Origin of the sequence: Paraburkholderia sp. BCC1886 (assembly GCF_900996245.1) — a bacterium.
Classification (GTDB): domain Bacteria; phylum Pseudomonadota; class Gammaproteobacteria; order Burkholderiales; family Burkholderiaceae; genus Paraburkholderia.
The window spans coordinates 57672-288357 of sequence record NZ_CAAJGK010000074.1 but is presented as its reverse complement, the minus strand read 5'-3'; the positions used below and the strand labels follow the sequence as shown (position 1 = coordinate 288357).

191 protein-coding genes, 4 tRNA genes and 5 pseudogenes (2 of these 200 only partly in view) are annotated in these 230686 nt (G+C 63.5%); 134 read left to right on the top strand and 66 right to left on the bottom strand.

Annotated elements, in window-relative coordinates; genetic code table 11:
• From FQ746_RS25835 to FQ746_RS25790, 10 genes are all read left to right on the top strand, one after another.
• Positions 1-152: the 3' end of a ferritin-like domain-containing protein gene (locus FQ746_RS25835; RefSeq protein ID WP_144112618.1), read on the top strand. Its footprint begins 769 nt before the window's first position; 152 of the gene's 921 nt are visible here — the last part of the coding sequence; the start codon falls outside the window, past its left edge; the stop codon is at positions 150-152.
• A gap of 89 nt (positions 153-241) precedes the next feature.
• Positions 242-1126 carry an alpha/beta fold hydrolase gene (locus FQ746_RS25830; protein WP_144112617.1) on the top strand — a complete coding sequence of 295 codons (885 nt, stop codon included), beginning with the start codon at positions 242-244 and terminating at the stop codon, positions 1124-1126.
• Between the two features lie 101 nt (positions 1127-1227).
• Positions 1228-2058 carry a 3',5'-nucleoside bisphosphate phosphatase gene (locus tag FQ746_RS25825; RefSeq protein ID WP_144112771.1) on the top strand — a complete coding sequence of 277 codons (831 nt, stop codon included), beginning with the start codon at positions 1228-1230 and terminating at the stop codon, positions 2056-2058.
• Positions 2059-2229: 171 nt separating this feature from the next.
• Complete coding sequence (locus tag FQ746_RS25820; protein ID WP_144112616.1) at positions 2230-2865, top strand: L-threonylcarbamoyladenylate synthase; 636 nt, start codon at positions 2230-2232, stop codon at positions 2863-2865.
• A gap of 47 nt (positions 2866-2912) precedes the next feature.
• Positions 2913-3575 (top strand): site-2 protease family protein, encoded by a 663-nt coding sequence (locus tag FQ746_RS25815; protein ID WP_144112615.1) that lies wholly within the window; start codon positions 2913-2915, stop codon positions 3573-3575.
• A 5-nt stretch (positions 3576-3580) separates the two neighbouring features.
• Complete coding sequence (locus FQ746_RS25810) at positions 3581-4783, top strand: tryptophan--tRNA ligase (protein ID WP_144112614.1); 1203 nt, start codon at positions 3581-3583, stop codon at positions 4781-4783.
• 17 nt (positions 4784-4800) lie between these two features.
• Complete coding sequence (locus FQ746_RS25805; protein ID WP_144112613.1) at positions 4801-5433, top strand: class I SAM-dependent methyltransferase; 633 nt, start codon at positions 4801-4803, stop codon at positions 5431-5433.
• A 43-nt stretch (positions 5434-5476) separates the two neighbouring features.
• Positions 5477-6409, top strand: a complete 933-nt coding sequence (gene dapA / locus FQ746_RS25800) for a 4-hydroxy-tetrahydrodipicolinate synthase (protein ID WP_144112612.1) — start codon at positions 5477-5479, stop codon at positions 6407-6409.
• Positions 6410-6541: 132 nt separating this feature from the next.
• Complete coding sequence (bamC, locus tag FQ746_RS25795; protein ID WP_144112611.1) at positions 6542-7681, top strand: outer membrane protein assembly factor BamC; 1140 nt, start codon at positions 6542-6544, stop codon at positions 7679-7681.
• A 7-nt stretch (positions 7682-7688) separates the two neighbouring features.
• Positions 7689-8462: an MBL fold metallo-hydrolase gene (locus FQ746_RS25790; protein ID WP_144112610.1), complete on the top strand. Its 774-nt coding sequence runs from the start codon at positions 7689-7691 to the stop codon at positions 8460-8462.
• Between the two features lie 109 nt (positions 8463-8571).
• Here FQ746_RS25790 and FQ746_RS25785 read toward each other — a convergent pair whose 3' ends face one another.
• On the bottom strand, positions 8572-9270 hold the full coding sequence (locus tag FQ746_RS25785) for a Bax inhibitor-1/YccA family protein (RefSeq protein ID WP_144112609.1): 699 nt from the start codon (positions 9268-9270) through the stop codon (positions 8572-8574).
• A 282-nt stretch (positions 9271-9552) separates the two neighbouring features.
• Between FQ746_RS25785 and ndk the strand changes: the two genes are divergently transcribed.
• The 17 genes from ndk to FQ746_RS25700 all read left to right on the top strand — a co-directional run bounded on the left by ndk (position 9553) and on the right by FQ746_RS25700 (position 29253).
• Positions 9553-9978 carry a nucleoside-diphosphate kinase gene (gene ndk / locus FQ746_RS25780; protein ID WP_144112608.1) on the top strand — a complete coding sequence of 142 codons (426 nt, stop codon included), beginning with the start codon at positions 9553-9555 and terminating at the stop codon, positions 9976-9978.
• A 228-nt stretch (positions 9979-10206) separates the two neighbouring features.
• Positions 10207-11358 carry a 23S rRNA (adenine(2503)-C(2))-methyltransferase RlmN gene (gene rlmN / locus FQ746_RS25775; protein WP_144112607.1) on the top strand — a complete coding sequence of 384 codons (1152 nt, stop codon included), beginning with the start codon at positions 10207-10209 and terminating at the stop codon, positions 11356-11358.
• A 236-nt stretch (positions 11359-11594) separates the two neighbouring features.
• A complete protein-coding gene (locus FQ746_RS25770) occupies positions 11595-12698 on the top strand; it encodes a RodZ domain-containing protein (protein WP_144112606.1) in 1104 nt (367 codons plus the stop codon).
• 83 nt (positions 12699-12781) lie between these two features.
• Positions 12782-14113: a flavodoxin-dependent (E)-4-hydroxy-3-methylbut-2-enyl-diphosphate synthase gene (gene ispG / locus FQ746_RS25765; protein ID WP_144112605.1), complete on the top strand. Its 1332-nt coding sequence runs from the start codon at positions 12782-12784 to the stop codon at positions 14111-14113.
• Positions 14114-14132: 19 nt separating this feature from the next.
• Positions 14133-15473 carry a histidine--tRNA ligase gene (gene hisS / locus FQ746_RS25760; protein ID WP_144112604.1) on the top strand — a complete coding sequence of 447 codons (1341 nt, stop codon included), beginning with the start codon at positions 14133-14135 and terminating at the stop codon, positions 15471-15473.
• Between the two features lie 66 nt (positions 15474-15539).
• Positions 15540-16169: a tetratricopeptide repeat protein gene (locus tag FQ746_RS25755; protein ID WP_144112603.1), complete on the top strand. Its 630-nt coding sequence runs from the start codon at positions 15540-15542 to the stop codon at positions 16167-16169.
• Positions 16170-16244: 75 nt separating this feature from the next.
• Positions 16245-17390 (top strand): outer membrane protein assembly factor BamB, encoded by a 1146-nt coding sequence (bamB, locus tag FQ746_RS25750; protein ID WP_144112602.1) that lies wholly within the window; start codon positions 16245-16247, stop codon positions 17388-17390.
• 498 nt (positions 17391-17888) lie between these two features.
• Complete coding sequence (der, locus tag FQ746_RS25745) at positions 17889-19226, top strand: ribosome biogenesis GTPase Der (RefSeq protein WP_144112601.1); 1338 nt, start codon at positions 17889-17891, stop codon at positions 19224-19226.
• Between the two features lie 143 nt (positions 19227-19369).
• Complete coding sequence (hfq, locus tag FQ746_RS25740; RefSeq protein WP_006051315.1) at positions 19370-19606, top strand: RNA chaperone Hfq; 237 nt, start codon at positions 19370-19372, stop codon at positions 19604-19606.
• A gap of 71 nt (positions 19607-19677) precedes the next feature.
• Positions 19678-21006 carry a GTPase HflX gene (hflX, locus tag FQ746_RS25735; protein ID WP_409932433.1) on the top strand — a complete coding sequence of 443 codons (1329 nt, stop codon included), beginning with the start codon at positions 19678-19680 and terminating at the stop codon, positions 21004-21006.
• 49 nt (positions 21007-21055) lie between these two features.
• Positions 21056-22501, top strand: a complete 1446-nt coding sequence (gene hflK / locus FQ746_RS25730) for an FtsH protease activity modulator HflK (protein ID WP_144112600.1) — start codon at positions 21056-21058, stop codon at positions 22499-22501.
• 12 nt (positions 22502-22513) lie between these two features.
• Positions 22514-23416, top strand: a complete 903-nt coding sequence (hflC, locus tag FQ746_RS25725) for a protease modulator HflC (RefSeq protein ID WP_144112599.1) — start codon at positions 22514-22516, stop codon at positions 23414-23416.
• A 44-nt stretch (positions 23417-23460) separates the two neighbouring features.
• Complete coding sequence (locus FQ746_RS25720; RefSeq protein WP_144112598.1) at positions 23461-23652, top strand: DUF2065 domain-containing protein; 192 nt, start codon at positions 23461-23463, stop codon at positions 23650-23652.
• 129 nt (positions 23653-23781) lie between these two features.
• Positions 23782-24933, top strand: a complete 1152-nt coding sequence (locus FQ746_RS25715) for an ATP phosphoribosyltransferase regulatory subunit (RefSeq protein WP_144112597.1) — start codon at positions 23782-23784, stop codon at positions 24931-24933.
• A 226-nt stretch (positions 24934-25159) separates the two neighbouring features.
• Positions 25160-26506 (top strand): adenylosuccinate synthase, encoded by a 1347-nt coding sequence (locus tag FQ746_RS25710; RefSeq protein WP_144112596.1) that lies wholly within the window; start codon positions 25160-25162, stop codon positions 26504-26506.
• A gap of 3 nt (positions 26507-26509) precedes the next feature.
• Positions 26510-27100, top strand: coding sequence for a phosphoribosyltransferase (locus tag FQ746_RS25705; RefSeq protein WP_144112595.1), 591 nt, complete (start codon positions 26510-26512; stop codon positions 27098-27100).
• Positions 27101-27366: 266 nt separating this feature from the next.
• On the top strand, positions 27367-29253 hold the full coding sequence (locus FQ746_RS25700; protein WP_144112594.1) for a potassium transporter Kup: 1887 nt from the start codon (positions 27367-27369) through the stop codon (positions 29251-29253).
• A 72-nt stretch (positions 29254-29325) separates the two neighbouring features.
• Here the strand turns inward: FQ746_RS25700 and FQ746_RS25695 are convergent, their stop codons facing one another.
• Positions 29326-31680, bottom strand: a complete 2355-nt coding sequence (locus tag FQ746_RS25695; protein WP_144112593.1) for a Tex family protein — start codon at positions 31678-31680, stop codon at positions 29326-29328.
• 266 nt (positions 31681-31946) lie between these two features.
• Here FQ746_RS25695 and FQ746_RS25690 point away from each other — a divergent pair, with 266 nt between their 5' ends.
• The 3 genes from FQ746_RS25690 to FQ746_RS25680 all read left to right on the top strand — a co-directional run bounded on the left by FQ746_RS25690 (position 31947) and on the right by FQ746_RS25680 (position 35546).
• Positions 31947-32825: a hypothetical protein gene (locus tag FQ746_RS25690; protein ID WP_144112592.1), complete on the top strand. Its 879-nt coding sequence runs from the start codon at positions 31947-31949 to the stop codon at positions 32823-32825.
• Between the two features lie 161 nt (positions 32826-32986).
• Positions 32987-33205 (top strand): DUF465 domain-containing protein, encoded by a 219-nt coding sequence (locus FQ746_RS25685; RefSeq protein ID WP_144112591.1) that lies wholly within the window; start codon positions 32987-32989, stop codon positions 33203-33205.
• 64 nt (positions 33206-33269) lie between these two features.
• On the top strand, positions 33270-35546 hold the full coding sequence (locus tag FQ746_RS25680; protein ID WP_144112590.1) for an ATP-dependent DNA helicase: 2277 nt from the start codon (positions 33270-33272) through the stop codon (positions 35544-35546).
• A gap of 168 nt (positions 35547-35714) precedes the next feature.
• Here FQ746_RS25680 and FQ746_RS25675 read toward each other — a convergent pair whose 3' ends face one another.
• Positions 35715-35990, bottom strand: coding sequence for a hypothetical protein (locus FQ746_RS25675; RefSeq protein ID WP_144112589.1), 276 nt, complete (start codon positions 35988-35990; stop codon positions 35715-35717).
• A 235-nt stretch (positions 35991-36225) separates the two neighbouring features.
• Positions 36226-37494, bottom strand: coding sequence for a cupin domain-containing protein (locus tag FQ746_RS25665; RefSeq protein ID WP_144112770.1), 1269 nt, complete (start codon positions 37492-37494; stop codon positions 36226-36228).
• Between the two features lie 32 nt (positions 37495-37526).
• On the opposite strand from FQ746_RS25665, the gene FQ746_RS25660 reads away from it, so the two are divergent.
• Positions 37527-38069 carry a peptidylprolyl isomerase gene (locus FQ746_RS25660; RefSeq protein WP_144112588.1) on the top strand — a complete coding sequence of 181 codons (543 nt, stop codon included), beginning with the start codon at positions 37527-37529 and terminating at the stop codon, positions 38067-38069.
• On the opposite strand, the gene FQ746_RS25655 is transcribed toward FQ746_RS25660, so the two are convergent.
• The 4 genes from FQ746_RS25655 to FQ746_RS25640 all read right to left on the bottom strand — a co-directional run bounded on the left by FQ746_RS25655 (position 38049) and on the right by FQ746_RS25640 (position 44636).
• Positions 38049-39428, bottom strand: coding sequence for a hypothetical protein (locus FQ746_RS25655; RefSeq protein ID WP_144112587.1), 1380 nt, complete (start codon positions 39426-39428; stop codon positions 38049-38051). The two genes, FQ746_RS25660 and FQ746_RS25655, sit on opposite strands and share 21 nt — an antisense overlap.
• Complete coding sequence (gene mutS, locus FQ746_RS25650) at positions 39415-42114, bottom strand: DNA mismatch repair protein MutS (RefSeq protein WP_144112586.1); 2700 nt, start codon at positions 42112-42114, stop codon at positions 39415-39417. The genes FQ746_RS25655 and mutS overlap by 14 nt, the downstream gene beginning before the upstream one ends.
• Positions 42115-42238: 124 nt before the next feature.
• Positions 42239-43537, bottom strand: a complete 1299-nt coding sequence (gene lplT / locus FQ746_RS25645) for a lysophospholipid transporter LplT (protein WP_144112585.1) — start codon at positions 43535-43537, stop codon at positions 42239-42241.
• Positions 43538-43832: 295 nt separating this feature from the next.
• The gene (locus FQ746_RS25640; protein WP_144112769.1) at positions 43833-44636 is read right to left on the bottom strand and encodes an inositol monophosphatase family protein; all 804 of its coding nucleotides are present in this window, start codon (positions 44634-44636) and stop codon (positions 43833-43835) included.
• Between the two features lie 350 nt (positions 44637-44986).
• Between FQ746_RS25640 and FQ746_RS25635 the strand changes: the two genes are divergently transcribed.
• Together FQ746_RS25635 and cysE are read left to right on the top strand one after the other, a co-directional pair.
• On the top strand, positions 44987-45823 hold the full coding sequence (locus FQ746_RS25635) for an RNA methyltransferase (RefSeq protein ID WP_260854172.1): 837 nt from the start codon (positions 44987-44989) through the stop codon (positions 45821-45823).
• A gap of 290 nt (positions 45824-46113) precedes the next feature.
• Complete coding sequence (gene cysE / locus FQ746_RS25630; RefSeq protein ID WP_144112584.1) at positions 46114-46983, top strand: serine O-acetyltransferase; 870 nt, start codon at positions 46114-46116, stop codon at positions 46981-46983.
• A gap of 15 nt (positions 46984-46998) precedes the next feature.
• On the opposite strand, the gene FQ746_RS25625 is transcribed toward cysE, so the two are convergent.
• From FQ746_RS25625 to FQ746_RS25610, 4 genes are all read right to left on the bottom strand, one after another.
• A complete protein-coding gene (locus tag FQ746_RS25625) occupies positions 46999-47796 on the bottom strand; it encodes a UDP-2,3-diacylglucosamine diphosphatase (protein WP_144112583.1) in 798 nt (265 codons plus the stop codon).
• 80 nt (positions 47797-47876) lie between these two features.
• The gene (locus FQ746_RS25620) at positions 47877-48371 is read right to left on the bottom strand and encodes a peptidylprolyl isomerase (RefSeq protein ID WP_144112582.1); all 495 of its coding nucleotides are present in this window, start codon (positions 48369-48371) and stop codon (positions 47877-47879) included.
• Positions 48372-48475: 104 nt separating this feature from the next.
• Complete coding sequence (locus tag FQ746_RS25615) at positions 48476-49063, bottom strand: peptidylprolyl isomerase (RefSeq protein WP_144112581.1); 588 nt, start codon at positions 49061-49063, stop codon at positions 48476-48478.
• A 46-nt stretch (positions 49064-49109) separates the two neighbouring features.
• A complete protein-coding gene (locus FQ746_RS25610) occupies positions 49110-49838 on the bottom strand; it encodes a tetratricopeptide repeat protein (RefSeq protein WP_144112580.1) in 729 nt (242 codons plus the stop codon).
• A 296-nt stretch (positions 49839-50134) separates the two neighbouring features.
• Between FQ746_RS25610 and cysS the strand changes: the two genes are divergently transcribed.
• The 12 genes from cysS (at position 50135) to FQ746_RS25545 (ending at position 64797) form a co-directional block, all read left to right on the top strand.
• Positions 50135-51565 carry a cysteine--tRNA ligase gene (gene cysS / locus FQ746_RS25600; RefSeq protein WP_144112579.1) on the top strand — a complete coding sequence of 477 codons (1431 nt, stop codon included), beginning with the start codon at positions 50135-50137 and terminating at the stop codon, positions 51563-51565.
• A 47-nt stretch (positions 51566-51612) separates the two neighbouring features.
• Positions 51613-52800 (top strand): DNA-3-methyladenine glycosylase family protein, encoded by a 1188-nt coding sequence (locus FQ746_RS25595; RefSeq protein WP_144112578.1) that lies wholly within the window; start codon positions 51613-51615, stop codon positions 52798-52800.
• A gap of 175 nt (positions 52801-52975) precedes the next feature.
• Positions 52976-53947: an acetyl-CoA carboxylase carboxyltransferase subunit alpha gene (locus FQ746_RS25590; RefSeq protein ID WP_144112577.1), complete on the top strand. Its 972-nt coding sequence runs from the start codon at positions 52976-52978 to the stop codon at positions 53945-53947.
• 48 nt (positions 53948-53995) lie between these two features.
• Positions 53996-55501, top strand: coding sequence for a tRNA lysidine(34) synthetase TilS (gene tilS, locus FQ746_RS25585; RefSeq protein ID WP_144112576.1), 1506 nt, complete (start codon positions 53996-53998; stop codon positions 55499-55501).
• 309 nt (positions 55502-55810) lie between these two features.
• Complete coding sequence (locus FQ746_RS25580) at positions 55811-57061, top strand: aspartate kinase (RefSeq protein ID WP_144112575.1); 1251 nt, start codon at positions 55811-55813, stop codon at positions 57059-57061.
• Positions 57062-57170: 109 nt separating this feature from the next.
• Positions 57171-57264, top strand: a tRNA-Ser gene (locus tag FQ746_RS25575).
• A gap of 380 nt (positions 57265-57644) precedes the next feature.
• The gene (locus FQ746_RS25570; RefSeq protein WP_144112574.1) at positions 57645-58004 is read left to right on the top strand and encodes a hypothetical protein; all 360 of its coding nucleotides are present in this window, start codon (positions 57645-57647) and stop codon (positions 58002-58004) included.
• Positions 58005-58341: 337 nt separating this feature from the next.
• Complete coding sequence (locus FQ746_RS25565; RefSeq protein WP_409932428.1) at positions 58342-60147, top strand: extracellular solute-binding protein; 1806 nt, start codon at positions 58342-58344, stop codon at positions 60145-60147.
• A gap of 65 nt (positions 60148-60212) precedes the next feature.
• Positions 60213-61250 (top strand): microcin C ABC transporter permease YejB, encoded by a 1038-nt coding sequence (locus FQ746_RS25560; protein ID WP_144112572.1) that lies wholly within the window; start codon positions 60213-60215, stop codon positions 61248-61250.
• A complete protein-coding gene (locus FQ746_RS25555) occupies positions 61250-62356 on the top strand; it encodes an ABC transporter permease (RefSeq protein WP_144112571.1) in 1107 nt (368 codons plus the stop codon). Before FQ746_RS25560 ends, FQ746_RS25555 begins: the two co-directional genes overlap by 1 nt.
• 2 nt (positions 62357-62358) lie before the next feature.
• Positions 62359-63987: an ABC transporter ATP-binding protein gene (locus tag FQ746_RS25550; protein WP_144112767.1), complete on the top strand. Its 1629-nt coding sequence runs from the start codon at positions 62359-62361 to the stop codon at positions 63985-63987.
• A 135-nt stretch (positions 63988-64122) separates the two neighbouring features.
• Complete coding sequence (locus FQ746_RS25545; RefSeq protein ID WP_144112570.1) at positions 64123-64797, top strand: C40 family peptidase; 675 nt, start codon at positions 64123-64125, stop codon at positions 64795-64797.
• A 124-nt stretch (positions 64798-64921) separates the two neighbouring features.
• Here FQ746_RS25545 and FQ746_RS25540 read toward each other — a convergent pair whose 3' ends face one another.
• A complete protein-coding gene (locus tag FQ746_RS25540) occupies positions 64922-65878 on the bottom strand; it encodes a patatin-like phospholipase family protein (protein WP_144112569.1) in 957 nt (318 codons plus the stop codon).
• A 66-nt stretch (positions 65879-65944) separates the two neighbouring features.
• Positions 65945-66073, bottom strand: coding sequence for a hypothetical protein (locus FQ746_RS35335; protein WP_260854165.1), 129 nt, complete (start codon positions 66071-66073; stop codon positions 65945-65947).
• A gap of 273 nt (positions 66074-66346) precedes the next feature.
• Here FQ746_RS35335 and gltX point away from each other — a divergent pair, with 273 nt between their 5' ends.
• From gltX to FQ746_RS25515, 5 genes are all read left to right on the top strand, one after another.
• Entirely contained in the window at positions 66347-67756 is a 1410-nt protein-coding gene (gene gltX, locus FQ746_RS25535; RefSeq protein ID WP_144112568.1) for a glutamate--tRNA ligase, read from the top strand.
• Between the two features lie 148 nt (positions 67757-67904).
• Positions 67905-67980, top strand: a tRNA-Ala gene (locus FQ746_RS25530).
• A gap of 196 nt (positions 67981-68176) precedes the next feature.
• Positions 68177-68252, top strand: a tRNA-Glu gene (locus FQ746_RS25525).
• Between the two features lie 93 nt (positions 68253-68345).
• Positions 68346-68422: transfer RNA gene (locus tag FQ746_RS25520), tRNA-Asp, on the top strand.
• Positions 68423-68564: 142 nt separating this feature from the next.
• Positions 68565-69029 (top strand): GNAT family N-acetyltransferase, encoded by a 465-nt coding sequence (locus tag FQ746_RS25515; protein WP_144112567.1) that lies wholly within the window; start codon positions 68565-68567, stop codon positions 69027-69029.
• Between the two features lie 36 nt (positions 69030-69065).
• Here FQ746_RS25515 and FQ746_RS25510 read toward each other — a convergent pair whose 3' ends face one another.
• A complete protein-coding gene (locus FQ746_RS25510; protein WP_144112566.1) occupies positions 69066-69953 on the bottom strand; it encodes an AraC family transcriptional regulator in 888 nt (295 codons plus the stop codon).
• Positions 69954-70173: 220 nt separating this feature from the next.
• Here FQ746_RS25510 and FQ746_RS25505 point away from each other — a divergent pair, with 220 nt between their 5' ends.
• Positions 70174-70575 (top strand): gamma-glutamylcyclotransferase, encoded by a 402-nt coding sequence (locus FQ746_RS25505; protein WP_144112565.1) that lies wholly within the window; start codon positions 70174-70176, stop codon positions 70573-70575.
• A 68-nt stretch (positions 70576-70643) separates the two neighbouring features.
• Here FQ746_RS25505 and aceB read toward each other — a convergent pair whose 3' ends face one another.
• Entirely contained in the window at positions 70644-72245 is a 1602-nt protein-coding gene (gene aceB, locus FQ746_RS25500) for a malate synthase A (RefSeq protein WP_144112564.1), read from the bottom strand.
• 276 nt (positions 72246-72521) lie between these two features.
• On the opposite strand from aceB, the gene FQ746_RS25495 reads away from it, so the two are divergent.
• Positions 72522-73424, top strand: coding sequence for a LysR family transcriptional regulator (locus tag FQ746_RS25495; protein ID WP_144112563.1), 903 nt, complete (start codon positions 72522-72524; stop codon positions 73422-73424).
• A 149-nt stretch (positions 73425-73573) separates the two neighbouring features.
• Positions 73574-74008, top strand: coding sequence for a universal stress protein (locus tag FQ746_RS25490; RefSeq protein ID WP_144112562.1), 435 nt, complete (start codon positions 73574-73576; stop codon positions 74006-74008).
• Positions 74009-74609: 601 nt separating this feature from the next.
• Here the strand turns inward: FQ746_RS25490 and FQ746_RS25485 are convergent.
• On the bottom strand, positions 74610-76238 hold the full coding sequence (locus FQ746_RS25485; RefSeq protein ID WP_144112561.1) for a DEAD/DEAH box helicase: 1629 nt from the start codon (positions 76236-76238) through the stop codon (positions 74610-74612).
• Between the two features lie 504 nt (positions 76239-76742).
• Positions 76743-77012: an acyl-CoA-binding protein gene (locus tag FQ746_RS25480; protein ID WP_144112766.1), complete on the bottom strand. Its 270-nt coding sequence runs from the start codon at positions 77010-77012 to the stop codon at positions 76743-76745.
• A gap of 176 nt (positions 77013-77188) precedes the next feature.
• Here FQ746_RS25480 and tsaB point away from each other — a divergent pair, with 176 nt between their 5' ends.
• The 4 genes from tsaB to FQ746_RS25460 are packed head-to-tail and all read left to right on the top strand — an operon-like array spanning position 77189 to position 80508.
• Positions 77189-78019, top strand: coding sequence for a tRNA (adenosine(37)-N6)-threonylcarbamoyltransferase complex dimerization subunit type 1 TsaB (gene tsaB / locus FQ746_RS25475; RefSeq protein ID WP_144112560.1), 831 nt, complete (start codon positions 77189-77191; stop codon positions 78017-78019).
• A complete protein-coding gene (gene rimI, locus FQ746_RS25470) occupies positions 78016-78510 on the top strand; it encodes a ribosomal protein S18-alanine N-acetyltransferase (RefSeq protein ID WP_144112559.1) in 495 nt (164 codons plus the stop codon). Before tsaB ends, rimI begins: the two co-directional genes overlap by 4 nt.
• Positions 78497-79525 (top strand): uracil-DNA glycosylase, encoded by a 1029-nt coding sequence (locus FQ746_RS25465; protein WP_144112558.1) that lies wholly within the window; start codon positions 78497-78499, stop codon positions 79523-79525. The genes rimI and FQ746_RS25465 overlap by 14 nt, the downstream gene beginning before the upstream one ends.
• Before the next feature lie 38 nt (positions 79526-79563).
• Positions 79564-80508 carry a DUF1853 family protein gene (locus FQ746_RS25460; RefSeq protein ID WP_144112765.1) on the top strand — a complete coding sequence of 315 codons (945 nt, stop codon included), beginning with the start codon at positions 79564-79566 and terminating at the stop codon, positions 80506-80508.
• A gap of 6 nt (positions 80509-80514) precedes the next feature.
• Here FQ746_RS25460 and thiD read toward each other — a convergent pair whose 3' ends face one another.
• Both thiD and lplT (FQ746_RS25450) read right to left on the bottom strand, forming a co-directional pair.
• Positions 80515-81321 (bottom strand): bifunctional hydroxymethylpyrimidine kinase/phosphomethylpyrimidine kinase, encoded by an 807-nt coding sequence (gene thiD, locus FQ746_RS25455; protein ID WP_144112557.1) that lies wholly within the window; start codon positions 81319-81321, stop codon positions 80515-80517.
• A gap of 144 nt (positions 81322-81465) precedes the next feature.
• The gene (lplT, locus tag FQ746_RS25450) at positions 81466-82773 is read right to left on the bottom strand and encodes a lysophospholipid transporter LplT (protein ID WP_144112556.1); all 1308 of its coding nucleotides are present in this window, start codon (positions 82771-82773) and stop codon (positions 81466-81468) included.
• 217 nt (positions 82774-82990) lie between these two features.
• On the opposite strand from lplT (FQ746_RS25450), the gene alr reads away from it, so the two are divergent.
• From alr to FQ746_RS25435, 3 genes are all read left to right on the top strand, one after another.
• Positions 82991-84061, top strand: coding sequence for an alanine racemase (alr, locus tag FQ746_RS25445; RefSeq protein WP_144112555.1), 1071 nt, complete (start codon positions 82991-82993; stop codon positions 84059-84061).
• A 152-nt stretch (positions 84062-84213) separates the two neighbouring features.
• The gene (gene radA, locus FQ746_RS25440; protein ID WP_144112554.1) at positions 84214-85590 is read left to right on the top strand and encodes a DNA repair protein RadA; all 1377 of its coding nucleotides are present in this window, start codon (positions 84214-84216) and stop codon (positions 85588-85590) included.
• A gap of 162 nt (positions 85591-85752) precedes the next feature.
• Positions 85753-86031, top strand: coding sequence for a DUF2866 domain-containing protein (locus tag FQ746_RS25435; RefSeq protein ID WP_144112553.1), 279 nt, complete (start codon positions 85753-85755; stop codon positions 86029-86031).
• Between the two features lie 24 nt (positions 86032-86055).
• Here the strand turns inward: FQ746_RS25435 and FQ746_RS25430 are convergent, their stop codons facing one another.
• Complete coding sequence (locus FQ746_RS25430) at positions 86056-87168, bottom strand: CaiB/BaiF CoA transferase family protein (RefSeq protein ID WP_260854171.1); 1113 nt, start codon at positions 87166-87168, stop codon at positions 86056-86058.
• A gap of 105 nt (positions 87169-87273) precedes the next feature.
• Entirely contained in the window at positions 87274-89220 is a 1947-nt protein-coding gene (locus FQ746_RS25425) for an ATP-binding cassette domain-containing protein (protein WP_144112552.1), read from the bottom strand.
• Positions 89221-89355: 135 nt separating this feature from the next.
• Between FQ746_RS25425 and FQ746_RS25420 the strand changes: the two genes are divergently transcribed.
• Entirely contained in the window at positions 89356-89835 is a 480-nt protein-coding gene (locus FQ746_RS25420; RefSeq protein WP_144112551.1) for a glutathione peroxidase, read from the top strand.
• A 30-nt stretch (positions 89836-89865) separates the two neighbouring features.
• Here FQ746_RS25420 and cls read toward each other — a convergent pair whose 3' ends face one another.
• The 6 genes from cls to dapC form a co-directional block, all read right to left on the bottom strand.
• The gene (gene cls / locus FQ746_RS25415) at positions 89866-91380 is read right to left on the bottom strand and encodes a cardiolipin synthase (RefSeq protein WP_144112550.1); all 1515 of its coding nucleotides are present in this window, start codon (positions 91378-91380) and stop codon (positions 89866-89868) included.
• Positions 91381-91400: 20 nt separating this feature from the next.
• Entirely contained in the window at positions 91401-92285 is an 885-nt protein-coding gene (gene prmB, locus FQ746_RS25410; RefSeq protein ID WP_144112549.1) for a 50S ribosomal protein L3 N(5)-glutamine methyltransferase, read from the bottom strand.
• 15 nt (positions 92286-92300) lie between these two features.
• A complete protein-coding gene (gene dapE / locus FQ746_RS25405; protein ID WP_144112548.1) occupies positions 92301-93440 on the bottom strand; it encodes a succinyl-diaminopimelate desuccinylase in 1140 nt (379 codons plus the stop codon).
• A gap of 127 nt (positions 93441-93567) precedes the next feature.
• A complete protein-coding gene (locus FQ746_RS25400) occupies positions 93568-93933 on the bottom strand; it encodes an ArsC family reductase (RefSeq protein ID WP_144112547.1) in 366 nt (121 codons plus the stop codon).
• Entirely contained in the window at positions 93933-94760 is an 828-nt protein-coding gene (dapD, locus tag FQ746_RS25395; RefSeq protein WP_144112546.1) for a 2,3,4,5-tetrahydropyridine-2,6-dicarboxylate N-succinyltransferase, read from the bottom strand. The genes FQ746_RS25400 and dapD overlap by 1 nt, the downstream gene beginning before the upstream one ends.
• 73 nt (positions 94761-94833) lie before the next feature.
• Positions 94834-96051: a succinyldiaminopimelate transaminase gene (gene dapC / locus FQ746_RS25390; RefSeq protein ID WP_144112545.1), complete on the bottom strand. Its 1218-nt coding sequence runs from the start codon at positions 96049-96051 to the stop codon at positions 94834-94836.
• A gap of 310 nt (positions 96052-96361) precedes the next feature.
• On the opposite strand from dapC, the gene FQ746_RS25385 reads away from it, so the two are divergent.
• The 7 genes from FQ746_RS25385 to FQ746_RS25355 all read left to right on the top strand — a co-directional run bounded on the left by FQ746_RS25385 (position 96362) and on the right by FQ746_RS25355 (position 109298).
• Positions 96362-97396, top strand: coding sequence for a DMT family transporter (locus FQ746_RS25385; RefSeq protein WP_260854164.1), 1035 nt, complete (start codon positions 96362-96364; stop codon positions 97394-97396).
• Between the two features lie 147 nt (positions 97397-97543).
• Positions 97544-101062, top strand: a complete 3519-nt coding sequence (gene smc / locus FQ746_RS25380; RefSeq protein WP_144112544.1) for a chromosome segregation protein SMC — start codon at positions 97544-97546, stop codon at positions 101060-101062.
• A 128-nt stretch (positions 101063-101190) separates the two neighbouring features.
• Positions 101191-102483 (top strand): cell division protein ZipA C-terminal FtsZ-binding domain-containing protein, encoded by a 1293-nt coding sequence (locus FQ746_RS25375; RefSeq protein ID WP_144112543.1) that lies wholly within the window; start codon positions 101191-101193, stop codon positions 102481-102483.
• A gap of 182 nt (positions 102484-102665) precedes the next feature.
• Complete coding sequence (ligA, locus tag FQ746_RS25370) at positions 102666-104732, top strand: NAD-dependent DNA ligase LigA (RefSeq protein ID WP_144112542.1); 2067 nt, start codon at positions 102666-102668, stop codon at positions 104730-104732.
• Positions 104729-105262, top strand: a complete 534-nt coding sequence (gene def / locus FQ746_RS25365) for a peptide deformylase (protein ID WP_144112541.1) — start codon at positions 104729-104731, stop codon at positions 105260-105262. The genes ligA and def overlap by 4 nt, the downstream gene beginning before the upstream one ends.
• Positions 105263-105548: 286 nt before the next feature.
• On the top strand, positions 105549-107210 hold the full coding sequence (locus FQ746_RS25360) for a ShlB/FhaC/HecB family hemolysin secretion/activation protein (protein WP_186310834.1): 1662 nt from the start codon (positions 105549-105551) through the stop codon (positions 107208-107210).
• Positions 107211-107225: 15 nt separating this feature from the next.
• The gene (locus FQ746_RS25355) at positions 107226-109298 is read left to right on the top strand and encodes a filamentous hemagglutinin N-terminal domain-containing protein (protein ID WP_144112539.1); all 2073 of its coding nucleotides are present in this window, start codon (positions 107226-107228) and stop codon (positions 109296-109298) included.
• Positions 109299-109424: 126 nt separating this feature from the next.
• Here FQ746_RS25355 and FQ746_RS25350 read toward each other — a convergent pair.
• From FQ746_RS25350 to FQ746_RS34880, 4 genes and pseudogenes are all read right to left on the bottom strand, one after another.
• Positions 109425-111503 (bottom strand): annotated as a pseudogene (locus FQ746_RS25350) (pseudouridine synthase); the annotation flags it as partial.
• 276 nt (positions 111504-111779) lie between these two features.
• Positions 111780-114359, bottom strand: coding sequence for a [protein-PII] uridylyltransferase (locus FQ746_RS25345; RefSeq protein WP_144112537.1), 2580 nt, complete (start codon positions 114357-114359; stop codon positions 111780-111782).
• A 36-nt stretch (positions 114360-114395) separates the two neighbouring features.
• Positions 114396-115205: a type I methionyl aminopeptidase gene (gene map, locus FQ746_RS25340; protein WP_144112536.1), complete on the bottom strand. Its 810-nt coding sequence runs from the start codon at positions 115203-115205 to the stop codon at positions 114396-114398.
• 183 nt (positions 115206-115388) lie between these two features.
• Positions 115389-115775, bottom strand: a complete 387-nt coding sequence (locus tag FQ746_RS34880; RefSeq protein WP_186310850.1) for a hypothetical protein — start codon at positions 115773-115775, stop codon at positions 115389-115391.
• Between FQ746_RS34880 and rpsB the strand changes: the two genes are divergently transcribed.
• The 16 genes from rpsB (at position 115677) to FQ746_RS25260 (ending at position 131864) form a co-directional block, all read left to right on the top strand.
• A complete protein-coding gene (gene rpsB / locus FQ746_RS25335) occupies positions 115677-116429 on the top strand; it encodes a 30S ribosomal protein S2 (RefSeq protein WP_144112535.1) in 753 nt (250 codons plus the stop codon). The genes FQ746_RS34880 and rpsB overlap by 99 nt on opposite strands.
• Before the next feature lie 193 nt (positions 116430-116622).
• Complete coding sequence (gene tsf / locus FQ746_RS25330; protein WP_144112534.1) at positions 116623-117504, top strand: translation elongation factor Ts; 882 nt, start codon at positions 116623-116625, stop codon at positions 117502-117504.
• 236 nt (positions 117505-117740) lie between these two features.
• A complete protein-coding gene (gene pyrH, locus FQ746_RS25325; RefSeq protein WP_144112533.1) occupies positions 117741-118454 on the top strand; it encodes a UMP kinase in 714 nt (237 codons plus the stop codon).
• Positions 118455-118551: 97 nt separating this feature from the next.
• Positions 118552-119112 (top strand): ribosome recycling factor, encoded by a 561-nt coding sequence (frr, locus tag FQ746_RS25320; RefSeq protein ID WP_144112532.1) that lies wholly within the window; start codon positions 118552-118554, stop codon positions 119110-119112.
• 64 nt (positions 119113-119176) lie between these two features.
• Complete coding sequence (gene uppS / locus FQ746_RS25315; protein ID WP_144112531.1) at positions 119177-119959, top strand: polyprenyl diphosphate synthase; 783 nt, start codon at positions 119177-119179, stop codon at positions 119957-119959.
• A complete protein-coding gene (locus tag FQ746_RS25310; protein ID WP_144112530.1) occupies positions 119953-120774 on the top strand; it encodes a phosphatidate cytidylyltransferase in 822 nt (273 codons plus the stop codon). Before uppS ends, FQ746_RS25310 begins: the two co-directional genes overlap by 7 nt.
• 10 nt (positions 120775-120784) lie before the next feature.
• Positions 120785-121993 (top strand): 1-deoxy-D-xylulose-5-phosphate reductoisomerase, encoded by a 1209-nt coding sequence (locus FQ746_RS25305; RefSeq protein ID WP_144112529.1) that lies wholly within the window; start codon positions 120785-120787, stop codon positions 121991-121993.
• Positions 121994-122000: 7 nt separating this feature from the next.
• Entirely contained in the window at positions 122001-123443 is a 1443-nt protein-coding gene (gene rseP / locus FQ746_RS25300) for an RIP metalloprotease RseP (RefSeq protein WP_144112528.1), read from the top strand.
• 67 nt (positions 123444-123510) lie between these two features.
• Positions 123511-125823: an outer membrane protein assembly factor BamA gene (gene bamA / locus FQ746_RS25295; protein ID WP_144112527.1), complete on the top strand. Its 2313-nt coding sequence runs from the start codon at positions 123511-123513 to the stop codon at positions 125821-125823.
• Between the two features lie 52 nt (positions 125824-125875).
• Positions 125876-126397: an OmpH family outer membrane protein gene (locus FQ746_RS25290; RefSeq protein ID WP_186310849.1), complete on the top strand. Its 522-nt coding sequence runs from the start codon at positions 125876-125878 to the stop codon at positions 126395-126397.
• 98 nt (positions 126398-126495) lie between these two features.
• Positions 126496-127575, top strand: coding sequence for a UDP-3-O-(3-hydroxymyristoyl)glucosamine N-acyltransferase (lpxD, locus tag FQ746_RS25285; RefSeq protein ID WP_144112526.1), 1080 nt, complete (start codon positions 126496-126498; stop codon positions 127573-127575).
• 129 nt (positions 127576-127704) lie between these two features.
• Complete coding sequence (gene fabZ, locus FQ746_RS25280; protein WP_144112525.1) at positions 127705-128169, top strand: 3-hydroxyacyl-ACP dehydratase FabZ; 465 nt, start codon at positions 127705-127707, stop codon at positions 128167-128169.
• Between the two features lie 94 nt (positions 128170-128263).
• Complete coding sequence (gene lpxA / locus FQ746_RS25275; protein ID WP_144112524.1) at positions 128264-129052, top strand: acyl-ACP--UDP-N-acetylglucosamine O-acyltransferase; 789 nt, start codon at positions 128264-128266, stop codon at positions 129050-129052.
• A gap of 3 nt (positions 129053-129055) precedes the next feature.
• Positions 129056-130225 carry a lipid-A-disaccharide synthase gene (lpxB, locus tag FQ746_RS25270; protein ID WP_144112523.1) on the top strand — a complete coding sequence of 390 codons (1170 nt, stop codon included), beginning with the start codon at positions 129056-129058 and terminating at the stop codon, positions 130223-130225.
• Positions 130222-131007, top strand: coding sequence for a ribonuclease HII (rnhB, locus tag FQ746_RS25265; RefSeq protein ID WP_144112522.1), 786 nt, complete (start codon positions 130222-130224; stop codon positions 131005-131007). The genes lpxB and rnhB overlap by 4 nt, the downstream gene beginning before the upstream one ends.
• A gap of 74 nt (positions 131008-131081) precedes the next feature.
• Positions 131082-131864, top strand: coding sequence for a TrmH family RNA methyltransferase (locus tag FQ746_RS25260; protein WP_144112521.1), 783 nt, complete (start codon positions 131082-131084; stop codon positions 131862-131864).
• 20 nt (positions 131865-131884) lie between these two features.
• Here the strand turns inward: FQ746_RS25260 and FQ746_RS25255 are convergent, their stop codons facing one another.
• A complete protein-coding gene (locus tag FQ746_RS25255; RefSeq protein ID WP_144112520.1) occupies positions 131885-132700 on the bottom strand; it encodes a pyruvate, water dikinase regulatory protein in 816 nt (271 codons plus the stop codon).
• 537 nt (positions 132701-133237) lie between these two features.
• Here FQ746_RS25255 and ppsA point away from each other — a divergent pair.
• The 3 genes from ppsA to FQ746_RS25240 all read left to right on the top strand — a co-directional run bounded on the left by ppsA (position 133238) and on the right by FQ746_RS25240 (position 137143).
• Positions 133238-135643: a phosphoenolpyruvate synthase gene (gene ppsA / locus FQ746_RS25250; RefSeq protein ID WP_144112519.1), complete on the top strand. Its 2406-nt coding sequence runs from the start codon at positions 133238-133240 to the stop codon at positions 135641-135643.
• 86 nt (positions 135644-135729) lie between these two features.
• The gene (locus FQ746_RS25245; protein ID WP_144112518.1) at positions 135730-136182 is read left to right on the top strand and encodes an NfeD family protein; all 453 of its coding nucleotides are present in this window, start codon (positions 135730-135732) and stop codon (positions 136180-136182) included.
• Positions 136183-136210: 28 nt separating this feature from the next.
• A complete protein-coding gene (locus FQ746_RS25240) occupies positions 136211-137143 on the top strand; it encodes an SPFH domain-containing protein (protein ID WP_144112517.1) in 933 nt (310 codons plus the stop codon).
• A gap of 122 nt (positions 137144-137265) precedes the next feature.
• Here FQ746_RS25240 and smpB read toward each other — a convergent pair whose 3' ends face one another.
• On the bottom strand, positions 137266-137712 hold the full coding sequence (smpB, locus tag FQ746_RS25235) for an SsrA-binding protein SmpB (RefSeq protein WP_144112516.1): 447 nt from the start codon (positions 137710-137712) through the stop codon (positions 137266-137268).
• A gap of 100 nt (positions 137713-137812) precedes the next feature.
• Between smpB and FQ746_RS25230 the strand changes: the two genes are divergently transcribed.
• Complete coding sequence (locus FQ746_RS25230) at positions 137813-138250, top strand: type II toxin-antitoxin system RatA family toxin (RefSeq protein WP_144112515.1); 438 nt, start codon at positions 137813-137815, stop codon at positions 138248-138250.
• Positions 138247-138600, top strand: a complete 354-nt coding sequence (locus FQ746_RS25225; RefSeq protein ID WP_144112514.1) for an RnfH family protein — start codon at positions 138247-138249, stop codon at positions 138598-138600. Before FQ746_RS25230 ends, FQ746_RS25225 begins: the two co-directional genes overlap by 4 nt.
• Positions 138601-138651: 51 nt before the next feature.
• Here FQ746_RS25225 and FQ746_RS25220 read toward each other — a convergent pair whose 3' ends face one another.
• Positions 138652-139641 (bottom strand): DMT family transporter, encoded by a 990-nt coding sequence (locus tag FQ746_RS25220; RefSeq protein ID WP_144112513.1) that lies wholly within the window; start codon positions 139639-139641, stop codon positions 138652-138654.
• Between the two features lie 305 nt (positions 139642-139946).
• On the opposite strand from FQ746_RS25220, the gene guaB reads away from it, so the two are divergent.
• The 5 genes from guaB (at position 139947) to FQ746_RS25195 (ending at position 148241) form a co-directional block, all read left to right on the top strand.
• Positions 139947-141407, top strand: a complete 1461-nt coding sequence (guaB, locus tag FQ746_RS25215) for an IMP dehydrogenase (protein ID WP_144112512.1) — start codon at positions 139947-139949, stop codon at positions 141405-141407.
• A gap of 5 nt (positions 141408-141412) precedes the next feature.
• Positions 141413-142153 (top strand): hypothetical protein, encoded by a 741-nt coding sequence (locus FQ746_RS25210; RefSeq protein WP_144112511.1) that lies wholly within the window; start codon positions 141413-141415, stop codon positions 142151-142153.
• 110 nt (positions 142154-142263) lie between these two features.
• On the top strand, positions 142264-143847 hold the full coding sequence (gene guaA / locus FQ746_RS25205; protein ID WP_144112509.1) for a glutamine-hydrolyzing GMP synthase: 1584 nt from the start codon (positions 142264-142266) through the stop codon (positions 143845-143847).
• Positions 143848-144127: 280 nt separating this feature from the next.
• The gene (locus FQ746_RS25200; RefSeq protein WP_313955580.1) at positions 144128-146047 is read left to right on the top strand and encodes an STY4199 family HEPN domain-containing protein; all 1920 of its coding nucleotides are present in this window, start codon (positions 144128-144130) and stop codon (positions 146045-146047) included.
• A 13-nt stretch (positions 146048-146060) separates the two neighbouring features.
• A complete protein-coding gene (locus FQ746_RS25195) occupies positions 146061-148241 on the top strand; it encodes a hypothetical protein (protein ID WP_144112506.1) in 2181 nt (726 codons plus the stop codon).
• Between the two features lie 621 nt (positions 148242-148862).
• Here FQ746_RS25195 and FQ746_RS25190 read toward each other — a convergent pair.
• The 6 genes from FQ746_RS25190 to FQ746_RS25165 form a co-directional block, all read right to left on the bottom strand.
• On the bottom strand, positions 148863-152168 hold the full coding sequence (locus FQ746_RS25190) for an efflux RND transporter permease subunit (protein ID WP_144112504.1): 3306 nt from the start codon (positions 152166-152168) through the stop codon (positions 148863-148865).
• A 3-nt stretch (positions 152169-152171) separates the two neighbouring features.
• Positions 152172-155306, bottom strand: coding sequence for an MdtB/MuxB family multidrug efflux RND transporter permease subunit (locus FQ746_RS25185; protein WP_144112502.1), 3135 nt, complete (start codon positions 155304-155306; stop codon positions 152172-152174).
• Positions 155307-155324: 18 nt separating this feature from the next.
• A complete protein-coding gene (locus FQ746_RS25180; protein ID WP_144112500.1) occupies positions 155325-156746 on the bottom strand; it encodes an MdtA/MuxA family multidrug efflux RND transporter periplasmic adaptor subunit in 1422 nt (473 codons plus the stop codon).
• Positions 156747-157177: 431 nt separating this feature from the next.
• Positions 157178-158014, bottom strand: coding sequence for an IclR family transcriptional regulator (locus FQ746_RS25175; protein WP_144112498.1), 837 nt, complete (start codon positions 158012-158014; stop codon positions 157178-157180).
• 580 nt (positions 158015-158594) lie between these two features.
• Entirely contained in the window at positions 158595-160127 is a 1533-nt protein-coding gene (locus FQ746_RS25170) for a UdgX family uracil-DNA binding protein (protein ID WP_144112496.1), read from the bottom strand.
• 9 nt (positions 160128-160136) lie between these two features.
• Positions 160137-161348: a putative DNA modification/repair radical SAM protein gene (locus FQ746_RS25165; RefSeq protein ID WP_144112494.1), complete on the bottom strand. Its 1212-nt coding sequence runs from the start codon at positions 161346-161348 to the stop codon at positions 160137-160139.
• A 180-nt stretch (positions 161349-161528) separates the two neighbouring features.
• Between FQ746_RS25165 and FQ746_RS25160 the strand changes: the two genes are divergently transcribed.
• From FQ746_RS25160 to FQ746_RS25110, 11 genes and pseudogenes are all read left to right on the top strand, one after another.
• Positions 161529-162125, top strand: coding sequence for a 2'-5' RNA ligase family protein (locus FQ746_RS25160; protein WP_144112492.1), 597 nt, complete (start codon positions 161529-161531; stop codon positions 162123-162125).
• Between the two features lie 470 nt (positions 162126-162595).
• Positions 162596-162997: a DnaJ family domain-containing protein gene (locus tag FQ746_RS25155; RefSeq protein WP_144112490.1), complete on the top strand. Its 402-nt coding sequence runs from the start codon at positions 162596-162598 to the stop codon at positions 162995-162997.
• A gap of 242 nt (positions 162998-163239) precedes the next feature.
• Positions 163240-163803 (top strand): annotated as a pseudogene (gene tadA, locus FQ746_RS25150) (tRNA adenosine(34) deaminase TadA); the annotation flags it as partial.
• Between the two features lie 18 nt (positions 163804-163821).
• Entirely contained in the window at positions 163822-164748 is a 927-nt protein-coding gene (gene ldcA / locus FQ746_RS25145; RefSeq protein ID WP_144112488.1) for a muramoyltetrapeptide carboxypeptidase, read from the top strand.
• A gap of 322 nt (positions 164749-165070) precedes the next feature.
• The gene (locus FQ746_RS25140; RefSeq protein WP_144112486.1) at positions 165071-165811 is read left to right on the top strand and encodes a GntR family transcriptional regulator; all 741 of its coding nucleotides are present in this window, start codon (positions 165071-165073) and stop codon (positions 165809-165811) included.
• A 456-nt stretch (positions 165812-166267) separates the two neighbouring features.
• Complete coding sequence (locus FQ746_RS25135; protein ID WP_144112484.1) at positions 166268-167752, top strand: NCS1 family nucleobase:cation symporter-1; 1485 nt, start codon at positions 166268-166270, stop codon at positions 167750-167752.
• Between the two features lie 32 nt (positions 167753-167784).
• A complete protein-coding gene (locus FQ746_RS25130) occupies positions 167785-168648 on the top strand; it encodes an aspartate/glutamate racemase family protein (RefSeq protein ID WP_144112482.1) in 864 nt (287 codons plus the stop codon).
• Positions 168649-168807: 159 nt separating this feature from the next.
• A complete protein-coding gene (gene puuE, locus FQ746_RS25125; RefSeq protein ID WP_144112481.1) occupies positions 168808-169758 on the top strand; it encodes an allantoinase PuuE in 951 nt (316 codons plus the stop codon).
• Positions 169755-170276, top strand: a complete 522-nt coding sequence (uraD, locus tag FQ746_RS25120; protein WP_144112479.1) for a 2-oxo-4-hydroxy-4-carboxy-5-ureidoimidazoline decarboxylase — start codon at positions 169755-169757, stop codon at positions 170274-170276. The genes puuE and uraD overlap by 4 nt, the downstream gene beginning before the upstream one ends.
• 88 nt (positions 170277-170364) lie before the next feature.
• Entirely contained in the window at positions 170365-171378 is a 1014-nt protein-coding gene (gene alc / locus FQ746_RS25115; RefSeq protein WP_144112477.1) for an allantoicase, read from the top strand.
• The gene (locus FQ746_RS25110) at positions 171375-171887 is read left to right on the top strand and encodes an ureidoglycolate lyase (RefSeq protein WP_144112475.1); all 513 of its coding nucleotides are present in this window, start codon (positions 171375-171377) and stop codon (positions 171885-171887) included. Before alc ends, FQ746_RS25110 begins: the two co-directional genes overlap by 4 nt.
• 159 nt (positions 171888-172046) lie before the next feature.
• On the opposite strand, the pseudogene FQ746_RS25105 reads toward FQ746_RS25110, so the two are convergent.
• The 3 genes and pseudogenes from FQ746_RS25105 to uraH form a co-directional block, all read right to left on the bottom strand.
• A pseudogene (locus tag FQ746_RS25105) lies at positions 172047-172253 on the bottom strand (HipA N-terminal domain-containing protein); the annotation flags it as partial.
• Between the two features lie 150 nt (positions 172254-172403).
• The gene (locus tag FQ746_RS25100; protein WP_144112473.1) at positions 172404-173597 is read right to left on the bottom strand and encodes a urate hydroxylase PuuD; all 1194 of its coding nucleotides are present in this window, start codon (positions 173595-173597) and stop codon (positions 172404-172406) included.
• A 149-nt stretch (positions 173598-173746) separates the two neighbouring features.
• Positions 173747-174100 carry a hydroxyisourate hydrolase gene (gene uraH, locus FQ746_RS25095; RefSeq protein WP_144112471.1) on the bottom strand — a complete coding sequence of 118 codons (354 nt, stop codon included), beginning with the start codon at positions 174098-174100 and terminating at the stop codon, positions 173747-173749.
• Between the two features lie 563 nt (positions 174101-174663).
• Between uraH and FQ746_RS25090 the strand changes: the two genes are divergently transcribed.
• Positions 174664-176052, top strand: coding sequence for an 8-oxoguanine deaminase (locus FQ746_RS25090; RefSeq protein ID WP_144112469.1), 1389 nt, complete (start codon positions 174664-174666; stop codon positions 176050-176052).
• A gap of 16 nt (positions 176053-176068) precedes the next feature.
• Here the strand turns inward: FQ746_RS25090 and FQ746_RS25085 are convergent, their stop codons facing one another.
• Positions 176069-177001 carry a LysR substrate-binding domain-containing protein gene (locus tag FQ746_RS25085; RefSeq protein WP_144112467.1) on the bottom strand — a complete coding sequence of 311 codons (933 nt, stop codon included), beginning with the start codon at positions 176999-177001 and terminating at the stop codon, positions 176069-176071.
• A 251-nt stretch (positions 177002-177252) separates the two neighbouring features.
• On the opposite strand from FQ746_RS25085, the gene FQ746_RS25080 reads away from it, so the two are divergent.
• The 4 genes from FQ746_RS25080 (at position 177253) to FQ746_RS25065 (ending at position 182241) form a co-directional block, all read left to right on the top strand.
• Positions 177253-178854, top strand: coding sequence for an ABC transporter ATP-binding protein (locus tag FQ746_RS25080; RefSeq protein WP_144112465.1), 1602 nt, complete (start codon positions 177253-177255; stop codon positions 178852-178854).
• A gap of 94 nt (positions 178855-178948) precedes the next feature.
• Positions 178949-180046 (top strand): ABC transporter permease, encoded by a 1098-nt coding sequence (locus FQ746_RS25075; protein WP_144112463.1) that lies wholly within the window; start codon positions 178949-178951, stop codon positions 180044-180046.
• 53 nt (positions 180047-180099) lie between these two features.
• Positions 180100-181029, top strand: coding sequence for an ABC transporter permease (locus FQ746_RS25070; protein WP_144112461.1), 930 nt, complete (start codon positions 180100-180102; stop codon positions 181027-181029).
• 117 nt (positions 181030-181146) lie between these two features.
• Positions 181147-182241: a BMP family ABC transporter substrate-binding protein gene (locus FQ746_RS25065; protein ID WP_144112459.1), complete on the top strand. Its 1095-nt coding sequence runs from the start codon at positions 181147-181149 to the stop codon at positions 182239-182241.
• A 129-nt stretch (positions 182242-182370) separates the two neighbouring features.
• Here the strand turns inward: FQ746_RS25065 and FQ746_RS25060 are convergent, their stop codons facing one another.
• Complete coding sequence (locus FQ746_RS25060; RefSeq protein ID WP_144112457.1) at positions 182371-182577, bottom strand: dodecin; 207 nt, start codon at positions 182575-182577, stop codon at positions 182371-182373.
• 182 nt (positions 182578-182759) lie between these two features.
• Between FQ746_RS25060 and FQ746_RS25055 the strand changes: the two genes are divergently transcribed.
• Both FQ746_RS25055 and FQ746_RS25050 read left to right on the top strand, forming a co-directional pair.
• A complete protein-coding gene (locus FQ746_RS25055; RefSeq protein ID WP_144112455.1) occupies positions 182760-184352 on the top strand; it encodes an ABC-F family ATPase in 1593 nt (530 codons plus the stop codon).
• Positions 184353-184532: 180 nt separating this feature from the next.
• The gene (locus tag FQ746_RS25050) at positions 184533-185195 is read left to right on the top strand and encodes an OmpW/AlkL family protein (protein ID WP_144112453.1); all 663 of its coding nucleotides are present in this window, start codon (positions 184533-184535) and stop codon (positions 185193-185195) included.
• A gap of 25 nt (positions 185196-185220) precedes the next feature.
• On the opposite strand, the gene FQ746_RS25045 is transcribed toward FQ746_RS25050, so the two are convergent.
• The 3 genes and pseudogenes from FQ746_RS25045 to FQ746_RS25035 form a co-directional block, all read right to left on the bottom strand.
• The gene (locus tag FQ746_RS25045) at positions 185221-185424 is read right to left on the bottom strand and encodes a DUF1289 domain-containing protein (protein ID WP_144112451.1); all 204 of its coding nucleotides are present in this window, start codon (positions 185422-185424) and stop codon (positions 185221-185223) included.
• A 74-nt stretch (positions 185425-185498) separates the two neighbouring features.
• Positions 185499-186863, bottom strand: a complete 1365-nt coding sequence (locus tag FQ746_RS25040; RefSeq protein WP_144112449.1) for a phospholipase A — start codon at positions 186861-186863, stop codon at positions 185499-185501.
• Positions 186864-187198: 335 nt separating this feature from the next.
• A pseudogene (locus tag FQ746_RS25035) lies at positions 187199-188495 on the bottom strand (Nramp family divalent metal transporter).
• 314 nt (positions 188496-188809) lie between these two features.
• Here FQ746_RS25035 and FQ746_RS25030 point away from each other — a divergent pair.
• The 7 genes from FQ746_RS25030 to FQ746_RS35330 all read left to right on the top strand — a co-directional run bounded on the left by FQ746_RS25030 (position 188810) and on the right by FQ746_RS35330 (position 196634).
• Positions 188810-189910: a polyamine ABC transporter substrate-binding protein gene (locus FQ746_RS25030; RefSeq protein ID WP_144112447.1), complete on the top strand. Its 1101-nt coding sequence runs from the start codon at positions 188810-188812 to the stop codon at positions 189908-189910.
• 91 nt (positions 189911-190001) lie between these two features.
• On the top strand, positions 190002-191174 hold the full coding sequence (locus FQ746_RS25025; protein ID WP_186310831.1) for an ABC transporter ATP-binding protein: 1173 nt from the start codon (positions 190002-190004) through the stop codon (positions 191172-191174).
• On the top strand, positions 191171-192103 hold the full coding sequence (locus FQ746_RS25020) for an ABC transporter permease subunit (RefSeq protein ID WP_144112445.1): 933 nt from the start codon (positions 191171-191173) through the stop codon (positions 192101-192103). Before FQ746_RS25025 ends, FQ746_RS25020 begins: the two co-directional genes overlap by 4 nt.
• Complete coding sequence (locus FQ746_RS25015; protein ID WP_144112443.1) at positions 192100-192918, top strand: ABC transporter permease subunit; 819 nt, start codon at positions 192100-192102, stop codon at positions 192916-192918. The genes FQ746_RS25020 and FQ746_RS25015 overlap by 4 nt, the downstream gene beginning before the upstream one ends.
• Positions 192919-193009: 91 nt before the next feature.
• Entirely contained in the window at positions 193010-195436 is a 2427-nt protein-coding gene (locus tag FQ746_RS25010; protein ID WP_144112440.1) for a glucose/quinate/shikimate family membrane-bound PQQ-dependent dehydrogenase, read from the top strand.
• A 28-nt stretch (positions 195437-195464) separates the two neighbouring features.
• The gene (locus FQ746_RS25005) at positions 195465-196457 is read left to right on the top strand and encodes a porin (protein WP_260854162.1); all 993 of its coding nucleotides are present in this window, start codon (positions 195465-195467) and stop codon (positions 196455-196457) included.
• Positions 196458-196511: 54 nt separating this feature from the next.
• Complete coding sequence (locus FQ746_RS35330; RefSeq protein WP_260854161.1) at positions 196512-196634, top strand: hypothetical protein; 123 nt, start codon at positions 196512-196514, stop codon at positions 196632-196634.
• On the opposite strand, the gene FQ746_RS25000 is transcribed toward FQ746_RS35330, so the two are convergent.
• The gene (locus FQ746_RS25000; RefSeq protein WP_144112437.1) at positions 196620-197588 is read right to left on the bottom strand and encodes an alpha/beta fold hydrolase; all 969 of its coding nucleotides are present in this window, start codon (positions 197586-197588) and stop codon (positions 196620-196622) included. The genes FQ746_RS35330 and FQ746_RS25000 overlap by 15 nt on opposite strands.
• Before the next feature lie 71 nt (positions 197589-197659).
• Positions 197660-199147, bottom strand: coding sequence for a flavin-containing monooxygenase (locus FQ746_RS24995; protein WP_144112435.1), 1488 nt, complete (start codon positions 199145-199147; stop codon positions 197660-197662).
• A 182-nt stretch (positions 199148-199329) separates the two neighbouring features.
• On the opposite strand from FQ746_RS24995, the gene FQ746_RS24990 reads away from it, so the two are divergent.
• Positions 199330-200025 (top strand): TetR family transcriptional regulator, encoded by a 696-nt coding sequence (locus FQ746_RS24990; protein WP_144112433.1) that lies wholly within the window; start codon positions 199330-199332, stop codon positions 200023-200025.
• A 75-nt stretch (positions 200026-200100) separates the two neighbouring features.
• Here the strand turns inward: FQ746_RS24990 and FQ746_RS24985 are convergent, their stop codons facing one another.
• The 3 genes from FQ746_RS24985 to FQ746_RS24975 all read right to left on the bottom strand — a co-directional run bounded on the left by FQ746_RS24985 (position 200101) and on the right by FQ746_RS24975 (position 203059).
• On the bottom strand, positions 200101-201312 hold the full coding sequence (locus FQ746_RS24985; RefSeq protein WP_144112431.1) for a tetratricopeptide repeat protein: 1212 nt from the start codon (positions 201310-201312) through the stop codon (positions 200101-200103).
• Positions 201313-201397: 85 nt separating this feature from the next.
• The gene (locus FQ746_RS24980; protein ID WP_144112429.1) at positions 201398-202078 is read right to left on the bottom strand and encodes a PspA/IM30 family protein; all 681 of its coding nucleotides are present in this window, start codon (positions 202076-202078) and stop codon (positions 201398-201400) included.
• Positions 202079-202444: 366 nt separating this feature from the next.
• Positions 202445-203059 carry a hypothetical protein gene (locus tag FQ746_RS24975; RefSeq protein ID WP_144112427.1) on the bottom strand — a complete coding sequence of 205 codons (615 nt, stop codon included), beginning with the start codon at positions 203057-203059 and terminating at the stop codon, positions 202445-202447.
• 457 nt (positions 203060-203516) lie between these two features.
• On the opposite strand from FQ746_RS24975, the gene FQ746_RS24970 reads away from it, so the two are divergent.
• Both FQ746_RS24970 and FQ746_RS24965 read left to right on the top strand, forming a co-directional pair.
• A complete protein-coding gene (locus FQ746_RS24970; protein WP_144112425.1) occupies positions 203517-206015 on the top strand; it encodes a penicillin-binding protein 1A in 2499 nt (832 codons plus the stop codon).
• 400 nt (positions 206016-206415) lie between these two features.
• On the top strand, positions 206416-207294 hold the full coding sequence (locus FQ746_RS24965; protein WP_144112423.1) for a lipid A biosynthesis lauroyl acyltransferase: 879 nt from the start codon (positions 206416-206418) through the stop codon (positions 207292-207294).
• Here FQ746_RS24965 and FQ746_RS24960 read toward each other — a convergent pair.
• The 3 genes from FQ746_RS24960 to FQ746_RS24950 are packed head-to-tail and all read right to left on the bottom strand — an operon-like array spanning position 207257 to position 213043.
• On the bottom strand, positions 207257-208825 hold the full coding sequence (locus FQ746_RS24960; protein WP_144112421.1) for an efflux transporter outer membrane subunit: 1569 nt from the start codon (positions 208823-208825) through the stop codon (positions 207257-207259). The two genes, FQ746_RS24965 and FQ746_RS24960, sit on opposite strands and share 38 nt — an antisense overlap.
• A 4-nt stretch (positions 208826-208829) precedes the next feature.
• Positions 208830-211961, bottom strand: coding sequence for an efflux RND transporter permease subunit (locus FQ746_RS24955; RefSeq protein WP_144112419.1), 3132 nt, complete (start codon positions 211959-211961; stop codon positions 208830-208832).
• The gene (locus FQ746_RS24950) at positions 211958-213043 is read right to left on the bottom strand and encodes an efflux RND transporter periplasmic adaptor subunit (RefSeq protein ID WP_144112762.1); all 1086 of its coding nucleotides are present in this window, start codon (positions 213041-213043) and stop codon (positions 211958-211960) included. Before FQ746_RS24950 ends, FQ746_RS24955 begins: the two co-directional genes overlap by 4 nt.
• Positions 213044-213324: 281 nt before the next feature.
• Here FQ746_RS24950 and FQ746_RS24945 point away from each other — a divergent pair, with 281 nt between their 5' ends.
• A complete protein-coding gene (locus tag FQ746_RS24945; protein ID WP_144112417.1) occupies positions 213325-213948 on the top strand; it encodes a TetR/AcrR family transcriptional regulator in 624 nt (207 codons plus the stop codon).
• A gap of 21 nt (positions 213949-213969) precedes the next feature.
• Here FQ746_RS24945 and FQ746_RS24940 read toward each other — a convergent pair whose 3' ends face one another.
• Complete coding sequence (locus FQ746_RS24940) at positions 213970-214182, bottom strand: hypothetical protein (protein ID WP_144112415.1); 213 nt, start codon at positions 214180-214182, stop codon at positions 213970-213972.
• A gap of 261 nt (positions 214183-214443) precedes the next feature.
• On the opposite strand from FQ746_RS24940, the pseudogene FQ746_RS24935 reads away from it, so the two are divergent.
• Positions 214444-215323 (top strand): annotated as a pseudogene (locus FQ746_RS24935) (LysR family transcriptional regulator); the annotation flags it as partial.
• Between the two features lie 203 nt (positions 215324-215526).
• Here the strand turns inward: FQ746_RS24935 and FQ746_RS24930 are convergent.
• The 5 genes from FQ746_RS24930 to FQ746_RS24910 all read right to left on the bottom strand — a co-directional run bounded on the left by FQ746_RS24930 (position 215527) and on the right by FQ746_RS24910 (position 220064).
• Positions 215527-215757, bottom strand: a complete 231-nt coding sequence (locus FQ746_RS24930; protein WP_144112411.1) for a DUF2795 domain-containing protein — start codon at positions 215755-215757, stop codon at positions 215527-215529.
• A gap of 93 nt (positions 215758-215850) precedes the next feature.
• Positions 215851-216105: a hypothetical protein gene (locus FQ746_RS24925; RefSeq protein ID WP_144112409.1), complete on the bottom strand. Its 255-nt coding sequence runs from the start codon at positions 216103-216105 to the stop codon at positions 215851-215853.
• 190 nt (positions 216106-216295) lie between these two features.
• Positions 216296-218029, bottom strand: coding sequence for a ClcB-like voltage-gated chloride channel protein (locus tag FQ746_RS24920; protein ID WP_144112407.1), 1734 nt, complete (start codon positions 218027-218029; stop codon positions 216296-216298).
• A gap of 54 nt (positions 218030-218083) precedes the next feature.
• Positions 218084-218821, bottom strand: a complete 738-nt coding sequence (locus tag FQ746_RS24915; protein WP_144112405.1) for a glutathione S-transferase — start codon at positions 218819-218821, stop codon at positions 218084-218086.
• A 145-nt stretch (positions 218822-218966) separates the two neighbouring features.
• The gene (locus FQ746_RS24910) at positions 218967-220064 is read right to left on the bottom strand and encodes a YeiH family protein (protein WP_144112403.1); all 1098 of its coding nucleotides are present in this window, start codon (positions 220062-220064) and stop codon (positions 218967-218969) included.
• 118 nt (positions 220065-220182) lie between these two features.
• Here FQ746_RS24910 and FQ746_RS24905 point away from each other — a divergent pair, with 118 nt between their 5' ends.
• From FQ746_RS24905 to FQ746_RS24870, 8 genes are all read left to right on the top strand, one after another.
• Positions 220183-221085, top strand: coding sequence for a LysR family transcriptional regulator (locus tag FQ746_RS24905; RefSeq protein WP_144112401.1), 903 nt, complete (start codon positions 220183-220185; stop codon positions 221083-221085).
• A 186-nt stretch (positions 221086-221271) separates the two neighbouring features.
• Positions 221272-222045: a sugar phosphate isomerase/epimerase family protein gene (locus tag FQ746_RS24900; protein WP_144112399.1), complete on the top strand. Its 774-nt coding sequence runs from the start codon at positions 221272-221274 to the stop codon at positions 222043-222045.
• 82 nt (positions 222046-222127) lie between these two features.
• Complete coding sequence (locus tag FQ746_RS24895) at positions 222128-223135, top strand: sugar kinase (protein ID WP_144112397.1); 1008 nt, start codon at positions 222128-222130, stop codon at positions 223133-223135.
• A gap of 52 nt (positions 223136-223187) precedes the next feature.
• Entirely contained in the window at positions 223188-224477 is a 1290-nt protein-coding gene (locus tag FQ746_RS24890; RefSeq protein WP_144112396.1) for an MFS transporter, read from the top strand.
• Between the two features lie 4 nt (positions 224478-224481).
• Positions 224482-225447 (top strand): 2-hydroxyacid dehydrogenase, encoded by a 966-nt coding sequence (locus tag FQ746_RS24885; protein WP_144112395.1) that lies wholly within the window; start codon positions 224482-224484, stop codon positions 225445-225447.
• A 7-nt stretch (positions 225448-225454) separates the two neighbouring features.
• A complete protein-coding gene (locus FQ746_RS24880) occupies positions 225455-226570 on the top strand; it encodes a LacI family DNA-binding transcriptional regulator (RefSeq protein ID WP_144112394.1) in 1116 nt (371 codons plus the stop codon).
• 60 nt (positions 226571-226630) lie between these two features.
• The gene (locus FQ746_RS24875) at positions 226631-227437 is read left to right on the top strand and encodes a YhfC family intramembrane metalloprotease (protein WP_144112393.1); all 807 of its coding nucleotides are present in this window, start codon (positions 226631-226633) and stop codon (positions 227435-227437) included.
• 47 nt (positions 227438-227484) lie between these two features.
• Positions 227485-227850: a DUF3022 domain-containing protein gene (locus tag FQ746_RS24870; RefSeq protein WP_144112392.1), complete on the top strand. Its 366-nt coding sequence runs from the start codon at positions 227485-227487 to the stop codon at positions 227848-227850.
• A gap of 24 nt (positions 227851-227874) precedes the next feature.
• Here the strand turns inward: FQ746_RS24870 and FQ746_RS24865 are convergent, their stop codons facing one another.
• The 3 genes from FQ746_RS24865 to FQ746_RS24855 form a co-directional block, all read right to left on the bottom strand.
• Positions 227875-228312 (bottom strand): PGDYG domain-containing protein, encoded by a 438-nt coding sequence (locus tag FQ746_RS24865; protein WP_144112391.1) that lies wholly within the window; start codon positions 228310-228312, stop codon positions 227875-227877.
• A gap of 89 nt (positions 228313-228401) precedes the next feature.
• Complete coding sequence (locus tag FQ746_RS24860) at positions 228402-228920, bottom strand: Spy/CpxP family protein refolding chaperone (RefSeq protein ID WP_144112390.1); 519 nt, start codon at positions 228918-228920, stop codon at positions 228402-228404.
• A 168-nt stretch (positions 228921-229088) separates the two neighbouring features.
• The gene (locus FQ746_RS24855) at positions 229089-229514 is read right to left on the bottom strand and encodes a VOC family protein (protein ID WP_144112389.1); all 426 of its coding nucleotides are present in this window, start codon (positions 229512-229514) and stop codon (positions 229089-229091) included.
• Between the two features lie 145 nt (positions 229515-229659).
• On the opposite strand from FQ746_RS24855, the gene FQ746_RS24850 reads away from it, so the two are divergent.
• Both FQ746_RS24850 and FQ746_RS24845 read left to right on the top strand, forming a co-directional pair.
• Positions 229660-230535, top strand: a complete 876-nt coding sequence (locus FQ746_RS24850; RefSeq protein ID WP_144112388.1) for a LysR family transcriptional regulator — start codon at positions 229660-229662, stop codon at positions 230533-230535.
• Between the two features lie 104 nt (positions 230536-230639).
• On the top strand, positions 230640-230686 hold the start of the coding sequence (locus FQ746_RS24845; RefSeq protein WP_144112387.1) for a hypothetical protein. It continues 274 nt past the right edge of the window; 47 of the gene's 321 nt are visible here — the first part of the coding sequence; it begins with the start codon at positions 230640-230642; the stop codon falls past the right edge of the window.

Sequence of the window (230686 nt, the reverse complement as noted above, 5' to 3'; positions counted from 1 at the left end):
CCCGTCTCGCCGATCAGTATCACGCACCGAAATTACGCGGACCGTTCAATTTCGAGGCGCGCCGCGACGCCGGTTTCGACGAGGCGGAACTCGCCGCGCTGGTCGCGCTGGCCGGACTCGACGCCGCGCCGCCGGCAGCGCCTTCAGCCTAGGACTGAAGGCGTTCTGCAACGCCCGTGCGCTTGCCCGAGCGGCATCTCGTTATAATCGAACGATCATTCTTTTTTCGAGCGTCCCGTTCATGAATACAGCCCAGTCCGAATTCGTCGCCGTGCGCGGCATCCGTCTGCATGTGCGGCGTTGGGGCAATCCCGATGCGCCCAAACTGTTCATGCTGCACGGCTGGATGGACGTGGCGGCGTCGTTCCAGTTCGTCGTCGATGCGCTGAGCGGCGACTGGCAGGTGCTGGCGCCGGACATGCGCGGCTTTGGTCTGTCGGACTGGCCGGTCGCCCAGCAGGGCGGCGGCAATTACTGGATTCCTGACTATGTCGCCGATCTCGACGCGCTGCTCGACCATTACGCGCCGACCGGCGAGGTGAATCTGGTGGGACACAGTATGGGTGCCAACATCGTCTGCGTGTATGCGGGCGTGCGGCCGGAGCGGGTACGCCGGGTGGTCGACCTGGAAGGTTTCGGCCTCGCGCCGGCGCATCCGGCGCAGGCGCCGAAGCGCATCGCCAACTGGCTCGACGAATTGCGCGACCCGCCACAACTCAAACGCTACGCAACGCTCGACGACGTCGCCGCGCGTCTGATCAAAACCAACCCCCGGCTGGCGCCGGCGCGCGCGCAGTATCTCGCGCAGCACTGGTCGAAGCCCGACGGCGAAGGGCGTTTCATGCTGCTGGCCGATCCGGCGCACAAGCTGCGTGGCCCGACGCTGTACCGGCTCGACGAAGTCATGGCCGTGTGGGCCAAAGTGCGCGCGAAGGTGCTGCACGTGGAGGCGGCCAACTCGCCGACGCTCGCGCAACTCGCCGGCGAGATTCCTCTCGACGAATACCGGGCGCGTTTCAAGGCGTTTCCGAACTGGCGCGAGAAGATCATCGACGAGGCGGGGCACATGGTGCATCACGACCAGCCGGAGCAGGTGGCCGCGCTGATCGAAGGTTTCTGCGCCTGACGCGTTGGCCGGCTGCCCCACGCCCGGCGTCACCGACGAGATAGCGCTGCGGCCCTTTAGTGCGTTGCAGTAAAATGGCCGCTAACCTTTTCAAGACCATGATGAACGCCGATCTCCACTGTCACTCCACCGTATCCGACGGCCACTTCGCGCCGGCCGACGTCGCGCGCCGCGCGCACGCGGGCGGCGTGACGCTGTGGGCCTTGACCGATCACGACGAACTGGGCGGCCAGCAGGAAGCGAAACGCACCGCCGAAGAGCTCGGCATGGCCTACCTGAGCGGCGTCGAAATTTCGGTGACGTGGGCGTCGCGCACCGTGCATATCGTCGGTCTCGGCATCGATCCCACCAACACCACGCTGATCGACGGTCTCGCGCGCACGCGCAGCGGCCGCGCCGCGCGGGCCGAAGCAATCGGCGAGCAACTGGCCGCGCTGGGCGTCCCGGACGCCTATCGAGGCGCACTCAAATACGTATCGAACCCGGACATGATTTCGCGCACGCACTTTGCGCGCTTCATGGTCGAAAGCGGTTACGCCACGTCGACGCAGGATGTTTTCTCGCGTTATCTCGGCGACGGCAAGGCCGGTAACGTGCCGCATCGCTGGTCGAAGCTGGCCGACGCGGTGGGCTGGATTCAGGCGGCGGGCGGCGAAGCGATCGTTGCCCATCCGGGCCGCTACGATTACACGCCACTCGAATTCGACGCGCTGTTCGCCGAATTCATCGATCTCGGCGGCAAGGCGATCGAAGTCGTGACGGGCAGTCACACGCCCGATCAATACCGCGAATATGCCGACGTGGCGCGCCGCTTCGGTTTCGAGGCGTCGCGCGGTTCCGATTTCCACGCCCCCGGCGAAGGCCGCGTCGATCTCGGCACGTTGCCGCCGCTGCCCGCCGATCTCAAGCCGGTCTGGGAACGCTGGCTGTGACCGCTGGCGGGGAAGTCCTGTCGGCGCGTGCGCGACTTGCGCGACTTGTGCGGCGTGCGTTGCGAGCCGGCCTGCGCTTTGCTCCTTATACTCGTGTCCGGCCTGGCGCTTTCGTGGCGCCTGGTGTCACTGTACGTTCACGTTAGTCACCGGCAGTCACCCCCAGTCACCATGTCCCAATATTTCCGGCTTCATCCCGACAATCCCCAGCCGCGCCTCGTCAAACAGGCGGTGCAGATCATCAACGATGGCGGTGTGGTGGCGTTGCCGACCGACTCGAGCTACGCGCTCGCCTGCCATCTCGACGACAAGGACGCGGTCGAACGGTTGCGACGGATTCGCGGACTCGACGAGAAAGCACTGCTCTCGCTGCTGGTGCGCGATCTGTCGGAACTGGCGAACTTCGCGATGGTGGACAACCGTCAGTACCGGCTCATCAAATCGGTGACGCCGGGCCCGTACGTGTTCGTACTGCAGGCCACCAAAGAGGTGCCGCGGCGCCTGTCGCACCCCTCGCGCAAGACGATCGGCCTGCGCGTGCCGGATCACGCGATTACGCTGGCGATTCTCGAAGAACTCGGCCAGCCGCTGATCGGCTCGACCCTGATCATGCCGGGCGAAACCGAGCCGCTCAACGATCCCGAGGAAATCCGCGCGCGGCTCGAAAAGCAGCTGGATCTGGTGATCGACGGTGGCCCCTGCGTGTGCGAACCCTCGACGGTGATCGACCTGAGCGGCGCGGCGCCGGTTCTGGTGCGCCCCGGACGCGGTTCTCTCGCGCCTTTCGGACTCGAAGAAACGGCGTGAGCGCCAGCGGACAGACGCCCGCCATCGCGTTGTTACAATAGCGAGTTATGGATTCTTCCCTCATACAAACCATTGCGGTCTACGCGTTGCCGGTGATTTTCGCGATCACGTTGCACGAGGCCGCGCACGGTTACGTTGCGCGCTGGCTCGGCGACAACACCGCTTACGTGCTCGGGCGCGTGTCGCTCAACCCGATGCGCCATATCGATCCGCTCGGCACGATCGCCATTCCGCTGCTGCTGTATTTCGCCACGAGCGGCGCCTTCATGTTCGGCTATGCGAAGCCCGTGCCGGTCGCGTTCGGCAATCTGCGCAATCCGCGCTGGGGCAGCTTGTGGGTCGCAGCGGCGGGGCCGGCCTGCAATTTCCTGCAGGCGTTGATCTGGGGGCTGGTGGGCGTGGGCCTCGCGGTGGCCGGCGTCGAGGAGCCGTTCTTCACGCGCATGGCCGCGGCGGGTGTTGGCGTGAATCTCGTACTCGGCGTGCTCAATCTGTTCCCGCTGCCGCCGCTCGACGGCGGTCGCGTGCTGATGGCGCTGTTGCCCCCGCGCCAGGCGATTGCGCTGTCGCGCCTCGAGCCGTACGGTTTCTTCATCGTCATGGCGCTCGTCATGACGGGCACGCTCACGCGTTACTGGCTGAGCCCGCTCGTCACTTTCGGCTACGGCGCATTGACGGCCATCCTGACTCCTCTCGTCTCGCTCTTCTGATCGCCATGTACCCAGACCGTATCGTTTCCGGCATGCGGCCCACCGGGTCGCTGCATCTCGGCCACTATCACGGCGTGCTGAAGAACTGGGTGCGGCTGCAGTCCGAGTACCCGTGTTTCTTCTGCGTGGTCGACTGGCATGCGCTGACCACGCACTACGAAACGCCCGAGGTGATCGAAAAAAACGTGTGGGACGTGCTGGTCGACTGGCTGGCTTCGGGTATCGACCCGGCGCAGGCCACGCTGTTCATCCAGAGCAAGGTACCCGAGCATGCCGAGTTGGCGCTGCTGCTCGGCATGAGCACGCCGCTCGGCTGGCTCGAACGCGTGCCGACCTACAAGGAGCAGCAGGAGAAACTGAAGGACAAGGACTTGTCCACGTACGGTTTTCTCGGCTATCCGGTGTTGATGGCGGCCGACATCCTGCTGTATCGCGGCTCGCTGGTGCCGGTCGGCGAAGACCAGGTGCCGCACGTGGAAATGACGCGGGAAATCGCGCGGCGCTTCAATTATCTGTACGGCCGCGAGCCTGGATTCGAGCAGAAGGCGAACGACGCGGCGAAGAAACTCGGCGGCAAGCGCGCCAAGCTGTATCACGAGTTGCGCAGCGCGTACCAGCAGGAAGGCGACGACGAAGCGCTCGAACAGGCGCGCGCGATGTTGCAGGAGTCGCAAAGCCTGTCGATGAACGACCGCGAGCGTCTGTTCGGCTACCTCGAAGGATCGCGCAAGATCATTCTGGTCGAGCCGCAGGCGCGGCTGACCGAGGCGTCGCGCATGCCGGGGCTGGACGGCCAGAAGATGTCGAAGTCGTATGGCAACACCATCGGTCTGCGCGAAGACGCCGAGACGATCACGAAGAAGGTGCGCACCATGCCGACCGATCCGGCGCGCGTGCGCCGCACCGACCCCGGCGATCCGGACAAGTGCCCGGTGTGGCAACTGCATCAGGTGTACACGAGCGAAGCCACGCACGAATGGGTGCAGCAGGGTTGCCGCTCGGCGGGCATCGGCTGCCTCGAGTGCAAGCAGCCGGTGATCGAGGGCATTCTGCACGAGCAGCAGCCGATGCTCGAACGCGCGCAAAAGTATATGGACGACCCCTCGCTGTTACGCGCGATCGTCGCCGACGGCTGCGACAAGGCCCGCCGGTACGCGATGGAAACCATGCGCGACGTGCGCGAAGCGATGGGCCTGTCGTACAACTGAGCGCCGGAGACGAGACGATGACGGGCTTTTCTTCGAGTCGTTCCGATTCCGCCGCGCCGGTTCCCGCTTCGGCGCACGGTATCGGCGAGCCCTCCCGCTGGGTGCGTCACTGGACGCATCTGGTCGCGGCGGGCGGCGCGGTGCTCGACGTGGCGTCGGGAGCCGGGCGGCACGCGCGCTGGTTCGCGGCAGCGGGTCATCCGGTGACCGCCGTCGATCGCGATGCACAGGCGCTGCATGGATTGCGCGACGAGCCGTCGATCGACATGCTGGTGGCCGACCTGGAAGGCGGCCCGTGGCCGCTGCGCGACGACGCGCGCTTCGCCGCGGTGGTCGTGACGCACTACCTTCACCGCCCGTTGTTTCCACGGCTTTTGCGCTCGCTCGCGCCCGGCGGCGTGCTGATCTACGAGACCTTCGCGCAAGGAAATGAAAGTGTCGGCAAGCCGTCGAATCCCGCCTTTTTACTGGCGCCGGGCGAGCTGCTCGACGTCGTGCGCGGACACCTGAGGGTGGTCGCCTATCAGGACGGTTTTCTTGCAGAGCCGCGTCCCGCCTACGTTCAGCGCATCTGTGCGGTGGTGCCGCCGGCGCCCTCGACGGACCCCGCCCGGGCGGTGCCTTTGCCTTGTTACGAGTTGGCTGGCTAATCCGCTACAATCGCGCTTTACCTGATCAAATTCATGGCGTTTCATGACAAACGGCACTCAGAACGGCAATCACAGCAGTCACGCCCAAAGCGGCGTTCAGATTCGCGGCAGCATTCCCGCCATCATCACGCCCATGCTCGAAGACGGCAGCCTCGATCTGCCGGCGTTTCGCAAACTGATCGACTGGCATGTTGCAGAGGGCACCAACGCGCTAGTTGTCGTCGGTACGAGCGGCGAATCGGCCACGTTGTCGGTCGAAGAGCATGTGCTGATGGTCAAAACCGCGGTCGAGCACACGGCGGGCCGGATTCCGGTGATCGCAGGCTCGGGCGGCAACTCCACCACCGAAGCCATCGAACTCACGCAGCAGGCTAAAGCCGTCGGCGCGAACGCCACGCTGCAGGTCGTGCCGTACTACAACAAGCCGACGCAGGAAGGCATCTACCGCCATTTCTCGAAGATCGCCGAAACGGTGGATCTGCCGGTCATTCTGTACAACGTGCCGGGCCGCACCGTCGCAGACATGAGCAACGAAACGATTCTGCGTTGCGCTCAGGTGCCGGGCATCATCGGCGTGAAGGAAGCGACTGGCAGCATCGATCGCGCCGCGCATCTCATCAAGAAGGCGCCCGCTCACTTCGGCATTTATAGCGGCGACGACCCCACCGCCATTGCGCTGATGCTGCTCGGCGGCCACGGCAATATTTCGGTCACCGCCAACGTCGCACCGCGCGCCATGAGCGAACTGTGCAAGGCGGCACTGGCCGCCGACGCTAAAACCGCCCGCGAAATTCATCTGAAGCTCCTGTCGCTGCATAAGTACCTGTTTGCCGAATCGAACCCGATTCCGGCGAAATGGGCGTTGCAGCAAATGGGTCGTGTGCAGGGTGGCATCCGCCTGCCGCTGACGCCGCTCGACGCGCAGTACCACGAGGTGGTGCGCGGCGCGTTGCGCGAAGCAGGCCTGCTGGGATAAAGCGGAGCCGTTCAGGCATCCGCCAGCGCCAACCGAAGCCCGCCACCGGCATTCCCTTTAACCGACGTCGACTCCGCCCACGTTCCCGGCACACCGAACCAGGCACCGCGTTCCAGCATCACGAAGGACCTCATGAAACGTTCCGCACTTTCCCTCCACGCAACCCGCATGGCGGCGCTGGCGCTTGCCTTGACGACGCTCGCCGGCTGTGACTCGCTGAACGACTGGTTTGCCTCCGACCGGGTCAACTACAAGGGCGCGGGCAGCGCGCCGCCGCTCGCCGTGCCTGGCGACCTGACCACCACGAAGAGCGATCAGCGTTACGTTGCGCCGCCGGCCAATCTGGCCTTGGGCGGCGCGCAGACGCGCGCGGTGACGGCCGCCGGCAATGCGACCGAAGGCCAGCCGAATGCGCAGGATCCGCTGGGCATGCATATCGAGCGTGACGGCGATCGCCGCTGGCTGGTGGTCGACGGTCGTTCGCCTGAGCAGTTGTGGCCGCAGTTGCAGGAGTTCTGGCAGGAAAACGGTTTCGCGCTCAAGACCGACGCGGCGTCGACCGGCATCATGACGACCGACTGGGCCGAGAACCGCGCGAACATTCCGGACGACTGGTTCCGCCGGACGGTGGGGAAGGTCATCGATTTCGCGTATTCGTCGGGCACGCGTGACAGCTTCCGTACGCTCGTGTCGCGCGGTCCGTCGGACACCACCGACATCTCCATCACGCACAGCGCGATGGAAGAAATCATGACCGGCCAGGACAAAACGTCGTCGCGTTGGGAAGAGCGTCCGCGCGATCCGGCGCTGGAAGCGCTGTTTCTCACCAAGCTCATGCAGAAGTTCGGTCTGACCGAAACGCAGTCGAAGCAGTTGCTGACGGACGCGCGTCCGGCCGTCGCGCCGGCCACGCTCGACCAGACGGCGGGCGCATCGACGCTCGATCTGCCGGAATCGTTCGATCGCGCGTGGCTGCGCGTCGGTCTCGCGCTCGACCGCACGAATTTCGCCGTCGACAATCGCGATCGTTCGAAGGGCATCTACTACGTGCGTTACGCCGACTCGATGCAGGAACTGAAGCGGGAAGGGCTGTTCGGCAAGCTTTTCTATAGCGGTAATTCGGCGAAGAAACCGGGTCAGGAATTCCTCGTCAATGTGCGCTCGAAGGGCGACGCCGTGACCCAGGTGGCCGTGCTGGACGCGAACGGGCAACTGGATAATTCCACCGACGCGCAGCGCATCGTGACGCTGCTGCACGCTCAACTGAACTAAGCGGACTGTGCGATTCGCCAGTCTAGGCAGCGGCAGCGAAGGCAATTCGCTGCTGGTGGAAGCACAAAGCGGCGCGACCACCACGCGTGTGCTGCTCGATTGCGGTTTTTCGGCGAAAGAGGTCGAGCGGCGGTTGGTGCGGCTCGGCACGAGTGCCGAATTTCTCGATGCGATTCTGATTACGCACGAACATAGCGACCACATTGGTAGCGCGCTGACTTTGGCGCGCAAGTGGTCGATTCCGCTGCATATGAGTTGGGGAACGGCGCGCGCGGTGGGTGCCGACGACACCGGCGTCGATCTGCGCGTGTTGTGGGGCGACGAGGCGGTCGCGATCGGCGATCTCAGCGTGCTGCCTTACACCGTGCCGCACGACGCTCGCGAGCCACTGCAGTATGTGTTTTCCAACGGCGCGAGCCGGCTCGGCGTGCTGACCGACGTGGGCACGTCGACGCCGCATATCAGCGCCGTGTTGAGCGGCTGCGACGCGTTGATTCTCGAATGCAACCACGACTTGCAGATGCTCGCGGGCAGCCGTTACCCGCAGTCGCTCAAGGCGCGCATCGGCGGCAATCATGGGCATTTGAACAACGACGCGGCGGCGCAGATTCTGGCTTCGCTCGATCGATCGCGCTTGCGTCATCTGGTGGCGGCGCATCTGAGTCAGCAAAACAACTTGCCGGAACTTGCTCAGGCGGCCATGGCCGGGGTGCTGGGCGCGGCGATTACTGAAGTGCTGGTGGCGACCCAGAGTGATGGGTTCGACTGGTTGAGTTTGTAGCGGCTGGCTCATCGTTTGTCGCGGCGGCGCGGCGGCGATAAAAAAAGCCCATGACGATTGCTCGCCATGGGCTTTTTTGTGCCGGCCGGTTCGGCCTGCACGTCAGCACTTAGTTACGATTGCCGCCGAAGATACCGAGGATCGCCAGCAGGTTCACGAACACGTTGTAGAGATCCAGGTAAATCGCGAGCGTGGCGGTGATGTAGTTCGTTTCGCCGCCGTTCACGACGCGCTGCACGTCGAACAGCATGTAGGCCGAGAAAATCACGATGGCCATGACCGACACCGTGAGCATCAGCGCGGGCAGATGCAGGAAGATGTTCGCGACCGAAGCCAGCAGCAGCACGATCACGCCCATGAACAGCCACTTGCCGAGACCAGAAAAGTCGCGCTTGCTGACCGTGGCGATGGTGGCCATGGACGCGAAGATCACACCCGTGCCACCGAAGGCAAGCATGATCAGCGACGGGCCGTTGGAAAAGCCGAGTACGAAGCTCAGGATGCGCGACAGCATCAGGCCCATGAAGAACGTGAAGCCGAGCAGAACGAAAACGCCGACTGCGCTGTCTTTTGTTTTCTGGATGGCGAACATGAAGCCGAACGCGATGGCGAAAAACGCCAGCATGCTCATGGCGGGACTGGTGGCGGCGAACAGCGAGAAACCCGTTGCCAGACCCACGTAGGCGCCGAGCACGGTCGGGATCATGGACAGCGCCAGCAGCCAGTAGGTGTTCCGTAGCACGCGGTTGCGTGTTTCGACCGTGCTGACCGCACCAGTGCGGCCAAAGCTATACGGATGATCGTTCATGGTCTCTCCTTACGTCGGAAGCGTGTTACGTGATGGTGATCTAGCCGGAGCGGCGCCGCCTGGAAACGCGGTGCGCCGCAACCTGGTTCATGTCTAAGATTGATGCGCGGGCGGGGAGTTTCAATGCCCTGAAAATGACCGCAGGCCCTACGCTACCAGCAATCAGAATTCCGTGCGCGAACCCTTTCAGAGTTGTAAGGGTTCAATCGAAATCATACACGGGAACATGCTACAATAGCGGATTCATTTGAATCTGTAACCTCATAATTTTTTGGAGTTTTTATGGCGATCGAACGCACCCTGTCGATTATCAAGCCGGACGCAGTGGCCAAGAACGTGATCGGCCAGATCTACAGCCGTTTCGAAAACGCTGGTCTGAAGATCGTGGCATCGCGCATGGTTCACCTGTCGCGCGCCGACGCAGAGAAGTTCTACGCTGTGCACGCAGCACGTCCGTTCTTCAAGGACCTGGTCGATTTCATGATTTCCGGCCCGGTGGTCGTGCAGGCGCTGGAAGGCGAAAACGCCATCCTGAAGCACCGTGAGCTGATGGGTGCAACGGACCCGAAGAAGGCAGACAAGGGCACGATCCGCGCCGACTTCGCCGACAGCATCGACGCCAATGCCGTGCATGGCTCGGACGCTGCTGAAACGGCCGCTGTCGAAATCGCGTTTTTCTTCCCGCAAGTCAACGTCTACTCGCGTTGATATTCGCGTGATTCCGGCGCTGGCCCGGCGCGGTTCTAACCTGAGCCCGGCCAACGCTTGTCAGACCGATGCGCAAGCCCCGCGCGATTCGTGCCGCCGACCGGATTTGTCGCACGAATCGCCGGGCAAAGTAGTAAGGTAAAAGCAGCAGGAATGGGCGCGATCGGCATTGCGTTCATGCAGCTTGTTGCATGAACGTAGTCTCGCACTGAAATGGCAGGATTCGATATGACGACCGGCTCCACCGTCAACCTTCTCGACCTCGACGCCCAAGGGCTTGTCGCCTACTGCGGCAGCCTGGGCGAGAAGCCGTTTCGCGCCAAGCAATTGCAGCGCTGGATTCATCAATACAATGCGGCCGATTTCGACGGCATGACGGACCTGGCCAAGTCTCTGCGCGAAAAGCTCAAGGGACGCGCCACGATCTCGATGCCGGGCATCGTCAGCGACAATATTTCTACCGACGGCACACGCAAGTGGCTGATCGACGTCGGCAACAGCAACGCGGTCGAAACCGTCTATATCCCCGAAGAAACACGCGGCACGCTTTGCGTGTCGTCGCAGGCCGGGTGCGCCGTCAACTGCCGTTTCTGTTCCACCGGAAAGCAGGGTTTTTCCCGGAATCTCACTACCGCTGAAATCATCGGCCAGTTGCGTATGGCCGAATTTGCTCTGCGCGCGACCCGCGGCGCGGATGGTGGCCGGGCGACGGGCGGCGACGGCAAAGGCGAGCGCGTCGTCACCAACGTCGTCATGATGGGCATGGGCGAGCCGCTGCTCAATTACGACGCGGTCGTGCCCGCCATGCGTCTCATGCTCGACGACAACGCGTATGGCCTGTCACGGCGCCGCGTCACGTTGTCCACCTCGGGTGTGGTGCCCATGATGGACCGTCTAGGCGCCGATCTGCCGGTCGCGCTCGCGGTGTCGCTGCATGCGCCGACCGACCCGCTGCGCGACATGCTGGTGCCGCTGAACAAGAAGTATCCACTGCGCGAACTGATGGCAGCCTGCCAGCGGTATCTCAAGGTCGCGCCGCGCGATTTCATCACGTTCGAATATTGCATGCTCGACGGCGTGAACGACAGCGAAGCGCAAGCGCGCGAATTGCTGGCCGTCACACGCGACATACCTTGCAAATTCAATCTGATCCCGTTCAATCCGTTCCCGGAGTCGGGGCTGTTGCGCTCGAAGAACGAGCAAATCAAACGGTTTGCGCAAGTGCTGATGGACGCGGGCGTCGTCACGACCGTGCGTAAAACGCGCGGCGACGACATCGACGCGGCTTGCGGTCAGCTGGCCGGCGCGGTGAAAGACCGCACGAGGCTAGCGGAACGCACCGGCAAGGCCGCCAGGATCATCGAGGTCCGGGCTATTTAGCCGGACCGACGCAGGACGGCCACGGGGCAGCGGCCGGAATCGCAAGCAGGCACCGCGTAAGAAAAAGCGTCGCCTGGTCGTTGATTGAAAAGAAAGTTTGCAGAAGCGATCGGAAGCGGCACAAGAGGCCGCGCATTTTGTTATAAACGGTCTGCGAATCGGGTGTGAGGTCAGGGCGTGAGGCCGGCGCCTACCCGGGTTGCACGAGTGAAAAAATCGACGCTAAAGGATTTGGGATGAGTGAGCCGCAGCACCCGCAGCCGCACGACACAGAGACCAACGAAGGCCGCCCGGCGCCGGGCGCGCGGGCAGCGGTGCAGCCTGCCGTGCAGCCGCCGATGGATTCGCTGGCAGCGGTGGGCGCGCGCTTGACCCAATTGCGCGAGTCGAAAAACTGGACGATCGACGACGTGTCCGCCCGTCTCAAGGTGTCCGCAATCAAGCTGCGCGCGCTCGAATCCGGCGATCTCACGCATTTGCCGGACACGACGTTTGCGCTCGGCGTGGTGCGTAGCTACGCAAAAATGCTCGGCGCCGATCCCACGCCGTTCACCGAAGTATTGCGACGTGAAAAAGGCGTCCCGGCACCCAATCTGTCGATGCCGGCTTCTTCCGGTCGCGATTTGCCGCGTGGGCGTGTTTCGCTGTCGCTAGGCGGGAGCGGACAGAAAAGCCGGTCATGGTTGTGGGGCGTGGCAGCCGTCGTCGTCGCGGTTATCGCGCTCGGCATGTGGCATACGAATAGTGGCGAGTCATCGGCGTGGCTCGCGCGGTTGAAGGCCAGCGCGAGCAGTTCGCCGGGAAGCGCAACGGGCGCCTCGGGAGCGGTCGCGCAAAGTCAGGGCGCGGGTTCGGAAGCGCTCGCCTTGGAAGCGGCGTCCACGCCGGAAGCACAAAGCGGCGACAATGCGGCCTCGGCAACGCCGATGCCCGCACCGCTGGCAACCGGCACCGCATCGTCGTCTGCGGTACCGGTCACGGCAATGACCGCGTTACCGCAGGCAGCTTCGTCCGCACCGGCGCCCGCGGCAGCAGCGTCTTCAGGCGCGACGGCGACGGCGACGGCCACCGCAACAGTCGCACCGGCGGCAGGCCAGGCGCAGGTCGCCTTGCGAGTGAAACAGGACAGCTGGTTCAGCGTGCGCGGCAACGACGGCAAGGAAGTGTTCTCCGGCCTTGTCCACGCAGGCGACACGAAGGAAGTGACGGGCGTGGCTCCGTTCAAGGTCACCGTCGGCAACCGCGCCGGTCTCGAGTCGTTGACGCTCGACGGCCAGCCGGTCGATCCGGCTAAATATTCGGCGGCAAAGGGTAATGTGGCGCGCTTTGCGCTGCCTTGAGAACATGGTGCGCGCCGCGGCCAGACCGGTCGCGGCGCTTTTTCAATTCAGGCGCTACGGCTCGTGTAGCGCGTGCGGCGTAAATGGGTTTTTCGATGCAATCCGAAGCTCAATCCCAATCCAGTAGCAAGATCGTTTCGACCGAACCGGTGTTCGGCGGCCACGCAACGCGGCGTCGCTCGCATGCAGTCGACGTCCGTTGGGGCGGCCAGCTCGTCACGATCGGCGGCGATGCGCCCGTGCGCATCCAGTCGATGACCAACACTGATACCGCGGACGCGATCGGCACGGCAATCCAGATCAAGGAACTCGCGCAAGCCGGTTCGGAACTGGTGCGTATCACGGTCAACACGCCGGAGGCGGCCGCGGCCGTGCCGGCGGTGCGCGAGCAGCTCGACCGCATGGGCGTTTCCGTGCCGCTGGTCGGCGATTTCCACTACAACGGCCATCTGCTGCTGCGCGACTATCCGGCATGCGCCGAGTCGCTGTCGAAGTACCGGATCAACCCGGGCAACGTCGGCCACGGCGCGAAGCGCGACACGCAGTTCGCGCAGATGATCGAAGCGGCCGCGCGGTATGACAAGCCGGTGCGCATCGGCGTGAACTGGGGCAGTCTCGACCAGGACCTGCTCGCGAAAATGATGGACGAGAACGCGGCCCGCAGCACGCCGTGGGAAGCACAAAGCGTAATGTACGAAGCGCTGATCCAGTCGGCCATCGGCTCCGCGGAACGTGCGGTCGAAATCGGTCTGCCGCGCAACAAGATCATTCTGTCGTGCAAGGTCAGCGGCGTGCAGGACCTGATCGCCGTGTACCGCGAACTGGCGCGGCGTTGCGACTTCGCGCTGCATCTCGGGCTGACCGAGGCGGGCATGGGATCGAAAGGCATCGTCGCGTCGACGGCCGCGTTGTCGGTGCTGCTGCAGGAAGGGATCGGCGACACCATCCGTATTTCGCTCACGCCGGAACCAGGCGCGTCGCGTACCGGCGAAGTGATCGTCGGCCAGGAAATCCTGCAGACCATGGGGCTGCGTTCGTTCACCCCGATGGTGATCGCATGTCCCGGTTGCGGCCGGACCACCAGCACGCTGTTCCAGGAACTGGCCTCGCAAATCCAGACCTATCTGCGCACGCAAATGCCGGTTTGGCGCGACCAGTACCCCGGCGTCGAAAAAATGCACGTCGCGGTCATGGGCTGCATCGTCAACGGACCGGGCGAATCCAAGCAGGCGAACATCGGCATCAGCTTGCCGGGTTCGGGCGAGAATCCCGCCGCGCCGGTGTTCATCGACGGCGAAAAAGTGAAGACGCTGCGCGGCGAGAACATCGCGCAGGAATTCCAGCAGATCGTCAGCGACTACGTCGAGCGCAGCTACGGCCGCGCCAAGGCCGACAACGCCGAAGCAATCAACTAAATACCGTCGACCAAGACAGATGAACGAACAGAAGAAAAAGCTCGAAAAGTTGTCCGGCGTGAAGGGCATGAACGACATCCTTCCGCAGGACGCCGGGCTGTGGGAATTTTTTGAAGCGACCGTGAAGTCGATGGTGCGTTCGTACGGATATCAAAACGTCCGTACTCCAATCGTCGAACACACGCAGTTGTTCAAGCGCGGTATCGGCGAAGTGACCGACATCGTCGAAAAAGAGATGTACAGCTTCACCGACGCATTGAACGGCGAAAACCTGACCATGCGACCGGAAAACACGGCCGCTGTCGTGCGCGCCGCGATCGAACACAACATGCTGTACGACGGCCCGAAGCGCCTGTGGTACATCGGCCCGATGTTCCGTCACGAGCGTCCGCAGCGCGGCCGGTATCGTCAGTTTCATCAGGTCGGTGTCGAAGCGCTGGGTTTTGCCGGTCCCGACACGGACGCTGAAATCATCATGATGTGCCAGCGTTTGTGGGACGACCTGGGTCTGTTCGGCATCAAGCTCGAACTGAACTCGCTCGGCCACGCCAGCGAACGCGCGGCGCACCGGGTCGAACTGATCGCTTACCTAGAAAAGCACATGGACGTGCTCGACGAAGAAGCAAAGCGGCGTCTGTACACGAACCCGCTGCGCGTGCTGGACACGAAAAATCCGGCCATGCAGGAAGTCGCGCAGAACGCCCCCAGGCTGATCGATTTTCTCGGCGAAGAATCGCGTGCTCACTTCGAAGGTCTGCAGCGCATTCTGAAGGCGAACAACATTCCGTTCACGATCAACCCGCGTCTGGTGCGCGGTCTGGATTATTACAACCTGACCGTGTTCGAGTGGGTGACCGACAAGCTCGGCGCACAGGGAACGGTGGCGGCCGGCGGTCGCTACGATCCGTTGATCGAACAGCTCGGCGGCAAGCCGACCGGCGCATGTGGGTGGGCGATGGGCGTCGAGCGCATTCTCGAACTGCTGAAAGAAGACGACCTCGTGCCGGAAGACGAAGGCTGCGACGTGTATGTCGTCCATCAGGGCGACGCCGCGCGCGAGCAGGCGTTCATCATTGCCGAGCGTCTGCGTGACACGGGTCTCGACGTCATCCTGCATTGCAGCGCCGACGGCCAGACGGCCAGCTTCAAGTCGCAGATGAAACGTGCCGACGCGAGCGGCGCCGCATTCGCGGTGGTGCTCGGCGAAGACGAGATCGCCAACGGCACGGTTGGCGTCAAGGCATTGCGCGACACCAATTCTAACGGCGGTAAAAGCGAGCAACAAAACGTGCCCGCCGAAGACTTGACCGAATTTCTAATCAATGCGATGGTTGCAACCGCCGAAGATGGCGACGACTGATCGCGATGTCGTCGAGCCTGCTGGTTCGACACGCACACGTATCAAGAAAGAGGAAATCGCCGGGCGATGAGTTACCACGACGAACAAGAATCGATTGAAAGTTTGAAGGCATGGTGGACGCAGTGGGGTAATTCGACCACGTGGATCGTGCTGATAGCGCTAGTGGCCGCAGCCGGCTGGAACGGCTGGAATTACTGGCAGCGGCATCAGGCCGCGGAAGCCGCGGTTCTGTACGATCAGGTCCAGCAAGCGGTGGCATCGGGCGATAAAGCGAAGATCACGCGCGCCGCCACCGACATGGAAGACAAGTTCAGCAGCACCGCCTATGCGCAGATGAGCGCGCTCGGCGCCGCCAAGGCGCTGTATACCGCAGGTGACGAACCCGCGGCGAAGGCCCAGTTGCAATGGACCATCGATCACGCAAAAGACGACGAGTACAAGCAGATCGCGAAGCTGCGCATGGCGTCGCTGCTGCTCGACGACAAGGCTTATGACCAGGGTCTGGCCTTGCTCGCCGAACCGCAGTCGGACGCTTTCAAGGGGCTCGTGGCCAATGGCCGCGGTGACCTGCTCGCCGCACAAGGCAAACGTGACGACGCGCGCACGGCTTACAAGCTCGCGCTCGATTCGCTGTCGAAAGACGATAGCTCGGCACGTCAGTTGATCCAGTTCAAGCTGGACGCGCTGGGCGGCTGAACGCCGCGTGCAGTGCGCCGCCTGCAACGACCAACTGCTCTTTTTTAATCCATTTCCTGAATGCTGCGTCCACCGATGAATCTGCTGAAACGTTACGCTGTGCCCGTTGCCTGTGCGATGACCGTGCTCACCCTGGCGGCTTGCTCATCCACGAAAGACGACCGCCGCGTGCCGACGCCGCTCACCGAGTTCAAACCCGTACTCGATGTTCAGCAGGCCTGGAAGTCGAGCGTGGGCAAGGCAGGTCGCTATCTGTTCTCGCCGGTGGCCGTGGGCGATGCCATCTACGCCGCGGGCGCGAACGGCTCGGTGGCGAAGATCGATGCGCAAACCGGTAAGGACATCTGGCGCGTCAAGCTGCACGACGACCTGTCGGCGGGTGTCGGCAGCGACGGTACGCTGGCGGCGGTCGGCGGCCTGAAGGGCGATGTGTACGTGCTCGGCGCGGACGGCAAGCAGTTGTGGACCGCCAAGGCGCCGGGCGAAATCATCTCGCCGCCGCTGGTCGGCAACGGTCTGGTGGTGGTGCGCACGGTCGACGGTCAGATCGTGGCGTTCAACGCGCAAACCGGCGAGCAGAAGTGGAACTATCGTAACCGCGCAGTGCCGCTGAATCTGCGTGTGTCCTCGGGCATGACGTTCGCCGGCGATGCCGCCGTGCTGGCCGGTTTTCCGGGCGGCGCATTCTCTGCCATCAATCTGCAAACGGGCGATAGCTACTGGCAAACGCCGGTGTCGTATCCGAAAGGCGTGACGGAAGTGGAGCGCATCAACGACGTGACTGGTCCGCCCACGCTGGTCGGCTCGGAAACCTGCGCGGTGACGTTCCAGGGACAAATTGGCTGCTTCGACGCGAACTCGGGTCGCGCGCTGTGGGAACAGGCGTTCTCGAGCGCAAGCGGTCTCGCGCAGGACGACCGGGTGGTCGTGGCAGCAGATGACTGGTCGGTGGTCTCGGCGTTCGACGAGAACAGCGGCGCACCGCTGTGGAAGAACGACAAGCTCAAGAACCGCGAACTCGGCGTCCCCTATCTATTGGGTCACGCCGCTGTGTTCGGCGACTATCAGGGCTATGTGCACTTCCTGTCGCGCGACGACGGTACCCTGGTGGCACGCGTGAAGACCGACGGCAGCGCGATCAGCGCGGCGCCGGTGCTGGCCGGCGAGACGCTGGTCGTACAAACGCGTGACGGCGACCTGTACGGTTATCGTCCGCGCTGAATGTGAGAGTTGTTTGACGGTCGCTGGATGACCGTCGGGCGCGCAGGCCGGCTTCGCCGGCCATGCGCGTTTCTGTAGGACTGGAGGATAAGTAAAAAAGCTCCGCCGGACTGGCTGGTCCGGCAGGTCGGGAAAACGGCCTCATCATGTGGTCCAGCGTGGTCCCGCGTGGGCCAGCATGTGGCCCAGCGGTGGCGCTTGCTGCGCCACCTTCGGCGTCGCCTGCATCGCTAGCTGCGGCGCTTTTCGCGTCGCTAATGCAGAGAGCCTTGTTCGAACGGGCGCGTGCGTCGCCTGGCAGCATACTTCGTTGCCGGCGGCCCTGAAGCGCCGTCCTATCAGCCAAACCCCCGTCCGCCCGGGTGCGCATATCGACAGCGCGTCCGGGGCCGGCCGAATTCGTGATAATTTGCGTCAAACGCTGCCGTGTAGCGGCCGCATGGCGTCGCTACGCGGCGGTCGATCGTCGATCCCGCGTTTCACCGTGAACAACATCTGATGAAACCCGTTATTGCCCTGGTTGGGCGCCCCAATGTGGGGAAATCCACGCTATTCAACCGGCTCACGCGTACGCGCGATGCGCTGGTTGCCGACTTGCCCGGTCTCACCCGCGATCGTCACTACGGCGAAGGCCGCGCCGGTGAGCGCCCGTATCTGGTCGTCGATACCGGCGGCTTCGAGCCGGTCGCGAAAGACGGCATCCTGCACGAGATGGCGCGTCAAACGCGCCAGGCGGTCGAAGAGTCGGACGTCGTCGTGTTCATCGTCGACGGTCGCAACGGACTGGCGCCACAAGACAAGACGATCGCCGATTATCTGCGCAAGGTCGGCCGGCCGATCTTCCTCGTGGTCAACAAGGCGGAGGGCATGAAGTACAGCATGGTCGCCGCCGACTTCTACGAACTCGGACTCGGCGACCCGCGTGCAATTTCCGCGGCGCACGGCGACGGCGTCACCGAAATGATCAACGAGGCGCTCGGCGTCGCCTATGCCGGTCAGCCGGAAGAGGCCGACGACGAAAAAGCGGCGCGCGGCGTCAAGATCGCCATCGTCGGTCGCCCGAACGTCGGCAAGTCGACGCTGATCAATGCGCTGGTCGGCGAAGAGCGCGTGATCGCGTTCGACATGCCGGGCACCACGCGCGATTCGATCTACGTCGACTTCGAGCGTCAAGGCAAGCCGTACACGCTGATCGACACTGCCGGTTTGCGTCGGCGCGGCAAGGTGTTCGAAGCGATCGAGAAATTCTCGGTGGTCAAAACGCTGCAGTCGATTTCCGATGCGAACGTGGTGATCCTGCTGCTCGACGCACGTCAGGATATTTCGGAGCAGGACGCGCATATCGCCGGCTTCGTGGTGGAGCAGGGACGTGCACTAGTTGTTGGCGTGAACAAATGGGACGGTCTCGACCCGCATGTGCGCGAGCGCACGAAAGCGGACCTCGAGCGCAAACTAAAATTTCTCGACTTCGCCAAGTTCCACTTCATTTCCGCTGCGGAAAAAACCGGAATTGGTCCGTTGATGCGCTCGGTCGACGACGCTTACGCGGCTGCGATGGCGAAGTTGCCGACGCCCAAACTCACACGTGCACTGATCGATGCGGTCGAGTTCCAGCAACCGCGTCGACGTGGTCCGGTACGTCCGAAATTGCGCTATGCGCACCAGGGTGGACAGAACCCGCCGATCATCGTGATTCACGGTAACGCGCTCGACGCGATCACCGAAACGTACAAACGCTACCTCGAAAACCGCTTCAGGGAAACTTTCAAGCTGATCGGGACTCCATTGCGCATAGAGTTCAGATCGTCGACGAACCCTTACGCGGATAAAGGCTGAAACCCGCGTGGATGCTGGGTTTGGGTGCCATGCCCCGGCCCTCGCCCAAAAATGAAAATCGGCTATAGTGTAGCGGTTGATGGCGGATTTCTTTTTCTTCGTCGTCAATTCAGTCAACCTGCAAAAAAAATACGGAGTTTGCTATGAGCAACAAAGGGCAATTGTTACAAGACCCGTTTTTGAACGCACTGCGTAAAGAGCATGTGCCGGTGTCGATCTACCTGGTCAACGGCATCAAGCTTCAAGGGAACATCGAATCGTTCGACCAGTACGTCGTGTTGCTCCGGAATACGGTCACCCAGATGGTCTACAAGCACGCCATTTCAACGGTCGTGCCGGCCCGTCCAGTGAATTTCCACCCGGATTCCGAACAGTCCTAACCCCTGTCGCGGCCGGCAAATCGTCGCCCGTTGGCGATTACTCCGGCCGCCTTATTTTGATACCCTCCAATTTGATCAATGCAGCGCTTGTCGGCATCGACTTCGGTAAGATCGATTTCGAAGCCAGTCTCGAAGAACTCAGTCTGCTCGCGCAAAGCGCGGGCGCGAATCCCATAGTCACCCTCACCGGGCGTCGTTCCAGTCCGGACGCGAAGATGTTCGTCGGCAGCGGTAAAGCCGAAGAGCTACGTCTCGCATGCGAGGCGAACGACATCGAACTCGTCATTTTCAATCACGCTCTGGCACCTGCGCAGCAGCGCAATCTGGAGCAGGCGCTTAACCGCCGCGTGATCGATCGCACCAGCCTCATCCTCGATATTTTTGCGCAACGCGCCCGCAGCCATGAAGGCAAGCTGCAGGTCGAACTTGCGCAACTGCAGTATCTGTCCACGCGACTTATCCGCGCATGGACTCACCTCGAGCGGCAAAAAGGCGGTATCGGTTTGCGCGGCCCGGGTGAAACGCAGCTTGAAACCGACCGTCGCCTGATCGGCGAGCGCATCAAGGCGCTCAAGATCCGGCTCGACAAATTGCGGCGTCAGCATGGCACGCAGCGTCGTCAACGCTCGCGCAATCAGACCATGTCGGTGTCGCTCGTCGGCTATACGAACGCGGGCAAATCGACGCTGTTCAACGCACTGACCAAAGCGCAGGCCTATGCCGCGGACCAACTGTTCGCCACGCTCGACACCACTTCGCGACGCGTCTATCTCGGCGACGAAGCAGGGCAGGTGGTCGTGTCCGATACGGTCGGGTTTATCCGCGAGCTGCCTCACCAACTGGTCGCGGCCTTCCGTGCCACGCTCGAAGAAACCATTCACGCCGATCTGCTGCTGCACGTGGTCGACGCGTCGAGCGCCGTGCGTCTCGATCAGATCGATCAGGTGAACGAGGTGTTGCACGCCATCGGCGCGGACAACATACGGCAGGTGCTGGTGTTCAACAAGATCGACGCGGTGCCTGAGTTGGCGGCTCGGGGTGAGGCGGTCGAGCGGGATGAGTATGGTAATATTTCGCGCGTCTTTTTGAGCGCGCGCACGGGACAAGGGCTGGACACATTGCGCGCAGCCATCGCTGAAATCGCTACTGCCGAACCTCTTTCCGATTTCGAGTCCGATCCCAGGTTCGAGTCCGATCCCGTGTCCGGGTTCGAGTCCGGTTCCGGGTCTGGTTCCGGGTCTGGGTCCGATGCGGATTCCGATCCCCAGGTCGATCCGCTGGAAGATGCCCGCGAGGAACACCTCGGGCAAGACCCGGAAGAAAGCCTGGAGCAGGACCTGGAAGAAGACCGGTCGGCGGCACCGCACGACGACCACAAGGTCACAGAACCCGGGCATTGACCCGCTCCCATTGCACTGACCCGCTGTCTACTCTGGTGAACGAACACAGGTGAACGATTACAACGAGCGGAGTATCTGGCTGCGCATGCGCGCCATGCTTTCACTGAACGATCCGCGTTGGGGCCGGGGCGACGGCAATGGCGACCGGCAACGGCCCAACGAGCCCAAACGTCCTCCCAAAGAAGGCGAAGGTCCGCCCGATCTCGACGAGATGTGGCGCGACTTCAATCGTCGTTTGAGCCGGCTGGTCGGCCGCAAGGGCGGTGGCGGCACGAGCGGCGGCCGTCCCGACAACGGGCGCGGCGCGCGTATCGGTGTGGGTATCGTCATCGGCGTGCTGGTCGCCATCTATCTCGGCAGTGGTGTGTTCGTCGTGCAGGATGGTCAGGCCGCGGTCGTCATGCAATTCGGCCAGTATCGTTACACCGCGGGTCAGGGTGTGCACTGGCGTCTGCCGTATCCGTTCGAAGCGCACGAGCTCGTCAACGTCGGTCAGATCCGTCAGATCGAAGTGGGCCGCAACAACGTGGTGCGTCTCGCCAACGTCAAGGACGCGTCGATGCTCACGCACGACGCCGACATCGTCGACGTCCGTTTCGCCGTGCAGTACCAGGTGAAGCAGCCGACCGACTATCTGTTCCATACCGTCGACCCCGACCAGAGCGTTGCGCAGGCCGCGCAGGCGGCGGTGCGCGGCATCGTCGGTACGCAGAGCGCGAACGACGTGCTCTATGAGGATCGCGAAGCGATTCGCCAGCAACTCATCACGTCGATCCAGCAATCGCTCGATCAGTATCAATCCGGTCTTGCCGTCACGGGCGTGACGATCGAAAGCGTGCAGGTGCCGGCTCAGGTGCAGGCAGCCTTCGACGACGCCGCCAAAGTCCGTCAGGAAAACGAGCGCGCGAAACACGACGCGCAGGCGTATGCGGCGGATCTGCTGCCGCGCGCGCAGGCCGACGTGGCGCGTCAGATCGACGCAGCAAAGACCTATAGCGACAAGACCGTCGCGCAGGCGCAAGGCGACGCCGATCGCTTCAAGCAGGTCTACGCGCAGTACGCAAAGGCGCCTGCTGTGATCCGCGAGCGCATGTATCTGGAAACCATGCAGCAGATCTATTCGAATACGACCAAGGTGTTTGTGGACAGCAAGAACGGCAACAACGTGCTGTATCTGCCGCTCGACAAGCTGGTCGAACAGACGCGTCAGCGCGTGGCCGATGCCGCTTCGGCAGCTTCGGGTGCTTCGTCCGCCGCGAGTGCGTCGGGCGCCTCGGGTGCATCGACGTCTAGCGCCACGACGCCTCCAGCCACGATTTCGCCCGACCCGCAATCGGCAGGCGCGGCCAACACGGCCAACACGGCCAACGCGCCCGCGCCGCTCGCCTCCGCGCCGGCCACCGCTTCACCCGCCAGCCAGGCGGCCGCCAGCAGCGACGCGCTGCGTTCCCGCGATGCCTTCCGCAGCCGTATGCGTGAAGACGACGTTCAATAAGGAGCGCACATCATGAACAAGATCATTGCGCTCGTCGTCGCCGTCGTTATCGTGCTGTTCGCTGCGGCGTCGACGGTATTCGTCGTCGACCAGCGGCATCTGGCCGTGCTGTCGTCGCGCGGCGACACCGCGCCGACGGTGCTGAGTCCCGGCCTGCACGTCAAACTGCCGCCACCGCTGCAAACCCTCACGCTGGTCGACAGCCGCATCCAGTCGCTCGACGCGCCGGACGAAGACCGTTACGTCACGTCCGACAAAATCGACGTGCTGGCCAATCCGGTCGTCAAATACCGCGTGACCGATCCGCTGAAACTGCTGGCGCAAACCAGGGGCGACGTGCAGAGTTTGCCCGAACGTCTCGCGCTGCTGTCGCGCAGCGCACTCGGCGACGCGTTCGGCAAGCTGACGCTCGCCGATGCGCTCGCGAAGCAGCAGGCCGTCGCCGACGAAGCGCGCGTCACGATGAACCAGGCCGCGGCTTCGCTGGGCGTGTCTATCGTGGACCTGCAGCTGACGCGGCTGGATTTCCCGGCGTCGATGGCCGACACGGTGTACAAGCGGATGATCGCCGAGCGCCAGCAGGTTGCCGCCGACGAACGCGCTAAAGGCACCGCCGAAGCCGACAGGATCAAGGCCGATGCGCTCGGCCAGCAGCAGGCGATTCTTGCCGACGGCTATCGTCAGGCGCAGACCATCAAGGGCGAGGCCGATGCGAAGTCGGCGGAAATCGCCGCCGATGCGTACAACGCCGACCCGCAGTTCTACCAGTTCTACGAAAGCATGCAGGCCTACCGGAACACGTTCAAGCCGGGCGACGTCATCGTGGTCGATCCTGGCAGCGAGTTCTTCCGCTTCATGCGCAGCCCGACCGGCGGCGCCGCGCCGGACGCTCCCGCGGTTGCGCGCAAACACTGATAACCGGAACGCCGCGGCATCCGTATCGCGGCGTCTTCAATCGCATGAATATAGCCGGCCCGTTACTGCTCGCGATCGCGCTGATGTTGATCATCGAAGGCATGTTTCCCTTCGTGTTTCCCAGCGCCTGGCGCGACACGTTCCGTAAAATAGCGGAGCGGCCCCCGCATCAGATTCGCGTCGGCGGCCTGATCGTGATGGTGCTCGGGCTGATTCTGCTGTTCATCGTGACCTGAGCAGCGCCTGATATGCGCACTGGCCCGTGAGCGAGCGTCGTCGTCCGCCACGATCGAGCCGCCGCCCGCCATTCACATTCACTTACCGGCGCACCCAGACGCCGTGTTCAACGCCGTAGGACTGTATCGATGTCGACCTGGTTACTCCCCGAGAACATTGCCGACGTGCTGCCGTCGGAAGCGCGCAAGATCGAAGAGTTGCGCCGTCGTCTGCTGGACCGTTTCCGTTCGTACGGATACGAGATGGTGATGCCGCCGCTGCTCGAGTACATCGAGTCGTTGCTCACCGGCGGCGGTCACGATCTGAACCTGCGCACGTTCAAGCTGGTCGATCAGCTCTCCGGCCGCACGCTCGGTCTGCGCGCCGACATCACGCCGCAGGTCGCGCGTATCGATGCTCACCTGCTGAACCGCCAGGGCGTCACGCGCCTCTGCTATGCGGGCAACGTGCTGCACACGCGTCCGCGTGGACTGCATGCGACGCGCGAGCAGATTCAGATCGGCGCGGAAATCTACGGCCATGCCGGGCTCGAAGCCGACCTGGAAATCCAGCAACTGATGCTCGACGCGTTGCGTCTGGCCGGCCTCGCGAAAGTGCGGCTCGACCTGTGTCACGCCGGCGTGCTGGCTGCGCTGATCGACGCCGAGCCGGCCGCTGCGGCACTGGGGCAGTCGCTGTACGACGCGCTTGCGGGCAAGGACGTGCCGCGTCTCGTCGAACTGACGGCGGCGCTGACGCCGCTCACACGCGACGCGTTACGCGCGCTGCCGTCGCTGTACGGCGACGCGAGCGTGCTCGACGAAGCGCGCACCCGTCTGCCGAACACGCCCGCCATTGCGCGCGCGCTCGACGATCTCGCCTTCCTCGCGAGTCAGGTGGACGGCGCCGAAGTGATGATCGACCTCGCCGATCTGCGCGGCTATGCGTATCACAGCGGCGTGATGTTCTCGGCGTACGTGGACGGCGTACCGAATGCAGTGGCGCGCGGCGGCCGTTACGACCATGTCGGCCAGGCTTACGGCCGTGCACGTGCGGCAACGGGCTTCTCGCTCGACTTGCGGGAAGTCGCGCGCATTTCGCCGGTCGAGGCGCGCAGCAGCGCGATCCTCGCACCGTGGCAGCACGACGACGCATTGCGCGTGAGCGTCGCTGCCTTGCGCGATGCCGGCGAAGTGGTGATCCAGGCATTGCCTGGCCACGAGCACGATCTCGACGAGTTCGCCTTCGACCGCGTGTTGGTCGAGCGCAACGGTGCATGGGTCGTCGAATCGCGTTCGTAAGAACGCCTACGCTGCGCTTTCATCGGCACGTCGAAGCAGCTTGCTTCGCGTAGTCGGGCGGCTGTGCAATCGGCTGTGCACTCAGTAGCATCTCGCGGCGCGGCATACTGCCGCGCTCATTTCCCTAGTCCCATCAAGACGTGCATACCGTTGAGCGGAAACGTAAAAATTCGGAAGCTTTCGCGAACCTAGGTAGAATACGTTTTTAACCAGCTTACGAAACAACATGTCTGCCAGCGCAGTGAATGTGAACCCCGGGCGTAACGTCGTCGTCGTGGGGACCCAATGGGGTGATGAGGGCAAGGGCAAGATCGTCGACTGGCTGACGGACCACGCCCAAGGCGTCGTTCGCTTCCAGGGCGGTCACAACGCCGGTCACACGCTTATCATCGGCGGCAAGAAAACCATCTTGCGTCTGATCCCGTCGGGCATCATGCATCCCGGCGTCGCGTGCTACATCGGTAATGGCGTCGTGTTGTCGCCGGAAGCACTCTTCAAGGAAATCGGCGAGCTCGAAGCCGCCGGAGTCGACGTCCAGAATCGCCTCTTCATTTCCGAAGCCACCACCCTGATTCTCCCGTACCACATCGCCATCGACCAGGGCCGCGAAGCGCGCCGTGGCGCGGGCAAGATCGGTACGACCGGCCGCGGTATCGGCCCGGCTTACGAAGACAAGGTCGCGCGTCGCGGTCTGCGCGTGCAGGACCTGTTCGAGCCGGAAGTGTTCGCCGAACGTCTGCGTGAAAACCTCGACTATCACAACTTCGTGCTCACGCAATACCTGGGCGTCGCCGCAGTCGACTTCCAGCAAACGCTCGACACGATGCTGAGCTACGCCGACCGTCTGAAGCCGATGGTCACCGACGTGTCGCGCCGTCTGTACGACGCGAACGCCGCGGGCAGCAACCTGCTGTTCGAAGGCGCGCAAGGCACGCTGCTCGACATCGACCACGGTACGTACCCGTTCGTCACGTCGAGCAACTGCGTGGCCGGTGCGGCCACCGCGGGCGCGGGCGTCGGTCCGCAAAAGCTGAACTACATTCTCGGCATTACGAAGGCGTATTGCACGCGCGTCGGTTCGGGCCCATTCCCGAGCGAACTGTACGACGCCGACAACGCCGCCCGTCAGGAAGCCATCGGCCTCGAACTGGCCACCGTCGGCAAGGAATTCGGCTCGGTAACCGGCCGTCCGCGTCGCACCGGCTGGCTCGACGTGGCAGCGCTGCGTCGCTCGATCCAGATCAACGGCGTGTCGGGTCTGTGCATGACCAAGCTGGACGTGCTCGACGGTCTCGACGAAGTGAAGCTGTGCGTGGGTTACACGGTCGACGGCCAGGCGGTCGATCTGCTGCCGCGCGGTTCGTCCGAAGTGGCGCGTTGCGTGCCGGTGTACGAGACCTTCGCGGGCTGGAAGGAAAGCACCGTCGGCATCAAGGAATGGGACAAGCTGCCGGCCAATGCGCGTGCGTATCTGTCGCGCGTGCAGGAAGTGGCGGGCATTCCGATCGACATGGTGTCCACCGGTCCGGATCGCGACGAGACCATCCTGCTGCGTCATCCGTTCAAGGTTTAAGCCATGGTGCAAGGTGTACCCATGATTGCGATGAAAGACCCGCGCAACGACGACAAGAACCTGTGGGTGGGCTGGGACGAGTATCACCGTCTCATCGAACTGCTGGCGTTGCAGGTGCACGAGTCGGGCTGGAAGTTCGACAAGATCCTGTGCCTCGCGCGCGGCGGTCTGCGGGTCGGCGACCAGCTGTCGCGCATTTACGATCTGCCGCTGGCAATTCTCGCCACCAGCTCCTACCGTGAAGCGGCCGGCACGGAGCAGGGCGCGCTCGACATCGCGCAATACATCACGATGACGCGCGGCGAGTTGCAAGGCAACGTGTTGCTGGTCGACGACCTGGTCGATTCCGGCGTGACACTCGCTCGCGTGCAGCAGCACTTGAAGGAGCGCTATCCGGCCATTACGGCGGTGCGCTCGGCGGTGCTCTGGTACAAGGGCTGCTCGAAGGTGAAGCCCGACTATCACGTGCAGTTCCTGCCGACCAATCCGTGGATTCACCAGCCGTTCGAGGAGTGGGACACGGTGCGTCCGCATAACCTCGGCGCGTGGATCAAGCGCGGTACGGCGCAAGCGCAGGAATCGTCGGGACAGTAATGTCGCTCCTGACGGCATGCGTAGTGGCGTTCGGCCAGCGCAGTGCATGGAAGACGAAGAGACGGAGTCCATAAGGCTCCGTTTTTTTTCGTCCGTTTTTCGCGGCGCATCATGCATTCGGGCCATGCAGCAGACGTGCCCAAATCGCAGTGCTACACTGCGCGGACCATCCACGTGGTGTATCCACAACAAGCCGGGCGGCGCTAGACGGGCAGTTTAGAATAGCGGTCGTTTTTTCCGCTCCGGGAACGGATTTCCTCGCGTCTATGACAGATAAAAATCACGAGCACAAGCAGCCTCTGCCTTCCCTTGCGATCGCCGCAATCGGAGTGGTGTTCGGCGATATCGGTACGAGTCCGTTGTACTCGCTCAAAGAGGCTTTCAGCCCGTCGCATGGCATTCCCCTGACCGATCAGTCCATCCTCGGCGTGATCTCGCTGCTGTTCTGGGCGATCGTGATCGTGGTGGGCGTCAAGTACGTGCTGTTCGTGATGCGTGCGGACAACAACGGCGAGGGCGGTGTGCTCGCGCTCATGGCGCTGGCGCTGCGCTCGCTCGACGAGAAGTCGAAAATGGCCGGCGTACTGGTGATGCTCGGTATTTTCGGCGCCTGCATGTTCTACGGCGACGCGGTCATCACGCCGGCCATCTCGGTGATCTCGGCGGTCGAAGGTCTGGAGATCGCCGCGCCCCATCTATCGCATCTGGTGCTGCCGCTGACCATGGTGATCCTCGTGCTGCTGTTCTGGATCCAGCGGCACGGCACGGCGATGGTCGGCCGGCTGTTCGGACCGATCATGGTGCTGTGGTTCGTGGTGCTGGCCGTGCTCGGACTGTGGCATATCGTGCAGTCGCCCGGCGTGATCCGCGCGTTGAATCCGTACTATGCGTACAGCTTCATGGCAGCGCACGTGTTGCAGGCTTACGTGGTGCTGGGTTCGGTCGTGCTGGTGCTGACCGGCGCCGAAGCGCTCTACGCCGACATGGGCCACTTCGGCGCGAAGCCGATCCGGATGGCGTGGTATGTGCTCGTCATGCCCTCGCTGGTGCTCAACTATTTCGGCCAGGGCGCGTTGCTGATGCACGACCCGAAGGCCATCGAAAATCCGTTCTTCCTGCTGGCTCCGTCATGGGCGCTGTTGCCGCTCGTCGTGCTCTCGACCGTGGCCACCGTGATCGCGTCGCAAGCCGTCATCTCCGGCGCTTACTCGCTGACGAGTCAGGCCATCCAGCTCGGCTACGTGCCGCGTATGAAAATCCTGCACACGTCGGAACTGGCGATCGGGCAGATCTACGTGCCGGTCGTCAACTGGATGCTGCTGTTCATCATCCTGTGCATCGTGCTCGCGTTCAAGAGTTCGGATAATCTCGCGGCCGCGTACGGTATCGCGGTGACGGCCACAATGGTCATCACGACGATTCTCGCCTGCGTGGTGATGGTCAACGTGTGGAACTGGAACAAGTTCGCGGTCGCGCTCATCATCGGCGTCTTCATGGCGGTCGATTTAGGTTTCTTCGGCGCGAACCTGCTCAAGGTGGCGGAGGGCGGCTGGCTGCCGCTCGGTATCGGCGCGCTGCTGTTCTTCCTGCTGATGACCTGGTTCAAAGGCCGGATGATCGTCAAGGAACGCACGGCCGCCGACGGTATTCCGCTCATGCCGTTCCTGCAAGGACTGCTCGCGCATCCGCCGCATCGCGTGTCGGGCACGGCCATCTATCTGACGGGCAGCGACTCGCTGGTGCCGGTGAGCTTGCTGCACAACCTGAAGCACAACAAGGTGCTGCACGAGCGCACCATCTTCCTGACCTTCGTCACACGCGATATTCCATACGTGCACGACGCCGAGCGCGTGACGGTCAAGAATATCGACGGTGGTCTGTATCTCGTGAAGGCTGCGTACGGGTTCAACGAAACGCCGGACGTGAAGGCCGTACTGCTCGAAGTCGGCCGCACGCAGGACATGACGTTCGAGCTGATGGACACGTCGTTCTTCCTCGCGCGCGAGACGGTGGTGCCGACGCAATTGCCGGGCATGTCGGTGTGGCGTGAGCGCGTGTTCGCGTGGATGCACCAGAACGCCGCGAAGCCGACCGACTTCTTCAGTATTCCGGCCAATCGGGTGGTTGAACTGGGGACGAAGATCGAAATCTGACGTTCGAGATGTCGATGGATGAAAAAAAGCCCACGCTAACTGCAGCGTGGGCTTTTTTGCTGGGCGGTCGCCTTATTTCTGCTTGAGCTTCGCAAAGGCCGCGGCCATCGCGCCGCCGGCTTCCGGCTCGCGCGAACGCTGCGGCGACGCACCGCGTCCACCACCCGCACCGCCGCGATTGAAGCCGCCACGATCCTGCTGGGCGCCGCCACCGCTGCGCGGCGCGGCCGCTGCACCGACCTCGTCGGCGAGCCGCATGGTGAGCGCAATACGCTGACGCTTCACGTCGACTTCGAGCACCTTCACCTTGACGATCTGACCGGCCTTCACGACTTCGTGCGGGTCCTTGATGAACTTGGTCGACATTGCCGACACGTGCACCAGACCGTCCTGATGCACGCCGATATCGATGAACGCGCCGAAGGCCGCGACGTTCGTGACCACGCCTTCGAGCAGCATGCCAGGTGTCAGGTCGCTGACCTTTTCGACGCCTTCGCGGAACGTCGCCGTCTTGAACTCAGGACGCGGATCGCGGCCCGGTTTTTCGAGCTCGAGCAGAATATCGCGCACGGTGGGCAGCCCGAAGCGATCGTCGACGAATTCAGCCGGCGACAACCCGCGCAACGCGTCGCGATTGCCGAGCACTTCGGCGACCTGCTTGCTGATCTTCGCGAGCATGCGCTCGACGACCGGGTACGCTTCCGGGTGCACGGACGAGCGGTCCAGCGGATTCTCGCCGTTGTTGATACGCAGAAAACCGGCGGCCTGTTCGAAGGTCTTGTCGCCCAGTCGCGGCACCTTGCGCAGATGCTCGCGCGACGGGAACGGACCGTTCGCATCGCGATAGTCGACGATATTGCGCGCGAGCGTCGCATTCAGACCCGACACGCGCGCGAGCAGCGCGACCGACGCCGTGTTCGCGTCCACGCCGACCGCATTCACACAGTCCTCGACGACCGCGTCGAGCGAGCGGGCGAGTTCGCGCTGATTGACGTCGTGCTGATACTGACCGACACCGATCGCCTTCGGCTCGATCTTCACGAGTTCGGCGAGCGGGTCCTGCAGACGGCGCGCGATCGACACGGCGCCGCGCAACGACACGTCCATATCGGGGAATTCCTTCGCCGCCAGTTCGGACGCCGAATACACCGACGCGCCGGCTTCGGACACCACGATCTTCTGCAGCTTGAATTCCGGATGACGCGCGATCAGCTCGCTCGCCAGCTTGTCCGTTTCGCGCGAGGCCGTGCCGTTGCCGATGCTGATCAACTCGGCCTGCGTCTGCGCGCAAATGCGCGCGAGTTTCGCGATGGAGCCGTCCCAGTCGCGACGCGGTTCGTGCGGATAGATCACGTCGGTGGCGAGCACCTTGCCCGTGCGATCGACCACCGCGACTTTCACGCCGGTACGCATGCCGGGATCGAGACCGATGACCGCTTTCGGGCCCGCCGGCGCGGCCAGCAACAGGTCCTTCAGATTGCGTGCGAACACGCGGATCGCTTCGTGTTCGGCTTCGTCGCGCAGATTGGTCAGCAACTCGTTTTCGATATGCGGCTGCACCTTCACGCGCCAGCACCAGCGGCATGCGTCGGAGAGCCACTTGTCGGCGGGGCGGTTCTGACTGGCGATGCCGAAGTGGCGCGCGATCATCGCTTCGCCCGGATGCGGCACCTGCGCGTCGAGTTCTTCGCCGAGGCCGAGCTTGACCATCAGCACGCCGGCATTGCGGCCGCGAAACAGCGCCAGCGCGCGATGCGACGGTACGGTTCTGATGGTCTCGGCGTAGTCGTAGTAATCGCGGAATTTTTCTTCTTCGGCGTTTTCCTTGCCTTCCACCACTTTGGACGACACCACGCCCTGATTGAACAGATACTCGCGCAGCTTGCCCAGCAGGTCGGCGGTTTCGCCGAACTGCTCGGACAGGATGTCGCGTGCACCGTCGAGCGCGGCCTTCACGTCGGCCACGCCTTTTTCGGCGTCGACGTAGGCGGCGGCTTCGGTTTGCGGATCGAGCAGCGGGTTGGCCAGCAACGCGTCGGCGAGCGGCTGCAAGCCGGCTTCGCGGGCGATCTGCGCGCGCGTGCGGCGCTTCGGCTTGTAGGGGAGATACAGGTCTTCGAGCACCTGTTTGCTCTGCGCGGCTTCGATCGCGCTGCGCAATTCGTCGGTGAGCTTGCCCTGCTCGTCGATGCTCGCGACGATCGCGGCGCGCCGGTCTTCCAGTTCGCGCAGATACAGCAGACGCTCTTCGAGATTGCGCAGTTGCGTATCGTCGAGATTGTCGGTCACTTCCTTACGGTAGCGGGCGATGAACGGAACAGTCGCTCCTTCGTCGAGAAGTTGTACCGCGGCCGCGACCTGGCGCGGCTGGACGGACAGTTCGGCGGCGATGCGCTGTACGATCTTGAGTGCTACGTTTTCCGTCATAAGCTCTTGATGTTCCTGCGGACCCGAAGGCCGCGCGATCCGGATGTGCCCGAGCGGGCGGCGTTTGCCTGGGTGCCTGCGATGCCGGTGGCGGCTGGCGGCCAGGTGGCTGGAGCGGGGCATTTTGCCATAAATGCCAAAGGGCTCAACCGCAGGGTGATAGAATTTCGGGCATGTTCCGTTGACCGTCCAAGACGTTGCCCACCTCCTTGTCTACCTTGCCTGCCTTGTCTTCGAATCGCCTGCTCAGCTGCCTCGTCTCTCGTGTGAGTTCGTCGTCTATCGTGCTTGCGGCGCTTGCAGGATTCGCCGTGTCGGGGCCGGCGGGAGCGCAGACCAGCGCGCCGGCTTCGGCCGTTCCGGTGACTCAGTCGGTGGATTCGACAGTCGCGCCCGATCCGCAAAACCCGGCGAATGCAGCGGCGCTGGACCACAGTTTCGACGAGCGGCAAAAGACGCTCGATCAACGCAGCGAAGACAACAACTACCGCTACGGCGTCGCGCAGCACGACTGCTACAGCAAATTCCTGGTGAATCACTGCCTGGGTAAGGCACGCGACCAGATGCGCACCGAGCAGGCCGATATCCGCAAGGAGCAACTTGCGCTGGACGGCGAGCAGCGTGCGCAACGGGCTCGCGAACGCGACCAGCAGGCCGCGATCAAACGCGCTCAGGACGAAGCCGGCGCACCGCAGCGCGCCGCCGACGACGCGCGTAATACGCAGACCTACCAGGACAAGCAGCGCCAGCATCAGATCGATCAGGCGCAGCGCGCCGCGGAAGCGCCGCAGCGCAGCGCCAATGCGCAGAGCTATCAGGACAAGCAGCGTCAGCATGCGCTGGATCAGGCGCAGCGCGGCATCAGCCCGTCGCAGGCGGCGGCGAACACCAAGGCCTACGATCAGAAGCAGGACGACTTCCAGCAGAAACTGAACGAAGCGCGTGCACAGGGTGCGCAAAAAGCGCAGCAGCGCGTCGAGAAGCAGCAGAGTTTCGAGAAGAAGCAGACCGACGCGGCACAGCATAAATCCGACGTCGAAGCGCGGCAGAAGCAGGCCGCCGAGAAGGCCGAGCAGAAGCGGCAAGACGATCTGAAGCAGCAGCAACAGCTCGAAGAACAGAAGAAGCAGGCGGATCAGCAGTAACCCCTGCACGCGCACGGCGGGCAACCGGGGAGCACGGCGCTTCCCTGCAGTCTGCCCGCGGCGCAGGTAGTATCGGATTGGCCGTCACGCGTTTCAAGCCGGACAGCAACCTCAGGCGAAGGCAGCTTATGCTGCCCAGCCACCGACGAGAGGAGGCGAGCATGCGCGATCAGCATCATGTCATCAACGCGGACACACTTCGCGACCGGATTCTGCAACTGGAATCGGAGCATAGTGGACTCGATCGTCTGATCGACCGAATGTCGGACGAGCCCGGCATCGACGACTTCGAGTTACAGCGCCTGAAAAAGCGCAAACTCAAAGTCAAGGACACCATCATCTTGCTGCAGTTGCAGCTCGAACCGGACATACGCGCCTGAGTTCGCGGCCTGGCAGGCGCCGGGCGCGCGCCGCGCGAGCCGGACTTTGCAGGAAACGCTTGCCTTGAATTCACCACTCGATTCTTCCTCTCCCGTCGCTTCGCGCGACGACAGCGCGGTCGTTCGCAAGACGGCTTCGCCGTTGAGCGCGTCGCTCGATCCGCGGCGTGTCGCGGAGCTCGACGAAATTTTCGCCGAGAACGGTTTGCTGGCGCGTCAGATCGACGGCTATCGCTCGCGCGCCTCGCAGATCGAAATGTCGCGTGCCGTGGCGGCGGCCATGGAAGCGTCGGGTCGCGCAATGCCCGAGCAGGCGATGTTCGAGGCGAGCAAACGACCGGCGCGCCGTCTTGCCACGCAGCCCAACGACTCGACTGTCTCCGCTCTGCCCGCCGTTCAGGAAAACGTCGCGACCGACGCCGACGGTCTCGACGGCAGCGAGAACACGTTGATCGTCGAGGCTGGTACGGGCACCGGCAAGACCTATGCGTATCTGGTGCCGGCCATGTTGTGGGGCGGCAAGGTGATCGTCTCCACGGGCACCAAGCACTTGCAGGATCAGCTGTTCCAGCGCGACATTCCGACGGTGCGCGATGCGCTCGCGGTGCCGGTGTCGGTGGCCATGCTGAAAGGGCGCGCGAACTACCTGTGTCACTACTATCTGCAACGCACGGCCGACAACGGCCGCTTGCCATCGCGCCAGGAAACGGCGTATCTGCAGGACATCATCCGGTTTGCGAAGATCACGCGCACGGGCGACAAGGCCGAACTGGCAAGCGTGCCGGAGACGGCTGCCGTGTGGTCGATGGTCACCTCGACGCGCGATAACTGTCTGGGTCAGGAGTGTCCGCAATACAAGGAGTGCTTCGTGATGCAGGCGCGTCGCGAGGCGCAGCAGGCCGATATCGTGGTGGTGAATCACCATCTGTTTTTCGCCGACATCATGTTGCGCGATACCGGCATGGCGGAATTGCTGCCGACGGCCAACACCATCATCTTCGACGAGGCGCATCAGTTGCCCGAGACGGCCACGCTGTTTTTCGGCGAGACGCTGTCGACGGCGCAGTTCCTCGAACTCGCGCGCGACTGCGTGGCAGAAGGGCTGGGGCATGCGCGCGAAGCGGTCGACTGGGTGAAGCTGGGCGCGACGCTCGAACGTGCCGCGCGCGATGTGCGGCTCGCTTTCCGGGAAGACTCGGTGCGCCTGTCGATCGGTCAGTTACCCGACGATCATCCGCTATTCGCCGCGCTCGAAACGCTGGAGACGGAACTCGACGCGTTGGCTTCCGCGTTGGCCAGTCAGGCGGAGCGCGCGGAGTCGATCGGCGCCTGTCTGCGTCGCGCGCGCGAATTGCAGGGCGTCCTCGCAGGTTGGACGACGCCGCCCACGGCCAACGAGCGCAATGCTGCGGCTAATGTGGCTAATGCGGCCGCCACGGCGGACGGCAAGCCCGAGCGTGCTGATCCGAACGAAAAGGTGCGCTGGGTCGAGGTCTTCGCTCACACCGTGCAACTGCACGAAACACCGTTGTCGGTCGCTCCGATCTTTGCGAAGCAACGCGCCGGCGTGCCGCGTGCGTGGGTGTTCACGTCGGCGACGCTGTCGGTGCGGGGCGATTTCACGCACTACGCCGCGCAGATGGGACTGAACGCCAAACGCTCGATGACGTTGCCGAGTCCTTTCGATTATCCGGTGCAAGGGCTGTTGTACGTGCCGCGCAATATGCCGCAGCCGTCGTCGCCGACGTTCACCGACGCGGTGTTCGACGCGGCCTTGCCCGCGATCGAAGCGTCGGGCGGTGGCGTGTTCATGTTGTGCACGACGTTGCGCGCGGTCGATCGTATCTCGGCCAAGCTGCGCGACACGATCGAGGCACGCGGCTGGGACTATCCGCTGCTCGTGCAGGGCGATGCGAGCCGCACCGAGTTGCTCGACCGCTTTCGTCATTACGGCAATGCGATTCTGGTCGGCAGCCAGAGTTTCTGGGAAGGCGTGGATGTGCGCGGCGATGCGTTGTCGCTAGTCGTGATCGACAAGCTGCCGTTTGCGCCGCCGGACGACCCGGTGTTGTCCGCGCGTCTCGATGCGCTCACCAAGAAAGGCTTGAGTCCGTTTGCCGTGCATCAATTGCCGCAGGCCGTCATTACGTTGAAGCAGGGCGCAGGGCGCCTGATTCGTGCCGAGACCGATCGCGGCGTGCTGATGATCTGCGACGCGCGGCTGGTCGAGAAGCCGTATGGTCGACGGATCTGGCAAAGCCTGCCGCCGTTCAAGCGCACGCGCGAGATCGAAGTGGTCCGCGAGTTTTTCGAAGAAAACACGACAGCGGCAAATGAATAAATGACCTAGTTTGGGTTTTTAATGCCGCATTAAAAATACGGCGCCAAAAATGACAAAACGCCACGGATGTGAATCCGTGGCGTTTTGCCTTACTGCAGCAAGAAATCGTTTCTAACGATTTGATTTCCTTTTGCAGTATTCGCCCAGAGGCGAACCCTATGCGACAGCTTACTGGCTTGCGCCCGAAGCCGGAGCAGCAGCGCTTGCGCTTGCGTCCGAGGCAGCAGCGCCTGCGTCCGAAGCAGCAGTCGTAGCCGAAGCAGCAGCGTCGCTCGCAGCAGCAGCCGCACCCGAAGCAGCAGCAGCCGAATCCGAAGCAGCAGCAGCCGGTGCCGAAGCAGCAGCTGCGTCGCTAGCCGGGGCAGCGGCCTGATCGTTGCTCTTGTTGCATGCAGCCAGTGCCACAGCTGCCAACAGGGATGCTACGAGGAGGGATTTCTTCATGATCACGTCCTTTTATGGTTAAAGGTAAGCAACAGCGCAAAATAATACCGGTAATGTGCTCCAACACCGACCTGGGCCGCTGGTGGAGACGCTCTTTTTTGACGAGCTAGAATCTTCCCTACGGCTTGGCCGGAAATTATATGCACTTTCGTACTGACAATCCATAAATCCGGGGTCAATACGTTGTCTTTCTCATACAAAATTTCACAGTACGGGGTATAGCAGGTAGGCGGAGTTACGCAAGCTCGCCGACTTGTATCCAGCCCGCACAATACCACTCGTGTAGCAATGCTGTCACCGACGATTCGTTTGAGAGTGTTACAAAGCGTTTCGCACTCATGGACCGGTTATCAGCGAGTTCAATCAACCACTTTTTTGCGCCTTCGAATGACGTTTCCTCTCCATTCAGGAAGAAAAAACGGCGGTTGTACAACAAGTTCGTCTTGCGATCGAGCCTTAGGCCGAGCTTCGACGCTTGCCCGATAAAACGCACTTCGTTGAGCGGCTTTTGCGGCGGATCAAAGACCACGCTCGGCTTGGGTTCGCTGAGGTAGGTACCGAGGAACGACGCTACGTCCTGCTCTTTCCATTTGATCTGAGCAAGGATCGCGCCCACCCGTTCGACGAGCGCGGCGGGCAACTCCGCCGGGTGCCCGACCGCGGGTTGCTGCGGGTCGCGATACAGCGCACCGGACGGCGCGTTCGATTCGCCACGCTCGGCCAGATGGTAGAGGAACTGCGCGGTCAGCTCGTTCGCCGACGGTGCCCGAAAACCGATCGAACACGTCATGCATTCGCCCTCAGCCACGCCGTCGTGAGCGATGTGCGGCGGCAGATACAACATGTCACCTGGCTCCAGCAGCCACTCTTCTTCAGCCCTGAAGTCCTGTAAAACTTTCAAAGGAAGACCGGCTTGCAATGTCAGATCTTTCTGCGCGCTGATCTTCCAGCGGCGCTTGCCTTTCACTTGCAGGAGGAACACGTCGTAGGAGTCGAAGTGTGGTCCGACGCCGCCGCCGTCGGTGGCAAACGAAATCATCAGGTCGTCCAGACGGGCGTCCGGGACGAAGCGGAACTGGTCGAGCAACGCCCGGGCACGATCGTTGTGTAGATCGACACCTTGTACCAGCAGCGTCCACGCACGTTGTCTGAGCGAGGGCAACTCGTCCGGTGCGAACGGGCCGTGCTCGAGTTGCCACTTGTTGCGGGCATGCGTGATGAGACGTGCCTCGACTTCGTCCTGGTCGGCGAGCGCGAAGAATTCATCGCGCGTGAGTGGCGCCTCGACGTTCGGAATGGCCTGGCGAATCAGAAGCGGCTTCTTCTGCCAGTACCGGCGCATGAATTGCGACGGCGTCAGATTGCCGAGCAGCGGAGTGGGTGTGTCGGGTGAGGGAGGCAAGCTCGGGCGTGCAGGTGATTGGGGTCGCGCGAGCCTTGAAGCCGGCGATGAATTCCGTGCCGAAGCTGCCTCGGCCGGGTGGTCAGTGGGCCGCTTGGGCATCGTATAATGTGCGCTGTAATCTGGAGAGTCGAATGAAAATCGCAAAGAACACCGTCGTGTCGGTCGCTTACAAGCTGTCGGATGCGCAGGGCAACCTGATTGAAGAAAGCGACGAGCCGATGGTCTATCTGCACGGCGGCTATGATGGCACGTTCCCCAAGATCGAGGAAGAGCTCGACGGCCATGAGGCCGGTTTCGAGACCCAGATCCAGCTCGAGCCCGCAGACGCATTCGGTGAATACGATCCCGACCTCGTGAAAATCGAGCCGCGTACACGCTTCCCGGAACCGCTCGAAGTCGGCATGCAATTCGAAGGCACACCGGAAGAAGGCGACGAAGATCTCGACGCACTCGTCTACGTGGTGACCGATGTAGCCGAAGACAAAGTCGTGCTCGACGGTAACCATCCGCTCGCCGGCATGGCACTGCGTTTTGCGTTGACGGTAAAGGACGTGCGTCCCGCTACCGAAGACGAAATCACGCATGAACACGCGCATGGCGCCGACGGCCTCGAAGTGCTCGACGAAGACGACGAGGACGACGAAGAAGACAAGTCAGGGCCCACGCTGCACTGAACTGGCGGCCGTGCCGGGAACGTGCGAAGCACTTCCCGGTGGCGCCGACATCGCAGGTCCGTAGGTGCCGCCTCCCTGATCCGCTGGAAGACCCGACTGCTGGTCCAGTTCCTGTGGCTCGGAGGAAGCTTGTCCCGGCGACTGATAAAGCGGCGGCATTTCGGAGGCCGACCCGGGCGACGGTATGGCGGGCATCGAGGCACTCGAGGAATCCCGCGATACAGCCGGCTGTGACGCTGACGAAGACAGCGGCGCAGGCATCGGCATCTGCTTCGGCACGTCGCGCACGCTCACGCGGAACGGCGGCTTCCTGCTGAAATCCGCCTCTATCTGAATCCACTGGTTGAGACGGTCACGCGGCGCGAATGCGACGCGCGTGAGATTCGTCACCAGCATGCCCTTGTCGTTGCGCAGCGGCTGGTCGATAGCGAAGCCGGCGCTTGCGCGTTCGTCGTCGCAATGCACGACCAGCACCGGCCCGCGAAAAATCTGCGCGAGCTTCACGAGGCTGCGTTTGAATTCCAGAAAGCCGTCGCGGCGCGTGTTGCGCGTAAAGCGCAACCATGCGAAGCGTTCGGGCCGCTCGTAGCGTTCGGCGTCAGGGTCGCCCTGAATGAACACGACCACCGCGCGAGCGTCACGACGCTTCGCATATTCGCCCGCGTGTTCGAGCCAGAACGCATTGGCGATCACCCGATCTTCGAATTCGCCATTGCGGCCGCCTGCAGTCAGATAGTGATTGTTCGGGCTCGGCGCGTTCAGGCCGACGAACACCGTGTCGCCCAGTTGCCAGCGCACGTTTTCCCGAAACGGATGAAAGCGCGACACTTCGCTTTCCCGTGTCAAAGCAATGGGGTTCTGACCCATCGACGTCGTATCGGCGAACCACGTCTGACGCAACTGGTCGAGTCGCTCGACCGGATCGAAACTGCCCGCTTCGGCCGTGCCGCAATCGGCCCAATCATGCTGACCCGGAATGAAGAAGAGCGCCGGCCGCGAGGTGTCGAGCAGTGCGTGACGCCGTTCGAACAGCGCGTCGCCGCAAGCCTCTTTCGCGCCTTTCAGATTGCCGTCGTAGACGACGAAAGCAAGATCGCGCTCGCGGCCGATCGCGTCGATCAGACGTTGCGTCGGCGCTTCGTCGGCGGGACTTTGCATCGTGCCGGCGATCACCGCGAATGTATAACGCGTCGCTTCGGCATGAGCCGGCAGCGCGTAAGCGATGCCGGCAGTCAACAGTAGGAGTGGTAAAACGGCCGCGAGCGGCGCGAGTCCGCGCGCGGCCGACAGAACGAGAGTCAGCGCCGCGCGTAACCGGCGCGGGCGCGGTGACAGACGTTTTGCGTCAATGATCCGCATCCGGCACGCCAGCCATCTCGTGCAGTTCGTAGAGCAGGTCGAGCGCTTCGCGCGGACGCAGATCGTTGGGATCGATACTGCGCAGACGGTCGACGAGCGTTTGCATGGCGGCCGACAGCGCGGGTTCCTTCTCGGCGGCCGCGTAGTCGTCGGCATCTTCCAACAGCATGGGCGGAGGTGCCGCGAACAGATCGAGTTGCGGCGCGGGTTGTCCCGCCGACTGCTGTTCGAGATGCGCCAGATGTTTGCGCGCGGCGCGAATCACCGCGTTCGGCACACCGGCGAGTTGCGCGACCTGCAGGCCATAGCTCTGATTGGCCGGTCCTTCGCTGACTGCATGCAGGAACACGATGCCATGACCATGTTCGACGGCCGACAGATGCACGTTGGCCGCCTGCGCAAACTCGGCGGGTAACTGCGTCAATTCGAAGTAATGCGTGGCGAACAACGTGTGGCAGCCGTTGTGCGAGAGCAGATGCCGCGCAATCGCCCAAGCCAGCGCGAGGCCGTCGAACGTCGACGTGCCGCGGCCGATCTCGTCCATGAGCACGAGGCTTTGCGGCGTGGCGTCGTTCAGGATCGCGGCGGCTTCCGTCATCTCGACCATGAAGGTCGAGCGGCCGCCGGCCAGATCGTCGGCCGCGCCGATGCGCGTAAAGATGCGATCGATCGGGCCGAACCTCGCCCGCTGCGCGGGCACATAACTGCCGACGTAAGCGAGCAGCGCGATCAGCGCGGTCTGGCGCATGAAGGTGGACTTACCACCCATGTTCGGCCCGGTGATCAGCAGCAGTTTGCGCTCGGGCGTAAGCGTGCAGTCGTTGGCGATGAACTGCTCGACCTGGGCCTCGACTACCGGATGCCGTCCTTGTTCGATCTCTATGCCGGGTTCCGGCGAGAAGGTGGGCGCGACCCAGTCGAGCGCGCGGGCACGCTCGGCGAACGCCGCCAGCAGATCCAGTTCCGCGAGCGCGAGCGCCACGCGCTGGCAGTCGGGAATGAAGGGCAACAGTGCCTGCAGCAGCGCGTCGTATAGCGAGCGTTCGCGCGCCAATGCGCGCTCCTGCGCCGACAAGGCCTTGTCTTCGAACGTTTTCAGTTCCGGCGTGATGTACCGCTCGGCGTTTTTCAGGGTCTGGCGCCGGCGATAGTCGTCCGGCACCTTGTCGGTCTGGCCGCGCGTGACTTCGATATAGAAGCCGTGCACCTTGTTGTATTCGACGCGCAGATTGCCGATGCCGGTGCGCGTGCGTTCGCGCGTTTCCAGGTCGATCAGGAACTGGCCGCAGTTCTGCGAAATATCGTTGAGCTCGTCGAGTTCCGCGTCGTAACCGCGCGCGATCACGCCGCCGTCGCGCACCATCGCCGAGGGCTCCGGCGCGACCGCGCGTTGCAGCAATTCGACACAGGCTCGAGGCGGCACGAGCGACGCATCGATGCGCGCCAGCGACTCCGCATTCGGCGCGACGGCGGCAAGTTGCTGACGCAGTTCGGGCAGCGCGAGAAACGTATCGCGCAGACTCGACAGGTCGCGTGGCCGGGCCGACAGCAATGCGAGCCGTCCGGTAATGCGTTCGATATCGGAAATCTGCCGCAATGCGCCGCGCAACGAGTCGACGCTGGTGCCTGCCGGCGCCGGCGGGTCGAGCAAGGCGCCGATCGCCTGTTGACGTGCCTGCGCCACTGCGGACTCGCGCGGCGGATGATGCAGCCAGTGCCGCAACAATCGGCTGCCCATGGTCGTGCAGCAGGTGTCGAGCAACGAACAGAGCGTGGGCGACTCGGTTCCGCGCAAGGTCTCGGTCAGTTCGAGATTGCGGCGCGTCGCGGGGTCGAGGCCGATGTATTCCGACTCGTATTCGACTTTCAGGCTTCGGACGTGGCGCAACTGTTGGCCTTGCGTGGCCGCGGCGTACAGCAGGAGCGCGCCCGCCGCGCCGCACGCGCAGGTCAGCGAATGCGCACCGAAACCGTCGAGACCGGCCACTTCGAGCTGGTCGCAAAGACGCTGCGCGCCGGAGGCCGTATCGAAATGCCAGACCGGCACGCGGGTGAGGGCGCCTGAGGTGACCGGCGGCGCCCAACTTGCCGAATCCGCCGACGTGTCCGCCACCAGAATCTCCGCGGGGCGAATCCGTTCGAGCGCGGCGGCCACCTGGTCCGGCGCCACTTCGGCCAGACGCAATGCGCCGCTTGCCAGATTCAGCCATGCGAGCCCGACGCTGGTGGCCACGCCGCGGCGATTGTGCGCGACGCACAACGCCATCAGGTAGACGTCGTTCTTGTCGGAGAGCAGGGCGGCGTCGGTCAGTGTGCCCGGCGTGACCACGCGCACGACCTTGCGTTCGACCGGGCCTTTGGACGTGGCCGGATCGCCGATCTGTTCGCAGATCGCGACCGATTCACCGAGCTTGACCAGCTTGGCCAGATATTGCTCGACCGCATGATGCGGCACGCCGGCCATCTTGATCGGATTGCCCGCCGACGCGCCGCGTTGTGTCAGCGTCAGATCGAGCAGCCGCGCGGCTTTTTCGGCGTCTTCGAAAAACACTTCGTAGAAGTCGCCCATCCGGTAGAACACCAGCGTGTCCGGATGCTCCGCCTTGATGCGCAGGTACTGCTGCATCATGGGCGTGTGCTGTGCGACGTCGCTGGCCGCGGCGGTTTGTGCGGTTTGGATACCCATCCTCGGTGTCTTCTTGCGTAAGCTGTTCAGGGCGTGAGTTTAACCCGCCGACGTGGCGAGCGGACCCTGGCCGGATGGCCAGTTCTCGTGCGGGCAGAGCATCGATCCGCGCTGCCCGCACGCTTTACTCCTCCACCATCGCCCGCATATCCACCATCTTTTCATTCACCGCGCTGCGCCGCTTCGCGAGCCACATCATGAACGTGATGAACGTGCCGAACACCACGATGATCCACTGCGCCGGCATCTTCGCCGTGAGCAACAGTGCGTAGGCGCCGAGCATCAGCAGCACGGCCAGATTCTGGTTGAAGTTTTGCACCGCGATCGAGTGTCCCGCCGAGAGCAAGGTCGCGCCGCGATGCTGAAGGATAGCGTTCATCGGTACGATGAAAAATCCCGACAACGCGCCGAGCAGAATCATCAGCGGGTAAGCGAGCAGGATGTAGATGGGCAGCACGTACGTGCCGATATGAATGCCCGACCCAGCCGGAAACAGGTCCTTGTTATAGAACGCCATCGCAATCGCCACGGCGCCGGTCACGATGCCCACGGGCAGCACTTTCAGCGAACTGCGCAGCGGCACGAGCCCGGCCGCGGCCGACGCGCCGACCGCGATGCCGAGGCCGGTCACGCCCTGCATCACGGCCGCTTTCGACAGGCTCAAGCCGAGATTGACGTTGGCCCACTTGAGCACCAGCAATTGCAACGTGACCGCGCCGCCCCACATCAGCGTCGTCACCCATAACGCGATTTGCGCGAGCTTGTCCGCCCACAGCACGTTGAAGCAATGATAAAAATCGCCGACCAGTTTCTTCGGTTCGTGCAGGCGGTTTGGATAGCGCGCGCCCGTGTCGGGAATGAAAATGTTGATGGCCGCGGCAATCGCATACGTGACCATCACCGCGAACATCGCGAGATCGGCCGACGAACGGATCAGCGGCAGATGCGCCTGCGCGACGAATTTGTCGGCCAGTGTGCTGATCAACGCACCGCCCACCATCGTGCCGACGATCGTCGAGAGCACCGTCGCCGATTCGAGCCACGCATTCGCCTTGACGAGTTTTTCCGGCGGCAGCAGCTCGGTGAGAATCCCGTACTTCGCCGGCGAATACGCAGCCGCGCCGAAACCGACCACGCCGTACGCGATCATCGGATGCACGCCCGCGATCATCATCAGACAGCCGCTTGCTTTCAGCGCGTTGGAGACGAACATCACGTGACGCTTTTGCAGCGCATCGGCAAACGCGCCGACGAACGGCGCGAGCACGACGTACGAGACCGTGAAGAAAATCTGCAGGAGCGGCGTGACCCACGCGGCCGAACGGATCACCGAGAGCAAGGCAATGGCGGCGATCAGCAGAGCGTTGTCCGCCAGCGACGAAATAAACTGCGCCGCGATGATGGTGTAAAAACCTTTTTTCATTAGGCGGATCGGAAGCTGCGCGAAACAACCGGCGCATGGCAGGGCGCAACGAAACCGCCCAAAACGTACGAAACGTGGAAAACGCCGCCGGCCTGACAGTGCCGTTGGCGCGGCCTCCCGCTTTGTAGCACGAACGCTCGTGCAGTGCAGCGCGGGCATGGCGCAATTTCGGCGCACCATTGAAAAAGCGGCCGAAGCCGCTTCTCGTGAATCCAGTCGAATTCAGATGTTTCTACGCGGAATCATGATCCGACGCACGGTCCGACGCGCAGCCCGACGCACGGTCCAACGCAGCTTAGGCCGACGTCTGACGGGTGCGGCTGTAGCGCGACAGGATCGGAATCATTTGCGCGTAGACCTTCGGATTGCCGGCCACGATCTCGCCGATATGCAGGAAGTCCGAATCGCCCGAGTAGTTGCCGACGAGGCCGCCCGCTTCGGTGATCAACAGGCTGCCTGCGGCCACGTCCCAAGCGTTGAGGCCCTGTTCGAAGAAACCGTCCATGCGTCCGGCGGCGACGTTCGCCAGATCGAGTGCGGCGGCGCCCGGGCGGCGCAGGCCGGCGCAGGCTTCGGTCATTTCGGCGAACTGGCGGCCGTAGGCGTCGAGGCCGTCCTTTTCACGGAACGGGAAGCCCGTGCCGATCAGGCCGTCGGCCAGGCGGTCGCGCTTGGCAACGCGAATGCGGCGGTCGTTCAGGAATGCACCGCGGCCGCGCGAGGCGGTGAACAGGTCGTTGCGGGTCGGATCGTAGACAACGGCTTGCGTCACGATGCCTTTGTGCGCGAGCGCGATGGACACGCAGTAGTACGGGAAGCCGTGGATGAAGTTGGTGGTGCCGTCGAGCGGATCGATGATCCACTGATATTCGGATTCGTTTTCCGACTTGCCGGATTCCTCGGCGAGGATGGCGTGGTCGGGGTAAGCGGTCTTGAGCGTGTCGATAATCGCCGCTTCGGACGCCTTGTCCACCTCCGTGACGAAATCGTTGTGCTGTTTCTTGCTGACCTGGATGAGATCGAGGTCGAGCGACGCGCGGGTGATGATTTGTGCTGCGCGGCGCGCGGCCTTCACAGCGATATTGAGCATGGGATGCATGAGACTGGATCCTTGTGCCGGGGCGCCACGGTTGCAGACCGCGGCGGCTAACCGGAATACGAGCGCCTGAGCAAAGCCTGGGTGCGCTAATTGGGCGCCCTCAAACGGGCGCGAAAACAGCACGGAACGCACGCCATTAAAGACACGGTGCGCATTCCGCCGACGGAGACGAATTGAATAAGAACGAAGCGCCCGTGCAGAGCCGGGCGCGAATCGCGGTATTTTACCTGAGTTTCGGCCGGGTTTCCCCTGAGTTCGCACGCCCGGGCGGACTTCGCCGATGCACGGCGCTGTCGGTCGAGGGCGGCTTGGCGCTACCATACGCGTTCTTCAGCCTGCTCGATATCATCGTGGACCATCCCCGCTCATCCGCCGAATCCTTCGTTCCCCACGCTCATTTCCCATCGGGTGGAGGGTTCACGTCGACCCGCTTCGTGCTCGTCGAACCGAGCCATCCTGGCAACGTCGGCGCCGCGGCGCGTGCGCTCAAGACCATGGGATTCTCGCGCCTCGTGCTGGTGTCGCCGAAGGTGGCACAGGTTCAGCGCGATCCGGAAGCCATCGCGATGGCAAGCGGCGCCGACGACGTGCTCGCATCCGCGCATGTCGTGCCGACGCTCGCGGACGCGCTCGCCGGCGTGCACTGGTCGATCGCGCTGACGGCCCGGCTGCGCGAATACGGGCCGCCGCAATGGACGCCGCGCGCGGCAGCGGGTGTCGCGCGCGAGCAGGCCGCGCGTGGCGAGATCGCGCTGGTGTTCGGCAACGAGCGTACGGGTTTGTCCAACGAGGACGTCGAGCGCTGCAGCGCGCTCGCGCATATTCTGGCGAATCCCGCGTACAGTTCGCTCAATCTCGCTCAGGCCGTGCAAGTGCTGGCTTATGAACTGCGCACCGCGTATCTGGATGCGCAGGACGTCGCCGCTGCGGTGGCGGCGAGCGCTCAGTCGAGTGTGACGCACGACGGGCTGTCGGGGGGGCGCGCGCCTAGCGACGATATCGAAAGCATGTTCACGCATCTGGAAAGTGCGCTGGTTGCGCTGGACTTTCTCGATCCGGCCAATCCGAAGAAACTGATGTCGCGTTTGCGGCGCCTGTTCGCGCGCTCGGGGCTCGAACGCGAAGAGGTCAATATCGTGCGCGGCATCGCCAAGCACATTCTGCTGAAGGCCGGGAAGCGGGATTGAGCCGCCGTTAAGCGCCCATCTAGCTCACCATCGAGCGCACGATCAAGCTCACCATCGGGTGCACCATCGGGCTCACCATCGGGCGCACCTCGCGTCACGTCATAACGACGACCTTGCCGGCAGCGTGGGCTTGCCGCAAGGTTCGCGCGAACGGCCCTACAATCGCTCGAAACGTTCTAAGCAAAGCTGCCGGTCTGCTATATCGCCGGCCGCGCACCGCGCGAGCGAAAGTGTTGCGCGGCTGCACCCGGCCTTCTTTCACACACACCGCTGCCCACAGCGTCCTTGCCATGTTCACGAGACTTCGCGAAGACATCGCCACGATCCGCGAGCGCGACCCCGCCGCCCGCAGCGCCTGGGAAGTCCTCACGTGTTATCCCGGCTTGCATGCGCTCGTGCTGCACCGCCTCGCACATGCGTGCTGGCAGGCGCAACGCCGCTGGCTCGCGCGCTTCATCTCGCAGATGGCGCGCTTCATGACCGGTATCGAAATTCATCCGGGCGCGACGCTCGGGCGGCGCGTCTTCATCGATCACGGCATGGGCGTCGTGATCGGCGAGACTGCGCAGGTCGGCGACGACTGCACGATCTATCAGGGCGTCACGCTCGGCGGCACGTCGCTCACGCGCGGCGCGAAGCGGCATCCGACGCTCGAGCGCGGCGTGATCGTCGGGGCAGGGGCGAAGGTGCTCGGCGGCTTTACGATTGGAGCAGAAGCCAAGATCGGCTCGAATGCGGTGGTCACGCGGCCGGTGCCGGCGCGCGGCACGGCAGTGGGCAATCCCGCGCGAATCATCGTGCCCGCGGTGGCAGCGGTGGCGCCGGCTATAACCGATTCCGCGGAAGGTATCGCATCCGGCAGCGCACCCGGCAGCGCACCCGGCAGCGCACCTGGCGCCGCAAAATGCGCGACTGAAAACAGCGCGTTCTGCGCCTACGGCATCACGCCGAATGCGGACGATCCCGTGTCGCTGGCCATTCACGGTCTGATCGATCATGCGGCCACGCAGGCCAGACGTCTCGACGAAGTGGTCGGCGCGCTGGAGCGCTTAGGCAGCCGTCTCGAAGGACTGCAGGGAGCGGACGCCGCCTTGCTCGACTTGCGGCGTCTGTCGGCCGCGATCGACGGGAAAGTCGAAGGGGCCGTCGTCGGGCATTGAAGCCGCGCCGCGCGTTTATTCGAGCGGCAACGCCCGAATCCCTTCGGCATCGATACGCAGATAACCGCCGCGGTGCTCGCCGTGGTCCAGATCCCAATCGGGCAAGACCCAACGTGTGCCGCCCGGTTCGCGATGCATCGCGGGCCGGTGTGTATGTCCGTGAATGATCGTGGCCGCCTTCGATCTTCTGAATAACGCGGCGATGCCCGTGGCCGTCACATCGTATTTCGGCGACACGGGTCGCGAACGGCCGTGCTCGCTCTTCGAGCGCATGTTCTCGGCGAGCGACTGCCGCCAGCGAAACGGCCACGCGAGAAACAAGGTCTGAGCCACGCGGCTGCGCGCGAAACGGCGGAATAGCTGATAGCCGCGATCGGCCGTACATTGCGCATCGCCATGCGCGAGCGCGATGCGCGTGCCGAACGCGGTGATCACGAACGGGTCGGGCAACCAGATCGCGCCGGCCGCTTTCATGAAACGCTTGCCCAGCAGAAAGTCACGGTTGCCATGCATGATGTAGAGCGCGATACCGCGCTCCGACAGACTATGCAGGAGCGCGGCCATGCGCGCGGCAAACGGCTCGACCAGCATGTCGTCGCCGATCCAGTACTCGAACAGGTCGCCGAGAATGAACACCGAATCGGCCTGCTGCGCGGTGATGCGGATGAAGTGCTCGAACGCGACGACCGTGTGCGGGATCGCCTCGCTCAGATGAATGTCGGAGAGAAACAGATAAGGGCGTGCGGCGTGCGGGCGGGGGCCCTCGCCAGGCACGCCCGCGGCGACGCTTCGCAGCGGCGTTTCTTGCAGCATCGAAGGTGCCTGAGTCAGTTCGAACGGGCCGGCGACGACCCGCTGTAAAGCAGGCGCCCGACGGGCGCCCGGTTAAAACCTTAGTCGACGATCACAGCCTTTTCGATCACGACGTCGTCGTTCGGCACGTCCTGATGGAAGCCTTTCGAACCCGTCTTGACCTTGCGGATTTTCTCGACGATCTCGAGACCGTCGACCACCTTGCCGAACACGGCGTAACCCCAGCCTTGCGGCGTCGGCGACGAGTGGTTCAGAAACTCGTTGTCGTTCACGTTGATGAAGAACTGGGCCGTGGCCGAGTGCGGGTCGTTGGTGCGCGCCATCGCGACCGAACCGTTGACGTTCTTCAGACCGTTGTTGGCTTCGTTGGTGATCGGCTCGGCCGTCGGCTTCTGCTTCATGCCGGGTTCGAAGCCGCCGCCCTGGATCATGAAGCCGTCGATCACGCGGTGAAACACCGTGTTGTCGTAATGACCGGCCTTCACGTAGTTGAGAAAGTTCTCGACCGATTTGGGGGCTTTTTCAGCGTCGAGTTCGAGCTTGATGACGCCGTGGTTCGTATGCAGTTCGACCATGATGGAATCCTTTGATGAACGGGGTGGTTAAAAGGCGCGGCGAGTCGTGAAAAATAACGTTGAGCCGCGCCAGGGCGTGGATGATGCGCGTTGCGTTCGGGTCTTTACTTGCCGGCGAGCGTGGCCGATTCGATCACGATGGCCTTCTGCGGCACGTCGCTCATCGGGCCGCGCGTGGTGGTCGGCGTGGCTTCGATTTTCTTCACGACGTCCATGCCGCTCGTGACCTTACCGAAGACCGCATAGCCGTTGCCGTCCGGATTGGGGTAGTCGAGCCCGGCGTTGTCCACCGTGTTGATGAAGAACTGCGCGGTCGCGGAATTCGGATCGCTGGTGCGCGCCATGGCGAGCGTGCCGGCCGAGTTCTTCAGGCCGTTACGGCTTTCGAGCGGAATGGCCGCGCGCGTGGGCTTCTCGGCGAAGCTTTGAGTATAGCCGCCACCCTGAATCATGAAGCCCGGAATCACGCGATGGAAAATCGTGCCGCTGTACTGGCCGGACTTCACGTAGTCGAGAAAGTTGGCGACGGTTTTGGGCGCCTTCTCGGGATACAGTTCGACGCGAATATCGCCCGCGGACGTTTTGAGCAGCACCGACGGGTGCGCGGCGGACGGCGCGGCCGGCGCTTGCGCGAAGGCGGGAGCGTTTGCGATCAGGGCGGCGCTACCGAGCGCCAGCATCAACCATTTCATGAAAATCCTCGGGATAAAAACGGGGTGTCGACGACGCGTCGCCGGCTTATTGCGTCGGCGCCATATAAGGGGGCATGGCGAGCGAACCGTTGGCGCCGCCGAACTGGAAGCTCGGCGTTTGCGTCATGTTCGGCACGGCGCGCGTGGTAGCGGCGTCGGGTGCCGAGGCAGCCCTCTGCACCGGCGTGGCGGCTCTCGTCGGCGAGACGATTTTCTGGATGTCCGCGAGACGCTGCGAAGTGGTCGCGCTGGCCTTGCCGAGACTCTGCGCACGCAGGTACGACTGGTTCGCGAGGCGCAGATACAGGTCGCCGAGATTCTCGTAGGCGAGACCGTAACCCGGATTCACCTTGGTGGCCGTTTCGAGCGCGGCGCGTGCTTCGTCGTAACGACCGTGCTTCGCATAGAGCGCTGCCAGGTTGTTGTACGGCTCGGGAAGTTCGGGGTAGAGCTGGGTGAGTTCGACGAACGCGGTAATGGCTTCGTCGTCGCGGTTCAGGTGAGCGAGCACGGTGCCGCGCTTGAATTTCGCCTGAGCGTCACGCGGATTCGCTGCGATGCGCGCGTCGAGTTGCGTGAGCGAGGCCTGCCAGTTTTTCTGCGAAATGGACGCGTCGATCTCCGGCGTGTTGTCGCGTACGGCGGGTCCTTGCGGCATGACGTTGGCTTTCTGCGCGAACGCCGGGAGGCCTGGCACAAGCGTGAGGGCGACCGCGCAGATGGCTGTCGCGGCGAGGGTCGCAGCGCTGCGCGCGCGGCCGCTTGAAGGTTTCATAGGCTCGGGTCTGGATGTTATACTCCGAGCCATTCTAACAAAAGGTCTGCGCGTGTCGATGAACGCCTGGTTGAACGCTTGGTAGCACCTGCTTTAGCGTGGCCTGGCTTGAACATCATCGTCGAACCGCAAACTGTCTTTTCGCCACTCGTGGTCGTCTCCGCCCTGAACGCAGCCTGACCGCCGCACCCGCTGCACCGGTTTAGCTGTGCGCGACAACTCCGCCATCTTCTTCGCGGAATGCGTCGCGCAAAGAAGCACATGGCGGATTTCTTTCGACCCACGCACCGCTCTCTATGGAATCACTGCGCATCTACAACACGCTCGCGCGTGACAAGCAAACTTTCGTGCCGCTGCAAGCAGGCGTCGTACGGATGTACGTCTGCGGCATGACCGTATACGACTATTGTCACGTTGGTCACGCGCGTGTGATGGTCGTGTTCGATATCGTGCAGCGCTGGCTGCGAACGCTCGGTTACAACGTCACCTACGTGCGCAACATTACGGATATCGACGACAAGATCATCCGGCGCGCGGTGGAGAACGGCGAGACCATCAAGTCGCTCACCGACCGCTTCATCGCCGCGCTGCACGAAGATGCGGACGCGCTCGGCATCCAGCGACCCGACCACGAGCCGCGCGCCACCGACTTCATTCCGCAAATGCTCGGCATGATCGAAACGCTCGAAGCGAACGGCTACGCGTACCAGGCAAGCGACGGCGACGTGAACTACGCGGTGCGCAAATTCGCGGGCTACGGCAAGCTGTCGGGCAAGTCGCTCGAAGACTTGCGCGCGGGCGAGCGGGTCGCCTCGAACGAAGCGAAAGACGATCCGCTCGACTTCGTGTTGTGGAAGCAGGCCAAGCCCGAAGAGCCGGCCGACACCGGTTGGGATTCGAAGTACGGACGCGGCCGGCCCGGCTGGCATATCGAATGTTCGGCGATGGGCTGCACGCTGCTCGGCGACCATTTCGACATTCACGGCGGCGGCCAGGACCTGCAGTTTCCGCACCACGAAAACGAAATCGCGCAAAGCGAAGCTGCGACGGGTCAAACCTTCGTCAATTACTGGATGCACAACGGCTACGTACAGATCGACAATGAGAAGATGTCGAAGTCGTTGAACAACTTCTTTACTATCCGGGAAGTTTTGGCGCAGTACGATGCCGAGGTCGTGCGCTTCTTCATCGCGCGGGCTCACTATCGTTCGCCGCTGAATTACAGCGACGTGCATATCGACGACGCCCGCAACGCACTCACGCGTCTGTACACCGCGTTGAAAGACGTGAGTACGAACGACGGCACGCACCACGGCGCGGACGCCGCCGCGAACCTCGCCGCGCCCGACTGGAACGAAGCGTACGCGCAGCGCTTCCAGGCGGCGATGAACGACGATTTCAACACGCCGGTCGCCGTAGCGGTTTTGTTCGAGTTGGCAACTGAAGTGAACCGCACGCGCGACCTCGCGCTGGCTCGACAGTTACGCGCGCTTGGCCGCGTAATCGGGCTGCTCGGCCGGGAACCGCGTGCATACCTGCAGCAGGCAGCGGGAGCCGCCGAAGGCGCGCTCGAGCCCGCCGCGATCGAGGCGAAGATCGCCGCGCGCGTGGCCGCCAAGCAGGCGAAGGACTATGCGGCAGCAGACCGGATCCGGGCCGAATTGCTCGAGGCCGGCGTTGCACTTGAAGACAAACCCGGCGGGTCGACCGAGTGGCGGCGCGTGTGAGCGCACCTCGTACTTCCCTTTGATCGACTCGCCAGGCAGGAGGCAGGATGGCAACGGCCACGAAGACGCCGGCTAAACGAGCCACGTCTCAAACAAACGCAACAGGCGCGGCGAAGTCGACACGGACATCGGCCCGCGAGGGCAACGGTGCGGTAAAGAAGGCATCGTCGAAGACCGCTGCGGGGGCGCACAAAAACGGCGCTACGGCGGCGGCTCCAGCGAAGCCGGCAACGCCGGCGAAGAAAACGACTGCGAGGCGCGCGCTCAACGGCGCGTCCGTGCATGCGCCTGCCGCCAAGCGGACGAACGGCGTGAAGGGCACCAGGAGCGCGAACAGCACGAATGGCGCGAACGGCACGAGCAGCGTGAACGGCACGAACGGCACGAAGGGTGCGAAGGCGCCGGCGAGTGCCAAACGCGCGTCGGCTGTTACGGGCGTCAAGAGTAATGGCGCATTGCCCGCGGCGCTCGCCGACGATGTTCAGGAACTCGCACGCGACACCCACGAAGGCGAAGTCGTGCGCAAGACGCGCGCGTCGTCGGGTGCGGGCGGGGAAACTGCGGGCAGCGCCGAAGTCGCGGTTCCCGTGCAGATCGGCGGCCTCACACCCGAAGTCACGCGTCCGGCGTATTGGGACAAAGCGTGCGCCGATCTGGTGAAGCGCGACCGCATTCTCAAGAAGCTGATTCCGAAGTTCGGCCCGGTGCATCTGCTCAGTCGCGGCGACCCCTTCGTCACGCTCGCGCGCTCGGTGGTGGGTCAGCAGATTTCGGTCGCCTCGGCGCAAGCGGTGTGGGCGAAGGTCGAAGCCGCGTGCCCGAAACTCGTGCCGCAGCAGTTCATCAAGCTGGGTCAGGACAAGCTCACGGCGTGCGGCTTGTCCAAACGCAAGGCCGAATACGTGCTCGATCTCGCGCAGCATTTCGTGTCGGGCGCTTTGCACGTCGGCAAGTGGACGTCGATGGAAGACGAGGCGGTGATCGCCGAACTCACGCAGATTCGCGGCATCGGTCGCTGGACGGCCGAAATGTTCCTGATCTTCAATCTGTCGCGTCCCGATGTATTGCCGCTCGACGACCTGGGTCTGATTCGTGCGATCAGCGTCAACTACTTCAGTGGCGAACCGGTCACCCGCAGCGAGGCGCGCGAGGTCGCGGCGAACTGGGAGCCGTGGCGCACCGTGGCCACCTGGTATATGTGGCGCAGCCTGGATCCGCTGCCGGTCGATTACTAACCGGCGGCCGGCGCCCGGCGGCCGGCGACCGGCGGCCGGCGCCCGGTCGGCCTTATCCGAAGCAGGCTTTTTTCAAAAGCTATCAATTGTAAAAATTTGATAGTTGCGACAAGGTTTTGACATCGGCGCGCGCGGTTAGAATACGCGCTGCCGGTAAGTCCAAGGATTACAACCAATGAAGACCACCTTTCTGGATTTCGAACAGCCGATCGCTGAACTCGAAGCGAAGATCGAAGAATTGCGCTTCGTGCAGGACGATTCGGCCGTCGATATTTCGGAAGAGATCGAGCGGCTGTCCAAGAAGAGCCAACAGCTCACCAAAGATCTTTACGCGAATCTGAGCCCGTGGCAGGTTTCGCAAATCGCCCGTCATCCGCAACGCCCGTACACGTTCGACTACGTGGCCGAGCTGTTCACCGACTTCCACGAATTGCACGGCGACCGCAGCTATGCGGACGACCTGTCGATCGTCGGCGGCCTCGCGCGTTTCAACGGCCAGGCCTGCATGGTGATTGGCCATCAGAAGGGTCGCGACACGAAGGAGCGCGCGTTGCGCAATTTCGGCATGCCGCGTCCGGAAGGCTATCGCAAGGCAGAACGGCTCATGCGCCTCGCGGAAAAATTCAGCCTGCCGATCTTCACGTTCATCGATACGCCGGGCGCTTACCCGGGCATCGGCGCGGAAGAGCGCGGCCAGTCCGAAGCGATCGGCCACAACCTGTACGTAATGGCCGAACTCAAGACGCCGCTGATCGCGACGATCATCGGTGAAGGCGGTTCGGGCGGCGCGCTGGCCATTGCCGTCGGCGACAGCGTGCTGATGCTGCAGTTCTCGACCTATTCGGTGATCTCGCCGGAAGGCTGCGCATCGATTTTGTGGAAGAGCGCGGCGAAGGCGCCGGAAGCGGCCGAAGCGCTCGGTCTCACGGCGCATCGGTTGAAAGCGCTCGGATTGATCGACAAGATCGTCAACGAGCCGCTCGGCGGCGCGCATCGCGATCCGAAGGGCATGGCGGCGATGTTGCGCCGGGCACTGGCAGACTCGCTACGTCAGTTCCAGGGCATGAGCATCAACGACCTGCGTCAACGCCGTTTCGACCGGTTGATGTCGTACGGCAAGTTCAAGGAAACCACGCCGGGTGCCTGAGCCCGCGCGCGCGTTCTTCCGTCAGACGGCGCTGCGTGCGCCGCTCTCATGACTTCGACTCCCGAATCGTCCATCGACCGCCTCGTACTCGACGCGGTCGATGTGGCGTTGCGCGCCCGGCCCGAATCGGCGCGCGTGGCGATCGCATTGAGCGGCGGCGTCGATTCGAGCGTGCTGCTGGATGCCGCGGTGCGTGTGGCCGGCGCCGCGCGCTGTGTCGCGCTGCACGTGCATCACGGTTTGAGCCGCCATGCCGACGCGTGGCTCGTGCACTGCGAAGCGTTGGCGCAGGCGAGCGGCGTCGAGTTCGACGCGCGCCGTGTCGCGGTGTCGCGCGCGGCGGGCCATAGCGTCGAAGCCAGTGCGCGCGACGCGCGGTATCGCGCGCTCGACGAGATGTGCGCGGCGCACGGCGTGTCCACGTTATGGCTCGCGCAGCACGCGGACGATCAGGCCGAGACGGTGTTGCTGCAGTTGCTGCGCGGCGCGGGACTGGCGGGACTGGCGGCGATGGCGCCGGTTCATCTGCCGCGCGGTTCAAGTGAGAGTGCGGCTGCGGTGCGTGTGCGGCCGCTGCTGCATCTGCTGCGCGCGCAACTCGAGCGCTACGCGAGCGAGCGCGGTCTGCATTGGATCGACGATGAATCGAACGCCGACACGCGCTATGCGCGCAATGCGCTGCGTCACGAGGTGACGCCCGCGCTCGCCGTTCACTTTCCCGGATTTCGCGACGCGCTGATGCGCACGGCCGCGCATGCGGCGGCCGCGCAACGCCTGCTCGAGGAGCTTGCGCGTATCGACATGGAAGCGATGTCGCGCGATGCGGACGAAGCTCTGGTGCTCGACGATCTGCTGTCACTCGACGACGAACGCGCGCTCAACCTGCTGCGTTACTGGATGCGCACGCTGGGTCTGCTGGCGGCATCGAGCGCACGGCTCAACGATGCCCTGCGGCAGTTGCGCGAAGTGGGCGCGAGCGGGGAGGGACATCGTCTGCGTGTCGATCACGACGGTCGCGCGTTGCGCTGTTATCGCGGGCTCGTCTATTGGGAGGCGGGCGATAGCAGCGAAGCCGCCGATGAAACCGCGTTGATCGATCGTCCGGTCAGCGAACTCGTGTGGCAGGGTGAGGCGGTGTGGCATTTGCCGCAGTGGCGCGGAACCTTCATGTTCGTCGCGGCGACTGAAGGCGATGCCGCTGCAGTTGTTCCAGCGAGCGTCCTGCGTCGCGCGACATTGAGCGCACGCGCGCGCAGCGGCGGCGAGCGGATGCGGCCTGGCGCTGCTTTGGCTACGCCGTTGGTAAGTCCGTTGATAAGCCCGTCGGAAAGCCGGTCTGCAAGCCCGTCGGTCAGCAGAAACCGCACGCTGAAAAACCTGTTCCAGGAGCGCGGGATACCCGCGTGGAAACGCGACGTTCCACTACTGTATGTCGGCGCCGAACTGCTCTACGTGCCCGGTCTCGGGGTGAACCGTACGGCGTTGCCGGACCGGACAGACCCGAGTGAGCCGCTGGTCGGAATCGACTGGCGAGATGACCTCGTCCTGGCCTGAAAAGCACGCGGGCAGGCGCTTTGGCTTGTCTTTTTGCGTCTGATCGGGTAATTTAGCTTGTTTGCCCGGCGCGCTTTAGCCGTCGCTTTTACCGGTTTTGCACCGCTTTCCATCCGTTCGTGCGCTTACCCCGCGCTGTTTCTGGTGACCTGCTAGCGACCATTCCGGGCAAATCCGCGCGTGCTGCACGCGTGCTGCATCTACGCCGCCCACACACTCTGCCGTCGTTCACGAGACGTTACGCTCCAGTGCTTTTGTGGGGTCGTCTCCAGTGCGTCAGCGCGGTTTCTCCTCCAGTTCAGAACGACAATGGCACTCATCGTACATAAATACGGCGGCACCTCGATGGGCTCGGTCGAGCGCATCAAGAACGTCGCCAGGCGCGTCGCGAAATGGCATAAGGCCGGTCACAAGATGGTCGTCGTGCCGTCGGCAATGTCGGGCGAAACCAACCGTCTGCTCGGTCTCGCAAAAGAAATCAACAGTCAGCCGAGTCCGCGTGAACTCGACATGATCGCCGCCACCGGCGAGCAGGTCAGCTCGGGACTGCTCGCCATCGCGCTGCAGGACGCAGGCGTCGACGCGGTCAGTTACGCCGGCTGGCAAGTGCCGGTGAAAACCGATAGCGCGTTCAGCAAAGCGCGCATCAGCGAAATCGACGGCGAGCGCGTGTTGCGCGATCTCGAAGCGGGCAAGGTGGTGGTGATTACCGGCTTCCAGGGTATCGACCCGGACGGCAACATCACGACGCTCGGGCGCGGCGGTTCGGACACGTCGGCGGTCGCGGTCGCAGCGGCGCTCAAAGCCGACGAGTGCCTGATCTATACGGACGTGGACGGCGTGTACACGACCGACCCGCGCGTGGTGGAAGAAGCCCGCCGTCTGGACCGTGTGACGTTCGAAGAAATGCTGGAAATGGCAAGCCTGGGTTCCAAGGTGCTGCAGATCCGCTCGGTGGAATTCGCCGGCAAATATCAGGTGAAGACGCGCGTGCTGTCGAGCCTGACCGATCCGCTCATCCCGCTCGATATCGAAATGAAGTCGGGCACGCTGATTACTTTTGAAGAAGACGAGACCATGGAAAAAGCAGTCATCTCGGGCATCGCGTTCCAGCGCGACGAAGCTCGTATCGCCGTGATGGGTGTGCCCGACAAGCCGGGTATCGCGTATCAGATTCTCGGCCCGGTGGCGGACGCGAATATCGACGTCGACATGATCATCCAGAACCAGAGCGTCGAAGGCAAAACGGCGTTCACGTTTACGGTGGGCCGCGGCGATTATCAGCGCGCCATGGACATCCTCACGGGCCAGGTGAAGGGTCATGTTAAAGCCGAGCAGGTGCTGGGCGATCCGAAGGTGTCGAAGGTGTCGGTGGTCGGTGTCGGTATGCGCTCGCACGTGGGCATTGCCAGCACGATGTTCCGCACGCTGTCGGAAGAGGGCATCAACATCCAGATGATCTCGACGTCGGAAATCAAGATTTCCGTGCTGATCGACGAAAAGTACATGGAGCTCGCAGTGCGCGCGCTGCATAAGGCATTCGAGCTGGATCAGTCGTAAGCGTCGACGAAACTGGCACAAAAAGTGTTCGTCAGACATTGACCTTCCCGGTTCGGCCCGCTATTATCTTGGCTTCGTTGCGCTGACTCCCTGCGCAACCGAAAGTTTGGGAGACGTGGCCGAGAGGTCGAAGGCACTCCCCTGCTAAGGGAGCATCTGGGCCAAAACCTGGATCGAGGGTTCGAATCCCTCCGTCTCCGCCAGAAGTGGTAGAGAGAACCCCGCAGAGTCTAGGCTCTGCGGGGTTTTGTTTTTTCTGCTCCGCTTATCCTGGCATGCGTTCAATGACGATGCGGCAGAGTGCCAATGAGTAGCCCTGCACGTGGGCTTCGATTTGTCTCAATACCAGGGATGCCGAAGTAAATCGCAACCAGGCTGATCGCAATGTTTCTTTCAATCGAAGAACGACGCTCAAGTAACAACGCCGTCACCTTTTCACCGCAATTTCGTTGCTTGTAACCAGACGTTACGTAGCGCGTGTGAATGCGATTTTATGCATCAGTTATTACAAAGTTGAAATACGCGTTGCGCTGCCTTGCGCTATATTTCCGCCAACAACACACATTCGTCGAAAGGGTGATCCATGAAGTCCACTCGTTTTGTTCCATTTGTTATCGGGGTAGTTGCGTTGGCCGCGTCGGGCGCTGCAATGGCCGGCGGTCTGAATGTCGGCGTGAACATCGGTATTCCCGCACCGGTGTATGTGGCGCCTGCGCCGGTCTACGCACCGCCGCCTCCGCCTCCGCCGCCGGTCGTGTATCAACCGGCACCCGTGTATGGCTATGGCTACGGTGGTCCGGCCATCGTCATCGGCTGGCATGGCGACCGTTATTGGGACGGCCGACGTTACTGGGGCCGCGACGATTGGTATCGCCGTCATCCTCCGGGCCGCGGCGGCGATTATCGTCGTGACCACTACGACAATCGCGGCGGCTGGCATTGAGCATAGCTGGCATCAGCGATCGGCAAGTAGAACCGCCCGAAAGGGCGGTTTTTTTATGGCTGGCGGTTTGCAATGCGCTCACGAAGTCTTCGTTGATGGCATGCAAAGGTCTTATGCCCGAGGGCTTTCTGGAAGCGCGGATTTATTGGGTAGAATTCTGTCACTTTGCAACCGCTACCCGACTGACAAGGCTCCAATGACAACTGGCTCGCGAAGGGTTCACACGCCTCGTGCTTTTCGTAGCAGCGTGATGCTCAACTCTTCGCGTGTCGGTCTTCCCGTGCTGCTACGTTCATGGCGATCGGCTGGCGCGGCAGCGCTTGTCAGCTTAAGCGCAATGGCCGCGCTACTTGCTTCTTCGCAGGCGCACGCGGTCTACGCCATCGCGCAATACGGCGAACCCAAATACCCGGCGGATTTCAAGCACTTCGACTACGTCAATCCCGATGCGCCGAAGGGCGGCACGCTGGTCATGGCGAATCCCGGGCGGCTCACGAGCTTCGATAAATTCAATCCGTTCACGTTGCGCGGCAATACCGCGCCCGGCGTGGACGTGATGTTCGAAAGCCTCACGACCGGCAGCAGCGACGAAGTCGCGTCTGCCTACGGCCTGCTTGCCGACGACATCGACGTGGCGGCGGACGGCATGTCCACGACTTTCCACATCAATCCGCGCGCGCGTTTTTCGAACGGCGATCCGGTAACGGCCGACGACGTCAAATTTTCGCTCGACACGCTGAAGAGTCCGCAAGCCGCGCCGCAATTCGCCTCGATCTTTGCGGCCATCACGCGCGCGGTAGTGGTGGATCCGCACACGATCCGCTTCGAGTTCCAGCAGCGCAATCGCGAGTTGCCGCTGCTGGCCGGCGGCATGCCGGTGTTCTCGCGCAAGTGGGGCGTGAAGCCGGACGGCACTCGCGTCGCGTTCGACCAGCTGGCGTTCGAAAAACCCATCGCCAGCGGCCCATATCTGATCGAGCACTACGACAACGGCCGCACGATCACGTATCGGCGCGACCCGAATTATTGGGGCGCCGCGCTGCCCGTACGCGTGGGCACGAACAACTTCGAGCGCATCGTCTACAAGCTGTATTCGGATAGCACGGTGCGTCTCGAAGCCTTCAAGGCCGGCGAGTACGACGCGATGGTCGAATACGTCGCGCGTAACTGGGTCCGGCGCGATGTCGGCAAGAAGTTCGACGACGGCGAGCTGATCAAACGCGAATTCCCGCAACATAACGGCACCGGCATGCAGGGCTTCATGCTCAATACCCGGCGACCGTTGTTTCAGGACGTTCGCGTGCGTCATGCGCTCGACCTCGCGCTGGACTTTCAATGGCTCGACCGGCAACTGTTCTTCAATCAGTACAGGCGCATCGACAGCTTCTTCGTCAACACCGACTTGCAGGCGAAAGGGCTGCCGACGCCTGGCGAGCTCGCATTGCTCGAACCGTGGCGCGCCCAACTCGATCCCGCGGTATTCGGGCCGCCGCCGGCGCAACCGGACACCGATCCGCCAGGCTCGTTGCGCGCCAATCTGCTGCAGTCGCGCGCGTTGTTGCAGCAGGCGGGCTGGACCTATCGCGACGGCGCTTTGCGCAACGCCAAAGGCGAGCCGTTCCAGTTCGAGATACTCGACGACTCCGGCTCGGCCGCGCAAATGGAGCCGATCATCGCGACCTTCATCCGCAATCTGCAGAAGCTGGGCATCACGGCGACGTTTCGCGTGTCGGATTTCGCGGTGTATCAGAAGCGTCTCGATGCATTCGATTTCGACACCACCACGATCCGCATGCCGGACGTGCAGGTGCCGGGTTCGGAAGAGATCGACCGCTTCGGCAGCAAGGCCGCCGACACACCCGGATCGGACAACGCGATCGGGCTGAAGTCGCCGGTGGTCGACGCGATCCTGAACGCGCTCGTGCGGGCGCAGACGCGCGAGCAACTGGTCGATGCGACCCACGCGCTCGACCGGGTGCTGATGCATGGCTACTATGTGGTGCCGCATTGGTACAGCGCGACGCATCGGGTGGCGTTCAGGCGCGGGCTCGCGTGGCCGAAGACGCTGCCGCTTTACTACGGCGCGGAAGGCTGGATTACGTCGACATGGTGGCTCGACCCGTCTGCCGGACCCAGGCAGTAACGCATTCAATACACCCGCGCACGAACTTCATTCACCGCCGTCGCAGCGAAACCGGAAACGCCGCCATGTGGAGCTACATCCTCAAACGCCTGTTGCTGATGATCCCGACTTTGCTCGGCGTGCTGACGCTCACCTTCGTCGTGATCCAGTTCGTGCCGGGCGGTCCGGTCGAGCAGATGCAGCTCGAACTGCGCAAGGGCGCCGAGCACGGCGCGCCATTCGGGCTCCGTGCTCACACCGGCGTCGACGCGCAACAGATCGCGCAACTCAAGGCGCTATACGGTTTCGATAAGCCGCCGCTTGAGCGCTACGGTCTGATGCTCAAGCGCTTCTCGACCTTCGACCTTGGGCAGAGCTATTTTCGTCATCAGAGCGTGTGGTCGCTGATCGTGTCAAAACTGCCCGTGTCGATCAGCATCGGCTTGTGGACGTTCTTCCTCACTTATCTGATTTCCGTGCCGCTGGGCATTGCGAAAGCCGTGCGCAACGGTTCGCGTTTCGACATCGCAACGAGCCTCGTCGTGCTGATCGGTTATGCGATACCGGGCTTCGTACTCGGCGTGCTGCTGCTGGTGCTGTTCGGTGGCGGCTCGTTCCTGCAGCTGTTTCCGCTGCGCAACCTCACCTCGGACAACTGGGCGCAGCTGAGCCTCGGCGGCAAGATCGTTGATTACCTGTGGCACATCACGTTGCCGATCACGGCGTCGGTGGTGGGCAGCTTCGCGGTGGTGACGATGCTGACGAAAAACGCGTTCCTCGACGAGATTCGCAAGCAATACGTGTTGACCGCGCGCGCCAAGGGTCTGTCGGAGAAACGGGTGTTGTGGAAGCACGTGTTCCGCAATGCACTGCTGCCGCTGATCGTCGGTTTTCCGGCGGCGTTCATCGGCGCGTTCTTTACCGGCAGTCTGCTGATCGAGACACTGTTCTCACTCGACGGGCTCGGCCTGCTGTCCTACGAATCGGTCATGCGGCGCGACTACCCGGTGGTGCTCGGCACGCTGTATCTGTTCACGCTGATTGGCCTTGCGACCAAGCTGGTTTCCGACCTCTGCTATGTGTGGGTCGATCCCCGCATCCAATTCGAACAACTGGACCGTTGATGAATCGAACCCGTCTCTCGACCGATGCGGCCGCGCGCGCCGAAACCGCGCGCGCCTTCATTTCGCCGTCGCCTGCGCGCCGTGTGTGGCAGCGGTTTCGCCAGCAGCGGCTGGGCTACTGGAGTCTGATCGTGTTCGTGGTCGCGTTCGCGGCGAGCCTGGCGGGACCGCTGTGGTCGAACGACAAACCGCTCGTGGTGCGCTACGCGGGGCATCTGTATTTCCCGATGTTCGAGACGTACGCCGAAACCACCTTCGGCGGCGACTTCCCGACACCCGCCGATTACCTAGATCCGTACGTCGTGAAGCGTCTGGAGACGCCCGGCAACTTCGTGCTGTATCCGCCGAACCGTTACTACTACGACACGCTGAACTACTTCTCGAAGGCGCCGAATCCGGCGCCGCCGTCGCACGACAACTGGCTCGGCACCGACGACCGCGGGCGCGACCTGTTCGCGCGTCTGCTGTACGGTTTTCGCGTGTCGGTGGAGTTCGCGCTGGTGCTCACGCTGATCGGCACCGTTCTGGGCATTGCAGCGGGCGCGGTGCAGGGGTACTTCGGCGGACGGATCGACATCGTCGGGCAGCGGCTGATCGAAATCTGGAGCGCGCTGCCCGAGTTGTATCTGCTCATCATTTTCTCGTCGATCTTCGAGCCGGGCTTCATCCTGCTGATCGTGCTGCTCTCGCTGTTCGGCTGGATCGGGTTGTCCGATTACGTGCGCGCGGAGTTTCTGCGCAATCGTCACCAGGACTACGTGCGGGCGGCGCGGGCCATGGGCCTGTCGAACTGGCAGATCATGTGGCGCCATGTGCTGCCCAACAGTCTGACGCCGGTCATCACGTTCCTGCCGTTCCGGATGAGCGGGGCGATTCTCGCGCTGACGAGTCTCGACTTTCTCGGCCTCGGCGTGCCGTCGCCGACGCCGAGTCTCGGCGAACTGCTGGCCCAGGGCAAAGCGAATCTCGACGCGTGGTGGATCTCGCTGTTCACCTTCGGCGTCCTGGTGGCGATGTTGCTGCTCCTGACCTTCATGGGGGACGCGTTGCGCAATGCGCTCGACACGCGCATCTCCGATGCGATGCGCGCGGGAGGCAATCAGTGAGCGTGTCCTTCGACAATGCGGCGCAACGGGCTGGCGTGCCGCCTTTGCTGGAACTGGACCACCTGCGCGTCAGCTTCGGCGAGACGGTGGCCGTGAACGACGTGTCGCTCGCGATCCAGCGCGGCGAGCGCGTCGCACTGGTCGGCGAATCGGGTTCGGGCAAGAGCGTGACCGCGTTGTCGATCCTGCGCCTCGTGAGCGACGCGCAGGTAAGCGGCGCGATCCGGCTCGACGGTGAAGATCTGCTCGCCCGAAGCGAACGCGAAATGCGCGGTCTGCGCGGCTCCGACATCGCAATGATTTTTCAGGAGCCGATGACGGCGCTCAATCCGCTCTACACGGTCGGCGATCAGATTGCGGAGACCATCGTCGTGCACGACGGTGTGCCGGCCGGCGAGGCCCGCAAACGGGCCGTCGCGCTGCTGGGGCGCACCGGCATTGCGGAGCCCGGCAAACGCGTCAACAGCTATCCGCATCAGCTCTCGGGTGGCCAGCGGCAGCGCGCGATGATCGCCATGGCGCTGGCGTGCCGCCCGCGCCTGTTACTGGCGGACGAACCCACGACCGCGCTCGACGTGACGATCCGCGCGCAGATCGTCGAACTGCTGCTGGAACTGCAGCGCGACGAAGCGCAGAAGCGCGGCATGGCCGTACTGCTGATCACACACGACCTGAACCTCGTGCGCAATTTCGCGCAACGCGTGGCGGTGATGGAGCACGGCGTTCTCGTCGAAAGCGGGCCGGTCGAGCAGGTGTTCGAGGCGCCGCAGCATCCGTACACGCAGCGTCTGCTGGCCAGCCGCCCGGTGCGCACCGTGGTGCCGGTGCTGCCGATCTCGCCGGTGCTGCTCGAAGCGCGCGACGTTTCGGTCGACTTCCGCACCAAACTGCCGGGCGTGAGCGGCTGGTTTCGCGCCGGCCGTTTTCGCGCGGTGAACGAGGCGAGCGTGGCGGTGCGTCAGGGCGAGACCTTGGGGATCGTCGGCGAATCGGGTTCGGGCAAGTCGACGCTCGCGATGGCGCTGCTCGGACTGCAGCGCACCGCGCACGGCGACATCGAGTTTCAGGGCAGGGCGCTCGGCAGCTATCGCGGCGCCGAGCAGACCGCCTTACGGTCGAATATGCAAGTCGTCTTTCAGGACCCGTTCAGTTCGCTTTCGCCGCGGCAGACTATCGAGCGGATCGTCGGCGAAGGACTCGCGTTGCACCGGCCGTCGATGAGCCGCGAAGCGCGCCGCGAGAAGGTGATATCGGTGTTGCGCGAGGTCGGTCTCGACCGGACCGTGCTGCAGCGGTATCCGCATGAATTTTCCGGCGGCCAGCGTCAGCGGATAGCAATTGCGCGCGCGCTAGTGCTGGAACCGCGCCTGTTGATCCTCGACGAGCCGACCAGCGCGCTCGACGTGTCGATCCAGCAGCAAGTGCTGAAGCTGCTGGCCGGGTTGCAACAGAAGTACAACCTCGGCTTCGTGTTTATCAGCCACGATCTTGCGGTGATTGGGGCAATGGCACACCGTGTGGCGGTCATGCAGAACGGTTCCATCGTCGAAAGCGGAGAGGTTGAGCAGATTTTTGCGACGCCCGCGCACCCTTACACGCGAAAGCTGCTGAAAGCGGCGCTCGATCACTAATTTTTCACCCTTTCACCAATTGGGTGCGTGTCTCGATTGTATTTTTCTATTTGTTTTGACACACAAATACTTACTGGCTAGTATCGACCAAACTTTTCCGTAGCTCACTGATTCTTTGGCAAAAACTACCGACCAATGCAGCACAGAAATCTAACCCAGGCTTGTACGCGCGTCGTCGCCGGGATGTTCATTGGCGTCTTGATAGCAGCAGCTCCCGGCGCTTTCGCCGACGAAGCGAGCGGTTCGCTCCAAAATGCCTCAGCTTCGACCCTCAGCGGGTCGAACTCGTTGTCCTCCTCCTCTTCTCTGACCTCGCAACCGGCTGCACCGGAAAGCAGCGGCGGTGCCAAGTCGTTCCTGTCCGGCATGGCCGGTAAAGCGGGCGACGTGGTGGTCGGTGCGCTGAATATGATCGGCGTGCGCTACCGCTGGGGCGGCAACACCCCCGACTCAGGTCTGGACTGCAGCGGTTTCGTGCGCTACGTGTTCCAGGACACGCTGGGCATGGCCCTGCCGCGCCGCGCCGAAGAGATGAGCCGGGTCGGTGAAAAGGTGCGCGTGAGCGACCTGAAGCCGGGCGATCTGGTGTTTTTCAACACCATGCGCCGCACGTTCTCGCACGTTGGCATCTATATCGGCGACAACAAGTTCGTGCATTCGCCGTCTACGGGCAGCACGATTCGGGTGGACGACCTGGATAGCGGTTATTGGGAAAAGCGCTTCACCGGTGCACGCCGGATCGAAACCTCCTATCAGGAAGGTGAAGATCTGCGCAAGCGCGTGAATGCGACAATCGGCGGCAACCAGTAACGGGTTGTTCAAGCCGCTCGAGCGCTCGTCGGAGGCTCTGCAAGAAAAAAGCCTGCTTGTTTCAAGCAGGCTTTTTTGTTTTCCAGCCGGGGCTGGACGTTTTCGCGTCCAGCGCAACCTCCGGTTACACCGCGGCCCGGCTTGCGGCCAGCTTGCGTTGCAACTCCGGCATCAACTTCGCCACCGCTTCCTCACCCGCCAGGATCGCCGCATTACGCTGCGAAAAATCGCTGCCGCTCATCGCGGCGAGATTCGGGCGGATCACGACGTCAGCGTACTTGTCGAGTTCATAGGCCTTGATGGTCTGTCCCATGATCGTGAAGGTCTGCATCAGCACATCGAACGAACTGCTGGTCAAACCGGTTTCGGGGCGCTGCGAGATGTCGACGGCAATCACGAAATCGGCGCCCATCTTGTGCGCGAACGCGGCCGGCACGGGGCTAACCAGACCGCCGTCCACGTACTCGTGACCGCCGATTTTCACTGGCTCGAAAATCGACGGCACGCTGCACGACGCGCGCACGGCGATGCCCGTATTGCCGCGCTGGAACAGGATTGGCGCACCGGTATGCAGGTCGGTGGCGACGACACCGAGCGGCTTGGCCATCTTTTCGATAGGGCGGTTGTTGAGCGTCGTGTTGAGGTAGTTCTGCAGCGCGATGCCTTGCAGAAAGCCGCGCGTGCGAAACGGCATGGCCCAGTCGCTGATGGACGCTTCATCCATGGTCAGCGCGAGCTTGTTCAATGCGAAGCCGTTCATACCCGACGCGTACAGTGCGCCGACCACCGAGCCGGCGCTCGTGCCGGCCACCAGATCCACCTGGATATTGCGCGCCTCCAGTGCCTTGATGACGCCGATGTGCGCGAAACCGCGCGCAGCGCCGCCGCCGAGCGCGAGCCCGATGCGCAACGGCCGTTGCGGTTTGTCGAGCGGCGGCACGCTATTGCCCGAGGTGCTGGCGACAGTCGACGAGCTGTCGGGCTTGCCGCCCGTTCCGGTCGTGGTGCAGGCGGCGAGCACGGCCGAGGCGGCTGCCAGCGAGAAGTGACGGCGGGCGAGACGAGGGGACGAGGATTTCAACGAGTTCTCCAGCAACGGCGCGGGCTGCACGAACGGCGTCGCCCTGTGCCGCGATCGGGCAGGTGGTCAAACGGACAGCATCGCCGTCGGCGATTCCAGGCTTTCGATGCGCTGTGCTTCGAGCTCCGGGCGCAGCGCGCGCACATCATAAAACAAAGCTTTGCGCACGCGGGCGCCGGTAATGAAACGTTGCACGGAGCGATGGTGGAAGCGTGGCGTGTGAGCGCGGTCGCGCCGGTTTTGCGTGCCGCTTCGATGGCCTGCTTCACCGCCGTTTGGACCGCCTGCCTCACGCGCCCCTGGCCATTCGGACGAGGGCGGCCCGCAAGTCCCGGAAGGTATAATCCGGCTCTCGCATTTAATTCCTTCGTGCCCATGCCCGGCTCATCGGCTGCATGAGCGCGCTTCGCTGCCGCGCCTCACGGTCACGTCCGTTTTGCGCCGGCGCCAGTCTTCGAGTAACCGCTAATGACCACCTCCGTCCGTACCCGTTTCGCACCGAGTCCCACCGGCTTCATCCACCTGGGCAACATTCGCTCCGCGCTCTATCCGTGGGCGTTCGCGCGCAAGATGAAAGGGACCTTCGTGCTGCGGATCGAGGACACCGACGTCGAGCGTTCCACCTCCGCCTCCGTCGACGCGATTCTCGAGGGCATGGCGTGGCTCGATCTCGATATCGACGAAGGCCCGTTCTACCAGATGCAGCGCATGGACCGGTATCGCGCAGTGCTCGAGCAGATGCAGGCTGCGGGGCTCGTCTACCCGTGTTACATGTCGACGGAAGAACTCGATGCACTGCGCGAGCGTCAACGTCTGGCGGGCGAGAAGCCGCGTTACGACGGCACGTGGCGCCCGGAGCCGGGCAAGACCTTGCCGCAGCCGCCGGCGGGCGTCGAGCCCGTGCTGCGTTTCAAGAATCCGCTCAGTGGTGTGGTGGCCTGGGACGACGCGGTGAAGGGCCGCATCGAAATCGCGAACGAAGAACTGGACGACCTCGTCATCGCGCGACCGGACGGTACGCCCACCTACAACTTCTGCGTGGTGGTCGACGACCTGGACATGCGCATCACCCACGTGATTCGCGGTGACGACCACGTGAACAATACGCCACGTCAGATCAACATCCTGCGCGCGCTCGGTGCCGAGCCGCCGGTGTATGCGCACTTGCCGACCGTCCTTAACGAAGAGGGCGAGAAGATGAGCAAGCGTCACGGCGCGATGAGCGTGATGGGTTATCGCGACGCGGGTTTCCTGCCGGAAGCGGTGGTCAACTATCTCGCGCGTCTGGGCTGGTCGCATGGCGACGCGGAAATTTTCTCGCGCGAGCAGTTCGTCGAATGGTTCGATCTGGATCATCTGGGCAAGTCGCCGGCGCAATACGATCACGACAAGCTGAAGTGGCTCAACGCGCACTACATCAAGGAAGCGGATAACGCGCGCCTCGCCGAACTGACGCGGCCGTTCTTCGCCGAAGCGGGCATCGAGGCGGCCGCGATCGAGCAGGGCGCCGATCTCGTGGCCGTGGTGGGACTGCTGAAAGACCGTGCGTCGACGGTCAAGGAAATCGCGGACAACGCCGCGATGTTCTATCGCACGCCGGCGCCCGATGCGGAGTCGCTCGCGCAGCACGTCACCGAAGCGGTACGCCCGGCGTTGGCCGATCTCGCCACCGCCTTGAAGACGGTCGAATGGACGAAGGAAGCGATCGCGGCCACGTTGAAGGCGACGCTCGGCGCCCACAAGCTGAAGATGCCGCAACTGGCCATGCCAGTGCGTCTGCTCGTGGCGGGCACCACGCATACGCCGTCGATCGACAGCGTGTTGATGCTGTTCGGGCGCGACGTCGTCGTGAGCCGTATCGAAGGGGTTTTGGCCTGAAATCGGCCTGGTGCCGATTTGTGTTTGCGGCTTAGTCCTTGATTTGAGAGGGTTTGCATGCGGCTAGCGAAAAAAGTCGCATGCATTTGCTCAAAGGGTATTTACAAAGCGAAGTTTGGCCTCTAGAATCTCGTTTCTGTTCTGCAAGGGGGGTATAGCTCAGCTGGGAGAGCGCTTGCATGGCATGCAAGAGGTCAGCGGTTCGATCCCGCTTACCTCCACCATCAGAGCAGTGTTAGGCCGGTGTGGTCTGGGTTTGGTAGCTAAAAACCTGTAGCAAAAAAGACTTCACAAGCAGTTGTAACGTAGTTAGAATATCGGTCTTTGCTGCTTCTGGAGCGAATTAGGCGGTTTTAAAGCCAGTTAGCAACAAGAAGCAAACCAGAAGCAGCGAGATAAAGACAAATCTGAAAAGATTATGTCCCCTTCGTCTAGAGGCCTAGGACATCACCCTTTCACGGTGAGTACAGGGGTTCGAATCCCCTAGGGGACGCCAGATATCAGCGTCGCTTTAGTGTTGAGTCAAACAATAAAGCAGTGCAGCTTGCAGAGAAAAAACCAACGCTCGCAAGTCTTGATAGGCAAAACTGGAGTGGTAGTTCAGTTGGTTAGAATACCGGCCTGTCACGCCGGGGGTCGCGGGTTCGAGTCCCGTCCGCTCCGCCAGATTTTAAAAAGCCCACTTCTTTCGAAGTGGGCTTTTTTTATTCCGCAGGCCGCTTCGCCTGGGTATGCTCGGGACAAATAGCCATTGCCACTGCGCGCGGCGTGTTCTAACGTTGTCCCGACTCACCTTCGCCGTCCCGCCATGTTCGATCCCACCGAAGCTCCGTCACCGTTTCATCTGCGTCAGGCCAGCATGGACGATTTCGAGTTCGCCGAAGCACTGACCCGCAACAACATGGGCGGCTATTACCGGCGGCATCATCTGGTCTGGCGTGGCGATCTGTTCCTCGGCAGCTGGCGCGAGTCGGAGAACTTCATTCTGGAAATCGACCACCAGCCTATCGGCGTGCTACGTATCACGCAGGAAGGCGACTCGCTCCATATCCGCGACGTGCAGATTGCCGAGGGCCATCGCCGGCTCGGCGCAGGAACGTATCTGCTGGATATCTCACATCAATGGGCGCGTGAGCGCGGTCTGCGCGAGTTGCAGTTGCGGGTCTTCGTCGACAATCCCGCCGCCCGTCTTTATCACCGCAAAGGATATAAGCCGGCGGGGCCGAGGCTGGCTCAACTCGGCGCGATCCGTCATCTGGCCCGGCGGGTTTGATACGCGGATAATGCGCAGCGCAGAGCCATTGCTGCGCTACGCTGCACCACTCCGATCCTGCGCCATCTCGTCATCCTCACCGGCGGCGTCTCCTGCCTCGCCATCGGGCGCGCGATGTTCCGAACCACGTTCGATAAATGCACGCGGACTTTCGCCGAACGCTCGCCGGAACATCGCGGAGAACGCGCTCTGACTCTGATAGCCGAGTGCCTGCGCCACCACCGAGAGTGGCCGCCCCTGGCTCAACAAAGGAATCGCTCGCGCGAGAATGGCCTGCTGGCGCCACTGCGAAAAGCTCACGCCGAGTTCCTGGCGAAACAGCCGCGCAATCGTCCGCGTGCTCGCCCCGACGCTCGACGCCCATTGTTCCAGAGACTCGCCGTGCGTCGGATCGGCGATAACGGCTTCGCACAAGGCCCGTAGACGCTTCTCGTTGGGCATCGGCACGGACAGTGGCAGCGGTTGCGAGCGCGTGAGTTCATCGAGCGCGAGCGCGCCGAGCAGTTGTTCGCGAGTAGCCGGGAGGTCGAGCGTATCGAGCGCGGCAATCACTTCACGCAGCAGATTGGATACCTCCACCACACGCGGCGAGTCCAGCCCGGCCGGTACGGTGTTTTCGGTGATGTAGAGCGTGCGCAGAAACGCTTCTTCGACGGCGAACACTTCGTGCGTCACGTGAGGCGGCAGCCAGATCGCGCGTGACGGCGGCACCATCCACGTGGTGCCGGCGGTGGCCACGCGCAGCACGCCGCGCGACGCGTAGGCCACCTGCGCCCACGCATGCGTATGACTGGCGATGCGCCAGCCCGCGGGCATCGGCCGCGAGCGTACGCGGATCGGGTGCGTGTCGGTCGGCTGGAACTCGGGCGGTATGTGGGCGAAGCGGACCTGACCCGACAGGTCGTTATCCACGGACGAAGTCATGACGAAGATCGATCCAGATGGCGGCGTTCGAAAGCTGCGGCAGTGGCACACGCGGCGCGAACCGCAGTGTCGAACCGCAATGGCATCCACAGACAGCGCGGAACTCCCGCGCAAAACGAGCCTCCCATTGTAGGGCGTAGGCCCGGCGGCGACCGGTGCATAATCGGCAAGCCGGCCGACGCCCGCCATTCACACCGACACTCAAGGAGAATCCACGACAATGCAGACCGTCTTTGTCTACGGCACGCTGCGTGCCGGCGAAGTGAACGACATTAGCGAGGCCGCGGCCCGCAATGAGATCGACGCACCGAACCTGCTGGGCAGAGCCACGATGCGTGGCCACCTGTTCGACTTCGGCGATTACCCGGGGCTGATCGTCGACGAGGGAGGCGTGGATATCGTCGGGGACGTGTATGAGATCGACGACCAGCTGGTCGCGATACTGGACGCCATCGAGGGAATCGACCCGGAGCTGGAAGAGCGCTTTCTCGCTCGCGAGGTGATGTTGAAGGTCGACGATAACGTCGTGAACTGCCGCTTCTATCCGGTCGCGCCGGCGTCCGTCAAAGGGCTGCCCGAGATCAGATCGGGCGACTGGGTGAGCTACCGCGCCACGCGTTGATATTTTTTCCAAAGGCGTCATGCCATGCCATGTCACGCAGAGCACGACATGACGCCAGCCAGCCGGACTTAGATCTCCTCGTACAACGGCAGCGTCAGAAACTCGGTGAAGTCTTCGGACGTCGACATCGTTTCAAAAATCCGAGCCGCGCGTTCATAGTGCGTCGTATCGCCGCCCACCGCCTGCATCACACGGGCGAGTTCCTCGGCCGACAACGCGCGCACGAGTTCAGCCGTGACCTTGCGTCCATCGTCGAGCTTGCCCTTCGGCGAGCGAATCCACTGCCACACCTGCGAGCGCGAAATTTCCGCGGTCGCGGCATCTTCCATCAGGTTGTGAATCGGCACGCAGCCATTCCCCGCGAGCCACGAGCCCAAGTAGTGAATGCCGACGTTGATGTTGTTGCGCAACCCCGCTTCGGTGATCGGCGTTTCGGGGCGGAAGTCCAGCAGATCCGCGGCGCTCACCTGCACGTCGTCGCGCTGCTTGCCGATCTGGTTCGGCTTATCGCCGAGCACCTTCACGAACTCTTCCATCGCGATGGGCACGAGGCCCGGATGCGCGACCCAACCGCCGTCGTAACCGTCACCGGCATCGCGCGCCTTGTCGGAGCGCACGCCGCCCATCGCCTTAGCGTTCGCTGCCGGATCGTTCCTGATCGGAATCAGCGCACTCATGCCGCCTATTGCAGGCGCCTGGCGGCGATGGCAGGTCTTCAGCAGAAGCAACGCATACGCGCGCATGAACGGCGCGGTCATCGTGATCTGCGAGCGGTCCGCAAGGCAGAAGTCGCGATCGGCCTTGAACTTCTTGATGGCCGAGAAGATGTAGTCCCAGCGACCCGCGTTGAGGCCCGAGCTATGCTCGCGCAACTCGTACAGAATCTCGTCCATCTCGAACGCGGCGACGATCGTCTCGATCAGCACGGTTGCGCGGATCGTGCCGCGCGGCACGCCAACCGCTTCCTGAGCCGCGACGAAAATCTCGTTCCACAGGCGCGCTTCGAGATGGCTTTCGAGCTTCGGCAGATAGAAGTAGGGCGCCGTGCCGCGCGCGACCTGTTCCTTCGCGTTGTGATGCATGAACAGTGCGAAGTCGAAAATGCCGCCCGACACGCGTTGCCCGTCCACCGTCACGTGTTTCTCGTCGAGATGCCAGCCGCGCGGCCGCACGATCAGCGTCGCGACCTTGTCATTGAGCTTGTACGACTTGCCGTTCTGTTCGAGCGAGATCGTGCGTCGCACCGCGTCTTTCAGATTCAGATGCCCGGTGACCTGGTTATCCCAACTCGGCGCGTTCGAATCCTCAAAGTCGGTCATGTACGAATCCGCGCCGGAGTTGAGCGCGTTGATGATCATCTTGCGTTCAACCGGCCCGGTGATTTCCACGCGACGGCATTGCAGATCCTGCGGCAGCGGTGCAATCGTCCAGTCGCTCTCGCGCACGCTGCGGGTTTCTGCGAGAAAGTGGGGGCGCTCGCCGGCGTCGAGCCGCTTCGTGCGTTCGGCGCGAGCCTGCAGCAGTTGCCGGCGGCGCGGCTCGAAGGTGCGATGCAACGCGGCGACCAGTTCGAGCGCCTCGCGGGAGAGGATGGTTTCGTAACCCGGCTTGATTTCAGCAGAGATTTGCATGCCTTGCGGCAGCGAAAGCGATGACAGCGAGTTCGCCATGATTTTTCCTTGGTCGGTCAGATTGCAGCGGTGCTGAGATGAAAATGCGTCGAGCGTGATATCGCTGAACAGGCGTGCGCGCGGGGCAGGGGACGAGCGGGGAAGCCGCTCGGGGGACGTGTGTCGTTATGGCCGACATAGCCGTGCGCTCCTGTCAGAGGTCAGGACGGATTGTATTAGTGATGCTTTGCGTTAAAAAATAGGCTAAAGATAACTTGATCTTTTACTTTTCTATACCTAATGTGATGCGCTTCACGCACTCGCCGTCTTAAACACATGGACCGTTTCAAGCAGATCGAGACTTTCGTCGCCGTGGCAGCCAAGGGCAGCCTGTCGGCCGCGGCGCTCGCCGAAGGCGTCGCGCCCGCGATCATCGGCCGCCGCATCGACGCGCTCGAAGAGCGTCTGGGCGTCAAGCTGCTGGTACGCACCACTCGCAAGATCACGCTGACGTTCGAGGGTTCGGCGTTTCTCGAAGACTGTCAGCGCGTCATTCACGACATGCAGAACGCCGAGGCCAGCGTGTCGGCGGGCGGCGTAAAAGCGAGCGGTCATTTGCGGCTGTCGGCGCCGGCGGGTTTCGGGCGTCGTCACGTAGCGCCGCTGGTGCCGGTTTTCACGCTCGCGCATCCGGACGTGTCCGTCACGCTCGACCTGTCCGACCGGCTCGTCGATCTGGTCAACGAGGGCTTCGACTGTGCCGTGCGCCTCGGCGAGTTGCCGGATTCGTCGCTGGTATCGCTCAAGCTGGGCGAGAACCGGCGCGTCTGCGTGGCGTCGCCGTCGTATCTGAGCCGGCGCGGCACGCCGCGCAGTCTCGCCGATCTCGCGCATCACAACTGTCTCGCGCTCGGCGCGAGCGCGAACCAGCAGCGCGGCTGGATGTTCCAGCAAGGCGACAAGGTGGTGTCCATCAAGGTGTCCGGCACGATGGAGTGCTCGGACGGCGCCGTGCTGCACGACTGGTGTCTCGACGGTCACGGTCTCGCCTGGCGATCGTGGTGGGAAGTCGGCACGGACATCGCGGCAGGGCGTCTCGCGACGGTACTCGACGAATTCGCCGCGCCGCCTATCGGCATTCACGCGGTGTTCCCGCAACGGCGTCATCTGCCGCTGCGGGTACGGCTCTTTCTGGACTTCCTGAAAGAGACCTATGCCGATCCGGTCTATTGGGGCTGAGGCCGGCTCGTCGGAAAACGCGCCGGAAAGCAAACCGAAAGCCCGCGTGCCGCTCGTCGCGTTAACTACAATCGATTGAGCGGCTCGCACGCAGAGCCTCGCAGGACGCCGGCGCCACGTTGCACGTGGCCGGCGATGGAGGTCATCTCATGTTCACGCACATTCTGGTTCCGACCGACGGCTCGGAGTTGTCGCGCAAGGCGATCAACGGCGCGATCGATCTCGCGCAGGCCGTCAGCGCGCATATCACCGCTTATGCCTGTCTGCCGCACTATCCGTATTCGCCGTTTTCCGATGTCGTCGTCGAGCCGCCGTCCGAGTTCCTGCAGCGTAGCGAGCGCGAAGCACGCGTGCATCTGCGCGAGGTCGAACTGGCGGCGCGCCGGGTGGGCGTCGCGTTCGACAGTTGCACGAGCGCGCATCCGTCGCCGTATCTGGGCATCATCGAGGCGGCCGAGCGGGGCGGTTGCGATGTGATCTTCATGGCCTCGCACGGGCGGCGCGGGTTGGGGAGTTTGCTGATCGGCAGCGAAACGCAGCGAGTGCTGACGCATACGAAAATCCCCGTGATCGTTTATCGCTGACACGCAAAAAAACGCGCCGGCGGTAAGGCCGGCGCGTCCGATGTTCGCCGCACAATCGGTTGTGCTGGCTTTCTTCACTGCTGCGTCCTTCCGTCTCTCAGGTTCCGGCCCGAAGACCTTGGCCTGCTGACCCCGGAGGACGTTCCTCCCTGCGGCGATCGCCCTCTGACGGGGCGGTGACTGCATCGCCTCCAGCGCCTTTCGTGGTGGTGTGTCAGGCGTTATTTAGCGGCACCGGCTGTCCGTGCCGGATGGGCGATTAGGTGTTCGTGAAGTCTTATAGAAGAGTCTAGGCAAGTCGGAGGCACCGCAATAGAGGCTGCGCGGTGAAAATATGAAATTTATTCTTCAATTAAATCATGTACTTATCGACTGGTTTTCATATCGAGAAGCGCGTTTTTCCATCCTGCAATCGGGCGCTTGTGCTCTGCAGCACCACTTTTTACGACGCAAAAAAATTCGCCACATCGTGAGAATCGCGGTTTGCTGACCGTCGGACGTCGAGCGCAAATTCAGGACGAAAAAAAACCGGCGCCTGAGCACCGGTTTTTCGTTTGATCCACCCGCCACCCGATTCTGCGGCGGGTTTCGCAAGTCCGACCTAGCTGCCGCGACGCGCCGTACGCGGGCCGTCGCTGCGGCGTGCGCCGTAGCCGCCGTCGCGCGAACCGCCGAAGCCTTCGCGCGAACCGCCGCCTGCCGACTTGCCGGCCCAGCTGCCGCCCGTGCCGCTACCGCTGCGTGCGCCGCCGTTGCCGCCATTACCGCCGCCGCTGCCTGCCGGCTTGCCAGCACCGCTGCCGAAGCGACGACCGCCGCCATTGCCGCCGCCCGGACGGCCACGGCCGCCAAAGCCAGGACGACCCGTGCCCGACGGTGCCGACTTGCGCGGCTCGAAGCCGACCACGACGTTGACCGGCAGCGGGGTGCGCACGAAGCGCTCGATACGCTTCAACGCGCCTTGTTCCGCGTGATGCACGAGGCTCACGGCGATACCCGAGCGGCCAGCACGGCCGGTACGGCCGATACGGTGCACGTAGTCTTCGGCGAACTTCGGCAGGTCGTAGTTGAACACGTGCGTGATGCCCGGGATGTCGATACCGCGAGCCGCGACGTCCGTTGCCACCAGCACGCGCACACGGCGCTCGCGCAGTGCGCGGATGGTGCGGTTACGCGCGCCTTGCGGCAGGTCGCCGTGCAGGGCGGCCGATTCGAAACCGGCGTCGGCCAGACGGCCGGCCAGTTGGTCCGCGTCCATCTTGGTCGCGGTGAAAACGATGGCCTGGTCGAGGCCTTCGTCGCGCAACAGATGGTCGAGCAGACGATCCTTGTGATCGCGGTCATCCACGTAGTGGACGGTTTGCGCGATGTTGGTACGTTGTTCGAGGCGTTGCACGATCTCGATACGCTCCGGGTCCTTCAGCAGACGGCCGGTGAGCGAGCTGATCTTGCCGTCGAGCGTGGCCGAGAACAGCATCGTCTGACGCGTAGCCGGCGTAGCGGCGACGATCGTTTCGATGTCTTCGATGAAGCCCATGTCGAGCATGCGGTCGGCTTCGTCGAGCACGAGAATCTGCAGTTGCGACAGGTCGATACGGCCGCGTTCCAGATGGTCGATCAGACGGCCCGGCGTGGCAACCAGGATTTCCGGGTTCTTCGCCAGCAGCATCAGCTGTTGACCGTAAGCGACGCCGCCCAGAATGCTGACGGTGCGCAGACGCTTGAGGTGCTTGCCGTAGGTGGCGGCAGCGGTGGTCACTTGCATGGCCAGTTCGCGGGTCGGCGTCAGAACCAGCATGGTCGGACGGGCAACCGGTTGCGGGCGGCGCGTGGTGCGGGCGCCGTCGGCCGGACGCGGTTCACGCGGCTGGCTGGCTTGGGCTTTTTGCAGTTGCGAGAAACGTTCGATGGCGGGCAGCATGAACGCGGCGGTCTTGCCCGAACCGGTCGGGCTCGACACCATCAGATCGCGGCCGGCGATGCCGGCGGGGATCGCGCGTTGCTGAACCGGCGTCGGGTTCTGATAGCCCGCTGCGGTCAGCGCGGAGACGACGTCCGCGGAAAGACCCAGCGACGCGAACGACGGGCCGGTGGGCGCAGCGGCTTCAGCGGCGACGGCTTCCGGTGCAACGGCCACTTCTGCGGCGATTTGCACGGGTGCGTCGGCGAGACCGAGGGCCTGGTCGGCGATGGCGTTCAGCGGGCTGTTGGGGGTAATGCTCGAAGTCATGAGAATCCTTGGTAACGATCCTGGTATTGCTGGGAATTAAAACGTCGGCGCCAATCGGCATACCCAAGTCGTCGGATTCAGCGAGCAAAGAAGCAGCGAGCAAATCGAAAAACGGGGGCAGCTCGCAACAGTGAAGGCGAGCTTTTTGTTAGAAGCTGTATCGGATGCGACATGCCAACACGGCGTGCCGCCAGCCTGGGACATGATCGCCCGTAGGGGGCTAGGCAGGAGGGGACAGGTTCTAAACTGGATTGGAGCTAAACGCTACGAGGCGCTGCGCCGCAAGGGCCGCTAGAGGAAAGCCGGGCAAAGCAGTGAAGCGCAGGCAGGATTGTATAGAGTTTTGTTGCACTGCGCCACTGTTAAGACGTTTCCTGGGTAAAACTATTCCGCTTTGGACAAATCTTGGAATTTTCTTAGACAAATCGGTCAGGCCGGCGTTGGGGGTGCGTTCGGGTTCACGTTTGGGTCGCTAACCAACTTGTCTTTTCACCTTTGATGCGATCAGGCGGAGGCGCCGCTCTTCAGTGATTCGACGAGGTCGATGTACTGCTGCTTGGCCGCATCCTGATCCGTGCCTTTGAGCGCCGCCCATGCGTCGTACTTGTATTTGCCGACGATATCGGCGAAACCCGGCTTGTCGCCGTTCACGTCGCCATCGGCCGCCTGCTTGAAGAGCGCGTACAGACGCAGCAGGGTGAGATTGCCCGGACGCTCCGGCAGTTGCTTGACGTCTTCCTGGGCCTGGGTGAACTGTGCGTTGATGTCCGTCATGATTTTTTTGCCCGCCGGGCGGGTCGTATTGGCTGGGCCGACGATCATAGCAAGCCGCCGCCGACTCACAGTCGAGGGCTTACTCCAAACCGCCGCCGATCTCCTGCGATGCCCGCGCGCTGCGCTCGCGGGCAAAACCCGCTTGCGCGCGCGTCGTGCCGATTACAATACCGCCCATGACTGAAACTGTGCTTCTCGCCCTCGATACGTCGACCGAATTCTGCTCGGTGGCGCTGCTGTGCGCCTCTGCCGGGCCGGCAGACGAGACCCACGCCGCTCCACGTATCTGGAGCCGTCACGAACTCACCGGCGCGGTGTCCAGCACGCGCCTTTTGCCTGCCATCCGCGAACTGTTCGCCGAAGCCGGCCTGCCTCTGTCCGGCTGTCATGCGATTGCTTTTGGCGCCGGTCCCGGGTCGTTCACCGGATTGCGCACGGCCACCGGCGTCGCGCAAGGTCTCGCGTTCGGCTTGAATCTGCCGGTCGTGCCGGTCAGCACGCTGCTTGCCTGCGCGGAAAGCGCCCGCTTGCGCGACCCGTCGGCGTCGCGCGTGCTCGCCGCGCTCGACGCCCGGATGGACGAGATCTATTGGGCCGACTACGCGTGGGACGACGCACGAGGCGAGTGGCACACGCTGCAAGCCGCCTCGCTCGATGCGCCCGCGAATCTCGTTCTGCCCGACGTGCCGTTCACGCTGGCGGGCAACGCCGCGGCCGCGTTCGGCGCGCGTTTGCCGGCGCTGGCAGCCGCCCGCCATGTCGACGGGGAGGCGCTGCCGCACGCCGTGCCGCTCGCGCACGCGGCGCTGCGCGCGTTTCGCGCGGGCCGGACGGTGCCGGCGGAGCAGGCCGCACCTGAATACGTGCGCGACAAAGTGGCCCAGACCACGGCGGAACGTGTCGCGGAAAAAGCCGCGAAGGCTGCGCATGCTGCGCTGACTATCGCAGCGGTGCCGCCGGAACCGTCCGCCCGTTCAGCGGCCAACACTGGCGAGCGCGAACAATGAGCGGGGTGTTGCTGGCAGACCGCTACATGTCGCCGATGACCGAAGGCGATCTCGACGAAGTCGCCGCCGTCGAAAAAGTCGCGTACGAATTCCCCTGGAGCCGCGGCAATTTCAGCGACTCGCTGCGCAACGGCTACTTCGGCATCTGTCTGCGGCATGTGACGGGCACCTTGCTCGGTTACTGCGTGCTGATGCCGGTGGTCGACGAAATGCATCTGCTCAATCTCTGCGTGGCGCCCGCGGCTCAAGGCGCCGGCGCCGGGCTCGCGTTGTTGCGCGAAGCGGTGCGCGTCACGCGGGCCGAGAAACTCGAGGGCGTGCTGCTCGAAGTGCGGCCGTCGAATCATCGCGCCATCCGTCTTTACGAGCGCTTCGGCTTTGCTTCCATCGGCCGGCGCAAGAACTACTATCCCGCGCGGCACCTCAGTCGCGAGGATGCGATCGTGATGCGTTTCTCATTTGCTTCGGAGGGCGCACATGGCGCTGGATGATTCGGTGTTGGCGGAGTTCGGACTCGCGCCGATGTGGGTGCGCCGCGGTATGGCCGCAAGGCCGGCGGGCGAGGGCGCGGCAGGCGAGCTAGGGGATTCTGTCGATACGCCGGTGACTGCGCGTGAGCGGACGGCATCGCCTTCGCCGGAAGCCGGGCGTGTTGCCGCCGATCGTGAGGTAGCAAGGCCTGCCGCAGTGGAACCTGCCGCGGCGAGACATGAACCCGAGCCCGCCGTGCAGAAGGCCGGGAACGAGCCGGCCAAACCATTCGCGCCTACGCCTGCTTCCCGCACCCCCGAGCCGTCCGCGCCCGACTCCCCTTCCGACGACGATTTCGCCTGGTTCGACGATCTTCCGGCCGAGGCCGGGGCCGAGGCCTCCGCCGAAGCGCGCAGCGACCAGCCCGCCGCTCCCGAACCCTTCCCGATCGCCACGCTCGACTGGGACGCGCTGAGCGAGCGCGTCGCCGGTTGCGAGCGTTGCCGGCTCTGCGAGAAGCGCACGAACACGGTGTTCGGCGTCGGCGACCGTCAGGCGGACTGGATGCTGATCGGCGAAGCACCGGGCGAGAACGAGGACCGCCTCGGCGAGCCGTTCGTGGGCCAGGCGGGCAAGCTGCTCGACAGCATGCTGCGTTCGGTGACGCTCGCGCGCGATACCAACGTCTACATCGCCAACGTGATCAAATGCCGGCCGCCCGGCAACCGCAATCCCGAACCGGACGAAGTCGCGCGTTGCGAACCGTATCTGCAACGACAGGTTGCGCTGGTCAAACCGAAACTGATCGTCGCGCTCGGCCGCTTTGCCGCGCAGAGTCTGCTGAAGACCGAAGCGAGCATTTCGTCGTTGCGGGGCCGCGTGCATGAATACGAAGGTGTGCCGGTCATCGTTACGTATCACCCGGCGTATCTGCTGCGCAGTCTGCCGGACAAGGCGAAGGCCTGGGCCGACCTCTGCCTCGCACGCGACACCTGGCAAGCGGCAGGCGGCGCGCCGTCGGACGAGGCGAAGTGAGCGGGGCAGTCGGGAGTGCCGGCGCGACAACGCTGGCTATGCTGCTGACCCGCCTGCGCGATCCAGCCGTGCGCGATCTCGCGTGGCTGTTGCTAAGTCCCGATCTGTTGTGTGCGCAACCGCCCGTCGGCATGCTGGCGCGCGCTTTCGAAACGCCTGACCAGACCGATGCCGGCTTCGCCTGGCTGACCTCGCTGGACGCGCAACCTCGACCCCTGCACGACTATCTCGCGGCGACGCGCATCACGCGTCTGGGCCGTTACGCGGAGCGGCTGCTCGGCTGGTTCCTGCAGCATGGACCGGCGGCCCGGTTGGTCGCGGCCGGCGTGCCGTTGCGGCGAGCCGGCATCACGCTCGGCGAATGCGATTTTCTGCTGGAGGCGGCGCACGGCGAGCGGCTGCATTGGGAACTGGCGGTCAAGTGTTATCTGCATGCGGGCAGCGAGTCAGGCGCCGAGGCGCCGTCGTTATCGGATTACGTCGGCCCGAATCTGAAAGACCGCTTCGATCTCAAGCTGGCCCATCTGCTGAATCACCAGTTGCCGTTGAGCGCGCGCGACGAGTTCGCGGCGCTCGGTTATCAAGGTCCGTGGACGCCGCAGATGTTCATCAAAGGCTGGCTGTTCTATCGCTATGGACAGACGCCGACGCTGCCCACCGAGCTCGATGCCCGGCACGGTCGCGGCTGGTGGGTCACGCGCAGCGAGTGGCCGGACTTCGCGAGTGCCCAGGCGGCCGGATGGAAGGTGTTGCCGAAACTGGAATGGCTCGCGCCGAGGCGCGACGATTCTGCCGGGCATGAAGCGAGCGGCGGCCGTTACATGGATGCGCCCACGTTGCTCGCGCAACTATCGCCGCAAGCCGGGCCGACCCTGGTCGCCGCGTTCGCGGCGCAGCGTGATGGCACGTGGATCGAATGCTCGCGCGGTTTCATCGTGCCCGACGAGTGGCCCGCTTCGGCGCAAAACTACGCGCGCCAATAAAGCCTCTCACCACCAGCGATAAAAATGATGCACGGGCCCCACGCCATGCCCGACGTCGAGCAGATCGCTCGCCTGCAACGCGCCGGTCAGATACGTCTTGGCATCGGTCACCGCGCTGGCCAGATCGTCGCGTTGCGGGATCAAGGCCGCAATCGCCGACGACAGCGTACAACCCGTCCCATGCGTATTCTTCACCGGCACGCGCGGGCCGGGCAGGCGCAGCGAACCGCTGTCCTGTACCAGCCAGTCGGGACTGTCCGCGGCGCTCAGATGGCCGCCTTTCATCAGCACCGCCCGCGCGCCGAGCGCGCGTAGCGCCTCGCCCTGAGTCACCATGCCGGCTTCGTCGGTGGCCGCCGGCACGCCGAGCAAAGCCGCCGCCTCCGGCAGATTCGGCGTCAGCAGGTCCGCCAGCGGCAGCAGTTCGTCGCGCACCACCGCCACGGCATCCGGCAGCAGCAGCGCGTGATTGCTCTTCGAAATCATCACCGTGTCGAGCACGATGTGTTTGGGCTTGTGCCGACGCAGCGCCTCGGCCACTGCTCGCGCGATCGGTGCATTCGCCAGCATGCCGATTTTCACGGCGTCGATGCGGATGTCGTCGAACACCGCATCGAGTTGCGCGGTGATGAAGCCGGGCTCCGGCGCATGAATCGCCGTGACGCCGCGGGTGTTCTGCGCAGTCAGCGCGGTGACCACGCTGGTGCCGTACGCGCCGAGCGCCGAGAACGCTTTCAGGTCGGCCTGAATGCCGGCGCCGCCGCCGGAATCGGAACCGGCGATGGTCAGCACGTTGGGAATGAATCGGGTCATGGCAGAGCGCAATAAGATAGACGCGGAGAAAGATGCGGAGAAAGGCGCGGGCGGGGCGCTTCATGTGTTTGACGTATCACAAGTTCGCCGGCCCGCCGGCCCGCTGGATCGCCGGATCGCCGGCCCGCCGGCAAGCAGCGAGAGTCAGTGCTTGACTTCGCCGATCAGCGCGACCGAGTCGAACGCGCGCTGATTCGCCTGGTGGCGCCGCATCACGAACCACATCATCACGCACACGAAGGTGCCGAACAGCACGATGACCGCTGTGACCGGCACATCGAGCCACACCAGCACCGCGTACAAACAGAGCATCACGAGCACCGACAGATTTTCGTTGAAGTTCTGCACGGCGATGGAGTGCCCGGCGGAGAGCAGCACGTGACCGCGATGCTGCAGCAACGCGTTCATCGGCACGACGAAAAAGCCGGACAGCCCGCCGACGATCATCAGGAAAATGTACGCGACGATCAGATACCCCGGCACGTGCATGCGGCCGAAATAGAGGCCCCAATGCGACGGGAACAGATTGCGAGTGTAGAACGCCATCAGCATCACGGCGATGCCCATCATGATGCCGACCGGCAGCACCGAGAGCGACTTTTTCAGCGGCACGCGCGAGGCCGCGAGAATCGCACCGACGGCCACGCCGACGGCGACCACCGCCTGCAGGATCGCCGCTTCGGAAAGCGACATGTTGAGCGACACCTCGGCCCACTTCAGCACGATGAATTGCAGCGTGGCGCCGGCGCCCCAGAACAGCGTGGTGACCGCCAGCGAAATCTGCCCGAGCTTGTCGCGCCAGAGGACCAGGAAACAGTCGGCGAAGTCGGTGACCAGTTTGATCGGGCCGCGTTCCTGTTTCGGATAACGGGCGCCGGTATCGGGAATGCGCAGATTGAACAGCGCCGCAATCACGTAGATGGCCATGATGACGAGCATCGCGGCTTCGGCGGGCGTGTTGACGGTAGGAATATGTTGTCGCAGCAGCGGCGCCGCAATATGCGGACTGATCAGCGCGCCGCCGAGCACCGTGCCGAGAATGATGGAGCCGACGGTGGTGCCTTCGATCCAGCCATTGGCCGCGACCAGCCGGTCAGGCGGCAGCAGTTCGGTGAGAATGCCGTACTTGGCGGGCGAGTAGGCCGCCGCGCCGAAGCCCACGATGCCGTATGCGATCAGCGGATGCGCGCCGACCAGCATGGTGAGACAGCCGAGTACCTTGATGGTGTTGGTGACGAACATCACGCGTCCTTTCGGACGGGAGTCGGCGAAGGCCCCCACGAAGGCGGCCAGAACGACGTACGACAGCACAAAGAACAACTTGAGCAGCGGCGTCATCCAGTTCGGGGCGTGGAGATCTTTCAGCAGTGCGATAGCAGCGATCAGAAGCGCATTGTCGGCCAGCGACGAAAAAAACTGCGCGGCCATGATGGTGTAAAAACCTTTTTTCATCTGATGCGATGCTGTCCTCGCTGCGGTCTGTCCGCCCCGGCCGTGTGCAAAGCGTCCGGGCTTATGCCGTTCGAAATGGGTTGTGCGCACGGCTTTATATCACGAAAATAGCTGGATTCGGACTAGCAGAATCCTTGATCGCACCGCCCAGTGGCTGCCGAGCGCTGAAAACGCCCTGTAAGCCGATGATTCGCAAGCGTCTTTACGAAAATACCTCATGCCGCGCCCTCTCTCCGCCACCATTCATACCTCCGCACTCGCCAATAATCTCGCCGTTGCCCGGCGCTACGCGTCGAAGTCCAAGGTCTGGGCCGTCGTCAAGGCCAACGCCTACGGGCACGGCCTCGCGCGCGTGTTTCCGGGCTTGCGCGCGACCGACGGCTTCGGTTTGCTGGACCTCGAAGAAGCCGTGAAGTTGCGTGAACTCGGTTGGGCCGGCCCAATTCTTTTGCTCGAAGGTTTTTTCCGGCCCACCGACATCGACGTGATCGATCGTTACAGCCTCACGACTTCGCTGCATTCGGACGAACAGTTGCGCATGCTGGAAATGGCGCGTCTGTCGAAGCCGGTAAATATCCAGTTGAAAATGAACACCGGTATGAACCGCCTCGGTTACACACCGGAAAAATTCCGCGCGGCCTGGGAGCGGGCGCGCGCCTGCCAGGGCGTCGGCCAGATCACGCTGATGACGCACTTCTCGGACGCCGACGGCGAGCGCGGCGTCGCTCATCAGGTCGAGGCGTTCGAACGCGGCGCGCAGCGCATTGCCGGCGCGCGCAGCCTCGCCAATTCGGCGGCCACGCTGTGGCATCCCGACACGCATTTCGACTGGGTGAGGCCCGGCATCATCCTGTATGGCGCGTCGCCGTCCGGCGTGACGGCCGCCATCGAAGGAACCGGCTTGCAGCCGGCCATGACCTTCGCGTCGGAGCTGATCGCCGTGCAGACGCTGGCCGAAGGTCATTCGGTCGGCTACGGCTCGTCGTTCAGGGCGCGTGGTCCGATGCGCATCGGCGTGGTGGCCTGCGGCTATGCCGACGGCTATCCGCGCGTGGCGCCGGAAGGCACGCCGGTCATCGTCGACGGGGTGCGCACGCGCATCGTCGGACGGGTGTCGATGGACATGCTGACCGTCGACCTGACACCGGTGCCCACCGCCAATATCGGTACGCGCGTCGAGTTGTGGGGCAAGTCGCTGCCCATCGACGACGTCGCGCAGGCCTGCGGCACGATCGGCTACGAGTTGATGTGCGCGATCGCGCCACGCGTGCCGGTCAGGGCAGAGTGACACCGTGAGCGGAGCGGGCGGCGCTGTGGCAATACACCGCGATCGGGGCATCGAGCAAAGCGGAGATCAAGGCATCAATCCAGGCATCAACCCAGGCATCAACCCAGGCATCAACCCAGGCATCAACCCAGGCATCATTCAAGGCAGGACGCGTGGCTAAACCCAAGACGTTGTACATCTGTAGCGAATGCGGCGGGCAATCGCCGAAATGGGCGGGACAGTGTCCGTCCTGTCATGCGTGGAACACGCTGGTCGAATCGGTCGCGGAGGCGCCGTCCACCCACCGTTTCCAGTCGCTCGCGAAGAGCGCCCCGGTCCGGCGGCTCGCCGACATCGACGCGGCCGACGTGCCGCGTTTCTCCACCGGCGTGAGCGAATTCGACCGCGTGCTCGGCGGCGGTCTGGTGCCGGGTGGCGTGGTGCTGATCGGCGGCGATCCGGGTATCGGCAAATCGACGCTGCTGCTGCAATCGCTCGCGGAAATCGCGGCGGACAAACGCGCGCTCTATATCAGCGGCGAAGAATCGGCGGCGCAGATTGCGTTGCGCGCCCAACGGCTTTCGCTGCTGGAGCCCGGCTCGAAAGCGAGCGAGTTGCAGTTGCTCGCCGAAATCCAGCTCGAAAAAATTCAGGCGACGATTGCCGAAGAGCGACCCGATGTCGCGGTCATCGACTCGATCCAGACGGTTTACTCCGACGCGCTGACCTCCGCGCCCGGTTCGGTCGCGCAGGTGCGCGAATGCGCGGCGCAACTCACGCGTATCGCCAAGCAGTCGGGCACCACGATCATCATGGTCGGTCACGTCACCAAGGAAGGCGCGCTAGCCGGTCCGCGCGTGCTCGAGCACATCGTCGATACCGTGCTGTATTTCGAGGGCGACACGCATTCGTCGTATCGCCTCGTGCGCGCGATCAAAAACCGCTTCGGCGCGGTCAACGAACTGGGCGTGTTCGCAATGACCGAACGCGGTTTGCGCGGCGTCGCCAATCCGTCGGCGCTGTTTCTGTCGCAGCACGAGCAGTCGGTGCCGGGCTCGTGCGTGCTGGTCACTCAGGAAGGCACGCGGCCTTTGCTGGTCGAAGTGCAGGCGCTGGTGGACGCGGCCAACGCGCCGAACCCGCGGCGCCTCGCGGTGGGTCTGGAGCAGAACCGGCTGGCGATGCTGCTGGCCGTGCTGCATCGGCACGCAGGCATCGCCTGTTTCGATCAGGACGTGTTTCTGAACGCGGTAGGCGGCGTGAAGATCACCGAGCCCGCCGCCGATCTGGCCGTGCTGCTCGCCATTCACTCGTCGATGCGCAACAAGCCGCTGCCCAAAGGGCTCGTCGTGTTCGGAGAAGTGGGTCTTGCCGGCGAGATCCGGCCGTCGCCGCGCGGCCAGGAACGTCTGAAGGAGGCGGCCAAACTGGGCTTCTCGGTCGCGGTGATTCCGAAGGCCAATGCGCCCAAGCAGCCTATCGAAGGCTTACAGGTCGTTGCGGTCGAACGGATCGAACAGGCGATCGACCGGGTCCGCATGCTCGAATAGGCAAGGCCGGCGGCGGATTGTCAGGGGTGCGCGGCGTGCGCGCCGTAATGCTCTGTAAATATCGCCGTATTGTCTGTAACCTTTGCGCCATTCCTTTTTTTTAAGCTGCGAGGGTCTTGCATTCCCCATGCATCCCTTGCACGCCCGAAAAAGGATCGCACCTTGAAACAGTCAGTTGAAACCGTTGCCGAGCGGCCGATGCAGGTGCGCGGCTGCCGGGTCTCCGAGCCCATTCGCCAGCCGTGGGGCGGCGCCTGCCGCATCGTCGAGTGGATCGACACCGGCGGGCAGATTTCGCGGCGCGTCGTGGCCGAGCACGTCACCGCCGCGGAAGTGCGCGCCACCATCAACCGCCACGTGGAAGGGCGCAAGCACGTGCTTTACGACGACGAGAAAACGCCGCGTCAGACTTTGCCCCGACAGACGGCGGTCAGGCGGTAGGGCTGGCGCGCCGGCCGTAGTGGGTTAGTCGGGCGGTCGATTCGTGCCGCGGTGATCAGGGCTGTCGATCGGGATCGAGATCGACGTCTCGGTCTCCGTCGGTTCATCGCTCTCATGCTCCGGCTGCCCGGCCGCCCGCCAGTTGAACAGCGGGTGCAAAGCCGCCTCTGCCGCGCTCAGCACCGGCGACACGCAGCAGTCGAGCGGCTCCAGTAGCCGCACCCACTCCTCGAGTTCGCGCGTGCCAATGACCTGAGCCAGTTCGCGCGTCAGCGCGGCGGCATCCGGGCCGCCGATCGCCTGACCCAGGCTCCAGTGGCGGGTCGCCCATTCGGGCCGGTCGAGCGCCATGCACAGCGTCTCCCAGAACTTCAGTTCGAGCGCGCCGACCGCGAGCCAGCGTCCGTCGAGCGTGCGATACAGGTTGTAGCAGGGCACGCCGCCGTTCAGCAATCCCCCGCCGGCTGCCGGCGCTGTGCCTTCGTTGGCGAGCGAGACCTGCGCAACCACGTTGTGCGCGTGCGTGACGTGGGTCATCGAGACATCGACGAAACGGCCTTCGCCGCCGCGCGACACGTGCCACAACGCGGCGAGAATCTGCGTGACCGCGGCGAGCGCGCCGCCGAGCAGGTCGGCAATCTGGAAGTTGGGCAGGATCGGCGCCCCGTCACGACTCGCCAGTTGATCGAGCACGCCCGCATAGCCGATGTAGTTGAGATCGTGACCCGCCAGCTTCGCGAACGGACCGCTCGCGCCATAGCCGCTGATCGCGCAATACACGAGCCGCGGGTTCACCGCACGCAACGTCTCGTAGCCGATGCCGAGCCGGTCCATCACGCCGGGCCGGAAACTCTCGATCAGCACGTCCGCTTCGGCGGCCAGCGCCCGCAACACCGTGCGTCCCGCTTCCGATTTGAGGTCGAGTCGCGTCTCGCGTTTGCCGCGATTCACGAGCCGGTAGAACGCGCCGGGCCGGCCGGCGACCCGATCGCTCGAAGACTGCATCATGGTGCGGGTCGGGTCGCCGGCGCCCGGCGCTTCGATTTTCAGCACTTCGGCGCCGAGTTCGGCGAGCCGCAGGGCGGCGACCGGGCCGGGCAGAAGCCGCGTCAGGTCGAGGACGCGCAGTCCTTGCAGCGGCGGCGGCAGCGCTGCGGATGACGACACGAAAGATGTCGCAGATGACAAAGCCAACCTCTCATCAATGCCGGCGCGGACCGGAAACCTCGAGACCGTCTTCCGCTAACCGATCTGTTCGAGTTCCTCGTGCTTCTCGAGCCATTCGGCTTCGAGCGTTTCGAGGCGCGAGTTCACGTCTGCCTGACGGCGGATCGCCTCCGTCAGTCTGCTTTTCCGTTCGGGCTCGTAGCTCGCCGGGTCGGCCACGAGCGCGTCGAGCGCGGCCTTCTCGGCGTTCAGCGTGTCCATTTCCTTTTCGATCTTCGTGATACGGCTTTGCAGCGGCTTTTTCAGATGCGCGAGCTTCTGGCGCGTTTCGGCTTCCGCCTTGCGCTGCTCCTTGCGGTTGATCCCACTGTCCGCGTTGTCCGGGCCGCCCGCCGTCCCCGTTCCGGCCTTGAGCGCCGCACGCTGTTCGGCGGCGTGTTGGAGCAGCCAGTCGCGATAGTCGTCCAGGTCGCCGTCGAACTCCTGCAGCCGATGTCTGGCGACCAGCATGAACACGTCGGTGGTGGCGCGCAGCAGATGGCGGTCGTGCGACACCAGAATCAGCGTGCCTTCGAATTGCGCGAGCGCCATGGTGAGCGCATGACGGGTTTCGAGGTCCAGGTGATTGGTCGGTTCGTCGAGCAGCAGCAGATTGGGCTTCTGCCAGATGATCAGCGCCAGCGCGAGGCGCGCTTTTTCGCCGCCGGAGAACGGCGCGATTTTCGCCGTGGCCATTTCACCGGAGAAGTTGAAACTGCCGAGGAAGTCGCGCAACTCCTGTTCGCGGGTATCGGGTGCGAAACGCGCCAGATGCTGCAAGGGCGTATCGTCCGGTCGCAACGTTTCCAGCTGATGCTGCGCGAAGTAGCCGATGCGCAGCCCCTTGCCTTCGCGTACCTGACCGCCGAGCGCTTCGAGCGTGCCGGCCAGCGTCTTGATGAGCGTCGACTTGCCTTGCCCGTTCGCCCCCAGCAGGCCGATACGCTGCCCGTTCTGGATGGACAGCATCACATGCTCGACGATCGGGATCTCGCCGCCCGGTTCCGTCTCGCTGCGATAACCGCAGCGCACGTTCTCCATCACCATCATCGGGTTCGGTGCGGAATCGGGTGTGCGGAACGTGAAGGTGAACGGTGAGGAGGCATGCGCGGGCGCGATCAGTTCCATCTTCTCCAGCGCCTTCACCCGGCTCTGCGCCTGACGCGCCTTGGTGGCCTGCGCCTTGAAGCGGTTGATGTAGCTCTGCAGATGCTCGACGGTGCGCTGCTGCTTCTCGTACGCGCTTTGCTGCAAGGCGAGCTGCTGTGCGCGCAGCACTTCGAATTGCGAATAGTTGCCGCCGTAGCGCTTGATCTGCTGATGTTCCAGATGCAGCGTGACGTTGCAGACCGAATCGAGAAACTCGCGGTCGTGCGAGATGACCACCAGCGTGCCGGGATAGCGGTGCAGCCAGTCTTCGAGCCAGACGATCGCGTCGAGGTCGAGGTGATTGGTTGGTTCGTCGAGCAGCAGCAGGTCGGAGCGGCACATGAGCGCTTGCGCAAGATTCAGGCGCATGCGCCAGCCGCCGGAAAAACTGCTGACCGGCTCGCGGGTCTGGTCGAGCGTGAAGCCGAGGCCGAGCAGCAGCGCTTCGGCGCGCGCCGGCGCGGTATAGCCGTCGGCATCGGCAAACGCGGCATGTGCTTCGCCTTCGGCGGCGCCGTCGTGCGCGGCCGACGCCTCGGCAATGCGCGCTTCGATGCGCCGCAAGGCGGCGTCGCCGTCGAGCGTGTAGGCGAGTGCGGTCTTGTCTGCCGCCGGGGTTTCCTGCGCGACGTGCGCGATCTGCCAGGTGGGCGGTATCGAGAAATCGCCGCCGTCCGCATGCAGTTCGCCGAGCAGCACGGCGAACAGCGTCGACTTGCCCGCGCCGTTCGCCCCCACCAGGCCGGCCTTTTCGCCGGGATTGAGGGTGAACGTGGTGTTGTCGAAGAGCGGCTTGGTACCGCGCGCGAGGCTGAACTGGTTAAAGCGGATCACGAAAAGGCCGGCGGAAGAAAAACGCTATTTTAGACTGCCGCGGTGACGACCGGGCGCTCAGCCGGGGTCGGCCATTCGGCCTACTGTTTCGGCGCGACTTTTCGCATAGACTGACGGCTTTCACGGGGAGAGCCAATGACTTCGATCTATTCGTTTTCGGCACGCACGCTAGGCGGCGAGGAAGTGAGCCTCGAGCGCTATCAGGGCAAGGTTCTGCTCATCGTCAATACGGCGAGCGAATGTGGGTTCACACCGCAATACGCGGGATTGCAGAAGCTGTACGAATGCTATGCGGCGCGCGGGCTCGCGGTGCTCGGCTTTCCCTGCAACCAGTTCGGCAAGCAGGAGCCGGGCGACGCCACGCAAATCGGCAGCTTCTGCGAAAAGAACTACGGCGTGACGTTTCCGATGTTCGAGAAGGTCGACGTGAACGGCGCGAACGCGCATCCGCTGTTTCGCTATCTGACCGGCGAAGCGCCCGGCGTACTCGGCATCGAGGCCGTGAAGTGGAACTTCACCAAATTCCTGATCGACCGTGAAGGCAACGTGGTGAAGCGCTATGCGCCGCTCACCAAACCCGACGCAATCAACGGGGACATCGAAAAGCTGTTGTGACGCCAGGGCGTGCGCCGGGCTCGGTGCGAGCTACAGGATTGGCGCGAACAGCCGCGCCAGATGCATCAGCACACGTTTGAACGCGCTGGCCTGGCGGTACTCGTTGCGATCGATCTCGAGCGACTCGGCAAAGTCGTTCAGCAGCATGGTTTCGACTTCGAGCGCGAAGCCGCGGTCGACGGTGAGCACCATGATCTCGAAGTTCAGGCGGAACGAGCGATTATCCAGATTGGCGCTGCCGATGGCGGCAGCCACGCTGTCGATCAGCACCACCTTCTGATGCAGGAAGCCCGGCTGGTAGCGGAAGATACGGATGCCCGCGCGCAGCGAATCGTACGCATACAGTTTTGACGCCGCGAACACCACTACGTGGTCACGCCGGCACGGAATCAGAATGCGCACATCCACGCCGCGTAGCGCGGCGAGTCGCAGTGCGGCAAACACGGCTTCGTCGGGCACCAGGTAGGGCGTGGTGATCCAGATGCGCTCGCGCGCCGCGTTGATGGCCTCGACGAAGAACAGCGAGCAGGTTTCCTGTTTGTCGGCCGGTCCGCTAGGGACGACCAGACAGTGCATGCCGCGACCGTTCACGTCGTCGCCGGTCTCCTGCGAGGCGATGGAAGCGTTAGCGGAAGCAGCGGCGGAAGCCCCACCGGAAGCCGCAGCGGGCGCTGGCGGCATATCGAACTCCGGCAACTGCTGGGTCGCCCAGTGCCAGTCTTCGGTGAACACGAACTGGATGCTCGCCACCGCCGGGCCGCGCACTTCGATATGCGTGTCGCGCCACGGCGAGAGCGGCGGTTTGCTGCCAAGGTATTCCACGCCGACGTTGTGGCCGCCGACGAACGCCACTTCGCCATCCACCGAAACGATCTTGCGGTGATTGCGGAAATTGAGTTGCAGACGGTTCACGAAGCGGCGATGCGTCGCGAACGGATGCGTCTGCACGCCGGCGGCGCGCAAGGCCGCGACGTAGCGGTGCGGCAGATCGAAGCTGCCGATGCTGTCGTACAGGAAGTAGACGCGCACGCCTTCCTGCGCTTTCGCGATCAGCGCGTCCTTGAGCATCTCGCCGAGCGCATCGTCACGCACGATGAAGAACTGCACGATCACGTAATCGCGCGCGCCGCCAATCGCCTTGAAGATCGCCTCGAACGTGGCCGCGCCGTTGACCAGCGTGCGCACGCTATTGCCGGGCAGAAACGGCATGCCGCCCAGACGGGTGAGCGAGTGTACGAGGCTCGAGCCGAGCACCTGCGTCGGCACGCCGGCCGACGAAGCGCGGCTATCCCATTCGGGAGGATGGGCGCGCGTGCGCAGCAGTTCGTTTTCGACGCGGCGCGCGTCCTGATAGCCGGCGAACTTGCTGCGGCCGAGAAACAGGTACGGCACCAGCGTCAGATACGGCATCGCCACCAGCGAGACCGCCCACGCAATCGCACCCTGCGAGGTGCGCGTGTTCAGAATCGCGTGGCAGGCCGCGACCACGCCGAGAATATGGGCGAGCGCGACCAGCGTGCCGATATGCAGCAGGTCGAATTGCATGAGCGGCGGTAGATGCACCGTCAAACCGGCAGATCGACAGCCTGGATCAGGAAGACGTTGTCGTCGCCGGCGCTGGTCGAGAGCCACACCAGATCGAGGCCGCCGAAAGCCGCCTCGACGTTGTGGCGCTCGTTGCCGATCTCGACCACCAGCACGCCGTCGTCGGTCAGCCAGTTGCGGGCTTCGGCGACGATCCGGCGCACGATGTCCATGCCGTCCACGCCGCCGGCCAACGCCATTTCCGGCTCGTGTTTGTATTCGGCGGGCAGCGCCTGCATGGCGGTGGCGTTCACATACGGCGGATTGCTGATGATCACGTCGTAGCGGCGGCCGGCGAGCGGCGCGAACAGGTCGCCTTCGAACAGCGAGATGCGGTCTTCCAGCTGATAGTCCGACACGTTGCGCGTCGCGACTTCGAGCGCGGGCGCGGACAGGTCGACCGCGTCGACATCCGCGTTCGGGAACGCGTGCGCCGCGAGAATCGCGAGGCAGCCGGAGCCGGTGCACAGTTCGAGCACCGCGCCGACCTGCTCGGGGTCTTCCACGTACGGTTGCAGGCCGTCCTGCAGCAGTTCGCCGATAAACGAACGCGGCACGATCACCCGTTCGTCGATGTGAAAGCGCAGACCGTGCATCCACGCCTCCTGCGTGATGTACGCAGCCGGCACGCGCTCGGTCGCGCGGCGCTCGATCACATTCAGCACGGCGTCGATTTCCGACGTCGTCAGGCGTGCGTCGAGAAACGGATCGAGCAGGTCGAGCGGAAGATGCAGCGTATGCAGGACCAGGTAGGCGGCCTCGTCGTACGCATTGGTCGAGCCGTGGCCGAACGACAACTCAGCCTGGTTGAATCGCGACACCGCGAAGCGCAGCACGTCGCGGACGGTGGAAAACGGGAGCGTCATGATGGAATTCCTGGGTCAGGCAATCAGTTGTTCGAGCACGCGGCGGTACACGTTTTTCAGCGGCTCGATATGTGCGACTTCGACATGTTCGTCGATCTTGTGGATGGTGGCGTTCAGCGGCCCGAACTCGACCACCTGTTCGCAGATGCGCGCGATGAAACGGCCGTCCGAGGTGCCGCCGGTGGTCGACAGTTCGGTCGTCACGCCGGTTTCGTCCTGAATCGCCTGGGCGAGCGCATTCGACAGATCGCCGCGCGGCGTGAGGAAGGGCAGGCCGCTCACGGTCCATTGCAGGTCGTACTGCAGGCCGTGTTTGTCGAGAATCGCGTGGACGCGGGCCTGTAGACCTTCCACGGTGCTCGCGGTGGAAAAGCGGAAGTTGAACATCACGTCCGCATGGCCAGGAATCACGTTGGTGGCGCCGGTGCCGCTATGAATGTTCGACACCTGCCACGTGGTGGGCGGGAAATATTCGTTGCCGTCGTCCCAGCGTTCGGCCACCAGTTCGGCGAGCGCCGGGGCAAGCACGTGCACCGGATTTTTCGCGAGATGCGGATAGGCAATGTGGCCCTGCACGCCCTTGACGATCAGCTTGCCCGACATCGAGCCGCGCCGGCCGTTCTTCACGGTGTCGCCGAATCGCTCGCTCGACGTCGGTTCGCCGACGATGCAGTAGTCCATTCGTTCGCCGCGTGCCTGCAGCGCGTCGACCACCTTCACGGTGCCGTCGGTGGCCGGGCCTTCTTCGTCGCTCGTGATGAGAAACGCGATCGAGCCGCGATGCGCCGGGTGCGCGGCGACGAATTCCTCGCTCGCCACCACGAAGCCGGCAATCGAGGTTTTCATGTCGGCCGAACCGCGGCCGTACAGCTTGCCGTCGCGGTGGGTCGGTTCGAACGGCGCTGAATTCCACTGTTCGAGCGGGCCGGTCGGCACCACGTCGGTATGGCCCGCGAACGCGAGCAGCTTGCCCGCGCTGCCGTCGGTACCCCGTTTCACGGCCCACAAATTGGTGACGCCGTTCGATTCGATGGTTTCGTGCTCGAAGCCGAGCGCGGACAGGCGTTCGATCAGGAGGCGCTGGCAGTGCTGGTCGTCGGGCGTGACGGACGCGCGCGCGATCAGTTGTTCGGTAAGGGCGAGGGTGCCGGACATGGATTCAGGACGAGCCACTTTGAAATGAAAAAATGCCGGCTGGCGGTGCTAGGCACCGCAGCCGGCAACAGCGTTCGGGCACGACAGCGTCAAAAACGCTCGAGCCCACGCTCGGGTTCAACTACGTTCAGGCGAACAGCGCCGCGTAATCGTCCGCGGAAAAACCTAGCGACTTGACGCGGCCGTTGACCACCAGAACCGGCCGTTTGATCACCGAGGGCTTGTGGATCATCAGCGCAATCGCGCCCGATTGTGTTTCGGCGGCCGCTTTCATGTCGTCGGACAGGCCGCGCCATGTGGTGCCGCGACGATTCAGGAGCGCGTCGAGCTTCACGTCCTTCAGCCAGTCCTGCACGAGCGGTTCGGTCACGCCGTGCTTCTTGAAGTCGTGAAACTCGAACTCGACGCCGTGTTCTTCCAGCCACACGCGGGCCTTTTTCACGGTGTCGCAGTTCGGGATGCCATAAACGACGGTTTTGGTGCCGCGCGCCATCAGTCGCCTCGCAGCAGCTCGTTCAGGCCGACCTTCGCGCGGGTCTTCGCGTCGACCTTCTTGACGATCACGGCGCAGTAGAGGCTGTGCGAGCCGTCTTTCGACGGCAGGTTGCCCGCCACCACCACGGAACCCGCCGGAATGCGGCCGTACGACACTTCGCCGGTTTCGCGATCGTAAATCTTGGTGCTCTGGCCGAGGTACACGCCCATCGAGATGACCGAGTTTTCCTCGACGATCACGCCTTCCACCACTTCCGAGCGCGCGCCGATAAAGCAGTTGTCTTCGATGATGACCGGGTTGGCCTGCAACGGCTCGAGCACGCCGCCGATGCCCACGCCGCCCGACAGATGCACGTTCTTGCCGATCTGCGCGCACGAACCGACGGTGGCCCACGTGTCGACCATCGTGCCTTCGTCGACGTAGGCGCCGATGTTGGTGTACGACGGCATCAGCACGACGTTCTTCGCGATGAACGAGCCGCGGCGCGCGATGGCCGGCGGCACGACGCGAAAACCGCCGGCGGCGAAATCTTCCGCCGTGTAGTTGGCGAACTTCGACGGCACCTTGTCGTAGAACTGGCTATAGCCGCCGGCCGGCAGCGGCGCGTTGTCTTCCAGACGGAACGACAGCAGCACGGCCTTCTTGAGCCATTGATTGACCACCCAGTCGCCGTCTTTCTTTTCAGCGACGCGCAGCACGCCCTTGTCCAGTTGTTCGATGGCGTGAGCGACGGCCTCGCGCACGTCGGCCGGCGCGGCCTTGGGCGACAGCTCGGCGCGGTTTTCCCAGGCGGTGTCGATGATCTGCTGAAGTTGTTGCGACATAGATGTGTTTATCTGAAGAGTTGAAGTCTGAAGAAGGCGGTGCGGCGCGCGAACCCGGCGTGGCGCCAGGTGGCTAACCGGCAAGCGACCGGCAAAAGTCGACGATTCGTTGCGCGCCTTGCGTGCATTCGTCGACGTCCGCCACAAGCGCGAGACGCACGAAATTGCGGCCGGGGTTCACGCCATGCGCGGCGCGCGCGAGGAACGACCCCGGCAAAACCGTCACATTATAGTCGGCGAGCAGGCGCTGGGCGAACTCGGTGTCCGGGAGGCCGGTGCGGGTGACGTCGGCCCACAGGTAGAACGCGGCGTCCGGCAGGCGCACGTCCAGCACCTCGGCAAGCATCGGCGTGACGGTGGAAAACTTCTGCAGGTATTTCGCGCGATTCTCGCGGACGTGCGTTTCGTCGTTCCACGCGGCGATGCTGGCGTTCTGGAATACCGGCGAAAGCGCCGCGCCGTGGTAAGTGCGGTACAGCAGGAAGTCCTTCAGGATCGCCGCATCGCCCGCGACGAAACCCGAACGCATGCCCGGCACGTTCGAACGCTTGGACAGGCTCGAGAGCATCACGAGCCGCTCGAAACCCCGGCCGAGCTTGTGCGCGGCTTCCAGACCGCCGAGCGGCGGGTTCGCTTCGTCGAAATAGATTTCGGAGTAGCACTCGTCGGAGGCGATCACGAAGCCGTAACGGTCCGACAGCGCGAAGAGTTCGCGCCAGTCGTCGAGCGTGAGCACGGCGCCGGTGGGGTTTCCCGGCGAGCAGACGAACAGCAGTTGCGTGCGCGCCCAGATGGCCTCGGGCACCGCCGAATAATCGCAGGCGAAGTTGCGCGCCGGGTCGCTGTTCACGAAGTAAGGCTCGGTGCCGGCGAGGATCGCGGCGCCTTCGTAGATTTGGTAGAACGGGTTCGGACAGAGTACGATCGCTGACTCGCCGGTGGCGCTTTTCTTCGGATCGAGCACGGTTTGCGCGAGTGCGAACAAGGCTTCGCGCGAGCCCGAAACCGGCAGCACCTGGGTGGCCGGATCGACCGGCGGCAGGCCGTAACGCTGCGTGACCCACTGGGCGATCGACTCGCGCAACGCGGGCGTGCCGATCGTGGCCGGATAGACGGACAGGCCGCCGAGCGAAGCCACGACTGCATCGCGAATCAGGGCGGGCGTCGGGTGCTTCGGTTCGCCGATGCCGAAGCTGATATGAGCGAGTCCCGCCGGCGGCGTGATGCCGGCGAACAGCGCGCGCAGCTTTTCGAACGGATAGGACTGGAGAGAGTCGAGGAGCGGATTCACGGAGCGGATCGAGCCTGATCGAAGAGGGCGCTGAGGTTGCTGCGAGTTGTTGGGCCGTTCCCAGCCGGTTCGAGAAAACCCGGGAGACCCCCGGCAGCGATAAGGGCGTGATTATAACGTGACGTGCCCGCACGGCGGCGTGCAGCAAGGCCCGCCGCCAACCGCCGGGCGGCGCGCGAATCAGTACAAATCCGTACGAATCCGCACGAATCCGCTTCCGCAGCGGCAACGACGTGAGCCGGCCAAAGCTTGCGCAATAAAAAAGCAGCAGGAGCAGAGAGATGCACGCAGCAACAACGAGCCCGAGCGCATGAACGCGTCCCTTCGCCAAAGCTGGCCGACCCTCGCCATCATGCTGGGCGCCTCCGTCTGGGGGATGATCTGGTATCCGCTGCGCATGCTCGCCGCGCTCGGCGTAACCGGCACGGCGGCAAGCGCGCTGACGAGCGGCGCGGGCTGTCTGTTCGTGCTGCTGGTGCGCCATCGAGCGGTGAAATCGGTGCGTTGGCACTGGCTGCTCCCTGCGCTGGCGCTGGCCGCCGGCGTCACCAATCTAGGTTTCGTCTGGGGCTCGATCCACGGGCAGGTCATGCGCGTGCTGCTGCTGTTCTATCTCACCCCGGCGTGGACCGCGCTGTTCGCGCATTTCATCCTGCACGAGCGTCTGAGCTGGCCGGGCGCGGCGCTGGCCGCGCTGTCGCTGGGCGGCGCGATGACCATGCTGTGGTCGCCGCAGGTCGGTTTGCCGGTGCCCGGCAATCTCGCCGAATGGGCCGGACTCGCGGGCGGCATGGGTTTCGCGATGAGCAACGTGCTGATCCTGAAGACGAGCCGCGTCCTCCCGGAGATGAAGCCCGAGATGCGCACCGCGACGATCTTCGGCGGCGCGGCGATTTTCAGCGCGCTCGCGTCCTGCTTCGAGGCGATGCCCGCGCCGCCGACCGGCGCGCACGCAAGCACCGCCGCGCTGCTGGTACTCGGCCTCGGCTTCCTGCTGGCGTCGAACAACATGCTGGTGCAATACGGGCTCTCCCGCGTGCCGGCCAACCGGGCGTCGATCATCATGCTGTTCGAGATCGTCGTGACGGCGCTCTCCGCGTGGCTGTTCGCGGGGGAGACACCGGGTCCGCGTGAGTGGGCGGGCGGTGTGTGCATCGTGCTGGCGTCCGCGCTGTCGAGCTGGGTGCATCGCACGAAGGCCATGCCGCCGGACCCCGCCAATCAGGACACGGGTCCGGCCGGCGAGGCCGCCGCCGACGATGCGAGCGACGAGCCGGCCGACGACCCAACCGACGACCCAACCGACCCGTCAACCCGTAAGAATCGACCACGCGCGATGGTATGATGGCCGCTCATTAGCGTAAGCACGCTCTACAGCGTGCGTGGCGCCCGTCTCGCGGGGCGTCGCCGGTTGCTTCGCCGTTTGGGCGTTCGGCCGGCGCGGCCTTCACGAGCTTCTTTTTAATTTCCCTTTTCCAACAGCGAAATCGCCGTGCGTCTGACCTCGATCAAACTCGCTGGCTTCAAATCCTTCGTCGATCCCACGCATTTCCAGGTTCCGGGCCAGCTGGTGGGCGTGGTCGGACCGAACGGGTGCGGCAAGTCCAACATCATCGACGCCGTGCGCTGGGTGCTCGGCGAATCGCGCGCTTCCGAGCTGCGCGGCGAGTCGATGCAGGACGTGATCTTCAACGGTTCGACCGCGCGCAAACCCGGCAGCCGGGCCAGCGTCGAACTGGTGTTCGACAATGCGGACGGACGCGCCGCCGGACAGTGGGGCCAATATGCCGAGATCGCCGTCAAGCGCGTGCTCACGCGCGACGGCACCTCGAGCTACTACATCAACAACCTGCCGGCGCGGCGTCGCGACATCCAGGATATTTTCCTCGGCACCGGCCTCGGGCCGCGTGCTTACGCAATCATCGGGCAGGGCATGATCGCCCGGCTCATCGAGGCGAAGCCCGAAGAGCTGCGGGTGTTCCTCGAAGAAGCCGCGGGCGTCTCGAAGTACAAGGAACGCCGCCGCGAAACCGAGAACCGTCTGCACGATACGCGCGAGAACCTGACGCGCGTCGAAGACATCGTCCGCGAACTCGGCGCGAATCTCGAGAAGCTCGAAGCGCAGGCGGTCGTCGCGACGAAATACAAGGATCTGCAGGCCGACGGCGAAGAGAAGCAGCGCCTGTTGTGGCTGTTGCGCAAGAACGAAGCGGGCGGCGAGCAGGAACGCCAGAAGCGCGCCATCGAACAGGCGCAGATCGACCTCGAGGCGCAAACCGCCAGACTGCGCGAAGTCGAGGCGCAACTCGAAACGCTGCGGGTCGCGCACTATTCGGCCAGCGACGCGATGCAGGGCGCGCAAGGCGCACTGTACGAAGCGAATGCCGAAGTCAGCCGGCTTGAAGCCGAGATCAAGTTCATCGTCGAATCGCGCAATCGCGTGCAGGCGCAAATCGCGGCACTGACCGCGCAGCGCGAGCAGTGGCTCGCCCAGGCGCAGAAAGCGCAGGGCGACCTGGAAGACGCGGAAGAACAGCTTGCCGTCGCCGAAGAAAAAGCTGCGCTCGCCGAAGATTCCGCCGCGGCGAAGCACGACGCGATGCCGGCGCTCGAAGCGCGCTGGCGCGATGCGCAAACCGAACTGAACGCGGAACGCGGCGGGATCGCGCAGACCGAACAGGCGCTCAAGCTCGAAGCGGCGCACCAGCGCAACGCTGATCAGCAATTGCAGCAACTGCAGCAGCGTCACGAGCGGCTCAAGTCGGAAGCGGGCGGGCTCGATGCACCGGACGAAGCGCAGCTCGAAGAGTTGCGCATGCAACTCGCCGAACACGAAGAAATTCTCCACGACGCCCAGGCGCGTCTCGCCGACGCGCAGGAAACGCTGCCGCGTCTGGACGGCGAACGCCGGGCGGCCCAGGAGCGCGTGCAGTCGGAAACCGCGCAGATTCATCAGCTCGACGCACGGCTTGCCGCGCTCAAGCAGTTGCAGGAAAACGTCCAGACCGAAGGCAAGATTCAACCCTGGCTCGAGAAGCACGAACTGGGCAGCCTGCCGCGTCTGTGGAAGAAGCTGCACGTCGAAGCCGGTTGGGAAAGCGCGCTCGAAGCGGTGCTGCGCGAACGGCTCGCGGCGCTGGAAGTGTCGAATCTCGACTGGGTGAAGGCCTTCGCCACCGACGCGCCGCCGGCCAAGCTGGCCTTTTATGCGCCGCCGCCGGCAGGCACACCTTCGGCCACGCCGCCGACGCTGCGTCCGTTGCTCTCGCTGGTTCGCATCGACGACGCCGGCATTCGCGCGGTATTGAACGACTGGCTCGGCCTCGCCTTCGTCGCCGACGACCTGCAGCAGGCGCTCGCGCAACGCGCGCAGTTGCCCGAAGGCGGTTCGTTCGTCGTGAAGGCCGGTCACGTGGTGACGCGGGTCGGCGTGCAACTGTATGCGGCCGATTCGGAACAGGCCGGCATGCTGGCCCGTCAGCAGGAAATCGAGAACCTCGGCCGTCAGGTGCGCGCGCAGGCTTTGCTCGCGGATGAAGCCAAATCCGCCGCGATTCGTGCCGAAGCCGCGCACACGCAGGCCGCCCAGGTGCTCGGCGACGCGCGTCAGCAAGCCGAACGCGCGACCCAGCGGGTGCACGCGTTGCAGATGGACGTGCTCAAGCTGACCCAGGCGCACGAGCGCTACACGCAGCGCAGCACGCAGATTCGCGAAGAGCTCGACGAGATCACCGCGCAGATCGACGAGCAACGTGCGTTGCGCGCGGAGTCGGAAGCGAATTTCGAGCGTCACGACGGCGAACTCGCCGAATTGCAGGCGCGTTTCGAAGATCACCAACTGGCTTTCGAAGCGCTCGACGAAGCGCTCACGGCCGCGCGCGGCGAAGCCCGCGACCTCGACCGTGCCGCCACCGATGCGCGCTTTGCCGCGCGCAACATGGCGAACCGCATCGACGAACTGAAGCGCAGCATTCAGGTGGCCGAAGAGCAGAGCGAGCGCGTGGCCGGCTCGCTGGAAGACGCGCGCGCCGAGCTGGAAACGATCAACGAGCAGACCGCGCATACCGGCTTGCAGGACGCGCTGGATATTCGCGCGGTCAAGGAAGAGTCGCTGCATGCCGCGCGGCTCGAACTGGACGACCTGACCGCCAAACTGCGCGCCGCGGACGAAACCCGGCTCACCACCGAGCGCGCGTTGCAGCCGCTGCGCGACCGCATCAACGAATTGCAGTTGAAAGAGCAGGCCGCGCGACTCAACGGCGAGCAGTTCATCGAACAACTGGCCGCGGCCGGTGTCGACGAGGCCGAGTTGCAGGCCAAGCTCACGCCGGACCTGAAGCCGTCGTACTTGCAGGGCGAAGTCACGCGCATCAACAACGCGATCACCGCGCTCGGCCCGGTCAACATGGCGGCGCTGGACGAACTGAAGGCGGCGAGCGAGCGCAAGCATTTCCTCGACGCGCAATCGGCCGACCTGACGAGCGCGATCGACACGCTCGAAGACGCCATCCGCAAGATCGACGCCGAAACGCGCACCTTGCTGCAAGGCACGTTCGACCAGGTGAACCAGCATTTCGGCGAACTGTTCCCGCGTCTCTTCGGTGGCGGGCAGGCCAAACTGATCATGACCGGCGACGAAATTCTCGACGCCGGCGTGCAAGTGATGGCGCAGCCGCCGGGCAAGAAGAACTCCACGATTCACCTGCTCTCCGGCGGCGAGAAAGCGCTGACCGCGACCGCGCTGGTGTTCGCGATGTTCCAGCTGAATCCGGCGCCGTTCTGTCTGCTGGACGAAGTGGATGCGCCGCTCGACGACGCCAACACGGAACGGTTCGCGAACCTCGTGCGCGCGATGTCGGACAAGACGCAGTTCCTTTTCATCTCGCACAACAAGATCGCGATGGAAATGGCGCAACAGTTGATCGGCGTGACCATGCAGGAACAGGGCGTGTCGCGCATCGTGGCGGTGGACATGGAAACAGCCGCGGGGTTTGCGCAGAACATCGGCTGAGTTTTTTCCGGATTTTTATTTGTTGAGCCTCGCGGGCGTCCGCGTTCAGCGCAGCGGCCAGACCGGCCGCGCGATACGTGGAGCGGGCGCATAGCCGCGCAGACAGAAGAATTGCTGACGGAGCATGCATGGACGAGTTGACACTCGGGTTGATCGGCGCGGGCGCCGTGGTGGTGGGTGGGGTGGTCGTGTACAACGCGTGGCAAGGTGCGAAAGTGCGCCGCAAGATGCCGCGGCCGATGCCGGCCGAGACCGCCGAGAATTTCGCGCGTGACGATCACGAAGAGCCGAGCCCGTTCATCGAGCCGGCCCGGCCGACGACGCGCCGCGAACCGGTAGTGGGCGCCGAGGCCGGTGGCGAGACGCCGGCCGCGCGGGTCGAACCGACGTTTGGCAGCGTGGGCGCGGCGCCGCTCGATACCGCCGCCGATATCCAGGCCGAAACCACGACGCCGAACGGGGTAACGCCAACCGAGGGCCAGGCCGCTGCCGCCGGCCATGAGGCCGCCGAGACCTCCGACACTGCTCAGGCCTCGAAGTCAGCGCACGCCGACGAACCCCTCGAACCGATCCTGCCTGCCGCGACGACCATTTCGTCGGCGCCGCCGGCGATCGTCGACCGCCGCATCGACTGCATCGTGCCGATCCGTCTGAACGGCCCGGTGGCCGGCGACAAGGTGATTCCGCTCGCGCAGCGCCTGCGCCGCGCCGGCAGCAAGCCGGTGCATATCGAAGGCAAGCTCGAAGGCGGCGCGTGGGAGTTGCTGCAAAACGGCACGCGCTACGAGGAACTCCGCGCGGCCGCGCAACTGGCCAATCGCAGCGGCGCGCTCAACGAACTGGAGTTCTCGGAATTCGTGACGGGCGTGCAGCAGTTCGCCGACGCGCTGGACGCCTCGCCCGAATTCCCCGACATGCTCGAAACCGTGGCGATGGCGCGTGAACTCGACGCCTTCGCCGCGCAGTGCGACGCGCAACTCTCGATCAACGTGCTGTCGGACGGCGCGCCGTGGTCGGCCAATTACGTGCAGGCGGTCGCGTCGCAGGACGGCCTGCTGCTGTCGCGCGACGGCACCCGTTTCGTCAAGCTCGACGCGAAGCAGAGCCCGGTGTTCATGCTGCAATTCGGCGACACCAATTTTCTGCGCGACGACCTGACCTACAAGGGCGGCCAGATGATCACGCTGGTGCTCGACGTGCCGGTGGCCGACGAAGACATCCTGCCGTTCCGGTTGATGTGCGATTACGCGAAGTCGCTAGCCGAGCGCATCGGCGGCAGGGTGGTGGACGACGGGCGTCGTCCGTTGCCGGAAACGGCCTTGCTCGCGATCGAAAAGCAGTTGATGACGCTGTACGCGAAACTCGAACAGGCGGGCATTCCGGCGGGCTCGCCGGCAACGCGGCGCCTGTTCAGCCAGTAGGTCTCGCGTCGTGAGCCGGCAGCGCCCGGGCGGCCGCACGATGTGCGGCCGTTTTTTCGTTTGGAACGCTGCTTGCGCGTAGGGTCGGCGAGTGCAGGCCTGGCCATTCGGCCGATGTAAAGGGGCCCGCTTTCCTGCGATAATCCGAGCTCTGAATTTCCGTGAAGAAGCTGCCGACAAGCATGGCCCGAACTCCCGTCCCTTCTCCTGCACCCGACGCTCCGGCCGAGCGGGCCGCGTCGCTGCGCGCGGAACTCGAACGCGCCAATTACGCCTACTACGTGCTCGACCAGCCGGACTTGCCGGACGCGGAATACGACAGGCTGTTCAAGGAACTGGAGCGCATCGAAACCGAGCATCCCGACCTGATCGTGCCGGATTCGCCCACCCAGCGCGTGGGCGGCGAAGCGGCAAGCGGCTTCGAGCCGGTCGTGCACGACCAGCCCATGCTGTCGCTAAACAACGGCTTCGCGGACGAAGACATCGTCGCGTTCGACAAGCGGGTCGGCGACGCGCTCGGCAAACATGCGAGCGAGCCGCCGGTTCTGGTCGAATACGCGGCGGAACTCAAGTTCGACGGCCTCGCCATTTCGCTGCGCTACGTCGACGGCCAGTTCGTGCAGGCCTCCACGCGCGGCGACGGCACCACCGGCGAGAACGTCACCGCCAACGTGCGCACCATCCGCTCCATCCCGCTCAAGCTCAAGGGCAAACGCATTCCCCACGTGCTCGACGTGCGCGGCGAAGTGCTGATGTTCAAGCGCGATTTCGAGCGCATGAACGAGCGTCAGCGGGCCGCGGAACAGAAAGAATTCGCGAACCCCCGCAACGCCGCCGCCGGCAGTCTGCGGCAGCTCGATTCGAAAATCACCGCACAGCGGCCGCTGTCGTTCTTTGCGTATGGCATCGGCGTGCTCGAAGGCGCGCAAATGCCCGCGACGCATAGCGAGCTGCTCGACTGGTACAAGGAACTCGGTCTGCCGGTGAACGGCGAGCGCGCGGTGGTGCAGGGCGCCGACGGGCTACTCGGCTTTTTCAGATCGGTCGGCGAGAAGCGCGACGGCTTGCCGTACGACATCGACGGCGTGGTCTATAAGGTCAACCGGCGCGACGAACAGGACGCGCTCGGATTCGTGTCGCGCGCCCCGCGCTTTGCGCTCGCGCACAAGTTTCCGGCGCAGGAAGCGTTGACGCGACTCGTGGCCATCGACGTGCAGGTCGGCCGGACCGGTGCGATCACGCCGGTCGCGCGGCTGGAGCCGGTGTTCGTCGGCGGCGCGACGGTGACGAACGCGACGCTGCATAACGAAGACGAGGTGCGCCGCAAGGACATCCGTATTGGCGACACGGTCATCGTGCGGCGGGCGGGCGACGTGATTCCCGAGGTGGTCAGCGCGCTGCTGGAGCGCCGCCCGGAAGACGCCCGCGAGTTCGTCATGCCCACCCAGTGCCCGGTGTGCGGGTCGAACATCGAACGCCTGCCGGACGAAGCCATCGCGCGCTGCACCGGCGGACTGTTCTGTCCGGCGCAGCGCAAGCAGGCGCTGTGGCATTTCGCGCAACGGCGTGCGCTGGACATCGACGGACTCGGCGAGAAAATCATCGACCAGCTGGTCGAGCAGAACCTGGTGCGTACGCCGGCCGATCTGTTCAACCTCGGCTTTGCGACGCTCGCCGAACTCGACCGTTTCGCCGATAAATCTGCGCAAAACCTGCTCGACTCGCTCGACCACGCGCGGCACACCACGCTCGCCCGTTTCATCTATGCGCTCGGTATTCGCCATGTGGGCGAATCGACCGCGAAAGACCTGGCCAGGCATTTCGGCTCGCTCGACCCGATCATGGATGCGTCGGTCGAGGCTTTGCTGGAAGTCAACGACGTCGGCCCGGTGGTCGCCGAGTCGCTGCACCAGTTTTTTGCCGAAGAACACAACCGCACGGTCATCGAACAATTGCGTGCGCCGGGCAAGGTCGAGTGGCCCGAAGGACCGCCCGCACCGAAAGCGCCGCAAGGCGTGCTGGCGGGCAAGACGGTCGTGTTGACCGGCACCTTGCCGACGCTCGCGCGCGAAGAGGCCAAGGAAATGCTCGAAGCGGCCGGCGCAAAAGTCGCCGGCTCGGTGTCGAAGAAAACGGATTACGTGGTGGCGGGGGCCGAGGCCGGCAGCAAACTGGCCAAGGCCGAGGAACTCGGCATCCCCGTACTCGACGAAGATGGTATGCGTAAGCTCCTGGAGGGGTTGTTATGATCCGCGAAATTCTGAAGATGGGCGATCCGCGCCTGCTGCGCATTGCCGACCCGGTCGATCGTTTCGATACGCCGGAATTGCATGAACTCATCAAGGACATGTTCGAGACCATGCATGCGGTCAACGGCGCCGGGCTGGCCGCGCCGCAGATCGGTCTGAATCTGCAACTGGTGATTTTCGGTTTTGGCCAGAACCAGCGCTACCCGGACGCGCCGCCGGTTCCCGAAACCGTCCTGATCAACCCGACCATCACGCCGGTGTCGCAGGACATGGAAGAAGGCTGGGAAGGGTGCCTCTCGGTGCCCGGACTGCGCGGCGCGGTGAGCCGGTTTTCGATGATCAAGTATCACGGCTTCGATCAGTTCGGCAATCCGATCGATCGTGTCGCCGAAGGGTTCCATGCGCGGGTCGTCCAGCATGAATGCGATCACCTGATCGGCAAACTGTATCCGATGCGGATCAACGATTTCTCGAAGTTCGGATTCACCGAAGTGCTGTTCCCGGACATGGATCCGAATAGCGACGACTGAGCTACTTTTAGCCCACGCTCGTTCTCGCCGCCGCCACCCGCCCTGGGTGGCGGTTTAGTCAATTCCCCTTGTCTCTATTTCCGCCTATTTGGATGACTCCAAATTAGGACGATTCCGATCGAATCCGCGGACCGCTCCCACGTTTGCATGCTTTCCGAATAATTACACTTCCGGCCTCGTGTATGAATTCTGAAATGTGCAGGCCGCTTTGCGTTACTCCCTATTCCGCCGTTCCCCCCGCCGTTCTCCAAGGACGTCGCCTGCATCGCTGAGTTCGATCGGCACGTTGCTCACGCTGGCCGCCGCGCCCGCATGGGCCGCGGAGCTGAACAATCCGGTCGACCACGCGTTGCAGGATCAGCAGCAGCAACGTCTGCTCGACGAGGCGCGCCTGTTGCGCGAAGGCCTGAGCAGGCGCGACGCGCCGGCCGTCACCCGCGCGCCCCGCGACACCGGCGCACAAGCCGGCTTTACGCCGCAAGGCGTGTCCTGCATCTACGCGAGCGGCGTCGAGTTTCCCGGCGCCACGCTCGTGCCGGACAGTCTCAGGCAGGCGATCGTGCTCGAAACATCGGGCAAATGTCTCGACAACGCGGCACTCGCGCATCTGCTCGACGAAGTGAACGACTGGTATGTCGAGCACGGCTACATCACGAGTCATGCGTGGTTGCCGCAACAGGACGGCGCCGGCGGCCCGCTGGTGATTGCCGCGGCCGAAGGCAAGCTTGGCCGCGTGGCGTTCGAGGACGGCACGACCCGTTCGGACCGCGCGGCGCGCATGGCGTTTCCCGGCTACACCGGCGAGCCGCTCAATCTGCGTGACGTGGAGCAGGGCGTCGATCAACTCGAACGCGTCACGCCCGGCGGGGTGAAAGTGGCCGTGCGCGCCGCGCCCGAAGCGGGCTACTCGGATGTCGTGGTCACGGGCCGCACGGCGCCTTCCGTGAATGTCGACCTGAACGTCGACAACCTGGGCGCGGCGAATACCGGCGCGGGCGAATTCGGCGGCGCGCTGACGCTCAACAACATGCTGGGCCTTGGCGAACAGCTCGGCGTGTCGGGTACCAGCACGACTGCGCTGCACGGCGACAAGTATCGCCGCAGCTTCGGCGCTTCCGCGAGCGTACCGCTTGGCTACTGGACGCTCGGCTATGCCGGTGCGACCGGCAACTTCGCGATTCCGCTCGACTTCTACGGCACTCCGCTGCGTTATCACGGCAGCAATATCCAGAACCAGATCAGCCTGTCGCGCACGGTCTCGCGCAATGCGTCGCACAAGATCGACGTGGTGGGCTCGCTTGCCAACTACACCGGCAAAACCTCGCTCGAGGACGTGCAACTCGGCAGCGGCACCGAACGGGTCAGCACGGCGCGCATCGGCGTCAACTTTGCGAGCCGCGTCGGTACGCGCAGCTACGTCACGTTCAGTCCGGCCGTGACCGAAGGGTTGCCGTTCGCGAGCGCCGACAAGAGCGCCGCGGGCGGACCGTCTGCGGGCTTTCGCAAGTTTTCCGCGAGCGCGAGCGTCTACACGCAGGTCGCGCCGTCCGTCGCGCTGCTCTCGTCGGCGTATGCACAGGCGAGCGCGCGGCCGCTCTATTCGAGCGAGCGCATTTCGGTCGGCGGCGACAACTCCGTGCGGGGTTTCAAGGATCAGTACCTGTACGGCAACACGGGTGCCTATCTGCGCAACGAAGTCGACTGGACGCCGGCCGCTTCCGTGTTCGGCGCCCGCGTCACGCTAATGGCCGCACTCGACGCCGGGCGCGTCGTGCCGGTCGCCGGCGAACCGAATTCAGGCGGCAACGTGGTGGGCGCCGCCTTGGGCGCCTCCACTTCGATCAAAGGCGTTTCGGCGTCTGTCTCAATTGGCACGCCGCTGTTTGCTCCGAAACAGCTGCATGCCGATCCCGTCGTGGTCAACCTCCGGTTGAGCACGCGTTTTTAATCCCCTAGGACTCTTATGATTCAATTTCGACTCAACGCTCTGACTATCGCCGCGCTCACCGCGCTGGCGACGGCCGGCAGTGCAATGGCCGCCGGCGTAGTGGCCAATGGTGGTCAGACGCAGGTGAACACGGTGGGCAACACGCCCGTCGTGAACATCGCGGGCGCAAACGCCTCGGGCATTTCGCGCAACACGTTCAGCAACTTCGATGTCGATAAAAACGGCGTCGTGTTGAACAACCTGACGGCAGCCGGCACCAGCAAGCTCGCCGGTCAACTGGCGGCCAACGCCAACCTGAACGGCAACGCCGCCAAGGTGATCGTTGCCGACGTGACCTCGGCTCAGGCATCGAAGCTCAATGGCGCGATGGAAGTCGCCGGTGCGCCCGCGCATCTGCTGATCGCCAACGCTGCCGGTATCTCGGCGAACGGCGCGACCACCATCAACGCGCCGATGCTGACGCTGGCCGCGGCCGGCTTCAGCCCGCGTGCGGATAGCCCGCTGGCATTGAACGTCGACACGACGCGTGCGACGCCCGCCACGATCCAGATCGACGGCGCCGGTGTCGACGTCGGCGCGGGTCAGGTGAACCTGTTGTCGCGCGCGACGATCGTCAACGGTGCGGTGAAGGGCTGGAGCATCAACTCGCAGAACGGCACGCAATTCGACGGCGACGCGAACGGCAATTTCACGGGCAAGCTCGTGAATACGTCGGCAGCAGAAGGCGCGAAGCCGGCTGTTGCGCTCGACGTGTCGGCGCTTGGCGGGATGTACGCCGACAAGATCGTGCTCGAAGGTTCGGAGTATGGTCTCGGCGTGAACAACGCCGGTTTGATCAGCGGCGGGCAAGGTGGTGTCGTGTCGCAGATGTTTGGTTCGGACATCACGAATGCGCCGAACGGGCTGGTGACGACGGGCAACACGGGCCTCGTCCTCTCGGTTGTCGACCACAGCGCTCCCTACGCATTGACCGGCGATTCGCAGATGCAGTGGGCGAAGGACAACTTCCAGCAGATGAAGAAGTCGACGAAGAACGCGATGGACAGCATGAATGCCTCGCGCGGCTGGACGCCGGAGGCGCAAGCCAGGCTGAGCGACAGCGACAAGCTGGTACGACTGGCCGACCAGGAAACCCGTAGCCGCGCGGAATTCGCCGAATTGCCGGCGACGAATGCCGCCGATGCAGCAGCCAAGGCGGAAGCCCAGGCAGCAGCCGATGCGCAACGTAAGGCTGCGGAAGAGCAGGCGCGTATCGAACAGGAAGCGCGTGACCGTGCTCAACAGCAGGCTGATGCGGAGCGCGAAGCGGCTGAGCAGCAGGCTCGTGCAGAACGTGAGGCCAAGGAAGCGCAGGCTCGGGCTGAATACGAAGCGCGCATCGAGCAGGAAGCGCGTGATCGTGCCCAGCAGCAGGCCGCCGAGCAGGAAGCTCGCGACCGTGCGCAGGAGCAGGCTCGTGCCGAGTACGAAGCGCGTATGGAGCAGGAAGCCAAGGCTCGTGCCGAGTACGAAGCGCGTATGGAGCAGGAAGCCAAGGCTCGCGCTGAATACGAAGCGCGTATGCAGCAGGAAGCGCGCGAGCGCGCCGAGCAGCAGGCCGCCGACCAGGCAGCCCGCGATCGTGCGCAGGAGCAGGCTCGTGCTGAGTACGAAGCCCGTATGGAGCAGGAAGCGCGTGACCGTGCCCAGCAACAGGCCAACGAGCAGAAGGCGCGCGCCGACTACGACGCGTACATGCAGGAGCAGGCTCGCCAGCGTGCGGAACAGCAAGCCGCTGCGCAGCAGGCTGCTGAGCAGAACGCGGGTGCCGACTACGAAGCGTTTCTGGCACAGCAGGCCGCCCAGCAGAAGGCGCTCGCCGAGTACGCCGCGCGCCTGCAGGACCAGGCTGGCCAGCGTTCGGAACAGCAGCAAGCCGCTGACAAGGCTCAGCTGGAGCAGATCACTCGCAACCTGGCAGCGCAGTCGGCCGCCCAGGCAGCGCAGTTCGCGGCTCCCCAGCCGGTGCAGGGCGTCGCGGTCAACTACTCGGCCCAGCCGGGTCAGTGGAACGTTCAGCCCACCATGAAGAGCGGCTACACGTTCTGAGGTAACGCCTCGCGGCACTAGAACCGGCAGGTCGGTCGCGACCTCGCCATAAAAAACAACCCCACGTTTTTCGATAAAACGTGGGGTTGTTCTACATTCATCGGTCGCTCGACCGGTGTCCGTGGGTCAGAACGATTCGTCCGCTGCCAGATAACGCCACTGTCCGGGCGGCAGCGCGCCGAGCATCACGTGGCCCATCCGTACGCGTTTCAGGCCGAGCACCTGTAAGCCGACCAGTTCGCACATACGACGGATCTGGCGTTTCTTGCCTTCGCGCAGCACGAAGCGCAATTGCTCGCCGTTCTGCCAGCTCACCATCGCCGGCTTGAGCGGCACGCCATCGAGTTCCAGACCGTGACGCAACTGCGCAAGACTTTCCGGCGGGAAGTGCGATTCGACGTCGGTTTCGACATCGCCGAAACTCACGCGAACCAGATATTCCTTGTCCACATCCGAATGGCCGCCGATCAGCTGTTTCGCCACGCGGCCGTCCTGCGTCAGCACAAGCAGGCCGGTCGAGTCGATGTCGAGCCGTCCAGCGGGAGCGAGTTGACGCAAATGCGCGATGGAAAAACGGTTGTCGGAGTGGTCGCCGTCCCAGCGGTTTTCCGGGGTGACGAGCGTGATCGCCGGCTGATAGCCGTCTTCCGCCTGGCCCGACACATAGCCGACCGGCTTGTGGATCAGCACGGTGACCAGTTTCATCTGCTGGGCTTCGGCTGCCGGATCGATCTCGATGCGCTGGTCCGGGCGGACCTTGGTGCCGAGTGTATCGATGCGCTCGCCGTCCACCAGCACCCAGCCTTTCTCGATCCACTCGTCCGCTTCGCGACGCGAACACAGGCCAAGCTCGGACATCAGCTTGGACAGGCGCAAGGTGCCGGGGGCGTCCTCGTAGTCGCGGCGCGGCGCGCGCGGTGCGGCTTCGGCGGATTCGGTTTTGTCGGCGTGGCGGTCGGCTCGAGGCGCTGCAGGACCACGGGGCTTGTCCGCGCGGGCGGGGCGTTCGTCGCCGAAGCGGCGGGGCGCGCCCGGCAGCGATTTGTCGAAGCTGCGGGCCGGACGATCGCTACTTTTGGTGCGCTCGCCACGGTCCGTGCTGCGGGCCGGACGATCGCCGAATTCGCGTTTGGCCGGGGCGCGCTCGTTGCGATCGCCGCGCGGGGCGTGGGGCGATGCTGGCCGGGACGAACGGTCCTGGCGGTCCGAACGTTCCGAACGTTCCGAACGTTCCGAACGTTCCGAACGTTCCGGGCGGTCGCCGTAGCTGGTTTTGACGGGTTTTGCGAAGCTGCGCTCGCCGCGCGCCGGTGCGCCGGGCGCCGGTGCGCCGCGCTCGCCTTCGAAGCGGCGCGGAGCGCTGTCGCTGCGTGGCCCACGCTCACCGCGTTCGCCGCCGAAACGCGGTCGATCCGACGCCTCGCCGTCGCGGCGCGGCGGGCGGTCCGCGCCCGGACGCGGGCCGCTGAACGAACGGCGCTCGCCGTCGTCACGACGCGGCGGGCGGTTGCCTTCGAAGCTGCGTTCGGGACGGGGGCCGCGGTCGGTGCGATCGCCTGCGCCGCGTTCGCCGTCGGTACGGCGCGGCGCACGATCAGTGCGGTCGCTTGCGCCTTCGAAACGGCGCGGCGGTCGATCAGTCCGATCACCTGCGCCTTCGAAACGACGCGGCGGACGATCAGTCCGATCACCTGCGCCTTCGAACCGCCTCGGCGGACGATCAGTCCGGTCGCCTGCGCCTTCAAACCGGCGCGGCGGACGATCGTTGCGATCACCCGCACCTTCGAAACGACGCGGCGGACGATCAGTTCGATCACCTGCACCTTCAAACCGCCTCGGCGGACGATCAGTCCGATCACCCGCACCTTCAAACCGCCTCGGCGGACGATCGGTCCGATCACCCGCACCTTCAAACCGCCTCGGCGGACGATCAGTCCGGTCGCCCGCACCTTCAAACCGGCGCGGCGGACGTTCAGCACGGTCCCCCGCGCCCTCGAACCGTCGTGGCGCACCTTGCCCACGCGCACCATCGTCACGGCGCGGCGGCCGATCACCCCGTTCCCCACGTTCCCCGCGCCCCTCGAACTTCCGCGGCGCACCCGCCGCGTCATCACGCCGCGGGCCACGCCCTTCATTGCCTTCGAACCGCCTCGGCGCGCCCTCGGCGCCTTCGCGGCGCGGCGGGCGATCGGACGTCGTCCGGCGCGCTCCGCCCGCATCCCGATCGCGGGAAAACGAGCCCTCAGCTCTCGCCGGACGTGCGCCGGCGCCTGCCGGCTTGCCGCCGGCCGGACGCTTGCCGCCGCCCGCCGCGCGCGCACCTTCGCCGCGCGCCCCGCCGAAACCCTCCGCTGTGGAAGGCTTGGGTGCCGCCGCCGGACGCGTCGGCTTACGCGCCGACGTGCTTCCGGTACGGACAGGGGCGCGTTCGGACGAAGCCGGCCGCGGATGCTTGGCTGTTAATTTGAGTCGCATGAAATCTCACACTGCGATCGCGCGCAGCAGTTCGGTCTCGACCTGAAGCTGGACACGGCTGTCCGACAGACCGCGTCCATCCAGCAGGAAAACGTCTTCGACGCGTTCGCCGAGCGTATTGATCCGTGCCGACGCGACGCCGACCCGGTGCTCGGCCAGCACGCGCGCGATCGAATAAAGAAGGCCTGGCCGGTCGTTCGCCGACACGGACAGGATGTAATATTGGCCGCGCTCATCGGCCCGGAGGTCGACGCGCGGCGTGATGGGGAAGGTGCGCGACAGGCGCGACAAACGGCCTTTCGACGGTCCGGGAAGCAGTGTGCCGTCGCCGGTGAGACGAGCGCTCAGTTCCTGCTCTACCAGATTGGCAATGTCGCGATAATGCACGTCTTCTTCGGTATGCGCGACCAGGAAATTATCGAGCGCGTAGCCGTGACGGGTCGTGCTGACCCTTGCATCGAGCACCGACAACCCATTGCGGTCGAAATACGCGCAGATGCCCGCGAACAGATCGGGCTGATCCTTCACGTACACCAGCACCTGCAACGCCTCGCCGATCGGCGAAGGACGCGCGCGCACGATCGGCGCCGGCGTTTCGACGTGGCGGTACAGCACCCTCGTTTGCCACGCGATATCCGCGGCGTCGTGACGCAGGAAATAGCCTATGTCGAGCTTGTCCCACAGCGCCTTCTGCGCGCCTTCCGGCACGGTTTCGAGGCGCAGCAGCGCGAGCGCCTCTTCCTGGCGCGACTTGAGTTCCGAGTGAGCGTCGGGTCGTGCGCCGCCTAGTACGGCGAGTGTCGAGCGGTACAGGTCTTCGAGCAGCTTGCCTTTCCACGTGTTCCAGACCTTCGGGCTGGTCCCGCGGATGTCGGCCACCGTCAGCAGATACAGCGCCGTCAGGCAGCGCTCGGTGCCGACCAGTTCGGCAAAGCGTTTGATGACTTCCGGGTCGCTCGTGTCCTGCTTCTGCGCGACCTGGCTCATGGTCAGATGCTGCTGCACGAGCCACACCACCAGTTCGGTGTCTTCGTCGCACATGCCGTGATTGCGGCAGAAACGCCGCGCGTCGGCCATGCCGAGTTGCGAGTGATCGCCGCCGCGACCCTTCGCGATATCGTGAAACAGCGCGGCCACGTACAGCACCCACGGCCGGTCGAAATTGACGATCAACTGGCTGCAGAACGGGTATTCGTGTGCGTGCTCGGCGACGGCGAAGCGGCGCAGGTTGCGCAGCACCATCAGGATGTGCTGGTCGACGGTATAGACGTGATACAGATCGTGCTGCATTTGCCCGACGATGCGGCGGAAATTCAGCAGGTAGCGGCCGAGCACGCTCGTCTGGTTCATCAGCCGGAAAGCGTGCGTGATGCCGGCCGGCTGCTTCAGGATTTCCATGAACAGCCGGCGGTTTTCCGGGTCGCGCCGCCAGTGCTGGTCCATCACGTCGCGCGCGTTGTAGATGGCGCGCAGCGTACGGGCGGAAAAGCCCTTTACGCCCGGCGTTTCCTGATACCAGAGGAAGGCTTCGAGGATCGCCCGGGGCTTGCGTTCGAACACGTCGTCGCTGGTGATTTCCAGCATGCCCTGCTTTTCGACGAACTCGTCCGACAGCACGCGCGTAATGCCGCTCGTGCTCGGGAAAATCTGCGCCTCGACGTTCTGCAGCAGGATGGTCGCCAATTGCGTGACGGCTTTGGCCGACCAGTAGTAGCGGCGCATCAACTGCTCGCTGGCGCGCTTGGTGGCGGTCGGCTTGTAGCCGAAACTCTCGGCCACCGGCGTTTGCAGGTCGAACACCAGAATGTCCTGACGGCGGCCGGCGATGACATGCAGCCGGGCGCGCAGCGCCTTCAGGAAGCTCTCGTTACGGCGCAGCTCGCGCGCTTCGCGTTCGGTGACGAGGCCGCGCGCTTCGAGCTCGCGCCAGCTGTCGCCGAAGCCGGCCGCCTGCGTGATCCACAGGATCAGCTGCAGATCGCGCAGACCGCCTGGGCTCTCCTTGATGTTCGGTTCTAGCGCGTACGGCGTGTCCTGGAACTTGGCGTGACGCTGGCGCATTTCCAGCAATTTCGCCTGGAAAAACGCTTTCGGGTCGAGCGCCTCGCGATAGCGCCGCACGAAGTCGTCGAACAGCGTGGCGCTGCCGGTGATGCGGCGCGCTTCGAGCAGCGAGGTCGTCACGGTGACGTCGTTCGCGGCTTCTTCCAGACATTGCGACCCGCTGCGCACGCTGCTGCCGAGTTCCAGCCCCAGATCCCACGCGAGGCTGATAAAGCGTTCGATGCGCGCCTCCAGATGCTCGACAGGCGTGTCCGGCAGCAGCACCAGGATGTCGATGTCGGAGTGCGGCGCCAGTTCGCCGCGCCCATAGCCGCCGACCGCCAGCAACGCCAGCTCGGCCGGCAACTCGCAGGTGTCCCATGCGGCGCGCAGCGACTCGTCGGTGGCGCGCGCGAGCGCGCCCATCAACGCATCGACATTGGCGGCGGTTTTGAAGCGTTCCAGCAACTGGGCTTTGGCCACCTTGTAGTCCGCCTTGAGCGACGTGGCATGGGATTGGGCAACGACGGGAACACTACTCATTGGCGGGCGCGGTGCGGGTTGGGTCGGACCGCCCGGTCAGACCGTGGCGGCGACGATCGGCGGACGGGCCGGCGTGCCGGCGGACACGGTCAGCACGTCGTAGCCGGTTTCCGTGACGAGCACGGTGTGTTCCCATTGCGCCGACAGGCTGCGGTCTTTCGTTTTGACGGTCCACAGGTCAGGCATGGTGCGGATGTCGCGGCGACCGGCGTTGATCATCGGTTCGATCGTGAAGATCATGCCGGCCTGCAGTTCGAAGCCGGTGCCCGGGCGGCCGTAGTGCAGGATTTGCGGGTCTTCGTGGAACACCGTGCTGATGCCGTGGCCGCAGTATTCGCGCACCACGCTGTAGCCGTGGCCTTCCGCGTGTTTCTGGATAGCGTGGCCGATGTCGCCCAGATGCGCGCCCGGGCGAACCTGGTCGATTCCGAGCCACATGCATTCAAAGGTGATTTGCGTCAGGCGTTTGGCGAGGATCGACCCCTCGCCGACGATGAACATCCGGCTGGTGTCGCCGAAATAGCCGTTCTTGATGACGGTGATGTCGATATTCAGCGCGTCGCCGTTCTTCAGCGCCTTGTCGCCCGGAATACCGTGACAGATCACGTCGTTGACGGAGATGCAGGTGGCTTTGGGGTAGGGCGGGTAGCCCGGCGGCTGGTAATTTAGCGGTGCCGGCACCGTGCCCTGTTCCTTCAGCATGTATTCGTGACAGAGGCGGTCGAGTTCGCCGGTCGTGACGCCGGCGTTAACGAACGGCGTGATGTAGTCGAGCACTTCGCTGGCGAGTTTGCAGGCGACGCGCATTTGCGCGATATCGTGTTCGTTTTTGAGCGTAATAGCCATGAGTCGGGCCTGAAATGCGAATATTGCGGGATTATCGCACCATATTCCGGGCGCCGCAGCCTTTTGAGACGGGCCTCGCGCCTTTTGCGGCGCCTTTGCTGCGGCGGAAGGGAAGCCATGGGCGCAACCCTGCGGCGGTTGGTCAGTGCTACCGCACAGGTTGAGTCTACCGATAGGCGCATGCTATAATCTTTGGCTAAGTCGATCGCTGTCTTTGGTGAACAGTCCGGGGGAAAACTCCGGAGAAAAACGCGTTCGACTGAAGTAGTACGTCACGCCCGTTGCGCCCGTTGCGCTAGCTGCCTGCAAAACGGGATGGTTGTAGTACCCAGGCAGCAAACTCGCAGCAAACTCGCAAGCCGGCGCACCCAGGGTGTCGGTCGCATTCAGGCAGGTGGCGTGTACATCGCGCAACTGGCTATGCGGCAGATACGGCAGCCGGCTTAAGACCCAACCCTCGCGGAGATTTTCATGGCAGTTACCATGCGTCAAATGCTGGAAGCCGGTGTCCACTTCGGTCACCAAACGCGCTTCTGGAACCCGAAGATGGCACCCTTCATTTTCGGTCATCGCAACAAGATCCACATCATCAACCTCGAAAAGACGCTGCCGATGTACAACGACGCGCTGAAGTACGCGCGTCAACTGGCAGCCAACCGCGGCACCATCCTGTTTGTCGGCACGAAGCGTCAATCGCGCGACACGATCGCTGAAGAAGCGCAGCGCGCAGGTATGCCGTACGTCAACGCCCGCTGGCTCGGCGGCATGCTGACCAACTTCAAGACGCTGAAGGTTTCCATCAAGCGCCTGAAAGACATGGAAGCAGCGCTGGAAGCCGGTGAAACCGAGCGCATGAGCAAGAAGGAAGCGCTCCTGTTCGAACGCGAAATGGCCAAGCTGCAAAAGTCGATTGGCGGCGTGAAAGACATGGGCGGCATTCCGGACGCAATTTTCGTGGTCGACGTCGGCTACCACAAGATTGCCGTGACCGAAGCGGCCAAGCTGGGCGTGCCGGTCATCGCCGTGGTCGACACGAACCACTCGCCGGAAGGCATCGACTACGTGATCCCGGGTAACGACGACGCCAGCAAGGCAGTCGCTCTGTACACGGCAGGCGTGGCCGACGCAATCCTCGAAGGCCGTGCGAACGCGGTGAACGAAGTGGTGACGGCTGCTCGTGGCGGTGAAGGCGACGAGTTCGTCGAGGTCAGCGCGGAAGCGTAAAGCTGCCCCGTGTCCGGCAAAAAAGGGGGCTTTCTACAGGCCCCCTTTTTTTAAGTCGCGACACTGTAGTGAGGTGCTGTGAACAGTGCCGAAAGCGTTCTCCGTAAAAAATACGGGCAACGCTGAAACGAATTCTTGCCGCCGGTATCGAAGTCCGGGCGGTGTGTGTCAGACGGAACTCAAGGAGCAAATGATGGCGGCAATTACCGCAAGCATGGTTGCAGAACTGCGCGCAAAGACCGACGCGCCGATGATGGAATGCAAGAAGGCGCTGACGGAAGCCGAAGGCGACATGGCGCGCGCTGAAGAGCTGCTGCGCGTGAAGCTGGGCAACAAGGCGAGCAAGGCAGCATCGCGCGTCACAGCTGAAGGCGTGGTTGCCTCGTTCATCGGCGGCAACGCCGGCTCGCTGGTCGAGCTGAACTGCGAAACCGACTTCGTTTCGAAGAACGACGACTTCCTCGCGTTCACGAAACAGGTGGCCGAACTGGTCGCCACGCAAAACCCGGCCGACGTCGCCGCTCTGTCGGCTCTGCCGCTGGAAGGCTCGACGGTCGACGCAGTGCGTCTCGCGCTGGTCGGCAAGATCGGTGAAAACCTGTCCATCCGCCGTTTCGTGCGTTTCGAAACCGCGAACAAACTGGCCGCCTACCTGCACGGCACGCGTATTGGCGTGCTGGTCGAGTACACGGGCGTGGACGAGCAGGTCGGCAAGGACGTCGCCATGCACATCGCCGCGATGAAGCCGGTCTCGCTGTCGTCGGAAGACGTGCCGGCCGAACTGATCGCCAAGGAACGCAGCATCGCCGAGCAGAAAGCCGCGGAATCGGGCAAGCCGGCCGAAATCGTCGCCAAGATGGTCGACGGCAGCGTGCAGAAGTACCTGAAGGAAGTGTCGCTGCTGAACCAGACGTTCGTTAAGAACGACAAGCAGACGATCGAACAGATGCTGAAGGCAGGCAATGCCAGCGTGCAGAAGTTCGCGCTGTTCGTGGTCGGCGAAGGCATCGAGAAGAAGCAGGACGACTTCGCAGCCGAAGTGGCGGCTCAGGTCGCTGCTGCAAAGCAACAATAAGCCTGACTTAAGCTTCACGCATTACCGTTGGACCCGCGGCGAAGCAACACCTGGCCGCGGGCGGCGGCGCCGCGAGGCGGCGTACCGGAGATTCCCCAGTGCGCTGCCGCCTCTGGCGGGCCTTGGGGGCTCGTCAATTTGGCGACGCTTGCCCGAATCAGTGTTTCACCCCTACATTAACAGTCCCTTGCCGTTCCCTGGACTGTTGCCCTGTTCTGCGCGATCTGGATACCCCTATGCCCACTGCCTACAAACGCGTCCTGCTCAAACTCTCCGGTGAAGCTCTGATGGGCGACGATGCCTTCGGCATCAACCGCGCGACCATCGAACGAATGGTAGCGGACGTGGCTGAGGTGGTTCATCTCGGTACGCAGCTGGCGGTGGTAATCGGCGGCGGCAACATCTTCCGCGGCGTCGCGGGCGGCGCGGCCGGTATGGACCGCGCCACGGCCGACTACATGGGCATGCTGGCCACCATGATGAACGCGCTGGCGCTGCAGGATGCGATGCGTCACGCCGGCATCGAAGCGCGTGTGCAATCCGCGCTGCGCATGGATCAGGTGGTCGAGCCGTACATCCGCCCGCGCGCGATTCGCCAGCTCGAAGAAGGCAAAGTCGTGATTTTCGCGGCCGGTACCGGCAACCCGTTCTTCACGACCGACACCGCGGCCGCACTGCGCGGCTCGGAAATCGGTGCGGAAGTCGTGCTGAAAGCCACCAAGGTGGACGGCGTCTATTCCGCCGACCCGAAGAAAGACCCGAGCGCGACCCGTTACACCACCATCAGCTTCGACGAAGCCATCGGCCGCAATCTGCAGGTCATGGACGCCACCGCGTTTGCGCTGTGCCGCGACCAGAAACTGCCGATCCGCGTGTTTTCGATCGTCAAGCCGGGCGCGCTCAAGCGCATCGTACAAGGCGAGGACGAGGGCACGCTCGTCCACGTGTAAACTCTCGTTCACTTAACGTGAGCTGTGACGCGAACCTGGCCGCCGCATAGCGTGTGTTGGCCGGCTCGCTCCGTTTTCAAGGTTCGGAGGTTTCAAAATGTCTGTGGCTGATATCAGGAAGGGCGCTGAGCAGAAAATGCAGCGCTCCATCGACGCGTTCAAGAACGACCTGTCCAAGATCCGCACGGGCCGTGCTCACACGGGCCTGCTCGACCATATCCAGTGCGATTACTACGGCTCGCCGGTACCGATCTCCCAGGTCGCGAATCTGACCTTGATCGACGCGCGCACGATCGGCGTGCAGCCGTGGGAAAAGAAGATGGTTCAGGTCGTCGAAAAGGCGATCCGCGAGTCGGACCTCGGACTGAACCCCGCCACGCAAGGCGACGTGATCCGCGTGCCGATGCCCGCGCTGACCGAAGAACGCCGCCGCGAACTGACCAAGGTCGTCAAGAGCGAAGCGGAAACGGCGAAGGTGGCGGTTCGCAACCTGCGCCGCGACGCCAACGAGCAACTCAAGAAGCTCGTCAAGGACAAGGAAATTTCCGAAGACGACGAACGCCGTGCCGGCGACGACGTGCAGAAGCTGACGGACAAGTTCGTCGCCGAAATCGACAAGATCGTCGTGACCAAGGAAGCCGAGATCATGACGGTCTGAAGCCGCCCGGCTCAGTACCTTCAGGGTTTCCACTTCCTCATTTGCAGTCACTGTCCCGACGGCCATGACCTATACCAGCTCAACCGTGCGCGTGCCTGATGTTGCCGCGGTGCCGCGACATATCGCGATCATCATGGACGGCAATGGCCGTTGGGCCACCCAGCGGCGTCTGCCGCGCGTGGCGGGCCATACGCGTGGCGTGGACGCAGTCCGCGCGGCCGTCGAGGCGTGCGCCCGGCAGGGCGTCCAGTATCTGACGCTGTTCGCGTTCAGTTCCGAAAACTGGCGTCGCCCGAACGACGAAGTGTCGTTCCTGATGCGCCTGTTCGTCACGGCGCTCGAGCGCGAAATCGGCAAGCTGCACGCAAACGGCATCCGTTTGCGCGTGGTCGGCGACCTGGACAAGTTCGACACCCGCATTCGCGACCTGATCCGCCGCGCGGAAACCAAAACCGCGCGCAATACCCGCCTCACGCTGACCATTGCCGCCAACTACGGCGGCCGCTGGGACATCATGCAGGCCACCCGCAAGCTGGCCGAGCAATCGGCGCTGGCGGGCAAGGCCGTCGAGGTGAACGAGGAATCGTTCGCCGAGCATCTTTCCATGGCGTACGCGCCCGAGCCGGATCTGTTCATCCGCACCGGCGGCGAGCGCCGCGTCAGCAACTTCCTGCTGTGGCAACTCGCGTACACCGAGTTCTATTTCACCGACACCTTCTGGCCTGACTTCGACGCCGATGCGCTCGGTCACGCCATCGCGTCGTATGCCGAGCGTGAACGCCGCTTCGGCCGCACCAGTGCTCAACTCGAGCCGCAATCGCAAAACGTCGATTCGCTTCCATGCTAAAAACCCGTGTCATCACGGCGATCGTGCTGCTGGCGGTATTCCTGCCCGTTACACTGTTCGCGCCGGTCGGCGCGTTCGGCGCGCTGATCGCCTTCGTCGTCGTCTTCGCGGCGTGGGAATGGGCGCGGCTGCTCAAGCTGAGCGGCGCCGGACCGGTGGTCTACGCGCTGGTCACGGCCGTCGCGCTGGTCGCCAGCACGCGTCTCGGCACCGGCGACGTCGCGCCGCGGCCGTTCTTCCAGGCCGCCGCGATTTTCTGGGTAATCGTCGGCCCGTTCGTGCTGTTGCGCAAACCGGCGCTGGCACAAGGCGCATGGCGCCCGTTCCTGTGCGTGGCCGGCATTGTGGTATTCGTCGCGTGCTGGCATGCTCTGGTCGCCGCCCGCATGCAGGGCGTGCCGTTCGTGCTGTCGCTGCTCATCCTGGTTTGGCTCGCCGATATCGGCGCATACTTCTCCGGCAAAGCGTTCGGCAAGCACAAGCTGGCGCCGGCCATCAGTCCGGGTAAAACCTGGGAAGGGGCCATCGGCGGCTGGCTGGTCGTGATGATCGTCGCGGCGCTCGCCGTCTTCCTGCATGCGTTCGAGCCGACCGTTTATTCCGCGCTGCTGGCGCAACTGGGCGCCGTTCGCACGCTTTTCGCGCTGACCTTGCTGGTGGCATTCAGCGTGATCGGCGACCTGTTCGAATCGATGATGAAACGCCAGGCCGGAGTGAAAGATTCAAGCGGCCTGCTGCCGGGGCACGGTGGCGTGCTCGACCGCATCGACGCGTTGTTGCCGGTGTTGCCGCTTGCCATGCTGCTGCTCGGCTAGAGAAAGAGATATGCAAAAACGTCTGACATTGCTCGGTTCCACGGGCTCGATTGGAGACAGCACGCTCGACGTCGTCGCGCGTCATCCCGAACGCTTTTCGGTCTACGCGCTCACCGCGCATCGCAACGGCGACAAGCTCGTCGAGCAATGCCTGCGCTTTCAGCCCGAAGTGGCGGTCGTCGGCGACGCCGACACGGCCGCCCAGGTAGCGGCGAAACTGGGCGCGGCCGGTTGCAGGACGGAGGTGGCCTACGGCCCACAGGCGCTCGTCGAGGTCTCGAAGAGCGCGGGCTGCGACACCGTGGTCGCGGCGATCGTCGGCGCGGCGGGACTCGCCCCCACGCTGGCGGCGGCGCGCGCCGGCAAGCGCATCCTGCTCGCCAACAAGGAAGCGCTGGTGATGTCCGGCTCCATCTTCATGGATGCGGTGCGCGACAACGGCGCCGTGCTGCTGCCGGTCGACAGCGAACACAACGCGATTTTCCAATGCCTGCCGCGCGAAGCCGCGCTGCATGGCGGCGTATCCAAGATCATCCTGACCGCTTCCGGCGGCCCGTTCCGCACGCGCGAACCGGCCACGCTCGTCGACGTGACGCCGGACGAAGCGTGCAAGCACCCGAACTGGGTGATGGGCCGCAAGATCTCGGTCGATTCCGCCACGATGATGAACAAGGGCCTCGAAGTGATCGAGGCGCACTGGCTGTTCAATCTGCCCGGCGAGCGTATCGAGGTACTGATCCATCCGCAGAGCGTGATCCACTCGCTCGTGTCGTATGCGGACGGTTCGGTGCTCGCGCAACTGGGCAACCCCGACATGCGCACGCCGATCGCTCACGCGCTGGCGTTTCCCGATCGCGTCGATTCGGGCGTGGCGCAACTGGACCTCGCGGAGATCGCTTCGCTGTCGTTCGAAAAACCCGACTACACGCGCTTCCCGTGTCTCGCGCTGGCCATGAAGGCGCTCGCCGAAGGCGGCCTGGCTAGCGCGGCGCTGAACGCCGCCAACGAAGTCGCGGTGGAAGCGTTCCTGTCGCGGCAAATTGGCTTCATGGCGATTGCCGAGGTGGTCGACTCGGTGCTCAACAGCTTGCCGCTCGGCAGCGCGAATGCGCTGGACGACGTGATCGCCGCCGATGCGGCCGCGCGTCGCGCCGCGGCCGAAGTCATCGTGCGCCTGCCGGTCGGCGGCGCCCGTCGAACGGAACGCGCCGTCCAGTGAGGCGCTCATGAACCTGCTGATCGAACTGCTCGCTTTCGCGGTCGCGATAGGCGTACTCGTGGTGGTCCACGAGTACGGGCACTACAGCGTGGCGCGTCTGTGCGGCGTGAAAGTGCTGCGCTTTTCGATCGGCTTCGGCAAGCCGCTGTTCCAGTGGGTCAGCCCTAAAACCGGCACCGAGTGGACGATTGCCGCGCTGCCGCTAGGCGGCTACGTGAAGATGCTCGACGAGCGGGAAAACGTCGACACGCCCATTCCCGCCGACCTGCTTTCGCAGACGTTCAACCGCAAATCGGTATGGCGGCGCTTTGCGATCGTCGCCGCGGGACCGGTTGCGAACTTCATTCTGGCCATCGTGCTGTTCGGCGTCGTGTTCGCCACGGGTGTCACCGAGCCCGCCGCGATCGTCGCGACACCGACGGCCAATACACTCGCCGCGCGTGCCGGTTTCGAGGGTGGCGAGACCATCGTCGCCGCGCGTACCGGCAACGCAGCGGACTCCGAACCGGTGCGCTCGTGGTCGGACCTGCGCTGGAAGTTGCTCGGTGCGGCATTCGATCACAAGCGTGTGATCCTGAGCGCGAAAGACAGGCACGGCACGTCCGACTTTCAACTCGATCTGAGCGGTCTCGGCGAGAAGGACATCGACGACGACTTCATGTCGCATCTCGGTTTCGAACCGGGCGGCGGTACGCTGATCGTCGCGGGTGTGCAGGCGGGCAGCGCCGCGCAACAGGCGGGGCTCGTCACCGGCGATCGCCTGCGTGCGGTCGATGGTGTGCCCACCGCGAATGCGACGACGTTCATCGCGTATGTGAAGGCGCATGCCGGTCAGCCGTTGACGCTGCAGGTCGAGCGCGGCGGCAGCGGGAAGAATGCTAACGCAAACGCAAATGCGAGCGCTAACACGACGTCGACACCCGCCACACAAGGCAAGCTCGAAGACCTGCGCGTGATCCCGCAAATGCAGCGCGACGATGCCACGGGTCAGCAGGTCGGTCGCATCGGCGCGGAACTGGCCACACAGGTGCCGTCCATCGACGTACGCTACGGCCCGATCGAAAGCCTGCAACTGGGCGCGCGCCGCACGTGGGATCTGTCGGTGTACTCGGTAAGAATGTTCGGGCGGATGATCGTCGGCGAAGCCTCGCTGAAGAATCTCTCCGGTCCCGTGACGATTGCCGACTACGCAGGAAAGAGCGCACGTCTGGGCCCATCCGCATTTTTGTCGTTCCTGGCCCTTGTCAGTATTAGTCTCGGTGTACTGAACCTGTTACCAATTCCGGTATTGGACGGGGGTCATCTGTTATATTATTTGGTTGAAGCCGCCACCGGTAAAGTTGTCTCAGATCGCTGGCAACTCGTTTTTCAGAGGGCGGGTCTCGCTTGCATTGTTGCGTTGTCGGCGATTGCGCTGTTCAACGATCTGGCTCGTTTAATCCATTTTTAAAGTGTCTGGCGGCGTTCACGATGGCGACCGTCCGACCTGATGCAGCTATACACACTGGGGAAGCACGTTGTTTAAACCTCATCGCTTTGTTCCAAAGACCGTTATAGCCGCGGCGTTCGCCGCGCATGGGCTGGCTGCTCACGCAACGACGCCCTTCGTGGTGCAAGACATCCGGATCGAGGGATTGCAACGCGTCGAACCCGGTACCGTGTTTGCCTATCTGCCCATCAAGCAGGGCGACACTTTCAGCGACGATAAAGCCTCCGACGCGATTCGCGCACTGTACGCCACGGGCTTTTTCAACGACGTCAAGATCGCGACCGAAGGCAGCGTCGTCATCGTGCAGGTGCTGGAGCGTCCGGCCATCGGCACGATCGATTTCTCCGGCATTCACGAGTTCGACAAGGACAACCTGACCAAAGCGCTGCGCGCGGTCGGTCTGTCGCAAGGCCGCTATTACGACAAGGCACTCGTCGACAAGGCCGAGCAGGAACTGAAGCGTCAGTACCTCACGCGCGGCTACTACGCCGCCGAAGTCACCACCACGATCACGCCGATCGACCGCAATCGCGTGTCGGTGCTGTTCTCGGTGGCCGAGGGTCCGAGCGCGAAGATCCGCCAGATCAACTTCATCGGCAACAAGGCGTTCAGCACTGGTACGTTGCGCGACGAAATGCAACTGTCCACGCCGAACTGGTTCTCGTGGTACACGAAAAACGACCTGTACGCGAAAGACAAGCTCACGGGCGACCTCGAGAACGTTCGCTCGTATTACCTGAATCGCGGTTACCTCGAGTTCAATATCGAGTCGACCCAGGTGTCCATCACGCCGGACAAGAAGGACATGTACCTGACGGTCACGCTGCATGAAGGCGAGCCGTACACGATTTCGAGCATCAAGCTGGCCGGCAACCTGCTGGACCGCGAAGCCGAGCTGAACAAGCTCATCAAGATCAAACCGGGCGACCGCTTCTCGGCTGAAAAGCTGCAAGCCACCACCAAGACCCTCGTCGACAAGCTGGGCGAATATGGTTACGCATTCGCGACCGTCAACGCGCAGCCGCAAATCGACCAGGAGCACCACAAGGTCGACCTGACCTTGCAGGTGGACCCGAGCCGTCGCGTCTACGTGCGTCGTATCAACGTGGTCGGCAACACGCGGACGCGCGACGAAGTGGTGCGCCGCGAAATGCGCCAGCTCGAAAGCTCGTGGTTCGATTCGAACCGCCTCGCGCTGTCGAAAGACCGGATCAACCGTCTGGGCTATTTCACGGACGTAGACGTCACCACGGTGCCGGTGGAAGGCACGCCCGACCAGGTGGACGTCGACGTCAAGGTGGCCGAAAAGCCGACCGGCGCGATTACGCTCGGTGCCGGTTTCTCGTCGACCGACAAGGTGGTGCTTTCGGCCGGCGTGTCGCAGGACAACGTGTTCGGTTCGGGTACGAGCCTTTCGGTCAACGTGAATACCGCCAAGACGTATCGCACGTTGACGGTCACGCAGGTCGACCCGTACTTCACGGTCGACGGCATCAAGCGCATTACCGACGTCTACTACCGCACGTATCAGCCGCTGTACTACTCGACCGATTCGAGCTTCAAGATCGTCACCATCGGCGGCGACCTGAAGTTCGGTATTCCGTTCTCGGAAGTGGACACGGTCTACTTCGGCGCAGGCCTCGAGCAGAATCAGCTGGATGTCGACTCGACCACGCCGGCTTCGTACAAGCAATACGTCGCCGACTTCGGCCGCGTGTCGAACAACGTGCCGATCACGGTGGGCTGGTCGCGCGATGCGCGCGATAGCGCACTGGTGCCGAGCCGCGGTTATTTCACGCAGGCGAACGCCGAGTACGGTACGCCTATCGGTGGCACCCAGTACTACAAGGCCGACATCAACGCGCAGTACTATTACTCGTTCGCGCGCGGCTTCGTGCTGGGCTTCAACTTCCAGGGCGGTTACGGTAACGGTCTGAGCGGCAAGCCGTACCCGATTTTCAAGAACTACTACGCCGGCGGTATCGGTTCGGTGCGCGGTTACGAGCCTAGCTCGCTGGGCCCGCGCGACAAGACCACCAACGACCCGATCGGCGGCTCGAAAATGATCGTCGGTAACGTCGAGTTGACGTTCCCGCTGCCGGGTACGGGCTACGACCGGACCTTGCGAGTGTTTACGTTCCTCGATGCGGGTAACGTCTGGGCCGACGCGAGCAGCGCGGCGAATTCGACCGGCGCGAACGGTCTGCGTTACGGCTACGGTGTCGGTCTCGCATGGATTTCGCCGATCGGGCCGCTCAAGCTCAGCCTGGGCTTCCCGCTCGTCAAGCACACCGGCGACCAGTATCAGAAGTTCCAGTTCCAGATCGGGACGGCATTCTGATCCGGACTACGTTCACGCCGAGCTCGCCCACAACAGTATCGAGAGGATGACTTTGCTAACCGGTATGTTTTCGAAACGTGTAGCGTGCGCGTTTGCGCTGGCCATGACGCTGGGCGTCGGCGTAGCGCACGCGCAGGAAGCCAGGATCGCCGCGGTGAACTCCGACCGGATCCTGCGCGAATCGGCAGCGGCCAAGGCGGCACAGGTCAAACTGGAAGCCGAGTTCGCCAAGCGCGACAAGGACCTCGCCGACATGGCGACGAAACTGAAGTCGATGTCCGATTCGCTCGACAAGAGCGGCGCGTCGTTGTCGGCCGCCGACCGCGCACAGAAGCAGCGCGACCTGTCGCAACTCGATACGGACTTCCAGCGCAAGCAGCGCGAGTTTCGCGAAGACCTGAACCAGCGCCGCAACGAAGAGCTCGCTGCGGTGCTCGACCGGGCCAACAAGGTCATCAAGCAGATCGCCGAGCAGCAGCATTACGACCTGATCGTTCAGGAAGCGGTGTACGTGAGCCCGCGCATCGATATCACAGACCAGGTGTTGAAGGCGCTGGCCGCGTCCGGTAACTGAGCCGGGCGCAACCAGACGCAATTGAACGCGGTCACGGGCAAGCAGGCCCGGGTCGCGCAAACAACAAGCTGGACTGATTTGCAGGAGACAGCATAGGCATGGCATTTACGCTCGCGGACATCGTCCAACGGTTCGGCGGTGAAGTAGTTGGAGACGCCACGCAGCGCGTCGGCGGTCTGGCGCCGCTCGACCAGGCGGGTCCCGACCAGCTGGCGTTCCTCGCTAACCCGAAATACCTGTCGCAGGTCGAGACGACCCGCGCGGGTGCCGTGCTGATCAACGCCGACGACCTCTCCAAAGTCGCCTCGCGCGAAGGTCGTCATTTCATCGTCACGCCGAATCCTTACGCTTACTTCGCCCGCGTCGCGCAGACCTTCATCGATCTCGCGGCGCCGAAGCTTCAGCCGGGCGTGCACCCGAGCGCGACCATCGACCCGTCCGCGCAAGTCGCGGCGAGCGCCGTGATCGGCCCGCGTGTGACCGTGGAAGCGGGCGCGGTGATCGGCGAGAACGTGCGGCTCGATGCCAACGTGTTCATCGGCCGGGGCACACGCATCGGCGCCGGCACGCATCTGTATCCGAACGTGGCGATTTACCACGGCTGCAAGCTCGGCGAGCGCGTTATCGTGCACGCGGGCGCGGTCATCGGTTCGGACGGCTTCGGCTTCGCACCCGACTTCGTCGGCGAAGGCGAAGCGCGTACCGGCAGTTGGGTCAAGATTCCGCAAGTGGGTGGCGTGTCGATTGCGGCCGACGTCGAAATCGGCGCGAACACCACGATCGACCGCGGCGCGATGGCCGACACGATCATCGAAGAGTGCGTGAAGATCGACAATCTCGTGCAGATCGGCCACAACTGCAAGGTCGGCGCATACACGGTCATCGCCGGTTGCGCGGGCATTGCGGGCAGCACGACTATCGGCCGTCATTGCATGATCGGCGGCGCAGTCGGCATTGCCGGTCACGTGACGCTGGCCGATTACGTGATCGTCACGGCCAAGTCGGGCGTGTCGAAATCGCTGTTGAAGCCCGGCATGTACACCAGCGCGTTCCCGGCCGTGAACCATGCGGACTGGAACAAAAGCGCGGCGTTGCTGCGCAATATCGACAAACTCCGCGATCGTATCAAGGCGCTCGAAGCCGCCGCGGCGGCGAAGCCCACGGAAGGGCAAAACTGAGTTTTCAGGGCGGCCCCCTCGCGCCGCGTAAAATAGCGGCGCAACCCACCCGCGGCACGCGTTACCGAAACCCACCTGCACCAGCATCCGCAGTCATCATCGCGCAGTCAATGCGTGAGCAGAAACACCATGAGCACCGAAAAAATCAATCTCGACATTCATAAGATTCTCACGCTGCTGCCGCATCGCTACCCGATCCTGCTGGTCGACCGGGTGCTCGAACTCGAACCGCACAAGAGCATCAAAGCGTTGAAGAACGTGTCGATCAACGAGCCGTATTTTCAGGGTCACTTCCCGACCCGTCCGGTGATGCCCGGCGTGCTGATTCTCGAAGCACTTGCCCAGACGGCCGCACTGCTGACGTTCTCGGAAGAGCCCAGTGATCCGGCGAGCACGCTGTACCTGTTCGTCGGTATCGACAACGCGCGCTTCAAGCGCGTCGTGGAACCAGGCGACCAGTTGATCCTGAATTGCACGTTCGAGCGTCACATGCGCGGTATCTGGAAGTTCAAGGCGCGTGCCGAAGTGGATGGCGTCGTGGCGGCGGAAGCCGACCTGATGTGCGCGGTACGGCACACGGACAAAGACGCTTGAGGTCGGGGTTCGGGCAGTCGGCGGTCAGTATCGGGCGAGGCCGGCCCCGCACCCGTCCATCCAGACAACGCAACAGAATCAGAAGCGAGGACGCATGAGCAGGATTCATCCCACTGCGATCGTCGAGGCCGGCGCACAACTCGACGAATCCGTCGAAGTCGGTCCGTATGCCGTCATCGGCGCAAACGTCACCATCGGTGCGCGCAGCAGCGTCGGGTCGCACAGCGTGGTCGAAGGCCACACCACGATCGGCGAAGACAACCGGATCGGCCATTACGCGTCGGTCGGCGGCCGTCCGCAGGACATGAAGTACCGTGACGAACCCACCCGGCTCGTTATCGGCAATCGCAACACCATCCGCGAATTCACTACGCTGCATACCGGCACGACCCAGGACACGGGCGTCACCACGCTCGGCGACGACAACTGGATCATGGCGTACGTGCACATCGGTCACGACTGCCACGTCGGCAACAACGTCATTCTGTCGAGCAATGCGCAGATGGCCGGCCACGTGACGATCGGCGACCATGCGATCGTCGGCGGCATGTCGGGCGTGCACCAGTTCGTGCGCATCGGCGCGCATTCGATGCTCGGCGGCGCGTCCGCGCTCGTGCAAGACATTCCGCCGTTCGTGATCGCCGCAGGCAACAAGGCCGAGCCGCACGGTATCAACGTCGAAGGTCTGCGCCGCCGCGGCTTTTCGGCGGAAGCGATTTCGGCGCTGCGCTCGGCCTATCGCGTGTTGTACAAGAACGGTCTGTCGCTCGAAGAAGCCAAGGTGCAATTGCGCGAACTCGGCTCCGCGGGCGGCGACGGCGACGCGCCGGTGCAAACGCTGCTGGCGTTCGTCGTTGCGTCGCAACGCGGCATCATCCGCTAAGCGATGGCCTTGCAACCCAGTCCGCTGCGCGTCGCGATGGTAGCCGGCGAGCCGTCCGGCGATCTGCTGGCGGCGTCGCTGCTCGACGGCCTCGCGAGCCGTTTGCCCGCCACGACGCAGTATTACGGCATTGGCGGCCCGCGCATGACCGCCGCGGGCTTCGACGCCCACTGGCCGATGGACAAGCTGACCGTGCGCGGCTATGTCGAAGCGCTGCGGCACATTCCCGAGATTCTCGGCATCCGCAATGAATTGAAGCGCCAGTTGCTGGCCGAACCCCCGTCGGTGTTCATCGGCGTGGACGCGCCGGACTTCAATTTCGGCCTCGAACATCCGCTGCGCGATGCCGGCATTCCGACCGTGCATTTCGTTTGCCCGTCCATCTGGGCGTGGCGCGGCGGGCGCATCAAGAAAATCGCGAAGGCGGTCGACCACATGCTGTGCGTGTTTCCGTTCGAAACCGCATTGCTCGAAAAAGCCGGTATCGCGGCGTCGTACGTGGGGCATCCGCTGGCCGACGCGATTCCGCTCGAACCCGACACGCTCGGCGCGCGCCGTACGCTGGGACTCGCGGAAAGCGGACCGGTCATCGCCGTGTTGCCGGGCAGCCGGCGCTCGGAAATCGACCTGATCGGCCCGACGTTTTTTGCCGCGATGGAAATGATGCAGCACCAGGAACCCGGTCTGCGCTTCGTGATGCCGGCGGCCACGCCCGCATTGCGCGAGATGCTGCGTCCGCTGGTCGACTCGCACCCGGGTCTGGCGCTGACGATTACCGACGGCCAGTCGCAACTCGCGATGACCGCGGCGGACGCGATTCTCGTGAAGAGCGGCACGGTGACGCTGGAAGCCGCGTTGCTGAAAAAGCCGATGGTGATCTCGTACAAGGTGCCCTGGCTGACCGGGCAGATCATGCGGCGTCAGGGTTATCTGCCTTATGTGGGTTTGCCGAACATTCTGGCGGGGCGCTTCGTGGTGCCGGAAATCCTGCAGCATTTCGCGACGCCTCAGGCGCTCGCCGAGGCGACGCTCAAGCAGTTGCGCGACGAAGGCAACCGCCGCACGCTCACCGAGATTTTTACGGAGATGCATCACGCGCTGAGGCAGAACACCGCGCAGCGGGCCGCGGAGGTCGTCGCGGCCGTGATCGAACAGCGCAAGGTGCGGCCATGAACGGGGCGCGCGCTCCGGGTCGGAAGTCGGCCAAGGTCGCGGGCGTCGCGGGCACGGCGGCGCAGCAGGTTGGCCTGAATTTCGAGTCGGTCGACGACATTATTTGTGGCGTCGACGAAGCCGGGCGCGGACCGCTGGCCGGTCCGGTGGTCGCGGCGGCGGTCATTTTCGACCCGTCCAGGCCGATGATTCGCGGCCTCGACGATTCGAAGGCGCTCAGCGCCAAGAAGCGCGACGAGCTGTACGACAAGATCGTCGACCGCGCGTTGGCTTACTGCATCGCGTCGGCGAGCGTCGAAGAAATCGATACGCTGAATATCCTGCATGCCACCATGCTGGCGATGAAGCGCGCGGTCGAAGGTCTCTCTGTCGCGCCCACGCTCGTGAAAATCGACGGCAACCGTTGCCCGACGCTGAGCGTGCGCAGCGAAGCGGTGATCGGCGGCGATGCTTTGGTCAAATCCATCTCGGCGGCGTCGATTCTCGCCAAGGTCACGCGCGACCGCATGCTGCTCGAATTGCATCAGACGTATCCGGTGTACGGCTTCAACGCGCATGCCGGTTACGGCACGCCGCAGCATCTCGCGGCCTTGCGCGAACACGGTCCGTGCGAGCATCATCGGCGTTCGTTTGCGCCGGTGCGCGAAGCGCATCAGCGGCTGGGCATGATCGGCGATAGCACGGTCGCTTTGGCCGCGCCGCAGGGCTCGAACGGCGTCATCGTGATGCCCGGCGCGCTCCTCGACGACGACGCCTTCGGCGAGCGCGACGGCGCGCTCTGAGCCACACACGTTACGCGTGACGTGCGGCCTGTCGGTCGTTCTCTTTTCCCCCATTCTCTAAGCCTTCGCTGCCTGTGAAAGCCATCACCTCGCGGGACAATCCGCTCTATAAGCGCCTGAAGGCACTGGCCGGTTCCACGCATCAGCAACGTCGCGGCGGACAGGCGCTGCTCGAAGGCTTGCATCTCGCAAGCGCGTTTCTCGACGTCGCCGGACAGCCGGAAATGTGCGTGGTGACCGAGGGTGCGTTGCAGCACGACGAAGCACGCGCGATCGTTGCTCGTATCGACGAGCAGCGGATCGTCACGCTGCCGGACGCGCTGTTCGGGCAACTGTCGAATGTCGTGCATGGCGTCGGGCTGCTGCTGCTCGTGGACAAGCTCGCCGCGCCGTTGCCGGACACGGTGACCGAGACCTGCATCGTGCTGGACGGCGTACAGGATGCGGGCAACGTCGGCTCGATTCTGCGCAGTGCGGCGGCCGCCGGCATTCAGCACGTGTTCTGCGCGCCGGGCACGGCGTACGCGTGGTCGTCGAAGGTGTTGCGCTCGGGAATGGGCGCGCACTTCCTGCTACAGATTCACGAGGACGTGGACGCGGCGGCGCTGATCGGCCGGCTGGCGGTGCCCGTCGTCATCACCGATTCGCATGGCGCCGAGGCGCTCTACGACTGCGATCTGAGCGGTGCGCTCGCGTGGGTGTTCGGGAACGAGGGCGCGGGCGTCTCGCAGACGTGGCGCGACGCGGTGACGCTGCGAGTGACGATTCCGCAGCCGGGCGGCATGGAGTCGCTGAACGTGGCGGCTGCGGCGGCGGTCTGCGTATTCGAACAGTGCCGCCAGCAGCGTAACGTGTGAGAACGGTTTGGGCCCGATCTTCAATAAGAAGGCCGTTCCAGCTTCACTTCCTGCAGGATCGTCGTGGCGATTTCTTCAATCGACTTGTGCGTCGACGATAGCCATTTGATACCTTCACGCCGCATCATCGCCTCGGCCTCGTTGATCTCGTAGCGGCAGTTTTCCAACGCCGCGTACTTGCTGCCCGGGCGGCGCTCGTTGCGGATCTCCGCGAGCCGCTGCGGATCGATCGACAGGCCGAACATTTTCTGCCGGTGCTCCAGCAGCGCCGAAGGCAATTTGCCGCGTTCGAAGTCTTCCGGAATCAGCGGATAGTTGGCGGCTTTCACCCCATACTGCATTGCCAGATAGAGGCTCGTCGGCGTTTTGCCGCTGCGCGAGACGCCGACCAGGATCACGTCGGCGTCGGCGAGATTGCGGTTCGACTGACCGTCGTCGTGAGCTAGCGAAAAGTTGATCGCCTCGATACGGTTCTTGTACTCGTCGGTGTCGGCGTTCTGGTGACCCCGGCCCATTGCATGGCTCGACTTCAATTCCAGTTCCTGCTCGAGCGGCTCGACGAAGGTCTGGAACATGTCGAGCACGAGCGCATTCGAGCCCTTCACGATCTGATTCGACGCGCTGTCCACGAGCGTTGTGAACACGATCGGACGGCGACCGTCCACCTTGATCGCCTCGTTGATTTTTTCGAGCGTGGCGTAAGCCTTCTCCGACGAATCGACGAAGGGCACACGAACCAGGCGGAATTTCTGGTCGAACTGGGAGAGGATCGAATGCGCGAAGGTTTCGGCAGTGATCCCGGTACCGTCGGAGACGATGAATACGGTGGGCGGCATCAGTGGGGCAGGGAACGTGAGCGTGAAGAACGCTCGACTAAACTATCGCTGTTTCGACACCGCTACCCGGCGGTTTATGCCGCAGAGCTCGCCGCGTCGTAATAGCGCGCCTTGTAGCACCGCTACCGCGCCTCGCGCCGCCGGAGCCTCGCTAAGAGCCCGCCGGTCGGTCCGGGGCGCGATTCGAGGCGCAATTCTCGTCCGACAGTCACATTTCGAGAGTCGGCACGGTAGAATAGCGGCAACCTGTTGGATAAGCAATTGCAGGCGATTGGCGTCTAACTCACCGCGAACGGTCGGTCAACGCCTCGCTTTTGACCGGTAACTAGCGCTCAAACCGGCGAAATATGAGATTCGGTCGGTAATTTCGGCCAATCGTCGTCTTCGTCGTTTTTCGGCCATTGAATTCGATTCCCGAGCCGCGTCGCGATTGCTTCTCCAACAGGTTGTGCAAGACGTGAGTCACGCTTCTTATGAGCGCCTCGCGTTCGAGCCCACTTGCACAGCCGTGAATTTCTTTCACACTTAGGGGCTTGTATGACTAACGCAGTTACCGTCGCAAAGGATAAGGCGTATGTAGTTCCGTTCGAGCAGTTGCGGATGACCGACGTGGAAATCGTCGGTGGCAAGAATGCGTCGCTAGGCGAGATGATCAGTCAGCTCGCCGAAGCCGGCGTACGCGTGCCGACCGGTTTCGCCACTACGGCACTGGCTTTCCGTGACTTCTTGCATCACAACAACCTGACCGATCGCATCGCGAAGCGTCTCGAAACGCTCGACGTGGACGACGTCAAATCCCTTGCCGAAGCAGGCAAGGAAATCCGTCAATGGATCGTCGACGCGCCCATGCAGCCGCAACTCGAAGCCGACATTCGCGCGGGCTTCGACACGCTGCAAAACAGCTCGCCTGAAGAACTGTCGTTCGCCGTGCGTTCGTCGGCGACGGCGGAAGACTTGCCGGACGCTTCGTTCGCAGGCCAGCAGGAAAGCTACCTCAACGTGGTCGGCATCGACGAGGTGCTCGATCGCATGAAGCACGTGTTCGCGTCGCTGTATAACGACCGTGCTATTTCTTATCGCGTCCACAAGGGCTTTACGCACGCCGAAGTCGCGTTGTCGGCGGGTGTGCAGCGCATGGTGCGCTCGGACGTCGGCGCGGCCGGCGTGATGTTCACGCTCGATACCGAATCCGGCTTCAAGGACGCGGTGTTCATCACGTCGAGCTACGGTCTGGGCGAAACGGTGGTGCAAGGCGCGGTGAACCCCGACGAGTTTTACGTCTTCAAGACCACGCTCGAGCAGGGCAAGTACCCGATCATCCGCCGCTCGATCGGCTCGAAACTCATCAAGATGGAATTCACGAAAGCCGGCGAAGCAGGCCGCGTGAAAACCGTCGACGTGTCGCACGAGCAGCGCAACCGCTATTCGATCACCGACCAGGACGTGATCGAACTGGCAAAGTACGCGGTCATTATCGAGAAGCACTACGAGCGTCCGATGGACATCGAGTGGGGCAAGGACGGCCGTGACGGCAAGATCTTCATTCTGCAGGCGCGTCCCGAAACGGTGAAGAGCCAGGCTGCAGGCAAGGCCGAGCAGCGCTTCAAGCTGAAGGGCCAGTCGAACGTGCTGGCAACCGGCCGCGCAATCGGCCAGAAAATCGGCGCGGGTCCGGTGCGCGTAATTCACGATCCGTCGGAGATGGACCGTGTGCAGCCGGGCGACGTGCTGGTCGCCGACATGACCGACCCGAACTGGGAGCCGGTCATGAAGCGGGCGTCGGCCATCGTCACGAATCGTGGCGGGCGGACCTGTCACGCGGCCATCATCGCGCGTGAGCTGGGCGTGCCGGCGGTGGTCGGCTGCGGCGACGCAACCGACGTGCTGAAGGAAGGCTCGCTCGTCACCGTGTCGTGCGCGGAAGGCGACGAAGGCAAGATTTACGACGGCCTGCTCGAAACCGAAATCACCGAAGTGCAGCGCGGCGAACTGCCGCCGATTCCGGTGAAGATCATGATGAACGTGGGCAACCCGCAACTGGCCTTCGACTTCTCGCAACTGCCGAACGGCGGCGTGGGTCTGGCGCGGCTCGAGTTCATCATCAACAACAACATCGGTGTGCACCCGAAGGCGATTCTCGAGTACCCGAACATCGACGCCGACCTGAAAAAGGCCGTGGAAAGCGTCGCACGCGGTCATGCTTCGCCGCGCGCGTTCTATGTCGACAAGCTGACCGAAGGGATTGCCACGATCGCCGCGGCGTTCTATCCGAAGCCCGTCATCGTGCGTCTGTCGGACTTCAAGTCGAACGAGTACAAGAAGCTGATCGGCGGTTCGCGTTACGAGCCGGACGAAGAAAACCCGATGCTGGGTTTCCGTGGTGCGTCGCGCTACATCGCCGAAGATTTCGCCGAAGCGTTCCAGATGGAATGTATCGCGCTGAAGAAGGTGCGTGAGGAGATGGGCCTCGACAACGTCGAAATCATGGTGCCGTTCGTTCGTACGCTGAAGCAGGCGGAACGCGTGGTCGGTCTGCTCGACAAGTTCGGCCTGAAGCGCGGCGTGAACGGCCTGCGTCTGATCATGATGTGCGAAGTGCCGTCGAACGCGATTCTCGCCGAAGAATTCCTGCAATTCTTCGACGGTTTCTCGATCGGCTCGAACGATCTGACGCAACTCACGCTCGGCCTCGACCGCGATTCCGGTATGGAACTGCTGGCGGTGGACTTCGACGAGCGCGATCCTGCGGTCAAGTTCATGCTCAAGCGCGCAATCGAAACCTGCTTGCGTCTGGACAAGTACGTCGGTATTTGCGGTCAGGGTCCTTCGGATCATCCGGACTTCGCGCAATGGCTGACGGACCAGGGCATCGCGTCGATCTCGCTGAACCCCGACTCGATCATCGAGACGTGGCAAACGCTGGCGAAGTCGCTGAACAAGTAATCAGGTAGGCAGCTGTCGGAACTGCACGTGCTTCGTGCTATAAACACCCCGGTATATCCGGGGTGTTTTGCTTTGTGGAGGTCGACGTGGCGCCAGGTGGATTGTTCTGGTGGATCGGGGCAGGTGTGCTGATCGTGCTGGAGTTGCTCAGCGGCACCTTCTATCTGCTGATGATCGCGTTGGGCTGTGTCGCGGCGGCGATCGCGCACATTGCCGGCGCCGCGGCCGATGCGCAGTTCGTGATCGCGGCGGTGGTCGCGCTGGTGGCCGTGCTGGCGCTCAGGCGCTCGCGCTTTGGCCGGCGCACGCGCAAGGAGGCGTCGAAAAATCCCGACGTGAATCTGGATATCGGGCAGACGCTGAACGTCGTCGCGTGGCACGAGCGGCGCGCACGCGCCACTTATCGCGGCGCGGCCTGGGACGTGGAACTGGCCGAAGGCGAGCCGGAAGATGCGCTCCTCTACGAGATCGTGGAGATGCGCGGCAGTTGCCTCGTGGTGGTGGCCAGTCGCGAAGCCCGCACGCCACGTCATGCCTAACTATTCGAACTAGAGAAGGAAGACAGTCATGGATTCGACCATCATCGGCGCGGTGTTTCTGCTCATCGTGATCGTGCTGGCGGCGCAGACCATCAAGATCGTGCCGCAACAGCACGCCTGGGTGCTCGAACGGCTTGGCCGCTATCACCGCACACTGACGCCGGGCCTGAGTTTCGCGTTCCCCTTCGTCGACCGGATTGCGTACAAACACATCCTCAAGGAAATTCCGCTCGAAGTGCCGAGCCAGGTGTGTATCACGCGTGACAATACGCAGTTGCAGGTGGACGGCGTGCTGTATTTCCAGGTGACGGATCCGATGAAGGCGTCGTACGGGTCCAGCAACTTCGTGTTCGCGATCACACAGTTGTCGCAGACCACGTTGCGCTCGGTCATCGGCAAGCTCGAACTCGACAAGACTTTCGAGGAACGCGACTTCATCAACCACAGCATCGTGTCGTCGCTCGATGAAGCCGCCTCGAACTGGGGCGTGAAGGTATTGCGCTACGAAATCAAGGACCTGACGCCGCCGAAGGAAATCCTGCACGCGATGCAGGCGCAGATTACCGCCGAGCGCGAAAAGCGCGCGCTGATCGCGGCTTCCGAAGGGCGCAAGCAGGAGCAGATCAATATCGCGTCGGGTGGTCGCGAGGCGGCGATCCAGAAGTCCGAAGGCGAGCGGCAGGCGGCGATCAATCAGGCGCAAGGGCAGGCATCGGCGATCCTGGCCGTGGCCGAAGCCAATTCGCAGGCGATCCAGAAAATCGCCGCGGCGATCCAGTCCGACGGCGGCATGGAAGCGGTGAACCTGAAGGTGGCCGAACAGTACGTGAACGCGTTCTCGAACCTGGCGAAGCAGGGCACGACGTTGATCGTGCCGGGCAATATGTCGGATATGAGTTCGATGATCGCGTCGGCGCTGACCATCGTGAACAAGGGGAAGGGCGTGCCGGACGGGCGTTGAATCCCGACTGATGAGCGCTGAAGGCGCGCCGCGCGGCGCGCCTTATTGTCACACCGGCGGTCACACCGGCGGTCACACCGTCGGTCGCACCGTCAGTCACACCATCGCGGTATTCAACAGCCTCAACCCGGCGAACGCATCAAACGCGCTTTCTCGCGTTCCCAGTCGCGTTTCTTCTCCGTCTCGCGCTTGTCGTGCTGTTTCTTGCCTTTGGCGAGACCGATTTCGCACTTGACCCGACCGCCTTTGTAGTGAAAATTCAGCGGCACGAGTGTGTAGCCGCGCTGCTCGACCTTGCCGATGAGTTTGCTGATCTGCTCGCTGTGCAGCAGCAGCTTGCGCGTGCGGACCGGGTCGGGATGGATATGGGTCGAGGCTTCGGGCAGCGGGCTGATGTGCGTGCCGATCAGGAACAGTTCGTTGTCGCGGATCACGACGTAACCTTCCTTGATCTGGCCGCGCCCGGCGCGCAGCGCCTTGACCTCCCATCCTTCGAGCACGAGCCCTGCTTCATAGCGTTCTTCGACCGAGTAGTCGTAGAAGGCTTTTCTGTTGTCGATGATGCTCATGAATGGAAAGTGCCCAACTCGTTTAAAATCACGATTTTAGCAAAGCAGGGCAAGGAAAGCCCGCCGCGCTAGTCCACCCTTGCCACGCGCTGTTCAATTTATGGCAGATGTCCAGAAAACCGTGTTGATCCGCCATTCGGCGGAACAGATGTTCGACCTCGTCACCGACGTCGCCGATTACCCCAACTTCCTGCCCTGGTGCGGGGGAGTCGAAATCCGCCGCCAGGACGAAAACGCGATGGAAGCGAAGATCGACATCAATTTCAAGGGCATCAAGCAGCATTTCGCGACGCGCAACAGCATGGAACGGCCCACGCGCATCGACATGGAATTCGCCGACGGCCCGTTTCGCAAGTTCACCGGCTTCTGGCGCTTCACGCCGTTGCGCGAGGACGCCTGCAAGATCGAATTCGCGCTGCACTACGAATTCACCAACATCATTCTCGAAAAGCTGATTGGGCCGGTGTTCAGTCACATCGCCAATACTTTCGTCGAATCGTTCGTGAAGCGTGCCGACCAGCGCTACGGTAAGGCATGAGCCCGCGCTTGTCGATTGAAGTCTGCTACGCGCTCGCCACCGAGCAGACGCTCGTCGAACTCGACCTGCCGGCCGGCGCCACGCTGCGCGAGGCGATCGAGGCGAGCGGCATTCTGCAGCGCTATCCGCAGATCGATCTGGGTGCGTCGGGTTCGCAGGAGGGTCACGCCAGGGTCGGGATTTTCGGCAAGCTCAAGCCGCTCGACACCGTACTGGCCGATCACGATCGGGTCGAAATCTACCGGCCGCTAGTCGTGGACCCGAAAGTCTCGCGGCAGCGGCGGGTCGAGAAAACGCGCAAGGCGGGCTCGATCGAAGGACGCCGCTGGCAGAACCGCGATTCGCGCTAGGGCGCTTCGAGCGCTTGTAAAAGCGAAGGCGCCGGGTCAGGGCGGAGGGTGTCACGGCGTAGAAGCGCGCGCCTCGTCCTCGAGCGACGCTGCGCCGGCCGCATCGTCGCCGGCATCGTCGCCGGCATGCTGGCGCACCGACCAGCACACTCCAGCCACCAGCAGCAGGATGGCGGCCAGCTCCAGCGGCCGCGGCAACCGTTGATCGTAAATGAATGCATACAGCAGCGCGAACAGCGTCTCGAACACGATCATCTGACCGGACAGCGTGAGCGGCAGCCGCTTCGACGCGGCGTTCCACAAGCCGTTGCCGAGCCACGACGCGCCGATCGCGAGTCCCAGATTCAGCATCCAGAAGATGTGCCAGCGCCCGTCGGTCGACGCGCCCTGCGGGCCGCCCGGCGGCAGCACGGCGACCGCCACCCAGAACGCCACGCCCAGCGCGCCGGTCACGACACCCCACAGCATCGACCACTCGTTGCCGCTGAAATGCGTCTGCCGCTGCAGATAGCGGGCATTCTCGACCGCGAACCAGGTCCAGCTGGCGAGCGCGCCGAGCGCGCAGGCGAGCCCGATCAGCTTGCTCGCGATGCTGGTCGGGCTCGCGCTCGTCGTGGTGAACAGGTCGACATTGATGCAGGCGAGGCCTGCCAGCACGAGCGCGAGCGGCCAGACGAGGCGCGCGAGCGGCACCGCGCCGTGATCGCGCCGGCCGAGCAGCGTCACCGTGACCGGCAGCACGCCGACGATCAGCGAGGTCGGTGCAATGCCGAGCAGATGGACCGCGGCGGTCAGCAGCAGGTAATAGAGCAGGTTGCCCGCAGCCGCGAGCTGGACGAGCGCGACGAGATCTTCGCGAGTGAGCCGCGTGAGCAGCGAGCGGGCCGAGGGCAAGGCCGCGGCCAGCGAAACGATGCCGTACATCGAATACCGTCCGGCGCTCAGCAGCAGCGGTGAAAAATCGGGCAGCATGCGCGGCACCAGAAACACGGTTCCCCATAACGCCCCGGCCATTACGCCATATGCCACACCACGCCGCATCGACTGCCCCTGCAAGAATCCTGAAAAGGCTCGCAGATTAACCGTTCAGGGCGGTGTCCGTCTTGTTCGATTCTGCACGGGAGGGTCGACGTCGCTGCCGTCGATTGCGTCGAACACGCATTTGCCTGTGAACGCGCAAACGAAACCAGTTCGAACCCGAGGCGAACAGCGAAGCGAAATCGGCGCGGGAAAAAGGCTGCAAAGGTGCGGAAAAAAGTCCCGCCGAATTCGCTAAGCTGCTGTTAGTGCAGTGAAAACCGGGGAGGTATCGCGTATAATTCGCTTTTGCGCCTATAGGATTTGCCATGCGTCTGATCCAAACAGCACTCACGTTCGATGATGTGCTCCTCGTCCCGGCCTACTCCGATGTTCTGCCGCGCGACACCAGCCTCAAGACCAGGCTGACCCGCAACATCTCCCTCAACATGCCGCTCGTGTCCGCCGCGATGGACACCGTCACGGAAGCCCGTCTTGCCATCGCCATGGCGCAAATGGGTGGCGTGGGCATCATCCACAAGAACCTCACGCCGGCCGAACAGGCGCGTGAAGTTGCCAAGGTCAAGCGTTTCGAATCCGGCGTAGTGCGCGATCCGATTACGGTTCCACCGCAAACCAAGGTGCGCGACGTCATCGCGCTGTCGCGCCAGCATGGTATCTCGGGTTTCCCGGTCGTCGAAGGCGCGCAACTGGTCGGTATCGTCACGAACCGCGACCTGCGTTTCGAGGAACGTCTGGACGAACCGGTGCGCAACATCATGACGCCGCGCGAGCGCCTCGTCACCGTCAAGGAAGGCACGCCGCTCGCGGAAGCCAAGGCGCTGATGCATAGCCACCGCCTCGAGCGCGTGCTGGTCATCAACGAAGCGTTCGAACTGCGCGGGCTGATGACCGTCAAGGACATCACCAAACAAACCGAACACCCGGACGCCTGTAAGGACGAACACGGCAAGCTGCGCGCGGGCGCGGCGGTCGGTGTGGGCGAAGACAACGAAGAGCGTGTCGAACTGCTGGTACAGGCCGGCGTCGACGTCATCGTGGTCGATACGGCGCATGGTCATAGCAAGGGCGTGCTCGAGCGCGTCAAGTGGGTCAAGCAGAACTTCCCGCATGTCGAAGTGATCGGCGGCAACATCGCCACGGCTGCTGCTGCGAAGGCGCTGGTCGAGTACGGCGCGGACGGCGTGAAGGTCGGTATCGGCCCGGGCTCCATCTGTACCACGCGTATCGTCGCCGGTGTGGGCGTGCCCCAGGTCACGGCTATCTCGAACGTATCCGAAGCACTGAAGGGCACGGGCGTTCCGGTTATCGCAGACGGCGGCGTGCGGTTCTCGGGCGACGTCAGCAAGGCGCTGGCCGCCGGCGCGAATGCGGTCATGATGGGCAGCATGTTCGCCGGCACCGAAGAAGCGCCGGGCGACGTGTTCCTGTTCCAGGGCCGTCAATACAAGTCCTACCGCGGCATGGGTTCGGTCGGCGCGATGAAGGACGGCGCGGCGGACCGTTACTTCCAGGACAACTCCGCGAATATCGACAAGCTGGTGCCGGAAGGTATCGAAGGGCGCGTCGCGTACAAGGGTTCGGTCAACGCCATCCTGTATCAGCTGATCGGCGGCGTGCGCGCGAGCATGGGTTATTGCGGTTGCCGCACGATTTCGGAGATGAACGACAAGGCCGAGTTCGTGCAGATCACCGGCGCGGGCCTGCGCGAGTCGCACGTGCACGACGTGCAGATCACCAAGGAAGCGCCCAACTACCACGTGGACTAAAACCAATGAAGCCATTGCTGCGCGCTGTACTCATCCTCGATGCCGTGTTGTTGCTTGCGTTCGGTCTGCTGTTTCTGCTGACGCCATGGACTTCGTTGTACAACGCGCTGCAACTGGTGCAGACGCAGCCGGCGCTGGTCGGCCAGGGGTTTGGCGTGGCGCTCATCGGGCTGGCGTGGCTGGCCATGCATGCGTCTATCGACGGCGCGCTGACGTCGTCGGTCGCGAAGGTCGTCGGTCATGTGAACTGGCTGACCGGCGTGCTGATGCTGGTGTGGCTGCTCGGCTTGCATACGCCGGCGCTGACCGGCTTCGGGCAGATCGTCGCAGTGCTCACGGGTGTGGTGCTGCTACTGATCGGGCTGGGCGGGGTGCGACTGGCGAGCGCGGTGCGACGGCGCGAACGGGAGCGGCTGGCTGAAGCCGCTGCTGCCGAACGGGCCGAGCGTCAAGCCGCGAAAGATGCGGCGAGAAACGCGGCCAATCGTCAGGAGCCGCAGCCGCTCACGGCGGGTTTCCCGGTGTATCACCCGGACACCGCAGTGGCGCCGGCCGTTACGCCTGCGACTTCGTACCCGGTTGTCGACGAAGCCAATCTCACCGCTGCAGAGCGGGCCAAGCGCGCGGAGCGTTCCGCGCGCGCATCGGCCAGCTCCGCTGCCAGTTCGGCCGCCGCGGCACGCGACGATGCCCGCAACGCCGCTGCCGATGCACCCGGCGGGCCGCGTCCACCGTTTCATGGTTGATGCCGGCGCTTCCGTCCTGCTGCTTTCCGCCTTGCTGGCTGTTTTGAATTCGACGCCGCGCTTCGTGCGCGGCATTCCGTATCCGCTCACTTTTGACACCGTCCGCTGCCATGCATGACAAGATTCTGATCCTCGACTTCGGTTCGCAAGTCACTCAACTGATTGCACGTCGCGTCCGCGAAGCCAACGTGTATTCGGAAATTCATCCGTACGACGTCGACGCGTCGTTCATTCGCGATTTCGCGCCGAAGGGCGTGATTCTGTCCGGCGGTCCGAGTTCGGTGACCGAGACGGACACGCCGCGCGTGCCGCAAGCGGTGTTCGAACTCGGCGTGCCCGTGCTGGGCATTTGCTACGGCATGCAGGCGATGGCCGAGCAACTCGGCGGCAAGGTGGACATCGGTCATCTGCGCGAGTTCGGTTACGCCGAAGTGCGCGCGCGTAACCATACGAGCCTGCTCGAAGGCATCAGCGACTTCACCACGCCCGAAGGTCACGGCATGCTGAAGGTGTGGATGAGCCACGGTGACAAGGTGCTGCAAATGCCGCCGGGTTTCGCGCTGATGGCGTCGACTGAATCCTGTCCGATCGCCGCGATGGCCGACGAGGTGCGTCATTTCTACGGCTTGCAATGGCATCCGGAAGTCACGCACACCGTGCAGGGTCGCGCGATGCTCGAACGTTTCGTGCTGAAGATCTGCGGTGCGCAGGCCGACTGGGAGATGGGTAACTACGTCGACGAAGCGGTCGCTAAAATTCGCGAGCAGGTGGGTAAAGAGCACGTGATTCTCGGCCTGTCGGGCGGCGTGGATTCGTCGGTGGCGGCGGCGCTGCTGCATCGCGCGATTGGCGACCAGCTGACTTGCGTGTTCGTCGACCACGGTCTCTTGCGTCTGAACGAAGCCGAGCAGGTGATGGCCACGTTCGCCGATCACCTCGGCGTGAAGGTGATTCACGTCGACGCGAGCGAAGTGTTCCTGTCGAAGCTGGCCGGCGTGACCGATCCGGAAGCGAAGCGCAAGATCATCGGCGCGGAATTCGTCGAAGTGTTCCAGGCCGAAGCCGGCAAGCTGACCGATGCGAAGTGGCTCGCGCAGGGCACGATCTACCCGGACGTGATCGAATCGGCAGGCAAGGGCAAGAAGGGCACGCAGACCATCAAGAGCCACCACAACGTGGGCGGCTTGCCGGAGACGCTGAATCTGAAGTTGCTCGAACCGCTGCGCGAGTTGTTCAAGGACGAAGTGCGCGAACTCGGCGTGAAGCTTGGTTTGCCGCCGGCGATGGTGTACCGCCATCCGTTCCCGGGCCCGGGTTTGGGCGTGCGGATTCTCGGTGAAGTGCGCCGCGACTTTGCGGACCTGTTGCGTCGCGCGGACGCGATTTTCATCGAGACGCTGCGGACGTTTATCGACAAGGAAACGGGCAAGTCCTGGTACGACCTGACGAGCCAGGCCTTCGCGGTGTTTCTGCCGGTGAAGAGCGTGGGCGTGATGGGCGATGGCCGCACGTATGAGTACGTGGTGGCGTTGCGTGCGGTGCAGACGCTCGACTTCATGACCGCTCATTGGGCGCACTTGCCGCACGAGTTGCTGGGGCACGTGTCGAACCGGATTATTAATGAAGTGCGCGGGATTAATCGCGTGGTTTATGACATTTCGGGGAAGCCGCCGGCGACGATTGAGTGGGAGTAATTCAAACTCCCCCCGATTAAATTGAAATCAACACCGCTACCGTCAAACCCCCTTGACGGTAGCGGCTGCCCTTGAAGTCCTCGCCGTTCCACGTCTTTCACTTTCCCACTTCCACAAGCGCTAACGCTAACCCATTATTGACTCAGCCCGCCTTACAAATTCCACCACCAAACCGCTAATAAATTCCCACCCTTGAAAAATCCTCATTCGTGCCGATAATGCAGTTCGAAAGCAAAAACAGTTTCGACCGTCAGCACAATCAAACGAGAAAAGGCAAAGCATGTCGGCGCAGGGTGTGGAATCGGGGAAAGTGGACGCAGTCAATGCGTATTGGACCATTTGCCGCAATGGGGTAGCGAGTGTCATTGAATTCATGGGGGCGAAAACGCTGTCCCGTGATTTGACATTTGCGCAATATTTCACGGCATTCGACCGTCAGAGAAATGCGCTGGGCGGTACCGCCTTAACGGCAAAGCGCTTGAACCTCAACGAGGAACAAATCCAGGCGTTGCTCACCGCTATCCGGCGTGCGCAGATGTGGGAAGGCGTTCCCGCGTCCGATGGTAATACCGGAAACGCAATGATCGCGGCACTTCGATTAATCGATGCGCTTAACACGGTAAAAGAAGCTAATCCGCCACTCACCTTCGATACGGCCTTGCCTGAGTCGTCTCCAGAAGAGGGCGTGGCAAGTACGCGTACCCAGCAGCAGGTGCGTGCGCTCGAACTGGTAATCCGCAGCCTCATCACCGAGGCATATGGCAGTCAGGACCGGCTCCGTGAGCATTTTGCTGCGCTGAACAAGGCGGCCGTGGAGAAGTGGGCGAAGGCCGGTGACAAAGGCGATCTGCTGTCGGGTTCGATGTTCGGCGAACTCGTCTCGATGTTCGTCAATGTAAAAGAGTATCCGCAGAACTACGGCAAACTGTTTTCCGACACACCGTTCCTCCAGTTTCTCGACGAAAAGCGGGCGACGCTCGAAGCGTTTCTGAGCGATGTCCGTAGCATCCGCAATCGGGTCGCGCATCACAAGCGGGTCACGCCGGTGCAGGTCGCGCTCCTCGATCGTTACTACACGGAGATCGTCGAACCGTTGCAAAAGGCGTTCGACCGGGGACACACCCGCGTGAATCCGGATGCGTTCTTCGATGCGAACGCGGATCAACTGCAGCAATATTTCGGGCGCACGGAAGCTCAGCTGAAACGGTTCGGCGACGATATCGATTCGTTCAAATCCGATCTCAGTCAACTCGGCGCCGAGGTGCGGGGCGTGCGCGAGGACACGACGTGGCTGCGGCGCAAGACGGTGTGGGTGCTGGGTGGCATCGTCGCCGTCGGTGCGATCGGTGTGGCGACGCTTGGATTGTCCTCGGGGACGCTGGTCAACACGGTCGTCATCAAGTCTGGCGTGGACAACATCCAGAAGACGATGGTGAATGTGAAGCAGGAAACGAGTTCCGATCCGCGCAAGGAACTGCAGAACCGCGGCGTGTCGTGGACCGATCAGAACCTGCGCGACGCAATCAGGCGCGACGACGTCGACACCGTGAAGCTCTTCATGGGCGGCGGAATGACCTGGCGTGTGTTCTACGTCAACGACCTCCTCAAAAACAGCAGCGAAAACGCGAGCGATATCGTGAACGTGCTGCTGCAGAACACGCAGCTGATCAATCGGGTGGACGGCGATTGCAAGATAGAACTGGGCTCGCTGGTTCATGCCGAGCCATTGCCGGCCGGCACGAGCTACGACAGCCGCAAGCTGAAGCCGCACAGCTTGACCGATGTCGAACAGCGCTACATCAAGGGTACCTGCGCCACACCGGAGGATGTCCAGTATGCGCAGCGTCAATTCGATCAGGCGAGCACGTTCCACCGTTCCCAGCAGGACGCGTACGACCGCGAAAAGGCCGCGATCAAGCCCGTGGCGCAGTGCCGGCAGGAACTGCTGGCTAACAATGCACGGGAGCTGGTCGACCGCGCGTCCCGGTTCAACATCACCGGGTCCAGCACGTACGGCGCATTCGACGAATTGCTGGCGCAGGTCAATATCCAGTTGCTGGGCGGTGGGGGGCTGTCGATTGCCCGCCTGACACCACTGGTCGATAAATACTGTGCGACACAGGCGAACACCGAACCCAACATCGATATCAGCGACTGGAACGTCCGTGGCTGGCAACAACTGCTCAAGACGATCAGCTAACGTGACAAGAACAATGACTGCAACGAAGCACACAGCACGCTGGTGGAAACGCTCCGACCTCGTATTCGAACTGAACAGCAGCGCCGTTGCCGGCGAACCGGGCAGCGTGCTCGTCGGGCTCGGCAATCCGAATCCCGGCGCGACGAGTGGCGGCATTTCGCTGAATCACAAAGGCTACGCGAGCGCGGCCCATCCATCGGTCAGCGCTTTCATCCGACACGCCGACGACGCCCTGATCGAATACTGGCGAACCCGGGTGGCCGACACATCGGCGATCCGTAAGATCGTCGTCGAAGATTTCTCGCTGGACACGTGTTTTGCGTTGCTGCTGTTCGGAGCGCGCCTCGACGGAGTGGCGCTCGACGACATGGACCGGAACGCATGGCTCTCCTATGTCAGTGCATGGGAGAGCGGCACTTATCTGGATGGCGAGCGACTGGAGCAGTCCGCGGCGTGTCTGCTGTCGGCGCTGGGACATTCCTATGTCCCGGAGGAGGTGACGGAGACGGTATCGAACGGCTTTGTCGCGCAAGGCATGCTGGCGTGTCTGAACTTGCTGGAAACGATGTGCGCGTCTCACGCCGATCCGCTTGGCGGCATCGGGGTGCTGAACAGTCGCGATTACGCTCGCGCGGTCGGTCAGCTCGCCCATGAGCGGCAAATGTACGAACTGGCGCTGAAGCGGGCCCGTCGTTGCCAGTTGCTGGCCGATCTGGGCGGCACGCAGCGTCGCGTCGTACTCGATGCGCTGTTCCTGACCGAGGGTTTTGCGAGCGGTGTGTTGAAGGTGATGGCACGCACGGACACCGTCAACACGTGGACGCACCGCGGGTTCGGACTACTTGCCGTCCATCGGCCGGGTGAGCGCGGTACTGGCAACGACATGGTGATATCGGTCGATCCCGTGACCGGTGCGCATCTCGGTACGTTGTGGAAGCGACTCGAAGAACTGGAGAATGCGCGCTGGGGGGCGACACGTCCGCACGATGCGCCGCGTTGGCTGGAGAGCTATGTCGATCCGGATGATGCAGCGCGCCTGCTGCCGGGCGCGCCGAATCAGCCATGGTATGACGACGGAGGGCGATATACGCTCATTGCTGCGCCAAAGTGGGTGGCACACGATCAGTCGGGCACGAAACTCGACTGGCGGGCCGACGTGATTCCCGCGCTTTGGGAGATCGCTTTCGTCGAACCCGTGCGGAAACTGGTCGAACGGATCGACGACACGCAGGCGAAAACCGGCAACGTGCGGCGCATTGCGCGATTTCGCCGCCAGGAAGCCGCGACGGGCGATGATCCGTTGCAGCCGGACCGGGTGATCCTCGAGACGCCGACTTTCCATGCATGGCTCGCGAGACAGTCGATGCAGGAGACATTGGTCGAGAGTCCTTTCTCGCTGCCTGAGTCGGGTCGTTACGAGGTCGAGCATTTTGGCGGAGTGACGGCGGTTTTCCATCGGCAGGGCGTGACGTTTTACAGCAGCGATGGCGAGACGGTAGCGCTCGACCATTTTTTGAAACTGGCGGCGCGCGTGGCCGAGGCGAGCTCGGCTTATGATCGTTTCCTGCATGAGTATGCAGACAAACTCGCAGCGTGGACGGCGGAATTGCTGGATGCATCCGACGAGCGGAACGACAAGACGAGCGAAGCTGGTCGACAGACTGGTGATGATGCTGCACGACGCCCGGTGCAGAAGCGTGATCTTGCGCGCTGGTCGGAGGACATGGTGCGAACCAAGGCGTCGGCGCTTGCCGCTTTGAGTGATGCCACGCTTCTTGAGGCTGATTACGATCACAACCAGCTTGCGGAGAGGCTTCAGCGAATGTGGGGACTTTCTGAGCAGCGAGCGGATTTGTTGCAGCTTATTGATCGTGTTGATGAGTTGATGCGTCAGGTTATCGCTGCGCGTACTGAGCGACGTCAGCGGATTTATGGGGGCTTTTTATCGGCGGCCGGGCTTGGCATTGCGGCGAGTCATGTTTGGGAGCCGGTGAAGGCGATGCTGACCACCAGCACCTATGAATGGCAATTGAAGTTATTTGGGGAGGTGCCGCGGCCCGATCATGAGACGTTGCAGCGGATTGCTGAGCAGAGTGCGCATTATGAACTGGTCACGGTGATGATCGTGGCTGGGTTTTCGGTGATGGGGTTTTTGCTTTATTACCTGTTTGGGATTCGGGGGGAGAGTGAATAAAAGGGGTTAGTCGTTACACTTGGTTTTTTTTCGTTGCACTGGCTTTTTTGGCCTTTGGCCTTTCCTTGTTTTGGTAGTGGTCTATTAGCGTTCCCCCTGTGCGGGGGGGCACCTACTTTTCTTTGCCGCCGCAAAGAAAAGTAGGCAAAAGAAAGCGGCTCACACCGCTAATTCTTAAGCGGGAACCGCGGCGTTTCCTTGGTAGTGGTGCATCTGGAATCCGTGCCCTCGCGCATTCTGCGTTAGTGACAAAGCACTCATCAGCTCCCACTCCGCACTGCGTGCGTCGCGGATGGGTAAACAACGGAAGGCAAAAAAAACCGAGGGTTCCAAGAACGACCCGGGGGCGCGCGAAGCGCCGCCGGAAGAATGACTGCCTTGTCACCGGGGCGGAATGTGCGGGAACACGGATTCCAGATGCACCACTGCCAAAGACCTCGCGCGGTTGCCGCTTAAAAGTTAGCGGTTTGAGCCCGCTTTCTTTTGCCTACTTTTCTTTGCGGCGGCAAAGAAAAGTAGGTGCCCCCCCGCACAGGGGGAACGCTAATAGACCACTACCAATGCAAGGAAAGGCCAAAACAGCCAGTGCAACGAAAAAAAAAGCCGAGTGCAACGAAAAACCTATATTACAGCCCCCCGCCGAAACCTCTTCTCCCACCTAACCCGAACCCGATCCATATAAAGATAAACCACGGGCGTGGTATACAAAGTGAGCATCTGACTAACAATCAACCCGCCGACAATAGCAATCCCTAAAGGCGCCCGCAATTCCGCCCCTTCCCCCCGCCCGAACGCCAACGGCAGCGCTCCCAAAAGCGCTGCAAAAGTCGTCATCATGATCGGCCGGAACCGCAGCATACAAGCCTGAAAAATCGCATCCCTCGACGACAACCCATGCCGCGAGGCTTCAATCGCAAAATCCACCATCATGATCGCGTTCTTCTTGACGATACCAATCAGCAGAATCACCCCGATCAACGCAATAATGCTGAACTCCGTCCTGAACAACAGCAACGCAAGCAACGCCCCAACCCCCGCCGAAGGCAACGTCGACAAAATAGTCAAAGGATGGATATAGCTCTCGTACAGCATCCCCAACACGATATACACCGCCGCCAACGCCGCCAGAATCAGAATCGGCTGATCCGACATCGACTGCTGGAACGCCTGCGCCGTCCCCTGAAAACTGCCGTGGATGGTCCCCGGCATTCCGATCTCGGCCATCGTGTCGTAGATCGCCTGCGTGGCGGTCGACAACGACACCCCCGGCGGTAGATTGAACGAAATCGTCGACGCCACGAACTGGCTCTGATGATTCACCGACAACGGCGTACTGCCCGGCCCGAAGCTGGCAATCGCCGACAACGGCACCATCGTTTCCTTCGACGTCGACACCGCCGCGCCCGACGAAGCGCTCGACTTGCCGCTCGCCGCAATCGAATTGATCGCCTGATTGCGCGCGGAATCGGCCGCAATGCTGGCCGCGCTCGATGCCGTCGTCCCCGCCGTGCCGCCAGCCATAGACGAAGTCGTCGTGCTCGCAGTCGCCGCCGACGTCACCGTGCCCGCCGGCGCATTCGTCGTCTGCGCACCACTCGCACTGCCACCCGACGTACTCACGTAAATCTGCTTGAGCATGTCCGGGCTCTGCCAGTACTTCGGCGCAACTTCCATCACGACGTGATACTGATTCAGCGGGTTGTAGATGGTCGACACCTGCCGCTGGCCAAACGCGTCGTACAGCGTATTGTCGATCTGCGCCGGCTTGATGCCGAGCCTCGAAGCCGTCGAACGATCGATCGTCACCAGCGCCTCCAGACCGCCTTGCTGTTGATCCGAATTCACGTCGGCGAGTTCGGAACGCGCCTGCAATGCCTCGGTGAGCTTCGGCCCCCACAGGTACAGGTCGGGCGTCGAATCCGCCAGCAACGTGAACTGATACTGCGCGTTGGATTGCCGTCCACCAACCCGGATGTCCTGCACCGACTGCAGGAAAGTCCGCGCGCCCGCCACGTCGCCGAGCGGCGCGCGCAGTTGCTGGATCACTTCGTCGGCCGACGCGCCGCGCTCGCTCTTCGACTTCAGCGACACGAACATGAAGCCGGAGTTGGTTTGCCGTCCGCCCGTGAAACCGACCACGCTATCCACCGCCGGATTCTTGCTGACGATCGACATCATCTCGGCGAACTTGCCTTTCATCGCCTGGAACGAGGTGCTCTGGTCGGCCTGAATGCCGCCGACCAGTCGCCCGGTGTCCTGCTGCGGAAAGAAGCCCTTCGGCACGATGATATAAAGCCAGACGTTCAGCCCGATGGTCAGAACCAGAATCGTCACGATCAGCCGAGGATGCAGCAGCGACCAGTTCAGCGTGCGCTCGTAGCCGCGCTGCATCGCCATGAAGTTGCGTTCGAGCCACCGGCCAAACCGTCCTTCCTCCTTGCGGTCCTGCGGCTCGCGTAAAAAGCGCGAACACATCATCGGCGTCAGCGTGAGCGAGACGATCAGCGACACGGCAATCGCCAGCGACAAGGTCAGTGCGAACTCGCGGAACAGCCGGCCGACAATCCCGCCCATCAGCAGAATCGGCAGGAACACGGCGACCAGCGAGATGCTGATGGACAGCACCGTAAAGCCGACTTCGCGCGCGCCGAGAAAAGCGGCCTTCATGCGCGGCACGCCGTTCTCGATGTGCCGGGAGATGTTCTCCAGCACCACGATCGCATCGTCGACGACGAAGCCGGTGGCGATGGTTAGCGCCATCAGCGACAGGTTGTCGATCGAGAAGCCCAGCATGTACATCGCGCCGAACGTGCCGATGATCGAGATCGGCACGGCGACCGTGGGAATCAGCGTCGCGCGCCAGTTGCGCAGGAACAGGAACACCACCATGATCACCAGCGCCACCGAAATCAGCAGCGTGTGCTCGGTGTCCTTCAGCGACGCACGAATCGTGGTGGAGCGGTCGGAGGTCGGCGTGATATCGACATCGGCCGGCAGCGACGCGTGGAGCTGCGGAAGCATCGCCTTCACGCGGTCGATGGTGTCGATGATGTTCGCGCCCGGCTGGCGATACAGCATGACCAGCACCGAGCGTTTGCCGTTCACGAGACCGAGGTTGCGCAGGTCTTCCACCGAGTCCACAACCTCGGACACGTCGGAGAGCTTGACCGCCGAGCCGTTGCGATACGCGATGATCAGGTCGCGATATTGCGCGGCCTTGCTGGCCTGATCGTTCGTGTAGATCTGCACGCGGTTCGCGCCGAATTCAATCGAGCCTTTCGGGCTGTTCGCGTTCGCGGAAGCGAGCGCCGCGCGCACGTCTTCGAGACCGATGCCGTAGTGGAACAGCAACTGCGGTTCCAGTTCGACACGCACGGCCGGATTGGCCGAGCCGTTCACGTCCACTTCGCCGACGCCGTCCACCTGCGAAAGCGACTGCTGCAAAACAGTGGCCGCGGAATCGTACAACTGGCCGGCGGTCAGGGTGTTCGATGTGAGCGCGAGAATCAGGATCGGCGCGTCGGCCGGATTGACCTTGTGATAGGTCGGGTTGCTGCGCAAGCTCGCCGGCAGGTCGGCGCGCGCCGCGTTGATGGCTGCCTGCACGTCGCGCGCGGCGCCGTCGATGTCGCGGTTCAGGCCGAACTGCATCGTAATGCGCGCCGCGCCGACCGAGCTTTGCGACGTCATCTCGGTCACGTCGGCAATCGAGCCGAGATGCCGTTCGAGCGGACTGGCGACACTGGTCGCCACCGTGTCCGGACTCGCGCCCGGTAACGAGGCCTGAATCGAGATGGTCGGGAAGTCGACCTGCGGCAACGGTGCGACCGGCAACTTCGTGAACGCGAAAATGCCGGCCAGCGCGATGCCGATCGCCAGCAGCGTGGTAGCGACCGGGCGCGAGATAAACGGACGCGACAGGTTCATCGCTCAGTTCCCCGCATCGCTGGCGGGCGGCGTGGTGCCGCGGGGCGCATCGCCGCGATGGAAGCGCGCGCGGGCGCGGCGCGCCAGCGCATCGAAGCCGAGATAGATGACCGGTGTCGTGAACAGCGTCAGCAACTGGCTGACGATCAGACCGCCGGCAATCGCGATACCGAGCGGCCGGCGCAACTCCGAGCCCGCGCCGGTGCCGAGCATCAGCGGCAATGCGCCAAGCAGGGCGGCGAGGGTGGTCATCAGAATAGGACGGAAACGCAATAGACAGGCCTGATAGATCGCGTCGCGCGGCGCCTTGCCTTCCTCGCGCTCGGCGTACAGCGCGAAGTCGATCATCATGATCGCGTTCTTCTTCACGATACCGATCAGCAGCACGATGCCGATAATCCCGATGATGTCGAGATCGTGTCCGGTGAGCATCAGCGCGAGCAACGCGCCGACGCCGGCCGACGGCAGCGTGGAGAGAATCGTGATGGGGTGAATGAAGCTCTCGTACAGCACGCCGAGCACGATATACATCGTGACGATGGCCGCGAGAATCAGGAACAGTTCGTTCGACAGCGACGACTGGAACGCCAGCGCCGCACCCTGGAAGCGGGTCTGGAACGAGGCGGGCAGCGCGATGTCTTTCTCGGCCTGATCGATGGCCTTGACGGCGGCGCCCAGCGACGCGCCGGGCGCCAGGTTGAACGACACCGTGGTGGCCGGGAACTGGCTCAGATGCGTGACGAGCAACGGCGCGGGTTTCTCGATGAAGCGCGCGATGGACGACAGCGGCACCTGTCCGCCGGTGGACGTGGAAGAGGGCAGGTAGATCGACTTCAGCGATTCGGTGTAATGCTGCATCTCCGGTTGCGCTTCCAGAATCACGCGATATTGATTCGACTGCGTGAAGATGGTCGAGATGATGCGCTGGCCGAACGCGTCGTACAGCGCGCTATCCACGGTGGCCGGCGTGATGCCGTAGCGCGACGCGGTGGCGCGGTCGATTTCGATGTACACCGACTGGCCGTTGTCCTGCAGGTCGGTGGCCACGTCCGCCAGTTCGGGCGCCTGCTTAAGGCGGTCGACCAGCTTCGGCACCCACGTGGTCAACTCGCCGATGTTCGGATCGGTCAGCATGAACTGGTACTGCGTGGGGCTGACCGTGGAGTCGATCGTCAGATCCTGCACGGGTTGCATGTAGAGCGACACGCCGGGAATATGCGCGACGTCGCGCTGCAACTGGCGGATCACCTCGCTCGCGGTGCTGCTGCGATCGTCGCGCGGCTTCAGGTTGATCAGCATGCGCCCGCTGTTCAACGTGATATTGCTGCCGTCCACGCCGATGAACGAAGTCAGGCTTTCGACATCGGGGTTCTTCAGGATCTGCTCGGCGAGCGTCTGCTGACGTTGCGCCATCGACGCATACGACACCGACTGCGGCGCCTGCGTAATGGCCTGGATCACGCCGGTGTCCTGGACCGGGAAAAAGCCCTTGGGAATGAACACGTACAGCACGCCCGTCAGCACCAGCGTGAGCAGCGCGACGACGAGCGTCGAGCGCTGCCGGTCGAGCACCCACGTGAGCGCGACCGCATAGCGGGCAATCACCCAGTCGATCGACTTGTGCGCCTTCGCTTCGAAGCGGTGACTCTCGTGCGGCGGCGTGTGACGCAACAGCTTCGCGCACATCATCGGCACCAGCGTGAGCGAGACGACGGCCGAGATGACGATGGTCACCGCCAGCGTGATCGCAAACTCGTGGAACAGCCGGCCGACCACGTCGCCCATGAACAGCAGCGGAATCAGCACGGCGATGAGCGAGACGGTCAGCGAAATGATGGTGAAGCCGATCTGCTTCGAGCCTTTTAGCGCGGCCTCTAGCGGCGACTCGCCGTCTTCGACGTAGCGCGCGATGTTTTCGATCATCACGATCGCGTCGTCGACGACGAAGCCGGTCGCGATGGTCAGCGCCATCAGCGACAGGTTGTCGAGCGAGAAGCCGCACAGGTACATCACGGCGAGCGTGCCGATCAGCGAGAGCGGCACCGACAGGCTCGGAATGATGGTGGCGTAGACGTTGGCGAGGAACAGATACATCACCAGCACCACCAGCACCACCGACATCGCGAGTTCGAACTGCACGTCGCGCACGGACGCGCGGATCGTAGTGGTGCGGTCGGTGACGATGCGCACGTCGAGCGCGGCGGGCAGCGACTGCTGGAGTTGCGGAAGCAGCGCCTTGATGCTGTCCACCACCTGGATGACGTTCGCGCCCGGCTGGCGCTGCACGTTCAGGATGATGGCCGGCGTGTTGTCGACCCACGCGCCGAGCTTGGTGTTCTCGGCGCCCTGGGCGATGGTGGCGACGTCCGTCAACATGACCGGGCGGCCGTTCTTGTAGGCGACTACGGCGCTTTTATAGGCGTTCGCGTCCGTTAGCTGATCGTTCGCGTTGATCGTGTAATTGCGCGTCGGACCGTCGAAGTTGCCCTTCGGCGTATTGACGTTGAGGTTGGCGATGGTGGTGCGCAGGTCGTCGAGATTCAGACCGTACGCCGCCAGCGCGCGCGGGTTCGCCTGAATCCGGATGGCCGGCCGCTGTCCGCCCGACAGGCTCACCAGGCCGACGCCCGCGACCTGCGAGATTTTCTGCGCGAGACGCGTGTCGGCGAGATCCTGCACCTGGGTGAGCGGCAGGGTTTTCGAACTCAGCGCGAGCGTGATGATCGGCGCGTCGGCCGGGTTGACCTTCGCGTAGATCGGCGGCGCGGGCAGGTCGGAGGGCAGCAGGTTGCCGGCCGCGTTGATGGCGGCCTGAACTTCCTGCTCGGCGATGTCCAGCGGCAGGTCGAGGCTGAACTGCAGCGTGATGATCGACGAGCCGGCCGAGCTTTGCGACGACATCTGGTTGAGCGACGGCATCTGCCCGAACTGCCGTTCGAGCGGCGCGGTGACCGACGAGGTCATCACGTCCGGGCTTGCGCCCGGATAAAAGGTTTGCACCTGGATCGTCGGATAGTCGACTTCGGGCAGGGCCGACAGCGGCAAAAATCGCAGCGCGACGAGACCGACCAGCATGATCGCCGCCATCAGCAGCGCGGTGCCGACGGGACGCAGAATAAAAGCGCGGGAGGGATTCATGCGGTAAGTGCCGTGCCTTTATTGCGAAGCTTCTGAAGCGTGTTTGCGATGCCGATGCGCGCCGGAAGCGGCCCACGGCGCGGAGGCGCCACTCGCACCGTTCGCGCCATATGCGCCATGCGCGCCCGAGGCACCGCGCGGTTTGTCGGCCGGAATCGTGATCTTCGCGCCTTCCTTCAGGCGGTCCGAGCCGTCGATCACGACGCGCTCGCCCACTTGCAGGCCGGACGCGATGCTGGTGCGCTCGCCGTCGACGGGACCGACCTTCACCGTGCGCACGGTGACCGTGTTATCCGGTTTCGCGACGTAGACGAACGCGCCCATCGAGCCGTTCAGCACCGCGGTGGTCGGGACGATCACCGCGTCCTTGATGGTGTTCACGAGCAGGCGGGTGTTCACGAACTGATTCGGGAACAGCAGATTTTTATCGTTCCTGAAGATCGCGCGCAGCTTGACCGTGCCGGTGGTGGTGTCGATCTGGTTGTCCAGCGTTTCGAGCGAGCCGCCTTCGAGCGAGTTGGTATTGCTGCGGTCGTACGCGGTGACCGATAGCGTCGCGCCGGTTTGCGTCTGTTGCAGGACCTGCTGCAGGTTGTCTTCGGAGGTGGTGAAAATCACGCTGATCGGCTGCAACTGCGTAATTACGACGATGCCGGTGGACAGGCCCGGTGTGACGTAATTACCGGGATCGACCTGGCGCAGACCGACCCGGCCTGACACCGGCGCGGTGATGCGCGCGTAGACGAGGTCGAGCTTGTAGGTGTCGACATTGGCCTGATCGGACTTCACCGTGCCTTCGTATTGGCGGACGAGCGAGGCTTGCGTGTCGACCTGCTGACTCGCGATGGAGTCCTGCGACAGCAGCGTCTGATAACGCTTCAGGTCGAGCCGGGCGGTTTGCAGCAGCGCCTGGTCGCGAGCGAGCGTGCCCTGGGCGTTGTCGAGCGAGATCTGATAGGGGCGAGGGTCGATCTGGGCGAGCACGTCGCCCTTCCTGACCATTTGCCCTTCCTTGAAATACACGTCCTGCAGCACGCCGCTCAGTTGCGGTAATACGGTGACACTGGCGAGCGGAGTGACCGTGCCGAGTGCGGTCAGCACGACGGGCATCTCGCCTTGTGTGACGGTGGCCACGTGAACCGGTTGCGGCATGTTGCCCATACCGCCACGCCCACCGCGACCGCCGCCGCCGTGGCCGCCGCTGGCACCACCGGCGCCGCTGGCTCCGGCTGCCCCGCCCGCGCCCGGAGCGCCATTCGGACCTCCTGCGTTATGCCAGCGCCACAGCACGAAGCCGAGGATCGCCAGCACGATGACGATCAGCACGGTGTTGCGGACGCGGTGCCGTTTCACCGTCCCCGGCGCAGCGGTCCCGGATGCCGTCTGGGGTGTTTGGGGAGCAGGGCGAGAGGTTTCCGAATGCTTTTGTTGTTCGTCCATCGGTTCGGTCTGGTGGCTTTGATGTAATTCGCTCGCACGCTGCCGCTCCCAGGTCAGGAGAGAGGCATGCGCGCGCATGCGGCGTAACAGGCGGTGTCGACAATGCGGGTGCCGCGCGTTGAGCGCGATGCTACCCGAGGCGCGGGACAACGAGGTTAACGCGTGCTTAAGGATTTAACGCGGTGCAACCTGATTCAACGTGGTTTAACGCGGCGCGGCGGTGCGGGAGGCGGGCCGCGGCTTGCCCGATGGGCGCCGAAGGCCCGCCGGGCAAGCGCCTCGCTGCGGGAATGCATGATCCTACGTCGTGCGCCCTGTAACCGTCCACCGGCGTATTTTTCTTCAGATTACAAAGGTTACAGGGTATGAAGCAGGCGCCCCATGTGCTGTTCTTATTGTCACGAACATCGAACGGAGAGTTTGCAAGCGGTTCAGGTGTCGAGGCGGCGTCCTGGCGTGCCGCCGATCTCGAGCACGATCTGCGAGATGCACTCGATGAGCGCCGGGGCGGCGCGTGATATCAACCAGTCGCGAGGACACTGGTCGGCCGAGCCGCCGCAGTTGACCGCATAGCGCTCGCCCGAGGGACCGGTGAAGCCCTGCGCAATCGCGTTCAGGCCGTCGTACCACTCGCCCGTGGCAATTGCGAAGCCGCGCTCCATGGTGTCGCGCAGGGCGCTCTCGAGATGGCTGCCGACGTGACCCCAGTCGTCGCCTTCGGCGGCTTGCAGGCCGATGAGCAACTTTTCGCGTTCCGGCTCGGCCAGCGCCGCCAGATACGCGCGGCCGATGGCCGTGCGGGTCAGGTTCATACGCGAGCCGATTTCCAGACGGGACACGAGTACGGCCGAGCGCGGGCGGATCGCGTCGATCACCACCATGTCCAGCCGGTCGCGGACGGCGAGATGAACGGACAACGCCGTGCGCTCGGCCAGTTCGATGAGGAAGGGACGGGCGCGTGAGCGGATGTCGAAGTTACGCAGAAAGCCGTTGCTCAACTCCAACACCGACGAGGTCAGTACGAAGCGCTCGCTGTCGGGCAAACGGAACAGAAAACCTGCGCTAACGAGCGTGGCAGTAATGCGTGAAACGGTTGGTTTGGGGATGCCGGTGAGTTCGGTAAGTTCGCGGTTGCTGAGCGGCGCGTCGGCCGCAGCAATGGAGCGTAAAACAGTGAGGCCACGCGCAAGGGCGGTGACTTCGTCGGTCGAGCCGTCTTTTTCTTTGACTGACTCGGCGGCGCTTTGGGGGGACGTAGGTCGGGTCATGTGGTTTTATGAAACTTTATTCCAGTTTTTTCTTGTATATGCGTATTGAGTAACTCTCTCAGACTCTGCTTGGGGTCCTTCCCCGGGCCACATCGCGTTCTTTCACTAGAAGATTCATTGTATCGGAATATTTTGCTGTGACAGTTTGGCCCAATAGATTTTGCTTGACTTAGTCAGCATAAGCATAAAAAATGGAACCTCATTTCGAAAGACGATCTGGGGTAGTCAGCAACAAGTCTCGAATCCAGATGGTCCGCGCTCTGTCAGATGAGGCGTCTTCACGCAGCCCGTCGTCAAAATCAACGCAGCGTACCTTATCAATGCTGCTTCGCCGGCCAAACTCTCGAAATACCGTCTCTCAGGTTCTAGCACGGCCCTCGGAATGGCTAGAACTTTTTAAGGCGTCACGGCAACGTGACGCCTTTTTTTTCGCGGTTTTTCAGTGGCTCGTGCGGTGAGAATTTACCGAACTGACGGGCTCGTTGGCTGGTAGCAACGTTTGCGCCTTGGCTTGTCTTTCTTTTCCTTGCCTTGGCTTGTCATCGTTTGCTCGGTGGATCGTGGTTTTCCCGTTGTTCTTTTATTGGCCGACGCCTTGCTCTCCTGCTAGTTCTTGCGCGCGAGTGAGCGCTTTGCTGATTTCATCGAGCACTTTCTCGCGCGCCGCGTCGTCCGACTGGCGCAACGCGAACGATGGATGATAGGTCGCGACGACCCAACGACCTGCGGCCTGGAATGGGGTGCCGAGGTAGTCGCGCAGCGCCACTTTCCGTTGTAGCAGTGCGCTGAGCGCCGTTGCGCCGAGTGCGACGATGACGGACGGCTGTATGGTCTGCAATTCCTGATCGAGCCAGTGCGCGCAGGCTTCGACTTCACGCTGAGCCGGCGTTTTATGTAGCCTGCGCTTGCCGCGCGGCTCCCATTTGAAGTGCTTGACTGCGTTGGTGAGATAGAGGTCTTTCCGAACGAGGCCGGCGCGTTGCATAGCGACGTCCAGCAATTGCCCCGCCGGTCCGACGAATGGTTTCCCGTTCAGGTCTTCCTGATCGCCGGGCTGCTCGCCGAGCAGCATCACGCGAGCGTGAGGGGGGCCGGCGCCGGGCACGGCTTGCGTCGCTTGACGCCATAGGTCGCAACGCCGGCAGGCATCCAGCGAAGACGGGAGGGCGCGCAGCGGCTGGGCCGACTCGGCTTCCACCGGAATCGCCTTGCCGTCGAGTTCGCCGACGCTGCTCGCCTGCGCAATGCGACGCGCGCCGCTCTTCGCCTCGCTGATCATGCCGGGGATCAGTTGGCCTTCGGGCAGGCCTTTCCAGAAACGCACGGGCATGTGTTGTTCCAGTGCGGTTTCATTCAGGCGCGCCGGGTTGAACGTGCTGCGGTAGTACGTGAGCCAGAGCGCTTCGGCTTCGTCGTCGGTCTCGCAGCGATGCTCGCCCTCCACCGCGCGTTGCCGATCTACGTGCAACTGACTGCCGTCCCAGAAAGCCGCACCGTGGGGCGTCGCGATCAGCCAGGATGCCGCGCCCATGCGTTGCGCGAAATGCTCGGCTGCCCAAGGCAACACGTCATGCTCGGGCTCGTACCACGCGATGTATTCGGGCGTGCTGCTGGCGGTGGCTTGCTGTTTGCGGAAACGCACGTACGCGATCATGTCGTGCTTGGCTCGCCGCACGCGTTTGGCCATGTGATAGAGACGCGCGCCATCCACATCGGCCGGCGACGCAGCCGAACGATCGCCTTGTTGCCAACGCCATAGCACCTTGTATAAAAACGCCCAGCGCTGCGGGTCCCGGTAAAGCGCGGCGTCGTGCAGCAAGGCGGAAAATTCCTTCGAGACGTGGAGTGGCGGTGGCGGTGGCGTTGTCGTGGGCGGCGAGCCGGGTGCGCTCGCTGCTCCTCCGGTAGATTCCTTGCCGGGTGCTTCGCCGTGGTCCTGGTTGTGGTCCTGGCCGTGGTCCTCGCTGTAATCCAGTGCGGCCTGATCTTGCGGCAGGTCAGCTACGTCTCCCGCCCGCCATTCGATTGCCTCGGGAGCGAGGCGCTCTCCTAATGCGCGCAGGGCAGCTGCGCGCCATGAAGCGAAATGGTCTTCGATGACGATGCGCCGCATGGTGTGCCGTTATAACAAAGCCAGTTGTACGGGTGGCGGCGCCAGCACGCGGCGCAATTGCTCCGACGACGCGTCGTGCGCCGCCGCACGATAGTCCTGCGTCACGACGAACGGCTTGATCTTGTCTAGCGGACAGCGCAGTCGCACGAGATCTTCGTAACGAACTCGCCGCGAACGCCGCAATTCGACCAGCCGTTTAGCGTTGCGCATGCCGATGCCGGGTACTCGGGCGATCATGCGCAGCGGCGCCCGGTTCAGGTCGACCGGAAACTGCTCGCGGTGCGCCAATGCCCAAGCCAGCTTGGGATCGATGTCGAGCGAAAGGTTGCCCGGCTCCGCGAAGAGCTCGCCGACGTTGAACCCATAGCCCCGCAGCAGGAAGTCGGCCTGATAAAGCCGATGCTCGCGCAGGAGCGGTGGCGCCTGAGCCGGCAGCCCGGTAGGACTATCGGGAATGGGACTGAAAGCCGAGTAGTAGACGCGCTTCAACCGGTAAGAGCCGTAGAGCGTTTCGGCCGTTTGAAGAATCGTGCGATCGTCGGTCTGGTCGGCGCCGACGATCATTTGCGTGCTTTGACCGGCGGGCGAGAAAGAGGGCGCCCGCGTATCGCTTTGCGCTTCTTCTTGCGCGAGGCGGATGGAGCCCATGGCAAGCTTGATGGTATGAACGTTCTTCTCCGGAGCGAGCCGGGCGAGGCTGCTGTCGGTCGGCAATTCGATGTTCACACTGAGACGGTCGGCGTAGCGGCCCGCCTGAGCGATGAGTTGAGGATCGGCATCGGGAATGGTTTTCAGATGCACGTAGCCGCGGAACTGGTGGTCTTCGCGCAGCGACTGTGCGACCCGGACGAGTTGCTCCATGGTGTAGTTGGAGGACTGGATGATGCCGGAGCTGAGAAACAGCCCGTCGATGTAATTGCGCCGGTAGAAGTCCAGCGTGAGATCGACCACTTCCTCGGGCGTGAAGCGCGCGCGGGGCACGTTGCTCGTGCGCCGATTGACGCAGTACTGGCAGTCGTACAGACAGAAATTGGTGAGCAGGATTTTCAGCAGGGAGACGCAACGGCCGTCTGGTGTAAAGCTGTGGCAAATTCCGGCGCCCGTGCTGGCGCCCAGCCCGGGCCCGCCGCGTGATGCACGTTTGGGTGCGGCGCTACTTGCGCAGGACGCGTCGTACTTGGCGGCGTCGGCCAATACTTCCAGTTTTTTAAGCAGTTCCACGTTGCCACCAATACTGTATGGATGTACAGTATTGTACGTGGGGCGGACGGGAGTGCAAGTGGTTTCTGGAGGCGTAACGGTTTAGTCGGCAGGTCGGGTTGTAGACAGTTTCCGCGGGCGCTGGCTCGCGTCATGAATGGAGGTTCACCTATATGCGGGCGTTAATTTTCCAGGAGCACCATGCCTGAGCAACTCTGGTTGCCTGGGCTCGAAGCGCCCCCCAAGCTAACCGACGGTCTGTTTTTCGCCGTTTTCCCGGACTCGCGTACGGCGGCAGCCATGGCGAAACTCGGTGAGGCGTTCTGCACGCAGTCACGCTCGAAAAGCAAGCCGCTGGTTGCAAGCCGCTTGCATGTCACGTTGGGTCATCTCGGAAAATTTTCCGGAGGTTTGCCGCAGGACGTGGTCGACGCGGCTTCACAGGCTGCCGGGTCCATCCGGACGGAGCCGTTTTCGGTGCAGTTCGACATGGCGCGTAGTTTTGCGTCCAGGCCCCGGCCGGGCCCATTGGTGTTGACTGGCAGTGACGGCGTTGCCGGGCTTTACAAGTTTCAGGACGTGTTGGCAGAGGCTTTGCGAAATGCGGGAATTGCCGGTTCGGCTGAGTCGCCGGCCGAGCCCTTCCTGCCGCACGTCACGCTGGCGTATGGCTTGCCTTGGGCGGAGGCCATCGCTGTCGAACCCGCTTGCTGGAATGTGCGTGAATTCGCTCTGGTGCATAGCCTGGTGGGGCGCACCCGGCATGTCGTGCTGGCCAAGTGGTCTCTGGCGGGCTAGAAAAAGGCTGCAAATGGACTAGATACAGGCTGGTACGCGCTAGAAACGTACGCCGGTCGCGCATCCGCCCGCGAACCCTCCGCCGCTTCCTCCCGCGCCGCCGCAGAATACGCCGCATCCGGACAAAGCAAACGTGATCGCCACGGCGGTCAGTATCAGGCAGACGTAGCGCCGGATGGAGGGCATTGGCGAACTGGTTTTTGGAGTGTGCATAACGGTCGTTTCTTCATGAGCGCGCAGGCGGTGCGGAGGAGGCGTCGCTCGGCGTGTTTTTGTAGCGGGACCTAGAAATAACGAGCAGCAGCGCGGAGCCTTCACTCGCACATGGCCACGAATCGTCAGCGTAGTGCATGCGATGCCGTCCGCGGCTGCGCAAAATCGCAAAGTGCGGGAATTTTCGTCGGCTCAACTCGCGGAAACGTCGTGCGCGCCCTGATAGAATGCCCAGGCCGCAACGTAGTGGACTGCAGATGAAATTGCTTGACGCGTTAGTCGAACAACGTATTGCCGCCGCGGCCGCGCGCGGTGAGTTCGTCGATAGCCCGGCCGCACGGGCACCGCTTGCCGCGGGTGAGGATGCGCTGGTGCCCGAAGAAGTGCGAGTCGCTAACCGCATCCTGACAACTGCGGGGTTCGCACCGCCGGCGACCGAGCAGTTGCGCGCGCTCGGTGGTCTGCAGGCGGAACTCAATGCGGTCACTCATCGAGCCGCCCGTTGTCGCATCCACGCCCGGATGCTGGCGCTCGACATGGCGCTCGAATCGCTACGCGGCGGACCGCTGGTGTTGCCGCGAGAATACTGCCGGCGCATTGCCGAGCGCCTTTCCGAGCGCGCTGCTAATGTTCCGTCGGCTGAGAGGGAGTCGCAGTGAGCGAGCCGGAGTCGTGCGCTGACGCCCCCCTGCCGCCGGAGTTGCGCTTTGCTGCGCACGAGCCGGACTCCTTCGCGCCTTGCAATTCAACCACCGGGACCGCCAGCCCCGAACACATAGAAGTAAGCGGGTCCATCGGGAATGCCGGGACGGACAGGGTCACAGTTGCCCCGTCGACCGATTGCGATACCCGTGTCTGCGCTGACAATACGGCGCTCCCTTCCGGCGCATCGTCGACGGTAGCGCCCGCTTCCGAGCGCGATCTCCGATTCATGGCCTTGGCCCAGGCGGCGGCTGAAGAAGCTCGCGCCGCCGGCGAGGTGCCGGTTGGGGCGGTGCTCGTGCGGGGCGACGAGGTGATCGCCAGAGGCTTTAACCACCCGATCGGTGGTCACGACCCGTCCGCACACGCCGAAATGGTCGCGTTGCGCCACGCGGCGCAAATCGTCGCGAACTACCGGTTGCCCGGCTGCGAGTTGTACGTGACGCTGGAACCTTGTCTGATGTGTGCCGGCGCCATCATGCACGCGCGCATTGCGCGGGTCGTGTTCGGCGCGCGCGATCCGAAGACCGGAGCGTGCGGCAGCGTCGTCGATGCGTTCGCCAATCCGCAACTGAATCATCACACCACTGTGATGGGCGGTGTCCGCGAAGACGAATGCGCAGCCGCGCTCAAATCGTTCTTTGCCGAACGGCGGCGCGCAAGCCGCGAAGCCCGAGCGGCGGCGAAGGCCGAAGCACAGCCACACCCCGAAGCAGAGCCACACCCCGACGCGATCGTCCAGTCCCACTCCGACCCAACATAACGAACCGAAGACTCGCCCATGATCGTCCCCCGCACCATCGAACTGATTGCGCCGTCCGGCTATCCGCATGATCCGGAAATTCTGCAGCGGGCGCTGCATCGTCTGCATACGCACGGGCATCGCGTCGAGGGTGCGGAATCCGCAAAGCGTCGGTATCAGCGCTTTGCCGGAACGGACGGCGAGCGTGCCGCCGATCTGAACCGTCTCGCCGATTCCTCGCGCGAATTGCCGGATATCGTACTGGCCGTGCGCGGCGGCTATGGGGCAGGGCGCATTCTGCATGGGCTCGACTACGAGGGTTTGCAGCGGCGTCTGGCCGACAATCCGGTCGCGCTGGTCGGGCACAGCGACTTCACCGCGGTCCAACTGGCCTTGCTTGCACGGGCGGCCGTGAAAACTTTTGCCGGCCCCATGCTGATGAGCGACTTCGGCGCCGATCCGATCAGCGAATTCACGATGCGGCACTTCTGGTCCACGCTGACCAACCCGAGCATCACGATTACGAGCAAGACGCCGCAGGCGCACACGGTCGACGTCTCCGGCATGTTATGGGGCGGTAACCTCGCGGTCCTAACGGGGCTGATCGGCACACCCTATATGCCGCCGGTTCAGGGCGGCATCCTGTTCATCGAAGATATCAACGAACAACCCTTTCGTATCGAGCGGATGCTTTATCAGTTGCATTTGTCGGGCATTCTCGCGCAGCAACAGGCGCTGGTGATCGGCGATCTGTCGGGCGGCAAATCCTACGATTACGACAACGGTTTCGACGTGCGTGCCGTCGTCGAGCAGGTGAGGGCGGTAGCCGGGATTCCGGTGATTACGGGGCTGCAGTTCGGCCATATCGCCGACAAGCTCACGCTGCCGGTCGGCGCGGACGCGCGCCTGGTTGCCGATGCAAATGGATTCACGCTCGCTTTGTCGAACTATCCCTATCTGCGCTGACCGATAGAAAAACCGACAGAGAGAGAAGCGGACCCTCGTCCGCTATTTCTACATTCAAAAACGCAACTAACCGCCGGTTTTCAACGGCGTTGGCAAACCCTCAGGCCGATTCACGCCACTTACGATTGTTGACAAAATATGCTGACAAAAAGCGAGGTGCGTGATTTACATCTTGGCCTAGGGTAATGCCTGGCAGCGCCTGAAACCCACATCCACCATCCCTCTGCGCCTTCCAACGGCCTCATATCTCCAAACCCACCCAATAAATTGTTGACAATCTTTATGTCCATTTTAAGATTGCCGACATATCAAAGCGCACATCATGACCGACGCCCATTTCGTCACCGATATCAGTTCGAAACCCGAAGCGATCGCCGAGCGCATCCGCGCTGCGATCCTCGAGCATCGACTCGCGCCGGGCGCGAAACTGACCGAGGCGCAGCTTTGCGAAGTGTTCGGTGTCAAGCGGGGGCCGATCCGCCAGGCACTCGCGCAACTGGCGACTGACCGCCTCGTCGACCTCGAGCCGAATCGCGGCGCGTTCGTCGCGAGCCCGTCGTTGCAGGAAGTCCACGAAGTGTTCGAAATGCGCCGCATCATCGAGTTGGCCGTCGTCGAAAAAATCTGCAGCGGACACGGCATGCGACGCTTGAAATCCATCGGCAGCATGATCGGCCGCGAACGCAAAGCGTTCGAATCGCGCGATTTTCCGGCGTGGATTCGCCTATCGGGTGAGTTCCACACCGAACTGGCCGGTCTCACCGGCAACACGGTGCTATGCGACTGTCTGGGCGGACTGGTCGCGCGCTCCACGCTGATATCCGCGTTGTACGAATCGCTGGGACGCAGCCCTTGTTCGTTTGAAGATCACGAAGCGATTCTCGCCGCGCTCGACGCCGGCGACGCCAAAGAGGCCGCGGCACTCATGTCGCGCCATTTGCAAAGCGTCGAGTTGAAGATGCTGGAGCGCCCGGTGCGCGGGGCAGCGGATCTGCATGAAGTGTTCGGCGCGCTCAACGCCGCGCCACCGGCAGTCCGCAAAAAGAAGTCCGCAGCAGGCTGACGCAATCCGATGCAAGCGGCCGGTCCGCGTGTCGAAACCGTTGTCTGGCCATACCGAACCTGCACCGAAACTGAAAGTGCAACTTAAGCGGCAATTGAAGCTGAGCTGAATCAACCCGAAGAACAAAGCCTGGCAGCGCGACTCGACCTAAGCGCAGCCGGCTGACGCACGTCCGCACGTCCGCACGTTTGCAAGAAAGCAATAAAGCAATAAAGCAAGAAAGCAATAAAGCAATAAAGCCCCCTGTAACAGCGCCACCTACGAAGCACCCATCGCCCGGAATCCGCAGCAACGGGCAGTACGTTCGACTGCCAATACAGACTGGCAGTCAACCCAGTACGGAGACATCTGCGGCACGGCTGAATCGGCGGACCACGCGGCGATGCGAGGCCGACCGACCTGGCCGATGCAACGTCCTTCGGTAGCAACCGAAGGTTCCTATCTCAAGGAGGATTCATGGCTCAGTTCAGTGCAGCGCCCGGTAGCTCGACGATTCCGCCCTACGGCAACGAAGACGGCGGCTCCAACGACCCGTCGATACCCGCCGGTTACAGCGACCGCCTTTGCAACGAGGACCTGGCGCCGCTACGCCATCAAACCTGGGGCGCCTACAACATCTTCGCGTTCTGGATGTCGGACGTGCACAGCGTCGGCGGCTACGTGTTCGCAGGCAGTCTGTTCGCGCTCGGTCTGACGAGCTGGCAAGTGCTGGTCGCGCTGCTGGTCGGTATCGGCATCGTCAACGGGTTGTGCAATCTGATCGCGAAGCCTAGCCAGACCCACGGCGTGCCCTATCCGGTCGCGTGCCGCGCGACGTTCGGCGTGCTGGGCGCCAATCTTCCCGCGGTAATTCGCGGCCTGATCGCAGTCGCGTGGTACGGCATCCAGACCTATCTCGCATCCAGCGCGCTGGTTATCGTGGTGCTCAAGTTCGTGCCGCAACTCCTGCCTTACGCGGATGTTCATCATCACGGCTTCATGGGCCTGTCGACGCTCGGCTGGGCCGGCTTCATGCTGCTGTGGGTGCTGCAGGCGCTGGTGTTCTGGCACGGCATGGAAACCATCAAGAAGTTCATCGATTTTGCGGGCCCCGCCGTGTACGTGGTGATGTTCATCCTCGCGGGCTACATGGTGTATCGCGCGGGCTGGCGCAACATCGGCATCAATCTGGGCGGCGTCAAATATCACGGCATGGAAGTGGTCCCGGTGATGATCACCGCGACCTCGCTGGTGGTGTCGTATTTCTCCGGGCCGATGCTCAATTTCGGCGATTTCTCCCGCTATGGCAAAAGCTTCGCGAGCGTTCGTCGCGGTAACTTCTGGGGCTTGCCGGTCAACTTCCTGGCTTTCTCGCTGGTCACGGTGGTGACGACCGCGGCCACGCTGCCGGTGTTCGGCCAGTTAATCACCGACCCGGTCGAAACCGTGGGCCGCATCGACTATCCGACCGCGGTGATACTCGGCGCGCTGACCTTCACGATCGCGACCATCGGCATCAACATCGTGGCGAACTTCGTCTCGCCGGCTTTCGACTTTTCGAACGTCGCGCCGCGTCTGATCAGCTGGCGCGCGGGCGGCATGCTCGCAGCGGTCGCGTCGATTTTCATCACGCCGTGGAATCTGTTCAATAACCCGGCCGTCATTCACTACACGCTCGACGTACTGGGCAGCTTTATCGGACCGTTGTACGGCGTGCTGATCGTCGACTACTACCTCGTGAAACGCCAGAAGATCGTGCTCGACGACTTGTACACGATGGCGCCGACCGGTTCGTACTGGTACCGCAACGGCGTCAATTACCGCGCGGTGGCCGCGCTGTTGCCGGCGGCGATCATCGCGGTGATCTGCGTGATGGTGCCGTCGCTCGACGGGATGGCCAATTTCTCGTGGTTTATCGGTGCGGGCCTGGGCGCGCTGTTCTATCGCCTGCTTGCACGCTGAGTCAGCACTCGAGCAATACAGAAGGAGTTGCCATGCGCATCAAACTGATCAATCCGAATACGACGCAACGCATGACCGACGCGATGGGCCGCTGCGCGCGCGAGGTGGCGTCGCCCGGCACCGAAGTGATCGCGGTCAATCCGGGCATGGGGCCGCCGTCTATCGAAGGCTATTACGACGAAGCGCTGGCCACGCCGGGTTTGCTCGCCGAGGTGATCGCCGGCGAGCGCGACGGCTGCGACGGTTACGTGATCGCGTGTTTCGGCGATCCCGGTCTATACGCGGCGCGCGAGCTGGCGCGCGGGCCGGTGATCGGCATCGCGGAAGCGGCGATGCACGCGGCGAGCGTGCTGGCGCCGGGTTTCTCCGTGGTCACGACACTGGCGCGCACCTGCGGCATGGCCTGGCATCTCGCCGAGCGCTATGGCATGAAGCAGTTCTGCCGCAACGTGCGAGCCACCGACGTCGCGGTGCTCGATCTCGACAAACCGGGCTCGGCGGCGCGCCGCATCATTCTCGACGAGTGTCGTCGCGCGCTGGCCGAGGACGGCTCGGACGCGATCGTGCTCGGTTGTGCGGGCATGGCGGAGTTGTGCGCGGAGATCGAAGACGCGCTGGGCGCACCGGTGATCGAAGGCGTGACGGCCGCGCTCAAATGGACCGAAGCGCTGGTCTCGCTGCGGCTCGCGACGGCCAAGCGCGGCGACTACGCAAGGCCGCTGGCGAAGCGCTACGACGGCGCGTTGGAAAGCTTCAGTCCGAACGGCGCGGACGTGAACCCGTTGCCGCCACGACGCGCGGTAAGCCCCGTCACCGGGGCCGACGCCGCCGCGAGCCCGGACGCCGCCGTCGGGGTAAACGCCAGCGGAGCCACGCCGCACATACATTCGCTCTGACACGCATTATCTGCCGGGCTATATGGGCGCACCGGAACCTTTTCGCTACACTTGCTCCACTCGGCGGGGGCCGCACAGGCCTCCCGCCACGCTGCCCGGCGCGGCTTTCAAACCGGTTCGGGCAGCGTCTTCATCCCGTCACCACGCATCCGCCAAACCATGCCACTCGACTCGAACTACCCACGCGATCTGATCGGCTACGGCCGCCACCCCGTGCAGGCGAACTGGCCGGGGCGAGCGCGGGTCGCGGTGCAATTCGTGCTGAATTACGAAGAGGGCGGTGAAAACTGCGTGCTGCACGGGGACCCGGGCTCGGAGCAGTTTCTTTCCGAAATCGTCGGCGCCGCGGCTTATCCGGCGCGACACATGAGCATGGAATCGATCTACGAATACGGGTCGCGCGCCGGTGTCTGGCGCATTCTGCGCGAGTTCGAAAAGCGCGGCCTGCCGCTCACCGTGTTCGGCGTCGGCATGGCCATCGAGCGGCATCCGGAACTGGCTCGCGCCTTCGTCGAACTCGGTCATGAAATCGCGTGTCACGGCTATCGCTGGATTCACTATCAGGACGTGTCGCCGGAAAAAGAGGCCGAGCATATGCGGCTCGGCATGGAGGCGATCGAACGCGTCACCGGCGAGCGGCCGCTCGGCTGGTACACGGGCCGCGACAGCCCCAATACGCATCGGCTGGTCGCGGAATACGGCGGCTTTCTGTACGACTCGGATTACTACGGCGACGACCTGCCGTTCTGGATGGATGTCGAAGTCACGGGCGGCGCGAACTCGCCGCAACTGATCGTGCCGTACACGCTCGACACCAACGACATGCGCTTTGCGAGCCCGCAAGGTTTCAATACCGCTGATCATTTCTTCACCTATCTGCGCGACGCTTTCGACGTCCTGTACGAAGAAGGCGACGAAGCACCGAAAATGCTGTCCATCGGCATGCATTGCCGGCTGCTCGGCCGGCCTGGGCGATTCCGCGCGCTGCAACGTTTTCTCGACCATATCGAACAGCACGATCGCGTCTGGGTGACGCGGCGCGTCGATATCGCGCGTCACTGGCGCGAACATCACCCCTACCAGCAAAACCACCGCGGGACGGCCGCATGAAGGCGATGCAATACACTCTGGATCAACTCAACAGCCTCTCGACCGACGCGTTCGTCGCAACGCTGTCGGGCATTTTCGAGCACTCGCCGTGGGTCGCGGAAATCGCCGCGACGCAGCGGCCGTTCGGCAGCATCGCCGAGCTGCACAGCAAGATGTCGAACATCGTCGAAACGGCGGGCGAAGCCAGACAGTTGAACCTGATCAACGCTCACCCGGAACTGGCCGGCAAAGCCGCGGTGAGCGGCGAGTTGACGGCGGAATCCACGCGCGAGCAAAGCGGCGCGGGTCTCGCTCAATGCACGCAGGAAGAGTTCGACAAGCTGCTCGCGCTGAATAGCGCCTATCGCGCGAAGTTCGGCTTCCCGTTCATTCTGGCCGTGCGCGGGTACGATCGCCACGGGATCATCGCCAACTTCGAAGCGCGGGTGAACAACAGCCGCGCCGACGAACTGCGCGCGAGCCTCGACCAGATCTACCGGATTGCCCGCTTGCGGCTCGACGACCTGATCGACGCATAGACGGCCGGCCGCATGGGCACGTGAAGGTTCATGTGCGCGTTTATGCGGCGGCGAATTTTCAGCAGCAGCCCCTATCAAGGATACAAAGATGGCACTCCCGATTCTCGACCCCAACGCACCGGATTTCACGCGCCGCTATGTGAATCTGGCGGACCCGCGTCTGGGCGCGCAGGCGCTCGAGGCCAGCGACGATTTCTTCGCGCCGATGGAGCGCATGCTGAATCCGGAGCCGGCGGTTTTCATCCCCGGCAAATACGATAACAACGGCAAGTGGATGGACGGCTGGGAGACGCGTCGCAAACGCGTGAGCGGCTACGACTGGTGCATCGTGAAACTTGCGCGGCCGGGCGTTATCAAGGGGCTCGACCTCGATACCAGCCACTTCACCGGCAACTTCCCGCCGGCGGCTTCGGTCGAGGCGGCGCGCGTGGTGGACGGTGCGCCGAACAGTTCGACGCAATGGACCGAAATCGTCGCGTCGACCACGTTGCAAGGCAATAGCCACCACTATCACGACGTGAGCGATACGAACGCCTACACGCACTTGCGCGTGAATATCTACCCGGACGGCGGCATTGCGCGTTTGCGCGTGTACGGTCAACCGCAAGTGGACTGGGCCGGCGCGAGCCGTAGCGAACAGTTCGATCTCGCGGCGATGGAAAACGGCGCGTATCTGGTCGCGGCGAACAACCAGCACTTCGGCGCCGCGTCGACGCTGCTAATGCCGGGCCGCGGCGTGAACATGGGCGACGGCTGGGAAACGCGGCGCCGTCGCGAACCGGGCAACGACTGGGCGATCATCGCGCTGGCGCAGCCGGGCGTGATCCAGAAGATCGAAGTGGACACGGCGCACTTCAAGGGCAATTATCCGGATCGCTGTTCGATTCAGGCGGCGCACGTGACGGGCGGCACGGACAGTTCGCTGATTACGCAGGCGATGTTCTGGCCGGTGCTGCTCGCCGAACAGAAATTGCAGATGGACAAGCAGCATTACTTCGAAAGTGAAATCGCCGCGCTCGGTCCGGTCACGCACGTGCGCTTCAACATCATTCCGGACGGCGGCGTATCGCGTCTGCGCCTGTGGGGCACGCTCGTATCATGAACTCGCTGACCATCGAAGCCTTGACCAAAGAAACGTTCGCCGGGTTCGGCGACGTGATCGAACTCGACGGCGCGAAGCAGATTCCGATCAATCTCGGCACGACGATCCGCTATCACGATCTGGCGAAGGTGGATGTCACCGACGAGCAGGGCCGCACGCTCGTCAACCTGTTTCGTGGCCAGCCGCGCACGCTGCCGTTCGAGGTGAAGATGCTGGAGCGTCATCCGCTGGGCAGCCAGGCTTTCGTGCCTTTGAACGACAAGCCCTATCTGGTGGTCGTGGCGCCGGCGGGCGAGCTGGACCCGAGACGGATTCGCGCGTTCGTGACGAGCGGCTGGCAGGGCGTCAATTACGCGAAGGGCGTGTGGCACCATCCGCTGATCGCGTTGGGCGAGGTGAGCGACTTTATCGTGGTGGATCGCGGCGGTGAGGGGCTCAATCTCAACGAGCAGGATCTGGTGGAGTCGCTCTGGTTGACCGAAGAGGCGATGAAGGTGGCGGTGGTTTGAAGTAAGCCGGTGTTGCTCGATGGGGTGAGCGGAATCCGTGATCAGAACGCGTTGGAAAAAAGCCCGCAGCGATTCATTTGCTGCGGGCTTTTTTATTGAAGGAGGGCGACCCATCGCGCCCACGACGGCAAGCAGCGACAGGTCGGTGCCGTCCAGTCAAGGTCCGAATTGCTCGCGGATCAGGTTCAATAGATAACCTTCCGGCAGGTTCTGCCGGAAAAAGGGGTGGAGGTCGCGCGGCCACCGCCAGGCTTCTTCGCGTACGGGCATAGTCAGGCTGACGAAGTCGCTTGCCGACGCGTCGCGGATGTACTTCAAAACGTAGTCGCCGCGTTCGCGAAACAGAACCGCGACATGCCACAAGATGAACTGCCGACTTGTGCCTCAAAGGCTACAAAACCAAACATATCCCAGAATTTTGTGCTCCAAGGGCCACAAAAAAGCGGGCCTCCCGCTCTCGCGAAAAGCCCGCTCTGTCTCCACCATCAAAACCATCGGCGAAGTGCCGCTAAAACCCTATTTCGCCGCGCCACCCTGGAACCACGCAGCGATCTTCATCCGCTCGCCATCGGTCATCTGCGTGACGTTACCCAGCGGCATTGCCTTCAACGTCACCGCCTGCTGATAAATACGCTGCGCGTTCTGCGAGATTTCATCGGGCGTGTCGAGCAGCACACCGGCCGGCGCGCTGCCCATCATCGTCGGATGCGCGGAGTGGCAGGCAACGCAGCGTTGCTGCAGGATCGCCGCAATATCGGCCACTCTGACCACGGGCGCGTTCGCCGCCTGCGGTTGTTGTGCGACCGGTTTCGGCATCGTCCAGAAGAGCGCGGCGAACATCAGCACGATGCCCACCAGCGGCAGATACCACAGCACCTGGCCACGATGACGCATCACGAAGAACTGGCGAATCAGCGCGCCCGCCAGCATGATGATCAGCAACACGGCCCAGTTATACGGATGCGTGTAGGTCATCGCGTAATGGTTCGACAGCATCGCGAACACGACCGGCAGCGTGAAATACGTGTTGTGCACCGAGCGCTGTTTGCCGCGCTTGCCGTAGATTGGATTCGGCGTGTCGCCTTTGAGCATCGCGTCGACCATCTTGCGCTGGCCGGGAATGATCACGAAGAACACGTTCGCGGACATGATCGTCGCCAGCATCGCGCCCATGATCAGATAAGCCGCACGGCCCGCGAAGATATGGCAGGCGAGCCACGCGGCGATCAGCACATACACGCCGACGCAGATGCCGAGCACGCGGTCTTTGGTGCCGAGCATGCGGCACAGCGAGTCGTACACGATCCAGCCGGCCGCCAGAAAGCCGATAGCCGACGCCACCGCCACCACCGGGCCCATATCGAGTACGTTCTTGTCGATCAGATACGTGGACGGCGAAAACAGATACAGCACGGTGAACAGGCCAAACCCCGACAGCCACGTGGTGTACGAAGGCCACTTCGACCAGTGCAGGTCGTCGGGCATTTCCGGCGGCGCCACGGTGTACTTCTGCATGTTGTAAAAGCCGCCGCCATGCACGTGCCAGAGTTCGCCGAACACACCGCGTTTCTTCTGATTCGGGTCTTGCGGCGGTTTCAGGCTGTTGTCCAGCGCGACGAAGTAGAACGACTCGCCAATCCACGCAATCGCGGCAATGACGTGAAACCAGCGAATCGCCAGATTCAGCCAGTCGGTGATAAAGCCTTCCATGAAACTCCTCCACTTCTGATTCGTTGTTCACGCCACGACGTAGCAACGCTTACGTCGTGGCGCGACTGCAGGGTCGAACACGCGCAACGCCCGGTTCGCCGCGCGCCGTTTTATTGTTTGACTGACCGGGACCGCACGTAACCGGAACCTCAGCTACCGCGATACGTGCTGTACGACCACGGCGATACGAGCAGCGGCACGTGATAGTGCGCGCCGGCATCGGCCACGCCGAAGCGCAACACGACGCGATCGACGAAACGCGGTTCCGGCACCTTCGTGCCGATCGCCGCGAAGTAATCGCCGGCGCCGAACACGAGTTCGTATTCGCCCGCGACCAGCGCGTCGCCTTCGAGCAGCGGCTGATCGCAGCGACCGTCGTCATTGGTGGTAGTGGTTTTGAGCGCGCGGCGGGTGTCGCCCGCGAGCGCGAAGAGTTCGACCTTGATGCCCGCGCCGGGACGACCGTTCGCGGTGTCGAGCACATGGGTAGTGAGCTTTCCCATTCGCAATTTTCCTTATCTGAATGCGAGGTTTCGGCGGCGGCCCGATCCCGTTACGTTGCGGCGGATCGAGGCTCCACGTCAGTGGCTACATACCCGTCGGCGTTTCGATGCGAGCGCCGTGGCCGCCATTGTAGAAAGCTTGTCCCGTTAAGCGTGCACGAGATAGGAAAGATAAGACCTGGCGCATGACAGACAGCCTGCTGAAAGCCACGACGCCCGGATCTTCCAGGCAATAACCCTGACTTCGATCTACCGGCGGATCGTACCGGCGCCAAAAAAGGCCCACTATATCGCCAGCCTGAACCCCAGTATCTCGACGGTACGAGTTGTCAGACTTATTTTGGCCCCTGAAGGTTACGCCTGTGCGCCGCAGCAAACCCGGGTGAAGCCCGTCACAGCGCGACGCACGCGCCCGCAGCACGTAAGCTCGGGCACCCCGAAGACGGCGGAAACACGCCGGGTAACCGGGCCAACGGCGTTCGACGGGACGCGGCGGCACGGTTGATGTGCTGTCACATCGCGTTCGAACGGCTTTGCACGGAAGCAATGAAGCGGAGATACGAATGACGATGGAACAGACGGCTGGCAAGCCGAAAAAAACGATGCTGGTCAAACATGCGGACGTGCTGGTCACGATGGACGGCGCCCGGCGCGAACTGCGCGACGGCGGCCTGTATATCGAAGACAACCGGATCGTCGCGGTAGGACCGACGCACGAACTGCCGCATAGCGCGGACGAAGTGCTGGACATGCGTGGACACCTGGTCATTCCAGGGCTCGTCAACACGCATCACCACATGTATCAAAGCCTGACGCGCGCCATTCCCGCCGCGCAGAACGCCGAGTTGTTCGGCTGGCTCACCAGCCTCTACAAGGTGTGGGCGAACCTCACACCGGAGATGATCGAAGTCTCCACGTTGACGGCGATGGCCGAGCTGTTGCTGTCCGGTTGCACGACGTCGAGCGACCATCTGTATATCTATCCGAACGGCAGTCGCCTCGACGACAGCATCGTCGCAGCGCGCCGGATCGGCATGCGTTTTCATGCGGCGCGCGGCAGCATGAGCGTCGGTCAGAAAGACGGTGGCCTGCCGCCCGATTCGGTGGTCGAGCGCGAGGACGATATCTTGCGCGACACGCAGCGCCTGATCGAGACGTATCACGACGAAGCGCGTTACGCGATGCTGCGCGTGGTCGTCGCGCCGTGTTCGCCGTTCTCGGTGAGCCGTGACCTGATGCGCGAAGCCGCGGTGATGGCGCGTCATTACGGCGTGTCGTTGCACACCCATCTGGCCGAGAACGTCAACGACATCGCGTATAGCCGCGAAAAGTTCGGCATGACGCCGGCGGAGTACGCGGAAGATCTGGGCTGGGTCGGCCACGATGTATGGCACGCGCACTGTGTGCAACTCGACGACGCGGGCATCGCCCTGTTTGCCCGTACCGGGACGGGCGTCGCGCATTGTCCGTGTTCGAACATGCGCCTCGCGTCGGGCATTGCGCCGGTCAAGCGGATGCGGCTCGCGGGTGTGCCGGTGGGTTTGGGCGTCGACGGTTCGGCCTCCAACGACGGTGCGCAGATGGTCGCGGAAGTGCGTCAGGCCTTGTTGCTGCAACGGGTCGGCTTCGGTCCCGACGCAATGACCGCACGCGAAGCGCTGGAGATCGCCACGCTGGGCGGCGCGAAGGTGCTGAACCGCGACGATATCGGCGCGCTGGCCCCGGGCATGGCGGCGGATTTCGTGTCGTTCGATCTGCGTCAGCCGCTGTTCGCGGGCGCCTTGCACGACCCCGTCGCGGCACTGGTGTTCTGCGCGCCGTCGCAGGTCAGCCACAGCGTGATCGGCGGCAAGGTGGTGGTGAAAGACGGACAGCTCACGACGCTGGAACTCGGACCGGTCATCGAGCAGCACAACCGGTTGGCCAAGGTGCTCTACGAGTCAGCGACGTAAGCGGAGCACGAAGCGCTCAGGGTTTGTCGATGAGGGTTTTGGTCGCTTCGGCGACCAGACTGCGCAACCAGCGCACCTCATCGGAATAGTGCACGCGCTCGTGCCACAGTTGGTAGTACTGCATCGGCGGGAAGTCGAGCGGCGCGGGCACGACGGTCAGCGGCAGGAACTTCGCGTAGTAATCGGCAAAGAGGCGCGTGGTCGTGAAGATCAGATCGGACTTGATCAGCACGTAAGGCGCCAGATTGAAGTACGGCAAGGTCACGACCACGTGGCGCTTCAGGCGCTCGCGCGCCAGATGCACGTCGATCGCGCCGCGCTGACCCACCGAGTACGGTGTCGGCGCGAGATGCGGGGCGTTCAGGTACTGGTCGAGCGTGAGCCCGCCGCGTTTGGCGAAGGGATGCGTGCTGCTCATCAGGCAGACGATCTGATCGACGAACAGATTCGACAGGTGCAGTTGCTCCGGCGGCTCCGGCCAGTTGCCCACGACGATGTCGAGCTTGCCGTCTTCCAGCGCGAGTTCGTAGTCGAACGCGGGGCCGAGCGAATGGAACTCGAGCGTTGCGTTCGGCGCGGCCTGGCGGAACCGTTCGACCACCGTCGGCACGAACAGCACGTTCAGGTAATCCGGGCAGCCGATGCGGTAGCAACGAATCGACGTCGCCGGATCGAAGTTGTGCTGCTGGAACTTGATGCGTTCGATTTCGCGCAACGCGTTCTGCACCGGTTCGAGCAGGCGCAGACCGTATTCGGTCGGCACCATGCCGGACTTGCCGCGCACCAGCAGCGGGTCGCCGGTGATGTCGCGCAGCCGGCGCAGCGCAGCGCTGATGGCAGGTTGGGACTGATTCAATTTGACGGCTGCGCGCGTCACGCTGCGCTCCATCAACAAGGTATGCAAGACGCGTAATAAATACGTATCGATCGCCTCGCGTTGCTGACTCATGACTTCTCCGAAATATATGTTCTGGCTGATCGAGTGGTTGCGGGGGTATATGACTTTTAATATGAACGAAAAGCCGCGTCAAGGGTGGGATACCCGCGGAACGCGCATTGGCGCGGGTTTGCGGGGAATTTTGATGGCTCGACTGACTGGGTCGAATTAGGTATTGTCATCCGGTTGTGGTGACGGATCGGCCGCCGACGAGGTGGGCGGACGCGATATAACCGGCAGTCACTGACGTACTACGGAATCACATGAGCGACTCTTCTTATAGCGACGGCGCCGCCGCGCAGCCGGTAACCAGGCCGGAACAGGCGGCGCCCCGGTTGATGCTCAAGGGCATCACCAAACAGTACCCGGCCGTGCGGGCCAACGACGACGTCACGTTGATCGTCGCGCCGGGAGAAATCCACGCCGTGCTCGGCGAGAACGGCGCCGGCAAAAGCACGCTGATGAAGGTGATCTACGGCGCGGTACGGCCCGACGCCGGCGAGATTCGCTGGGAGGGTCAGCCGGTCGACATCGCCAATCCGGCGGCCGCGCGCAAGCTCGGCATCGGCATGGTGTTCCAGCATTTTTCGCTGTTCGAGACGCTCACGGTCGGCGAGAACATCGCGCTCGCCCTCGACGAGCCGTTCGATCTGAAGACGCTGGCAAGGCGCATTCGCGAGGTGTCGGCCGATTACGGTCTCGACATCGACCCGCAGCGTCACGTGCACAGTCTCACGGTGGGCGAGCGGCAGCGCGTGGAGATCGTGCGTTGCCTGCTGCAGAATCCGCGTCTGCTGATTATGGACGAACCGACTTCGGTGCTCACCCCGCAAGCGGTCCGTAAGCTGTTCGAGACGCTTCGTCGACTCGCGGCCGAAGGCTGTAGCATCCTCTACATCAGCCACAAGCTCGACGAAATCCAGGAACTGTGCGACACCGCGACGGTGATGCGCGGCGGCCGCGTGACCGGTCACGTCACACCGAAACAGGAAACCCACGCGTCGCTCGCGCAGTTGATGGTCGGCCATTCGCTGCCTGACTACACGCGTCGCGAGCATCGTCCGGGCGCCGTGCTGCTCGACGTGAAGCAGTTGTCGGCGGCGAGCGACGACCCGTTCGGCACGTCGCTCGACAACGTGTCGTTCGGCGTGCATGCGGGCGAGATCTTCGGGATCGCGGGCGTGTCGGGTAACGGCCAGGCGGAATTGCTGTCGGCGCTGTCGGGCGAAAAGCGCGGCACGCGCGCCGACGCGGTGACGATCTGCGGCAAGGCGGCAGGGCGCCTTGGCGCCGGCGGCCGCCGCGCGCTCGGCCTCGGCTTTGTGCCGGAAGAGCGGCTAGGCCGCGGCGCGGTGCCGGCCATGACGCTGTCGGAAAACGCGCTGCTCACCGCGCATCGTCAGCAGATGGTGAAGACCGGCTGGATCAGGACCGGTGCGATGCGCGCGTTCGCGAAGCGTTGCATCGAAGCCTTCGACGTCCGCTGCGGCGGCACCGAAGCGCTCGCGCAAAGCCTGTCCGGCGGCAATTTGCAAAAGTACATCATGGGTCGCGAGATTCTGCAGGCGCCCAAGGTGCTGGTCGTCGCGCAGCCGACATGGGGCGTCGACGTCGGCGCGGCGGCGTTCATCCGCCAGCAGTTGCTGGACCTGTCCGCGCGCGGCGTGGCGATTCTGGTGATCTCCGAAGAGCTGGAAGAGTTGTTCGACATTTGCGACCGCATCGCGGTGCTCGCGGGCGGGCGGCTTTCGCCGGTGCGCGCGACCGGCGCGACCAATGCCGAAGAAATCGGCCGCTGGATGGCGGGTCTGTTCGGCGAGCGCGAGGGCACGGCGCCCTCCGCGGAACTGCCGGCGCATGCCTGAGCGCCGGCTCACGCAAAGCGTCAGGCCCGGCGCGAAGCCAGACCGAACCTAATCCCATTAGCAACACCAGAACTCAATCAGGCGACACGTCCCCATGATTCTTCCGTATCGACTCGAAGCCCGCACGACGCCCTCGCGTACGATGCAGCTCGCCGTCCCGCTGATCGCCGCCGTGCTGACGCTCGCCATCGGCTTCCTGATTTTCAGCCTCGTCGGCCGCGACCCGCTCGAGGCCATGCACGCGTTCTTCATCGAACCGCTGTCGAGCGCGAACGGCTGGTCCGAGCTGCTGCTCAAGGCCTCGCCGCTTTGCCTGATCGGTCTCGGTCTTGCGGTCGGTTATCGCGCGAATGTCTGGAACATCGGCGCTGAAGGGCAGATGTTGCTCGGCGGCATTGCCGCGAGCGGCATCGCGATCTATTTCGATCAGGCCACCGGCTGGTGGATCCTGCCGACCATGATGATCGCCGGCGTGCTCGGCGGCATGGCGTGGGCCGCGATTCCCGCGCTGCTCAAAAGCCGCTTCAACACCAACGAGATTCTCGTCAGCCTGATGCTCACGTACGTGGCCACGCAGTTGCTCATTTATCTCGTGAGCGGTCCGTGGCGCGATCCGCAGGGCATGAACTTCCCGCTCTCGGAGATGTTCAGCGGCGACATGCTCTATCCGACTTTTGCCGGCGACTGGCACATCAAATGGCTGCGCGGCACCCGTCTGAACGCGTCGGTGTTCGTCACGCTGGTCGCGATTCCGCTCGTGTGGCTGTTCATGCGCAAAAGCTTCGCGGGCTACCGGATGAACGTCGGCGGCCTCGCGCCGCTCGCCGCGCGCTACGCCGGTTTCTCCGACAAGAAAACCATCTGGACCTCGCTGCTGATCAGCGGCGGTCTCGCGGGCCTCGCCGGCATGGGCGAGATTGCCGGCCCGATCGGCCAGTTGCAGGCGACCTGGTCGCCGGGCTATGGCTTCACGGCGATCATCGTGGTGTTCGTCGGACGGTTGCATCCGGTCGGCATCGTGCTCGCGAGTCTGTTGATGGCGCTGCTGTATCTCGGCGGCGAAGCGGTGCAGACCTCGATGCAGTTGCCGCAGGCGCTTTCCGGCGTGTTCCAGGGGCTGTTGCTGTTCTGCCTGCTGGGTGCCGACCTGTTCGTGAACTACCGTGTGCGGCGCCGTTCGCTGGCCGTGTAAGTTCGCCGTTTCTCTCGCCACGCATTTGCCATAAAAACACAGGCCGGATTCCCATGGACATTCAACAAGCCAGCGCGCTCACCTCGAGCGCCGTCACCGCCGCGATCCCGCTGATGTTCGCGGGCGCGGGCGAACTCATCACCGAGAAGTCGGGCGTGCTCAACCTCGGCGTCGAAGGCATGATGCTGATGGGCGCGGTCACCGGCTACGCGGTCACTTCCGTCACCGGCAGCCCGTGGCTCGGCGTGCTTGCCGCGATCGGCGCGGGACTCGCCATGTCGCTGCTGTTCGCGTTTCTCACGCTCACCATGCTCGCCAACCAGGTCGCCACCGGCCTGTCGCTGACCATCTTCGGCATCGGGCTGTCGGCGTATGTCGGCAAGCCCTACACCTCGGCTGCCGTGCGCGCCACCATCGACACGTGGACCATTCCCGGTCTCTCGAAGATTCCGGTCATCGGCCCGGCGTTTTTCAGTCTCACGCCGCTCGACTATCTGGCCTTCATCATGTTCGCGGTGATCGGCTGGTTCCTGTACCGCACGCGCGCCGGGCTCGTGTTGCGCTCGGTCGGCGAGTCGCCGCAAGTGGCGCACTCGGTCGGTTTTCCAGTGATCGGCGTGCGCTACGGCGCGGTGGCGTTCGGCGGCGGCATGGCGGGTCTGGCCGGCGGCTATTACTCGATCGTCAATCTGCACCTGTGGCAGGAACAACTCACCTCGGGGCGCGGCTGGATTGCGCTCGCGCTCGTGGTATTCGCAACGTGGCGGCCGGGGCGTCTGCTGATCGGCGCGCTGCTGTTCGGCGCGGTGACCGGCTTGCAGTTTTACGCGCAGGCCATCGGCGTGCCGGTGCCGACGCAATTCCTCGCGATGCTGCCGTATATCGCAACCGTGGTCGTGCTGGTGCTGATCTCGCGCAATCCGAACACGATTCGCCTGAACGCGCCGGCCTCGCTCGCGAAGCCGTTTTTCTCGGCCGGTTGAGCCGTTTTTTGCGATTCGTTTTTGTCGATCTTTGTCATCGCACGAAGCCGGTCGCACGTTTTACCTCCTTGCATCAGCAAGACATAAGCACACTCAATAACCATGACGGGAGAAACCATGAAGAGAAGAAATCTGCTCACCGCGTTTGCCTGGGGCGCCGCCGCGCTGGCACTCGCCGCGCCGCTCGCGCAATCGGCGCAGGCGGCCGACGTGCCGGGCGTCGCGTTCGTCTACCTCGGCAATCCGGGTGACGCAGGCTGGACCTTCGCGCACGATCAGGGCTCGAAAGAAGCGGAAGCGAAGTTCGGCAACAAGGTAAAGATCACGCGCATCGAGAACGTGCCGGAATCGGCCGACTCCGAACGCGTCTTTCGCGATCTGGCGAACAAGGGCAACAAGATCATCATCGGTTCGAGCTTCGGCTATCAGGACTTCGAGTTGAAGGTCGCGAAGGATTTCCCCGACACGGTGTTCCTGCATGCAACCGGCTACAAGAAGGCGCCGAACTTCGGCACCTACGACGTGCGCATGTATCAGGGCGCGTATCTGGCCGGCGTCGCCGCGGGCTACGTGACGAAGACCAACACGCTCGGCTTCGTGGCGTCGGTACCGATTCCGGAAGTGATCCGCAACATCAATGCGTACACGCTCGGCGCGCGTTCGGTGAATCCGAAGATTCATACCAAGGTCATCTGGATCAACAGCTGGTTCGATCCGGGCAAGGAAAAGCAGGCGGCTGAAACGCTGATCGGGCAGGGCGCCGACGTGCTGTTGCAGAACACCGATTCGAGCGCGACGCTCGCGACCGCTTCGGAAAAGCACGTGCACGCGTTCGGCTGGGATTCGGACATGAAGAAGTTCGGCCCCGACGCGCATCTGGGCTCGGTGGTCGGCCATTGGGGCGTGTACTACTCGGCGGCGATCCAGCAGGTGCTGGACGGCAAGTGGAAGAACGATCCGGTGTGGTGGGGCCTGCCGCAAAAAGCGGTCGATCTGGAAGACATCAACACGTCGGCGATCCCGGCTGACGGGCAGAAACAGGTCACGGCGAAGCGCGACGCGCTCGTTAGCGGCAAGTGGGATGTCTTCACGGGCCCGATCAAGGATCAGTCAGGTGCGGTGAAAGTGCCGGCGGGCAAGACGCTGGGCGACGCGGATCTGCAACGCGTGAACTGGTACGTGGAAGGCGTGGACGGTTCGCTGCCCAAGTAAGCGGTTTCGCTGCTGCAACAACAAAAAAGCTGCGTCCAGGGACGCAGCTTTTTTTTCGACTCGAGGTCGCGCGTATAAAGGTAGAAGGCGAGATAGCCCTATCTACCGCCCGAGCGACGTCGAGCGACGTCAATCGATGCGCAAGCCTACCTTCAGCGTGACCTGCCAGTAAGCGACTTTGTCGTTCTCGATCTGGCCTCGGGTTTCGGTCACTTCGAACCAGTGCAGATTGCGCAGGGTCTTGGAAGCTTTGGCAATCGCGGTGCTCACGGCGTGTTCGATCGACTCGGTCGACGAGCCCGTCAGTTCGATCTGTTTGTAGACGTGGTCAGACATGGACTTTCTCCTTCCGATGTTCATCGGTGTGCAAAAAGTGGAAGCAACCGGCCGCACGAGACGACCTATGCATGGACGAATGAAGACGCACGTCGCATGCCCGATACCGGAGCGGGTCGGCTTCACGATAACCTGCTAAAATATTGGGTTTTTCGCCGATATCACATTCAAAGGGACGCGCCGTGCTGTCTACCGCCAATATCACCATGCAATTCGGGCCCAAGCCCCTCTTCGAGAACATCTCGGTCAAATTCGGAGGTGGGAACCGCTATGGCCTGATCGGTGCGAACGGCTGCGGCAAATCCACCTTCATGAAAATTCTGGGTAGCGACCTGGAACCCAGCTCGGGCAACGTGATGCTCGAACCGAACATCCGCCTCGGCAAGCTGCGTCAGGACCAGTTCGCGTACGAAGACGTGCGCGTGCTCGACGTGGTGATGATGGGCCACGCGGAAATGTGGGCCGCGATGACGGAGCGCGACGCGATCTACGCGAACCCCGACGCGACCGACGACGACTACATGCAGGCCGCCGAACTCGAAGCGAAGTTCGCCGAGTACGACGGCTACACGGCCGAAGCGCGCGCGGGCGAGTTGCTGCTCGGCATCGGCATCGCCATCGAAGACCACAACGGTTTGATGAGCAACGTGGCGCCGGGCTGGAAACTGCGCGTGCTGCTCGCGCAGGCGCTGTTTTCGAAGCCGGACGTGCTGCTGCTCGACGAGCCGACCAACAACCTGGACATCAACTCGATCCGCTGGCTGGAAGACGTACTCAACCAGTACAACTCGACGATGATCATCATTTCGCACGATCGCCACTTCCTGAACCAGGTGTGCACGCACATGGCCGACATGGACTTCGGCACGTTGAAGGTCTATCCGGGCAATTACGACGACTACATGCTGGCCAGCACGCAGGCGCGCGAGCGTCAGCAGAACGCCAACGCGAAGGCCAAGGAACGCGTGGCCGACCTGCAGGACTTCGTGCGCCGCTTCTCGGCGAACAAGTCGAAGGCGCGTCAGGCCACCAGCCGTCTGAAGATGATCGACAAGATCAAGATCGAGGAATTCAAGCCGTCGTCGCGGCAAAATCCGTTTATCCGCTTCGAGTACGAGAAGAAGCTGCACAACATCGCGGTGGTGGCGGACAAGATCTCGAAGAAATACGAGCGCACTATTTTCAACGACTTCAGCCTCAGCGTGCAGCCGGGCGAGCGTATCGCGATCATCGGCGAGAACGGCGCGGGCAAGACCACGCTGCTGCGCTCGCTGCTCGGCAAGCTCACGCTCGATCACGGCACGGTGAAGTGGGCCGAGAACGCGAACATCGGCTACATGCCGCAAGACACGTACGAAGAATTTCCGGACGACGTCACGCTGATGGACTGGATCGACGGCTACCGCAAGGAAGGCGACGACGAGCAGATGGTGCGCGGCACGCTCGGCCGGCTGCTCTTCAACGCGGACGATATTCGCAAGTCGGTGAAGGTGCTGTCGGGCGGCGAGAAAGGCCGCATGATCTGGGGCAAGCTGATGCTCGGCCGCCACAACGTGCTGCTGATGGACGAGCCGACCAACCACATGGACATGGAGTCGATCGAGTCGCTGCAGATCGCGCTGGATAAATTCGAAGGCACGCTGATTTTCGTGTCGCACGACCGCGAGTTCGTGAGCGGCTTGGCGAACCGCGTGATCGAAGTGAAGACCGATGGTTCGTTGAACGACTTCGGTGGGAATTACGAAGACTTTCTGGCGAGCCAGGGGGTGCAGTAAGCCTTATAGGTCTCGCTTCTGCCCGAATAAAAGCCCGCTTCTCACGAAGCGGGCTTTTTTCATAGGTGCGACAGACTGTCGCAACGCGATCAGGCTTCTACAACGCTTGATGCGTATCAACATCGCGCTGGACGGCAACTTCCACAATCTCCGCATGCATATAAAACATCGGGGAACATCATGAAGTCATCGTTCAGGCAAAGTAGTCAGGTAGCAGCATCCATCGCCCTCGCATGCGCTTGCGCATTCACCTCGCCGGCTCAGGCGCAAACCGTCACCAGCAACGACACGATGAGCGGCATTCACGCCGGCGACGTGCTCGTGCGTCTACGTGCCATCAGCATCGTGCCGCAGGCCAGCACGACCGGAACGCTCTCGACCCTCGGCGTCGACGTGAACAACGCGACGGTCCCGGAACTCGACTTCACCTACATGATTCGCGACAACATCGGTGTCGAACTGATTCTCGGCACGTCACGCCATCAGGTGACGTCGGATATCGGCAGCCTGGGTGGCGTGAACGTGCTGCCGCCGACGCTGCTGCTTCAATATCACTTTAATCACGCCGGGCGCGTGCGGCCGTATGTCGGCGCGGGGCTCAACTACACGCTGTTCTACAACAACGGCCTGCAGGCCGGCGGTCAACCCGTGTCGATCGGCAATCACAGCTTCGGGCCCGCGTTGCAGGCGGGCGTGGACGTGCAGGTGACGAAATCGCTCTTCGTCAACGCGGACATCAAGAAAATCTGGATGCATACGGATGCGTCGCTCGGCGGCCAGCCGCTCGGCCGGCTGAGCATCGATCCGCTGGTGGTCGGGTTCGGCGTGGGGATGCGCTTCTAGGCAAGCGCCGGTAAGCCAGAACCGCTTACAGCTTGTCGTTCCTGAAGCGCATGGCGGTGCCTTCCCGCTCGATGCGCAGCCACACCGCGCGCTTTTCCTCGTCGCTCAGGAACACCCAGTTGGACACTTCACCGGCCGTGCGGCCACAGCCCTTACAAACGTCGTCGAACAGCGTGGAACAGACGCCGATGCACGGGCTATCGGGGAGATCGTGAAGATTCGAGGACATCGGAAACCTTGAGGCGTGGAAGCGGAGTGCCGCTATGTTAGCCGATGCCTCCATTCCACGCCGCCCAAAGGGCTTTAACGCGCGATGCTGTACCCGATGCGCGCCATCCAGTGCTGCCGGTTGTTGTAGTCCAGCAGATCTTCGCCGTAACCGTTGAAATAGCCCACCCACAAATAGCCGCCCCATGCGCTGCCCAGCAGTTTGGCGAGCGGGTAGGTGAATTGCGAATCCACGCTGCCGTACCAGTGTTTGGTGCCTTTGCGGATCGTCGTGGCGAGTTGCCAGCCGTCGGGGCTGCCGTACTTGATCAACAGATCGACATAACCGCGGTAATCCGCGATATCGGGGTTGTTGCTCGTGCCAAGGTAGTAATAGAACTTCGGCGATACGGTCAGGTGATTCGCGGCCAGGTCGCCGAACTCCCAGGTCGGCCGAATGAACGGCATGTTAATGCTGCGCGAATCCGGATCGGCTTTGCCGTTCGATTCATGCGCAATACCCGCGGCGAAGCCCATCCGCGTGAAGAAGGGACTCTTCCAGCCGGTATCCGGCACGTAGTAGAACAGTTGCGGCGAATACGTCGTATCGCGGAACGGACGGGACGCCGCCGACAGATCCCAGATCGACGTCTGCGTATAGGCGAAGTACAGGTTGTCGACGAGACCCTTCGAGCGCAGATCGTCCGGAATCCGCAGCCGGTATTTGAAGCTCAGTTGCAGGCGCGCATTGGTGTCGCCGTTGTGTCCGGCCGCGAAGTACATCGGCTCGTAATAGGACAGATGCGCGAGCACGCCGCGTCCCATGGTGCTGAGCGAATCGCCGGGCGGCGAGATCGCGTCGCCGGTAGGCCCATCGACCACCGCGGCGGTGGCGGCGACCTGCGCGGGCGTGGTGGCCTGCGCTTCCGCGCGTTCGGCCTGCGCGACCGCTTCCTGCTGCGGGCCGCGATTGATGCTGACCAGTGCGGGCGACGCGTCGAAGCCGACCGGATCGATGCGCACCTCGCCGCGCGCCGACTGCGGCCAGGCCGCCGAGAAGCGCACCTTGCGGAACTGACCGGGCCGCAGACGCAGCGTGCCGGGCACGCCCGGCTCGCGGGTCAGCTCGAGCGGCTGGGCGGCCTGTTCGCCGCTGTTCAGACTCACGCGGATGCTCGGCGGGACCACGACGGTCAACGGTTTGGCATCGTCGGCCGAGTACAGCAGTGTGATCTGCAAGGGCTCGTTGGCAGCCGCAATGCGCGCGGGTTGCAGCATCGCCACGGTCGCACGTGCCTCGCCCGAGAACGCGGCGACCGCGAACAGCGTGGAGAAAAGCGTGGCGCGCGAGACGCGCGGAACGGCGCCGGCAACCGATCGGGCCGGGGCCGTCAGTAAAGACAGACGAGCCGGGCGGGCATAGGCGCCGTCAGGGCGGGCGGAGGAAGCGTGAAAGCGCATGGGCTATCGTCCAGAGCAAGGCAACACGCGAAACGACGCGGCGGCGCACCAGGTCAGGGAGGGGAATAACAGCCGGATATCGGCGGAATCAAAGCCGAATCGAAGCCAAGCCACAACCCAAAACCCGCGTCCACGCAGTGAATCGCGCGTGCGAAAAGCGCATGAAAGCGCGAAAGTGACACAAGAAAAACAAGGCACAAAAACGGCTGCCGAACCAACCCGGCAGCCGCCTGAAACTCGATCGTCCGACCGTCTCGACACGATGTTGGAGGTCGAACGAACGTACTGAAAAACTCACGTCATGCCCATGGACCGCGCGACCGGTCTCGCACTGCTCACACGCCGGCTGCCAGTTGCCACAGCAGCGCCCCGTTCAACGTGACGATGAACGCAGCCGACAGCCACGCCAGCACGAGCGGCATGCCGCGCACCTGCCAGCCGCGCATCAGACCCGCATTGGATGCGAAACGGATCAACGGCACCACGGCGAGCGGCAATTGCAGACTCAATACGACCTGACTGGCCACCAGCAACTGGTTCGATCCGCGTTGACCGAACAGCGCGACCGCCAGCAGCGCGGGCCCGATCGCCAGCGCGCGCGTGAGCAACGCGCGCTTCCAGCGCGGCAGGCGAATGCGCAGAAACCCTTCCATCACCGCCTGGCCGGCCAGCGTGCCGGTCACGGTGGCGCTCAGTCCGCACGCGAGCAGCGCCGCCGCGAACAGAATGCCGGCCCAGTGCGTGCCCACCAGCGGCGCGATCAACCGGTGCGCATCGGCGAGGTCGGTAACGTCGCGATGGCCGTTCGTATAGAACACCGCCGCCGCGACGATCAGGAGCGCCGCGTTGATCACGAACGCAAAGGAAAGCGAACCGAAAGTGTCCAGATTGACCACCTGCAACGCCGCCTTGATTTCTTCGTCGCTGCCCTGCGGCGCATGGTGCTTGACGAGCGCCGAGTGCAAGTAAAGGTTGTGCGGCATCACGGTCGCGCCGACGATGCCCGCCGCCAGCCACACCATGCCCGCGTTGCGCAGCAGCGCCATGCTGGGCGCCGAGCCCGCCAGCGCGGCATGCCAGTCGGGCCGCGCCAGCGCAAGCTGGATCACGAAGCACAGCCCGACGAAGCCGATCAGCGCGGCGATTACCGCTTCGAGTTTGCGGCCGCTTTTCTGCTGCAGCGCGAGCAGCGCAAACGTGCAGACAGCGGACATGAGCACGCCGACCGTCAGCGACACACCGAGTAGCATTTGCAACGCGACGGCGCTGCCGACCACTTCGGCGACATCGCAGGCGATGATCGCCACCTCGCTGGTCAGCCAGAGAAAGAGGGTCGTGCGGCGGCTCGTGCGCTCGCGGCAGATCTGCGCGAGGTCGCGCCCGGTCACCACGCCTAAACGCGAAGAGAGCCATTGCAGCAGCATCGCCATCAGGCTCGACAGCAGCACGATGCCCAGCAACTGATAGCCATAGCCCGCGCCCGCGGCGAGCGCGGTGGCCCGGATCGATATAACCGACGGCAATCAATGCGCCCGCGCCAACGAACGAGAACCAGTGCGCCGGACGTGCCTGACCCGGCACGGGCGGTCGCCGGCGCCGGTTCGGTCGCAGCTCGAAGGGGTTGCTGTTCATCGATACCTGAAGGTTGAGCTAAAGCTTATTGCAAGCCGCGTGCCTGGTATTCGTCGGCTTCGCGCGAGCCGCTGCCGGCTCCCCTGCATCGGCGATCTTTTTTTCGGGTGGACACACGCTCATAACCCGCTAAAATTGCGCGCAAATTTCGCATCGTCCAGAGTCCGGCTGTTCCATCCACACGACAGCGCGGGATTATTTTTGGTGCGCGCAATAATTGAGGGTAGTGGTCGGATTTTCAGGGGAGCCGCGCGCATCGTGCCGCGGCGTGGGCGCAGACGGTCCGCTCGGGCCGCTCAGGATCGGAGAACGGGATGAAAAGACGGGTAGTAGGGCAAGTGGCGGCGCTAATGCTGTTGGCCACGCCGTGGTTGACGGCCACCGCCAAAGATACGCAGCTGAACGTGTACAACTGGTCCGATTACATCGCGAAGGACACGATTCCCAACTTCACCAAACAGACCGGCGTGACGGTCAAATACGACAACTACGACAGCGACGACACGCTGCAGGCCAAGCTCCTCACCGGCAATTCGGGCTACGACATCGTCGTGCCGACCAGCAACTACGCCGGCAAGCAGATCGCCGCCGGCATCTTCGCGCCGCTCGACAAATCGAAGCTGCCGAACCTCAAATACCTCGATCCCTCGCTGATGGCGCTGGTCGCCGGCGCCGATCCGGGCAACAAGTACGTGGTGCCCTGGGCCTACGGCACGACCGGGCTCGGCTACAACGTCACCAAGGCGCAGCAGCTGCTCGGCAAGAACGTTCCGCTCGATAACTGGGACATCCTGTTCAAGCCGGAAAACATCTCGAAGCTGAAGGCCTGCGGCGTCTCGGTGCTCGACGCGCCGGACCAGATGTTCGCCGCCGCGCTGCACTACATCGGCAAGGATCCGATGAGTACGAACCCGGCCGACTATCGCGCCGCGCTCGACATGATGAAGAAAATCCGCCCGTACATCACGCAGTTCAACTCGTCCGGTTACATCAACGACCTGGTGGGCGGCGACGTGTGCTTTGCCTACGGCTGGTCGGGCGACGTCGTGATCGCCAAGCATCGCGCGGTCGAGGCGAAGAAGAGCTACAAGGTCGAGTACTACATTCCGAAGGGCGGCGCGCCGGTGTGGTTCGACGTGATGGCGATTCCGAAGGACGCGAAGAACAAGGAAGCCGCGCTCGAGTGGATCAACTACATCGAAACGCCGCAGGTGCACGCCGCGATCACCAACGAGGTGTATTACCCGAGCGCCAACCTCGAAGCGCGCAAGTACGTGGCCAAGGACGTCGCGAACGACCCAGCCGTGTATCCGTCGCCGGACACCATCAAGACGCTGTTCCTGCTCAAGCCTTTGCCGCCGGAAATCCAGCGGCTGCAAACGCGGCTGTGGACCGAATTCAAGTCCGGCCGCTAAGCGCGCGGCATGAATGTACGGTAAGCATCATCATGAAGCCCCCGGTGTCCACCGGGGGCTTTGTTCGTCAACGCCGGAGTAAAGCATTGTGATGAGTAGTGACCAGTCGGGCTCGCCGGCAGCAGGCGCCACGCCGCCGTCGAGTCTGAACGCCGTGGGCGACGCGACCACCGCCGCCGGAAGTTTCGTGCAGATCGTCGATGTCGTGAAGAAGTTCGGCGATACCGTGGCGGTCAAGGGCGTCAACCTGTCGGTGAAGAAGGGCGAACTGTTCGCGCTGCTGGGCAGTTCGGGTTGCGGCAAATCGACGTTGCTGCGCATGCTCGCCGGTCTCGAAACCGTGACCTCCGGCAAGATCCTGATCGACGGCGAGGACCTTGCGCACCTGCCGCCGTATCGCCGGCCGGTCAACATGATGTTCCAGTCCTACGCGCTGTTTCCGCATATGACGGTCGAGTCGAACGTCGGCTTCGGGCTCAGGCAGGAAGGCGTGCCGAAAGCGGAACTGAGGGACCGCGTGCAGACCGCGCTCGACCTCGTGCAGATGGGCCGTTTTGCGAAGCGCAAGCCGCATCAGCTGTCGGGCGGTCAGCAGCAGCGCGTCGCGCTAGCCCGGTCGCTGGTCAAGCGGCCGAAGCTGTTGCTGCTCGACGAGCCGATGTCGGCGCTCGACAAGCAGATTCGCCAGCGCACGCAGATCGAACTGATCAACATTCTCGACCAGGTCGGCGTAACCTGCATCATGGTCACGCACGATCAGGAAGAAGCGATGACCATGGCGAGCCGGCTCGCCGTGATGAGCGAAGGCGAGATCGTGCAACTCGGCACGCCGCACGAAGTGTACGAGTATCCGAACAGCCGCTTCTCGGCGGAATTCATCGGCTCGACCAATCTGTTCGACGGCCATACCGTCGAGGACGAGCCCGACCATGTATTCATCAAGACCGCGGATCTCCCGTGCCAGTTGTACGTGAACCACGGCATCACCGGTCCGCTCGGCATGCCGGTGACGATCTCCGTGCGGCCCGAACGCATCGCGCTCACCCGCAAGCCGCCCGACGGCGCCTATAACTGGGGCAAGGGCGTCGTCACGAATATCGCGTACATGGGCGGCTATTCGCTCTATCACGTGAAACTCGAGGCGGGCAAGACGGTGATCGCCAACGTGACGAGTCTTGCGTTGACCGAAATCGACCCGCCCACCTGGGGCGACGAAGTGTACGTGCGCTGGAGCGCGTCGGCCGGCGTGGTGCTGACCTCATGAAGCGCCCGCTCAATTCGCTCGCGACGTGGCCGGTGCGCCGCTTCAACCTGACCGGGCGCACCGCGGTGATCGCGGGACCGTTCGTCTGGTTGCTGCTGTTCTTTCTCGTGCCGTTCCTGCTGGTCGTGAAGATCAGCTTCGCCGACCTGCAGATGGGCATTCCGCCGTACACGGAATTGACCAGTTTCGCGGACGGCGCGCTGCACGTCACGCTCGACCTGTCGCATTACCTGTTTCTGGTGCAGGACAGCCTGTATTTCGCGACCTATGTGAATTCGGTCGTGGTCGCGGCCATCTCGACCTTGCTATGTCTGCTGATCGGCTACCCGATGGCGTATTACATCGCGCGCTCCAGTCCGGCGCGGCGCAATCTGCTGATGATGGCCGTGATGCTGCCGTTCTGGACGTCGTTCCTGATTCGCGTGTATGCGTGGATCGGCATCCTGAAGAACAACGGTCTGTTGAACAACTTCCTGATGTCGATCGGCGTGATTCATTCGCCGATCGAGCTGTATCACACCAACACGGCGGTTTATATCGGCATGGTCTATTCGTACCTGCCGTTTCTGGTGATGCCGTTGTACGCGCATCTCGTGAAGATGGACATGACCCTGCTCGAAGCCGCCTACGACCTCGGCGCGAAACCGTGGCGCGCGTTCTGGCAGATCACCTTGCCGCTGTCGAAGAACGGCATTATCGCGGGCTGTCTGCTGGTGTTCATTCCGGCGGTGGGCGAGTACGTGATTCCCGAACTGCTCGGCGGCGCGAACACGCTAATGATCGGCCGCGTCATGTGGAACGAGTTCTTCGACAACGCGGACTGGCCGATGGCGTCCGCCGTGACCTGCGCGATGGTCCTGCTGCTGCTGGTGCCGATGGCGTATTTCCAGTATGCGCAGGCGAAGGCGATGGAGGAGCGGGGTCGATGAAGCCTAACCGTCTCCTGCAGTGCCTCGCCCTCGGCATCGGGTTTCTGTTTCTGTACATTCCGATCGTCAGCCTCGTCGTGTATTCGTTCAACGAATCGCAACTGGTCACGGTGTGGACGCATTTTTCGACGCGCTGGTATGCGGCGCTCGTGCAAGACGACGAACTGATCGCGGCGGCGTGGCTGTCGTTGCGCATCGGCCTGATGACGGCGTTCGCGTCGGTGATCATCGGCACGTGGGCGGGTTTCGTGCTGGCGCGCATGGGTCGCTTTCGCGGCTTCACGTTGTATACCGGCATGATCAACGCGCCGCTGGTGATTCCCGAGGTGATCCAGGGCATTTCGTTGCTGCTGCTGTTCATCGAAATGGCCAAGTGGCTGGGATGGCCGGCCGGGCGCGGCGTCTTCACGATCTGGATCGGCCACGTGATGCTGTGTATCTCGTACGTGGCGATCATCGTGCAATCGCGCGTGAAGGAGCTGAATCCTTCGCTCGAAGAAGCCGCGCTCGATCTCGGCGCGACGCCGCTCAGGGTGTTTTTCTTCATCACCTTGCCGCTGATTTCGCAGGCGCTGGTGTCGGGCTGGCTGCTGTCGTTCACGCTGTCGATCGACGATCTGGTGCTGTCCGCGTTCCTGTCCGGTCCGGGTTCGACGACGCTGCCGCTGGTCGTGTTCTCGCGGGTCCGGCTCGGTCTGAATCCGGAGATGAATGCGCTGGCGACGCTCTTCATCGCGGTAGTGACGGTAGGCGTGGTGGCCGCGAACTACTTTGTGCAGAAGGCTGAGAGAAAGCGGAGCGCGCTGGTAGGATGACGGCTTGCTCGTCGGCGCACTCGTGAAGACTGCTCGCTGGCGCAAACGTTTTCCAGTTGCTGCAACCCGTTTGAATCGAGAGGTCCACATCATGCAGACGCATGCATCTTCCAACATCGGCCGCTTTCTGAGTGTGCTCTTCGCCGCCCTCGCAGGCTTGTATCTGCTGCTCGGCGGTATCTGGCTGACGGCCATCGGCGGCTCGATCTACTACGTCGTCACCGGTTTCGTGATGCTGGTCGTCGCCGCGCTGCTGTATCGGCGCCGGCCCCTCGCGCTTGGACTCTATGCACTTTTGCTGCTGTGCACGATCGTCTGGGCGGTGTGGGAAGCGGGCTTCGACTTCTGGGCGCTCGCACCGCGCCTCGACGTGCTGGTGATCTTCGGTGTCTGGCTGCTGCTGCCGTTCGTGTCGCGCAGCCTGCAGGCGCCGGTCAAGGGCGCGGGCCTCGCGCTCGCCGCCACCATCGTGCTGAGCGCCATCGTGCTCGTCTACGCGTCGTTCAACGATCCACAGGAAATCAACGGCACGCTCGCCGCGGGCACGCCGCCCACGCCCGACAAGACCGATGCCGACTGGCCCGCGTATGGCCGCACGCAGCACGGCACGCGCTACTCGCCACTCAAGCAGATTACCGCGGACAACGTGAAGAACCTGCAAGTGGCATGGACCTTCCAGACCGGCGACACGAAACGTTCGACCGACCCGGTCGAGACCACCGACGAAGTCACGCCGATCAAGATCGGCAACATGCTGTATCTGTGCTCGCCGCACCAGATGCTGTTCGCACTCGACGCCGCGACCGGCAAGCAGGTCTGGAAATTCGATCCGGGTCTGAAGACCGACCCGAGCTTCCAGCACGTGACCTGCCGCGGGGTGTCTTATCACGACTCGACGGCGGCCGCCGCGTCGACCACGACGACGGCTTCGACCGACGCACCCGCACAAGCGCCGGCATCGGGTTCCACCTCCGCTGCGGCGCCCGCCATTTGCGCGCGCCGCATCATCCTGCCGGTCAACGACGGCCACCTGTTCGAACTCGATGCGCAAACCGGCGCGCGCTGCCCGGACTTCGGCGTGAACGGCGATCTCGATCTGCAGCATGGTCAGCCGGTCACCACGGCGGGTCAATACGAACCGACGTCGCCGCCGGTCGTGACCGACAAGGTGATCGTCGTGGCCGGTGCGGTCACGGATAACTATTCGACACGCGAGCCGTCGGGCGTGATTCGCGGCTTCGACGTCGACACCGGCAAGCTGCTGTGGGCGTTCGATCCGGGCAGCAAGAACCCGAACACGGTGCTCGCAGCAGGTCAGCACTACTCGCTCAATTCGCCGAACTCGTGGGCGCCCGCCGTCTACGACGCGAAGCTCGACCTGGTCTATCTGCCGATGGGCGTGACCACGCCGGATATCTGGGGCGGCCATCGCACGCCGGAGCAGGAGCGCTATGCGAGCGGCCTGCTCGCGTTGAATGCGACCACCGGCAAGCTGGCCTGGTTCTATCAGACCGTGCACCACGACTTGTGGGACATGGACCTGCCGGCCCAGCCGACCCTCGCCGATATCACCGATCAAACCGGCAAGGTCGTGCCGGTGGTCTACGCGCCCGCCAAGACCGGCAACATCTTCGTGCTCGACCGGCGCACCGGCGCGCTGGTGGTGCCCGCGCCCGAGCAACCGGTGCCGCAAGGCGCGGCGAAGGGCGATTACGTGTCGCCCACGCAACCGTTCTCCCAACTCACGTTCCGCCCGAGTAAGAAGCTGACCGGCGCGGATATGTGGGGCGCCACGATGTTCGATCAGATGGTGTGCCGTGTGATGTTCCATCGCCTGAACTACGAAGGCACGTTCACGCCGCCGTCGGAGAAGGGCACGCTGGTGTTCCCGGGCAACCTGGGAATGTTCGAATGGGGCGGCCTGGCCGTCGACACCGATCGTCAGATCGCTATTGCCAATCCGATCGCGCTGCCGTTCGTCTCGCAACTCATCCCGCGCGGTCCGGGCAATCCGATCGAGCCGCCGGCTAGCGACGCGGGCGGCACCGGCACCGAGTCCGGCATCCAGCCGCAATACGGCTTGCCGTTCGGCGTGACGTTGAACGCGTTCCTGTCGCCGCTCGGCTTGCCGTGCAAGCAGCCGGCCTGGGGTTACGTGTCGGCGGTCGATCTGAAGACCAACCAGATTGTCTGGAAGAAACGCATCGGCACGGTGCGCGACAGCTCGCCGGTTCCGCTGCCGTTCAAGATGGGTATGCCGATGCTCGGCGGCCCGATGACGACGGCGGGCGACGTGTTCTTCATCGGCGCGACGGCGGACAACTACATTCGCGCGTTCAGCACCAACACCGGCGACCAGTTGTGGCAGGCGCGCCTGCCGGCGGGCGGTCAGGCCACGCCGATGAGCTACTCGGTCAATGGCAAGCAATACGTGGTGATAGCCGCGGGCGGTCATGGATCGTTCGGTACCAAGCTCGGCGACTACGTGATTGCCTATGCACTGCCTGACGGAAGCTGACCGGACGCGGGTTTCCCGCGCGATGGTCATGTCGTTGTTCGTACTCGCCGGGACGACGCAGAACGCTCAGGCGCAGAGTTCGGTCACGCTGTATGGCGTGATCGACACCAGCATCGAGATCACGAATCCGGGTTCGTCGTGGACGACCCGGATGGACTCGGGCGCGTATCGCGGCTCGCGCATCGGCTTGCGCGGCTCGGAACAGATCAGCCCGGATCTGCGCATTCTGTTCGACCTGGAAAACGGCTTCGGCTCCGCGGACGGTTCGCTTGCGACGGCCGGCACGCTGTTCAACCGGCAGGCGTGGGTTGGCCTCGGCGCGCCGTGGGGCGAACTGCGAATGGGGCGGCAATACTCGCCCATCTACATTCCGTTCAAAGGGCAGCTCGATGCGTTCGGTGCAGGCACGATCGCGTCGGGTCTGAACAACCTGTCGAAGATCACGCCTTATACGAATAACGGCATCACGTATCTGTCGCCGGATCTGCATGGGTTCAGCACCACGCTGATGGTCGCGCTGCGCGATGCCGGCGACGGCAACGGGCTGGCCGGCAACTACGAGACCTTCGCATACCGTAACGGCCCGTTTCGCATCTCGTACGCGCACCAGCAGACGCAGGGCGACGCCGGGCTGCGCGCGAATCTCGGCGGCGTGTCGTACCGGCTGGGCAAGACCACCGCGTTCGTGTCGTTTTTCAATGGCGATGGCGGGTCGCCGCGCTATCACGACGACGGTCTGTCCGTGTCGGCGCGCTATGCGGTGTCGACACGTCTGCGGGCCTCGCTCGGCTACACGTACATGCGGGACCGTTCGGGTGGCGACAGTAACGCGGATCAGTTCAGCGCGGCCTGCGAGTACGACGTCTCGCCGAAGCTGATGCTCTATGCGAGCGCCGCTCTGCTGCAGAATCATGGTGACGCCGCGTTCACGCTGCGTGGCGTGAACGTGACGGGGCTGCCGGCGGCTTATCCGGGCGCGCCGATCAAAGGCGTGCAGTTCGGTATGATCGATCGCTTCTGATCGTCATCGTCATCGTCATCGTCATCGTCGCTATTCCGGCCCGGCTCCCATCCTTTGTTCCTCATCGATTCCTTCGCGCGCGTGTCCGGCTGGCAGCAGCTCTACCACTTGTGGGAGCTGCTCGTGCTGTTCTGCCAGTTTCTGTGGGGGCTGCTGCGGCTGTTAGGCGGCGGGTGACTGCCTACCCGAGCCCGTCCCCAGGAACGCGTGCAGATCGACCATCACGCGCTCGGGCGCTTCTTCCATCGGAATGTGCCCGAGTCCCGGATACATCACCGACTTGGCGCCCGGAATGCGGCTCGCGAATTCGGACGCATGCGCGGTCGGAATCCAGTGGTCCTTCGCGCCCCACAGCACCAGTGACGGCACGTCGAGTGTCCTCAGCACGTTGGTGTCCACTTCGGTGAAGTCGAGCGTCGGTACCATCTTGCCGATGGCGGCACGCGTGCCCTCGCCGTGAAAGAACTCGATATAGCGGCGCAGCGTCGTCGCGTCCAGCTTGCGCGGATCGCCGTACACATTGCGCACCGCGCTTTTGATGATGATCTCGGGCAGCATCCACGGTGAACTGACGCGCACCAGCGCGCTGTTGAAGAGGCCGATATAGATAGGCAGCTTCATCGGAAAACCAGCCGAGTCGATCAGCACGAGACGCTCGACCGCTTCGCGGTGGCGCACCGCGTAATCCCACGAAATCAGTCCGCCGAGCGAGTTACCGATGAAGGTCGCGCGCGTGATGCCGAGCGCCTGTATGAAGGTGTCGATGAAGCGCCGGTAGGTCGGCAGGTTCATCGTTTCGATCGCGCCGTTGCTCGCGCGCAGCGGGCCGGTCACGCCGAACGGCGGCAGGTCGAGACGGATGACGCGGCGCTCGCGTTTGAGTTCGTCGGCGACCCTGTTCCACGTATGCAGCGACGACGCGAAACCGTGGATCATCACGACGATATCGCCGCTGCCTTCGTCGACGTAATGTACGTCGGCGCCCATGATCCTGATGAATTTCGAGCCGCTTTGCGTGTAGCGGCGCCGCAGTTCGGCGCGCGGCACGCTGGTCATGCCGAGCTTTGCCGCGAGCGAGCGCGGCGGCAGCGGGGCGGCGAGTGCGGACGGGGTCGAGTCGATGCTTGCCATGGCGTTGTCTCCCTGATGGTTTTTATTGCCTGCGTGCCTGCCTGCGGGCCCGCTTCAGACGGCCGGCGTTTTCAAGGCGCGAACCGGTAATCGTGCGGCCGCACGCGCCGGGTGCGTTTGCGGAAGCTGAACGTGAATCCTGGCCAGAGCGCCGTGACCTTGCCGCTCTTCGTCTGATACCAGCTATGACAGCCGCTCACCCAGACCGAGTGCTGCATCTCTTTCTGCAAACGTTCGTTGAAGTCGCGCTGGACGTCGGGCCGCAGATTCATCGTGCGAGCGCCGCGCTTGCGCAACAGGCGCAGACATTCGGCGATGTATTGCACTTGCGACTCGATCATGTAGATCATTGAGTTGTGACCGAGGCCTGTGTTCGGGCCGACGATCATGAAGAAATTCGGGAAGTTCGCGACGCTGGTGCCGAGGTACGCTTCGGGTCCGTCGCGCAGCCACATGGCGCCGAGGTCCGCGCCGTCTATGCCGATCACGTCGAACGGCGCGCCCACGTCGTTGACCTGAAACCCCGTGCCGCAGATGATCGCATCGGCCTGATGATGCCGCCCGTCGTCGGTGACGATGCCGTCGGCCACCACCTCGCGGATGCCGGTCGTCACGACGTCGACGTTCGGTTGAGTCAGCGCGGGGTAGTAGTCGCTCGAGAGCAGCACGCGCTTGCAGCCAAGCCGGTAATTCGGTGTGAGCTTTGCCCGTAGCGCGGGGTCTTTCACGCGTCGTTCGAGATAGCTCAGGCCGAATTTCATCGGCAGTTTCATCAGTTTGGGATTGACCACGAAGGCAATGGCGCGCGCTTCGAGTTGCCAGTAGATCTTGTTGCGCACGAGGCGCTGCGTGAAGGGCAGATGCCGGAACAGCCAGTGCGAGCGATCGCCGACCGGCTTGTTCGGCTTGGGCATGATCCACGGCGCAGTGCGCTGGAACAGGTCGAGTTGCGCGACGCGGGGCTGGATTTGCGGCACGAACTGAATCGCGCTCGCACCGGTGCCGACCACCGCGACGCGTTTGCCTTCGAGCGGATACGCATGGTCCCAGCGCGCCGAGTGAAACAGCTTGCCTTCGAAACGGTCGAGCCCGGCAATCTGCGGCATGGCCGGTCGCGAGAGCGGACCGCTTGCGGCAATCACGATATCGGTTTCGATGCGTTTGCGCACACCGTCCACGTCGATATCCACTTGCCAGATCTGACGCGTCTCGTCGAAGCGCGCGGCGGCCACGCGCGCCTTGCAGCGCACGTAGCGATCCACGCCGTATTTGCGCGCGCAGTGCTTCAGATAATCGAGAATTTCCGCCTGGCCGCCGAACGCGCGCGACCACGTCGGATTCGGTTCGAACGAAAACGAATAGAGATGCGATGGCACGTCGCAGGCCGCGCCGGGGTAAGTGTTGTCGCGCCACGTGCCGCCGATATCGGCGGCTTCTTCATAAACGGCGAAGGACGTGATGCCCATCTGCAGCAGACGGATGGCCATGCCGATGCCCGCAAAGCCGCTCCCGACAATGGCGATGCGTGGTGCGGCAAAAGGAGCGGGCGAGGCGGACATGACGGTGGTCTCCGGTATGTAGTCGACGGGTTCACGCAATAGTGACAGTGGCGCCGGTCGTGGCCGGTCGTCTACATCTGTCTACCTGGTAACATGCGCAGAGTAGACAACTGTACACTGCTCGTCAAGATCGTTTAGAGTACCGCTATTAAACCCGCCTGACGCGCCTTGATCGACTGCTCATGAAATCCTCACCCGACGCGGCCTTAGCCGCCGACCGTGGCCATGTTGCCGCAGTTGCTCCCGCGGCCGAAGTGCCGGCCGGCAAGCGCAAGCTCATCGAGGCCGCATTGCGGTTGACCGCCGGCGGGCGCAGCTTCGCGAGCCTTGGTTTGCGCGAGATCGCGCGTGAGGCGGGGTTGAATCCCAACACGTTTTATCGGCACTTCGATACGCTCGATGCGCTCGCGCGCGAAGCGGTCGAGTCGGTCAGTCAGCGGCTGCGGCCGATGTTGCGACGCGAGCGCTGGCTCGCCGCGCACGACGAACCGTTGAGCGTGCCGCGGCGCGCGTGCATCGCGTTCTTCGCCTTTGCGCTCGACAATCGGGATGGTTTTTTGAGCGCGCTCGCCGAGTATCACGGCACGTCGCCCGCCTTGCGCGAGGCGGTGCGCGCGAACCTGCACGAGGTGTCGGCGGAGATGGCCGACGACGTCGTGCAACTCGAATTGATGCCGACGCTGGCGCGCGAAACAGTCGACGAAGTCTGCACGCAGATCGTGCTGCAACTGTTCCATCTGTCGGCCGAGTATATCGACGCCGACGAAGCGCGGCGCGAGGCGCTGGTCGCTTACGCGGAGCGCTTCATCGTGCGGCTGTTCGCGGGTTCGATCATGCTGGCGCAGCATGAGCCGGTTCGCGAACGAACACCGGGTTGATCATGAAAAAAACAGGCTCCGTGATGAACGGAGCCTGTTTCGTTAAGTGCTTCTGACTGGCTTGACGCGTGACGTTCACGTATCGCTCCAGCCACCGGAGTCGTCGTTGCTGCCCATGTCGACGCCGCCGCCGCTGTTGTCGTTCCAGTCGTTCGAACCCTGACCGAAGTCGAGGCTGCCGTCGTTGCCGTTGCCGCCGTCGTTGCCGCGGCGGCGCGTTTCGTCGTCGACGATCACGTCACGTTCCACCACGCGATCGCGGCCCGAGTTCAGCGCTTCGCCGAGCAGCACGCCGGTCAGCAGACCGCCCATGCCGCCGCCAAAGCCACCACCGCCTTGCTGCACGATGACCTGCGGCTGTTGCTGATACGGACCTTGCGGCGGATAGGGCGCTTGCGGCGGATAACCGAAGCGCTCGGCCTCCTGCGCGTAAGGCGATTGCTGGCTCGCGGGTGCCGCCGAGGTGGCCGATGCGGCATACGGATCGGGCCGGCCATCGGCGCGCGCCCGCAGACTGCCGATACGCTGCTCGAGTTCGTCGAGTTGATACGGCGGCACCGGGTTCTTGCTGTTCGACAGGGATTCGACGAGGCCGCGCAACGTGTCTTCGGTTGCTTCGACTTCTTTCTCCAGCGCTTCATGTCCTTGCACGGTGGAGAGCTTCACATCGAGCTTGAGCGAACGCACGGTGTTGAGCATCTCGGTGGCGCGCTTGAGTTGTACGCGGCGATCGTCGTCGGCACGCGAGTCGTCCTGGGTGCGGGCGCGTCGCAAGGTCCAGCGCAGCACCAGCGCAATCACGCCGATCAGCACGATGATGCCGATCCACATGCCCATACCCGGACCATGTCGCTGCGGAGCCTGGGCTGCTTGCGACACGATGGCCGATTGCTGTTGCGCCGCCGGCGCATTCTGTTGCGCGAACGGATTCGGCGCGCGGCTGGTGGTGTTGCCGCCCGCGCGTTCCGCATCTTTACGAATGCGCGCTTCGGTCTGCGCGAAACGGCTCGGGTCGGTAAAGCGGATTTGCGGATCGAGCGTCTTGGCCTGTTGCACCTGGGCGAGCGCTTCGGCGGAGCGGCCTTCGCGATCGAGCACCTGGCTGTACAGGTAGTGCGCGCGCGCATTGTTCGGATGCGCCTTGATGACTTCGCTCAGGCCGGCATCGGCTTCCTGCCAGTTGCCTTGCGACATCGCGGATTCGATCTGCTGAACGGTCGGCACGGCGAAGGCCGCGACCGACACGAACAGCAGGGAGGCGAACGCTGCTGCGAGAAATTTTTTCATGTTCGGGCCGGGCGCATGGCACCCGTCTCCTTCAGTCGATTCCGGCGGCCGGGGAGGCCGCCGGTATGTACTGCTGCCGGGCGAATTACTGCGCCGGTGTGTTCAGCTGCTTCTTCAATGCTTCGAGCCGGTCGTCGACGGACGGACCGCGGTTCAGATCGGCCAGCTTGTCGTCGAGCGCCTTGCCGCTTTTGACGTCGGCCGAATTCAGACGCGCATCCGACCGTGCATTGGACAACGCGACCTTGTCTTCCAGCTTCTGGAAATCTTCCGACAGGTTTTTGCCGCCGATCCCGCCCAATGCGGTGGCCGCGACATCCTTCGCCTGGGCGATCTGCTGCTTGGCTTGCAGGATGTTCGAGCGGGCGTTCAGATCGTTGCGACGGCTGCGCATGTCTTCGATCTGGCTCTTCAACTGGGCGACCGACGGTTCGAGCGTGGTGAGCTCTTTGGCCAGCGCGTCGCGTTCGGCTTCGGCCGTTGCCTGCGCGCCGAGCGCTTCGCGCGCGAGGGTTTCGTCGCCGGATTGCAGCGCGCGTTTAGCGCCGTCTTCGTATTTCTTCGCCTTGTCGGCGGCGACGTCGCGCTTGCTTTGCTGCGTGGCCACCTGGGCCTGAATCTCGATCAGCGAGTTCTCGGCCTTGGCAATGCTCTCGTCCAGTTCGCGGACGATCTGGCGCGAGTCGCGCGACGGGTCTTGCACCGAATCGGCTGCGTCGTTCAGAAGACCTTTGAGCGTGCGCGAAATGCTGTCAAAAAGGGACATGAAAACCTCCAGAGAATGTAATCGGCGCTGAGTCGTCCCGCGCACTGAACTGCTTTGAACCGCTACTGTACGCCGCCGCGCAGCAAGCTGCGCAACGTCGGACCGGAGGTCGGGGCGCACCAGCCGATTGCAATAGCCATGTCATGAATTGTTGCATCCGGACATTGCAATTGCCGCCGACTGTCGCCCGTCACGCCGACGGACAAGCATGCAGCGGGCCACAGCGTAGCCGGCGGATATTACACCACGCACTCTCTTAAAAACGCCTTAAAGGGTGGGATGAAGCAAGCGCTGCGCGAGCGGCAGCGCGGACCTGCAAGGGCGGCGCGGAGGTGACGCAAAAGTGCCGCAAAAGTGACACGACGGTCACGCGAAATGTCCGCCTTCGGTGCTGGGATCGCTTTGTGGATCGTCAGGCTCGCTGCGGTTGTCGAGCCGCGGACGCTTGAAGACACTGAGGAGATGGCCCTGCGTGTCGGCCGGTGTGGCGCTGGCCTGCACGGAGGCGGCTGCTTCGGCTCTGGCCACGCGTGCGACCGCTTCGGCGATGGCGATGGCATCTTCGTCATCGGTCGATGTGAGGGCGGCCAGCACGTCGGCGGGTAGTAAGGGCGGAGGGGGAGGTGAAGCTGGCGTGGCAGATTCACCAGCGCTTATCGACGCGGTCGGTACCGCGTTCGCGTCGTCGCCGGCGGCAGGCGTTGGCCGTGATTGTAATGAAGGCGGCAGCGCGGCCCTGGCGTAGCGCGTGCCGCGCGCGACCCGTTGCAGCGCCGCGTCCAGCGCGTCGGGCGCGCGTGGGGCGTGCAAACGGTCGACGATACTCGCGGCTTTGACCTGCTCGCTGGTCGCCCCGAAGCTCAGTACCGCCCGCCGCATCAATTCGCTGACGCTGATGCCCATCTTCTCTGCTGTAGCGGAAATCGCGCGCTTCTGCGCGGTCGAGACGAATACGACGATGCGTTCGCTGGGCTTGTTCATGGTCGGCTCGCATACATTTGGCATGGGCGCTTCGACGCGCTTGCCCATGATATGACGAGTTGCGTCGGCGCGGAACGTGCGCCGCGTGAAAATCCCGTGACATCAACGAGTTGTCTTGCTTTCGGCGTGCTTGTCCACAGGGCTGTGAACATTTTCTGGGGATAACTCCAGACGCGGCCTGATGAGCGGCCAAGATCGTAGCAATTGACCATGACCGTCTGCCAACGCCCCGCACGGAGGGAATTCTTACAAAAAAACTAACTTGGACCGCGCTTGATTTCTTTAAAATGCGCTGTTACGTTGCGCCGGACACTGTCTCAGGCGTGCCGTGCGGCTGGCCGGGGGCAACAGGCCGCGCGGTGGTTTGCGTCGCAGGTCGTCTCGTCGATCACGATTCCAAGCGTGCGCCAGGAGCGCGCGCAGACAGGCGTTCAGTCACGCGCCCACTACTCCAGTCATGCCAATCATCAAACGACCGCATTCTTCCAATTCTCCCGCTGGCGAAGACCGGGATTCCTACCAACGCAGTCCAGGACGCAACGACCGTGACCGCGGCGAGCCGCAGCGGCGCTCGTTCGGCGCAACGCTCGTCATCTGGTTCGCGAGTCTCATTGGCACGCTCGCCGTAGTGGGCGCGCTGATCGTCGGCTATGCGCTCGTGGTGATGGGTCCGCAACTGCCGTCGCTCGACGCACTGACCGACTACCGTCCGAAAGTGCCGCTGCGAATCTATACCGCCGACCACGTGCTGATCGGCGAATTCGGTGAAGAGCGGCGCAGCCTCGCACGCTTCCAGGACATTCCCGACCAGATGAAAAAAGCCGTGCTCGCGATTGAAGACTATCGCTTCTACGAGCACGGCGGCGTCGACTTCGTGGGCATCCTGCGGGCCGGTTTCGCCGACTTGGCGCACGGCGGCGCGTCGCAGGGTGCGAGCACGATCACCATGCAGGTCGCGCGCAACTTCTTCCTGTCGAGCGAGAAGACCTACACGCGCAAGGTCTACGAAATGTTGCTCGCCTACAAGATCGAGCGGGCGCTAACGAAAGACCAGATTCTCGAGCTGTACATGAACCAGATTTATCTGGGCGAGCGGGCGTATGGTTTCGCCTCCGCTGCACGCGTGTACTTCGGCAAGGATCTGAAAGACATTTCTCTTGCTGAAGCGGCGATGCTCGCGGGCCTGCCGAAAGCGCCGTCCGCTTACAACCCGGTGGTCAATCCGAAGCGCGCGAAGATCCGTCAGGAATACATCCTGAAGCGCATGCTCGAGCTCAGATACATCAGCCAGGATCAGTACGATCAGGCGGTGAAGGAAGAGATCCACACGAAGAACCCGGGCAACGAATACAGCGTGCACGCCGAGTACATCGCCGAAATGGTCCGGCAGATGATGTATGCGCAATACAAGGACGAAACCTACACGCGTGGTCTGAACGTGACGACCACGATCGACTCCGCCGATCAGGACGCCGCGTACGACGCCGTGCGCAAGGGCGTGATGGACTACGAGCGGCGCCATGGCTATCGCGGACCGGAAGGCTTCGTGCAATTGCCCGCAGCGGGCGACGACCGCGATCAGACTATCGACGACGCACTGACCGATCATCCGGACAACGGCGAGATCATCGCCGCGGTGGTGACCGACGTGAGCCCGAAGCAGGTGAAGGCGCAACTCGTGGACGGCACGCAACTCACGATTAGCGGCGAGGGCTTGCGCTTCGTGGCCGGCGCGTTGAGCACGCGCGCCAGTGCCGCGCTGAAAATCAAGCCGGGTTCGATCGTGCGTGTGGTGGCCGATGCCAGGGACAACTGGCAGATCACCCAGCTTCCGCAAGTAGAAGGCGCGCTGGTGTCGCTCACGCCGCAGGACGGCGCGATTCGCGCGCTGGTGGGCGGCTTCGACTTCAACAAGAACAAGTTCAATCACGTGACCCAGGCGTGGCGTCAGCCGGGTTCGAGCTTCAAGCCGTTCATCTATTCGGCCGCGCTCGACAAGGGCCTCGGACCGGCCACCATCATCAACGACGCGCCGCTGTATTTCCCGCCGAGCACGCCGGGCGGCGACGCCTGGGAGCCGAAGGACGACGACCAGCCGGACGGTCCGATGCCGATGCGTCTCGCGCTGCAGAAGTCGAAGAACCTGGTGTCCATCCGCATCCTGTCGTTCATCGGCACCAAGTACGCGCAGGACTTCGTCACGCAACGCTTCGGTTTCGACGCCGACAAGACGCCGCCGTATCTGCCGATGGCGCTCGGCGCCGGTCTCGTGACGCCGCTGCAATCGGCGGGCGCGTATTCGGTGTTCGCCAACGGCGGCTATCGCATCAACCCGTATCTGATCAGCGAAGTGACCGACGCTCGCGGTGAGCCGCTGTCGAAGGCGCAGCCGCTGACGGCCGGCCGCGACGCCCCGCGCACGCTCGAACCGCGTAACGCCTACATCATGAACAGCCTGCTGCATTCGGTCGCGACGGGCGGAACGGGTTCGGGCACCAATGTGCTGCACCGCTCGGACTTGCAGGGCAAGACGGGTACCACCAACGACGCGAAGGACGGCTGGTTCGCCGGCTATCAGCAGTCGCTGGTGGCGGTGGCGTGGATGGGTTACGACCAGCCGAAGACGCTCGGCAGCCGCGAATTCGGCGCGCAACTCGCGTTGCCGATCTGGGTCGAGTACATGCAGCGCGCGTTGCGCGGCGTACCGCAAGCCGAGCCGGCGCAGCCGGAAGGCGTGACCTCGGTCGACGGCGAAATGTTCTATACCGACATGACGCCGGGCAACGGCTTCGTTGCCAGCATCGGGCTGGATTCGGCGAACCCGACAGCCGGCGCGAGCGATGCGGTGGGTGGCGTCGGGCCTGCCGGCATGACGCCGCCGGCCGTGCCGCCGCCGAGCGTATCGACCAACGAGAAGCAGCAGATCATGGACCTGTTCGAGTCGAACAAGCCTTGATGCAGGAAGCGTTCGCGCATCGCCCGATGCGCGAACGCCGGACAATCAGACGCGTCCATCACGCGTCTTTTTAATTTCCGCTTATGTCCTGAGCAGCCCGCGGCAGCCTGCCGCTGCGGCAATTTTCGCGGGCGGCTGCGACAGCAGATTGTGTGCCCGAGCCACCGAGTGTGCTTTAATCTCGCCCGGTGCTGCTTTCTTTTGGGTCCTAACGGACGCCCGGTTCTTCATGGGAATCGGCCTCGAGCAACACTGCGCCATGCCGCGAGCAGGGCGCACATCTCATCATGCGCAGCGCGAGACCCGGTTGACGCGCGCGCACGCCACACCGGTCATTCCCAGTCATCGCGGCTGCGGCGGCCGGCGTGTTTGCCATCGAGCATCCACCGGGTCTTTCTCTTTGAAAAATCGAATCCTCATCTTCCTGATGACTGGGCTGTTACGCCTTTTCGCTTTTCTGCCCTACGGCGTCGTCGCGCGCATCGGCATGGTGGTCGGCGCCTGGTTGTACCGGATTCCGGGCCGGCGTCGCAGCGTCGTGCATACCAATCTCAAGCTGTGTTTTCCCGACATGAGCGATGAAGCGCGCGAGCGCCTCGCGCGTGCGCACTTCTGCCACGTCATCCGCAGTTACGTCGAGCGCGGCACGCAGTGGTATGGCAATGCGCGCTCGCTCGAGCGTCTGGTGGAAGTGGAAAGCGCGATCGATCTGTCGGACATGCAGTCGCATGCGACGATTTTCGTCGGCTTCCATTTCGTCGGTATCGAGGCGGGCTGCATGATGTATTCGACGCGGCATCCGGTCGCATCGCTCTACACGCCGATGTCGAACCGGTTGATCGACGGGATGGCGAAGCGTCAGCGCGCGCGCTTCGGGACCGAGATGATTCCGCGCAGCGACAGCGTGCGGCGCATCCTGCGTGTGCTGCGCGAAGGCAAGCCGGTGATGCTGGCCGCCGACATGGACTTCGGTCTGCGCGACTCCGTGTTCGTGCCGTTCTTCGGCGTGCCGGCCTGCACGCTGACCTCGGTCTCGCGAATGGCCGCTGCGTGCAACGCACGCGTGGTGCCGTTCGTGACGGAAGTGCTGCCGGATTATCGCGGCTACAAGCTCAGCATCTTCGAACCGCTCAGCGACTTTCCTTCCGCCGATCCGACGGTCGATGCCCGCCGGCTGACCGAGTTTCTCGAGACGCAGGTCAGGCGGATGCCCGACCAGTATTACTGGGTGCACAAACGCTTCAAGAATCGGCCGGCGGGCGAGGCTGGGGTGTATTGAGCGGCGTTGCGGTATTGGCCGGCGCCTGGCTCGTCGTGTCGGGCGAGTTGACCGGATCGGGCGAGCCAGGCGAATTGGGGGAGCCCGGCGGCGGATTGCCCATCGCCTGAAACAGCGCGGCCGTATCGGTCAAACGGGCGCCCGTATAACGGATCTCGTCGAGTTGCGCGTTGCGGAACTGCTGTTCGCTCGAACGCGTCGAGGCCGCCGGCACGGCGCCCAGCCGATACCGCGCCGACGTCTCGTCGAAAATTCCGCGCGCCGAGCGTGCGGCGACGTTCGCCGCATCCAGCGCCTCTGCATCGTGCTGCAAGGCCGCCAGCGTATCGGCGACGTTCTGGAACGCGGCCAGCACGGTCTGCCGGTATTGCGACACTGCGGCGTCGTATGTGTCGAGGGCCGCGCGCCGCTGCGCCACCAGCGCACCGCCGTGAAAAAGCGGCTGCGACAGCGACGCGCCGATGCTCCAGATGGCGCCCGCGCCCGACAACGCCAGCGGCCAGCTAAAGCCGCCTTGTCCCATCGATGCGCTCAGCGACAGGCTCGGATACATTTGCGCCGTGGCGACGCCGACCTCGGCCGCTGCGGCCTTCAGGCCGGCGTCCGCCGCCTGGATGTCTGGCCGGGCGCGCAGCAATTCCGACGGCACCACCACCGGCACCTGCGCGGGCACCGTCAGTTGGGCGAGGTCGAGATCGTCCGGCGCGGCGTCCGGTGTGCGCCCGAGCAACACCGCCAATGCATGCCGCGTCGTCAGCCATTGCTGCTGCAAGCCGGGCAGACCCGCCGCCACACTCGCCGCGCTTTGCTGCGCGTTCAACAGATCGGCGTGCGAGAGCGCACCCAGTTCATAACGCCGCTGGATGTCGCGCGCCTGGTCGTTAGCGAGCACGACGAGCCGTTGCGTCGTCTCGATCTGCGCTTTCAGCGCGGCGCTCGTGAGCGCTGACGTGACGATATTCGCCGCCAGCGCACGCCGCGCCGCATCGAACTGATAAGCCTGCACGTCGACTCGCGCGGCCAGCGCGACATCGCCCAGACGCGCCGCGCCGAACAGATCGATGGTGTACTTCGCCTCCAGTTGCCCGACGAAAATGTTGTAGAGATACGTGTTCGAACCGATCTCGGGAATCGCCAGCGCGCGATTGCGCGTTGCCTGACCGGCGAGGTCGACGCTCGGCAACAGCGAACTGCCGACCTGCGCGCGCAACTGTTCGCGTGCGGCGGCGAGGCTTTTGTCCGTGGCGGCGAGCGTCGGGCTGTTGCGTAGTCCTTCGTCCACCAGCGCGTTCAGCGCGTCCGAGCGGTACAGCTTCCACCAGTCGGGCACCGGCTTCGCCCCAGTGACGAATTGCTGGGCGACGCCTCGAGCGGCGACGGTTTGCGACGGTTGAGTTTCGGCGCCGTAGTGGGCCGGTTGCGGCATGGCCGGCGGCTCACCGTTCGGTCCGAACGAGCAGGCGGCAAGCGTCAGCGCCGCGCTGCCGGCAAGCGTATGCCGTAGATGCCGGGTCAGAGCAGAAGTGGCCATGATCTCAATTCCCCGTGTGCGTTGCGTTGCCACTCGCGGGCGCTTCGCGCTCGTCACTGCGCACCCGGAACGAGGCGGCATAAAGCGCCGGCAGATAGAACAGCGTGAGGATCGTCGCGCTCGTAATGCCGCCCATCAGCGCGGTGGCCATCGGGCCGAAGAAATTCGAGCGCAGCAGCGGAATGAGCGCGAGCACGGCGGCCGCGGCGGTCAGCGTGATCGGCCGGAAGCGTCGCACCGTCGCGCCGACGATCGCGTCGAAACGCCGATGCCCGGCCGCGATGTCCTGTTCGATCTGGTCGACCAGAATCACCGAGTTGCGCATGATGATGCCGAACATCGCAATGACGCCGAGCATCGCGACGAAGCCGAACGGCTGCCCGAACAGCAGCAGCGTGAGCACCACGCCGATCAGACCGAGCGGCGCCGTCAACACGACCATCAGCACGCGGGCGAGGCTTTGCAACTGGATCATCAGCAGCGTCAGCACGGCGACGATCATGATGGGAATCTGCGCGTTGATCGACGTCTGGCCCTTGCCGCTTTCCTCCACCGATCCGCCGATTTCAATGCGGTAGCCCACCGGCAGCGTCGCGCGGATCGGAGCCAGCGCGTTATCCACTGTCTTCGTCACGTCGATGCCTTGAGCGCCGGCCGCGACGTCGGACTGCACGGTGAGCGTAGGCTGCCGGTCGCGTTCCCAGATCACGCCGTATTCGAGGTCGTCGCGCAGATGGCCGAGCGTGCCGAGCGGCACCGGACCATTGGGCGTCGGCATGGCCAGCGTGACGAGATGCGCCGGGTCGACGCGCTCGGCCTTCGGGGCGCGCAGGTCGACGCTGATCAGCTTGTCGCGTTCGCGATACTGCGTGACCGTGTAGCCCGACAGTGTCATCGCGAGGAAGCTGGAGATGTCGTCGGAGCCGACGCCCAGTTCGCGCGCTTTCTTCTGATCGACCTCGAAGCGCACCGAGCGCTCGGCCGGTTCGTCCCAGTCGAATTGCACGTTGCGGGTGCCGTGATCGGCGCGCATCGTCGCGGCCACGCGCTCGGCGATGCCGCGCACCGTCGCGATGTCGTCGCCGCTCACGCGAAACTGCACCGGATAGCCGACCGGCGGTCCGTTCTCGAGCCGCGACAGCCGCGTGCGGATAGCGGGGAAGTGCTCGCGCAATTCGGGTTCGAGCCACTGCGCGAGCTTTTCGCGATCCTTCACCGACTTCGCCGTAATCACGAATTGCGCGAAATTGGGCTGCGGCATCTGCTGATCGAGCGGCAGGTAGAAACGCGGCGCGCCGGTGCCCACGAAGTCGACCGTATGATCGATTTCCGGGCGGCCGATTAGCGCCTGTTCGAGCCGCTTCGACTCGCGCAGGGTCGCGTCGAACGACGCGCCTTCGGGCAGACGCACATCGACGAGCAGTTCGGGCCGGTCCGAACTCGGGAAAAACTGTTGCGGCACCAGACCGAAGCCCGCCATGGCCAGGACGAACAGCACGACCGTAATGGCCAGCACCACGAAGCGCCGCTCGATACACCAGCCGATCCAGCCACGCAGGCGCCGATAGAAACGCGTGTCGTAAATATCATGCTCGTGATCTTCGGGCAGATGCGCTTCGTGCGCCTGACGTTTGCGTTCGGGCAGCAGGTGATAGCCGAGCAGCGGTATCAGCACGACCGCCGCGAGCCACGATGCGATCAGCGCGATGGCGGAGACTTCGAAGATCGAGCGCGTGTATTCGCCGGTGCTCGATTTGGCGAGTGCGATCGGCAGGAAACCGGACACGGTGACGAGCGTGCCGGTCAGCATCGGAAACGCCGTGCTGGTGTACGCGAACGCCGCGGCGCTCGTGCGGTTCCAGCCTTGCTCCAGTTTCACCGCCATCATTTCCACCGCGATGATCGCGTCGTCCACCAGCAGGCCGAGCGCGAGCACCAGCGTGCCGAGCGAGACCTTGTGCAAACCGATATCGAACAGATACATGCACAGCGCCGTCACGGCGAGCACGACCGGAATCGAGATTACCACCACCATACCCGTGCGCACGCCGAGCGATACGAGACTGACGACCAGCACGATGGCGACGGCTTCAGCCACGGCTTCCAGAAAATCGTCGACCGAGTGTGCGACTGCGTTCGGCATGCTCGAGACCTGGACCAGCATGAGACCGGCGGGCAGCGCCGCGCGCAGCGACACCATCTGCTGGTCGAGCGCCTTGCCCAGACGGATCACGTCGCCGCCGGTCTGCATCGTCACGCCGATGCCGAGCACCGCGTGGCCGCCCGAGCGCATTTGCGTGGCGACCGGGTCGTCGTAACCGCGCTTGATGGTTGCGATATCGCCGAGACGAAACGAGCGGTTGTTGATGCGGATGAGCGTGTCGGCGAGCGCCGCGACGTCCTTGAACTGGCCGCTCGGACGCACGAACACGCGATCGTCCGTGGTGGTCAGCGTGCCGGCCTGCGAGACGCTGTTCTGCGCATTGATGGCCTGTCCCAGTTGCTGCGGCGAGATGCCGAGCCGGGTGAGTTGCGTATTGGCGATTTCGATGTAGATGTGCTGGTCCGGATCGCCGAAATAATCGACCTTGCCGACGCCGGGCACACGCAGCAGCACCGTGCGCAACTGGTCCGCGTAGTCGTGCAGTTGCGCTGGCGAAAAGCCGTCGCCTTCGAGCGTGTAGATGTTGGTGTAGACGTCGCCGAATTCGTCGTTGAAGAACGGTCCCTGGATACCCTGCGGCAGCGTCGCGGCAATGTCGCCGACTTTCTTGCGCACCTGGTACCAGGTTTCGGGCACGTCCTTGACCGGCGCCGAGTCTTTCATCGTGAAGAACATCATCGATTCGCCGGGGCGCGAATAGCTGCGCACGAAATCGACGGCCGGGGTTTCCTGCAGTGTGCGGCCGATGCGGTCGGTTACCTGTTCCTGCATCTGACGCGCGGTTGCGCCGGGCCAGAACGTGCGGATCACCATCACGCGGAACGTGAAGGGCGGGTCCTCGGATTGCGCGAGACGCGTGTACGCGAGGATGCCGAAGACGGTCGACAGCGCGATCAGAAAAACGACCAGTGCCTGATGACGCAGCGCCCATGCGGACAGGTTGAAGCGTCCCTCTTCGTGGGGCGTGCTCATGAAGCGAAATCCTCCGGATGCAGCGGCGCGATGGCGCGCACGTGCTCGCCGGCGCTCACCGTATGCACGCCTTGCAGCACGACACGCTCGCCGTCCTTGAGGCCCGCGCTGATTACGATCGTGCGTTCGTTGTAACGCGTGACCGTGACGCGGCGCAGTTCCAGCAGGTTGTCCGTGGGCCGCACGATCCAGACGGCGGGCTGGTTGCCGTCGTGGAACAGCGCCGTCGCCGGCACCGTGAACGGGCGCGGCGCGTCGGCGGCGGCGGGCGCACCCGACAGCGCGACGTCGGCGGTCATGCCAAGGCGCACGTCGGGGCCGGGATTCTCCAGAGTGAGCTTCGCGCGATAGGTCCGGCTTTGCGGATCGGCGGCGGGCGACAGTTCGCGCACGCGCGCCGTGAAACTGCGGCCCGGCAGCGCGGCCAGCGTGACCTTCGCGCTCTGGCCGACCGACAGCGTGGCCAGCGCGCTTTCCGGCACGTCGCAGACCACGTCGATGTCGCCGCTCCACGCGAGGCTGTAGACGGCCTGGCCGGCCGAAACGTTCTGCCCGGTGTCGGCCTGCTCGGCGGTGATCACGCCGGCGTGGTCGGCGGCGAGCGTCGTGTAGCGCAACTGGTCGCCCGACAGCGCGGCTTGTTGCGCGGCCTGATCGCGCTGCGCGAGCGCGGACGCGTAGGTGTTGGTGGTCTGTTCGAGTTGCGCGGGTGCGATCAGGTTTTCTCGCGCCTGCGCCTGGTCGCGCTCGAGCTGCTGTTTCGCGTAGACCAGGCTGTGCTGCGCGGCGGCGTATTGCGCCTGGGCGCTGGCGGCATTCTTCTGCGAATCCGCGGGGTCGAGGCGGGCGAGAATCTGGCCGCTTTTGACGACGTCGCCGAGCCGCACATGCCGCTCGACGATCTTGCCGCCGACGCGAAACGACAGCGTGGTGACATAGCGCGCCTGCACGTCACCGGGCAACGACGCGGCGGGCAGTGCGCCCGTGTCCGCATGAACGGCGACGGCGACGACCGGCCTCGGCTCGGTCGCCACGCTTTCCTTCTTCGAGCACGCGGCGAAGGCGATGGTGCAGGCCAGCATGACAACGAGTGGCAAGCGGCGCAGACTCGTCGGACCTGTTCGATGCGAAAACTGCGGCTGTGATCTGGGCGATGCAGGAGAACCGGGACGCTTCACATTTACTCCGACGGGAGACAGCGAACGAACGCGGCAAGCCGCAGTGGCCCGCCAGTTAAGACATGCCGCCGGATCATGCATTTCGCATACGTCTCCGACTTTGGATGTTTTCGTGCATTCTAATACACACCTGTATTTCAATGTACGAGTGAATTGGAATTCTTTTCGGTGCTAGACTCACGCGCATGAAACGGCAACGACTTACTCGCGAGCAGAGCAAAGACCAGACGCGGCAGCGTCTGCTCGATGCCGCGCAGGCGATCTTCATGAAGAAAGGCTATGTCGCGGCGAGTGTCGAAGACATCGCCGGAGCGGCGGGCTATACGCGCGGAGCGTTCTATTCGAACTTTCGCGGCAAGAACGAATTGTTTCTCGAACTACTGCGGCGCGATCACGAGGCGATGCAGGCGGAGTTGCGTTCGATCTTCGAAAGCGCGAGTACGCGCGAGGAAATGGAAGCGCATGTGCTGCGCTATTACAGCCGGTATCACTGCGAGAACAAGTGCTTTTTGCTGTGGGTCGAGGCGAAGCTGCTGGCGGTGCGCGACGGCCGGTTCCGACCGCGTTTCAACGCGTTCATGCACGAAAAACTCGAGCAGCTGAGCGAATACATTCTGGAATTTTCGGAGCGGGTCGGCACGCCAATGCCGTTATCGGCACCGACGCTCGCGATGGGCTTGATGAGCTTGTGCGACGGCGTGCAGTTCTTCTACACGGTCGATCCGCAGAACGTCTCCGCAGAGATGGCGGAGACGGTGCTGGCAGGGTTTTTCGCGCGCGTGGTGTTCGGGCGCGGGACGTCGGACTAAATTTGAGGCTGAACCGATCGATCAGTTGATCGGCAACTGCGCGCAGGCATCTGCAACGGGTGTCGCGCAAACGAACGAATATTGTCCGCTCTCGCGCAGCACTTTCTCTCCCACGTGCAAGACCACTCTGATATCCGGGCAGCGCTCGTAGGCGATGAACGTCGAGCAGGCGGCGGCCGACCAGCAGACCAGAGAAAACGCGATTTTTTCGTAAAGCTGAAAACGAGGTGTCATGGCATAGGTTCCTTTCGGGCGCTATGTTACCAGCATCTAAGGGTTTATACCTAGGACAAAACAATTCCCCGTTTCTTCACCACAAACCGCGCGCTTGTAAAAGTGACGCGATTGTCATTTTCAGGTCAGTGTTCAGACATGATCGGCTCGCTACAATCGATTCGTTGGGTCAGTCCGCGCGCGCCTTGCGCAGCGGCCTGAAGCCGGCGCCGGCAATCGGCCGCGCCGGCCGCCCGGCGTCACCGAGGCAGGAGTCGCCCCATGAATCAGTTGCAATCGATGCGCGTGTTCGTCAAGGTCGCCGACCTGGGCAGCTTCGTCGGCGCGGCGGGGGCGTTGGACCTTTCCACGGCGGTCGTCACGCGCCATGTTGCCGATCTCGAAGCACGGCTCGGCACGCGTCTGCTCAATCGCACCACCCGCCGTCTATCGTTGACCGAGGCGGGGTCGACTTATCTGGAGCGGGTGCGGCACATTCTGGACGACCTCGAAGGCGTCGAGCAGATGGTCGTGGCGCGCAATCACGAACCGGTGGGCACGTTGCGGATCGTGGCGCCGGTCGTGTTCGGATTGCATAGCCTTGCTGCCGTGGTGCAATCGTATGCAGTGCGCTACCCGGACGTCGTGCCGGATGTCACGCTCGCGGATCGTCAGGTCGATCTGGTCGAAGAGGGTTTCGACGTCGGCATCATCATCGCGCAGCAGATGCGCAGCGCCAGCATCGTCACGCGACGCCTCACCACCGGTCAGATGACGGTCTGCGCGACGCCGGCTTATCTGGCCCGGCACGGCACGCCGCAACATCCCGCGGATCTACTCGCGCATCCCTGTTTGAGCCGGCCTCCCGAGCACGGTGGCGACGAACGGGTTTTCACGGGACCGCAAGGAGAGGTGCGCGTGCGACCGACCAACGCGATCGGCGCGAACAACACGGAAATGTTGCGGCAGTTCGCGCTGCTGGGAATGGGAGTGGGGATACTGCCGAGTTATCTGATCGACCGCGATCTGGCTGCGGGTCGGCTGGTGCCCTTGCTGGAAGGGTATCGGTTGCCGCAGATCGAAGTCACTATCGCCTATCCAAGCCGGCTGCATTTGCCGGCCAAGGTGCGCACGTTCATCGATCATCTCGTTGCGCACTTTCAGGCAATCGCCGAGCCGGCAGCGCTTTCGATGCCTCTTTCGATGCCTCCAATGACGCGCCGGGTTGAAGAGGCGCCGGCTTTAGTTAGCGGTCTGCCAGCCGTGCAGATACCGGCGAGGATGCCGGTCGCACGGGCGGCGAGTCTGATGTCCTCGTCGCTTTAGCGCAGAAGCATCGAGACAGCGCTCGACTCAGCCCGCCAATCAACCTGCCACACCCGGTCCGAGATTGCCGCCCACCAGCCGCGTGACCGATTGAACGTCCGGATAATCCTGCTCAGGCAGCCCGTCGAGCATGGCCACCACTTCATTGGCCGCGCCTGCTTCGCGGGCGGCGTCTACCAGCGCGTCTTTGTTGGCGGGAAACTGAACTTCGCCGAGCAGATCGGCAATCTGCAGGTCAATGGATTCGCCGGGAATAGCCGATGCGGTCATGCAAACACTCCTGTAGATAGAAAGCGGTATTAGTGCACGGCGAAGGCAAGCCAACACACGAGACAGCGCGAGAAGCACGCCGTCGGCATCCCGTCAGGTCTGCAAATGTTCGTGCTGGCTCATCGTGTTTCGCTCCGGATGTCGCGACTTGGGGAGGGCGATGTGCAGCCACTGCTGCGGACTGTCGTCGGCGGTAGCCGCGACGTCGGGCGCGGCTGGCGCGACCGGTGCGGCGTTGACGCTTTCGGCGAGGCTGTCGGCAAGGCGGTTGTCCGGCGCGGTGCGAACCGGCGCGGCAAAACACGAAGCAGACAGGGTGACCATGATCAACAGCGTCGAGGTTTTCATCGCCCGACCTCCTAGGCACATGCGGCGCTAAGGGTACAGCAAGCGCTGTGCCGCGCCCGTGCCGAAGTCCATGACGGGACGCTGCGAGCCACGCGCCGGCCGGCGCGCCGCTCGCCGGCACCGTGCTCTGCATGATAGGCGGCAAACCCTGCAATGCGCCTACAAACCCTGGCGCACAGGCCGGTCGAGTCTAGCGGCCCGGATTCATCCGGAAATACGCGTCGAGCAGCGAAGTTTTGTACACCACACCGGCGAGCGTCGGATGCGCGGCACTTTCTATGACCGGCAAGCGCTCGCCCTGAAACGCCATGAAGTGCTGGAGCGCAACGCCGAGCGACATATCGGGCGTCAGCACGTCGAAATGCGGCTGTAGATAGTCGGCGGCGGTTTTCGCCGCCGTATCGCGTTTTTCGAGCAGATCCGACGTGATGTCCTTCAGCGCGACCACGCCGAGAAACGCGCCCGACGCGTTCGCGACATACAGATACTTCACCGGATACTCCAGAAACACCCGCGTCATCTCCTGCACGCTGGCGTTGGGCGGCACCACGGTTTGCGCCGGACGGATCAGCTCGCGCATTTGCGTGGCGCGCAGACGCGTGCGCTCCTGTTCTTCCTGATTGCGATGCAGCGTGATCTCGTACATCGAGGTCTTGCCTATCGCGCGCGACACGAAATACGCGACCACGCACGACAGCATCAGCGGCAACACGACCTGGTAGCTGAGCGTCATCTCGAAGATCATCAGGATGGCCATCAGCGGCGCCTGGGTCGCGCCGGCGAGAAACGCGCCCATGCCGACCATCGCGTACGCGAACGGCGCCGAGGTGCCGTGCGGCCACAGGGCGTGCATGCCCTGACCGAACAGGCAGCCGACCACCGCGCCGACGAACAGCGTCGGCGTGAACACCCCGCCGATTGCCCCCGACCCGGCGGTCGCGGCCGTTGCGACCAGCTTGAACAGCAGCACGAGGACGAGCGCGCTCCACGTCCACGGTGAATGCAGGATCGAGTTGACGACGCTATAGCCGTTGCCCCACACCTCCGGCGTCCACACGGACAGCACGCCGACCACCAGCCCGCCGAGCGCGAGCCGGACAGGCAACGGCAGCGGCAGCCGGCGGAAACCCGCTTTCGAGACGTCGAGTAGACGCAGGAACTGCGGCGCGGCGGCGCCGCACAGCACGCCGAGCGCGACGAATAGCAGCACTTCGACGCCCGCGACGGGTGGAAACACCGGCATTTCATACGGCGGCTTATAACCGGCAAACTCGCGCATCGTGATGTTGGCCACCACCGCCGACACCACCACCGGCCCGAAACTCTCCATCGCGATCGAGCCGAGCACGATTTCCGTCACGAAGAACGCGCCCGCGATAGGCGCGCTATACGCCGAGGTAATCCCGGCTGCCGCTCCGCACGCCACCAGCAGACGCAGCCGCGGCGGATCGAAGTTGACCCAGCGTCCGATCAGCGACGCGGCGAGCGCGGCCAGTTGCACCATCGGACCTTCGCGGCCGATCGAGCCGCCGCTCGAAATCGTGAAGAGCGACGACACGCTGCGCCACAAGCTGAGCTTCACGGGCACCACGCCGTCGCCGATCGCCACCGCCTCCATGTAGTCGATGTGATTCGCGCCCGCGGCGTAGCGCTGCGCGATCAGCAGGAAGCAGCCGGCGATCAGGCCGCCAGCGGCAGGCATCCACACGCGGATCGTCCACGGCAGACTGCGCGCCATTTCGACGAAACCGCCGGACTTGCCCACCGCCGCCAGTTGCAGCAACGCGATGCACTCGCGGAACACGATGGTCGCGAGCGCGCCGGCGATGCCCACGACCACCGACCAGACCAGCATGGTGTGGGCCTCGGACAGCCGGAACAGCATTTGAGCGCGGGTGCGCAGTTTCAGCAGAAATGAAAGCACGTCGGCAGGGCGGTGGTTGAGTGTTGAAAAGATGAGATGAGAAGACCGCGTGGGTCAGCTCGCCGCCTTGTCGAGTTCCGGGTAGTGCCGGAAGATGCACGCCTCGTTGTGCGCGAGGCGCCGGTCGGATTCCAGATACGCAGCAATGTTCGGCCGTTCGATTACGGCGTCGTGCAGCGCGGCGAGGCGCGGGTAATGTTCGCCGAAACGCTCTAGCGCGCGTGGGAACGCGTAGAACAGGCCGTCGATCAGCTGGAACATCGACAGGTCGACGTAGCTCAGCGCATCGCCCACCAGAAAGTGGTCGCCAGCCGGGTTCTGTCTCAGCACGCGTTCGAAGTAGCCCATGAACTTCGGAATGCGATTGTCGATGAAGTCGTGCGCGCGCGTTTTTGCCGCGGCTTTCTGATCCTCGTAGTACAGACCGCTGGCGAGCGGATGGTGCGTGTCGTGCGCTTCGGTGACCACATCGGCAATCGTCAGTTGCAGACCGTTCGCGACGAAGCGCAGGCCTTCGTCGCGTGGGGCCAGTTTCAGCTTCGGCCCGAGATAGAACAGGATGTTGGCGGTCTGCGCGACGATCAGATCGCCGTCTTTCAGGAACGGTGGCGCGAAGGGCGGATGCGGCTCGTCGGGGCTGTTCATCAGCGCCATCATCGCGGCGGTGCCGAGGCCGTCCGACTTCTTGCCGCGGGCGACTTCCACGTAATCGGCGCCGGCTTCTTCCAGCGCGAGCCGGACGAATTCACCGCGGCCTTGCAGGCCGTCCCAATAGTAAAGTTCGAAACTCATCGATCGATCCTCATTCCGGTTGATTCAGCGGGTGACATGCGCGGGAAAAAGCCAGCAGCCAGTATGCCGCGCAAGGCCGCCGGATGGGCCGTCCGGATGCACAAAACCCCGCGCGCGGCGGGGTGAGTGCGAAGGCCGGAACCACTCAGCCGAGTAGATGCTGTACAGCCCAGGTGATACCCCATCCACCGGCGATCAGCCAGACATACAGAATCAGGCCGGTTGTCAGTGCGCGTGGACCAGCCTGACGGATCTGTGCGACCCGTGTTTCGATGCCCAGCGCGGTCATGGCCATGGTGAGCGCAAACGTGTCGAGCGAATTGAGCGTGCTGGTTGCCGCGGTGGGCAGCACGTGCAGCGAGTTGACGACGACGAACGCGAGAAAGCCGAGCGCGAACCAGGGAACTGCCAGCTTGCGCGGCTTTTGTTGTGCGTTGCCGGCAGCCGCTTCCCCGCCGGTCACGCGCAGCGGGCGGCGGTTGACCCACAAGCCGACCGCCAGCAGCACCGGCACCAGCAGCATCACGCGGGTCATCTTGACGATGGTGGCGATGTGCAAGGCCTCGGGGCTGACGTTGCTGGCTGCGCCCACCACCTGCGCGACTTCGTGAATCGTGCCGCCGAAAAACAGCCCCGCGCCGACCGTATCCAGATGCAGCCATCCCGCGTTGAACAGAACCGGGTAGAGGAACATCGACAGCGTCCCGAACAACACCACGCTGCCGACGGCCATCGCACTTTTGTGCGGACTGGATTGCAGGGTCGATTCGAATGCCAACACTGCGGCGGCGCCGCAGATCGCGCTTCCGGCGGCTGTCAGCAGCGCGGTATCGCGATCGAGTTTCATGATTTTCATGCCGGCCCAGGTGCCAATGGCGAGCGTGCTGACGACGATCAGCACCGATTCCGCCAATCCCGGCAAGCCGACCTGCGCGATTTCCTGAAGGCTCACGCGCAGCCCGAAAAACGCGACGGCGATCCGCAGAAGCTTGCGCGCCGAGAAGTTGACGCCCGCCGCCCAGCTATCGGGCATGCCGTCGCGCAACGCATTGCCGTATATCGCCCCCGCGACGATTCCGACGATCAGCGGGCTCAGTCCCAAACCCGCAATTGCCGGGATGGCGGCGATGCGGGTTACCGCGGCGGCGAACAGCGCGACGAACAGAATGCCGTTCAGCCGGCCTCGCGCGAACGAGCCGGTCGGACTGGCGGGCGTTGGGGCGGTTAGGTGGGCGGTGGACATGGCGTTAAGCCTCTCTGGGATCGTTCCGATTCAAGGGCCTAATCCTAAGTGAGATATATCGATATGAAAAATCATCATTTAGAATGGAAAGTATCGGAATAACTGATATTTAATCGCCATGACCCCGGACCAACTTATAACGTTTGCCGCTGTCGCCGAGCACCGAAACATCAGCCGGGCGGCGCTGGCATTGCATCTGTCGCAGCCCGCGGTGTCCGGCCAGTTGCGGCAGTTGCAGGAGGAGTTCGGCGAGTCGCTGTATCAGCGCGATGGTCGCGGCATCAAGCTGACGCCTGCCGGCGAGCAACTCGCGAGCTACGCGGCGCGTCTGCGCGACACGTGGCGGCAGGCACACGCTTACCGCGACGCGTTGCGCGGACTGGAGCAGGGCACTCTGCGCATCGGTGCCAGCACCACGCCCGCCAGTTACCTGCTGCCTTATCTGATCGCGGCATTTCAGCGTCGCTACCCGGAAGTGGCCCTGCATACGGCCGGCGGCAATACCTCGGACATCGTTGGCGCACTCGGTTCGGTCGATATCGCGATGATCGAAGGGCCGGTCGGCGTCGATCTGCCGCCCGACACCGCCGTGCACGCTTGGCGCGAGGACGAGATCGTCGCCATCGTGCCGCGCTCGCATCCGCTGGCGCAGCCCGGCGAAGCTGGGCAGGCCGGTAGTCGCGCCGATCTCGCCACGGTCAGCGCTTATCCGCTGGTGGTGCGCGAAGCGGGCTCCGGCGTGCGGCAGATCGTCGAGCGCGCATTCGCGCATGCCGGCGTGCCGATGCGCGTCGCGCTGGAAATTGCCGGTGTGGAAGGCGTGAAAGAGGCAGTGCGAGCCGGCATGGGCATCGGTTTCGTGTCGGCCATGTCGATGCGGCACGAGACCGGCGCGTTGTGTCTGCTGTCGCTGAGCCCCGCGCCGCTCACGCGACGCCTGTCCATTCTGGTCCCGCATGCGAGCGCGCCGTCGCGCGTCGTCGAACAGTTCCTCGCACTGTGTCTCGCGGAAGAGTCGTGACCGGGGCGGCCAGGAAAGCGTTCGCATTTCGCTGCCGCCGAGCCTGCCTGGGGATTTCCACTATGGTGCGCGGCAGCCGCTTCGGCGCACCATTCGGGCATTCGAAGCGCTGGTGCGCTTTTTTTACAACCAGATTTGGAACCGGTTCCATCGACCGGTTGAGCGACAAAATCGAGTCGGATCGACATGAATGACGCAGTAGACATCGTGGTTGTGGCAAGTGCGTTCGGCATGGACGCCGTGCGTGCCGGCGGCCATCTTAAATGGGCGCGGGTGAGCCGCGAAGCGGGCGCCGCGGGCTTCGAAGTGCGCCGTGAACTGTTCGCCGACGAATCCGCCGCGACGCCCGACGCGCTCCATGCGCTGGGCCGCGAGATCGCCGGGCTTGGGTTGTGGGCGGTGTATTCGACGCCCGCGTGCCTGTACACCGGCACTGGCGGACTCGATGCCGACGCGCTGCGCGGCGCGCTCGCCGAAGCGGTCGCACTCGGCGCGCGCTTCGTGAAACTGCAACTGGGCGGTTTCGTGGATACAGCGCACGCGGCCGACATCGCGGCGTTGACGCAAGACGTCGAGCCCCGGCTGGTGGTCGAAAACGGCCAGCTTGCCGAAGGCGGCTCGCTCGCGCAGTTCACCGGACTGTTCGACGCGTTGGCGCGCGAAGGCCATTCGGGCCTTCTCGGCATGACCTTCGACATCGGCAACTGGGACTGGCGCGGCGTCGCGCCGTTCGAAGCCGCCGGGCTGCTTGCGCCGCACGTCGAATACGTTCATTGCAAGACCACGGTCGGCGAGGGCGCGCGTCGCTTCGCGGCGCCGCCGGCGAGCAGCGACGTGCAGTTCGCCGCCGTGCTCGAACGCCTGCCGCGCCAGGTGCCGCGCGGGATCGAATATCCGTTCGACACGCAGCGCACCGCGGCGGACGCTGCGCATCAGGTCGCGTGGCTCGCGACTGCATAGACCGCATGAGCCGCGCGCCGAACTGCCCGCGCCGCTCAGGCACCCGCCGAACGTCACCCCACAGCATTCGCAGGAGCGAAGTATGAGCACCCCCGCCGCAGCACTCGACGTCATCACCTATGGCGAGGCCATGGCCCTGTTCGTGGCCGCCGAAGCCGGCCCGCTCGCCAGCGTCGGACAGTTCAGCAAACGGATTGCGGGCGCCGACCTGAACGTGGCGATCGGCCTCGCGCGGCTCGGTTTCAAGGTGGGCTACATCAGCCGGGTCGGCAACGATTCGTTCGGCCAGTACGTGCGCGACACGTTGACGCACGAAGGCATCGACCAGGGCCGTGTGACGACGGATGCGCGCTATCCGACCGGCTTCCAGCTCAAATCGAAAACCGACGACGGCAGCGACCCCGCCGTCGAATATTTTCGCAAGGGCTCGGCGGCGAGCCACCTGAGCGTCGCCGACTACGCGGCGGATTACGTGCTGCCCGCGCGCCATCTTCACCTGACGGGCGTGGCGCCGGCCATTTCGGCGAGTTCGCGCGAACTGGCCTTTCACCTCGCGCGCGAGATGCGAGCCGCCGGCAAAACGATTTCCTTCGATCCGAACCTGCGGCCCACGCTGTGGCCGTCGCGCGAAGCGATGGTCGACGGTCTGAACGCGCTGGCCGCTTTGTCCGACTGGGTGCTGCCCGGCATCGGCGAGGGCGAGATTCTGACCGGCTATACGCAGCCGGAAGACATCGCCAGCTTCTATCTGGACCACGGCGCGCGCGGCGTGATCGTCAAGCTCGGTGCGCATGGCGCGTACTATCGGACCGCCGACGAAGCCGCCACGATCGCCGGGCAACCGGTGGCGCGCGTCGTGGACACCGTCGGCGCAGGCGACGGCTTCGCAGTCGGTGTGATCAGCGCTTTGCTCGAAGGCAAGTCGATGGCGCAAGCCGTGGCACGCGCGAACCGCATCGGCGCGCTGGCGATTCAGGTGATCGGCGACTCGGAAGGTTTGCCGCAGCGCGCCGAACTCGACGCACTGGAATCCGGCACCACGACGGCCAGGCCGAACGCCGGAACGGCTCATGCACCCGCCGCGCGCTGAGCGCCGGTCGCGCGGACGCAACGTCTAACGTAGGTAGCAAAAGGAGACACCCATGAGCTCATCGCTCGCGATTCGCCGCTGGTGGACGATCATGCCGATCGTCTTCATCACCTATAGCCTCGCGTATCTGGACCGCGCGAATTTCGGCTTCGCGTCGGCGGCCGGCATCAATCACGATCTCGGCATCAGCAAGGGTCTCGCGTCTCTCATTGGTGCGTTGTTCTTCCTCGGCTACTTCTTCTTCCAGATTCCCGGCGCGATTTACGCGGAACGGCGCAGCGTCAAGAAGCTGGTGTTCTGGAGTCTCGTGTTGTGGGGCGGTTGCGCGGCGCTGACGGGCATGGTCAGCAATATTCCGTCGTTGATGGTGATCCGCTTCGTTCTCGGCGTGGTCGAAGCCGCGGTGATGCCGGCAATGCTGATCTTCATCAGCAACTGGTTCACCAGAAGCGAGCGCTCGCGCGCCAACACGTTCCTGATTCTCGGCAACCCGGTGACGGTGCTGTGGATGTCGGTGGTGTCCGGTTACCTCGTGCATTCGTTCGGCTGGCGTCACATGTTCATCGCCGAAGGCATACCCGCGGTGCTGTGGGCGATCTGCTGGTGGTTCATCGTGCAGGACAAACCGCAGCAGGTGTCGTGGCTCACGCAGCAACTGAAAGACGATCTCGCGGAGACCTTGCGCGCCGAACAGGCCGCGATCAAGCCGGTGCGCAATTACGGCGAAGCGTTTCGCACGCCCGCGGTCATCAAGCTGTCCGCGCAGTATTTCTGCTGGAGCATCGGCGTGTACGGCTTCGTGCTGTGGCTGCCGTCGATCCTCAAGGACGGGTCCACGCTGGGCATGGTCGAAACCGGCTGGCTCTCGGCGCTGCCCTATCTCGCGGCGACCATCGCGATGCTCGCCGCTTCGTGGGCATCGGATAAACTCAACCGCCGCAAGGTGTTCGTCTGGCCGTTCCTGCTGATCGGCGCGATTGCGTTCGCGGCGTCGTATGCGCTCGGCTCCACGCACTTCTGGATTTCGTACGCGTTGCTGGTAGTCGCCGGCGCTGCGATGTACGCGCCCTACGGCCCGTTCTTCGCGATCGTGCCGGAACTGCTGCCGAAGAACGTCGCGGGCGGCGCGATGGCGTTGATCAACAGCATGGGCGCGCTCGGTTCGTTCGTCGGCTCGTACGTGGTCGGCTATCTGAACGGCGCGACCGGTTCGCCCGCGGCGTCGTATGCATTCATGAGCGCGGCGCTGATCGCGTCGGTCGTCCTCACACTGATCGTCAAACCGCAGCCGCCCACGCCGGAACTGGGGGCGCCGCTCGCCACCTCTACTCAAGGGAAATAATCCGATGAAGAAAATCGTCGCCTGGAAGTCGCTGCCCGAGGATGTTCTCGCCTATCTCCAGCAGCACGCGGAAGTCGTGCAGGTCGATGCCACGCAACACGAGCGCTTCGTCGCGGCATTGCGCGACGCCGACGGCGGCATCGGTTCGAGCGTGAAGATCACGCCGGCCATGCTCGACGGCGCAAGCCGGCTGAAGGCGCTGTCGACCATCTCGGTCGGCTTCGACCAGTTCGACGTCGACGACCTGACCCGCCGAGGCATCGTGCTCACGCACACGCCGGACGTGCTGACCGAATCCACGGCCGACACGGTGTTCTCGCTGATCCTCGCTTCGGCGCGGCGCGTGGTCGACCTCGCGAACTGGGTGAAGGCGGGCGAGTGGAAGGAAAGCATCGGACCGGCGCAATTCGGCGTCGACGTGCACGGCAAGACGCTGGGTATCGTCGGGATGGGACGGATTGGCGGCGCGGTCGCGCGGCGCGCGGCGCTCGGCTTCAACATGCGGGTGCTGTACACCAACCGCAGCCCGAATCCGGCCGCCGAGAAGGCGTATGGTGCGCAACGTGTCGAGCTGGCGGAATTGCTGGCCACCGCCGATTTCGTTTGTCTGCAGGTGCCGCTCACGGCCGAGACGAAGCATATGATCGGCGCCCCGCAACTGAAGGCGATGAAGCGCGACGCCATTCTGATCAACGCATCGCGCGGCGCGACGGTCGACGAAGCGGCGCTGATCGAGGCGCTCGCCGACGGCACGATTCGCGGCGCGGGCCTCGACGTGTTCCAGACCGAACCGCTGCCTGCCGACTCGCCGCTTCTGCAGATGCATAACGTGGTCGCGTTACCGCATATCGGGTCGGCTACGCACGAAACCCGTCATGCGATGGCGAAGAACGCGGCCGAGAATCTGATCGGCGCACTCGACGGCACGCTGACCGGCAACATCGTCAATCGCGACGTGCTGAAGAAGTGAGCCGCCGATGAGTTCGACGCCGCCGCTCGCGCCGCGCCGCGCGACCATCACCGATGTCGCGCGTGCCGCGGGGACGGGCAAGACCAGCATTTCGCGCTACCTGAACGGCGAACTGGGCGCGCTGTCGGCCGAACTGCGCGCGCGCATCGAGGCGGCGATCGAACGGCTCGACTATCAGCCGAACCAGATGGCGCGCGGTCTCAAGCGCGGGCGCAACCGCCTGATCGGGCTGCTGCTCGCGGACCTGACCAATCCGTATTCGGTGGAAGTGCTGCAAGGCGTGGAAGCGGCGTGCCACGCGCTCGGCCTGATGCCGCTGATCTGTCATGCGGCGAACGAAGTCGAGATGGAGCGGCGCTATCTGCAATTGCTGACCACCTACCGCGTGGAAGGCGTGATCGTGAATGCGCTCGGCGTGCGTGAAGATACGTTGCGCGCGCTGGGCGGCGGGGGCATTCCGGCCGTGCTCGTGGACCGTTCGGTGGACGGTCTCGCCGCCGACATGGTCGGACTCGATAACCGCGCGGCCGCGGAGATCGGCACGCGGCATCTGCTGGAGAAGGGGTTCGACGAGATCTGGTTCGTCGTGCAACCGGTGGAGCAGGTCAGTTCGCGGCGGTTGCGGGAAGAGGCGTTTCGCAAGTTGATGAGCGGGTCGGGTGGCGCAGGCGGCAAGCGCGGCAGAGCCCGCAAAGATGTGAGTCCGGGCGCCGCGCGTGGCCGCACGCTGGTGTTGAATCTCGCGGATACCGCCGAGGTCGGGCAGGCTCTCGCCGAACTCGATGCGGCTTTGAACGAGCCGGCGAGCGCCACCTCCGCGACAACGCGCCGCGCCCCACGGCGCCTCGCGCTGTTCGCCGCCAATGCGCCTGTCGCACTGTGCCTCGCGTTGCACCTCAAAGCCCGCTACGGCGACGACTGGCAAACCCGCGTCGCGCTGCTCTGTATCGACGACCCGGAATGGGCCGAACTGACCGGTGTTACCACGATCCGCCAGCCGACCTACGATATCGGCTACCGCGCGGTGGAGTTCCTGCATCAGCGCATCGAAGGCCTCGAGAGCCACGCGCGCGACTGCCTGTTGCCGGGCGAACTGATCGTTCGCGCGTCAACATCGCTCTGATCTGCGATCATTCGGGCTGCGGCGCGCAGCGGGTGCGCGCCGGATATCGCAAGGAAACTCATGGTTGTTGCACCGCTTACTCTTTCGAGCCTCGCGCTCGCCACGCTGCTGGTCGCCGCTTTACCGTTCCTGATTTACCGCCGCGTGCGGCGCCGGATGCCGCTGAATCCGCGCGACGCCATTGCCGGCGTGGCCGTTTTCGCGCTGTTCGCGATGGTGATCGAACGCGCGCTGAACGACTTCGTGCTGCATCGTAACGAAGCAACCGCCACCTTCCTGTCGAATCCGATTGCCTTCGTGGTTTACGGCGCGCTGGTGGCCGGCGTGTGCGAGGAAGTGGGGCGCTTCATCGGTATGCGTCTGCTGCTCAAGCGCGCGTTGCAGAAGCCGGGCGCCATCGCACCGGGCGGCGACGGCACCGGTTTGACCTACGGCCTCGGCCACGGCGGCGCGGAAGCGTGGCTGGTCGGCGTGTTCGTGCAGGTTCAGTGGATTCTGTTCGCGGTGTTCGAGAACCGCGGGCAACTGGATGGCTACCTCGCCAACCTGCCGACCGATTCGCTGATGCGTATCCATCTGATCCTCGCCAGCCTGACGCCGCAAACCGCCGGCATTTTTGCGCTCGAACGGATTGCCGCGCTGGTATTCCAGATCGGTCTCTCGGTGCTGATGTGGCGCGGCGTGCGAGCCGGCTGGCGCTTCATCCTGCCACTCGCCATCGTGTTGCACGCGCTGGTGGATGTGCCGGCCGTGTTGCAGCAAGCCAACCTGATTTCGCTTGCCGCAGTGGACGCCGTGTATGCAATTGGCGCGCTGATCGTGGCAACGGTGCTGGTGCGCGTGTTCAAGCGACCGCTTGCGGCCTGAGCGTCGGGCTCGCGACATTCCACTTTGCTTCACCCAACAGGCACCTCATGGAAGACTACCAATACGACTGCGCGCATGCCGAGATCGAGGAGTTGGCGCGCGTCGTCAGCGATCTGTTTCCCGAACAGACGCAGTTCATCGAGCGAGCCGCGGAAGACGGCACGCCGACGTTGGCGATTCACTGGGTCGCCATGCGTTTCGGTTCCACCGCGCGCCGTATCGTGATGACGGTGGTGATTGCGCCTGCGGCGCTGGCGCGTTATCGCGCGTTGCCGGCGCGTTTGCGCGGCCGCAGTTTCGCGGTGTTGCGCGCTTACGTGGAAGCGGCGATCGGTTCGCTCGAAGAGCAGTATGCGAACGGCGAGACGGTGCCGCGCGACGTCACGGTCGATCTCGGCGATGAGTTTGCTTAAGGGTGATGCTCGACGCTAGCGGCTTCAATCCGCCAGCCGGTAAACCTTGGCAAACCGTGCGGCCTGAACGACGCCATAGTCGCCGGGCGCGTATTGCATGATCCAGTCGCCGGCTGCGCCGCGCAGCACGTCGCCGCCCGCGGCGGTGCGCGCCAGCGTGAACGCTTCATGCATCTGTTTGGCCAGCACGACGGCGGGGCGGTTGCGATAGGCGCCGGCTTCGCCATGCGACAGCGTCGCTGCGGCCGGGACGTATTTGGCGTCGAAGCGTTCGCGCGAAACGACCCAGCGGTCGCCGGTCGAACCGGTAATCAGCGCGTCGCCGGGCAAATAACGGTTCGGACCTTCGAGGCTCATCAATTCGCCTGCGTCGGCGGCGAAGACGACGCTGACGGTTTCGTCCTTGACGACGCGGCATGCGCCGGCGTCCTGGCTCAGATCCAGATGATGAAGTTCAGTCATGAGGCGGGTCGGTCAGATAAAAAACGCGCCGCGCGGTGTGTGCCGCGCGGCGCGTCCTGCTACGGATAACGGCGACTACAGTTCGGTACTTACGGTTTCGCTGCCGCGTCGCTTGCCGGTGCGGGCGCCGCCCGGCCCTTACCCTTGCCATGACGATGCGGCGGGCCGCCTGCGCCACCCGGCTGATGGAAGGTGACGTCGGCCAGTTTCTTCTGTTCCGGCGAGAAGCTGTTGTAGAGCGGGTCGAACGCGCTCACGAGCTTTTGCATACCGTCGGCATGCGCTTGTGCGATCGCCGTGTACTGCTTCATGTCGTCGAGTGCCGACACGTCCTTGTTCGCGTGACGCTGCTGGAACAGTTCGCCCATCGTCTGGCCGTTGCTACGCATCACGTCGGCGAACGCATTCCACTGGGTTTCCTGCGCCGGGGTGATTTTGAGTTGCGTGTGCAGGTAGGTGATGCGGTCTTCGACATTGCGCTCGTGACCAGCCTTGGCGGCCGGTGCGGACGCGGCGCTGTTGGCGGGTGCCGCTGCGGGCGCGGAAGACTGAGCGAAGGCGCCGCTCATTGCGACTGCGGAGGCCAGCATGACCAGTGCTTTTTTCATCGAAACTCCTGATGTCTATTCGAATAGTGACGAGGCGCGCACACCCATTCTGAATGGGGCACTGCGCCGTCGCCGCTATTTGTATCACGATATCCCGACGGAACGCCTGCGCTGCGACAAACGCTTACAACCGAAACGAAAGGAAATGGCCGCCCGGCAGGGAGCCGATTACCTGGCGAACAGCATGTCGAGGTTTGCGAACGACTTGAATTCGAGCGCATTGCCGCTCGGGTCGAGGAAGAACATCGTGGCCTGTTCGCCAGGCTCGCCCTTGAAGCGGATATACGGTTCGATGACGAACTTCGTGCCTACGGCCTTCAGTTTGTCGGCGAGCAACGTCCATTGCTCCATGGTCAGGATCGCGCCGAAATGGCGGACCGGCACGCCGTGACCGTCGACGGCATTCGTGGTGCTGACACCCGTTTCGCCGGGCGCGAGATGCGCGACGATCTGATGGCCGAACAGGTCGAAGTCGACCCAATCGGGCGCGCTGCGGCCCTCAGGGCAACCGAGCAGATCGCCATAGAACGCACGGGCGGCTTCGATGCTGTGGACCGGAAACGCGATATGGAACGGCAGAAGTGGAGTCGTCATGGCGATGAGATCCGAAAGAGAGTGGGGAGGGCGCTTCATGGAGCGAGTGGACGACATGGTAAACACAACGGAATTGAATGAATAACGATATATTTCTGACCTGAGGTCAAATTTTATCGACGTATAAAACCGGGCTGTTTAATCCATGTTGAGAGAACTGCGAACATTCCTCGCCGTCGTGCGTCATGGCACGTTTGCTCGCGCCGGCGCGCAGACCGGGTTGACCCAGTCCGCGGTCAGCGCGCAGATTCAACGGCTCGAAGACGAACTCGGCTTCGCGCTATTCGACCGTACGGGCCGCTCGGCGAGCCTGAACGCCGCGGGTCAGCGAACCGTCGACGTCGCGCAGGAACTGCTTGCCGTGTATGCGCGACTCGCCGTGCAAGGCCAGGCGAGCGAGAGCGCGGGTCTGTTGCGGGTCGGGGCAATCGCATCGGTGCAGAGTTCGCTGCTGGTCGGCGCGATCCAACGGTTTCGAGCTGCTGCGCCGGGATGGCGAATACGGGTGGCGCCCGGCGTGTCGTTGAACCTGCTCGCGCAGGTCGATTCCGGCGAACTCGATCTCGCGGTCATCATCAAGCCGCCGTTCGCCCTGCCGCGTGAAATGAAGTGGCATCGGCTGGTCAGCGAACCGTTCGTGCTGCTCGTGCCGCGCAAGCTCGCGAAAGAGCCTTGGCGTGAGCTGCTTGCGCGTGAACCGCTGATTCGCTACGACCGCAACTCGTTCGGCGGGCGGCTGGTCGACCGTTTTCTCAAGCGTATGCGCATCAACGTGGACGACGTGGTGGAACTGGATGAACTGCAAGGCATCGTCGGGCTGGTGGCCGCGAATGTCGGCATCGCCATCGTTCCGCACGCGGCCGCGTTGCATATTCCTGCTTGCGTGCGAACGCTCAGCCTCGGCGACGATACGTTCCACCGCGAGGTCGGCATCGTCGAGCGTGCCGTTGCAGAACAGGCGCGTGCGTCGAACGATTTCACGGCCTGTTTGCGCGCAGTGGCAGAAGATCCCAACATTTAAGCTGTCAAAGACTGAAAGCTCGCGGCACAGCGCTTGCTCCCCTGTCAGGTAGCAGGCGAAGCTTGTCTGTTTTCTATTTCAGTCCGATCAAGGAGGGGCACATCATGAGCAAGGCATCCAGCACAATCATCGCGGCGCTCGCCGCACTGAC

Excerpts from the sequence above, each read along its gene's own strand:
- FQ746_RS25830 (WP_144112617.1), top strand. The coding sequence starts at position 242 with ATGAATACAGCCCAGTCCGAATTCGTCGCCGTGCGCGGCATCCGTCTG.
- FQ746_RS25825 (WP_144112771.1), top strand. The coding sequence starts at position 1,228 with ATGAACGCCGATCTCCACTGTCACTCCACCGTATCCGACGGCCACTTC.
- FQ746_RS25820 (WP_144112616.1), top strand. The coding sequence starts at position 2,230 with ATGTCCCAATATTTCCGGCTTCATCCCGACAATCCCCAGCCGCGCCTC.
- FQ746_RS25815 (WP_144112615.1), top strand. The coding sequence starts at position 2,913 with ATGGATTCTTCCCTCATACAAACCATTGCGGTCTACGCGTTGCCGGTG.
- FQ746_RS25810 (WP_144112614.1), top strand. The coding sequence starts at position 3,581 with ATGTACCCAGACCGTATCGTTTCCGGCATGCGGCCCACCGGGTCGCTG.
- FQ746_RS25805 (WP_144112613.1), top strand. The coding sequence starts at position 4,801 with ATGACGGGCTTTTCTTCGAGTCGTTCCGATTCCGCCGCGCCGGTTCCC.
- dapA (WP_144112612.1), top strand. The coding sequence starts at position 5,477 with ATGACAAACGGCACTCAGAACGGCAATCACAGCAGTCACGCCCAAAGC.
- bamC (WP_144112611.1), top strand. The coding sequence starts at position 6,542 with ATGAAACGTTCCGCACTTTCCCTCCACGCAACCCGCATGGCGGCGCTG.
- FQ746_RS25785 (WP_144112609.1), bottom strand. The coding sequence starts at position 9,270 with ATGAACGATCATCCGTATAGCTTTGGCCGCACTGGTGCGGTCAGCACG.
- ndk (WP_144112608.1), top strand. The coding sequence starts at position 9,553 with ATGGCGATCGAACGCACCCTGTCGATTATCAAGCCGGACGCAGTGGCC.
- rlmN (WP_144112607.1), top strand. The coding sequence starts at position 10,207 with ATGACGACCGGCTCCACCGTCAACCTTCTCGACCTCGACGCCCAAGGG.
- FQ746_RS25770 (WP_144112606.1), top strand. The coding sequence starts at position 11,595 with ATGAGTGAGCCGCAGCACCCGCAGCCGCACGACACAGAGACCAACGAA.
- ispG (WP_144112605.1), top strand. The coding sequence starts at position 12,782 with ATGGGTTTTTCGATGCAATCCGAAGCTCAATCCCAATCCAGTAGCAAG.
- hisS (WP_144112604.1), top strand. The coding sequence starts at position 14,133 with ATGAACGAACAGAAGAAAAAGCTCGAAAAGTTGTCCGGCGTGAAGGGC.
- FQ746_RS25755 (WP_144112603.1), top strand. The coding sequence starts at position 15,540 with ATGAGTTACCACGACGAACAAGAATCGATTGAAAGTTTGAAGGCATGG.
- bamB (WP_144112602.1), top strand. The coding sequence starts at position 16,245 with ATGAATCTGCTGAAACGTTACGCTGTGCCCGTTGCCTGTGCGATGACC.
- der (WP_144112601.1), top strand. The coding sequence starts at position 17,889 with ATGAAACCCGTTATTGCCCTGGTTGGGCGCCCCAATGTGGGGAAATCC.
- hfq (WP_006051315.1), top strand. The coding sequence starts at position 19,370 with ATGAGCAACAAAGGGCAATTGTTACAAGACCCGTTTTTGAACGCACTG.
- hflC (WP_144112599.1), top strand. The coding sequence starts at position 22,514 with ATGAACAAGATCATTGCGCTCGTCGTCGCCGTCGTTATCGTGCTGTTC.
- FQ746_RS25720 (WP_144112598.1), top strand. The coding sequence starts at position 23,461 with ATGAATATAGCCGGCCCGTTACTGCTCGCGATCGCGCTGATGTTGATC.
- FQ746_RS25715 (WP_144112597.1), top strand. The coding sequence starts at position 23,782 with ATGTCGACCTGGTTACTCCCCGAGAACATTGCCGACGTGCTGCCGTCG.
- FQ746_RS25710 (WP_144112596.1), top strand. The coding sequence starts at position 25,160 with ATGTCTGCCAGCGCAGTGAATGTGAACCCCGGGCGTAACGTCGTCGTC.
- FQ746_RS25705 (WP_144112595.1), top strand. The coding sequence starts at position 26,510 with ATGGTGCAAGGTGTACCCATGATTGCGATGAAAGACCCGCGCAACGAC.
- FQ746_RS25700 (WP_144112594.1), top strand. The coding sequence starts at position 27,367 with ATGACAGATAAAAATCACGAGCACAAGCAGCCTCTGCCTTCCCTTGCG.
- FQ746_RS25695 (WP_144112593.1), bottom strand. The coding sequence starts at position 31,680 with ATGACGGAAAACGTAGCACTCAAGATCGTACAGCGCATCGCCGCCGAA.
- FQ746_RS25685 (WP_144112591.1), top strand. The coding sequence starts at position 32,987 with ATGCGCGATCAGCATCATGTCATCAACGCGGACACACTTCGCGACCGG.
- FQ746_RS25675 (WP_144112589.1), bottom strand. The coding sequence starts at position 35,990 with ATGAAGAAATCCCTCCTCGTAGCATCCCTGTTGGCAGCTGTGGCACTG.
- FQ746_RS25665 (WP_144112770.1), bottom strand. The coding sequence starts at position 37,494 with ATGCCCAAGCGGCCCACTGACCACCCGGCCGAGGCAGCTTCGGCACGG.
- FQ746_RS25660 (WP_144112588.1), top strand. The coding sequence starts at position 37,527 with ATGAAAATCGCAAAGAACACCGTCGTGTCGGTCGCTTACAAGCTGTCG.
- FQ746_RS25655 (WP_144112587.1), bottom strand. The coding sequence starts at position 39,428 with ATGCGGATCATTGACGCAAAACGTCTGTCACCGCGCCCGCGCCGGTTA.
- mutS (WP_144112586.1), bottom strand. The coding sequence starts at position 42,114 with ATGGGTATCCAAACCGCACAAACCGCCGCGGCCAGCGACGTCGCACAG.
- lplT (WP_144112585.1), bottom strand. The coding sequence starts at position 43,537 with ATGAAAAAAGGTTTTTACACCATCATCGCGGCGCAGTTTATTTCGTCG.
- FQ746_RS25640 (WP_144112769.1), bottom strand. The coding sequence starts at position 44,636 with ATGCATCCCATGCTCAATATCGCTGTGAAGGCCGCGCGCCGCGCAGCA.
- cysE (WP_144112584.1), top strand. The coding sequence starts at position 46,114 with ATGTTCACGAGACTTCGCGAAGACATCGCCACGATCCGCGAGCGCGAC.
- FQ746_RS25625 (WP_144112583.1), bottom strand. The coding sequence starts at position 47,796 with ATGCTGCAAGAAACGCCGCTGCGAAGCGTCGCCGCGGGCGTGCCTGGC.
- FQ746_RS25620 (WP_144112582.1), bottom strand. The coding sequence starts at position 48,371 with ATGGTCGAACTGCATACGAACCACGGCGTCATCAAGCTCGAACTCGAC.
- FQ746_RS25615 (WP_144112581.1), bottom strand. The coding sequence starts at position 49,063 with ATGAAATGGTTGATGCTGGCGCTCGGTAGCGCCGCCCTGATCGCAAAC.
- FQ746_RS25610 (WP_144112580.1), bottom strand. The coding sequence starts at position 49,838 with ATGAAACCTTCAAGCGGCCGCGCGCGCAGCGCTGCGACCCTCGCCGCG.
- cysS (WP_144112579.1), top strand. The coding sequence starts at position 50,135 with ATGGAATCACTGCGCATCTACAACACGCTCGCGCGTGACAAGCAAACT.
- FQ746_RS25595 (WP_144112578.1), top strand. The coding sequence starts at position 51,613 with ATGGCAACGGCCACGAAGACGCCGGCTAAACGAGCCACGTCTCAAACA.
- FQ746_RS25590 (WP_144112577.1), top strand. The coding sequence starts at position 52,976 with ATGAAGACCACCTTTCTGGATTTCGAACAGCCGATCGCTGAACTCGAA.
- tilS (WP_144112576.1), top strand. The coding sequence starts at position 53,996 with ATGACTTCGACTCCCGAATCGTCCATCGACCGCCTCGTACTCGACGCG.
- FQ746_RS25580 (WP_144112575.1), top strand. The coding sequence starts at position 55,811 with ATGGCACTCATCGTACATAAATACGGCGGCACCTCGATGGGCTCGGTC.
- FQ746_RS25570 (WP_144112574.1), top strand. The coding sequence starts at position 57,645 with ATGAAGTCCACTCGTTTTGTTCCATTTGTTATCGGGGTAGTTGCGTTG.
- FQ746_RS25565 (WP_409932428.1), top strand. The coding sequence starts at position 58,342 with ATGGCCGCGCTACTTGCTTCTTCGCAGGCGCACGCGGTCTACGCCATC.
- FQ746_RS25560 (WP_144112572.1), top strand. The coding sequence starts at position 60,213 with ATGTGGAGCTACATCCTCAAACGCCTGTTGCTGATGATCCCGACTTTG.
- FQ746_RS25555 (WP_144112571.1), top strand. The coding sequence starts at position 61,250 with ATGAATCGAACCCGTCTCTCGACCGATGCGGCCGCGCGCGCCGAAACC.
- FQ746_RS25545 (WP_144112570.1), top strand. The coding sequence starts at position 64,123 with ATGCAGCACAGAAATCTAACCCAGGCTTGTACGCGCGTCGTCGCCGGG.
- gltX (WP_144112568.1), top strand. The coding sequence starts at position 66,347 with ATGACCACCTCCGTCCGTACCCGTTTCGCACCGAGTCCCACCGGCTTC.
- FQ746_RS25515 (WP_144112567.1), top strand. The coding sequence starts at position 68,565 with ATGTTCGATCCCACCGAAGCTCCGTCACCGTTTCATCTGCGTCAGGCC.
- FQ746_RS25510 (WP_144112566.1), bottom strand. The coding sequence starts at position 69,953 with ATGACTTCGTCCGTGGATAACGACCTGTCGGGTCAGGTCCGCTTCGCC.
- FQ746_RS25505 (WP_144112565.1), top strand. The coding sequence starts at position 70,174 with ATGCAGACCGTCTTTGTCTACGGCACGCTGCGTGCCGGCGAAGTGAAC.
- aceB (WP_144112564.1), bottom strand. The coding sequence starts at position 72,245 with ATGGCGAACTCGCTGTCATCGCTTTCGCTGCCGCAAGGCATGCAAATC.
- FQ746_RS25495 (WP_144112563.1), top strand. The coding sequence starts at position 72,522 with ATGGACCGTTTCAAGCAGATCGAGACTTTCGTCGCCGTGGCAGCCAAG.
- FQ746_RS25490 (WP_144112562.1), top strand. The coding sequence starts at position 73,574 with ATGTTCACGCACATTCTGGTTCCGACCGACGGCTCGGAGTTGTCGCGC.
- FQ746_RS25485 (WP_144112561.1), bottom strand. The coding sequence starts at position 76,238 with ATGACTTCGAGCATTACCCCCAACAGCCCGCTGAACGCCATCGCCGAC.
- FQ746_RS25480 (WP_144112766.1), bottom strand. The coding sequence starts at position 77,012 with ATGACGGACATCAACGCACAGTTCACCCAGGCCCAGGAAGACGTCAAG.
- tsaB (WP_144112560.1), top strand. The coding sequence starts at position 77,189 with ATGACTGAAACTGTGCTTCTCGCCCTCGATACGTCGACCGAATTCTGC.
- rimI (WP_144112559.1), top strand. The coding sequence starts at position 78,016 with ATGAGCGGGGTGTTGCTGGCAGACCGCTACATGTCGCCGATGACCGAA.
- FQ746_RS25465 (WP_144112558.1), top strand. The coding sequence starts at position 78,497 with ATGGCGCTGGATGATTCGGTGTTGGCGGAGTTCGGACTCGCGCCGATG.
- FQ746_RS25460 (WP_144112765.1), top strand. The coding sequence starts at position 79,564 with ATGCTGCTGACCCGCCTGCGCGATCCAGCCGTGCGCGATCTCGCGTGG.
- thiD (WP_144112557.1), bottom strand. The coding sequence starts at position 81,321 with ATGACCCGATTCATTCCCAACGTGCTGACCATCGCCGGTTCCGATTCC.
- lplT (WP_144112556.1), bottom strand. The coding sequence starts at position 82,773 with ATGAAAAAAGGTTTTTACACCATCATGGCCGCGCAGTTTTTTTCGTCG.
- alr (WP_144112555.1), top strand. The coding sequence starts at position 82,991 with ATGCCGCGCCCTCTCTCCGCCACCATTCATACCTCCGCACTCGCCAAT.
- FQ746_RS25420 (WP_144112551.1), top strand. The coding sequence starts at position 89,356 with ATGACTTCGATCTATTCGTTTTCGGCACGCACGCTAGGCGGCGAGGAA.
- cls (WP_144112550.1), bottom strand. The coding sequence starts at position 91,380 with ATGCAATTCGACCTGCTGCATATCGGCACGCTGGTCGCGCTCGCCCAT.
- prmB (WP_144112549.1), bottom strand. The coding sequence starts at position 92,285 with ATGACGCTCCCGTTTTCCACCGTCCGCGACGTGCTGCGCTTCGCGGTG.
- dapE (WP_144112548.1), bottom strand. The coding sequence starts at position 93,440 with ATGTCCGGCACCCTCGCCCTTACCGAACAACTGATCGCGCGCGCGTCC.
- FQ746_RS25400 (WP_144112547.1), bottom strand. The coding sequence starts at position 93,933 with ATGGCGCGCGGCACCAAAACCGTCGTTTATGGCATCCCGAACTGCGAC.
- dapD (WP_144112546.1), bottom strand. The coding sequence starts at position 94,760 with ATGTCGCAACAACTTCAGCAGATCATCGACACCGCCTGGGAAAACCGC.
- FQ746_RS25385 (WP_260854164.1), top strand. The coding sequence starts at position 96,362 with ATGAACGCGTCCCTTCGCCAAAGCTGGCCGACCCTCGCCATCATGCTG.
- FQ746_RS25375 (WP_144112543.1), top strand. The coding sequence starts at position 101,191 with ATGGACGAGTTGACACTCGGGTTGATCGGCGCGGGCGCCGTGGTGGTG.
- ligA (WP_144112542.1), top strand. The coding sequence starts at position 102,666 with ATGGCCCGAACTCCCGTCCCTTCTCCTGCACCCGACGCTCCGGCCGAG.
- def (WP_144112541.1), top strand. The coding sequence starts at position 104,729 with ATGATCCGCGAAATTCTGAAGATGGGCGATCCGCGCCTGCTGCGCATT.
- FQ746_RS25355 (WP_144112539.1), top strand. The coding sequence starts at position 107,226 with ATGATTCAATTTCGACTCAACGCTCTGACTATCGCCGCGCTCACCGCG.
- FQ746_RS25345 (WP_144112537.1), bottom strand. The coding sequence starts at position 114,359 with ATGAGTAGTGTTCCCGTCGTTGCCCAATCCCATGCCACGTCGCTCAAG.
- map (WP_144112536.1), bottom strand. The coding sequence starts at position 115,205 with ATGGCTATTACGCTCAAAAACGAACACGATATCGCGCAAATGCGCGTC.
- rpsB (WP_144112535.1), top strand. The coding sequence starts at position 115,677 with ATGGCAGTTACCATGCGTCAAATGCTGGAAGCCGGTGTCCACTTCGGT.
- FQ746_RS34880 (WP_186310850.1), bottom strand. The coding sequence starts at position 115,775 with ATGACCGAAAATGAAGGGTGCCATCTTCGGGTTCCAGAAGCGCGTTTG.
- tsf (WP_144112534.1), top strand. The coding sequence starts at position 116,623 with ATGGCGGCAATTACCGCAAGCATGGTTGCAGAACTGCGCGCAAAGACC.
- pyrH (WP_144112533.1), top strand. The coding sequence starts at position 117,741 with ATGCCCACTGCCTACAAACGCGTCCTGCTCAAACTCTCCGGTGAAGCT.
- frr (WP_144112532.1), top strand. The coding sequence starts at position 118,552 with ATGTCTGTGGCTGATATCAGGAAGGGCGCTGAGCAGAAAATGCAGCGC.
- uppS (WP_144112531.1), top strand. The coding sequence starts at position 119,177 with ATGACCTATACCAGCTCAACCGTGCGCGTGCCTGATGTTGCCGCGGTG.
- FQ746_RS25310 (WP_144112530.1), top strand. The coding sequence starts at position 119,953 with ATGCTAAAAACCCGTGTCATCACGGCGATCGTGCTGCTGGCGGTATTC.
- FQ746_RS25305 (WP_144112529.1), top strand. The coding sequence starts at position 120,785 with ATGCAAAAACGTCTGACATTGCTCGGTTCCACGGGCTCGATTGGAGAC.
- rseP (WP_144112528.1), top strand. The coding sequence starts at position 122,001 with ATGAACCTGCTGATCGAACTGCTCGCTTTCGCGGTCGCGATAGGCGTA.
- lpxD (WP_144112526.1), top strand. The coding sequence starts at position 126,496 with ATGGCATTTACGCTCGCGGACATCGTCCAACGGTTCGGCGGTGAAGTA.
- fabZ (WP_144112525.1), top strand. The coding sequence starts at position 127,705 with ATGAGCACCGAAAAAATCAATCTCGACATTCATAAGATTCTCACGCTG.
- lpxA (WP_144112524.1), top strand. The coding sequence starts at position 128,264 with ATGAGCAGGATTCATCCCACTGCGATCGTCGAGGCCGGCGCACAACTC.
- lpxB (WP_144112523.1), top strand. The coding sequence starts at position 129,056 with ATGGCCTTGCAACCCAGTCCGCTGCGCGTCGCGATGGTAGCCGGCGAG.
- rnhB (WP_144112522.1), top strand. The coding sequence starts at position 130,222 with ATGAACGGGGCGCGCGCTCCGGGTCGGAAGTCGGCCAAGGTCGCGGGC.
- FQ746_RS25255 (WP_144112520.1), bottom strand. The coding sequence starts at position 132,700 with ATGCCGCCCACCGTATTCATCGTCTCCGACGGTACCGGGATCACTGCC.
- ppsA (WP_144112519.1), top strand. The coding sequence starts at position 133,238 with ATGACTAACGCAGTTACCGTCGCAAAGGATAAGGCGTATGTAGTTCCG.
- FQ746_RS25240 (WP_144112517.1), top strand. The coding sequence starts at position 136,211 with ATGGATTCGACCATCATCGGCGCGGTGTTTCTGCTCATCGTGATCGTG.
- smpB (WP_144112516.1), bottom strand. The coding sequence starts at position 137,712 with ATGAGCATCATCGACAACAGAAAAGCCTTCTACGACTACTCGGTCGAA.
- FQ746_RS25230 (WP_144112515.1), top strand. The coding sequence starts at position 137,813 with ATGGCAGATGTCCAGAAAACCGTGTTGATCCGCCATTCGGCGGAACAG.
- FQ746_RS25225 (WP_144112514.1), top strand. The coding sequence starts at position 138,247 with ATGAGCCCGCGCTTGTCGATTGAAGTCTGCTACGCGCTCGCCACCGAG.
- FQ746_RS25220 (WP_144112513.1), bottom strand. The coding sequence starts at position 139,641 with ATGCGGCGTGGTGTGGCATATGGCGTAATGGCCGGGGCGTTATGGGGA.
- guaB (WP_144112512.1), top strand. The coding sequence starts at position 139,947 with ATGCGTCTGATCCAAACAGCACTCACGTTCGATGATGTGCTCCTCGTC.
- FQ746_RS25210 (WP_144112511.1), top strand. The coding sequence starts at position 141,413 with ATGAAGCCATTGCTGCGCGCTGTACTCATCCTCGATGCCGTGTTGTTG.
- guaA (WP_144112509.1), top strand. The coding sequence starts at position 142,264 with ATGCATGACAAGATTCTGATCCTCGACTTCGGTTCGCAAGTCACTCAA.
- FQ746_RS25200 (WP_313955580.1), top strand. The coding sequence starts at position 144,128 with ATGTCGGCGCAGGGTGTGGAATCGGGGAAAGTGGACGCAGTCAATGCG.
- FQ746_RS25195 (WP_144112506.1), top strand. The coding sequence starts at position 146,061 with ATGACTGCAACGAAGCACACAGCACGCTGGTGGAAACGCTCCGACCTC.
- FQ746_RS25190 (WP_144112504.1), bottom strand. The coding sequence starts at position 152,168 with ATGAACCTGTCGCGTCCGTTTATCTCGCGCCCGGTCGCTACCACGCTG.
- FQ746_RS25185 (WP_144112502.1), bottom strand. The coding sequence starts at position 155,306 with ATGAATCCCTCCCGCGCTTTTATTCTGCGTCCCGTCGGCACCGCGCTG.
- FQ746_RS25180 (WP_144112500.1), bottom strand. The coding sequence starts at position 156,746 with ATGGACGAACAACAAAAGCATTCGGAAACCTCTCGCCCTGCTCCCCAA.
- FQ746_RS25175 (WP_144112498.1), bottom strand. The coding sequence starts at position 158,014 with ATGACCCGACCTACGTCCCCCCAAAGCGCCGCCGAGTCAGTCAAAGAA.
- FQ746_RS25170 (WP_144112496.1), bottom strand. The coding sequence starts at position 160,127 with ATGCGGCGCATCGTCATCGAAGACCATTTCGCTTCATGGCGCGCAGCT.
- FQ746_RS25160 (WP_144112492.1), top strand. The coding sequence starts at position 161,529 with ATGCCTGAGCAACTCTGGTTGCCTGGGCTCGAAGCGCCCCCCAAGCTA.
- FQ746_RS25155 (WP_144112490.1), top strand. The coding sequence starts at position 162,596 with ATGAAATTGCTTGACGCGTTAGTCGAACAACGTATTGCCGCCGCGGCC.
- ldcA (WP_144112488.1), top strand. The coding sequence starts at position 163,822 with ATGATCGTCCCCCGCACCATCGAACTGATTGCGCCGTCCGGCTATCCG.
- FQ746_RS25140 (WP_144112486.1), top strand. The coding sequence starts at position 165,071 with ATGACCGACGCCCATTTCGTCACCGATATCAGTTCGAAACCCGAAGCG.
- FQ746_RS25135 (WP_144112484.1), top strand. The coding sequence starts at position 166,268 with ATGGCTCAGTTCAGTGCAGCGCCCGGTAGCTCGACGATTCCGCCCTAC.
- FQ746_RS25130 (WP_144112482.1), top strand. The coding sequence starts at position 167,785 with ATGCGCATCAAACTGATCAATCCGAATACGACGCAACGCATGACCGAC.
- puuE (WP_144112481.1), top strand. The coding sequence starts at position 168,808 with ATGCCACTCGACTCGAACTACCCACGCGATCTGATCGGCTACGGCCGC.
- uraD (WP_144112479.1), top strand. The coding sequence starts at position 169,755 with ATGAAGGCGATGCAATACACTCTGGATCAACTCAACAGCCTCTCGACC.
- alc (WP_144112477.1), top strand. The coding sequence starts at position 170,365 with ATGGCACTCCCGATTCTCGACCCCAACGCACCGGATTTCACGCGCCGC.
- FQ746_RS25110 (WP_144112475.1), top strand. The coding sequence starts at position 171,375 with ATGAACTCGCTGACCATCGAAGCCTTGACCAAAGAAACGTTCGCCGGG.
- FQ746_RS25100 (WP_144112473.1), bottom strand. The coding sequence starts at position 173,597 with ATGGAAGGCTTTATCACCGACTGGCTGAATCTGGCGATTCGCTGGTTT.
- uraH (WP_144112471.1), bottom strand. The coding sequence starts at position 174,100 with ATGGGAAAGCTCACTACCCATGTGCTCGACACCGCGAACGGTCGTCCC.
- FQ746_RS25090 (WP_144112469.1), top strand. The coding sequence starts at position 174,664 with ATGACGATGGAACAGACGGCTGGCAAGCCGAAAAAAACGATGCTGGTC.
- FQ746_RS25085 (WP_144112467.1), bottom strand. The coding sequence starts at position 177,001 with ATGAGTCAGCAACGCGAGGCGATCGATACGTATTTATTACGCGTCTTG.
- FQ746_RS25080 (WP_144112465.1), top strand. The coding sequence starts at position 177,253 with ATGAGCGACTCTTCTTATAGCGACGGCGCCGCCGCGCAGCCGGTAACC.
- FQ746_RS25075 (WP_144112463.1), top strand. The coding sequence starts at position 178,949 with ATGATTCTTCCGTATCGACTCGAAGCCCGCACGACGCCCTCGCGTACG.
- FQ746_RS25070 (WP_144112461.1), top strand. The coding sequence starts at position 180,100 with ATGGACATTCAACAAGCCAGCGCGCTCACCTCGAGCGCCGTCACCGCC.
- FQ746_RS25065 (WP_144112459.1), top strand. The coding sequence starts at position 181,147 with ATGAAGAGAAGAAATCTGCTCACCGCGTTTGCCTGGGGCGCCGCCGCG.
- FQ746_RS25060 (WP_144112457.1), bottom strand. The coding sequence starts at position 182,577 with ATGTCTGACCACGTCTACAAACAGATCGAACTGACGGGCTCGTCGACC.
- FQ746_RS25050 (WP_144112453.1), top strand. The coding sequence starts at position 184,533 with ATGAAGTCATCGTTCAGGCAAAGTAGTCAGGTAGCAGCATCCATCGCC.
- FQ746_RS25045 (WP_144112451.1), bottom strand. The coding sequence starts at position 185,424 with ATGTCCTCGAATCTTCACGATCTCCCCGATAGCCCGTGCATCGGCGTC.
- FQ746_RS25040 (WP_144112449.1), bottom strand. The coding sequence starts at position 186,863 with ATGCGCTTTCACGCTTCCTCCGCCCGCCCTGACGGCGCCTATGCCCGC.
- FQ746_RS25030 (WP_144112447.1), top strand. The coding sequence starts at position 188,810 with ATGAAAAGACGGGTAGTAGGGCAAGTGGCGGCGCTAATGCTGTTGGCC.
- FQ746_RS25025 (WP_186310831.1), top strand. The coding sequence starts at position 190,002 with ATGAGTAGTGACCAGTCGGGCTCGCCGGCAGCAGGCGCCACGCCGCCG.
- FQ746_RS25020 (WP_144112445.1), top strand. The coding sequence starts at position 191,171 with ATGAAGCGCCCGCTCAATTCGCTCGCGACGTGGCCGGTGCGCCGCTTC.
- FQ746_RS25015 (WP_144112443.1), top strand. The coding sequence starts at position 192,100 with ATGAAGCCTAACCGTCTCCTGCAGTGCCTCGCCCTCGGCATCGGGTTT.
- FQ746_RS25010 (WP_144112440.1), top strand. The coding sequence starts at position 193,010 with ATGCAGACGCATGCATCTTCCAACATCGGCCGCTTTCTGAGTGTGCTC.
- FQ746_RS25005 (WP_260854162.1), top strand. The coding sequence starts at position 195,465 with ATGTCGTTGTTCGTACTCGCCGGGACGACGCAGAACGCTCAGGCGCAG.
- FQ746_RS25000 (WP_144112437.1), bottom strand. The coding sequence starts at position 197,588 with ATGGCAAGCATCGACTCGACCCCGTCCGCACTCGCCGCCCCGCTGCCG.
- FQ746_RS24995 (WP_144112435.1), bottom strand. The coding sequence starts at position 199,147 with ATGTCCGCCTCGCCCGCTCCTTTTGCCGCACCACGCATCGCCATTGTC.
- FQ746_RS24990 (WP_144112433.1), top strand. The coding sequence starts at position 199,330 with ATGAAATCCTCACCCGACGCGGCCTTAGCCGCCGACCGTGGCCATGTT.
- FQ746_RS24985 (WP_144112431.1), bottom strand. The coding sequence starts at position 201,312 with ATGAAAAAATTTCTCGCAGCAGCGTTCGCCTCCCTGCTGTTCGTGTCG.
- FQ746_RS24980 (WP_144112429.1), bottom strand. The coding sequence starts at position 202,078 with ATGTCCCTTTTTGACAGCATTTCGCGCACGCTCAAAGGTCTTCTGAAC.
- FQ746_RS24975 (WP_144112427.1), bottom strand. The coding sequence starts at position 203,059 with ATGAACAAGCCCAGCGAACGCATCGTCGTATTCGTCTCGACCGCGCAG.
- FQ746_RS24970 (WP_144112425.1), top strand. The coding sequence starts at position 203,517 with ATGCCAATCATCAAACGACCGCATTCTTCCAATTCTCCCGCTGGCGAA.
- FQ746_RS24960 (WP_144112421.1), bottom strand. The coding sequence starts at position 208,825 with ATGGCCACTTCTGCTCTGACCCGGCATCTACGGCATACGCTTGCCGGC.
- FQ746_RS24955 (WP_144112419.1), bottom strand. The coding sequence starts at position 211,961 with ATGAGCACGCCCCACGAAGAGGGACGCTTCAACCTGTCCGCATGGGCG.
- FQ746_RS24950 (WP_144112762.1), bottom strand. The coding sequence starts at position 213,043 with ATGCTGGCCTGCACCATCGCCTTCGCCGCGTGCTCGAAGAAGGAAAGC.
- FQ746_RS24945 (WP_144112417.1), top strand. The coding sequence starts at position 213,325 with ATGAAACGGCAACGACTTACTCGCGAGCAGAGCAAAGACCAGACGCGG.
- FQ746_RS24940 (WP_144112415.1), bottom strand. The coding sequence starts at position 214,182 with ATGACACCTCGTTTTCAGCTTTACGAAAAAATCGCGTTTTCTCTGGTC.
- FQ746_RS24930 (WP_144112411.1), bottom strand. The coding sequence starts at position 215,757 with ATGACCGCATCGGCTATTCCCGGCGAATCCATTGACCTGCAGATTGCC.
- FQ746_RS24925 (WP_144112409.1), bottom strand. The coding sequence starts at position 216,105 with ATGAAAACCTCGACGCTGTTGATCATGGTCACCCTGTCTGCTTCGTGT.
- FQ746_RS24915 (WP_144112405.1), bottom strand. The coding sequence starts at position 218,821 with ATGAGTTTCGAACTTTACTATTGGGACGGCCTGCAAGGCCGCGGTGAA.
- FQ746_RS24910 (WP_144112403.1), bottom strand. The coding sequence starts at position 220,064 with ATGTCCACCGCCCACCTAACCGCCCCAACGCCCGCCAGTCCGACCGGC.
- FQ746_RS24905 (WP_144112401.1), top strand. The coding sequence starts at position 220,183 with ATGACCCCGGACCAACTTATAACGTTTGCCGCTGTCGCCGAGCACCGA.
- FQ746_RS24900 (WP_144112399.1), top strand. The coding sequence starts at position 221,272 with ATGAATGACGCAGTAGACATCGTGGTTGTGGCAAGTGCGTTCGGCATG.
- FQ746_RS24895 (WP_144112397.1), top strand. The coding sequence starts at position 222,128 with ATGAGCACCCCCGCCGCAGCACTCGACGTCATCACCTATGGCGAGGCC.
- FQ746_RS24890 (WP_144112396.1), top strand. The coding sequence starts at position 223,188 with ATGAGCTCATCGCTCGCGATTCGCCGCTGGTGGACGATCATGCCGATC.
- FQ746_RS24885 (WP_144112395.1), top strand. The coding sequence starts at position 224,482 with ATGAAGAAAATCGTCGCCTGGAAGTCGCTGCCCGAGGATGTTCTCGCC.
- FQ746_RS24880 (WP_144112394.1), top strand. The coding sequence starts at position 225,455 with ATGAGTTCGACGCCGCCGCTCGCGCCGCGCCGCGCGACCATCACCGAT.
- FQ746_RS24875 (WP_144112393.1), top strand. The coding sequence starts at position 226,631 with ATGGTTGTTGCACCGCTTACTCTTTCGAGCCTCGCGCTCGCCACGCTG.
- FQ746_RS24870 (WP_144112392.1), top strand. The coding sequence starts at position 227,485 with ATGGAAGACTACCAATACGACTGCGCGCATGCCGAGATCGAGGAGTTG.
- FQ746_RS24865 (WP_144112391.1), bottom strand. The coding sequence starts at position 228,312 with ATGACTGAACTTCATCATCTGGATCTGAGCCAGGACGCCGGCGCATGC.
- FQ746_RS24860 (WP_144112390.1), bottom strand. The coding sequence starts at position 228,920 with ATGAAAAAAGCACTGGTCATGCTGGCCTCCGCAGTCGCAATGAGCGGC.
- FQ746_RS24855 (WP_144112389.1), bottom strand. The coding sequence starts at position 229,514 with ATGACGACTCCACTTCTGCCGTTCCATATCGCGTTTCCGGTCCACAGC.
- FQ746_RS24850 (WP_144112388.1), top strand. The coding sequence starts at position 229,660 with ATGTTGAGAGAACTGCGAACATTCCTCGCCGTCGTGCGTCATGGCACG.